Annotated in this window: 195 protein-coding genes, 1 tRNA gene and 2 pseudogenes (1 of these 198 cut by a window edge); 68 read left to right on the top strand and 130 right to left on the bottom strand. The window is 40.8% G+C overall.

Annotated elements, in window-relative coordinates:
- Nucleotides 1-307: 307 nt before the first annotated feature.
- The 12 genes from J3455_RS05345 to murJ all read right to left on the bottom strand — a co-directional run bounded on the left by J3455_RS05345 (nucleotide 308) and on the right by murJ (nucleotide 14,644).
- Nucleotides 308-3,355: a PilC/PilY family type IV pilus protein gene (locus J3455_RS05345; RefSeq protein ID WP_349561299.1), complete on the bottom strand. Its 3,048-nt coding sequence runs from the start codon at nucleotides 3,353-3,355 to the stop codon at nucleotides 308-310.
- Nucleotides 3,356-3,369: 14 nt separating this feature from the next.
- Entirely contained in the window at nucleotides 3,370-3,852 is a 483-nt protein-coding gene (locus J3455_RS05340) for a pilus assembly PilX family protein (RefSeq protein ID WP_297330870.1), read from the bottom strand.
- Nucleotides 3,840-4,835, bottom strand: coding sequence for a PilW family protein (locus J3455_RS05335; RefSeq protein ID WP_297330871.1), 996 nt, complete (start codon nucleotides 4,833-4,835; stop codon nucleotides 3,840-3,842). The genes J3455_RS05340 and J3455_RS05335 overlap by 13 nt, the downstream gene beginning before the upstream one ends.
- Before the next feature lies 1 nt (nucleotide 4,836).
- A complete protein-coding gene (gene pilV, locus J3455_RS05330; RefSeq protein WP_349561297.1) occupies nucleotides 4,837-5,391 on the bottom strand; it encodes a type IV pilus modification protein PilV in 555 nt (184 codons plus the stop codon).
- 175 nt (nucleotides 5,392-5,566) lie between these two features.
- Entirely contained in the window at nucleotides 5,567-6,277 is a 711-nt protein-coding gene (locus J3455_RS05325; protein WP_349561296.1) for a LytR/AlgR family response regulator transcription factor, read from the bottom strand.
- Nucleotides 6,274-7,299 (bottom strand): sensor histidine kinase, encoded by a 1,026-nt coding sequence (locus J3455_RS05320; protein WP_349561294.1) that lies wholly within the window; start codon nucleotides 7,297-7,299, stop codon nucleotides 6,274-6,276. The genes J3455_RS05325 and J3455_RS05320 overlap by 4 nt, the downstream gene beginning before the upstream one ends.
- 37 nt (nucleotides 7,300-7,336) lie before the next feature.
- Nucleotides 7,337-8,266 (bottom strand): 4-hydroxy-3-methylbut-2-enyl diphosphate reductase, encoded by a 930-nt coding sequence (ispH, locus tag J3455_RS05315; protein WP_130051917.1) that lies wholly within the window; start codon nucleotides 8,264-8,266, stop codon nucleotides 7,337-7,339.
- On the bottom strand, nucleotides 8,266-8,706 hold the full coding sequence (fkpB, locus tag J3455_RS05310; RefSeq protein ID WP_130051918.1) for an FKBP-type peptidyl-prolyl cis-trans isomerase: 441 nt from the start codon (nucleotides 8,704-8,706) through the stop codon (nucleotides 8,266-8,268). The genes ispH and fkpB overlap by 1 nt, the downstream gene beginning before the upstream one ends.
- The gene (gene lspA, locus J3455_RS05305) at nucleotides 8,703-9,203 is read right to left on the bottom strand and encodes a signal peptidase II (protein ID WP_130051919.1); all 501 of its coding nucleotides are present in this window, start codon (nucleotides 9,201-9,203) and stop codon (nucleotides 8,703-8,705) included. Before lspA ends, fkpB begins: the two co-directional genes overlap by 4 nt.
- 9 nt (nucleotides 9,204-9,212) lie before the next feature.
- Nucleotides 9,213-12,038, bottom strand: a complete 2,826-nt coding sequence (ileS, locus tag J3455_RS05300) for an isoleucine--tRNA ligase (protein ID WP_349561291.1) — start codon at nucleotides 12,036-12,038, stop codon at nucleotides 9,213-9,215.
- A 25-nt stretch (nucleotides 12,039-12,063) separates the two neighbouring features.
- The gene (gene ribF / locus J3455_RS05295) at nucleotides 12,064-12,990 is read right to left on the bottom strand and encodes a bifunctional riboflavin kinase/FAD synthetase (RefSeq protein ID WP_130051921.1); all 927 of its coding nucleotides are present in this window, start codon (nucleotides 12,988-12,990) and stop codon (nucleotides 12,064-12,066) included.
- A gap of 73 nt (nucleotides 12,991-13,063) precedes the next feature.
- Complete coding sequence (gene murJ, locus J3455_RS05290; RefSeq protein ID WP_349561290.1) at nucleotides 13,064-14,644, bottom strand: murein biosynthesis integral membrane protein MurJ; 1,581 nt, start codon at nucleotides 14,642-14,644, stop codon at nucleotides 13,064-13,066.
- Between the two features lie 243 nt (nucleotides 14,645-14,887).
- Here murJ and rpsT point away from each other — a divergent pair, with 243 nt between their 5' ends.
- Nucleotides 14,888-15,148 carry a 30S ribosomal protein S20 gene (gene rpsT / locus J3455_RS05285; RefSeq protein ID WP_054561913.1) on the top strand — a complete coding sequence of 87 codons (261 nt, stop codon included), beginning with the start codon at nucleotides 14,888-14,890 and terminating at the stop codon, nucleotides 15,146-15,148.
- 100 nt (nucleotides 15,149-15,248) lie between these two features.
- Here rpsT and J3455_RS05280 read toward each other — a convergent pair whose 3' ends face one another.
- The gene (locus tag J3455_RS05280) at nucleotides 15,249-15,632 is read right to left on the bottom strand and encodes a response regulator (protein WP_054561914.1); all 384 of its coding nucleotides are present in this window, start codon (nucleotides 15,630-15,632) and stop codon (nucleotides 15,249-15,251) included.
- Nucleotides 15,633-15,783: 151 nt separating this feature from the next.
- Here J3455_RS05280 and J3455_RS05275 point away from each other — a divergent pair, with 151 nt between their 5' ends.
- The 3 genes from J3455_RS05275 (at nucleotide 15,784) to smrA (ending at nucleotide 17,303) form a co-directional block, all read left to right on the top strand.
- Nucleotides 15,784-16,227: a hypothetical protein gene (locus tag J3455_RS05275; protein WP_130051922.1), complete on the top strand. Its 444-nt coding sequence runs from the start codon at nucleotides 15,784-15,786 to the stop codon at nucleotides 16,225-16,227.
- 100 nt (nucleotides 16,228-16,327) lie between these two features.
- Nucleotides 16,328-16,573, top strand: a complete 246-nt coding sequence (locus J3455_RS05270) for a hypothetical protein (RefSeq protein WP_036969134.1) — start codon at nucleotides 16,328-16,330, stop codon at nucleotides 16,571-16,573.
- Nucleotides 16,574-16,721: 148 nt separating this feature from the next.
- Nucleotides 16,722-17,303, top strand: coding sequence for a DNA endonuclease SmrA (smrA, locus tag J3455_RS05265; protein ID WP_054561916.1), 582 nt, complete (start codon nucleotides 16,722-16,724; stop codon nucleotides 17,301-17,303).
- Nucleotides 17,304-17,526: 223 nt separating this feature from the next.
- On the opposite strand, the gene J3455_RS05260 is transcribed toward smrA, so the two are convergent.
- Both J3455_RS05260 and J3455_RS05255 read right to left on the bottom strand, forming a co-directional pair.
- Nucleotides 17,527-17,661 (bottom strand): hypothetical protein, encoded by a 135-nt coding sequence (locus tag J3455_RS05260; protein ID WP_256854724.1) that lies wholly within the window; start codon nucleotides 17,659-17,661, stop codon nucleotides 17,527-17,529.
- A gap of 93 nt (nucleotides 17,662-17,754) precedes the next feature.
- Nucleotides 17,755-18,675, bottom strand: a complete 921-nt coding sequence (locus J3455_RS05255) for a 2-hydroxyacid dehydrogenase (RefSeq protein WP_167658479.1) — start codon at nucleotides 18,673-18,675, stop codon at nucleotides 17,755-17,757.
- A 123-nt stretch (nucleotides 18,676-18,798) separates the two neighbouring features.
- Here J3455_RS05255 and olsF point away from each other — a divergent pair, with 123 nt between their 5' ends.
- Nucleotides 18,799-20,517: a bifunctional ornithine lipid synthase OlsF gene (olsF, locus tag J3455_RS05250; protein ID WP_167658478.1), complete on the top strand. Its 1,719-nt coding sequence runs from the start codon at nucleotides 18,799-18,801 to the stop codon at nucleotides 20,515-20,517.
- A gap of 52 nt (nucleotides 20,518-20,569) precedes the next feature.
- Here olsF and dapE read toward each other — a convergent pair whose 3' ends face one another.
- Entirely contained in the window at nucleotides 20,570-21,748 is a 1,179-nt protein-coding gene (gene dapE, locus J3455_RS05245; protein ID WP_349561287.1) for a succinyl-diaminopimelate desuccinylase, read from the bottom strand.
- Nucleotides 21,749-21,818: 70 nt separating this feature from the next.
- Entirely contained in the window at nucleotides 21,819-23,237 is a 1,419-nt protein-coding gene (locus J3455_RS05240; RefSeq protein ID WP_349561286.1) for an MATE family efflux transporter, read from the bottom strand.
- A gap of 234 nt (nucleotides 23,238-23,471) precedes the next feature.
- On the opposite strand from J3455_RS05240, the gene J3455_RS05235 reads away from it, so the two are divergent.
- From J3455_RS05235 to J3455_RS05185, 11 genes are all read left to right on the top strand, one after another.
- Nucleotides 23,472-24,125: an OmpW/AlkL family protein gene (locus tag J3455_RS05235; protein ID WP_130051927.1), complete on the top strand. Its 654-nt coding sequence runs from the start codon at nucleotides 23,472-23,474 to the stop codon at nucleotides 24,123-24,125.
- Between the two features lie 329 nt (nucleotides 24,126-24,454).
- Entirely contained in the window at nucleotides 24,455-26,668 is a 2,214-nt protein-coding gene (locus J3455_RS05230; RefSeq protein WP_349561285.1) for a CapA family protein, read from the top strand.
- Between the two features lie 9 nt (nucleotides 26,669-26,677).
- Nucleotides 26,678-28,573 carry a hypothetical protein gene (locus tag J3455_RS05225; protein ID WP_349561284.1) on the top strand — a complete coding sequence of 632 codons (1,896 nt, stop codon included), beginning with the start codon at nucleotides 26,678-26,680 and terminating at the stop codon, nucleotides 28,571-28,573.
- A complete protein-coding gene (locus J3455_RS05220) occupies nucleotides 28,573-31,686 on the top strand; it encodes a poly-gamma-glutamate biosynthesis protein PgsC/CapC (protein WP_130051930.1) in 3,114 nt (1,037 codons plus the stop codon). The genes J3455_RS05225 and J3455_RS05220 overlap by 1 nt, the downstream gene beginning before the upstream one ends.
- Nucleotides 31,673-33,940 carry a hypothetical protein gene (locus J3455_RS05215; RefSeq protein WP_349561283.1) on the top strand — a complete coding sequence of 756 codons (2,268 nt, stop codon included), beginning with the start codon at nucleotides 31,673-31,675 and terminating at the stop codon, nucleotides 33,938-33,940. Before J3455_RS05220 ends, J3455_RS05215 begins: the two co-directional genes overlap by 14 nt.
- The gene (locus tag J3455_RS05210) at nucleotides 33,930-34,673 is read left to right on the top strand and encodes a hypothetical protein (protein WP_349561282.1); all 744 of its coding nucleotides are present in this window, start codon (nucleotides 33,930-33,932) and stop codon (nucleotides 34,671-34,673) included. The genes J3455_RS05215 and J3455_RS05210 overlap by 11 nt, the downstream gene beginning before the upstream one ends.
- Nucleotides 34,658-35,095: a hypothetical protein gene (locus tag J3455_RS05205; protein WP_349561281.1), complete on the top strand. Its 438-nt coding sequence runs from the start codon at nucleotides 34,658-34,660 to the stop codon at nucleotides 35,093-35,095. Before J3455_RS05210 ends, J3455_RS05205 begins: the two co-directional genes overlap by 16 nt.
- 131 nt (nucleotides 35,096-35,226) lie before the next feature.
- Nucleotides 35,227-38,931: a hypothetical protein gene (locus J3455_RS05200; RefSeq protein ID WP_349561280.1), complete on the top strand. Its 3,705-nt coding sequence runs from the start codon at nucleotides 35,227-35,229 to the stop codon at nucleotides 38,929-38,931.
- The gene (locus tag J3455_RS05195) at nucleotides 38,924-43,018 is read left to right on the top strand and encodes a poly-gamma-glutamate synthase PgsB (RefSeq protein ID WP_349561279.1); all 4,095 of its coding nucleotides are present in this window, start codon (nucleotides 38,924-38,926) and stop codon (nucleotides 43,016-43,018) included. Before J3455_RS05200 ends, J3455_RS05195 begins: the two co-directional genes overlap by 8 nt.
- A gap of 252 nt (nucleotides 43,019-43,270) precedes the next feature.
- Nucleotides 43,271-44,512, top strand: a complete 1,242-nt coding sequence (locus J3455_RS05190; protein ID WP_130051935.1) for a DUF642 domain-containing protein — start codon at nucleotides 43,271-43,273, stop codon at nucleotides 44,510-44,512.
- A 314-nt stretch (nucleotides 44,513-44,826) separates the two neighbouring features.
- Nucleotides 44,827-46,071: a DUF642 domain-containing protein gene (locus J3455_RS05185; protein ID WP_130051936.1), complete on the top strand. Its 1,245-nt coding sequence runs from the start codon at nucleotides 44,827-44,829 to the stop codon at nucleotides 46,069-46,071.
- 59 nt (nucleotides 46,072-46,130) lie between these two features.
- On the opposite strand, the gene J3455_RS05180 is transcribed toward J3455_RS05185, so the two are convergent.
- On the bottom strand, nucleotides 46,131-46,661 hold the full coding sequence (locus J3455_RS05180) for a thioesterase family protein (RefSeq protein WP_349561277.1): 531 nt from the start codon (nucleotides 46,659-46,661) through the stop codon (nucleotides 46,131-46,133).
- Nucleotides 46,662-46,770: 109 nt separating this feature from the next.
- Here J3455_RS05180 and J3455_RS05175 point away from each other — a divergent pair, with 109 nt between their 5' ends.
- Nucleotides 46,771-47,259, top strand: a complete 489-nt coding sequence (locus tag J3455_RS05175; RefSeq protein ID WP_294092065.1) for a hypothetical protein — start codon at nucleotides 46,771-46,773, stop codon at nucleotides 47,257-47,259.
- A 230-nt stretch (nucleotides 47,260-47,489) separates the two neighbouring features.
- Here the strand turns inward: J3455_RS05175 and tyrR are convergent, their stop codons facing one another.
- The 3 genes from tyrR to bcsE all read right to left on the bottom strand — a co-directional run bounded on the left by tyrR (nucleotide 47,490) and on the right by bcsE (nucleotide 52,516).
- Nucleotides 47,490-49,046 carry a transcriptional regulator TyrR gene (gene tyrR / locus J3455_RS05170; RefSeq protein WP_130051939.1) on the bottom strand — a complete coding sequence of 519 codons (1,557 nt, stop codon included), beginning with the start codon at nucleotides 49,044-49,046 and terminating at the stop codon, nucleotides 47,490-47,492.
- A 94-nt stretch (nucleotides 49,047-49,140) separates the two neighbouring features.
- Nucleotides 49,141-50,721 (bottom strand): cellulose biosynthesis protein BcsG, encoded by a 1,581-nt coding sequence (gene bcsG / locus J3455_RS05165; RefSeq protein ID WP_349561276.1) that lies wholly within the window; start codon nucleotides 50,719-50,721, stop codon nucleotides 49,141-49,143.
- A gap of 169 nt (nucleotides 50,722-50,890) precedes the next feature.
- Entirely contained in the window at nucleotides 50,891-52,516 is a 1,626-nt protein-coding gene (gene bcsE / locus J3455_RS05160; protein WP_349561274.1) for a cellulose biosynthesis protein BcsE, read from the bottom strand.
- A gap of 121 nt (nucleotides 52,517-52,637) precedes the next feature.
- Here bcsE and bcsR point away from each other — a divergent pair, with 121 nt between their 5' ends.
- From bcsR to J3455_RS05100, 12 genes are all read left to right on the top strand, one after another.
- Nucleotides 52,638-52,865 (top strand): BcsR/BcsP family cellulose biosynthesis protein, encoded by a 228-nt coding sequence (bcsR, locus tag J3455_RS05155; RefSeq protein WP_178926758.1) that lies wholly within the window; start codon nucleotides 52,638-52,640, stop codon nucleotides 52,863-52,865.
- On the top strand, nucleotides 52,862-53,581 hold the full coding sequence (gene bcsQ / locus J3455_RS05150) for a cellulose biosynthesis protein BcsQ (protein WP_178926757.1): 720 nt from the start codon (nucleotides 52,862-52,864) through the stop codon (nucleotides 53,579-53,581). Before bcsR ends, bcsQ begins: the two co-directional genes overlap by 4 nt.
- Complete coding sequence (gene bcsA, locus J3455_RS05145) at nucleotides 53,574-56,240, top strand: UDP-forming cellulose synthase catalytic subunit (RefSeq protein WP_349561273.1); 2,667 nt, start codon at nucleotides 53,574-53,576, stop codon at nucleotides 56,238-56,240. The genes bcsQ and bcsA overlap by 8 nt, the downstream gene beginning before the upstream one ends.
- Complete coding sequence (gene bcsB, locus J3455_RS05140) at nucleotides 56,237-58,486, top strand: cellulose biosynthesis cyclic di-GMP-binding regulatory protein BcsB (RefSeq protein WP_349561271.1); 2,250 nt, start codon at nucleotides 56,237-56,239, stop codon at nucleotides 58,484-58,486. Before bcsA ends, bcsB begins: the two co-directional genes overlap by 4 nt.
- Nucleotides 58,486-59,601, top strand: a complete 1,116-nt coding sequence (gene bcsZ / locus J3455_RS05135) for a cellulose synthase complex periplasmic endoglucanase BcsZ (protein ID WP_178926754.1) — start codon at nucleotides 58,486-58,488, stop codon at nucleotides 59,599-59,601. Before bcsB ends, bcsZ begins: the two co-directional genes overlap by 1 nt.
- Complete coding sequence (locus J3455_RS05130; RefSeq protein ID WP_349561269.1) at nucleotides 59,592-63,404, top strand: cellulose synthase subunit BcsC-related outer membrane protein; 3,813 nt, start codon at nucleotides 59,592-59,594, stop codon at nucleotides 63,402-63,404. The genes bcsZ and J3455_RS05130 overlap by 10 nt, the downstream gene beginning before the upstream one ends.
- A gap of 244 nt (nucleotides 63,405-63,648) precedes the next feature.
- A complete protein-coding gene (locus J3455_RS05125) occupies nucleotides 63,649-65,079 on the top strand; it encodes a peptide MFS transporter (RefSeq protein WP_130051948.1) in 1,431 nt (476 codons plus the stop codon).
- A gap of 116 nt (nucleotides 65,080-65,195) precedes the next feature.
- Nucleotides 65,196-67,919 (top strand): metallophosphoesterase, encoded by a 2,724-nt coding sequence (locus J3455_RS05120; protein ID WP_349561267.1) that lies wholly within the window; start codon nucleotides 65,196-65,198, stop codon nucleotides 67,917-67,919.
- A gap of 315 nt (nucleotides 67,920-68,234) precedes the next feature.
- Nucleotides 68,235-69,281, top strand: a complete 1,047-nt coding sequence (gene hppD / locus J3455_RS05115) for a 4-hydroxyphenylpyruvate dioxygenase (RefSeq protein ID WP_130051950.1) — start codon at nucleotides 68,235-68,237, stop codon at nucleotides 69,279-69,281.
- Between the two features lie 155 nt (nucleotides 69,282-69,436).
- Nucleotides 69,437-70,750, top strand: a complete 1,314-nt coding sequence (gene fahA / locus J3455_RS05110) for a fumarylacetoacetase (protein ID WP_178926751.1) — start codon at nucleotides 69,437-69,439, stop codon at nucleotides 70,748-70,750.
- Nucleotides 70,751-70,902: 152 nt separating this feature from the next.
- On the top strand, nucleotides 70,903-72,054 hold the full coding sequence (locus J3455_RS05105; RefSeq protein ID WP_349561265.1) for a M23 family metallopeptidase: 1,152 nt from the start codon (nucleotides 70,903-70,905) through the stop codon (nucleotides 72,052-72,054).
- Entirely contained in the window at nucleotides 72,044-72,526 is a 483-nt protein-coding gene (locus J3455_RS05100) for a bactofilin family protein (RefSeq protein WP_349561264.1), read from the top strand. The genes J3455_RS05105 and J3455_RS05100 overlap by 11 nt, the downstream gene beginning before the upstream one ends.
- Here the strand turns inward: J3455_RS05100 and J3455_RS05095 are convergent.
- Nucleotides 72,523-72,999 (bottom strand): hotdog fold domain-containing protein, encoded by a 477-nt coding sequence (locus tag J3455_RS05095; protein ID WP_239977304.1) that lies wholly within the window; start codon nucleotides 72,997-72,999, stop codon nucleotides 72,523-72,525. The two genes, J3455_RS05100 and J3455_RS05095, sit on opposite strands and share 4 nt — an antisense overlap.
- A gap of 163 nt (nucleotides 73,000-73,162) precedes the next feature.
- Between J3455_RS05095 and J3455_RS05090 the strand changes: the two genes are divergently transcribed.
- The 4 genes from J3455_RS05090 (at nucleotide 73,163) to J3455_RS05075 (ending at nucleotide 77,601) form a co-directional block, all read left to right on the top strand.
- The gene (locus tag J3455_RS05090; RefSeq protein ID WP_167658455.1) at nucleotides 73,163-74,335 is read left to right on the top strand and encodes a multidrug effflux MFS transporter; all 1,173 of its coding nucleotides are present in this window, start codon (nucleotides 73,163-73,165) and stop codon (nucleotides 74,333-74,335) included.
- Nucleotides 74,336-74,558: 223 nt separating this feature from the next.
- Nucleotides 74,559-76,397, top strand: coding sequence for a S8 family serine peptidase (locus J3455_RS05085; RefSeq protein WP_130051956.1), 1,839 nt, complete (start codon nucleotides 74,559-74,561; stop codon nucleotides 76,395-76,397).
- 98 nt (nucleotides 76,398-76,495) lie between these two features.
- Nucleotides 76,496-77,128 (top strand): LysE family translocator, encoded by a 633-nt coding sequence (locus J3455_RS05080; protein WP_130051957.1) that lies wholly within the window; start codon nucleotides 76,496-76,498, stop codon nucleotides 77,126-77,128.
- A gap of 8 nt (nucleotides 77,129-77,136) precedes the next feature.
- Nucleotides 77,137-77,601, top strand: coding sequence for a methylglyoxal synthase (locus tag J3455_RS05075; protein ID WP_130051958.1), 465 nt, complete (start codon nucleotides 77,137-77,139; stop codon nucleotides 77,599-77,601).
- Between the two features lie 30 nt (nucleotides 77,602-77,631).
- Here J3455_RS05075 and yegD read toward each other — a convergent pair whose 3' ends face one another.
- From yegD to J3455_RS05045, 6 genes are all read right to left on the bottom strand, one after another.
- On the bottom strand, nucleotides 77,632-78,999 hold the full coding sequence (gene yegD / locus J3455_RS05070; RefSeq protein WP_130051959.1) for a molecular chaperone: 1,368 nt from the start codon (nucleotides 78,997-78,999) through the stop codon (nucleotides 77,632-77,634).
- A gap of 67 nt (nucleotides 79,000-79,066) precedes the next feature.
- Entirely contained in the window at nucleotides 79,067-79,906 is an 840-nt protein-coding gene (locus J3455_RS05065) for a DNA ligase (RefSeq protein WP_175580445.1), read from the bottom strand.
- Between the two features lie 77 nt (nucleotides 79,907-79,983).
- Nucleotides 79,984-80,640, bottom strand: a complete 657-nt coding sequence (locus J3455_RS05060) for an HAD family hydrolase (RefSeq protein WP_349561262.1) — start codon at nucleotides 80,638-80,640, stop codon at nucleotides 79,984-79,986.
- 65 nt (nucleotides 80,641-80,705) lie between these two features.
- Complete coding sequence (locus J3455_RS05055; protein ID WP_054561952.1) at nucleotides 80,706-81,005, bottom strand: hypothetical protein; 300 nt, start codon at nucleotides 81,003-81,005, stop codon at nucleotides 80,706-80,708.
- A gap of 110 nt (nucleotides 81,006-81,115) precedes the next feature.
- Complete coding sequence (locus J3455_RS05050) at nucleotides 81,116-83,377, bottom strand: TonB-dependent receptor (RefSeq protein ID WP_167658453.1); 2,262 nt, start codon at nucleotides 83,375-83,377, stop codon at nucleotides 81,116-81,118.
- Nucleotides 83,378-83,745: 368 nt separating this feature from the next.
- Nucleotides 83,746-85,440, bottom strand: a complete 1,695-nt coding sequence (locus J3455_RS05045) for a mechanosensitive ion channel family protein (RefSeq protein WP_240701322.1) — start codon at nucleotides 85,438-85,440, stop codon at nucleotides 83,746-83,748.
- Between the two features lie 156 nt (nucleotides 85,441-85,596).
- On the opposite strand from J3455_RS05045, the gene J3455_RS05040 reads away from it, so the two are divergent.
- On the top strand, nucleotides 85,597-86,148 hold the full coding sequence (locus J3455_RS05040) for an HdeD family acid-resistance protein (protein WP_130051962.1): 552 nt from the start codon (nucleotides 85,597-85,599) through the stop codon (nucleotides 86,146-86,148).
- Between the two features lie 53 nt (nucleotides 86,149-86,201).
- On the opposite strand, the gene purF is transcribed toward J3455_RS05040, so the two are convergent.
- The 23 genes from purF to J3455_RS04925 form a co-directional block, all read right to left on the bottom strand.
- Nucleotides 86,202-87,728 (bottom strand): amidophosphoribosyltransferase, encoded by a 1,527-nt coding sequence (gene purF / locus J3455_RS05035; protein WP_349561261.1) that lies wholly within the window; start codon nucleotides 87,726-87,728, stop codon nucleotides 86,202-86,204.
- An 18-nt stretch (nucleotides 87,729-87,746) separates the two neighbouring features.
- Nucleotides 87,747-88,241 carry a CvpA family protein gene (locus J3455_RS05030; RefSeq protein ID WP_130051964.1) on the bottom strand — a complete coding sequence of 165 codons (495 nt, stop codon included), beginning with the start codon at nucleotides 88,239-88,241 and terminating at the stop codon, nucleotides 87,747-87,749.
- A gap of 568 nt (nucleotides 88,242-88,809) precedes the next feature.
- A complete protein-coding gene (locus J3455_RS05025; protein ID WP_130051965.1) occupies nucleotides 88,810-89,463 on the bottom strand; it encodes an SPOR domain-containing protein in 654 nt (217 codons plus the stop codon).
- Between the two features lie 11 nt (nucleotides 89,464-89,474).
- Nucleotides 89,475-90,740, bottom strand: coding sequence for a bifunctional tetrahydrofolate synthase/dihydrofolate synthase (gene folC / locus J3455_RS05020; RefSeq protein WP_349561259.1), 1,266 nt, complete (start codon nucleotides 90,738-90,740; stop codon nucleotides 89,475-89,477).
- Nucleotides 90,741-90,765: 25 nt separating this feature from the next.
- Nucleotides 90,766-91,641, bottom strand: a complete 876-nt coding sequence (gene accD / locus J3455_RS05015; RefSeq protein WP_130051967.1) for an acetyl-CoA carboxylase, carboxyltransferase subunit beta — start codon at nucleotides 91,639-91,641, stop codon at nucleotides 90,766-90,768.
- A gap of 158 nt (nucleotides 91,642-91,799) precedes the next feature.
- Nucleotides 91,800-92,594: a tRNA pseudouridine(38-40) synthase TruA gene (gene truA, locus J3455_RS05010; RefSeq protein WP_130051968.1), complete on the bottom strand. Its 795-nt coding sequence runs from the start codon at nucleotides 92,592-92,594 to the stop codon at nucleotides 91,800-91,802.
- Between the two features lie 139 nt (nucleotides 92,595-92,733).
- On the bottom strand, nucleotides 92,734-93,066 hold the full coding sequence (locus tag J3455_RS05005; RefSeq protein WP_130051969.1) for a Na+/H+ antiporter subunit G: 333 nt from the start codon (nucleotides 93,064-93,066) through the stop codon (nucleotides 92,734-92,736).
- A gap of 8 nt (nucleotides 93,067-93,074) precedes the next feature.
- Entirely contained in the window at nucleotides 93,075-93,344 is a 270-nt protein-coding gene (locus J3455_RS05000) for a K+/H+ antiporter subunit F (RefSeq protein WP_130051970.1), read from the bottom strand.
- Nucleotides 93,338-93,874: a Na+/H+ antiporter subunit E gene (locus J3455_RS04995; RefSeq protein ID WP_130051971.1), complete on the bottom strand. Its 537-nt coding sequence runs from the start codon at nucleotides 93,872-93,874 to the stop codon at nucleotides 93,338-93,340. The genes J3455_RS05000 and J3455_RS04995 overlap by 7 nt, the downstream gene beginning before the upstream one ends.
- Nucleotides 93,874-95,391: a monovalent cation/H+ antiporter subunit D gene (locus J3455_RS04990; protein ID WP_130051972.1), complete on the bottom strand. Its 1,518-nt coding sequence runs from the start codon at nucleotides 95,389-95,391 to the stop codon at nucleotides 93,874-93,876. Before J3455_RS04990 ends, J3455_RS04995 begins: the two co-directional genes overlap by 1 nt.
- On the bottom strand, nucleotides 95,388-95,732 hold the full coding sequence (locus J3455_RS04985) for a Na+/H+ antiporter subunit C (protein WP_054553167.1): 345 nt from the start codon (nucleotides 95,730-95,732) through the stop codon (nucleotides 95,388-95,390). The genes J3455_RS04990 and J3455_RS04985 overlap by 4 nt, the downstream gene beginning before the upstream one ends.
- The gene (locus J3455_RS04980; protein ID WP_349561257.1) at nucleotides 95,732-98,524 is read right to left on the bottom strand and encodes a monovalent cation/H+ antiporter subunit A; all 2,793 of its coding nucleotides are present in this window, start codon (nucleotides 98,522-98,524) and stop codon (nucleotides 95,732-95,734) included. The genes J3455_RS04985 and J3455_RS04980 overlap by 1 nt, the downstream gene beginning before the upstream one ends.
- Nucleotides 98,525-98,735: 211 nt before the next feature.
- Entirely contained in the window at nucleotides 98,736-99,908 is a 1,173-nt protein-coding gene (locus tag J3455_RS04975) for a hypothetical protein (protein WP_130051974.1), read from the bottom strand.
- 13 nt (nucleotides 99,909-99,921) lie between these two features.
- Entirely contained in the window at nucleotides 99,922-100,800 is an 879-nt protein-coding gene (gene nlpI, locus J3455_RS04970) for a lipoprotein NlpI (protein WP_130051975.1), read from the bottom strand.
- A 128-nt stretch (nucleotides 100,801-100,928) separates the two neighbouring features.
- On the bottom strand, nucleotides 100,929-103,058 hold the full coding sequence (gene pnp, locus J3455_RS04965) for a polyribonucleotide nucleotidyltransferase (protein WP_349561256.1): 2,130 nt from the start codon (nucleotides 103,056-103,058) through the stop codon (nucleotides 100,929-100,931).
- A 243-nt stretch (nucleotides 103,059-103,301) separates the two neighbouring features.
- A complete protein-coding gene (rpsO, locus tag J3455_RS04960; protein ID WP_130051977.1) occupies nucleotides 103,302-103,571 on the bottom strand; it encodes a 30S ribosomal protein S15 in 270 nt (89 codons plus the stop codon).
- Nucleotides 103,572-103,681: 110 nt separating this feature from the next.
- On the bottom strand, nucleotides 103,682-104,626 hold the full coding sequence (truB, locus tag J3455_RS04955) for a tRNA pseudouridine(55) synthase TruB (protein ID WP_130051978.1): 945 nt from the start codon (nucleotides 104,624-104,626) through the stop codon (nucleotides 103,682-103,684).
- Nucleotides 104,626-105,030: a 30S ribosome-binding factor RbfA gene (gene rbfA, locus J3455_RS04950; protein ID WP_130051979.1), complete on the bottom strand. Its 405-nt coding sequence runs from the start codon at nucleotides 105,028-105,030 to the stop codon at nucleotides 104,626-104,628. Before rbfA ends, truB begins: the two co-directional genes overlap by 1 nt.
- Before the next feature lie 110 nt (nucleotides 105,031-105,140).
- Nucleotides 105,141-107,798, bottom strand: coding sequence for a translation initiation factor IF-2 (gene infB, locus J3455_RS04945; protein ID WP_130051980.1), 2,658 nt, complete (start codon nucleotides 107,796-107,798; stop codon nucleotides 105,141-105,143).
- A gap of 25 nt (nucleotides 107,799-107,823) precedes the next feature.
- A complete protein-coding gene (gene nusA / locus J3455_RS04940; RefSeq protein WP_130051981.1) occupies nucleotides 107,824-109,323 on the bottom strand; it encodes a transcription termination factor NusA in 1,500 nt (499 codons plus the stop codon).
- Between the two features lie 38 nt (nucleotides 109,324-109,361).
- Nucleotides 109,362-109,817, bottom strand: a complete 456-nt coding sequence (gene rimP, locus J3455_RS04935; protein WP_054553177.1) for a ribosome maturation factor RimP — start codon at nucleotides 109,815-109,817, stop codon at nucleotides 109,362-109,364.
- 289 nt (nucleotides 109,818-110,106) lie between these two features.
- Nucleotides 110,107-110,183: transfer RNA gene (locus J3455_RS04930), tRNA-Met, on the bottom strand.
- Between the two features lie 698 nt (nucleotides 110,184-110,881).
- Nucleotides 110,882-111,655 carry a hypothetical protein gene (locus J3455_RS04925; RefSeq protein ID WP_349561253.1) on the bottom strand — a complete coding sequence of 258 codons (774 nt, stop codon included), beginning with the start codon at nucleotides 111,653-111,655 and terminating at the stop codon, nucleotides 110,882-110,884.
- Between the two features lie 131 nt (nucleotides 111,656-111,786).
- Between J3455_RS04925 and J3455_RS04920 the strand changes: the two genes are divergently transcribed.
- Nucleotides 111,787-113,337 (top strand): cryptochrome/photolyase family protein, encoded by a 1,551-nt coding sequence (locus tag J3455_RS04920; protein ID WP_349561251.1) that lies wholly within the window; start codon nucleotides 111,787-111,789, stop codon nucleotides 113,335-113,337.
- Nucleotides 113,338-113,400: 63 nt separating this feature from the next.
- Here the strand turns inward: J3455_RS04920 and J3455_RS04915 are convergent, their stop codons facing one another.
- The gene (locus J3455_RS04915) at nucleotides 113,401-113,847 is read right to left on the bottom strand and encodes an Hsp20 family protein (protein WP_130051985.1); all 447 of its coding nucleotides are present in this window, start codon (nucleotides 113,845-113,847) and stop codon (nucleotides 113,401-113,403) included.
- A gap of 329 nt (nucleotides 113,848-114,176) precedes the next feature.
- On the opposite strand from J3455_RS04915, the gene J3455_RS04910 reads away from it, so the two are divergent.
- The 3 genes from J3455_RS04910 to J3455_RS04900 all read left to right on the top strand — a co-directional run bounded on the left by J3455_RS04910 (nucleotide 114,177) and on the right by J3455_RS04900 (nucleotide 116,983).
- Nucleotides 114,177-114,635: a TlpA family protein disulfide reductase gene (locus J3455_RS04910; RefSeq protein WP_239977704.1), complete on the top strand. Its 459-nt coding sequence runs from the start codon at nucleotides 114,177-114,179 to the stop codon at nucleotides 114,633-114,635.
- A gap of 116 nt (nucleotides 114,636-114,751) precedes the next feature.
- Nucleotides 114,752-115,015, top strand: a complete 264-nt coding sequence (locus J3455_RS04905) for a GrxA family glutaredoxin (RefSeq protein ID WP_054553185.1) — start codon at nucleotides 114,752-114,754, stop codon at nucleotides 115,013-115,015.
- Nucleotides 115,016-115,162: 147 nt separating this feature from the next.
- A complete protein-coding gene (locus J3455_RS04900) occupies nucleotides 115,163-116,983 on the top strand; it encodes a DEAD/DEAH box helicase (RefSeq protein ID WP_130051987.1) in 1,821 nt (606 codons plus the stop codon).
- A gap of 149 nt (nucleotides 116,984-117,132) precedes the next feature.
- Here J3455_RS04900 and J3455_RS04895 read toward each other — a convergent pair whose 3' ends face one another.
- The 9 genes and pseudogenes from J3455_RS04895 to J3455_RS04855 form a co-directional block, all read right to left on the bottom strand.
- Entirely contained in the window at nucleotides 117,133-118,692 is a 1,560-nt protein-coding gene (locus J3455_RS04895) for an AbgT family transporter (RefSeq protein WP_349561248.1), read from the bottom strand.
- A 150-nt stretch (nucleotides 118,693-118,842) separates the two neighbouring features.
- A complete protein-coding gene (locus tag J3455_RS04890; protein ID WP_130051989.1) occupies nucleotides 118,843-119,121 on the bottom strand; it encodes a YfcL family protein in 279 nt (92 codons plus the stop codon).
- Nucleotides 119,122-119,123: 2 nt separating this feature from the next.
- Nucleotides 119,124-120,266: an ATP-NAD kinase family protein gene (locus J3455_RS04885; protein ID WP_167657975.1), complete on the bottom strand. Its 1,143-nt coding sequence runs from the start codon at nucleotides 120,264-120,266 to the stop codon at nucleotides 119,124-119,126.
- Entirely contained in the window at nucleotides 120,256-120,825 is a 570-nt protein-coding gene (locus J3455_RS04880) for an elongation factor P hydroxylase (protein WP_286257664.1), read from the bottom strand. The genes J3455_RS04885 and J3455_RS04880 overlap by 11 nt, the downstream gene beginning before the upstream one ends.
- A gap of 90 nt (nucleotides 120,826-120,915) precedes the next feature.
- On the bottom strand, nucleotides 120,916-123,414 hold the full coding sequence (locus tag J3455_RS04875) for an HD domain-containing phosphohydrolase (RefSeq protein WP_349561245.1): 2,499 nt from the start codon (nucleotides 123,412-123,414) through the stop codon (nucleotides 120,916-120,918).
- Between the two features lie 20 nt (nucleotides 123,415-123,434).
- Nucleotides 123,435-124,091 (bottom strand): hypothetical protein, encoded by a 657-nt coding sequence (locus J3455_RS04870; RefSeq protein WP_349561243.1) that lies wholly within the window; start codon nucleotides 124,089-124,091, stop codon nucleotides 123,435-123,437.
- 121 nt (nucleotides 124,092-124,212) lie between these two features.
- Nucleotides 124,213-125,805: pseudogene (locus tag J3455_RS04865) on the bottom strand (HD-GYP domain-containing protein); the annotation flags it as partial.
- A 958-nt stretch (nucleotides 125,806-126,763) separates the two neighbouring features.
- Nucleotides 126,764-127,927 (bottom strand): GGDEF domain-containing protein, encoded by a 1,164-nt coding sequence (locus J3455_RS04860; protein WP_349561240.1) that lies wholly within the window; start codon nucleotides 127,925-127,927, stop codon nucleotides 126,764-126,766.
- Nucleotides 127,928-128,102: 175 nt separating this feature from the next.
- On the bottom strand, nucleotides 128,103-128,753 hold the full coding sequence (locus tag J3455_RS04855; RefSeq protein WP_167657971.1) for a glutathione S-transferase family protein: 651 nt from the start codon (nucleotides 128,751-128,753) through the stop codon (nucleotides 128,103-128,105).
- A 101-nt stretch (nucleotides 128,754-128,854) separates the two neighbouring features.
- On the opposite strand from J3455_RS04855, the gene J3455_RS04850 reads away from it, so the two are divergent.
- The gene (locus J3455_RS04850; protein ID WP_349561239.1) at nucleotides 128,855-129,694 is read left to right on the top strand and encodes a LysR family transcriptional regulator; all 840 of its coding nucleotides are present in this window, start codon (nucleotides 128,855-128,857) and stop codon (nucleotides 129,692-129,694) included.
- 13 nt (nucleotides 129,695-129,707) lie between these two features.
- On the opposite strand, the gene J3455_RS04845 is transcribed toward J3455_RS04850, so the two are convergent.
- On the bottom strand, nucleotides 129,708-131,711 hold the full coding sequence (locus J3455_RS04845; RefSeq protein ID WP_349561238.1) for a winged helix-turn-helix domain-containing protein: 2,004 nt from the start codon (nucleotides 131,709-131,711) through the stop codon (nucleotides 129,708-129,710).
- A 130-nt stretch (nucleotides 131,712-131,841) separates the two neighbouring features.
- Here J3455_RS04845 and J3455_RS04840 point away from each other — a divergent pair, with 130 nt between their 5' ends.
- Nucleotides 131,842-133,848 carry a fused MFS/spermidine synthase gene (locus J3455_RS04840; RefSeq protein WP_349561236.1) on the top strand — a complete coding sequence of 669 codons (2,007 nt, stop codon included), beginning with the start codon at nucleotides 131,842-131,844 and terminating at the stop codon, nucleotides 133,846-133,848.
- A gap of 68 nt (nucleotides 133,849-133,916) precedes the next feature.
- On the opposite strand, the gene aroC is transcribed toward J3455_RS04840, so the two are convergent.
- Together aroC and prmB are read right to left on the bottom strand one after the other, a co-directional pair.
- A complete protein-coding gene (gene aroC / locus J3455_RS04835) occupies nucleotides 133,917-135,014 on the bottom strand; it encodes a chorismate synthase (protein WP_130051999.1) in 1,098 nt (365 codons plus the stop codon).
- A 65-nt stretch (nucleotides 135,015-135,079) separates the two neighbouring features.
- On the bottom strand, nucleotides 135,080-136,015 hold the full coding sequence (gene prmB / locus J3455_RS04830) for a 50S ribosomal protein L3 N(5)-glutamine methyltransferase (RefSeq protein WP_130052000.1): 936 nt from the start codon (nucleotides 136,013-136,015) through the stop codon (nucleotides 135,080-135,082).
- Nucleotides 136,016-136,116: 101 nt separating this feature from the next.
- Here prmB and smrB point away from each other — a divergent pair, with 101 nt between their 5' ends.
- Together smrB and J3455_RS04820 are read left to right on the top strand one after the other, a co-directional pair.
- Complete coding sequence (gene smrB / locus J3455_RS04825; protein WP_130052001.1) at nucleotides 136,117-136,674, top strand: endonuclease SmrB; 558 nt, start codon at nucleotides 136,117-136,119, stop codon at nucleotides 136,672-136,674.
- A 24-nt stretch (nucleotides 136,675-136,698) separates the two neighbouring features.
- Complete coding sequence (locus J3455_RS04820) at nucleotides 136,699-137,619, top strand: AEC family transporter (protein WP_349561233.1); 921 nt, start codon at nucleotides 136,699-136,701, stop codon at nucleotides 137,617-137,619.
- Nucleotides 137,620-137,621: 2 nt separating this feature from the next.
- Here J3455_RS04820 and J3455_RS04815 read toward each other — a convergent pair whose 3' ends face one another.
- From J3455_RS04815 to sixA, 4 genes are read right to left on the bottom strand one after another with little or no spacing between them, the layout of a single operon-like run.
- Nucleotides 137,622-138,356: an SDR family oxidoreductase gene (locus J3455_RS04815; protein WP_130052003.1), complete on the bottom strand. Its 735-nt coding sequence runs from the start codon at nucleotides 138,354-138,356 to the stop codon at nucleotides 137,622-137,624.
- Nucleotides 138,353-138,829 carry an ASCH domain-containing protein gene (locus J3455_RS04810; RefSeq protein WP_239977151.1) on the bottom strand — a complete coding sequence of 159 codons (477 nt, stop codon included), beginning with the start codon at nucleotides 138,827-138,829 and terminating at the stop codon, nucleotides 138,353-138,355. The genes J3455_RS04815 and J3455_RS04810 overlap by 4 nt, the downstream gene beginning before the upstream one ends.
- Nucleotides 138,813-139,163, bottom strand: a complete 351-nt coding sequence (locus tag J3455_RS04805) for a RidA family protein (RefSeq protein WP_130052005.1) — start codon at nucleotides 139,161-139,163, stop codon at nucleotides 138,813-138,815. Before J3455_RS04805 ends, J3455_RS04810 begins: the two co-directional genes overlap by 17 nt.
- 49 nt (nucleotides 139,164-139,212) lie before the next feature.
- Nucleotides 139,213-139,689 (bottom strand): phosphohistidine phosphatase SixA, encoded by a 477-nt coding sequence (gene sixA / locus J3455_RS04800; protein WP_297330070.1) that lies wholly within the window; start codon nucleotides 139,687-139,689, stop codon nucleotides 139,213-139,215.
- A 195-nt stretch (nucleotides 139,690-139,884) separates the two neighbouring features.
- On the opposite strand from sixA, the gene J3455_RS04795 reads away from it, so the two are divergent.
- Together J3455_RS04795 and J3455_RS04790 are read left to right on the top strand one after the other, a co-directional pair.
- Complete coding sequence (locus tag J3455_RS04795) at nucleotides 139,885-142,605, top strand: insulinase family protein (RefSeq protein WP_167657964.1); 2,721 nt, start codon at nucleotides 139,885-139,887, stop codon at nucleotides 142,603-142,605.
- Nucleotides 142,606-142,781: 176 nt separating this feature from the next.
- Nucleotides 142,782-144,896 (top strand): sensor domain-containing protein, encoded by a 2,115-nt coding sequence (locus tag J3455_RS04790; protein WP_372799658.1) that lies wholly within the window; start codon nucleotides 142,782-142,784, stop codon nucleotides 144,894-144,896.
- Here the strand turns inward: J3455_RS04790 and J3455_RS04785 are convergent.
- Both J3455_RS04785 and J3455_RS04780 read right to left on the bottom strand, forming a co-directional pair.
- Nucleotides 144,893-145,015 (bottom strand): hypothetical protein, encoded by a 123-nt coding sequence (locus tag J3455_RS04785; RefSeq protein ID WP_256854814.1) that lies wholly within the window; start codon nucleotides 145,013-145,015, stop codon nucleotides 144,893-144,895. The genes J3455_RS04790 and J3455_RS04785 overlap by 4 nt on opposite strands.
- Nucleotides 145,016-145,025: 10 nt before the next feature.
- The gene (locus tag J3455_RS04780; RefSeq protein ID WP_256854756.1) at nucleotides 145,026-145,151 is read right to left on the bottom strand and encodes a hypothetical protein; all 126 of its coding nucleotides are present in this window, start codon (nucleotides 145,149-145,151) and stop codon (nucleotides 145,026-145,028) included.
- A gap of 157 nt (nucleotides 145,152-145,308) precedes the next feature.
- Between J3455_RS04780 and J3455_RS04775 the strand changes: the two genes are divergently transcribed.
- Entirely contained in the window at nucleotides 145,309-145,785 is a 477-nt protein-coding gene (locus J3455_RS04775; protein ID WP_167657963.1) for a DUF4234 domain-containing protein, read from the top strand.
- A 61-nt stretch (nucleotides 145,786-145,846) separates the two neighbouring features.
- Here J3455_RS04775 and J3455_RS04770 read toward each other — a convergent pair whose 3' ends face one another.
- The 7 genes from J3455_RS04770 to efpL all read right to left on the bottom strand — a co-directional run bounded on the left by J3455_RS04770 (nucleotide 145,847) and on the right by efpL (nucleotide 153,124).
- A complete protein-coding gene (locus tag J3455_RS04770; RefSeq protein WP_349561231.1) occupies nucleotides 145,847-147,166 on the bottom strand; it encodes a DUF58 domain-containing protein in 1,320 nt (439 codons plus the stop codon).
- Nucleotides 147,163-148,146, bottom strand: a complete 984-nt coding sequence (locus J3455_RS04765) for an AAA family ATPase (protein ID WP_130052012.1) — start codon at nucleotides 148,144-148,146, stop codon at nucleotides 147,163-147,165. Before J3455_RS04765 ends, J3455_RS04770 begins: the two co-directional genes overlap by 4 nt.
- Complete coding sequence (locus J3455_RS04760; RefSeq protein WP_130052013.1) at nucleotides 148,143-149,291, bottom strand: DUF4350 domain-containing protein; 1,149 nt, start codon at nucleotides 149,289-149,291, stop codon at nucleotides 148,143-148,145. Before J3455_RS04760 ends, J3455_RS04765 begins: the two co-directional genes overlap by 4 nt.
- Complete coding sequence (locus tag J3455_RS04755; RefSeq protein WP_294092654.1) at nucleotides 149,281-150,741, bottom strand: hypothetical protein; 1,461 nt, start codon at nucleotides 150,739-150,741, stop codon at nucleotides 149,281-149,283. Before J3455_RS04755 ends, J3455_RS04760 begins: the two co-directional genes overlap by 11 nt.
- The gene (locus J3455_RS04750) at nucleotides 150,731-151,681 is read right to left on the bottom strand and encodes a stage II sporulation protein M (protein ID WP_130052015.1); all 951 of its coding nucleotides are present in this window, start codon (nucleotides 151,679-151,681) and stop codon (nucleotides 150,731-150,733) included. Before J3455_RS04750 ends, J3455_RS04755 begins: the two co-directional genes overlap by 11 nt.
- Entirely contained in the window at nucleotides 151,678-152,406 is a 729-nt protein-coding gene (locus J3455_RS04745) for an RDD family protein (protein ID WP_286257627.1), read from the bottom strand. The genes J3455_RS04750 and J3455_RS04745 overlap by 4 nt, the downstream gene beginning before the upstream one ends.
- Nucleotides 152,407-152,551: 145 nt before the next feature.
- Nucleotides 152,552-153,124 carry an elongation factor P-like protein EfpL gene (gene efpL / locus J3455_RS04740; RefSeq protein ID WP_130052017.1) on the bottom strand — a complete coding sequence of 191 codons (573 nt, stop codon included), beginning with the start codon at nucleotides 153,122-153,124 and terminating at the stop codon, nucleotides 152,552-152,554.
- 190 nt (nucleotides 153,125-153,314) lie between these two features.
- Between efpL and J3455_RS04735 the strand changes: the two genes are divergently transcribed.
- Nucleotides 153,315-153,701: an MmcQ/YjbR family DNA-binding protein gene (locus J3455_RS04735; RefSeq protein WP_130052018.1), complete on the top strand. Its 387-nt coding sequence runs from the start codon at nucleotides 153,315-153,317 to the stop codon at nucleotides 153,699-153,701.
- 13 nt (nucleotides 153,702-153,714) lie between these two features.
- Here J3455_RS04735 and J3455_RS04730 read toward each other — a convergent pair whose 3' ends face one another.
- From J3455_RS04730 to fadI, 3 genes are all read right to left on the bottom strand, one after another.
- Nucleotides 153,715-154,245: a GNAT family N-acetyltransferase gene (locus J3455_RS04730; protein WP_130052019.1), complete on the bottom strand. Its 531-nt coding sequence runs from the start codon at nucleotides 154,243-154,245 to the stop codon at nucleotides 153,715-153,717.
- Nucleotides 154,246-154,383: 138 nt separating this feature from the next.
- Entirely contained in the window at nucleotides 154,384-156,609 is a 2,226-nt protein-coding gene (fadJ, locus tag J3455_RS04725; protein ID WP_167657958.1) for a fatty acid oxidation complex subunit alpha FadJ, read from the bottom strand.
- Complete coding sequence (gene fadI, locus J3455_RS04720; protein WP_130052021.1) at nucleotides 156,609-157,919, bottom strand: acetyl-CoA C-acyltransferase FadI; 1,311 nt, start codon at nucleotides 157,917-157,919, stop codon at nucleotides 156,609-156,611. Before fadI ends, fadJ begins: the two co-directional genes overlap by 1 nt.
- 336 nt (nucleotides 157,920-158,255) lie before the next feature.
- Between fadI and J3455_RS04715 the strand changes: the two genes are divergently transcribed.
- From J3455_RS04715 to J3455_RS04680, 8 genes and pseudogenes are all read left to right on the top strand, one after another.
- The gene (locus J3455_RS04715) at nucleotides 158,256-159,212 is read left to right on the top strand and encodes an AAA family ATPase (RefSeq protein ID WP_286257615.1); all 957 of its coding nucleotides are present in this window, start codon (nucleotides 158,256-158,258) and stop codon (nucleotides 159,210-159,212) included.
- 3 nt (nucleotides 159,213-159,215) lie between these two features.
- Nucleotides 159,216-160,160 carry a DUF58 domain-containing protein gene (locus J3455_RS04710; protein WP_349561228.1) on the top strand — a complete coding sequence of 315 codons (945 nt, stop codon included), beginning with the start codon at nucleotides 159,216-159,218 and terminating at the stop codon, nucleotides 160,158-160,160.
- A gap of 2 nt (nucleotides 160,161-160,162) precedes the next feature.
- Nucleotides 160,163-160,603, top strand: a complete 441-nt coding sequence (locus J3455_RS04705; RefSeq protein ID WP_130052024.1) for a DUF4381 domain-containing protein — start codon at nucleotides 160,163-160,165, stop codon at nucleotides 160,601-160,603.
- Entirely contained in the window at nucleotides 160,596-161,582 is a 987-nt protein-coding gene (locus J3455_RS04700; RefSeq protein WP_349561226.1) for a vWA domain-containing protein, read from the top strand. The genes J3455_RS04705 and J3455_RS04700 overlap by 8 nt, the downstream gene beginning before the upstream one ends.
- A gap of 1 nt (nucleotide 161,583) precedes the next feature.
- Nucleotides 161,584-163,458, top strand: a complete 1,875-nt coding sequence (locus tag J3455_RS04695) for a VWA domain-containing protein (RefSeq protein WP_349561225.1) — start codon at nucleotides 161,584-161,586, stop codon at nucleotides 163,456-163,458.
- Nucleotides 163,452-165,101 carry a BatD family protein gene (locus J3455_RS04690; RefSeq protein WP_349561224.1) on the top strand — a complete coding sequence of 550 codons (1,650 nt, stop codon included), beginning with the start codon at nucleotides 163,452-163,454 and terminating at the stop codon, nucleotides 165,099-165,101. Before J3455_RS04695 ends, J3455_RS04690 begins: the two co-directional genes overlap by 7 nt.
- 78 nt (nucleotides 165,102-165,179) lie before the next feature.
- Nucleotides 165,180-165,728, top strand: a pseudogene (locus tag J3455_RS04685) (sigma-70 family RNA polymerase sigma factor); the annotation flags it as partial.
- Complete coding sequence (locus J3455_RS04680) at nucleotides 165,728-166,474, top strand: DUF3379 family protein (RefSeq protein WP_349561222.1); 747 nt, start codon at nucleotides 165,728-165,730, stop codon at nucleotides 166,472-166,474. The pseudogene J3455_RS04685 and the gene J3455_RS04680, both read left to right, overlap by 1 nt.
- Before the next feature lie 77 nt (nucleotides 166,475-166,551).
- On the opposite strand, the gene J3455_RS04675 is transcribed toward J3455_RS04680, so the two are convergent.
- The 4 genes from J3455_RS04675 to J3455_RS04660 all read right to left on the bottom strand — a co-directional run bounded on the left by J3455_RS04675 (nucleotide 166,552) and on the right by J3455_RS04660 (nucleotide 170,496).
- Nucleotides 166,552-167,742, bottom strand: coding sequence for an amino acid aminotransferase (locus J3455_RS04675; RefSeq protein ID WP_130052030.1), 1,191 nt, complete (start codon nucleotides 167,740-167,742; stop codon nucleotides 166,552-166,554).
- A 73-nt stretch (nucleotides 167,743-167,815) separates the two neighbouring features.
- Complete coding sequence (locus J3455_RS04670) at nucleotides 167,816-168,475, bottom strand: GAF domain-containing protein (protein ID WP_130052031.1); 660 nt, start codon at nucleotides 168,473-168,475, stop codon at nucleotides 167,816-167,818.
- Between the two features lie 45 nt (nucleotides 168,476-168,520).
- Nucleotides 168,521-170,191 (bottom strand): ATP-binding SpoIIE family protein phosphatase, encoded by a 1,671-nt coding sequence (locus J3455_RS04665; protein WP_178926726.1) that lies wholly within the window; start codon nucleotides 170,189-170,191, stop codon nucleotides 168,521-168,523.
- Nucleotides 170,191-170,496 (bottom strand): STAS domain-containing protein, encoded by a 306-nt coding sequence (locus tag J3455_RS04660; protein WP_130052033.1) that lies wholly within the window; start codon nucleotides 170,494-170,496, stop codon nucleotides 170,191-170,193. The genes J3455_RS04665 and J3455_RS04660 overlap by 1 nt, the downstream gene beginning before the upstream one ends.
- Nucleotides 170,497-170,629: 133 nt before the next feature.
- Between J3455_RS04660 and J3455_RS04655 the strand changes: the two genes are divergently transcribed.
- Nucleotides 170,630-170,959, top strand: coding sequence for an SUI1 family translation initiation factor (locus J3455_RS04655; RefSeq protein ID WP_348708017.1), 330 nt, complete (start codon nucleotides 170,630-170,632; stop codon nucleotides 170,957-170,959).
- A gap of 29 nt (nucleotides 170,960-170,988) precedes the next feature.
- Here J3455_RS04655 and J3455_RS04650 read toward each other — a convergent pair whose 3' ends face one another.
- The gene (locus J3455_RS04650; RefSeq protein WP_167657951.1) at nucleotides 170,989-173,988 is read right to left on the bottom strand and encodes a bifunctional diguanylate cyclase/phosphodiesterase; all 3,000 of its coding nucleotides are present in this window, start codon (nucleotides 173,986-173,988) and stop codon (nucleotides 170,989-170,991) included.
- Between the two features lie 334 nt (nucleotides 173,989-174,322).
- On the opposite strand from J3455_RS04650, the gene J3455_RS04645 reads away from it, so the two are divergent.
- The 3 genes from J3455_RS04645 (at nucleotide 174,323) to J3455_RS04635 (ending at nucleotide 176,422) form a co-directional block, all read left to right on the top strand.
- Complete coding sequence (locus J3455_RS04645; RefSeq protein ID WP_130052036.1) at nucleotides 174,323-175,474, top strand: chorismate mutase; 1,152 nt, start codon at nucleotides 174,323-174,325, stop codon at nucleotides 175,472-175,474.
- Nucleotides 175,475-175,601: 127 nt separating this feature from the next.
- The gene (gene dsbB / locus J3455_RS04640; protein ID WP_130052037.1) at nucleotides 175,602-176,120 is read left to right on the top strand and encodes a disulfide bond formation protein DsbB; all 519 of its coding nucleotides are present in this window, start codon (nucleotides 175,602-175,604) and stop codon (nucleotides 176,118-176,120) included.
- Nucleotides 176,120-176,422 (top strand): DUF6170 family protein, encoded by a 303-nt coding sequence (locus J3455_RS04635; protein ID WP_130052038.1) that lies wholly within the window; start codon nucleotides 176,120-176,122, stop codon nucleotides 176,420-176,422. Before dsbB ends, J3455_RS04635 begins: the two co-directional genes overlap by 1 nt.
- A 329-nt stretch (nucleotides 176,423-176,751) precedes the next feature.
- Here J3455_RS04635 and J3455_RS04630 read toward each other — a convergent pair whose 3' ends face one another.
- Nucleotides 176,752-177,045 carry a ComEA family DNA-binding protein gene (locus J3455_RS04630; RefSeq protein ID WP_349561220.1) on the bottom strand — a complete coding sequence of 98 codons (294 nt, stop codon included), beginning with the start codon at nucleotides 177,043-177,045 and terminating at the stop codon, nucleotides 176,752-176,754.
- A gap of 246 nt (nucleotides 177,046-177,291) precedes the next feature.
- On the opposite strand from J3455_RS04630, the gene J3455_RS04625 reads away from it, so the two are divergent.
- Nucleotides 177,292-177,594, top strand: coding sequence for a YebG family protein (locus tag J3455_RS04625; protein ID WP_130052040.1), 303 nt, complete (start codon nucleotides 177,292-177,294; stop codon nucleotides 177,592-177,594).
- Nucleotides 177,595-177,655: 61 nt separating this feature from the next.
- On the opposite strand, the gene putP is transcribed toward J3455_RS04625, so the two are convergent.
- Nucleotides 177,656-179,167 (bottom strand): sodium/proline symporter PutP, encoded by a 1,512-nt coding sequence (putP, locus tag J3455_RS04620; RefSeq protein ID WP_130052041.1) that lies wholly within the window; start codon nucleotides 179,165-179,167, stop codon nucleotides 177,656-177,658.
- A gap of 369 nt (nucleotides 179,168-179,536) precedes the next feature.
- Here putP and J3455_RS04615 point away from each other — a divergent pair, with 369 nt between their 5' ends.
- Entirely contained in the window at nucleotides 179,537-180,760 is a 1,224-nt protein-coding gene (locus tag J3455_RS04615) for an EAL and HDOD domain-containing protein (RefSeq protein WP_130052042.1), read from the top strand.
- A gap of 66 nt (nucleotides 180,761-180,826) precedes the next feature.
- Here J3455_RS04615 and J3455_RS04610 read toward each other — a convergent pair whose 3' ends face one another.
- From J3455_RS04610 to ccmA, 10 genes are read right to left on the bottom strand one after another with little or no spacing between them, the layout of a single operon-like run.
- Entirely contained in the window at nucleotides 180,827-181,558 is a 732-nt protein-coding gene (locus tag J3455_RS04610; RefSeq protein WP_130052043.1) for an MlaA family lipoprotein, read from the bottom strand.
- A 9-nt stretch (nucleotides 181,559-181,567) separates the two neighbouring features.
- Nucleotides 181,568-182,830: a c-type cytochrome biogenesis protein CcmI gene (ccmI, locus tag J3455_RS04605; RefSeq protein WP_130052044.1), complete on the bottom strand. Its 1,263-nt coding sequence runs from the start codon at nucleotides 182,828-182,830 to the stop codon at nucleotides 181,568-181,570.
- Nucleotides 182,831-183,292, bottom strand: a complete 462-nt coding sequence (locus J3455_RS04600) for a cytochrome c-type biogenesis protein (protein WP_130052045.1) — start codon at nucleotides 183,290-183,292, stop codon at nucleotides 182,831-182,833. It lies immediately after the preceding gene.
- Nucleotides 183,292-183,861 carry a DsbE family thiol:disulfide interchange protein gene (locus J3455_RS04595; protein ID WP_130052046.1) on the bottom strand — a complete coding sequence of 190 codons (570 nt, stop codon included), beginning with the start codon at nucleotides 183,859-183,861 and terminating at the stop codon, nucleotides 183,292-183,294. Before J3455_RS04595 ends, J3455_RS04600 begins: the two co-directional genes overlap by 1 nt.
- Nucleotides 183,858-185,813, bottom strand: coding sequence for a heme lyase CcmF/NrfE family subunit (locus tag J3455_RS04590; RefSeq protein WP_178926723.1), 1,956 nt, complete (start codon nucleotides 185,811-185,813; stop codon nucleotides 183,858-183,860). Before J3455_RS04590 ends, J3455_RS04595 begins: the two co-directional genes overlap by 4 nt.
- A 1-nt stretch (nucleotide 185,814) precedes the next feature.
- The gene (gene ccmE / locus J3455_RS04585) at nucleotides 185,815-186,294 is read right to left on the bottom strand and encodes a cytochrome c maturation protein CcmE (protein ID WP_349561216.1); all 480 of its coding nucleotides are present in this window, start codon (nucleotides 186,292-186,294) and stop codon (nucleotides 185,815-185,817) included.
- A complete protein-coding gene (ccmD, locus tag J3455_RS04580) occupies nucleotides 186,291-186,494 on the bottom strand; it encodes a heme exporter protein CcmD (protein WP_167657948.1) in 204 nt (67 codons plus the stop codon). The genes ccmE and ccmD overlap by 4 nt, the downstream gene beginning before the upstream one ends.
- Before the next feature lie 2 nt (nucleotides 186,495-186,496).
- Nucleotides 186,497-187,234 carry a heme ABC transporter permease gene (locus J3455_RS04575; RefSeq protein WP_130052050.1) on the bottom strand — a complete coding sequence of 246 codons (738 nt, stop codon included), beginning with the start codon at nucleotides 187,232-187,234 and terminating at the stop codon, nucleotides 186,497-186,499.
- 1 nt (nucleotide 187,235) lies between these two features.
- Nucleotides 187,236-187,922, bottom strand: a complete 687-nt coding sequence (gene ccmB, locus J3455_RS04570) for a heme exporter protein CcmB (protein ID WP_054553246.1) — start codon at nucleotides 187,920-187,922, stop codon at nucleotides 187,236-187,238.
- On the bottom strand, nucleotides 187,922-188,542 hold the full coding sequence (gene ccmA / locus J3455_RS04565; RefSeq protein WP_130052051.1) for a cytochrome c biogenesis heme-transporting ATPase CcmA: 621 nt from the start codon (nucleotides 188,540-188,542) through the stop codon (nucleotides 187,922-187,924). The genes ccmB and ccmA overlap by 1 nt, the downstream gene beginning before the upstream one ends.
- Nucleotides 188,543-188,644: 102 nt before the next feature.
- Between ccmA and fliK the strand changes: the two genes are divergently transcribed.
- Nucleotides 188,645-191,272, top strand: coding sequence for a flagellar hook-length control protein FliK (gene fliK, locus J3455_RS04560; protein ID WP_239976954.1), 2,628 nt, complete (start codon nucleotides 188,645-188,647; stop codon nucleotides 191,270-191,272).
- A 5-nt stretch (nucleotides 191,273-191,277) separates the two neighbouring features.
- On the top strand, nucleotides 191,278-191,586 hold the full coding sequence (locus J3455_RS04555; RefSeq protein ID WP_130052052.1) for an EscU/YscU/HrcU family type III secretion system export apparatus switch protein: 309 nt from the start codon (nucleotides 191,278-191,280) through the stop codon (nucleotides 191,584-191,586).
- Nucleotides 191,587-191,614: 28 nt separating this feature from the next.
- Here the strand turns inward: J3455_RS04555 and J3455_RS04550 are convergent, their stop codons facing one another.
- The 31 genes from J3455_RS04550 to J3455_RS04400 form a co-directional block, all read right to left on the bottom strand.
- Nucleotides 191,615-192,019, bottom strand: a complete 405-nt coding sequence (locus tag J3455_RS04550) for a DUF2802 domain-containing protein (protein ID WP_130052053.1) — start codon at nucleotides 192,017-192,019, stop codon at nucleotides 191,615-191,617.
- A gap of 15 nt (nucleotides 192,020-192,034) precedes the next feature.
- Nucleotides 192,035-192,532, bottom strand: coding sequence for a chemotaxis protein CheW (locus J3455_RS04545; protein ID WP_054553251.1), 498 nt, complete (start codon nucleotides 192,530-192,532; stop codon nucleotides 192,035-192,037).
- A 21-nt stretch (nucleotides 192,533-192,553) separates the two neighbouring features.
- Nucleotides 192,554-193,312 carry a chemotaxis protein CheW gene (locus J3455_RS04540; RefSeq protein WP_239976955.1) on the bottom strand — a complete coding sequence of 253 codons (759 nt, stop codon included), beginning with the start codon at nucleotides 193,310-193,312 and terminating at the stop codon, nucleotides 192,554-192,556.
- Between the two features lie 2 nt (nucleotides 193,313-193,314).
- On the bottom strand, nucleotides 193,315-194,085 hold the full coding sequence (locus J3455_RS04535) for a ParA family protein (protein WP_130052055.1): 771 nt from the start codon (nucleotides 194,083-194,085) through the stop codon (nucleotides 193,315-193,317).
- 11 nt (nucleotides 194,086-194,096) lie between these two features.
- Nucleotides 194,097-195,056: a flagellar motor protein MotB gene (locus tag J3455_RS04530; protein WP_130052056.1), complete on the bottom strand. Its 960-nt coding sequence runs from the start codon at nucleotides 195,054-195,056 to the stop codon at nucleotides 194,097-194,099.
- Between the two features lie 6 nt (nucleotides 195,057-195,062).
- Nucleotides 195,063-195,827 (bottom strand): flagellar motor protein, encoded by a 765-nt coding sequence (locus J3455_RS04525; RefSeq protein ID WP_167657946.1) that lies wholly within the window; start codon nucleotides 195,825-195,827, stop codon nucleotides 195,063-195,065.
- Nucleotides 195,820-196,983 carry a protein-glutamate methylesterase/protein-glutamine glutaminase gene (locus J3455_RS04520; RefSeq protein ID WP_178926721.1) on the bottom strand — a complete coding sequence of 388 codons (1,164 nt, stop codon included), beginning with the start codon at nucleotides 196,981-196,983 and terminating at the stop codon, nucleotides 195,820-195,822. The genes J3455_RS04525 and J3455_RS04520 overlap by 8 nt, the downstream gene beginning before the upstream one ends.
- Nucleotides 196,984-197,045: 62 nt before the next feature.
- The gene (locus J3455_RS04515; RefSeq protein ID WP_130052059.1) at nucleotides 197,046-199,343 is read right to left on the bottom strand and encodes a chemotaxis protein CheA; all 2,298 of its coding nucleotides are present in this window, start codon (nucleotides 199,341-199,343) and stop codon (nucleotides 197,046-197,048) included.
- Nucleotides 199,344-199,358: 15 nt separating this feature from the next.
- Nucleotides 199,359-200,126 carry a protein phosphatase CheZ gene (locus J3455_RS04510; RefSeq protein ID WP_130052060.1) on the bottom strand — a complete coding sequence of 256 codons (768 nt, stop codon included), beginning with the start codon at nucleotides 200,124-200,126 and terminating at the stop codon, nucleotides 199,359-199,361.
- Between the two features lie 17 nt (nucleotides 200,127-200,143).
- Entirely contained in the window at nucleotides 200,144-200,527 is a 384-nt protein-coding gene (gene cheY, locus J3455_RS04505; RefSeq protein ID WP_016708035.1) for a chemotaxis response regulator CheY, read from the bottom strand.
- A 40-nt stretch (nucleotides 200,528-200,567) separates the two neighbouring features.
- A complete protein-coding gene (locus J3455_RS04500) occupies nucleotides 200,568-201,278 on the bottom strand; it encodes an RNA polymerase sigma factor FliA (protein WP_054553325.1) in 711 nt (236 codons plus the stop codon).
- Nucleotides 201,279-201,304: 26 nt separating this feature from the next.
- Entirely contained in the window at nucleotides 201,305-202,165 is an 861-nt protein-coding gene (locus J3455_RS04495) for a MinD/ParA family ATP-binding protein (RefSeq protein ID WP_349561211.1), read from the bottom strand.
- Complete coding sequence (gene flhF / locus J3455_RS04490) at nucleotides 202,158-203,639, bottom strand: flagellar biosynthesis GTPase FlhF (protein WP_178926719.1); 1,482 nt, start codon at nucleotides 203,637-203,639, stop codon at nucleotides 202,158-202,160. The genes J3455_RS04495 and flhF overlap by 8 nt, the downstream gene beginning before the upstream one ends.
- A 20-nt stretch (nucleotides 203,640-203,659) precedes the next feature.
- Nucleotides 203,660-205,771 carry a flagellar biosynthesis protein FlhA gene (gene flhA, locus J3455_RS04485; RefSeq protein ID WP_130052063.1) on the bottom strand — a complete coding sequence of 704 codons (2,112 nt, stop codon included), beginning with the start codon at nucleotides 205,769-205,771 and terminating at the stop codon, nucleotides 203,660-203,662.
- 231 nt (nucleotides 205,772-206,002) lie between these two features.
- Complete coding sequence (gene flhB, locus J3455_RS04480; RefSeq protein ID WP_130052064.1) at nucleotides 206,003-207,133, bottom strand: flagellar biosynthesis protein FlhB; 1,131 nt, start codon at nucleotides 207,131-207,133, stop codon at nucleotides 206,003-206,005.
- A gap of 9 nt (nucleotides 207,134-207,142) precedes the next feature.
- Nucleotides 207,143-207,922 (bottom strand): flagellar biosynthetic protein FliR, encoded by a 780-nt coding sequence (gene fliR / locus J3455_RS04475; protein WP_130052065.1) that lies wholly within the window; start codon nucleotides 207,920-207,922, stop codon nucleotides 207,143-207,145.
- Nucleotides 207,923-208,192, bottom strand: a complete 270-nt coding sequence (gene fliQ / locus J3455_RS04470) for a flagellar biosynthesis protein FliQ (RefSeq protein WP_036970111.1) — start codon at nucleotides 208,190-208,192, stop codon at nucleotides 207,923-207,925.
- A 40-nt stretch (nucleotides 208,193-208,232) separates the two neighbouring features.
- Nucleotides 208,233-208,973: a flagellar type III secretion system pore protein FliP gene (gene fliP / locus J3455_RS04465; RefSeq protein ID WP_130052066.1), complete on the bottom strand. Its 741-nt coding sequence runs from the start codon at nucleotides 208,971-208,973 to the stop codon at nucleotides 208,233-208,235.
- Nucleotides 208,974-208,977: 4 nt separating this feature from the next.
- Complete coding sequence (fliO, locus tag J3455_RS04460; protein ID WP_286257555.1) at nucleotides 208,978-209,361, bottom strand: flagellar biosynthetic protein FliO; 384 nt, start codon at nucleotides 209,359-209,361, stop codon at nucleotides 208,978-208,980.
- Nucleotides 209,358-209,759: a flagellar motor switch protein FliN gene (gene fliN, locus J3455_RS04455; RefSeq protein WP_054553267.1), complete on the bottom strand. Its 402-nt coding sequence runs from the start codon at nucleotides 209,757-209,759 to the stop codon at nucleotides 209,358-209,360. Before fliN ends, fliO begins: the two co-directional genes overlap by 4 nt.
- A gap of 22 nt (nucleotides 209,760-209,781) precedes the next feature.
- Nucleotides 209,782-210,873 carry a flagellar motor switch protein FliM gene (fliM, locus tag J3455_RS04450; RefSeq protein ID WP_054553268.1) on the bottom strand — a complete coding sequence of 364 codons (1,092 nt, stop codon included), beginning with the start codon at nucleotides 210,871-210,873 and terminating at the stop codon, nucleotides 209,782-209,784.
- Between the two features lie 9 nt (nucleotides 210,874-210,882).
- Nucleotides 210,883-211,404 carry a flagellar basal body-associated protein FliL gene (gene fliL / locus J3455_RS04445; RefSeq protein WP_130052068.1) on the bottom strand — a complete coding sequence of 174 codons (522 nt, stop codon included), beginning with the start codon at nucleotides 211,402-211,404 and terminating at the stop codon, nucleotides 210,883-210,885.
- Nucleotides 211,405-211,476: 72 nt separating this feature from the next.
- Nucleotides 211,477-213,711, bottom strand: a complete 2,235-nt coding sequence (locus tag J3455_RS04440; RefSeq protein WP_349561209.1) for a flagellar hook-length control protein FliK — start codon at nucleotides 213,709-213,711, stop codon at nucleotides 211,477-211,479.
- Between the two features lie 100 nt (nucleotides 213,712-213,811).
- A complete protein-coding gene (fliJ, locus tag J3455_RS04435) occupies nucleotides 213,812-214,267 on the bottom strand; it encodes a flagellar export protein FliJ (protein WP_130052070.1) in 456 nt (151 codons plus the stop codon).
- Nucleotides 214,267-215,601, bottom strand: coding sequence for a flagellar protein export ATPase FliI (fliI, locus tag J3455_RS04430; protein ID WP_167657941.1), 1,335 nt, complete (start codon nucleotides 215,599-215,601; stop codon nucleotides 214,267-214,269). The genes fliJ and fliI overlap by 1 nt, the downstream gene beginning before the upstream one ends.
- A 17-nt stretch (nucleotides 215,602-215,618) precedes the next feature.
- On the bottom strand, nucleotides 215,619-216,437 hold the full coding sequence (fliH, locus tag J3455_RS04425; RefSeq protein WP_130052072.1) for a flagellar assembly protein FliH: 819 nt from the start codon (nucleotides 216,435-216,437) through the stop codon (nucleotides 215,619-215,621).
- A 3-nt stretch (nucleotides 216,438-216,440) separates the two neighbouring features.
- Nucleotides 216,441-217,481, bottom strand: a complete 1,041-nt coding sequence (gene fliG, locus J3455_RS04420; RefSeq protein ID WP_130052073.1) for a flagellar motor switch protein FliG — start codon at nucleotides 217,479-217,481, stop codon at nucleotides 216,441-216,443.
- Nucleotides 217,474-219,189 (bottom strand): flagellar basal-body MS-ring/collar protein FliF, encoded by a 1,716-nt coding sequence (gene fliF / locus J3455_RS04415; RefSeq protein ID WP_130052074.1) that lies wholly within the window; start codon nucleotides 219,187-219,189, stop codon nucleotides 217,474-217,476. Before fliF ends, fliG begins: the two co-directional genes overlap by 8 nt.
- Before the next feature lie 20 nt (nucleotides 219,190-219,209).
- Nucleotides 219,210-219,542: a flagellar hook-basal body complex protein FliE gene (fliE, locus tag J3455_RS04410; protein WP_130052075.1), complete on the bottom strand. Its 333-nt coding sequence runs from the start codon at nucleotides 219,540-219,542 to the stop codon at nucleotides 219,210-219,212.
- A 170-nt stretch (nucleotides 219,543-219,712) separates the two neighbouring features.
- Nucleotides 219,713-221,116 carry a sigma-54-dependent transcriptional regulator gene (locus J3455_RS04405; RefSeq protein WP_256854766.1) on the bottom strand — a complete coding sequence of 468 codons (1,404 nt, stop codon included), beginning with the start codon at nucleotides 221,114-221,116 and terminating at the stop codon, nucleotides 219,713-219,715.
- A complete protein-coding gene (locus J3455_RS04400) occupies nucleotides 221,113-222,225 on the bottom strand; it encodes a sensor histidine kinase (protein ID WP_167657939.1) in 1,113 nt (370 codons plus the stop codon). The genes J3455_RS04405 and J3455_RS04400 overlap by 4 nt, the downstream gene beginning before the upstream one ends.
- 128 nt (nucleotides 222,226-222,353) lie before the next feature.
- Here J3455_RS04400 and J3455_RS04395 point away from each other — a divergent pair, with 128 nt between their 5' ends.
- Complete coding sequence (locus tag J3455_RS04395) at nucleotides 222,354-222,944, top strand: DNA-3-methyladenine glycosylase I (RefSeq protein WP_349561206.1); 591 nt, start codon at nucleotides 222,354-222,356, stop codon at nucleotides 222,942-222,944.
- 29 nt (nucleotides 222,945-222,973) lie between these two features.
- On the opposite strand, the gene J3455_RS04390 is transcribed toward J3455_RS04395, so the two are convergent.
- Both J3455_RS04390 and J3455_RS04385 read right to left on the bottom strand, forming a co-directional pair.
- On the bottom strand, nucleotides 222,974-224,413 hold the full coding sequence (locus J3455_RS04390) for a sigma-54 dependent transcriptional regulator (protein ID WP_167657937.1): 1,440 nt from the start codon (nucleotides 224,411-224,413) through the stop codon (nucleotides 222,974-222,976).
- 142 nt (nucleotides 224,414-224,555) lie between these two features.
- A complete protein-coding gene (locus J3455_RS04385; RefSeq protein ID WP_239976963.1) occupies nucleotides 224,556-225,341 on the bottom strand; it encodes a flagellin N-terminal helical domain-containing protein in 786 nt (261 codons plus the stop codon).
- A gap of 209 nt (nucleotides 225,342-225,550) precedes the next feature.
- Between J3455_RS04385 and pseB the strand changes: the two genes are divergently transcribed.
- The 5 genes in view from pseB to J3455_RS04360 are tightly spaced (at most 60 nt apart) and all read left to right on the top strand, a layout consistent with a single transcriptional unit that may run on beyond the window.
- A complete protein-coding gene (gene pseB / locus J3455_RS04380; RefSeq protein ID WP_286257535.1) occupies nucleotides 225,551-226,552 on the top strand; it encodes a UDP-N-acetylglucosamine 4,6-dehydratase (inverting) in 1,002 nt (333 codons plus the stop codon).
- Nucleotides 226,553-226,561: 9 nt separating this feature from the next.
- The gene (gene pseC / locus J3455_RS04375; protein WP_130052081.1) at nucleotides 226,562-227,725 is read left to right on the top strand and encodes a UDP-4-amino-4,6-dideoxy-N-acetyl-beta-L-altrosamine transaminase; all 1,164 of its coding nucleotides are present in this window, start codon (nucleotides 226,562-226,564) and stop codon (nucleotides 227,723-227,725) included.
- Nucleotides 227,722-228,606 carry an aldo/keto reductase gene (locus J3455_RS04370; protein WP_349561204.1) on the top strand — a complete coding sequence of 295 codons (885 nt, stop codon included), beginning with the start codon at nucleotides 227,722-227,724 and terminating at the stop codon, nucleotides 228,604-228,606. The genes pseC and J3455_RS04370 overlap by 4 nt, the downstream gene beginning before the upstream one ends.
- A gap of 60 nt (nucleotides 228,607-228,666) precedes the next feature.
- Nucleotides 228,667-229,815: a Gfo/Idh/MocA family protein gene (locus J3455_RS04365; RefSeq protein WP_130052083.1), complete on the top strand. Its 1,149-nt coding sequence runs from the start codon at nucleotides 228,667-228,669 to the stop codon at nucleotides 229,813-229,815.
- A gap of 3 nt (nucleotides 229,816-229,818) precedes the next feature.
- Nucleotides 229,819-230,686, top strand: the 5' portion of a protein-coding gene (locus tag J3455_RS04360; protein WP_349561201.1) for an FkbM family methyltransferase. 218 nt of this gene lie beyond the right edge of the window; only the first 868 of its 1,086 coding nucleotides appear in the window; the start codon lies at nucleotides 229,819-229,821; its stop codon lies off the right edge, out of view.

Raw genomic sequence — 230,686 nt, 5'->3', positions numbered from 1 at the left:
GTTTATAGAAAACACCACTTTTTAATACAGACATTCACTACAATAAACATTTAACCATTTGAAAAAGTATTCATTAGCTATAAGTAACATTCAAAGGGTTAGTTAACACCTTAAAAAAGCAGTAAAAAATAACCAAAAAACAAAACCCAAACAACCTAAAAGGATTATTTCCATATTCCAGTAGATATTAATTTATAAACCCAAAGGCCTCACAAAAATATTATAATGGTATTTAACATCCCAAAAAGAGAGAAATAACACCACAAATAAAGGTTATCATCAGCAATCAATTATAAACCATTAATTTTCACTGACTTTGGTCAAACCTTTCTTGTTTATATATATAAGTTTGTTGAACTTCAAATCCAAGCCGATCATTACTGACTAATTTGACTTTACCATTTTCAATGTTCAATCCGGGACCCAAAACCCCTTTTGCCACAAATGGCGCTTTTTCACCAATGATTCCAGTTCCAATCAACATGAACTGGCTTTCACCTTTATCATTTTCACCGAAAAATAATTGCGGTGTATCAGGTACATCATTCCCAGTTTCGTACTTAAGTTCATCATATACTTTTGTTCCATAATGCAAGTGAAAAGCATAGAGCCCCCCACTTCCCCCGCTTAGACTACATTGGTCTGTAATATTACTTGTCGAACCCGGTGAAAAACTTGTAAAGTAGGCGACACCACCCACAACAGTACTTGCGGCTAACGATTTCTCTCCTTTTATCGGCAAGTTATAATACCAACCATGAAAACGAGATAACTCAATTTCAAGGTTAACAAAGCCTTTAATATCATCTAGTTGCTTGGCAAATGGATCAGAACTTACATTCATTAAATCAGAGTGAGTAATTGTAGTAGGGACATTATTCCCAGTGAAAGACTTAGTCACAGTATTTATATCCCGGATCATAAATAACTGATCTTTTACCGATGTCAAAGTCGGCTTTGCACGGTTCCCACTGCCTATTAAAACCGCATCAAACGGAGTATCTAAACGTGTTATTGTTGACTTACCATTAACAACAACCTCAGAAACTTTACTGTACACACTTCTTGCAATAGTTGGTTTATAGAAGAAACGCCGATCTGTACTAGCATAAGTACCTCCAAGGCTCGCTAACTTGAAGTGTGTCCAATTATTGGAGTTATCTGTAGCCATATCAATTCGCCAAATATCTCCACCTGTGTCGCTCGCATACAAACGATCTATATAACCATCATAGTCAGAGTCAACAAGAGCAATATCAGAAGCTATACTGTGCTTTCCTTGGAAACCATTTTGCGATGGTGTCAGCGCCCAGATTTTTTTTCCTGTCTCTGCATCAACAATATATATTCCCCTTCCTTTAGAGTCTGATGAACGTTGTCTATTATCTTTGTTGGTATCATAGCCCGCACCAAAGATGAGTACAGGACGGTCTTTATAGCCTCGCAAATTTATATAGGCTACTTGTGCTTTAGACCATGTTTGAGCTAGTTCTTGAAAATCACCAGAACCGCCAACAATTGGTCCCCCCCACATTACTTTTGGTGAATCAGGCTTTGTAATATCAAGTCCGTAGTAATTATTACCGCCTCGCCTTAAACCAAAAAATGCCCAAACTCGATCACCTTTACCAACAATACCATCCTTATTTTTATCATCAAAAAATACCGAGATAGGCCCATCGATACCATAAACTTTATTATTTCTCTGGTTATCTCTCAGCGGTTTTATAATTTTATATAGATGTCTAGGAATGAAAGCCCAACTTTCACTTAACACATCGTTCTTATCTTGAAACATATGTAAGTAGCCAGCATTTGTACCTATTAAAATACGAACGTCATCGTTACCATAATCAATAGTGACAGGCCTAGAGTGAAGTGGGTCACCAAAAATATCTTTTCGTGAGTCAGATGTTGAGTAATCATTATTCTCATCATCTACATCGAGACCTCTTGACCAATTAATTAAATCTTCAACTTCTTCTGGTTTTGCTTCAAAAACTGCAGCGGCCTTTGCAATTGTATTATAGTGATAAACAACACGGTAGCGGGTAAAGTTAAGCATACGCCCACTAAGGTTACTTAAAACTTTGCGTCCACCTTTTGGTAAACTTGAAATACTTGATAAGTAAAGGTTGACCCCACCTAATTCAACAGAATTACCATCAGGGCTCTCTTCATCTGGAAGCCAAAATGTTCTTGCATTCTTAGCAATTAGTCCTTGAGAATTCAATGCAGACTTACCAGTTGCATCAACGATTGAATCACCCGACACTTTCAATTTCTTTAGGTTTCCTCGCCAACGAGCGTTAGTGCTTGGATAGAACATCGTGTAATACAAAGCATCTCTACTACGAGTCTGATCTCTATTATTCGAAGTAATAGCGGGTGCAGTAAAATCTCCACTATCCTCTCTAATGACTGCGAAGGCCTTATCGATTGCTTCAGATAACCCTTTCGCATTATTTGCAAAAAGATATTGGCCGCCACCAAACTCAGCAGTTTTCGTAAGCAGTGCTTCATTGTTATCAGTGATACCACTGCCAAAACCTACGGTATAAATTACCCCTTGGTCATTTACAGATGATGTTTTGGTATACAAATCAACCTTTACATTCTTTGTTCCATGAATAATTTTTGCTAATGCAGCTAAATGGCTATCTGGTTCATAATCATTCACAGGATAAGAAGGCGCTGTTGTACCAAAATAGTTTCGGTAAATATTTTGTATATAAGCATCACGGCTATTATCCCACTGAGGCTCACCATCAGAAATAAGAATAATATTGACTGTATTATCACACCGTTTATTTGGAGAACTAAAAGGCGACACATATTGCTGATCTTTTTCCGCTGTCGTATCTCGCATTGAAGGATCAATTAGTTTCGCAAAATCAACACTTTGCCCGGTTAAATACCGATAAGTTTCCCATAAAGTCTCTGTGACTGGAGTAGATCCTCCAGCTGATATGTTACTAATAATATTTTTTATTGTTTTGTGATCTGTTCCTAACTTTGCTTTTAAATATCCACCTTCATTCGCTGAAAAACGAAATAAACCAAAATCCATATCGGGGTTGGAGTTAATAACTCTTGTAATTACATTTCGGGCTGCATTTATTCGGCTATCTGGACACTCTAATAAAAAGCTAGTGTATGGATCACGACATTGTAAACCAGTTTCTGCTGAACGGAGCATACTTCCTGATGTATCTAACACAAATAATACTCGTGTCTTTTCAGCTAAATCTTTATCGTAATTTACATATAGCTCTGTATCATCAGCATACCCTGGCACGATAAATATTAAGGCAAATATACACATAAAAAAAAGTAAAATAGTACTGGCTTTCATTTTGCTTTCCTTCTCTAACCACCCGTATTTAGGCTTGCCATTTCTTGGGCAACCCCCGTAGTTATTGTCAGAACATGAGTACTTTTCTTGCCATAAGTTATTGTGCTATTAACCTGAATCATGTTGCATGCTACGCCTGAGGTGAAATTATATTTTCGAGGACAAGGTAAATCTAAGGCACCATTATTTAAGTTAGTCATGGTGTTAGTTGTATTGCCAACCCTTCCAATTACAAAGCCCCCCTCAGGTATTTCTGCAGCTTTCATCAGAAAAGCACTATCGCCGCCTTTTGTGGCCTCCGCTGAAATTACTTGCTGAACATTACCAAATAACTCATTTTCAGCGACTTCACGTTCTTGTACTGCGTTTGTTATTTTTATATCAATAGAACTACTATTCATTAAAGTAACAGCAATCCCTGTAACAGCTACCACCATTATCAATGCTACAATTAATACAACGCCTTGTTGCTTTTTTGCTAAGGTTACATGCGCCATAAATTTGCCCCCACATTGTTAAGCCTAATTGTTGTTGTAAAAAGAGCTCGCCTGTAATTGTCATTAAATTTAAGCACCCTACCGCTAGTACCTTCTCCTAACGTGTATGTTTGATTAGTAACCTTTAAATTTGCATCAGGCATCAGCGTTCTGGCTAATAAAAACACCTGAACCGTTAAAATTCCTCGGCGATTTTCCCAGTCACTTTCTGTCATATCAGTAATACTTTTATAAGTGTCTACACGACTGTTATTAGTCGTATCCAAGCCAAAAACAAAATGTAAATTCTCAACCCCTTCCATGATGGTTTCTTTTCTCATACCTGCATTTACTGTTAGCCTCATTCGTTTTAGAGCGGGTACTTTGACTGTCTTTTTGTTAAAACTAAACGTTTGCTCTGAAATGTAGTAGACATGGTGCCTGTAACGCCAAATTGTTGCATTCCCATTTATTGCGCCTGCAACTATCGGTCCTCGAGAAAAAAGCCCAAACTCTTGCTCAGCAACAAAATAAAAGTTTCTGTTATTAGTACTGTTAGGTTGGATTTGTAGTCCTTCTAAAAACTTAACCTGTAAAATATCGGAGTTTTGATTAGCATCGTTAATACAGCCTAAAGCATTGGCTGAACTTGCTTCTATTGCATAAACCGAGCGAAAGTTTGTATTTGCATTAGCATCTGGAAAGCTTGCATTGTTCAAGCCTGCTGAACAGTCATTACCTGGGTTATTAACCCGTGTGGTATCAGTGTTATCACTCGAAAACGAGTCTTCATAAAAGGTGCCCCAAAAGCCGATTTGTTCTATATCACGTTGCATTATATTTAATGCTAAACGACCTGTTTCCTGTAACTCACCAATAGCCATTGTATCTTTTGTAGTTACTTTCATACTGATATAAGTAAACATCACTCCACCAAGAACCAGGCCACCTATAAATAAAGCGACCATTACCTCAACCAGTGTAAATCCATTATGTTTATTCATATCAAGACCTTAAATAGATATAACTATCAAGAACAACCAAACGACGCTTATCAGTAGCAGCGCCACATTTGACAGCATTATTTTCTTTGCTAGCTGATAACTCTTGTCTACCTCGCCAACTGATCACAACTTGAATATTGAACTCATTTGCACTCCCTGCAGCGACAGGGGTGCTACTTATACACACTGTTGCGTCATCTAAAGCACCTGTATTTTCACGTGCTTGAATGGCTCGTATCCACTGTTGTTTATCGAATGCTGCGATTTGTTGCGCAGAACATCTAGCGTTAAGACACGGTTGTGCTGCACCAGCCGAAGATTCACTGCTAAATTCTCCATTATACAAACCTGCAAAGCCTGAAGAATCATTAGCTCGCATACGTTGAATAATGTCATTGCCTAACGCAATTGCAGCAGAGCGTTGCAATGCATCGAAGCTTGCTTGCTTAGCTTTTGCTTGGAGGGCCACAGCGCCTAATAAACCAAAACTTAAAATAACAAAGGCAATAAGTACTTCGATTAAAGTAAAACCTTGCTGGTCAGGATGTTTAAACATGATGAAATTACGGATACTTTTACATACCGTAAGAATAAAAGAACACTAATAAATCACAATCTGAATATGGATAAGCGGTCAAAATGCTCGATAAGCGGTATTCCTCCCTCATTGAAGCTAATACCATTGACCCAGAAAGAGCCAAAACTAATAGGAAAGACTAATTAAGTGGCTTTTACTTACCCATCGCAGCTTTAACATTTTTAAGCTCTCGACGACTAACAGCTAACGGCTCTTCAAATTGCTTCATAATCACGGTATGACCACCCGTCAACGAGTTATTAAGACTTACAATATGCTGTGAATTCACAAGCGTGTTGCGATGAATTCGCAGTAGCTGTAACGGATAGGTTTGCTCGAGTTGCTTTAAACTCTGTTCAATAAGCGCTTCACCTTTGAAAAATAAAACTCGAGTGTATTTTTGTTCAGCGATACAGCATATAACATCATCCACATTTATCCTTCGCAATACGCCAGCAAGTTGATAACTAATATAGTTATTTTCAAGTGGGCTTACTTGAGTGCGGTTTAATTTACTGAGTTGAGCCATTGCTTTAGTTAATGCTTGCTCAGAAACAGGTTTGACTAAATAACCATCAACAGCGAGCTCAAATGCAGTTAACGCATGCTCGGCATGTGCTGTTAAAAACATAACTGCAGGAGGGATAGAAAACTGCTTTAGCTCTGCTGCTACCTCTAACCCAGTCAGCTTAGGCATATTAATATCAAGCATGACTAAATCAGGTTGCAAGCACTTACAAAGCTCTATCGCTTGTTCACCATTACTTGCTTCACCAACCACAGTATACCCCTCATTAGTAGATAATAAACGTTTGATACGTGCCCTTGCTAAAGGCTCATCATCAGCAATCAATACTTTTATCATGCGCCCCTCTGCTTTGGTATAACTAGCTTCACTCTAAAAATTCCATCACGATTAGTAGTCGTAAGTTGCGCTCTTTGATTATAAAACAGCGCCAAGCGCTGACGAATATTATCAAGCGCCATACCATTACCTGTTCGCGAATGGCTCACTTGTGCTGCGACTGGGTTAGTTATAATGAAGGTATAAGCTTTGTCTGAGTGATGCATTTCGACCGAGATATTTCCCAGCTCAGCGGGCTCCACACCATAAAATACGGCATTTTCAATAATTGGTTGAATTGTTAAACAGGGAATATCAATATCTGGCAGCGCCTCAGGTAATTTCCAACTTAAAGCTAGCCGCTCACCGTAGCGCCAACGTTCAAGTGCTACATACTGTTGGCACAAGGTGATTTCGTCAACAAGCTTAATCGCTTTACCGCTTCGCATAGCAGCCTGTGATAGCGCCGCCAGTGCTAAAATTGCCTGCTCTGCGGCGTCAGCATCATAATGTGTAAGCTCAGCGGCCGTATTCAAACTATTAAACAAAAAATGGGGCCGAATTCTTGCTTGCAATGCATCTAGCTCAGCCTGAGCTAACGCTTTAGTTTGCTGCTCTTTTTGATTATGAATATGCAAAAACTGACCAAATAGTGCCGCTACTAAAAACACAATTAGTAGGTTACTGCCAATAAAGTTTGCTCTCGACTCCATAGAAAAAACATCTGAAAATAGAGTCAAAAACAGCCAGCTATAAACGTAAGTTAATCCAAGTAAGGATAAAATTAAAATGGTCAGCTGATGCGTCTGTGATAGCTTTATGAGTATAACTCGACTCAAATAAAGTAAAGATAAACTAGAAAGAAAGATAAGGTGTAAAAAGCAGCTAAATATTGCAAGACGTGACCACACATCACCTAAACTCATTGGCGAGAAAGCGAGTAAAATAGCAATGACTTGGCTGACGATCAGTGTGGCAAGGACACCACGGGATTGAAAAAGAGCCGCAATCAGCAAGCCGTTTGAATTTGGCTGTTTGCTCATGGGCTCCTCTTTTATTGTTGTCTACTAACTGTTTAGATTAGCGTAGCTCAACGGGAACAGCAAATACTATGTTCTCTTCTTCACCTGGATTTTCAACAACTTGATTACCACCTAATTCTTTTAGACGGGCAATTACCTGCTGGACTAAAACTTCTGGTGCAGATGCGCCTGCAGTGACACCGACAGCATTTACATTGTTAAACCAATCAGCTTCAACATTACTCGCATCATCGATTAAATAAGCGGTCGTTCCCATTTTGTCAGCAAGCTCACGTAAACGATTTGAGTTAGAGCTATTTTTAGCCCCCACAACAAGCAGTACATCTACTTTATCTGCCAAGTCACGAACGGCATCTTGACGGTTTTGCGTAGCATAACAAATGTCATCTTTACGCGGACCATCAATCGCCGGAAACTTAGTACGAAGTGCATCAATCACATCTGCCGTATCATCAACAGATAAGGTTGTTTGGCTACAGTAAAACAGATTTTCAGGGTTTTTAACCGTTAAGCTAGCAACATCCTCAGGGGTTTCTACTAAATAAATACCACCCTTTTCGTTGTCATACTGCCCCATTGTACCTTCGACTTCAGGATGCCCATGGTGACCGATTAACACGCACTCAGTCCCTTTGCGGCTTGCACGTGTTACTTCCATATGTACTTTTGTTACTAGCGGGCAAGTTGCATCAAACACTTTAAGATCACGACGTTTTGCTTCGTTGCGAACAGCTTGCGATACACCATGAGCGCTAAAAATAACAATGCTGTCGTCAGGCACCTGATCTAGCTCTTCAACAAATACTGCACCACGATTTTTAAGTCCATCAACAACATATCGATTATGAACCACTTCATGGCGCACATAGATAGGTTTTTCAAAGATATCAAGTGCACGTTCCACAATACTAATTGCACGATCAACACCGGCACAAAAACCACGTGGATTTGCTAATAAAATATCCATTAACCTGTTACCTCTAAAATATCGACTTCAAAGGTTAAGCGTTGTCCCGCAAGTGGGTGATTAAAATCAATTGTGACAGAGTCACCTTGCACTTCACGAACAAGTCCTGGTAATTCAGTACCATCAGGCTGAGTAAAAGCTATAATATTACCCACTTCAGCAGGGGTCTCTGCACCAAACTTGCTGCGGTCTACATAATAAATGTTATCTGGATTTGGCTGACCAAATGCATCCTCTGGCTCCAACGCAAATGACTTACTGTCACCAGCAGCTAAACCTAGTAAACATTTTTCAAAGTTTTCTGTCAGGCTACCATCACCCATTCGCAATTTTGCAGGTTTATTATGCACCTTAGTTGAATCGGCTGCTGAGCCATCCTCTAATTTAATTGAGAAATGAAAGATCACTTCAGAGTTTTCACCAATTACAGCTTGGCTCATGCTTGTTGCTCCTTAGGACTTTCGCCTGTGAAGGCATCAAATAAAAGTAATGCGGCACCGATACAAATCGCACAATCGGCAATATTAAAAACAGGAAAGTGCCAATTTTCATAATATACGTGTAAGAAGTCAATAACATAGCCATAAGCGATGCGGTCGTATAAATTGCCAATCGCGCCGGCTAACACTAACGCATAAGCAGAACACAAGACCTTGTTCGTCGCTGGTAAGCGTTTAAGCCACCACACTAATAACACACTGATCGACACAGCAATCAAACTAAAAAACCAGCGCTGCCAACCACCAGAATCACTTAAAAAGCTAAATGCTGCACCATAGTTATGTACATAGGTGAAATTAAAGAACGGCAGAATATCTATCGACTCTTTGTAGGCCATGGTATTAACGACAAGTGTTTTTGTCGCATGGTCTACTACTAAAAGTAGTAGACTCAGCCATAACCAAACCAAGCCACTTTTTCCGGCTAGTTTGCTCACTAACAACTCCTATGCGAACTGACGCTGTTCACCATCGCCGTCAACATTACTTACACAACGGCCACAGATTTCAGGGTGTGCTGGATCAGCACCTACATCATCACAGTAATGCCAACAACGCTCACATTTTTCAGCAGTTGTTGCGGCAACTTTAATGAATAAACCATCAATCTCAGTCACCTGAGTACCTTCAGGCTGCGCTGTCACTGTTTCAACTGTCACGCCTGAAGTTAATAATACAAAGCGCAATTCATCACCTAATGCAGCTAATTTCGAGCTTAGCTCTTCACTAGCGTAGATGCTTACGTTTGCTTGTAGTGTTGCACCAATAACGTCTTCTTTACGAGCAGCTTCTAGCACACGGTTTACTTCATCACGAACATTAAGGATTGTTAACCAATCATCGTTGCTGAATTTACCTTGTGAAGATGCTTGTAAGCCATCGTACCACACTGAAGTGAATACGAATTTGTCACGCTCACCTGGTAATGCTTCCCAAATTTCTTGCGCGGTGAAGCTTAAAATCGGTGCCATCCAACGCGTCATTGCTTCAGCAATGTGGTAAAGCGCAGTTTGACATGAACGACGTGCATGGCTGTCGCTTTTAGCTGTGTATTGACGATCTTTGATTACGTCTAGGTAGAACGAACCAAGCTCACCAGTACAGAAGTTCATTAGCTTTTGCGTTACAAGTAACATTTGGTACTTGTCATAAGCCGCTAAGATTTCATCTTGCAGCTCAGCTGCACGACCCACAATCCAACGATCAAGCTCAACCATGTCTTCAATTGCAACTTGATCCGTTTTAGGATCAAAACCATTAAGGTTCGCAAGTAAGTAACGGCTGGTGTTACGGATACGACGGTAACGGTCAGCTGAACGTTTAAAGATTTCATCAGATACAGTCATTTCGGCTGTAAAGTCAGTTGATGCAACCCATAAACGTAAGATGTCAGCACCTAGTTTGTTCATCACGTTTTGTGGCGAAATTACATTGCCTAATGATTTAGACATCTTGCGGCCGTTTTCATCAACTGTGAAACCGTGTGTTAACACTTGCTTATATGGCGCATGACCATTGATAGCAACCGAAGTCATCATTGACGACATGAACCAACCACGGTGTTGATCAGAACCTTCTAAATAAAGATCTGCCGGACTCGTTAAATCTTCACGAGCATCAACCACACATGCGTGAGTCACGCCTGAGTCAAACCATACATCTAGGGTATCTTGTACTTTCATGTATTGCTCAGCGTCATCGCCAAGCAAGGTTGCAGGGTCTAAGTCATACCAAGCTTGAATACCTGATTTCTCAACCAGTTTTGCGGCTTCTTCGATTAGCTCTTGCGTATTTGGGTGAAGCGCACCTGTGTCTTTATCAACAAATAATGCAATTGGCACACCCCATGTACGTTGACGTGAAATACACCAATCAGGACGGCCTTCAACCATGTTTGCAATGCGGCTCTCGCCCCACTCAGGTAACCACTCAGTCTTTTTGATTTCATTTAATGAATCTTGACGAAGGTTAGCTTGATCCATACTTACAAACCACTGTGGCGTAGCACGGAAGATAATTGGTGTTTTATGACGCCAGCAATGTGGGTAGCTATGTGTAAGCGCATGATGGTGTAATAACGCATTGTTTTCAGTTAATACGTCAATCACGCTCGCATTTGCTTTAAATACGTGCTGACCAGCAAACATTGGTGTGTCAGGTAAGTAAACACCGTTTGCACCAACAGGGTTAGCAACTTCTAAACCATAAGCAAGACCTGCCGCGAAATCCTCTTGACCGTGACCAGGCGCAGTATGAACAACACCAGTACCAGAATCAGTTGTTACGTGATCAGCAACAATTACAGGCACTGTGAAGTCATAGAACGGGTGAGCAACCTGTAAATTCTCAAGTGCCGCACCTTTTACATAACCTAGTACATGGTAATGCTTAAAGCCATAACGGTCCATTGCATCTTTTACTAGCTCTGAACCTAAAATTAAACGCTGCTGTGCGCCTTCGTCATCAACTTGAACTAGGGCATATTCAAGCTTTTCGTGAACTGCTACTGCACGGTTAGCTGGTAATGTCCAAGGTGTTGTCGTCCAAATGGCGGTACTAACAGCACCAGTGCCATGATGGCCCTCTGCTAGTTCGAACGCATCAATAACAGCGTCTTGATCAGCAAATTCAAAACGAACATCGATTGCTGGTGACTGTTTATCTTGGTATTCAACTTCCGCTTCAGCGAGTGCTGAACCACAATCTGTACACCAGTGAACAGGCTTAGCACCTTTATGTAAGTGACCATTTTTAATGATGCGACCAAGTACGCGAATTGCGTTCGCTTCAAAGTCAAAGTTCATTGTTAAGTAAGGCTTGTCCCAGTCACCAAATACACCAAGACGTTTAAAGTCTGTTTTTTGACCTTCAACTTGTTTTTTGGCGTATGCACGGCACTTTTCACGAAACTCAGCGGCAGACACTTTCACGCCAGGCTTGCCTACTTTCTTTTCAACCATTAATTCAATAGGTAAACCGTGGCAGTCCCAACCCGGCACATAAGGTGCGTCGAAGTCAGACAAGGTTTTTGACTTAACAATAATATCTTTAAGGATTTTGTTTACCGAGTGGCCTAAATGGATATCACCGTTTGCATACGGAGGGCCGTCATGCAAAATGAAGGTTTTTTTACCTTTTTTAGCGCTGCGAATTTGACCATATAGATCGTCTTCATACCATGTCTTAAGCATCTTTGGTTCACGTTGTGCCAAATTGCCGCGCATTGGAAACGCTGTTTCCGGTAAATTCAAAGTATGTTTGTAGTCGCTCATTAATCCTACTTTCCGTATCGGCTACCTAATTTAAACCAAAACACTGCTTAGCGGCGGTTACATCATCTGCAATCTGCGCCGTCAGTTGTGTTAATGTCTCGAATTTTTTCTCATCGCGAAGCTTCTTGATTAGCTCCACGTGCATGAATTGTCCATAAATGTCTTGCGCAAAGTCGAAGAGATGAACTTCTAACAATGCACGTGTCCCATTAAATGTGGGTTTGTTGCCAATATTTGCAACCCCAAATAATTCTTTATTACCAACTTTTGCTCGCACCGCAAACACCCCATTCACAGGGCATACTTGGCGTTTCAATGCAATATTGGCGGTTCTGAACCCTAATTCACGGCCTTTTGCCCAACCATGAATAACGCGCCCAGAAATTGCGTATCCATGACCTAACATGGTCTTAGCATCTTCTAATTGCCCTGCAGCAAGCGCATGACGAATAAGAGTACTGCTCACCCTATCATTGAGTCTGCGAAAACTTGCAGTACTTTTCACATCCATGTTTAACTCAGCGCCCATAGTTTTCAGTAGCGCAAAATCACCACGGCGACGTTTACCAAAGCAAAAGTCATCGCCCACGGTTAATGCTTTGACACCTAATTTTTCAACCAGTACATGACTAACAAACTGCTCGGCTTCCATATTGGCAAATTGCTGATTGAAACTAATGCAAATCACCCGCTCCACTCCTAATTTAGCAAGTAAGCTGAGCTTATCACGAAGTCGAGTCAAACGCGCTGGTGCATTATCTTTGGCAAAAAACTCTTGTGGCTGAGGCTCAAATAACATCACGGTACTTGGCAACTGATGTTTTTGTGCGTCTTGAAGCAAGCCTTTAATCACTTCAGCATGACCTAAATGCACGCCATCAAAATTACCAATGGTCAACACACAGCCATAGTGCTGCGCGCGAATATTGTGAATACCTCTAATTAACTCCATGCCACCTTTTTGCCTTTATAAGCGAGCCCAAAACATTGATATCGAGCTTGAAACGCCGATTATAATCTTTTTTTTAGTTTGATTCAGTAGTTGCAACACTTTTTATCGTATTTAGTCGCACACCTAAAATGAATAAGGCCGCAAAGTACACAAAAACCGCCAACACTAATAACCCGCTCAACAGCAGCACTTGCTCAGTAAAGTGCCATGTTCTCCACGCAAATTGCTGACCAACAACCCACACCGAAGCAGCCATTAATACACTTGAAAACAAACACTTAAATGTAAAACCTAAACTCATCACTGAAAACTGATAGACCCCTTCTTTACGCAGTTGATGATACAACAAATAAGCATTACAACTGGCCGACATCGCTGTTGCCAACGCTAACCCCAAATAACCGATAAATGGTGCTAGCATAATATTAAACACCATATTCAACACGAGTGTTTTAATGCCTATTTTTACGGGGGTTTTAGTATCTTGGCGAGAGTAAAAGCCGGGTGCTAACACCTTGATCAACATGAAACTAACCAATCCCACAGAATAGGCCATCACACCGTAACTTACCGCTTTCACATGATCAATTTCACCGTCCTGAAACGCGCCATGGTCAAATAAAACCGTAATAATTAGCGGGCTTATCACCATTAAACCAAACATGGCAGGCAAACCTAAAAATATAACAAACCGTACTCCCCAGTCTAAGGTCAGCTGAAAATCTCTAGTACTTTTGGTGCTATGCAACTTTGACAGTGCCGGCAAAATTACCGTTGCGATACCGATACCAAATAAGCCAAGAGGAAACTCAATTAAACGGTCTGAGTAGTAAAGCCAAGCGATAGAGCCTGTCATCAACATTGAGGCAATCATGGTGTCGAGTAACAAATTTATTTGACTGATAGAAACACCAAACAACGCAGGAAGCATTAGTTTTCGGACTTTTTTAACGTTTTCATCTTGCCATCCCCACTTTGGGCGGCTCAGCATGCGTGCACGGTATAAAAATGGCAATTGAAATAGCAACTGCACTAAACCACCGACAAACACGCCGATAGCAAGCGCATATGCCCCTACCGAAAATTTATCATGAAGTAAGATAGCGCAACTAATGATCGATATATTCAACAGCACTGGAGTAAACGCCGCAACAGCAAAACGATTATATACGTTCATTACCGCACCACTAAGGGCAACTAAACTTACAAAAAATAAATACGGGAAAGTCAGTTTTAAAAGCGCACTGGCAAGTACGAACTTTTCAGCATTTTCGCCTCCTTGCCACCAATCGATAAACCAGCCAGTGCCAAATAGGGCTGCTATGACAGGGGAAGCAACGACCCCAAACAAGGTAACAATTAATAAAATAGTTCCTAAAGTGCCAGCAGCTTGAGCAACAAACAGCCTGACTTTGTCATCACCTTGTTGCTCTTTTATTTCAGATAAAACCGGCACAAAGGCTTGTGCAAATGCACCTTCGGCAAACAAACGTCTTAAAAAGTTAGGAATACGATTGGCAAACAAAAATACATCTGCAGCGGCACTGGCGCCAAGCAGGTTCGCTACAACAGCATCTCGCACTAATCCTAAAATACGCGAAATCATTGTCATTGCACTGACAATCATCCCAGAACGAAATAATCCTTTTGCCACCTTAAACCTATTATCAAAAAACCTCTAAGATGGGCGATTATGCCTAAAATATCTTTAAAGCACTAGGCTCGAACCCGACCCTTTGTTACAATAGCGATATTAACTGCTAAAGCGGCAAATTGATGTTCGTTATAAGGAGCAGTTTTTCTTGAGATGTCAAAATTTCGTTGACATTCATGATAAAAACAGGCATATTCCACGGCCTTTAAATTAAGCTTATTTTAAGATTGTTAGGAGCAAACCTTGGCTAACATCAAGTCTGCAAAAAAACGCGCTATTACGAGCGAAAAAAATCGTCAACATAACGCAAGCCGTCGTTCAATGATGCGTACTTACTTCAAAAAAGTAGTTACTGCTATTGAAGCGGGCGACAAAGAAGCTGCACAAGCAGCATTCGCTGTTGCAACACCTATCCTAGACCGTTACGCAACTAAAGGTCTAATCCACAAGAACAAAGCAGCTCGTCATAAGAGCCGTTTAGCAGCTAAAATCAAAGCGCTATAATTTGTTTTTGATGAATATATAAAAAACCGGCTTATGCCGGTTTTTTTTTATTTAGAATTTAACAAAGTAATCGCTCAATTTACCTCATTAAATTAATTCGCTAGACAATTTCCAGCTCAGGGTAAAACTTCTTCAGCATCGCTGCAATTTTCTTAGGTGTAAAAGGTTTAACAACAAATCCTTTAGCCCCCTTTTCGATCGCCTCTTTAACATTTTCTACTGTCGAATGGGCCGAAACCATGACCACATTTGCTTCAGGCGAAATTTCATTGATTTGTGAGATAATCTCTTTACCGTCACCATCAGGTAATTCAATATCTAAAAAGATAATATTGAATTCTTTTTCTTTGCATGCGCTTAAACATTGCGCGGCCGTAGAAGCCTCACGCACATTGTCTATACCTAGGTGCATTAATGTTTGATTTAAAAAACTGCGAACCGTGCCTACGTCGTCCACAATAAGAATTGAAAGCTGCGTATCCATACTATTCCTCTTAAACTATGAAGATAAACACTCATTGCACTCAAGAGTGTAACGCATTTAACCTATAAGTGATTTGAATTTGACTATTATATCAAAAACTTCGTTATAATCTCATTATAGATACCTACATTTAAAAGGCCAGATAAGCTTTATGTCTAATAAAATAAAAAAACAATCTTTGCTTGGTAAAACACCTGAACGAAAAAAACCAACGCAAGCCAAGCGTCAAAGACCGTCAAATCAACAACAAGCTCGCGCACAAGTAGCGCAACAAACAGCCCCTGAAGTAGAACTTAAAAAAAGCAAAACACGTTGGTACGCACTCGCAGCTGTTGTATTAATTCTATTAATTACACCAAAACCGATGTTAATCACTTATGAAAAGCTTGGTATGGTCTCACAAAGTGTATTTTGGCCAGGTGTTTTTGGCTATGGTGCAAACTTATTTGATTCAAGCCTCAGCCCGCGCGCAGACCTAAGCCGCAACACTATATACTTATGCCAAGATAAGCATAAACCAGATACTTGTCAGAAGTATCGTGTAACAGAACAAAGCGGTTTTATTGCAGCAATGAAAAAGCTATTAATAGATTAAAAAATCTAATCCGAAAATTAAAAATTACTTGGTTGAAAGCTGTGTAAAAGATCACCATAATGGCGCTCCTTTTTCAACACAGACACGATCAGATACGACCATGCTAAACGAGCTAGATTGGCTTTTAAACTTTACATTACTTGCACTAGGGCTAGGTGCATTTTTTATTAACCAGCTCACATTACTGCGTTTTGCGGCAATTAGCGCGTGTAGTTTATTATTTTTATCGTTTAGTTTAGATCTGATGTCATCAAGCGTTATCTCGAATATGAGCTTGGTGTTGATCAACACATTTTATTTATTCAAGGTCTACACATTTGGCCAATTGAATATCAATCAAGGTTAATCTTCTCCTAAGATAAATTGATAGAATAGGCTATCCCATCTATCATCTTTTATGCCCAAACAGCCTTCTGTTTGGGCTTTTTTTTACTTACAAAATAATTGAACTGAGATACCATAAACGGCGTATATAAATAATTTGGAGGTACCTTATGTCATTAAACGACTTCGACTTATTTCTCTCATCAATGGAAGACGTAAAACCTCTTAAGCATGACACTGTTCAATTTGATTCCACGAAACAGGGCCCTTCTTTAGCGCAACAAGAAAAACGTAAAGCAGCTGAGTGTGATTTAGCAATTGATGAAAACTATTTACGTACTGAATTCGTTGAGCTATTAGATCCTCATGCCATATTGGCATTTAAAAAAGATGGCGTACAAGGCCAAGTATATAAAAATCTGCGCTTAGCTAAATATCAACTCGATGCCACGCTTGATTTGCATGGCCAGCCTCTTCAACGAGCGCGCAGTACGCTTTTTAATTTTATTGATGACTGCCATAAACGAAATATTCGTGTCGTACTAATTCGCCATGGTATTGGTATCAAAAATAAATCACAGCCGGGTATTTTAAAGAGTTACACCAACAAGTGGCTGCAAGAAATTCCAGCCGTTTTAGCGTTTCATAGTGCTCTTAAACATCATGGTGGTAGCGGTGCAACGTATGTAATGATTAAAAAGTCAGACGAGAAAAAACACGAGAATAGAGAAATACATTCAAAAAGAAGTTAGTTGAATAAGCGATTGAAGTGCAGCATTTATACCAATACGCTTAATTTATTAGTCTATTTTGAGGCAACATAGCCTCGTTGATAACAAGGCAAAAATTTCGTTATTTAGTTGTTCTAAATGAAAAATTTTAACCTAGTTAGCGACATGTTTAATCCCTCAAAAAGATTAAGTATTATTACGGATTGGTATTATACATGCTGCACTAGCTGACAATGATTTGTGGTTATGATTGGCTAATATCAATGGCCTGAGCTGGTTGCTCAGATGCATTAGCTTGATTGAACCATGCTGACACACCTAGAACGATAACTGACACTACGACTAGGCTAAATTTAGCCCCACCTTGATTAGATTTCATAACGCCTCTTTTTATTGTTTTTTTATTGAGCAACAACAGAATAGCAAAGTTACAGATGTTAACAAGGTGTTTATTAAACTAATTTGTAATGCGTCAATAACCTTTTGTTCTATCAACCTGATTTATTAGATTTTTACCCTCAATTAATCTTTTAACATTACCCGCAATTTGCAAAGTGACTGACTCTAAATCTGATAATGCAGCGCAATGAGGCGTTAAGGTTATCTTTTCATGAGACCAAAATGGATGTGTTTTAGGTAAGGGCTCTTCACTAAATACATCAAGCGTTGCACCTCGTAATTGCTCACTATCAAGTGCCCTCAGTAAATCTTCATCAACCACATGTTTGCCTCTGGCAACATTAATTAGCACTGCATGGGTTTGCAGTTTACTAAGAAGTGATTTATTGATAATGCCCTGAGTGTGTTGATTAAGTGGAAGTAAGCAAACGAGAAAATCAATTTGACCAAGCATTTCATATAAACCCTGCTGCGTGTAATACGTATTCACCTCAGAATCATGTTTTTCACTATTAGACCAAGCACTTACTTGAAAACCGTTGCGAAGTAAACGCTTAGCGCAGGCTTTACCTAGTTCGCCATAACCCAAGATACCCACATGTTGATGTGAATACGCTCGCTTTGGCTTCCAAGTGCAGGCTGATTGTTTTAAATAATATTCTTTAAGCCTAAGCTTGTGTGCTAACACATGAGTCAACACATACTCTGCCATGTCATTTGCAAGGTTATCATCAACAATTCTAACAACGGGAACATGCGCTGCTATCTTCGTTAAGTCGATGCTATCAACGCCTGCACCGAATGAAGAAACCGCTTTTAAATTTACCAGCTTAGGCCATAAATCAGCAGGGGCATTCCAAGCCAGTACAAACTCAACTGCTTCGTAGTCAGTACACTCAGACCAAAGCTGCACGTCAACCTCTGGTAATAACGCTTGTAATCGGGCAATTAATTGGCTGCAATCTCGGCCAGTTACAGCTACAAGTAAAATCATTGTCTTCTCCATTTTGCTTCGTACTCGAAGCGCTCTTTAAAAAGTCACACAACTGCAACCTAACTGTCACAGCGAACTCTTACCCTAACCTCATCGCTGAATGCGTTTATGTTTGAGGTTTGTATGATCAGTGTTGATAAAGTAATAGAAGCAAATTTACCACAGTTAGAAAATTCACCAAAAGTAAAAGGCTTAGTAAAGAAAGGTCTGGGTTATTTATTACATGAGCAAGAGTTTGTTGCCTTTGGTGATGCATACCCACACTTACAAGGACTAGAGTTTGTAGAGCAAGTACTTGATGAGCTGGACTTTGACACGCGCTACAAGCCTAAGCAAATGGAACATATTCCGAGTGAGGGTAATGTCGTCATTGTGGCTAACCACCCTATTGGTTCACTCGATGCATTAGCGCTGATAAAAGTATTATCAAGTGTGCGTCCTGACTTAAAAGTCGTTGCAAACCGCATGCTGATGTCAATCACCCCTATGCACTCGTTACTTCTTCCCGTTGATAACCTCTCTGGCACAAGTAAAAAGAAAGAGCTTGCTAATATCCAACAGCATTTAAAATCAGACGGTGCGCTATTAATCTTCCCTGCCGGTGAAGTTTCAAGGTTAAGTCCAACCGGAATAAAAGACTGTAAATGGAACTCTGGCTTTTTAAGGATGGCAAAAAAAGCCAATGCACCTATTTTGCCAATTTATATCAAAGCGAAAAACAGCCCGCTATTTTATGGTACTTCAATGATTTATAAACCATTAGCTAGTTTATTATTAGTCAAAGAAATGTTTAAACAGCGACAGAAGTCACTAGAGTTTGAAATTGGGGCATCCATCCCTCCTGAGTCATATTTAATTGAGAATTTAAAAGATAAAGAAATAGCCCAGCTTATAAGAAAGCAGCTGTATCGACTTATCACTAAAAAACCTCTGCCGTTAAAGACGCAAACCCCCATTGCAAGCCCAGAAGCGACAAAAGATCTAAAAAAAGCCATTGAAGAGTGTGAGTTATTGGGTGAAACCTCTGATGGTATGAAAATTTACCTATATCAATACTGTGGTAGCTCACCAATTTTCCGTGAGCTAGGACGACTTCGTGAAATTGCGTTTCGTGCAGTCGGTGAAGGCAGTGGTAAACGCCGAGATATAGATAAATACGACATGGATTATCAACACCTCGTACTGTGGGATGCTAAGCAACTTGAACTAGTCGGCGCATACCGACTTGCCTGCGCACAAGATATTATAGAAAAACATGGCCGCAAAGGTTTATATACTGATAGCCTATTTAGCTACAGCGATGATATGGATCCGTATTTTGAAAAAGGCATTGAGCTCGGTCGCAGCTTTGTGCAACCCAAATACTGGGGCAGAAAGAGCCTAGACTATTTGTGGTTCGGCATCGGCGCCTTTGTTAATCGTTACCCACAATACCGCTACTTGTTTGGTGCAGTCAGTGTATCTAACGCACTACCCGAGCAAGCTAAATCGCTACTCGTTCATTATTACCAGCATTATTATAGTGCAAAACAAGTGTTAGCAATTCCAAACAATGAATATCGTCATACCGAATCACAAAAAGAACAATGTGCTCAGTTATTCGCTGGGGATGATATTAAAGAAGATTTTGTTGAACTTAAGCATGTACTCGCCAATATTGGCGCGCAAGTCCCTACCTTATTCAAACAATATACAGAACTTTGTGAGCCAGGTGGCGTACAATTTTTAAGTTTTAGTATCGACCCTGAGTTTAATAACTGCATTGATGGTTTAGTGCTTGTCGACTTAGATAAAGTGAAAGCGAGTAAAGCCAAACGCTACTTAGGACAGATACGCGAATAGTCGTTATAAAATAACTAAAAAAAGTCGGCAAGCGCGCCGACTTTTTCTTTTTTTAATTAAATATATTTCTAAGCGCAGCTAAATATATTTGCTCAATGGCTTTTAAATCTGCAATGGGAACGTGTTCATTAACTTGATGAATAGTATGGTTTCTCACGCCACATTCAATCACTTGCGTGTGCTCATTAGCAAAAAAGCGGCCATCAGATGTGCCACCACTGGTACTAAGCATAGGAAAGCTGCCAGTTACTTCATGCACAGCTTGTTCAAGCTGCTGCAATAAGCAATTGCTTGCTTGATGCATGGTATAAAATGATTCGCACGGGCGCTCCCAAACAAGCGTTAGCTGCGATGCTAAATCTGCCAATGCAAACTGAATTTCTTCTTTAACGTCTTTACTTTTATAGCCATGACTATAACGCACGTTAAAAGTGAGCTCACATTGAGCAGGAACAAGGTTATCTACCACATTAGCAATATTAATTCCGGTCACTTGCAGTGTTGTTGCCGAGCCAGCTTCATCTTTGTGCCAGCAAATTGCCGTTAAGCGCTTCACAACCTCTGCACTTAAATGCGCTGCGTTTATGGTGTTTTCTGGATAGGCAACATGTCCAGCTTTACCTTGAATAGATAATCGAGCAGACAATGCGCCACGTCTGCCATTTTTAATGGTATCACCAACATGCAAGTGACTCGTCGGCTCGCCAACTAGGCAACCATCAAGCACGACGCCTTGTTTGGCTAGACGCTCAGCAATCAATAAAGAGCCGTATTCAGCCTCGCCCTCTTCATCTGAGGTTATTAACCAGTAAAATGTGCCTCGTTTATTGCTATTTTGCGCTAAAAAGCGATTGGTTGCGCAAAACATTGCAGCAACACCACCTTTCATATCTGCAGCGCCACGGCCATAAATATTGCCTTCAACTATTTCGCCGCTAAAAGGGTCAACTCGCCAATCACCTTGAGCGGCAGGCACCACATCAATATGACCCGAAAAAGCAACAACAGGCCCATCACCAAAGGTTACTTTAGCGATTAAGTTAGTAACATGATTAAAGCTAAACACCTCACATTCAAAGCCCAATTGGCTTAACTTGTCCTCAAGCCAATCAATCGCGCCTGCTTGAGCAGGTGTTACCGATTTAAATCGAATCAAGGTTTGTAATGCTTTTACCACCTCAAACTGTGCTGATGGGTGTGATGCTAATTCAACATTTGATACCAAACTCATAATAACCCTAGTCATTTAGAAAGCTTGGGTTATTACAACGAGAGATTATGACCGCAGTGTGAAAGTTAAATTAATGATTTCCTTCTTCGATGAGTGTTTCTTGGGTCACCTTAGCAATCTCTTTGTCTTCTTTCGTTAATTGTGTTCGTTGCCAACGACCTGCTGCGAACCAAAGATAAGTAATTAGCGCCACGAGTACATTGGTGATTGCAAAGGAATACCATATGCCCTGCGGTCCAAGTGAGGTATGTTTAGACAAAATATACGCTGTTGGAAATTGGATAACACACTGTGAAAGCAGTGAGACAACCATAGCATTAAGCATGTTACCTGAAGCTCTAAATGCAGCAACCACGCAAAGCTGTACGCCTATTCCGCCCCAAGTTAAACACATAACGCGGATAAACTCTGCACCACCAGCAATCACAGATTCATCATCGGGAATGAAAAAAGCCACCAAGTATTCAGCGAATACATAAGCTATAACGCCTACTAATGTCAGGCCTAGCAGCCCCCAAAGCGAGGCTAAATGTGTTATTTGTGCAGCACGCTGTGGGTTTCTCGCTCCCATATTTTGACCAACCAAGGTCGAAACAGCCATTGAAAGACCCATTGCTGGAATCATCACCATTTGCAAAATATTAGATCCTACACCATAAGAAGCAATGGTATGCGTACCAAAGCTAGCCACCAAAAAAGACATAATGATTAAACCAAATGCTCTCGCTGATAGTTCAACCGACCCAGGAGCCCCTAAAAAGAAGGCTTGCTTCATATATTGCCAGTCTGGTTTAAAACTAGAGAGTTTAAGTTGAATACCATGACGCCCACGTAAAAACACCCATACTCCGATTGCAGCCGCTAAGCTTTGCGTGATAAGTGTAGCTAATGCAGCCCCCATTACGCCAAAGCCAGAGAACTCACCAAAACCAAAAATCAGTAAGGGATCGAGCACAAAATTGAGTAACACAGTACCGCTTACAATGTAAAGCGGCACCTTGGTTTGCCCTATGCCACGCATTAGAGCTTGAAACATGGCATAAATAAACACAAACACAACGCCAATAAATGATACATGCATAAATTTAAGGGCATCACCAAACACTTGCTCTTCAACACCTAATAAAGTCAAAAAGTAAGGTGATAGCACATAGCCAATTAAGCCAAGTAAGGCTGCGGTTATTGTCACCATTAACATGGTTTGCGCAGCAACATGATTTACCTTATCTTGCTGGCCAGCTCCCATATATTGAGCAGATAAAATAGCGCCCGCCATAGCCAACCCAGAGCCAATAGCAATCACTAAAAAAGTAACAGGCATACTGACAGAAACAGCAGCTACTTGCTCTGCCCCTAAACGTCCTACCCAAAATGCATCGGTCAGCTGATAAGCCGACTGCAAAATATTGATTAAGATGATCGGGATACCTAATTTAAGTAGCGCTTTTGAAATCGAGCCATGAAGAAATAAATGCTGGGGATCAGCCATGAAAAACACCTAATAAGCAAATAACACCGTTAGTTTACCAGCCGTAAATGAATATAGAGTCAATAAGAGTCAATCTTTTTTTTGCTGTACCCGCTTAAAAACTTAATCTAAATCAATAAATGCCTTCACTTAGTTCAAACATTTTTGAAACTTTGATCTAGAACAGGTTTTGTCCGCTTCAACTTGGTAATAATAGCGTCAACCAAATAAGACAAGTAGTTCGCGGAGAACAACATGAAAACTAAATTAAGCATTGCATTACTTACTTCACTATTAGCACTCTCTCCTGTTGCAAACGCAAACTTAAGCGTGAACGTAGGTGCAATTAATGTAAACCCTGATAACGACAGTTCAAAAATCAATGAAGCACCAACATTAGGTCTACGTGCAGATGATGATACTCAATTAGGTATTACTGTAGATTATGCGCTTGATGACAATTGGGTAATTGAATTAGTAGCAGCAACACCTTTTAGTCATGATGTTCAAGGTGCTGGTGGTTTAGCAGGTAACAAAATTGCGACAATCAAACATTTACCACCAACACTTTTAGCGCAATACCACTTCTTAGACTCAACTTATAAGTTCCGTCCATTTGTGGGTGTTGGTCTTAACTATACAACTTTCTTTGATGAGAAACCTTCAGCAGCTTTAAAAGCAACACTAGGTACTGACGATGTAGAAGTTAAACTAGATGATTCATTTGGCTTTGCAGCTCAAGCTGGTTTTAACTACATGATGAGTGAAAACTGGGGCCTTCATGGCATGGTTTCACTAATCGACATCGATACAGACGCTACAGTTTATGCTGACGGCGCAAAAGCATTAACTTCAACTGTAGAAATCGACCCAGTTGTTGCTATGTTCGGTGTTAAATACAAATTCTAACTTTCATTTTGTGAAAGCCCATACGCACAAAAAGGCCATATATTGGCCTTTTTTATTTAATTCTCATAGCCAATTCCATATTAAAAACTAGCTTAGTGTATCCTCTCTGACCAACTAATGAATTTAGGTTGCACCTCAAAAATAAACCATTTTATATCATTAGTTTTTAATTTTTATTTAGTTAACGCTTCTCATTTTTACCGTTTTTGACTGCAATATCTGAATTTTCAGAGCCCTAGACGTGTTGTTCCCACCCCTACGCAATTATAAAATGACCGTAATAATTTTGACCTATTTAAACTAAACTAGGTGTCAGCTTGAGGTGTTAATTGAGAATAGTTATTAATTCTTTGGTGTTAATTCTTTGCGCAACTTTATTATCATGTAAAGTAAAAGACCCCAATGAAGATAAACCACAACAACAAAAGCAAGATTCAATTAGTGACCGTGAAGCATTAATTGCTGGTTCTACTGACGTCGAATTTACTATAACAGATGAGAATCAAGCGCCTCTTAGTCATGTAACTGTTTCTGTAGCAGCTCAAGAGTATCTCTCTGATGTAAATGGACGAGTCTCTATCAATAACCTTTCATTTGGTAACCATGCAATTTTCATTACACAACTAGGCTATTTCCCTAAAGCGAGCATTTTAGTAAATCAGCCTAACTTTTTCACTTCCCATATTCAGTTAGAAACAAAGCCTGCTAACTCAAAGAGTTTGCTATTTGCAGGTGATACAATGTTTGGTCGACGTTTTCTAGACCCCAAGTTAGACACCATGGGTACATCAGTACCTGATGTTAGTAATGCGCTAATTAGACCTGACTCAGCGCGAGAAGACAGTATTGCGATTACCAACCAAGTGGCAGCACTGTTTAGGGCTGCTGACTTTTCATCAGTCAATCTTGAGTCGCCAGTGACGACAATGCCAACGAATGTACACCCAACCAAAGAGTTCAGTTTCTTTTCATTACCAGAATCATTGCAAAGCCTAACTGAAATTGGCATTGATTATGTCGGCCTCGGTAATAATCACATCTATGACTATTTGCAAAATGGCCTTGAAGATACCTTGCTTGAAGTCTCAAGTGCAGGATTTCTTAATAGCGGTGCAGGCCTTAACGACTCTGAAGCATTTAAAACTGTCTCACATAACCTTGAAGATGTTAACTTAACACTTTTTGCAGCAACCACAATTACGGGAAAAGAGCACCAATATACGTATGTCGCTGATGCGAATAAAGGTGGGGCTGCGGATTTGACTAACTCAGAAGAAGTTAGAGCAGTACTTGAGCAACTTGATCCTAATGATTTTGTAATCGCACAAATGCATGGTGGCGATGAATACTCATATACGCCTTCACCCTATATAGGTAGCCGATTTAAGGTTCTTTCTTCGCAGAACACCGATTTATTAATTGGCCATCATCCTCATATTGCTCAAGGGTTTGCTGTATATAATAAAATACCGGCCATATTAGGTTTAGGTAATTTTGTATTTGACCAGCCTAGACTTGACACCTTATTGGGTCTTGCTGTCATGCTCGATCTTGATACCCAAAGCCAAACTATTAATCGCGGCTTTGCCTACCCAATATATTTAGAGGACTATAAGCCTCGATTCACAAACGGTTTTTTAAGTCATTATTTATTGAGAAGAATCGCTGAGCTTTCTGATGATAATATTACCCTTATCCCCCGTGAAAACTACGCAGAGATATACTTTACAGCTAATCAAGCAAGTAAAAAATCTCAGCAAGTGACCATTGATATTGACGCGACTACAGACATCATCGATTTAAGACAGTATTCGCCATCTTCAGCAGCCTATGTTTCATCTATTGAAGTGAACAATGAAGCGCTTGATAACCTTTTACTTGGCCGTGATATTATGGTGTTTGGTGATTTTGAAGATTGGGACAATGACACCGAAGCGTTTGAAGTAAGTCGATGGGATCACAGCAGTGAAAGTGTTTTACCTTGCACTGATAAGCCACTTAATGGCTTGCAGGCTCTGTGCTCAACGCGTGATAGATTTGATAATACCCCTTCTATTATTCCATTTAGACATACAATGCGAGTCATGGAATTAACCGATGAAGCAGGCGAGCTTGATCTCAGTAAAGACTTTTCATTACTAACCTATTTACAGTCTGAAAATGGTGGACAATTCGAGGCATTACTGACCTATACCACTGAAATCGATGACCTTACCTTTGCAGAAAACATAGTTCCAGTCAGCGAAGGAGGCGATCAGCCATGGCACGCTTTTAGCTATGATTTTAGTTTACCTTCAGATGAACTTACTCTTGGGCCTAAAGAACTCCCACCTCGTGGTGTTAAGTTACAGTTTAGGCACTATCCACCCAATACAGGTGAAGCTATCATTCGCCTAGATGATGTCGCTATGATTAGCTGGCAACAAAAAATTAATCTAAAAAACGGACAATGGAAGACCGATAAAATGCACGGTTTCGACTTTTTAAAAGTCAATTCAAGTGGTGAGGTAAGTTTAAAGCTTACATTCACTGTACTTGATTAAGGAGGAATTTTGGCTGCATTACAACAGTTGTTGCGATTAACGCAGCAAAGAGCCTTTTGGTTCACTGTTTTCTTATTTGCGATTGTGCTTTTTAGTAACCTGCTGAACATATTTCAAGCGAGTGATGCTTTTTTCTATAAAAAAATAAGCTCGTTTAGTAGCACTCAGAAAACAAACGTTGTGCTCATCACAAGTGAAAGTCTCAGCACTAATCATTCAGACTTAGTCACTCAGCTATCCGAGTATCAGCCAAGAGCAATCATCATGTTAGCTGATGAGCCACTACAGCCTGCAACCAAGGAAGGGGTTTTCTATCCTTATGCTGGTAGTGAGTATTGCATGCCAAAGGTAGAGATTTGGGCAACCTATCAAATGCGTATCCCCGCTGCTGATAATCTTGAATGTGAAAGTGTATGGCAAGCTGTTTTTAATTATAACCATGACAAATCTAAACTGATTAATTTCAGATTAGACGTATCTGCGCTTCCAAAATTTACCGCTAAGCGAATACTTAACTTCGACGTTATGAGTGAACAACTTGAAGATAAAGTGCTCATTGTTGGTCAACAAGCTGCTGAATTTAATGTAAATATACATGCTCCTAAACTTGAAGGCCTAAATGATCCTTTACTTCTTTTTGCTTACATCGCTGATAGTATTGAGAAAAACAGCACTATAAATGAGCTTAATTTTGCTATATCGGTAGTATTTGCACAGGTTTTTGTGTTTACTTTGCTGTTTTTTTATCAAAAAATATCTATAAGTTATTCATTTCTAGTCGCTTTCGGCATAACTATATTTTGGTGTGCTGCCGGCTACTTTTTAGTGAACTTTACAAAACTTTTCATTCCAATTGGTCAATACATCACACTGACCTTTGCAACTTTAATTTGGGTTGTAGTTGCTCGAAAAATTTCTGAAGACAAAGAGCTCACAGCTGATGTAAATAACATTCAGCAGATGATGATGGGCCGTTATATTCCTCAAAGTTTTATTGAGCACCCATCCCCATGGGATCCCATTATTCAATTAATAAGTCAGCAATTAGATCTGGAGAAATCAATCTTTTTAGCCCGTAAAGAAGACGACCACCGAGTAGTTGAAATTCGCGCAATAAATTGCCAACTCGATGATATCCAAGAAATGAGAAGAGACTATCAACGCACACCTTATAGTAATGCGTTAAAGTCATTAGGCATTGTGAAAATAAACCGTCCTTTTTTTAAACAGGTCATTAAAGGTGAAATTGAATTCATTGCGCCACTTGTATACGCTGGTGATGTACGTGGCTTTTGGGCTCTATCAATTGTTCCTAACCAAAGCTTTCATCAGCAAGCGTTTGAAAAAAACGTTAATAAGTTTGCTGCCCAAGTTGCTGAGCTCCTATTCCATTACCATATATTTAAAACAACACAGGCTAAGAATCGAACTCTAATTAATAGACTACTTACATTTAAGCTTCACGAATCGGTTAGCCAGAAGGTTAAAAGCTCACTTAATGAAATGGAGCAAAAGCTAACCACCTTAGAAATGGTATTTAACCATACCAGTCCTGCTACAGTGTTATTTAATTTGTTTGGTCAAATTATTCAAACCAATGCTTCTTTAGAGCACTTTGCTAAGCTGCACCAAATTGCTATTTTTGAAACGACAGCCCTTGATTTACTTTGTCGAAGTTGCGCACTTGATATCGAAACTGCAAAAGGGAAATTACGCTACATAACTCTAAATAAAGCCACTGTTGAGCTACCTGCTAACCTAGATAAACATAGTTATACGCTTATTATTAGAGCACTTCATTCCGATAACTCGCAAACCGCATCCGGTGCGCCTTTTCAAGTGTCTGGAATATTATTTGAATTTATTAAAGACACTCCAGAAGTAATTCCGGAGGCTAGACTTTAATGGACTTCGTTTTAGCGCTTTTTCCTGCAGGTAGCGGACTGGGTCAATCCGTTATTACAACTGTTTGGGTTGGGACTGCCGTTGTATGCCTACTCAATTTGCGCTTTGGATTTCCACTTACAGGCCTTGTAGTTCCGGGTTATCTTGTGCCATTACTCATAATTAGCCCCACCTCAGCAGCAGTTATCATTATAGAAGCTATTGTTGTATATGGGTTTATGCGTATAAGTGCAAGTTACTTGATGGAGCGCTTTGGTTACAGTGAAATGTTTGGCAGAGACCGCTTTTTTGCCATCATCTTAATCAGTATCTTAGTCCGTGTTTGTATGGATACTCTATTTTGGCCAATCATAGCTGACCAGTTAAGCCTATGGGATATTACTTTTGATTATGCATCTCAGCTTTATTCTTTAGGTCTTATTATTATCGCATTAACAGCTAACGTAATGTGGAATGGCGGTTTTAAGTATGGTCTGAAAGTAAGTTTTATTCAGTTATTCATCACTTATATATTGGTGCGATTTGTACTCATGCCGTTTACCAATTTTAGCATCGCTAATTTAGGTATAATGTATGAAGCTGTTGCCGCATCTATTATTGCTGCCCCTAAAGCCTATATTATTTTGGTTATTACAGCCTTTTTGGCCTCTCGTGCAAATTTAAAGTATGGCTGGGAATTTAACGGTATCATGCTACCTGCGTTATTAGCTTTACAGCTAACGCAACCAAGTAAAATTTTAACCTCATTTATAGAAACTGCCGTTATATTAACGGTAGGAAGCTCTCTGATTCATTATACTCGCCTAAGGCATGCACATATTGAAGGTGCCAGATTACTGATGCTATTTTTTACCATAGGCTTTATTTTTAAGCTTGTTTTAAACTATATCGTCGTTTGGTTCTTTCCAACGGTTAAAGTAACCGACACCTTTGCATTTGGGTATATGCTCGCTACCTTACTTGCCCTTAAGATTTATCAAAAAAATGCACTGGGTCTGGTACTTAGAGCTACATTTCAAACTTCTGTAATAGGTGGAAGCCTTGCCATTATTGTTGGCTTTTTAGTCATGCTTGTGCCTTCTTTACTAATAAAACAAAGTATTAGCCCTGAAGCAGAAAACTTACAAGTCATAACACTTAACCAGCAAGTGAGTCAGTATAAAAGCTATTTATATACCACTCGCTCCAATAGAGTAACGGTAAGTAGCTATAAAGCAAGTCAAGCTGTATCTGACTTCAAATATGCTATTTATCAACTGAACAAAGCCATCGAGAATAAGCAAAAAATGGGGCATCTCAGTGCCATGTTCAATTCTATCGGCTTTAAGCTTGTGAGTGATGATAATTATGTATATCTAATAGATATTGTTGAGAATCAACAACGTGGTTTATTTGTAATTAATAAAAAACCACAGACAAATTTAATAATCACTGTGCCCTACCCTATAACTGAGGGCCTTGCTAGTGACTCTGCAGCTCTTATCTTTCAACACTTAAAAAGCAAAGCACTCGTTTTTGGAGCCACAAGGACGCCTCAAGTAACGTTGACGAAAGAAAATCAACAAAGTCCATTTTACCAAGCTTTCATTAATGCATTGGAAATTAATGAGCTGTTACAGGTTCGCGAATCTAACCGTCATACTGCAGCTTTACTCAAAAGCACTCCTAGTGATGTAAAAAGCCAATATTGGATCTTTAATCGACTTCCAGAATCTATAAGTCAGCGCGAGATCCATGAATTTTTAGGCAGTGAAGCAACTTATTTTGGTAAAGCCGCCAAAAGTAGTTTACCAGCAACAGACTTTACCGGGTCTATGCTTGAGGTCTTTCTTGATGGAGATAATTACACCAATATTTTGGCGTATATTTACCGTGAAAATTATCGCTATAGTAATTTAAAACTTAATATTATCAATGAAGATATGGCTCATATTGTCGATGACTTTTCCGCTTATATCAGCAGTAAAGGCAGTTTCAATTATCAGCCATTAACTCACAGCCAAGTAGCCCTTTGGGAATTTGAAGTCTTAACACCACTTTATAAGTTAATTGAGCAAATTGGCAACTCATCACTTAATGAAGATGTATTAAATCACTTAAAACAGATTAATGGCACAGCCGAATTACTCAATTACCAGCTACAACTTGTACAAAATAGTAATGGGCGATACATACTGCTTAGCCCATTGCAAAGTAATGATGCACAGGCTCTTGGGCAAGGTATATATGCATTTTCACTGAGTAAACATGAAGCAATCAGTTTAAGTGTCCCAAGGCCAATATTCGAAGGGAATACGTTAAGTTTCGCAAGTGAGCTTTTCACTAATTCAAATGCTGCCAACTTATTAATTGCAGGTGCACATCCCTACGCTCACCCTGAGGCAAATGTTCTTGCAGCAAATAATGTCGGTTCATTATTCAATGTTGTTCATCAAAGCTATTCACGTTTTAAAGCACAACAACCAAGCTTAAATATTCAGATCCGTAGCCACAGTGCGCCATCATGGATCCGCCCTAACGCAATTGCATTTTCAAATACCCAAGTAAGGGATATCGCAACTCCTCTAATGGAAAAGCTCACTAAAGACTTAAGCAGTCTAGGAGTCAGCTATCAAGTAGTAGAAGGTCAAAAAGCCACTAGGGGCCTCGAAATTGGTAGTTCGCCACAATATGGATATCAACAGTTTAATTCAAACAGTGAACTGGCAACCTTATGGATTGCATCTGACTTTAAAGAACAGTTTTCAATTGATCAAAACAGCCTTCTGATGCGCCTTCTCGCTATCTCGAATAACCCGACTGTAACCACAATAAATCTAGCTACTTTGTCGCCTTCAAACTGGGCAGCGCTCACTAGCCATGATAAACAAATAATCCAACGAAAAATTAATAAATATACTGCTGATAAACAAACTGCGGCCTTAAAGACGATATGTTCTGAACTAAATGAGTGTGTATTACAGACAATAAAATTAGAACAGTTGAATAAATTCGTACTGATGATCAAAAAGCAAAATAACCTCATCGCCATCTATAACCCAGCTAGCAATCAACTGATTGATATAGATGTTTTTAACAACATGATGGTTGGAGGCTTTAATGTATCTAATTAAACGCTTCCTAGCCATCTTAGCTATTATCACTGTTTTATTAATCGCCTTATTTACTTGGAATAGCTTTTTAATTTGGCTGGATTCAGCAGAACCGGTAAACCCAAAAACCAGTAAAGAGACTCGCTCAAAAGTTCAATGGTTAAGTACTAAAAAGCCACTGACTTATACATTTTCTAATCAGCGGACTCACTCACTGCGTATACTTTCAAATGCTGTATTTGATCAATCGGTTACTCTTGATAAACCAGTTAATTATGCCATCAAATATACTCTTTATAATGATAAAAAAGAGGTGATCTTAGATGAAACTTACCACCACGCTTCAAAGCTAGTTAACCATAGTGAAGAGCAACAGATCAAACAAATCATTGAGAATAAACAATCGCTTAATGTTGCGTCTGGGCAATCATTTTACCTGCCAATAGCTCATTACCCTACGGCAAAAAGCGTAGCGTTATTACTTATCCCTGAAGAAAAATCAATTCAAGGCGTGGTAGTTCGAGTTCATGCGAAAACCCCCGTTCAAAACGTTGATCCACTTAATAGTTGGTTAAAACGGCCTCTAGATAGACGTAAGCGCGCAACTGATTACCTTACCATGGGTGAAAATACTCTAACAAATACTGAAATAACGAATGCAATGGCATTTTGGTGGCAAAAAATTGCACCACAAGGTATTCCTGAAATCGACTTTAAGTCAGACATCCTATACGAAAGCTTACCGTATAATGTAATTAGTTATGACTTCAGTCAGCAGCAGTATAGCCTTGCAGCTTATTATACTAGAGGTAGTTTGTGTGCCAGTGTCAAGTTAGATGAAAGTGATAGCTTAATTTTCACTGTCAGTGATAACCAAAAACCCCCTTCATTGATCTGGTATGACAAACTTCAGTTTGAAGCGCCAAAAAAAATAAACTTTACTCAAACTGATGAAGTAAACACGTACAAAACCCCATTACTTAATGCGGGGTTAATTACAATCTGCAGTGAAAAAGAATTGTTAACTCAATGGCGAACAGAGTCTGGGGCAGTTATTTTAACAAGTTATGCTGGCAGTTATTTGATAAACCCAAAAGTGTCAGTTGAATTTGATATCGTCCCTGAAAGCCATCTAAATTTAGAACTTAGAACATTAAATAGCAGCCAAATATACGTAACTTTATACGACAATAATAAAAAACAAATCGAACGATATGCCGTCACTATAAAAGGTGAAGCATCTAAATTTGACCGGTTAATTGCTAGCAATACCCAGAGACAAGCGGTAGGCATGCTCACATCGTATTACCTACGTACACCGCAACAAGCACGCTATATTAAAGTTGAATCTAGCGACGATGTATACCTGCGTGTAAAGTCAAGACTCGCTAACTTTCATTATCAACGCCGCACTGCACATCAACCGCTTACGACTGAATCAACAGATGGCTTTTATGATATTGCAGCCTGGTATGAGCAAAAAGCAAGTAACCATTACGACTTGGCGCAGCGAGAACATTTCGTAAATATTCGTACTTTCACTCCACCTAGAGATATTGAGGAAACAACAACATACTACCAATCTAAGGAATTATTTAATGTTTTGCCATTATCAAATGTGGCACTTGGTTTAAGTCCAAAACGATATTATGAAAAGCCAGAGCCATCACAAGAATTTAATTTTGGGATCTATAATAACAATCACTACTTCCCCTCTTCTGGCGAAAACGATAACCGACTGATATTAAAAATAAATAACAATAGTGCTAATGAAGTCAAAACCGGTGATATCTCTTTGTCAGAAAAAATGAAATTAATTGATGAAGCAAATACTGTTTATCAAAATTGGTACGGTCATCGCCCTTGGGTAAAACAACGCCTTTACCAATTAGATAAAAATAAGCCAATTAAGCTGCTTTATTCGAAGAACAAACACCCAATAAGCATTGTCTTTAAAGCATTTCGTACTCAAAGTAATAAACCTATTACATTGAGTCTTGAACATACTGCTAATTACAAACTTGGCCTGACTAGTGAGTACAGTATTGCAAAGCAAAGTTATCAGCTACATAACTCTGAGCTATTAGAATCATTTTTAATTCACCCTAAAAAGAGCCAATTAGCTAGCTATCCTAGCGTTACATTCAAGGTCGCTAATGATATAGATTCTTTGCAGTCCGTGACTTTAACCTCTTCCGAAACGATTTGGCTATCAATACTTGAAGAGTATCTTGTAAAGGATCAAAAAGTAAGGTGGTGGAATAATGAACAATAAAATTATCGTTACTGTTCTTATATTATTTACCGCTGCATGTTGTGAGGCCGCTCAGCTAGAAAAACTCACTTCCAGCCTACGAGTTTGGTTGAATAACCAACAACGTGTACCAGAGCACTTTTCCATTAAGAATGGGGCTTTAGTAGCCAATAAGTCTCTTTTTTCGGGTGGTGAAATACATTTTAAAGCTAAAGGGAACACCTGTATTTCTTATGCTCCACATAGATATTTTGATAAACACACATTGCAAATTGCTAAAGCCTTATTTAGTGAGTGCCAAGTGTTATTGACTAATACGAAACACCGAAATAGCCGTGATGCCGATGGCAAAACAATCGATTTTAGCAAATATAAAAATAGCAGTAGTAACGCATTTATACTTGCGTACAGCAGTTCAGTTAAGTCATTTTCGATTTATCAAATCCATGGATTTGCAAAGGAAAAGCGAACCACAGAGCAAGGACGCAAAGCAGATATTATTTTAAGCGAAGGCCATGTATTCGCCTCTCAACGAACTTTAGACATTGCTCAATGCCTCATTAATAAGCTAGGTATTAATGCATTGGTTTATGGGCGCGATGTGCATGAGTTGGGTGGAACACACAATGTTCTTAATTCGCTGGCTCCTGTTAATAGTCAGTTTTTCCATATCGAGTTAAGTCGCGAGCTGCGAGAGCAGTTAATAATTAACAACCAACTTTTAAAGCAGTTTAGCCTATGCCTTACTTCATAATAGCCTTTATAACATTAACGCTGCTAGCCTATAAACCAGCTCTTGCCGTACAACAAGAGCATGCTGTTCTGCAGCCTCCTATCTGGTTAAAAACCTCTCCAAAGCTAGACGTGCTCGCAACCACACAAGAGATGCAATTTGATTCGTATGAGCATCAATATTTATGGCTACCCGAAGGGCACTGGTTAGAGTTCAACCCTGAGTTATTCGACAAGTTCATTATGAGTGTGGGTAACACACAATATATACAGCAACGAGTTCAAATGGATCGTGACTTATTATGTTTAGAAAAACGGTGTCAACTTCCTGCTCTTGGGCATAACCGTGTTGTAGCGATTCAAAACCGCCAAAATGAGCGGGCTGAATTTTCTGCGCAAGTCGGTCACTATCAACCACTGTTGATAGCTTTAAACGAGCCCTAAAACTTGCTAAGCCATCAGTATTACTTTCTTCAAGAAAAGGCAGCGAACGGTTTTATAAGTTCGATAAAGGTGATGAGGTCACTCTATATTTTCCTGATGCAAAAAAAATTAAGCTTTCGGTCAGAAAGAATATGACATCTTTAGATAGCCATGGTGCTGTCTATGCCTACACAGATGAAGTTCTTACTGCAAAAGTTAACATCATCAATAACCCGGCCCTTGAATACCAAAACCAAAATGTTGGCTTGGTGAATAGTGACTATTTAGCTATTGATGCGGGCCAATATTTAACCATTAAAAGCTATGCCGATTCGTATGTAAAAATATCGCAAAGCCACAGAGCCATATACGATGATTCGACAGCCATAAAAGTTGAAGAAAAACTACTACTCCCCTACTGGTTAAAAACTGCCAATGATGCAATGGAATCAGTTTACAATGAGTATTCGCTGAATGTTTTTAGTGACAGTGTATTTACAAAAAATAACTCCCTCGCAGTTAAGCGCTACTATGATTTGCTTAGCTTAATGTCCACACAAACTTTACTAGAAGGGAGCAGCGTAGTTCATGCTTCGAGCCAATCAAAAAAACGGCTAATTACTGAACTTGAAGAGCAAAGATTAGTTGATGATCAATTTTATCCACGCATTAATAAACAGGTCAGACATATTACGTCGCTTTCACAGATCGCTTTGAATTTTGACTTATTAAGCCAAAAACGAGTCACGCCGTGGCTTACCTTCGTTGCCCGTAGTAATAAAGACAGTCAATTTAAACTTAATGTTGGTGATAAAAGCTGGTTGGTTAATGTTAAAGCTACAAAAGAATACCAAACAATTCACGTCTCAGTGCCATTAAACAGCAAAACGATGACAATTCAGAAAACCACTGATGATGTGCCTGGTATTGATTTTGCTGTTTATGCCAGGACACTTACAGATTTTCCAAGTAATGAAGTACTTTATTTACAACCGAGAACCCTTTCTGAAAAAAGCCCTATTACAGCAGAGCTAATAACTGAGCACTTAAGGAAATTATATAGTGACTATTTAGCGCTAATTGAGCCTTATGCCCCAGCAAGAAGAAAAATTAAATTAGTTAATTGGCAGCAATCTTTGCTAACAGCTAAAGACTTAGCTAAGTCTGCACCTTTAGATGCGCTTGCCTTTTTAAAACCATTAACTCAAAACCCAAATCCACAGGTTGCTATTGAAGCATGGCAAATTAAAATAAATATTTTGCGTGAACAACAACAGTTTCATCTTGCAACAAGTTACTTAGAAGGACTATACAAGAGTACTCAACAAAGGGAATTACAGGAGTTTGCTTTAAAGTCTCTATTAAAAACCTACCAAGATGAGCACCAAGAAATAAAGTTCTTTGCTCTGTGCGCAGGAAACCAAAGCTTATTGGAAGAATGTAATAGTATTCTCACTAAGCTTGCAACTAAACAACAGAAAAATAGACTCGCAATATGGCTTTTAAACAAAAAGGATGAAACTCACACAATTAAGCAAGCTTATATGGCACTTGACTACCACAGTTTAAGTCCTGGATTAAAAGCTGAAGATAAGCAATATGAATTACTTTCTGGAGCCCAAGAAACATTAATAAACTCTCAAGGAAAATTGCAAAACACTGTGCTTTCACAGCATATGCCCTGGAAGTACACTGCGATAGAAGCGGTTAATTTAAGTATAAAAGCGCGCACAGAAGCCAAACAAAATGGCGAGTATCAAACTGCTTGGTTAAAGGCTGATAGTCAATACCAACATAAATTAATGCCAATATACAGCGATATTCCATCAACAACACTCATTGTTGAAAGCCAAAAAGCGGCTTCTGTTGCATCAACAATGATTGTGAGTCTGAAAGCAGGAGAGACACTCACTCTATCAGCTGATCAGAAAGCCTTTATAGAGTTTAAAAATATACCTGACGCATTATATGAAGCTTTTGATTACCGCTCTGATGCTGCAAACCAGCTTGCTACAGACGATATTATGTCATTAGTTTATGCCTATGATGCCACACAAAACGACCTTTTAATTAATGGCTTATATCTATTATCTAAAAAGCGTTTAAACAATAATGAATATACGCAACTATTACAGCGAATAGCTACAATTCCTGCGAGTGCCGCATCGACCTTTTTACAAAATAGAATAGAAAGTTTTGGCCACTGGCAACCCTTAGATAGCCTAATCGATTATGCAGGTACGCGTCTTTTTAATATTCAAAGTGCAGCACAAACTAGCTTTGCTGATAGGTTTAACCAATTCAAGACGCATCTAAAAAATAATGATGGTTTATTGATTCGCCCATTTCATACCCTTTATATAGATTTGGCCGAAACAGAGGCAGAACAAATTCGCTTTGTATTTAATTTTTCTACCGCAGAGCTTGCCCAAGCTAATGTGGCAAACTTATCCATACAACTGGCTAACAGTTTAAAAATATGGTCTGTTACGGAGCAGCAAAGCATTCCCTTTACATTTAATAAACGGGAGTTAGATAATAATGTCATTGCCCTACACTGGCTTAACCCCTATTTATCTCAACAACTAAAAGTTGAAGTACAGCAATATATTGCGGGTCGGTGGAGAAAGATAGAATTACCTACAACGCTACTATTTTATTCTGTTATTCCCACTACCCCTTTGCTTGCGACTTTAAATGCAGATCGTTTAATCAAGTTAGAAAAGATAAATAGCTATAGTCGAAGTGAACGCCAATTTTTCCATCCTGCAGGCAAAATTGAAGTCAAATCATCGGAACTTGAACATGTTCGCCTGTATACTTGGGAGCTTAGTGATCTCAATAATAAGATTTCAGAATTTACACAAGCACAAATTCCTTTGCCTGATTTAGTAACTTATCGAGTACCAGAAAAGCAAACAATTGTAAGTGATCAAAAGTCATTTCAAAGTGATGATCTTAATTGGCAAGGTTTTATACAATTTGACCAACAAGAAATATTTCAAACCGCTGAAAATATCCCAACCCAACAGAGCATTGATATTGGCGCTCGTTTACGTATTAACGACGACAATGATTGGTACCAATTAGAAGGTTACTACTCATTTAGTAAAGAACAAACGGATCTAATTGCACTCAATGGTTACTATTCATGGCAAGATGATACAACTCCTTGGTATGTTGATGCGCAAATTCAAAGCCGTTGGCAACCAAGTCATAATGGATTTGATCTTCAATATGCCCTTGATAGTAGTTTCAGTGTAGGACAAAAATGGCAACGTGATTCTTCGCATCGTCACCAATGGCAGCTAACTCCATTTATTCGTTACAGTAGTGCTGATTTAAATGATTACCTCAGTGACGACCTACTTAATTCAAATGTATTTAATTTTTACCGTGAAAACCATGCCTCGGGATGGCAAGGGTTTTATCAATATCGTTATCATCCTTGGGTCGATAATTATTTAAATTTTGGTGTGTCATCAAGCTCAAACGATGATTGGACGAGCTTAGACTATCTGCACTTCAACACCAGTTGGAATCAATATTATCAAGATCACATTTTCCAACTTGGCATTGATAGCTATTACCGCTTTAAAGATGACAACCGTGCCACAGCTACGTGGCAATACATCACACAGTTTGCTTGGCAAACACAAATTAGTTTAGGTGATTTTTCACATGGTTGGCTAAAGGTGCGACTACAACAGGATTGGGTATGGGACAACCACAATATTAGCATCGAGTTTTCATCTGGTAACAACCAACATACCGGATTTACCCCTTTTGCCCATGATGAAATCATTTTCCCAGCACTTCAATTAAATCATTTGCTAGAGCACACTGACTATGAGTAACCACTTACTTACAAAACGCCTTGAAAACTTGCTTTTCGCAGACATTGCCAGTTTTTGGTTAGACTTATATCGCCAAAAATACCGCGAACTAGTTGATGAATTAAGTGAATGGGAATTAATAAAAAATCAGCCTGATGACTATGAGGAAGATGATTGGTTACTACTGCAAACTATTTCATTTTTAACTCATAAAATTGATACCCTACAAAGTCAATTAATCAAAATTGATGCCGATCACAGGCGCTTTATCGAGCGTTTAAATCATGCCGAATTAAAAGCTGAGCGTGAGTTTCATATTCTCGATTACGCGTATACTTTAGGTGCAAACCGAGAACAATTAAAAAAAGATCAAGATGCTTTTCAACGCTGGTTTGATGAGGGAGCTATCATCAACAGATACCAAGATAAACTCTCTGAACTTGAGCAATCTCTTAAGTTTTTAATAGGTAAACTGGGTGATTTAACTAATCGCTATTTACGGATCCACTCGGGGGAAATAACCAAATCATGGTTAACACTCAATTTAGAAAGCTTCTTTTTGGGGCTACTAGAAAAAAGTGAGAACGAAGCTATTCGTAACTCTATTTTTCGCGCCCTTGCCAACCAGGTAAACTTAATTAGCGAATATGTAAGTGAAACTCAATTCGATTCTGATCTTGTTGAGCTGTTATTACTATCTCTTGAAAAACAATCAACCCCACATGCTGCAAAAGTAGATATTTTAGAAATTCTGATCAATTTAAGACCCACTTTTACTCACTATTTTATGCGCTCTCAAATTGATTTAGATGTTTTACCAAATGAAAAAATCGAAGCTCAGCACCTGTTTTTATTGGCGTCATTTTCAAAAATTATATGTAAACAGCCTAAATTAAGTGAGGCTAATTATAAGCTTCTCATTTTACTTGCTAAGCATACTTACCCTCGAGTAAGGCAAAGTGTCATTGAACAATGCGCATTATTACCCAGGGCATTTGCTCTCAAACTATTAACAGTTCGGCTCCAAAAAGAAACCCATGAAGCGGTACGACTAACACTCATTAAGCAATTAACAGATCCTCGTTTAACCAAAGAGTTGCAAGTTTTTCACATATGGCGAAAACAACTGAAAATTGCACAAAGCTTTGCCCAGAAGCGTTTATTACTCGAGTTAACGCCAAGGATAATGTTCAACTTACAAGTTGATTATGATCAGCAAAGCCAAGCAGATATATTGTTTAAGTCTTTTATCAATGTCTTAAATACGCAGCTTGAAAATGAGAAAGATACTGCCGTAAAGCGAATTATTAGCCGTGTCAGAGAGCAGCTTGTCAGCTTTGTGTACCAGCAACAAGTCGCTGAGCTCGAGTTTAACTTAAACTCAAACTTTACCATTAATTTAAACTCTGAATGGGTTGAGCAAGATTTATTAGGCCGACTTTTGAGTAAGCAAGCGCAGAATAATGAAGCCTTTAATGTAGCAATGAAAAATAAAGGCTGGCACATACAACGAGGTTACAGGCGGGGCTTTCGTTTTTGGCGGCTATGGCATGAATTTAAAAATCCAAGTACAGGTAAACGCCAAAGCTTTAATCATGTACAAGCCAGAAAACCAAGTGCATTTATGCATGTGCCGAGCTGCACCGTCGCGGAGATTAGCCAAACGGAGGTACCTGGAGAGCCCCGGTTTGATGCTAAACAGTTTAGTGCTCGACCTCATTTACCTATGTTAGATTTTCTACTGAGTACATTGTCACAAGACAATCTGAAAACGCCAGCTAAATCGTTCACTCCTGATGGTATTTTAATCGTCACCCCTCCCTGTAACGTACTCCAACGCATGTTTGCGTATAGCTGGATTTCTTTCAACTTTGAAAAATTAGATGATTTACGAAATGGTTCTGACCACGAACAACAAGACTTTCTAGAGTTAATAAAAGCAAGAGGCTTCACACTTGATTTCCAACAATATGGATCAGTGCTTAATGCCGAATTCCCTGTTGAGCCGAGTATTGCCAACTTATATCAAAAACTATCCCTCACGCCCTTCTTGTTTAATATGTGGTCAAGCTTTAAAGAATATGCCTATTCGCTTTATCAAAATAGTATTGGTCAACTGATCTTTTTCGTTATGGCTTTCTCAGCCTACTTTTGGGCTCGCCACATAAAAATAAGTAGGCAAATAAAGTCAGATAGAGCCAAAATTCCCGTTTCAATCGGGGGTTGGGGAACACGAGGAAAGTCAGGAACTGAACGATTAAAAGCAGCATTATTTAGTAGTTTAACTCTTAAAGTGATTAGTAAAACAACAGGTTGTGAAGCAACTCTTATTTATGCAAGAGCAAGTGGAGAGCAATTCGAAATTCCATTATTCAGACCTTTTGATAAAGCGAGTATTTGGGAACAAAGCGATGTTTTGCATTTTGCAACAAAAGTAAAAGCCGATGTATTTCTTTGGGAATGTATGGGATTGACCCCGCGCTATGTAAAAATATTAAGGAATTGGATGGATGATAACTTTTCAACTATTACCAATGCTTACCCAGACCATGAGGATACATTAGGTCCAACAGGAATTGATGTTGCAAATGAAACAAGCCATTTTATCGGTGAGAATAGTTTAGTGTTCACCAGCGAACAAAATATGAACCCAATTCTTGAATTAAATGCAAAACAAAAAAACGCTAACTTAATTCAAGTTCACTGGGCCGATGGTTTGCAAATAACTGATGACATTCGCTCTTTATACCCCTACCAGGAACATCCATCCAATATAGCACTCGTGTGCAAAATGGCGGAACATATCGGCTTAAATAAAGATTATGTATTCAAAGAAACATCCGCACGAATAGTGCCTGATATTGGCGTATTAAAGCACTTTACTGAAGCGCCTATCGGAAAAATTAGTCAATCGTTCGTCAATAGCATGTCTGCAAACGAACGCTTAGCTACATTAGAAAACTGGCAGCGCCTTAAGCTTGAAAGATTAAATAACGACCCAAAAAACCAGGTAATCGCGCTTATAAATAATCGTAACGACCGTGTCGCGCGCTCAAAAGTTTTTGCTGCGATGCTCAGTAATGACCTACGTTTTGACCGTGTTGTGGTAATAGGAAGTAATGTAGAGGGATTCTACAGTTACTTTCTCGATGCATTTATAGAAAGAGTAGAAAAGTTAATTGAAATTAATGATCTCGAAAGCCTAGATAAGCTTCTAGAGCAATTTAATTTACTCACCAGAGCTGAAGTTAGAGCAAGGTTTAGAATTGCATATGGCAGTGTAGCAGCTGAGAATTTACTTACACTTAGCGAGGGGGTTGTTAATAAATCTTACATAAAAGAGATCACAGGAGAGATCCCTGATCAAGAACTAACCACAATTCTCTATACCCTGCGTATTTATTATCAGCGTATGCACCTGGATTACCTAAAAAGTGATATCGCAAAGAATAGTAAAGAAATAAAAGAACGCTTGATTTCCATCCTCCAATCTAAAGTCACATTACTTGACGATAGCAATATATCTGCAGATGAAATAACCAATTCGATTGCGGATTTAGCTTTGCCCAATACTCATCAGGTCGTTGTTGGTATGCAAAACATTAAAGGGGCAGGGTTAAATTACGTTTATGCCTGGCAGCAATGGCAAAAAATATCACAAACTATTACGAATATGCTGAGTAAGCACTGCACAGCTAAAGAGTTCAGAACGGCATTAACTAGTTTAAATATGATAGTGTCATTTAACTTACTTGAAACTGACTACTTAAAACAAAAGTTAGATATATTGAAGAAAAGTCAGCTTGCTCAAAATGAGTTCTGCCAAGCAGAAATAACGACTCTTCAAGAAAAAGTTAATGAGGAGTATTTAAAAGTAGACGAAGAAAATTCGCAATCTCGCCCTACTCGTTACTTTAACCAAGTGATCGAATCATTTTTAGATGCAGGTGCTGCTGTAAAACGTAAAAAACGTGCTATTCAAATATACAATGATATAGCAGAACAGCGCATAACATTAGAAAAAGCAATTAAATTACTTAGCGAGATGAACCGTAACCAAAAGTCAGGTTGGTTCACAAATAAACGAAAACTTTACGACAAAAAATAAGAGAACTTTATTATCAATAAAAATAAAAACAATAATGAAAAATAATAAAAATAAATTCAAAAAAGAAAACACAAATAAAACAAAAACAAAAATAAGAAATTTCCTACAAACAAAAATAACCAGCCTCATCAATATATTATGTGGAAATTAAAAATAAAACAAAATAAAACAGCGTACCTAAATTGAAAATAACTTTATAAAAGATAAAAATATAACTGATAAAACATTTTATCTAATACAAAGGATAGTTATATGAAAAGTTTATTTTATAAGTTAGCTGTATTACCACTTGCTATTACCTCTGCACTTGCCGTGGCTAACACAAATTTGATTGAAAATGGATCATTCGAAGCCGAGGTTGTCACTGATCATAATGGCCAATGGCAATTATTCAATGAAATCACTGGTTGGACACGCAGCGAAAACGCACCTTTTGAAATACAAACGAGTAGTCTAGGAATTCTCAAAGCGAAAGAAGGCCAAAAATATCTAGAACTTGGCTCTACGCAGCAATATAGCGTGTCTCAAGCCGTAGCTACAACAGCTGGTAAAATGTATGAAATTAGCTTCTATTACTCAGCACGTGTGTCTGGTGATGATACAGCGAGTACAGTTGAAGTGCTGTGGAATGGTGAATCCTTAGGTGTTGTTAATGCTAAATTTAAAGGTTGGACTAAGTACAGCTTTACTGTAGAGGCAACTGGCACAAGTTCAGAGATTACATTAGCTGGCGTTGGTAGCAGAAGTAGTGTGGGTGGCTTCATCGATAATGTTTCTGTAAGTGAAGCTACAGAATACTGCTCAGTCCAAGCGGGTTTGTATGCAATTAATAAATATGGTTCTGATTCAGAAGGCTATATTTACCACTTAGACCCTGAAACATCAGCTGTAACAAAAGTTGCTGGTGTTACTAATACAGCTGCAAACATAGCAGGTATGGACGGTAAGCTATACTTTATGGAAAAGCTAGATAGTGAGACTAGAGACTCAAAAATTTACAGTCTAGATTTAGCATCAAATACGCAAAGCGAAGTCGCAGATACTAACTCTTATACTATTATTCGTTCTACAGTTTCTCCTGATGGTCTTAACTTACGTGCAACAAGCAAAACCTACATGTATGACTTCAACCTTGAAACTGGTGAAAAGACAGTTCTAGGAAAACTAAGCTACGAAGGTGAAGAGTTCATAGGTGGTGATATTGCATACTCAAGTGACAATAACGTACTTTATGCATTAACTGAACAAGCACTATACACTGTTGATCAAGATACTTTAGAACTTACATTAGTAGGTGAGCATGGAGTTAACTGGGCATCAGGCCTTGCAGTTGCCGATGATGGTACGATCTATGTTACTGGAAGAAAGAGTGGTCAAAGCGCGAAGCTTTATACGCTAGATCAAAACACTGCTGAAGCAACATATATAATGCGAGGTCCAGCTAATCTAAATGATCTAACATTTATTAGTGGGTCAACTTGCTCAACACAGTAAACTTTTAATATTATAAATGCCAGTTAAATACTGGCATTTATAACTATAAAAACTTCAACACGAAACACTCACCTAACGCCCTCAAAAAAATAAAAAAATATCAATAAAAAACCTTAAAGCAATAAAAAAATATCAGACAAAAAATTATAAAAAACAGAAAAGTAAAATAAGAAATTTCCCACCCTAAAAAACAGCATTAAGATTCAAACACTTAAACACAAAAAACAATTAAAATAAAAAATATAAAATATAAATATTTGATATTTAAATTAATAACATTAAAATTTTAATATTAAAAAATAATGGAGAAATTCATGAAAAACTTTGTTACTAAACTAGCTGTTTTACCTCTAACTATTGTATCGGGTATTGCAATGGCTGGCACAAATTTAGTAGAAAACGGATCATTCGAAAACACAGATACAGTGACCGATCACAATGGTCAATGGCAGTTATTTAACGAGATTCCTGGCTGGACAAGAAGTACTCATGCTAAATTCGAAATTCAAACAAATAAACTAGGGATCGTGACTGCACAAGAAGGTAACCAATATCTAGAGCTTGACTCAACAGCCAATTACAGTATTTCTCAAAATATTACTACACAACCAGGCAAACAGTACGAGTTAACCTTTTACTATTCTGCCCGTAAGGAAGGTAATGAAACAACAAATAAAGCTGAAGTTTTTTGGAATGGTAGCTCTTTAGCTGTTGTTAATAGCTCAAGTAAAGGCTGGACAAAATATAGCTTCATCGTTGAAGCTGATAGCACAAGCTCGGTATTAAGCTTTGCAGGTACTGGTACATCTGATTCAGTAGGTGCATTCATCGATAACGTAGTAGTCACTGAAGTTGCTGAACCATGTGCTGTTGCAACAGGTTTATATGGTATTAATAACTTTGGCTCTGAGACTGAAGGCTATGTATACCACTTTAACCCAGAATCAAGCGCTGTAACTGTTGTTGCAGGCCTTAACAATACAGCATCAAATATTGCCAACAAAGACGGTATGCTGTATTTCATGGAGCAACTTGATAAGAATAGCAAAGCATCAAAAATCTATAGCCTAAATTTAGCCACTAACACACAAGCTGAAGTTGTAGATGCGACATCATTCCCTATTTACCGCTCAACGGTAACTGCAGATGGCCTGTTTTTACGTGCGACAAGCAAAACGTATTTGTATGACTTTGATCTAACTACAGGTGAGAAAACAGTATTAGGTAAGCTTTCGTATGAAGGTGACACATTTGCAGACGGCGACATCGCATACTCAAGTGACTACAACGTACTTTACGTGTTAACAGGAAAGGCGCTATATACTCTAGATGAAGGTAGCCTAGAGTTAACACTAATCGGTGAGCACGGTATAAACTGGGCATCAGGCCTTGCAATTGCAGATAACGGGACAATTTATATCTCAGGTAGAGAAAGCGGCGAAAATGCAAAAATCTACACCTTAGATCAAAACACCGCTGAAGCGACATTCGTAATGGATGGCCCAGCACACGTAAACGACTTAACGTTTGTTAGTGAAGCAGTTTGCGCAGCAGAGTAAACTGTGTTTAAAGCCATAAAATGCCAGCTTAGCTGGCATTTTTTTACTGACCTTTGGCATCACTTATTTGTGAGTTTCTTTTGTTCTAACATTTCTTTCCAGTGCATTACTTCTGCAGGCAGAATAGGTGCTACACCATTAAAACCAGCAACCTCAAGTATCTCTTCGACACTTACAACGCCTTTTTTGCGTTTAAAAACACCGCGCACATAAGCAATCGCGTGCAGGCCACGATCAGAGTGAAACTTTTGCTCAATATAAAAGTATTTATGATCCCAGCCAACCAAACGTGTACTAACCGTGTACCTTTGCATTGGTTTAATATCGCGAATATAGGTAATTGCAGTTGCGTTAACAATTGGAAACCAACGGCGTTTCATAATGTGCTTTAATAAACCTACTCGCTCAGTCATCCAGGTACGGGCAAGATCCATCATCGCTAAATAACGAGAATTAGTCAGATGGAAATTAATATCGCAATCCGTTGGTAACGCTTTGAATTCAATATCAATTGTGTCTAACAGTTGTTGATAATCACGATTACGTTTAATTTTAAAAAACAGTAGTATTAGTCGAAAATAGAGGTTCACGGCAAAGGTCTAACCAGTTGATGATGCACAAAGTGTATCACAGCATATTGCTAAGGCGAATATTCTGCTCTAATCTGTGCATATATTAGTATAAAAAAAGAATAACCTAATGAAATTTTTTAGTTTGGTAACTTTATTTAGTGCGAGTTTATTCACCACTTCAGCATTTGCTGACTTTAACTTTCCTGGTGAAGGTACTTTAAAATACCCAACGGGTGTAGAAAAGGCCTTTAATTTTGGCTTTGCGTGGCAACAAGATGCTGAAAAATTCTCGATTGGTGATAAAAGCTATGACATGTCTCTGCCAGAGTCATATTCAGTGGCAATTACACTTAGCAAAGACGAGGAACAAGTATGGGTGCAGGAGTTTAATAATGGCTTTATTGAGGGATTCACTTGGCAAATTGCCGATCACACCCTAAAACTCGAAAAGCGCAAATTTAGCGATACTGTAAAAGGCAATTATGTTATTAGCCTGGATAACCGAGATTACTTTTTTTCTCGCAATAACATCAGTATTGTTATTAAATTCGACAATGATGGTATTAAGAATATCGCCATTGATGGTGTCACCAAAGATATGGGTACCAAACAGTAATACCATTCGCTTAATTAATTGGTCTATTTTTAGGCAATAAAACCTCGTTGATTTCAAAAAACTTTGTTATTTAGTAGTTCTAAATCAGAAATTTTTAACGCAGGTAGCGACAGCTTTAATACCTCAAAATGGTTAAGTATTATTGCGGATTGGTATGATATTGAACAACAAAGAAAAAGGCTTGAGTTTTCACCCAAGCCTTTTTTATTTAATAAATTAAGTTAGTATCATTAAACCTTTACAGTCTTACGATTAATCCCATAATCTCGAAGCTTATTTGCTACTGCTGTATGACTTAAACCTAACCGCTTTGCAAGCTGACGAGAGCTTGGATAAGCAGGGTAAAGCTTGCGAAGTAAAGTCGCTTCAAAGCGTTTTACCGCTTGGTCTAAGGTTCCTTCAAAGTCAGACTCTAGATAACCTAAATCATGGGTAAACGTTGGTAACTGCAGATGCTCAATGCGCAATTCATTATCATCTAATAATGATACTGCTCGATAAATCGCATTTTCTAATTGGCGTACATTACCTGGCCATGGGTAATCTTGTAAAAAGCGTAAACAATCTTCAGACATTACAGGCACAGAATGACCATTTTGCTGGGCATACTTTTGAATAAAGTGCTCAGCCAAAGGGCCAATATCTGCTTTTCTATCACGTAATGGCGCAATTTCAAGGGTTAACACGTTAATTCGATAGTAAAGATCTTCTCGAAATGTTCCTTCTTGGACCATTGCAGGTAAGTCTTTTTGTGTTGCTGCAATAATCCTCACATTAACTTTAACTTCGTTTTCATCACCGACCTTACGGAAGGTACCGTCTTGTAAAAAACGTAGTAACTTAGTTTGCAGCTGAGTCGACATTTCACCGACTTCATCTAAAAACACTGTACCACCATCAGCTTGCTCTAGCACACCACGTTTAGGTGCTGCATTCTCTTCATAGCCTGCATAACCAAATAATTCTGACTCAGCGACATCATCTGGCAAAGAAGCACATGATAAAGCGATAAATGGTTTTACTGAACGGTTTGATGCGTAGTGGCAAGCACGGGCGAGTAACTCTTTACCTGTGCCTGTTTCACCAGTAATGAGGATCGGCGCTTCAAGCTGTGCCATTTTGCGTGCTTCACGAACAACACGACGCATTGCAGTACTAAAATTATGTATAGTTGCAAAGCTTTCTTGGCCATAACGGCGAAACGCACTTACTTGCTGACCTAGTCTACTTTGTGATTTGATATTGATAACTGCACCGGCTAACACATCCCCTTCTGCACCTTGTGGTACTGAAATTGGCAGAATATCAGCAATAAAGTCTTCGCCAGCTACTTCAACTCGGGTTGTTTGGCCAAGTACTTCTTTACCTTCTAACCAACGCGTAAAGTTAAAGCCTTTAAGCAAGTTATTTATATTAGCGCCAATAACTTCACTTTCGGATAGTTGTAAGTCGCGACAAGCAGCATCATTACATAAACGCACCCACCCTTTAGCATCAATAGATATAACACCATCAGGTAATGCACGCAGTAATGTATTTAACTCATTATGCTCTCGCTCAGAAGGTAAGAATGCAGTCGTACGAACGTCTTTCACACCATCTATCAAGCGGATAGATGGCATAATTTTTTGGAATTGTTCAAATTCAATAGGCGGAAAGCTGACATACATTCGACAATTAACCGAATCTACTTCGATGCCTTTTAAATCAACTTGGTAACTCACCAAGATATTGAGAATCTCTTGTGCGATACCAATTCGGTCAGCACAGTGGATATCTAAACGCATTACATCCTCAAAAAACGGGAACCTATAGTATGAGAATGATACGCTAACTCCCTGCAACTGGGTAGTCTATTGTAAACAATTTTGGACAAATAACTTAATTAGTCGGGTACCTGGTCCATTCCCCTCCATCTAATTGAATGTAGGGCTGCCCTTTTATGTACATCATGACCGTATCTTCATTCTCTGCGACCTTGGCTGAAGTTGGTAAATTATCAAGCACTCGGTTAATTGGTACCGTCCCTGTGAACAAGTCAAGCTTCATCGTATTGTTGATTAACTCTGACAGTGAAAAATAACTCATTGTTTCATCGACGACATTCAGCCCCTCATGCTTTATATCAGGGCCGATGAATTTAACAGCAGTTGGCACTGAAACAATTGAAGGGCTCGGAATTTCGCGCAAACCAGAGAATTGTAGTTTATCTCCCTGTAATGCAGCGCCATGCTCTGGCACAACCAATAGTATTACATTTCGACCTTGTGCTTCTAACTCAGTTATAAACTTATCGATATCATTAAATAAGCGCTGTTGTCTAAGCGGATAGCTTTCAAAGCTATTCATACGTTCACGACCAGCAAGTTGATTGCCATCGTGTAAGCTAATGGTGTTGTAGTAAAGAGCCCTAGGCTGCTCACTCGAACCTTGCTTTTTCAACCAATTAGTGAGTATATCCGCATCAGAATAAATCGGTTTGCCATCGAAACCATACTGCGCAGCACTAAATTGGCTAAAATCCAGTTTTGGCACAGAGACACCACCGTATTGTCTGATCAAACCAATAAAGTCATCAAAATGTCCATCGTGGTTAAGAGCCACACTGGTTTTATAGCCAAGCTCAGCAAGGTTAGTGAATAGCTGACATTGCTCATCAACAGGTTTAAATAGTTGCTCTTGACTTGTTTGCCCGCAACTTGCTCGTAATAAACGAATTGCCGCAGGGCCACTGTACGACGTTGCAGAGTTAAATTGGCTAAACAAAATATCAAAATCAGCAAATAAGTTACGTGGCTCAACACCAATTGCATTTAAATCAGCCGTCGCTAAAGAGCAAATATTTAGCACAACAACATCAAATGGCTGGCCATTAAATACGTCAGGAAACTGGCTTTGTAGTAAATTCTGTTGCTGGTAAAAGTCTTGTAACTGTTGATCTGGTGTCTTTTGTTTTGCTGTATCAGAAACTAAAACGGGTACTTGTTTTTTTGTAGTTTGGTTATTGCTTGCAACTTGAGTTGTAACCTCATCACTCGTAACAGCCCCACCTAACCAAAACGCATACATAAAGCCAATTATTGAAATACTGGTGTAACGCAACCACTTCACAGTAAACCAATAAAAAACCACTAAAGCAAAGAGCGCAAAAATCATATCGAGGCTAACAACGCGCGCTGTGATCTCAAAAAAGTAGCCGATGCTAAAGTCTTTTACATTGCCAGCTTGCTTGGTGAGCCTAGAAATCGGGGGCAACCACGAGTCGTGATACAACAAGGCCACTCCTACCACCACACTCATAGCGTGTTTGATACGATACAACCAAACATGTTGAAAAGAGATAGCTAGAAAAGCAAAAAATGCTAAGTTTGCAAATAAATCAAAAGAAATATCACCTCGGCTATACAGAACAAACTTAACTAAAAAGTATAAATTCCAAACACCTAATCCTGAAAGCCTCACTTGTTATCCTTCTTGTGTCGTTTTGGCGTATAAGGGGTTAATAATACATGCCTAAATGTTAATTTTCGGTATAGCACTACTGCTTTATTAAACAATGCCTTACCTATATTACTCAATAAAATACCGATAAGCATTGCAACAATAAAAGTGATAAAAAACTGATTTAAGCTCATGATAGCTCACCTTTTAAGGTCACTTTTACTGGCTCGGATATTGGTCGAATCACTTTTTTGAATTCCGGTGTCTCTGTATTTAAAGTCGCTATATCTGAACCTTTTGCATCAAAAATATAACTCACATTTTCTTGTAATTGTTGAGTAAAATCAGTTATTTCAACATTTGCAAAATTACGTTGTATACGGCGACATTCTTGCTGAATATAAAAATGATCGGCAATGACATTTTTAGACATAAAAAAGTCACTCACCTGTAATTTAAATAAATGCTTAATCGCACTTTCTACATCATGCTCTCGACAAGCATGCAGATATAGATAAATCGTGCCATCTGCAAAACTAAAAATATCTCCTTCACGTTTCACATGAAATAAATGCAATGGGTGTATAGCATCAATGCGAGGTAAAAGCTCTAGCATAACAAGCACCCCACTTACACCAAGATTTGCCGCAGAATCGCTATGCTTGGTAACCTGCTGTGCAAACTTGGTGATTGGTAGATAGCCTTTTGCTAAGGTATTTTCACTGTATTTCAGAACATCATCAATTGATTTAGGGAGTGGTCTTGAAAATTGAAATCCTTGAATTGACTGAATTTGTGATAGCAAACGCGAAGGCTCAGAATAACTATATAAAATAAGGTTAACCCCTAAAGTTAAAAATAAGCACTCGTCCTGATGACGAATTATGCCATCAACATTTTGAATTACTAATTTCAGTCGGCGACCACATTTCTTTCGAAGAGAGAAACAATCTTTGGCTAACGCTTTTAAATCAGTATATCGGGTAACTGCAAAAACTAACGTCGCTGATTTTTTGGTAAGCCCTTTAGAAAAAAGAGCATCATTATCATCAATTATTTTATAAAACACGGGTAGCTTTGTACCCTCAGGTACAGCACTGCGAGTTAGCCATACCTCGTCTTCATCAAAGTCTTGCTCCGTTGCTTGCGACTTATCATCAGCCTCTTGCTCTACCTCAACTAATGCAAGTTGACCATCATGAAGCTGTAAATTAACCGAACGCCCAGCGATAACTCCTTCTTTATGACACCAATAATCATACTCAAGAGTGCGAATTGATGCCTCTTGAGTTATATAAATAAGGCCATCAAAGAAACGGTTTAAGGCTAATAACTGACGTCTCAATTCACTGACATAAGCACCTGACATTAAAAAAACTAAAGTGACATTTTTTGATTGTGACAAAGCAACATAGAGCTTGAGTTTTTCACCAAGCTGCTGTTCGTTCAAAGAGACTAAATGTTCTGAATCGACATGCACGATAACCGTACTGTTTTTCAGTTGCTCATACTGTTTTATTTCGTTAATAACACCACGGGAAAAATGCAAACTTTTTGATACATTCTCATTATGATGTAAATGGAATGGGTGCAGCACCTTTTGTTCGAACAGGGTAAATAATAACTCGCTTCCCTCTCCTTCGAAAAATAATTCGACTTGTTCAGAAAGCAAAAAAACCGAGTCTTTATGATTGGTTAAAAGATGCCTTGTTAACTCTAATAGCTGATTATCTAGCGGGGCAAGTAAAGCATAGTTTGCGCCTCGCTTTAGCTCAGAGAAAGCTCCGTTTAGTCCTGTAATATTTAAATGAGGCACCAACAAACCCTTAAAAAAGATACTTTAGTACTAGTTTTAAACGCTATTCTATATATAATGCAGATTATGTCCATGGATCGTGAACATTTTTAAGCTAATTTTTCTCATAACGGTTTTTTAGATGAATGACTTTGCAGTAAAAAATTCACACACCTTAACTCAATACGATATTGAAAAGCTGTTACGACAATTTGGCGGCAAGGAAACGGATTATGTTGAAATTGTTGATGTTGAAAAAAATCGCAAAACGATTGAAAAGTACCCTTTGCTTAACGATATTGCACTAGCGACCAAAGAAGCCCTGCGCACAGAAAAAATTAACAAAAACGCAATAAAGAATCATAAATGAAACGAGTTTTCTTGAAAGGTATTAAGGGTGGAACAGGTACAACATCTATTGTGGCCAACCTTGCTTGTGCTTTGAGAAAATCAAATGTGCCTGTGTATGCCATCGATTTAGACCCAAAGAGCGACTTAGGCCTACATCTTGGTCTTGCGTGGGAGCATCAGCTAGGCTGGAGTGATTACCCAAACTTTGCCTCTGCATGTGAGCAGTTTCACCAAGATAACGATGGCGTAAAGTTTTTACCCTATGGCAGCCGTTCGAACTTAGGGTTAGACTTTTCATGTATTATAGAGAGTTGTCAGCAGCTTAATGACAGCGATGACAGCTGGTTTTTATTTGACTGCCCAGCCCATGTTGATGTGCACCGCTATTCGCTAAATGAAGACGATATATTCCTTGAGATTATTAATTGTGATGCAATTTGTCACAGTTTTGCTTTCAAACGTTTAAACACTCTAAAGCAGGCTGAATCATCATGGCAGCATTATTTTTTAACCAATAAATATAATTCAGCCTCTGAGCTTGAATCAGATTTATTGCAGCTTTGGCAAACTGAATTACCATTAATTGCACCTTTATATATCAATAGAGATGAAGTTATCAAAGAAGCCACTGCGTTTCGTAATGTGGCAATTAATTGTGCGCCATATAGCGTTGCCAATGACGATTTTGAAACGCTAGCTGGTTGGCTTGTAAGCCGTGCGAGTCAGAATGAGTAATAATACAAGTTCAAACGGGGTTTCGCATCGCCTGCTCAAGGGCCTTTTAAGTTTGTTTTTAACGAAACAACTTGTGCGCTTTGTATTTATTAAATTTTATAGTTATTACAATCAGCATAAAATGAGCTTGTTGGGTGCGTTTTTACTTCCTTTCTTTGTACTTTTTTTGTCATTATTTATTAAATTAGATAACAATAAAAAACGTGAACTAAAGCTTAAACTTAAACGCTTATACCCTCATGTTTCACAACCTGTTTTGACACCGACTAACTGCATTCGGATCGTATTGCAAAGTGTGTACCTTGCGCTTTTCAACACCACCACAACCTCACAACAACAAATAGCCGCGGAGCAGCGTAAATCTTGGCGTAAAATCACGCGATCAGCCCGCTTATTAAGACTTGCAGATAATAAGTTAGTTCGCTCTTTTAAAGGGCTTTGGTTAATTGCAAGAGATCAAACAAATACTAACTCATATAAAACACTAACCCGCTCTTCACTTTGGAAAAACAGCACATTAAAAGTCGCGTTTTTCACTTTCATTGTTTTTGCCGTAGCTATATTTGTGACTGTACCATTTAGTATTGAAGCACAAGCGGTGTTTATTAGTTTAATTTTAATTGTTGCTTACTCACTTAGACGCGTTGAAGGGAAAATAGCCACTATTGTGATGATCACCCTTTCTGTGACAACCTCTACACGTTATCTATGGTGGCGCTACACTGACACTCTTAACTGGGGTGACCCTTTAGCCCTTACCCTAGGGATTGGTTTGCTGCTTGCTGAAAGTTACGCTTGGTTAGTACTAATATTAGGCTTTTTCCAAACCATCAATCCTTTAAACCGTAAACCAATCGCTTTAGATCAAAACACAGTAAACTGGCCAACAGTTGATATTTATATTCCTACTTATAATGAGCCGCTTGATGTTGTTAAACCGACTACAATCGCCGCGCAAAGTATTGATTGGCCTGCAGATAAGCTTAACATTTATATTTTAGATGATGGTAAGCGCCCTGAATTTGCCGAATTCGCAAAGCAAATTGGTGTTGGTTATTTAACTCGCCCTGATAACAACCATGCCAAAGCCGGTAACATGAACCATGCGATGAAAGTAACTAATGGCGACTACATTGCTATTTTTGACTGTGACCATATCCCTGCTCGCTCATTTTTACAAATGACTATGGGACAATTCATCAATGACAGTAAAGTGTGTTTAGTACAAACACCTCACCACTTTTTTTCTGCCGATCCATTTGAGCGCAACCTCAAAAACCATCGGAAAATCCCAAATGAAAATATGTTGTTCTATGGCTTAATTCAAGATGGCAACGATATGTGGGATGCGACCTTCTTTTGTGGTTCGTGTGCTGTTTTAAGGCGCAGTGCCCTTGAAGAAATTGGTGGTTTTGCCGTAGAAACCGTCACAGAAGATGCCCACACTGCTTTGAGAATGCAGCGCGCTGGTTACAAAACAACGTATATTAATATTCCGCAAGCTGCCGGCCTTGCCACTGACAGTTTATCTGCCCACGTTGGTCAGCGTATTCGCTGGGCACGCGGCATGGCACAAATATTCCGATTAGATAACCCACTGCTTGGTAAAGGCTTAAATATTGCCCAGCGGTTATGCTACTTAAACGCCATGCTGCACTTTTTATCGGGTATCCCGCGTATTGTGTTCTTAACAGCGCCACTGGCATTAATTTATTTTAATGCGCAAATTATCTATGCACCGTTTGTTGCCATCTTTCTTTATATTGTACCGACCTTATTACAAGTAAAAATAACCAATTCCCGAATTCAAGGTAAGTACCGCTATTCATTTTGGGGCGAAGTTTATGAGTCAGTACTTGCTTGGTATATCTTAAAACCCACCACAGTTGCGCTTATCAACCCGAATAAGGGCAAATTTAACGTGACTGAAAAAGGTGGTTTAAACAAACAAGATCACTACGACTGGACGATTTCAAAGCCCTATATCATCTTGTTACTTGTTAACGTGTTGGGTATGGCCTATGGCGTGTTCAGATTGTTCTTTGGTGACAGCTCACAAATAGGTGTACTGGTCATTAGCATGTTATGGGCAAGCTATAACGTGATAATTCTAGGTGCAGCTGTGGCCGTTGCCGCTGAAGCAAAACAAGTGCGCAGCTCACATCGTATAAAAGCAAACTTCCCTGCAGCCATTCGTCTGGCTAATGGCCGTACCATTAAAGTTAAAATTACTGATTACTCAAACAATGGTGTTGGTCTGGAAACTGAACATACCCATCTTTGCCGTGTAAACGATAAGGTAGAGCTGTTAATGAGTCGTGGCTTAAAGCAGTTTTCATTTCCAACTTATATCTGTAACACCCGCGATAAGCAGCTGGGTCTTACCCTAAGAGATTTAGATTTAGAAAAACAAAAAGCCTTTATTCAATGCACTTTCTCACGTGCCGATGCTTGGCTTGATTGGCAAGAGAACTTTAAACACGATAAGCCTTCATACAGTTTTTCTCACGTTTTTTATACCAGCCTAAAAGGCTTTAAGAACTTGATTTTCCATGCTCCAAATGAATTAAGACCAGTGATTTCCTTTGTATCCAGGGTCTTGTACTTTGTGGCGTCATTATTACCTAAAAAACCAACAAAAGTACTAAAAACATCATGATAAAAACTATTTTGACCTTGTTATTAGCTGTTGCCACACTCAGCACATCTAGCTGGGCGATAAGTGCTGAGCCTCTCCCTAATAAAGCGATTTTTGATGATGGTTACCCTGAACAAGCGCCAATTGAAACCATGACATTAAGCTTTGAAAAGCTTGGTTTAAGCAAGTTTAAACTTGATGGTATTAGCAACAGTACGCGTGTTGATTTTACGAATCGCTTAGATAAGCTAGGTAAAAAGCTAACCCTAGACTTTTCATACACATCGTCACCATCACTTCTTGCCCGGGTGTCACATTTAAAGATTTTCTTAAATGAAAACTTAGTGACAGTGTTACCTTTTGATAAGAAAGACTCTCCAATTGGCAAAGTGTCTGAGCAGAGTGTTGTACTTAATCCTAAGTTGATTAAAGACTTCAACCAAATACGTTTTGAGCTAGTAGGTTATTACGACATGGTTTGTCAAGATGGCTACAGTGACACAATTTGGGCAGAGCTAAGTAAAAGTAGCCGTATTTCAATTGACCGTCAGTCACTAGCTCTTGAAAGCTTACTTGAGTATTTCCCTGCGCCATTTTTTGATTCACGTGATTACAGCAGACTAACCTTACCATTTGTTTTTGCATCACAACCGGATGAAAATACGCTAGAAGCAGCTGCAGCGCTATCAAGCTTTTTTGGGGCACAAGCAAAATGGCGCAAAGCACAATTCCCTGTACAAATCAATGCAACACCAACAGAGCATAGTGTCGTCTTTGCAACAAACGACAACAAACCTGATTTTTTATTGAATTACCCTGATGTTGAAAAACCAACTGTAGAAATTATCAGCAGCCCGACTCAGCGCTACGCCAAATTACTTCTAGTTTTAGGTAAAGACACAGCACAATTAAAAGAAGCCGTTGTTGGTTTAGTCTTTGGCTATAAGGTAATGACAGGTCGCAGTGCAATCATCGAAGCAATTAGCAACTTACCACTTAGAGAAGCTTACGATGCGCCACTGTGGGTGCGTTCTGATCGCGCAGTGAGCTTTGATGAGTTTATTGAATACCCAACCCAACTTCAGTCAGAGGGTTATCGCGGTCTGCCAGTTCGTTTAGATTTACGCTTTGCACCAGATTTATTCACTTGGCGTGAAAACGGTATTCCTATTACTTTGAATTACCGCAACACACCAGTTGAGAAAAACATGTTGTCGCGTTTAAATATGCTGATAAACGATAAATTTGTGGATGGCTTTATTCTTGATAATGAAGGTGGTAAGACTATTACAACCAATACCTTATTGCCTCTACTTTCAGATTACAACCCAACAAAAACTCGCCAAGACTTTGAATTAACAGGCCTTGATTTAACAACTAAGAATCAACTAACTTATGATTTTAATTTTGCAGTAGTAAAAACAGGTGAGTGTAGTGCCATTCCTGCCGGTGGTGAGTTTGGTGCAATTGATGGCAGCTCAACGATTGATGTAAGTGACTTCCATCACTACATTGCCATGCCAAACTTACGCGCTTTTGCAAATGGTGGTTTTCCATTCACCAAATATGCCGATTTACACCAAAGTACTTTAGTAATGGAAGCTAACAGCTCAGTTAATGCGATTAGCTTATTACTTAACTTCACAGGTCATTTAGGCGCTATTACTGGCTATCCTGCGCACCGTTTAGACATTCAATTTCCAAGCAACCAATTTGCGCTAAAAGATAAAGACATTATTATCATTGGTAAGCCTGATTCTTTCTTAACATCGCTTGCCAAAGACAGCGCGTTAAGTGTGCTGTTCAACAACAACCAACGCATTGTCGATCAAGCTATCTACAATGGTGCATATGACACCAAAGGCGCTGAAAAAATTAAAGTAAACATAAGTAGCATTGGTCGTTTAGCCGTGATGTCAGGATTCCAGTCACCGTTCGATTCAGACCGCTCAGTAGTTTCTTTGATTGCCAGTAATGAAAGTGCTTATGCACTACTAACTGATGCCCTATTAAATGAAGAAAAAACGGTTCAAATTACAGGTAGTTCAGCAATTATTAATAGCCAAGGCATCAAAACGATTAAAACCGATGAGCAGTATTTTGTCGGTCACGTGCCTATTCATACGCTCATTTGGTTTCACTTTTCAGACCGTCCAGTACTGTTAGCGATTTTATCGCTACTAACACTATTACTTATTTCATTTATGTTGTGGCGAGTGCTCGCACTACTAACCAAAAAACGTTTATCTGAAGGAGATAAAGCATAATGAAAACTATCGCTTCTTTATTATTCGTTTTTATTTATTCTACCAATGCATTGGCTCAGTTAAGTTGTAGTACATGGCCGCAGTGGAATAACTTTAAAACTCACTTCATTACACCCGAAGGACGAGTGATTGATTTAGGCAGTGAATACAGCATCACCACTTCAGAGGGGCAATCTTATGCGCTATTCTTTGCTTTACTTGCAAATGATAAAGCCAGCTTTGATAAATTACTTGAATGGACCGAAGTGCACCTTTCTGAAGGTGATTTAAGCACCCGTTTACCAGCATGGCAATGGGGAATAAAGCAAAACCAAGGACAAATCCTTGATTCAAATCCAGCGTCTGATTCAGATTTATGGATTGCTTATAGCCTTTCACAAGCTGCAATATTATGGAATGAAAGACGCTATGCAGTGCTCAGCTCAGTACTTGCTGAGCGCATCATTCGCGAAGAAACGGCGCAGATACCAAGCCTTGGCCTGACTCTATTACCTGGGCCAACAGGCTTTAAAAAAGACAGTCACTGGAAGTTAAACCCAAGCTATGCACCGCTATTTATATTTGCGCAATTTGCGCACCTATACCCACATTCACCTTGGCAAACATTACACGATAACTCTGCGCAGTTATTAATAGATACAGCACCAAAAGGCGTGAGCCCTGACTGGGTTAATTACAGTGTTGAAAAAGGCTTTTATCATGATAAAAAAGCTCCAGCAACCGGCAGTTATAATGCGATTCGTGTCTACCTTTGGGCTAGCATGATGGCTAATAATGCTGCATATAAAAAAAACCTCACTGAACAGTTTAAACCTTTTGTTGATAGCATCGTCTCTTCAGGCAAAGTGCCACTTGAAACCAATGCGCTAACGGGAAAAACATCAGGCAACGCCCCAAGTGGCTTTATTGCGGCATTACTACCACTGCTTGCAGAAGATAATGCTTCACAAACTGTCACTGCGCTACAGCAGCAAATCATGATGGATAAACGCTTTACCACCAGCCGCTATTACGACAGCGTATTGTATTTATTTGCTAATAGCGCCCTGAATAAGCGTTTTAGTATTGATAAAAAAGGAACATTAACAACTAACTGGAGCAATGAATGCCGATAAAGTGGCTACTTGCAGCAGTTTTAGCGAGCTCCAGTGCATCCGCAGCAAATAACAAGGACCTTAATAGTCAATCAATTGATTGGTTAATTAGCCAAATACAACTTGGTGAAATTGAGCGCGATAATCAATTAATGAGCGACAGCTTAGAAAAACTGCAAAGCATTGCACCTAAAAATACTCAAGTGCAATGCGCCGAGGTGCGCGTTTTATATAGTCTAAAAGAAAGTGACAAAGCCAATGCTCGGTTAGCAGAGCTTAGTAATCTGTCGCATCCGTGCGTAACAAGCTTAATCATGCTCGCACGCGTAAATAATCAAGACAAAGAAACCGTTCAGCAAGCTCGGCTACGTGCCAGAGCTGGGCAATACAGCGATGCGGTGAAAATTTATAATCGCCTGTTTAAGTCAGCCTACCCTAATATTGAATATGAACTTGAACACATAAACTGGCTTGCTCAAGACACAAACCAATACCAACAAGCATTGCGTGGCTATCGCTCTTTGATAAAGCGCTACCCGAATAGCGGCCGTTTTGAGCTTGCTTATGCACGTCACTTATTAAAGCAAAACCCGAGTAATAAAGAAGCCATCGCATTACTGAGCCATTATGCACACAGTAACCAATACGGTGTTGAAGCTGAATTTGCTTGGCTTGCGGCACTTGAAGATATGCCGCTTAATAAACAAACTGAACGCGAATATCAGCGTTACTTTGCTGCTTACCCAAAAAGCAGTAAAGGTCAGTTGCAATTTAGTGACTTTAAAAAAGCACATTTAGCTGAGCAAAAGAAACAAGCCGATCCAGCTTACCAAACATGGCTTAAAGGCAGCACTGAGCTTGAAAAACGCCATTTTAATACAGCTGAAAAACTATTTAAAAAAGCTCTACAAGGCCGACCTCAAGACCCTGAAATATACAATAGTCTTGGGTTATTAAATCTTAGACAAGGTAGAAATGCCAAAGCGTACCAGTACTTTAAAAAAGCCCAACAATATAGTATCGATACAAATCGTATTACTGTATTTATAGGTTTGGCCAATACCGCACGTTTTTGGCAATACATAGATGAAGCTAAATCGGCCATCAATAGCAATGAATTGAAACGTGCAGGTCTCAAACTTGATTTAGCTGATACCTTAAATGAAGACCCGAATACCGTGTTGTTTTACCGCGCAGAACTTGCCAAGCAAGCTGGGCAATACCAAAACGCGATGAATTTCTATAAGCAAGTCCTAAAAGACGATCCCTTGCAACAGGCTACCTTGAGCGCCATGCTCGAATTAACTGCCTCAGATGATAATTATGCTCGTAGTCATCGTTTTTATAACAGTTTAAATCAACAACAACAGGCATTGATTACTGAAGATTACACGCTATTACAAACACAACAATTGCGAGCCCGCGCTGATGACCTTACTGCCAAAGGTAAGCTAGATGAAGCAGTTGATGTGTTACTTTTGGCAATCAAACAAAGCCCTCGTCAAAGTTGGCTCTATTATGACCTTGCAAATTTATACCAACAACAAGGTTTGGTTGATCATGCCAAAGCTCTTTATAAAAAAACCTTGTGGCAATTTCCGTTAGATGCAGAGCTACGCTATAGCCATGCTTTATTTTTACGTTCGTTGAATGATTTTCAAGGAGCATTGGCAACCTTAGATTACATTCCAAATAACGCGCGTACTGAACAAATCAATGTACTCACAGAGCAATTGAGCATTAATACCAAGCTTGAAAGACTCTCTGCCAATAATACAGCCACTAATAAGGCCACGGTGATTTATAAGCTCACCGAGTTAGAAGCACAACCATTAACGCCTTTAATGCAAGCAGAGCTTGCCAGCCAATGGCAGCAAATTAATGAGCAACAATATGCGATTAGGCAGCTGAAAAAAGCCCTAATTCGTGATCCAAGCTTGAGTCCTTATTGGCATATGACCTATGCAGCTTGGCTTATTGAAAGCGACGATAAAAATGCCTCTGATATCTGGTTTGCTGACTATCAACTGCCGAGTAACGCAACCGATGCTGAGCAGTCACAATGGCTAGCACTGCAAATAAACTATATTAATCGCTTTAGCGATAGTAACCAACGAATAGCTAAGCTCTCAGCGCTTGAAACACGCTACCCAGATAACCGAGAATTGGCAGAAGCATTGATCAATGCTCATATCGAGCAAGGCAATAGTAACCAGGCTATTACCCGCTTTGAGCAGCACATGGCAAAAGGTCAAACTGTGTCAACGGATACTGCTTTAGCTATTGCGACACTTGCTCGTCAGCAGCAACAGAATGATTTAGCAGATCGCATCATTGCTGGACAAATTAATCAAGTTTCCAGTGAGCAAAGCTATCGCCAGCAGCAATTAATGACCGCACTTGAACAATTTGAAGATACACAAAGCGCCATTAATCTAGCTGAGCAATTACTGGCTAAATCAAACAATAACCAAGAACTTTATTATCAAGCGGCAGCGGTTGCACAAGCTAAACAACAAACTACGCTTGCTCAAAGCTGGTACCGCGCTGCAGTTGATCCAGATACTGCAACGAGCAACTTAAGCGATGAACAGAACTATGAGCTGTATGCCCTTGATGAAAATGAAGCATGGTATGTCAATAATGCCAAGCGCCAATTACAAAGCATCGAGCGCGATGAACAAGCGTATATCACTGCTGCAATCAACTTAAGTAGCCAAACCAGCACGCAAAATGAGTCAACCCTCGGCGCTGGTGCAACGCCTATTGAAGCAGGCTTCCCGCTATGGGGTGGCACTGGGATTGTGAAATTAGACCCAATGACAATATCGAGCCAAGAAACCCGCTTTGATGAAACCTTTGCAGGTAGCCGCTATGGTCAAGGAGCCTTGTGTATTTTTGACTGCCCACTTTTAAGTATAAAACCAAAGCAACAAGGTATGGATATTGGCCTTGCTTGGCAAAACGAGCAATGGCGCATTGATGTTGGTACTACTCCACTTGGCTTTCTAGTCGAAGATATCGTGTGGGGCGTTAATTACAAAGGTGATTTAGGCGACTTTGGTTATGGCGTCACGTTTAATAAACGCCCAGTAACTAGCTCTGTATTATCTTACGCCGGACTTGAAGATGTCTTTACCAACCAAGTATGGGGTGGCGTTAGAGCAACGCAATTACAACTTAGCCTATCCCATGACCTAGGCCTAGACTGGGGTTTTTGGGGCAGCACCAACTATCAAATCTTGCAAGGTAAAAATGTAAAAGACAACCAAAGCTACAGCCTAATGGGTGGTAGTTACTATCGCTATATTCGCGAAAGAAACGCCGAATTAAGCCTAGGTCTTAACTTATTACACTGGTCATATAAGTATAATTTAAGTGAAGAAACCTGGGGACATGGTGGCTATTACAGTCCGCAAAACTACTTGGGTGCTTCTTTACCTGTTATTTTTGATAAACGGGTTGGTCATAATTTTATTTATAGGCTTCGTGCTGGGGTATCTTGGTCTACCACTACCACTGACGACATCGCATTTTTCCCGAACGACCCTATTTTGCAAGGCCAAGCAGAAGCTCAAACAGCCGTAACAGGTGTTGTGCCATACTTTGAGGGCGATACCAGCAGCGGCTTATCGTATAACTTAGGGGCAAGTTTTGAGTATCGATTCACTCCTCATTGGTTCTTTGGTGGTTACTTCAACCTAGATAGAGCCGATTTTTACGAACCGAATTACGCTCAGCTGTACTTCCGTTATTACTTTAATCCGGTGTATAGCGAGCTGGCATTCCCTGGGAAACCTGTTGTGCCTTATGCAAGCTACTAACCATCGCATCCCAAGGGGCAAGTGTCGCAAGATCTTCCCCTCACCATAAGGTCTATGTATACTGTAGCGCACTTGTAGCTAGGATAAGGGTGTGTCTCTTACCTTCAAGTATAAAACTTGAGCAACAAACCATTATCTTAGCTGCATCAAAAAACATGGCCGCCCGTTCACTAAATAAATACATAGAACGACCAAAGCAAAAACAATAAGGCCTCAAATAAAAACTTAGAGTTAGGAAGTAAATATGAGTTCATTACCAAAAGCAGGTGACTTTTTAGGGCATCCTAAAGGGTTGTTCCTGTTGTTCGGCACAGAAATGTGGGAACGTTTCGGTTATTACGGCATGCGCGCCATCTTAGTTTTATACTTAGTAGCGCTTGTTCAAGAAGGTGGTTTTGGTTGGTCAAATGCAGACGCATTAAGCCTTTATGGTACCTTCACAATGGCTGTATACATTACACCACTGTTTGGTGGTTGGTTAGCCGATAACGTATTGGGTCAACGTAAAGCAATTATCCTTGGTGGTTTATTAATGGCTGCTGGCCACTTCACTATGGGTATTCCGCACAGCTACTTAGCTGGCCAAGAAGAAAACGTATTCTATATTGGTTTAACCCTTCTTTGTATTGGTAACGGTTTATTCAAGCCAAACATCTCAACCATGGTTGGCGATTTATATAAAGAAGGTGACCAACGTCGTGATGGCGCATTTACTATCTTTTACATGGGTATCAACTTAGGTGGTGCATTAGGTCCTCTAGTTGCGGGTTATGCTGCTGCAGCAATGGGCTGGCAATGGGGTTTCATCGTAGCTGGTGTAGGTATGGTTTTATCTGTACTTTTACAGCTTGCATTAAGCAACAAATACTTAGGCAACATCGGTGTTGTACCTTCAGCTAAGCTTTCTCAAGCGCAGTCTGAATCAAATACTAAAGAGCCATTAACTAAAGTTGAAACTGACCGTATTAAAGTTATCTTCACTATGAGTGTATTCAGCATCATCTTCTGGATGGGCTTTGAACAAGCGGGTGGTTTAATGAACCTTTTCGCTAACGATTACACTGACCGTATGTTACTTGGTTTTGAAGTGCCTGCTTCTTGGTTCCAGTCATTAAACTCAATTTTCATCATTGTATTTGCACCTTTAGTTGCCATTATTTGGTTAAAGCTTGATAAACGTGAACCAAATTCACCAGTTAAGTTTGCTATTGCACTTATTTTCTTAGCACTTGGTTTCATTACTATGATCCTGGCGCTTATGACACAAGGTCAAGGTGAGCACCTACAAATCAGCATGATGTGGTTAGTATTATTCTACTTATTCCACACGCTAGGTGAGTTGTGTTTATCTCCAATTGGCTTATCTATGGTGAGTAAACTTGCACCACTACGTTTAGCTTCAATGCTTATGGGTATCTGGTTCCTATGTACAGCGGTTGCAAACAAAATTGCAGGTTTCGTAGGTTCATTCCTAGGTGAAGGTGAAGAAGCGTTAGACAACGCGATGGGTATCTTCATTGGTTTAGGCGCAACTGCGGTTCTTTCTGCTGTTATCATGTACTTACTAAGCGACAAACTTGTAGCTTGGATGCACGGTGCTGAAGGCCAACACGAGCCACAAACTACTGAGCATATCCTAGCTGAAGAGCTAGAAGTGACAGCTGAAAAGCAATAATATTTATTCCCCGTAGCGCCCGCTGCGGGGAATTTCTCTCTCCCCTATTCCCTCTACGCCCTTAAAACTGATACTATATTCTTATACTAATTTGGTATGGCAAAGGAACTGAGTAAGTGCGCTCTAACACTCAACTACTGGTCATTATTCTGACTAGCTTATTACTGACGGCATGTGGTGGCGATAAAACAACAAAAGAAGTCGCAGCAGCTCCTGATCAGTCTGGTTTAATTATTTCTGTTGAAAATGGTTTATCGGCTGAATTTGCACAGGGCGATGTCACACTTAATGCAATAAGTAACACGGTTACAACAGACACCACATTTACTTACACTGAGACAAGCGCTTCAAGCACAGATATAGAGCAAGGTATTGTCTCGAGCATTCATACCTTTCGCCCCAATAACCTGATATTTGCTGAGCCATTAAGTTTAGCGATTAAGTTACCAAATGAACAAACCAACCTTGCCTTTAGCATAGTGCAGTTAGTCGATGAGCAATGGCAAACTCTCACTACTGAACAAAGCGATGATGGATTTGCAGTCAGTGCTATCACAGAATTTGGTAGCTTTGCTTTAATTTCTCGCACCATTCCTTCGGTTAGTAAAACCATTGGCGAGCAATGTAATGACACAGCCAGTAACCAAACTGTACGCTTTATTCATGTTGCTGATTTACACGCGCGCTTTGGCTTTAAAGAGCAATTATTCAGCCGTATTCGCAGTTACTACGACAATGCAAAACTTGAAAACCCTAACACCTTATTCACCAATGGCGGTGACGATTATGAAAAAGGCACTGTAGCTGAACAAACCTCACAAGGGTTAGCCACAGTCGAAGCAATAAAAGCAATGGCCTTTGACGTACGAGTGATTGGTAACCACGACTATGCGTGGGGACCTGAGCAACTGCTGGACTTTGCCGATGACGATAATGCCATCGTGCTTTCAAGTAATACCGAATATGATGGTAGCAGCGATACGCCATTTGCTGGTGTCGATTTTTCAGTTGTCCAAGTTGGTTGTCTTCGAATTGGCTTTTTTGGTATGACTTCAGTGCCTTGGAATGAACTTGATGATCCTATCGAAGAGGAACCGATCCCTGATTTTATCGCTAATTTCAAAATGAATTGGCAGTGGCAAGAAGTGGCTGAGCAGATTGTTAACCAATACCGTCAAGATGTTGATTACATGGTCATGGTGAGTCACTTAGGTGAAGGCACTGACACCCGTATTGCACAAAATGTTGCAGGAATTGATTTAGTACTTGGTGGACATACCCATGGCGGTGAAAGCTATCAAACCTTAGATAACGGCAGCATTGTCATTCAGCCAAACTTTTTTGCTCAAGGGCTAACTGATCTTACCTTAACCTTTAACCTTGATGACAAAACGCTTGCAGATGTTGATTACAATACCGTAGCAACAACCAGCATTACGACCCGAGATGAAAGCACTAAAGCCGCCATTGATGAAATCATGGGTCGCTATGCCCCAGATGCAAATACCGAAATTGCCGTTTCAGAAAATTACCCCACTGCAGAAGAACTCACGACGATTACTGCCAAAGCTGCCATGCAGCAGTTCCCTGCTATTGATGCGGCCTTGCTTGATGCAAGCCAAGTACAAGATCGCTGGCTACCAGGAACGTTAACCCAAGAAGACTTCCATGCCGCGTTTAAGGTTGAACGCCAACCATCGAATACCCCGGGCTTTAATTCAATTTATCAAGTCGCGGTGACAGGCAGCCAATTAAAAAACATGCTCGAAAGCCGACCTGAATGGGTCTCTTTAGTGCCTGATAACATTAATGATGCAAGTAATTACCACGTAGCTCTATTTAAAGGCCCAGCGCTTAATAGCGAATTATTCTTTCCAGCTCTGCCAAACTTAGAAGCGCAATTGGTCGCTGAAAGTTGGTGGCTGCTTGATAATTACGCACGAGCACGCACCAGCCAATGTTTATATCTCGATACCGATAACACGCTTAATGCGTGTAAAACGGATGATGCAGTCACAGTATGGAATTTTAATAATCCTGAGCAAGGGTTTAGCAGTGACTTTGGCCCTGCAACACTCAGCTTTTATGACCCTGAAGACAAAAACTGGGGGCCAGAGAATAGCCAATTTGCGACCACCACTGAACTTGAAATTACTGATTTACCAAGTGGAGCCTCTGGCGTGTTGTCCTTTGCTCGTCATAGCCCAACACAAGGCTTAACCTTAACGGCTAATAGTGCTGCTAATGGTGATTATCAAACAGAAGGCCTTATCGCTGATTACACCTTAGTGATGGATATTATGTGGCCAGAACAAAGCACCAATGAGTGGCGCTCATTACTACAAACCGATATCACTAATAGTGATGACGCAGACCTTTACGTCAGCCGAGATAACGCCATCGGTATTGCCACCAGTGATAGCGGTTACTTTGGCGAGCTTACAGCAAACAGCTGGCACCGTATTGCTTTTGTGTTTTATGCTGCTCCAAACAATGGTGCACTAAAAATTTATCTTGATGGCGAGCTAATTGGTATTAAAGATGAAGGTGAAATCAATGAGCGCTGGGCAATAAACAATGCGGCCTTACTTTTAACCGATAATGACTACGAAACTAAGCCGGGTTACTTAAACGCCTTGTTATTTGCAGGTCGTGCGATGACTGATGCCGAGATTGCCAATATGGGTGCTGCCCAGCAACAACTTAATTTTACGCAATCAACCCGTACCTTAAACCAAGTAGTTGAGCGTCATTATCAAGCTGCACCACAAATTATGAATAACCCTTGGTTACAACAACGCAGCAAGTTTTTTAACAAAGCGCGCCAAACCGTAAACTAAACTATACAATCACCTTAATAAAAAAGGCCGTTTCAGGCCTTTTTTATTGCCTGAAAAACGCTGAAATTTACTATTAAATACATATAGATAACCATAAAGATGGTTAACCTCTTTTAGTCAACCTAGTGGCTTACTCACTGCCTTTGTTAGGGCAATTGCTGAAATTAAAATCATTGTCCCATTTAATTTACAAAGAAGGCTTTAGCTAAATAGTGCTGGGATCTTCCCCTTATCGAATTTCTGGTTAATCATCCGCTCATTACAGAACAATAATTCTTTTTTAGCGCAGTGCTTATAATTGCGGGAGTAATGACAATGAGCGAAGTAAATAATCCATTAGGCCTAATGGGCATTGAATTCACTGAATACGCAACACCTGATGCAGATTACATGGACAAAGTGTTTACTGATTTTGGCTTTTCAAAGCTAAAAAAATTCAAAGGTAAAGACATTGTTTACTACAACCAACATGACATTCATTTCTTACTAAATAATGAGCGTGATGGTTTCTCTGCTGAATTTGCTAAAAGCCACGGTCCAGCAATCTGTTCTATGGGTTGGCGTGTAGAAAATGCGCAAAAAGCATTCGATGTTGCTGTTGAGCGCGGTGCAAAACCTGCGACAGACTCAACACACAAAGATTTACCTTACCCAGCTATCTACGGTATCGGCGACAGCTTAATCTATTTCATCGAGCAATTTGGTGACAAAGGTTCTATCTATGAGTCAGACTTCGAAGATTTAAGTGAGCAAAACATTGTTGAAGACAAAGGCTTCATCCGTATCGACCATTTAACTAATAACGTTTATAAAGGCACTATGGAAACATGGGCTAACTTTTACAAAGACGTGTTTGGTTTTACTGAAGTACGTTACTTCGACATTAAAGGCCAAAAAACAGCGTTATTATCTTACGCACTTAAATCTCCATGCGGTACTTTCTCGATTCCGATCAACGAAGGCAAAGATAACAACAACAACCAAATCGATGAGTACTTAAATGAGTACAATGGTCCGGGTGTACAACATTTAGCATTCCTTACTAATGACCTAGTAAGCTCACTTGATAAGCTTGACCAATCAACGATTGCTACGCTTGATATCATCCCTGAGTACTACGATACAATTTTTGACCGTGTGCCTTGGGTTAAAGAAGACAAAGAGAAGATCCGTAAGCATCAAATTCTAGTAGATAGCCAAAGCGAAAATTGTTACCTACTACAAATCTTCTCGAAGAACCTATTTGGTCCAATCTTTATCGAGATGATCCAACGTGTAGATGACGGCGGTTTCGGTGAAGGTAACTTCCAAGCGCTTTTCGAATCAATCGAACGAGATCAAGAGCGTCGTGGTGTAATCTAAATCATCATGATGAATAAAAAGCAGCGTGTGGTTTGGCTATATTCACACGCTGCTTTTTGTCGTTTTAAATTCTGTTTTAAACTAACTGTTTAAATTGCGTTGATTGCCTCCATATAGATAACTAACACATCAGCGCGAACAAATAAGGAAAGAGTATGAGCCTAATTAACGAAACCCACGATATTAATCTAAAAAGCTGGGTTGCATCTGCTAACGAAGCGAACTGTGACTTCCCAATTCAAAACCTTCCTTTTGCAGAAGTACGTCGTAAAAATTCAGACGAAGCGTTCCGTGGCGCTGTAGCAATTGGTGATCAAGTTATCGATTTAGCGAAAGTAAACGACCTTGGTTTATTCTCAGGTGATGCACAAGTTGCCGTTAAAGCAGCGAGCCAAGCTACATTAAATGAATTTATGGGCCTTGGTCAGCAATATTGGTCAGCACTTCGTCTTGCGTTATCAAAAGCATTACGTGAAGGTGCCAGTGAGCAAGCGCAATTAAGCGAAGCACTTATTGCTCAAGCAGATATCGAATTTGCGCTGCCTTGTCGCATTGGTGATTACACTGACTTCTATACCTCTATTTACCACGCAACAGCAGTAGGCAGCCTATTCCGCCCTGATAACCCACTTTTACCTAACTACAAATGGGTACCAATTGGTTATCATGGCCGTTCATCGTCAATTGATGTATCAGGTCAAACGTTCCACCGTCCTAACGGTCAAACTAAAGCACCAGATGCTGAAGTACCGTCATTCGGCCCTTGTAAACGCCTAGACTATGAACTTGAATTAGGTATTTACCTTGGTAAAGGTAATGAATTAGGCGATGCAATTGCCATTGAGAATGCTGAAAACCACGTATTTGGTTTCTGTGTATTCAATGACTGGTCTGCACGTGACTTACAAGCATGGGAATACCAACCACTTGGTCCGTTCCTTGCAAAAAACTTCGCATCGACTGTATCTCCTTGGATTGTTACTACAGAAGCACTGGCGCCATTTAGAACAAACTGGACACGTGATGAAAATGACCCGCAACCAATGGACTATTTAGAGTCTTCTCATAACCGTGAGTTTGGTGCATTCGATATCAAAATGGATGTACAAATCGAAACTGAAAAGATGCGTGCAGCTGGCGAAGCGCCAACACAAGTATCTAAATCTAGCTTCAAACACTCTTACTGGACTGTGGCGCAAATGGTGACTCACCACACTGTAAATGGCTGTAACTTCCAACCTGGCGACATGTTAGGTTCTGGCACTCAATCAGGCCCAGAGCACGAAGAAGCAGGTTCATTGTTAGAGCTATCACGCGGCGGTAAAGAAAAAATCACCCTTGCTAATGGCGAGCAACGTACTTTCTTAGAAGATGGCGACAACGTAATCATGCGTGGTTGGTGTGAAAAAGACGGTTTTGCACGCATTGGTTTTGGTTCAGTTGAGGGTACAGTGCTACCTGCCAAATGAAAATAACTCGCTATTTTCATTTACAAAACAAGTATTAAGGGCATTATTTGCCCTTTTTTATTTGCCATTTCTCTCTTGAGTTACAATTTTTTTCTGGCTTTTTTAAATCAGATTGCTATCTTAACTCGGTTATTAGTTAAATTTTGTACGCCATGTTAGTTAAACTTAAGTCTTTTTACCGCACGATTTTTCCAGCTAGACAGCTGTTGATCCGTCAAAATGGCGAAGTAAAGCACTTAGTGTTAGCGCCTTGGTTACAATTAACAACACTTCTGGTCATTTTAACAGCTATTGCTTGGTTAAGTATTTCAACGCTCCAGATCATGTCACAAGCCGACCAAATCATCAGCATCGAACAAAACCAACTCAGCAAACAACAACAGTGGCAAAAACAACGCTACCAGCAACAAACTGCCTATGAAAAACAATTAGAGCAGTTGGCTATTCTTGAGCAAAAACAAGCGTTATTGCAAAGCATGATTGAGTCGCTACCAGAATCAATGAACAAACCTGCACTACCAACTAATGCAGAGCCATTGCTTCTACCTGTTAAGGAACACTCTGAGGAATTTCATGCTCCTTTAGAAGGTGAACAGCAGCCAAAACAAGTTAAACGCTTAGAAAGTATTCCTGAACGCTTAGTGCGCCTTGATGCCGCTTATAACAACAGCTTTGTGGTATTGGATGAGCAAATAAAACTTCGCCATCAAGAAATCGTTGCCATATTAGAGGGTGCAGGCCTTGATAGCAGCCTTGCCAATGCCTCGGTACTAGAAAGTTCAGATACAGCTCAAGGTGGTCCACTCGATTTATTTGATGAATCAAAAATTCCTGCTGAATTTTTAGCGATTGCAGATAACTTATTAGCATTAAACAACCTAGAAAGTTTGCTGAGTGAATTGCCACAAACGCTCCCTGCTGCCGATTACTACATTTCAAGCAGTTTTGGCCTTCGTAAAGACCCATTGAATGGTCGTCGTGCATTTCATAAAGGGGTTGATTTAGCTGGTTGGCATAAAACCGAAATTTTTGCGCCCGCTAATGGTACGGTTCTTCGTGCTGGTCGTAATGGTGGTTATGGTAATTTTATCGAACTACAACACAAAAATGGTTTCATCACTCGCTTTGGCCACCTAAATAAAATTAAAGTAAAAAAAGGCCAAACGGTAACAAAAGATGATGTCATTGGCTTAATGGGAAGTACTGGCCGTAGCACCAGTACGCACTTACATTACGAAGTTTTAGTGAATGGCAAACATGTCAATCCAGTTAAAATAACAAAGGCCCTTTCTCGTGTTCGGTAGAAAAAAGCAACCAGCAGCTAGCTCGTCTGGCTCATCTTTAAAAAGAACCAACCATACTCCTTCAATTATTTCTGAAGACGTCCGTTTAACTGGTAGCCTTACTTGCCAAGGTGAAGTCCAACTTGATGGTCGGATCGATGGTGATTTACATGTTAAACACCTAGTGATTGGTCATACTGGTGTGATTGAAGGCGTGATTGAGGCTGATAGTGTAACTGTCAAAGGTAAAATCTTCGGAACACTCATCGCCAATCAAGTGGTAATTGAAAGCACCGCAGAAGTCCATGGTGACGTATTTCATGACACCCTTAGCATTGAAGCGGGAGCAATCATTGAAGGCAGCTTAAAACATCGTCATGAAGAAGATAATGTGGCGCCTATTAAGCCTGAAGAAAAAACCAGTTCATCATTACTCCCCGATGATGACAACGACTTGTCGTTTGTAAACAAACAAGCCGCTGATAAGTCTTAACGTTTTTTAGCAGTTACATACATTGTGATATCTGCTGTAAACACCAATTCATCGCGGCTGTTAAAAACCTTCACCGGTACTAACAAATCTTGCTTTTCTAACCACTCACTCGGTACTTCTATATCTGCAACTGCACGCATGTCTGTGTCAATTTTTGCTATATAATTCACTGTCATGCCTTTTGGGATCCAGCGGTGTGTTTTTGCCGGCACCGTCGCATCGACCATTAAACCTGCGCACAACTCAGCTATATTACACTGGGCAATAGCATGGATAGTACCAATGTGATTATGGATTGCTCGGCGGTTTTTAACGGTTGCACTGCAATGCCCTGCTGTTAAACCTGTGATCAATGGCTTTATTGAGCCGAAATAAGGAGCTTTAAAACAGACAGCTTTACTAAATAACCAATTACCTTTTGGCAGTGACTGACATTGAGTCCAGATTTTTAATAATGACGATTGTGAGCTCAAGACGATTATCCATTTTTTTTGATGTGAGATGGAAATTAACACATCAGACCAGATAGCGAAATGGAAACTTTTTGTTAGCAGTTTTGATGATTACATATTTAGCTAAGTGAATGCTTTTCTTTTCCTTTAGGGGCACATAAAATACCGTTTTAAAGGAGAGCGAATGCAGTCACGCCAGCACAAAAACCTCAGTTTATTATTTATCCTCGGCCTTCTGGTTGTTTTTTGCCCATTAGGTATTGATATTTATCTTCCAGCATTTCCTACTATCGCTGAACAATTGAATGCGTCAGAAAAGCAACTTCAGCAAACCGTGGCTATTTTTTTGCTTACAGTCGGTCTTGGGCAGCTTATTGCGGGACCACTTGCAGATAAATTTGGCCGTAAACCTGTTGCGATTAGCGGTGTTACGATTTATGGGCTAGCTGCATTCTGGGCATATTTGGCGCCAGACTTTACCACCTTAATGATAGCAAGAGCATTACAAGGCTTAGGAGCATGCGCAACTTTTGTCGTCGCTTTTGCAATAGTTAGAGACAAATTTGGTAGTGAGCGTAGCGGACAAATCATTACTTACTTAAATGGCATTGTCTGCTTTATTCCTGCCCTTGCGCCTATTCTTGGTGCTTGGTTAACCGTACAATTTGGTTGGCGCATGAACTTTTTATTCATGGTCAGTTTTGCACTTGTTGGCCTATTTATAGTTTTGTTTCTCTATAAAGAAACCCGCCCTAAAGACAGTGTTTACAGTGGTCATATTCTCGACTTAAGGCGCTTTATACCTATTATCTCCACACCACTCTTTCTATTTCATAGCTTAATTTGTTTAGTGACTATGTCCGCTATTTTAGTCTTTGTAACCCTTGCTCCGGGTTGGATAATCACAGAGCTTGGTGGCAGTGTCACCGACTTTACTTTTTGGTTTACCTGTAATGCCGCCCTGAGCATTTTTGCAAGCTTCGTCATGCCCATATATATAAAGCGCCAGCCCAAACGAGCCTTAAAAGCAGGACTTATGTTGTTAGTATTGTCTGGCTGCATAATGCTGGCTTTTAGTCAGCAAAATTCAGTTTTAGCTTTAATGTTTCCTATGTTCTTGGCAGCTTTTGGTTATGCCTTAACACTTGGCTCATCAGCAGGTCGTGCATTGAGTATGTTTCCTAAACAAGCAGGCACAGCTTCTGCACTTATCGGCTTGATGCAAATGAGTGGCGCAAGTTTATTAGTGTTTATAACGCAATTTTTAAATTTAACGACACCTGTATTAATTGGCGTACATTTTTTGATGCTCACTCCTTTTACTTACTTATTACTTAAACATAAGCGCTTGTCATAAAAAAGTTTTACCATACTTTTAGCTAATATGGGTAAATGAGAATCGTTATACTTCATTTGCCCATTTAGCCATCCTTTTATATCTCACAGTTATAAAAATCACCTTTCTAGAATAATTTGTTCCGTTTTTGCGGATTATTTTTCTTGTACCCAACCACATATTAAACTATTGTTTACCCACGTTAACAATTGGTTAACTAAATGACATGTTTGGGATACGAATTATGAAAAAGAATAAATTAGCATTAGCACTGATCATCAGTGGACTATGTGCAGCAGGAACTGCAAACGCAGCAAATGACCGTTACATCATCCAAGTAGACAACAATAAAAAAGGCGTAGTTAAAGCACTCGCTAAAAAGCTCGGTGGTGATATTAAAGTTGATGGTAATGGCTTCATTGCAGCGCAATTCTCAGGTCATGACCTAGCGAGCGTGAAAGGCTTATTAAACAACCCTCACATAAAACTGATTGAAGAAGACCAAAAACGTGTGCCAATGGCGCTTTATAACGATGACGCGGGTAATGCTATGCAGCAGCAGCTGACCCCTTACGCAGTTTACCAATCACAAGCAGACCAAGTTACTTTTGATGCAAATGCTGGCATGAAAGTGTGTGTAATTGACTCAGGTCTAGATGCTTCGAATCCTGATTTCATTTGGGGTAATATTACTGGTGACAACGACAGTGGTACTGGTAACTGGTTCGATAATGGTGGTCCTCATGGTACTCACGTCGCCGGAACAATTGGCGCAGCAGATAATAATGTAGGTGTGGTTGGTATGGCACCTGGCGTTGCAATGCACATCATCAAAGTCTTTAATGCTGAAGGCTGGGGTTACTCTTCAGATTTAGCACACGCAGCGGACTTATGCTCTCAAGCAGGTGCAAATATTATTAGCATGAGCCTAGGTGGCGGTGGTTCAAATAGCACCGAGTCTAACGCGTTTGCTAACTTCACAAGTGCAGGCGGCTTAGTCGTTGCTGCGGCAGGTAATGATGGTAATAACGTACGTTCATACCCTGCAGGCTATCCATCAGTAATGATGGTAGGTGCAAATGATGCGAACAACCAAATTGCAGATTTCTCGCAGTTCCCTAGCTGTACGTCTGGTCGTGGTAAACGCGCTACTACAGATGAAACTATCTGTGTTGAAGTAACAGCAGGTGGTGTTGATACTCTTTCTACTTACCCTGCAGGTATGGCCACTTCGGCTAGCTTAGCAGCAGATGGTGCGGGCTTTGCAACTTCATCAATGGAGAACTCAGGAAATGCATCAGGCACGGCTTATTACATGGGTACTGCTGAAAGTGTAGATTCTGGCGCAGCTGGCAAAATCTGTATGATTGACCGCGGTAATATCTCGTTCTATGACAAAGTGAATAACTGTGAAAACTCAGGTGGTATCGGCGCTGTTATCATTAATAACGAAGCAGGCATGTTATACGCTACATTAGGCGATACTAACGATACAACAATTCCTGCTGTAGGTGCAGCACTTGAAGACCGTTCAGCACTTCTTTCAAGTACAACAATTGATATCGCAATTGGTACCAGTGATTATGGTTTCATGAGCGGTACATCAATGGCGACGCCTGCTGTATCTGGTATTGCAGCACTAGTTTGGTCAAACCATCCTGAGTGTACTGGGACAGAAATTCGTGATGCCTTAAAAGCGACAGCACAAGACCAAGGCGCTTCTGGTCACGATGTTTACTTCGGTCACGGTATTGTTAAAGCCGCTGATGCAGATGCATACCTAATGGCAAATGGCTGTGCAGGTGGCAATAATGGCGGCGGCACAACTCCTGGTAGCGATGATATTAGCCTTTCTACGTCAGGTTATAAATCAAAAGGCACTGCGTATGTTGATTTAAGCTGGAATGGCGCAGCAACAAGCACAGTTGATGTATACCGTAATGGTAGCAAGGTAGGCTCAGTGGCAAACACTAACAGCTATACTGACACTATCACATCGAAAGGCGGTGGTACTTACACTTACCAAGTATGTGAAGCACAAAGCACAACTGTTTGTTCAAACAATAGCTCAGTGACGTTCTAATACTTTCCCCAACCCAAATCAGCGGGCATTGATTGCCCGCTTTTTCTTTTTCTAAAAGCTTGTTAAGATCAAATACCTAGCTTTTTAACTTTGTGCCAATGATCAATCCAGAATCGTTACTGTCGTTTTTAGGCGCCAGTTTTTTAATTGCCGTAGCTCCCGGCCCTTCTAATGCATTTTTAATGGCGCAAACCTTTGCAAATGGCCGTAAAGCCGGAATGCAAAGTGCCTTTGGTTTTGCCTTGGGTGGTGTGGTGCATACTATTTTGGCAGTAGTAGGTTTAACGGCAATTTTAAAAGCATCCACGGTAGCATATACCACAGTTCAGTATTTAGGCGCGGCCTACCTTTGCTACCTAGGTATAATGACCTTAAAGGATACCTTCACAGGGCCTGAGCCAGACTGCAGCGAAAAGCCTCATGTTAGCACCAGTAAAAAACAAAATGTGATGTTTCAAGCCATGATGACCGAGGTACTCAATCCGAAAGTTGCCTTATTCTTTATTGCTTTTATTCCTCAGTTCGTCGATCCGAGCTTGTCTTCAACGACATTTCAACTCGCTTTCTTTGGATTACTCTACCCGCTTTTTGCTTTTCCAATCGACTGCACGTATATTTATTTCGGCGATAAGATAGCCAGTTATTTTCGTGAACATCCACAAGCCCAAATTTGGATTGATCGGATCACGGGACTAGTTTTTATTGCGTTAGCAATTAACCTATTGATATAAGAGCACTTATGGAACAAAAACAACAAGCTTTACCCGCCAAAAAGAATATTGCCCTCGTAGCCCATGATGGCAAAAAAGCAGCCCTTCAGGCATGGTGTGAAAAGCACCTGGATATTTTAAGTAAGCACACGCTATACGGTACAGGCACAACGGGTCATTTAATCGAGCGCACAACAGGGCTTGAAGTGATAAAGCTATTAAGTGGTCCTATGGGTGGCGATCAACAATTAGGTGCTAAAATTGCTGAACATGAGGTGCATGTGTTAGTTTTTTTCTGGGATCCACTTGCATCGCAGCCCCACGACCCTGATGTAAAAGCATTACTTCGTTTAGCTGCGGTTTGGAATATTCCTGTTGCCTGTAATGAAGTTAGTGCCGATATGCTATTAAGCTCCCCTATGATGGAGACAGAGCTTTGCCGCACGTTGCCAGATTACGAAAAATACCTCGCAACGCGCCAAGTGACTCTTTAATTATTAAAGTTGTACACCTAAGTGGGGCGATTAGCTATAAAGCTTGTGCGCCCACTTAGTTAAACCTGCAGTAACACTACCAAAGTGATCCCCGTTCAGCATATTAATATCACCTAAATGTGATTTTAACGCAGCCTTGATCAGCGGTGATTGCGCACTACCACCCGTTAAGTAAATTACATCCGGTGTTGTTCCTGCCTCTTGAATCGCTTGTTTAGCTAAGCTCACTATCTGGCTTATTGAGTCATCAACAGCTAAAGCTAAGTCTTTTAGCGTTAAGCATTGCATTAAATCTGAATCTAAGAAACGCAAGTCTGTGGTAAATTCGTTCGCTGACGAGAGTGCAATTTTTGCCGCTTCGCCTTGCTGCACTAATTGATGACCCTGCTTATTTTGCTGCAATTGAATTAAGCGTTTAAAAAGCGCAGGCTCTTTAACTTCACGAACTTGAGTCAATAACTCACGATGATGGGCATCGCTATAAAACTGGCTTTGCAGGTTTACATCATTGATTTTACACGCTTGCCAAAACGGTTGGTTCGGCAGCGGAAGACCCGATTTAAACTCAGTACCTAAACCTAATAATGGCATTAAACCATGAAAGCTCAGGGCAATATCTAAATCATTTCCACCCACACGCTTGCCACTGTGGGCTAAGAAATCATTATCACGACACTGCTTTTCACGGAAGCTCGGCCCCATTTGTACGAATGAACAATCACTGGTACCCCCGCCAATATCTACAACCAATACTTTTTGGTCTTGCTGTAATGAAGTTTCATAATCAATCCCTGCCGCTAACGGCTCATATAAAAACGACACCTCTTTAAAGCCTGCGCGCTTTGCTGCTCGTTCTAAAATTCCCAGTGCTTGCTGATTAGATTCTTCACCACCAACTGATTGAAAGTTTACCGGTCGTCCGATTACCGTTTCTGTTAATGACTCTTGCAGTGACTGCTCTGCACGCTGCTTAATTTTTAAGATCATCGCCGTAGCAATGTCTTCAAAGAAGTTTATTTGACCTTGCTTTAAGCCCACAGCACCAAAGAATGATTTAGGTGATTTTACAAAGTAACCTTCTTCAGGAAATTGCACATACTCGCTAATTGCTTCACGACCGATGAATAAGGTCTCATCACCAGCTTGAATATCTAAATCTGATTTAATGCGAGGAATGGTATTTAAAAGCGCATTGCGCTCAGTTTTAAAGTCATGCTCAAATGGGCTACCAGTGAGGTGCTTTGCCACAAAATCGACAACTAAAGCACTGTGATGAGTATAAAGTGTTGAGGGTAAATACTGCTTACCTTGTTCAAGCGGCACTAATGACACTTGTTGCTCGTTATCCATTACACCGATTGCACAATTTGAGCTACCGTAATCAAAGCCTGCAAACATTCTAGCACCTATACATCAATAAAAAGGCCGCGAAATTTACCATAGTCGCAGCCATTTTTGAATGACGCTAAGGTGTTTCATGTAAAAAGCTTGCAAATCGTGGCAAACCATTTTTAGTAAAACCATGATATTTATAGGTAATGGTACTACCTATGGCTGGCGGTGACTTTCTTTGCTGATCAGAAAACCCCGAGCCAATTTTAAATTCAGTACCATCACTGTTGCGCACCTTGAGTGCGCCAAGCATATTTTTATACTTACCTTTTCCTGCAACATAACCGATTACAACCGCTTCAGCGTCAAAATAGGGTTTTAACTTTAACAATGCATCACTGCGTCCCGCACTATGCTTAGCAGCCGCTAGATGCAGCATCACGCCCTCAGCACCTTGCGCTATTAGCTCATCCATAAACAAACTAAGTTGCTTGTTATCGTTAAAGTGCGTTTGCTCCACTGCTTTAATATGTTCACTTTGCAGCTGATTTACTAACCGCGAGTAGTCCTCAAAGCGCTGACTAAATGGTTTTGTCGCATCAGGCATATCAAATATCATATAGCTTACTGTTTGCCATTCAGTATCAATAGGAATGGCTTTTCGAACGATACCGCTCAAAGTGGCAAAATCTTGTCGCTTAGTCCAAAGTTCTCCATCAAGCCAAACCCTAGGAAGTGGCTCAGTAAACCAGTCAGGGGCATAAATTGGGTTACCGTTTCGGGTTACTAATTGACTACCAGTCCAGATGGCCCGAACGCCATCATATTTTTCACTAACTAAATACTCGCTTACATTGACCTTGTCAGCTTCATAGACGTTTGCTAAAAGTACTGAAGGGGCTTGTTGAGCTTCGACCGAAAGGCTTAATAATAAAGTGATTGCGCACATCAGCGCACGAGTGATCATAACCATCATTGCTTCCTTGCAAATTTGTAAGTTTTAAGTAGCTTTCACGACTTAATAAATGCTGCTTAGTAATAGCCGTTTAATTATAGGTTAGTTTGTAGCCATTTGAAAAATTCGCCCAAATCAGCAAACACCCCCGCCGCTTTACTAAAGTCATGTTCTAAAGTGAAATGATTCGGCACCGCATACACAGCAACAGCGGCATTACTTGCGGCGGTGACACCGGTAAAGGTATCTTCGACTGCAACGGCTTCATTAGCGGTTATATTTAACGTATCAAGTGCCAATTGGTATGGGTCGCCAGATGGTTTAGGATTGTTAACATCATCTTTGGTAACCACACAATCAAACCAATCAAAAATGCCATAGCCTTTTAAAATAGGATAGGCTTCATCTTTTGCACTGCCTGTTACTAATGCCATTTTTAAACCACTGGCTTTTACTTGCTCAAGCACTGCTTTTGCATGAGGCATATAGGCGGGTAAATTAGTACTAACAAAGCGCCCAAATGCAGCATATTTATCATCGGTTAGCTGCTGTGAAGTGATACTAAGCCCATAATTTTCAACAACTTCCTTTGCAGCTTCAAGAGTTGGTCTACCAGAAAAGCGCTGACAAAACGTGGCCTCATCATACTGCACGCCAAAAGGGGCTAGTAAATCATTCCAAATATTAAAATGCACACTTTCAGAGTCGACAAGTGTGCCATCCATATCAAACAATACTGCTTTTAAAGTCATCCTCATTCCTTTTACAGTCTAAAAAATAAAAGGTGCCATGTGGCACCTTCGATAAATATAATTTGTTACTCAGTTAAACCCGCAGGTGGCTCAGCAAACGCTTCTTCGCCTGTTTCTACATCAACCAGCTCGTAACCGCGTTGTTTTCTTACCACTTTTAATACTGGCTTAGAAAACGCTGTTTTTAAACGATCAGCGTCTGCTTCAAGTTCTTCGACTGTATTACCAAATGGCGCTGCACCGGTTTCTGACCAGTTAGTCACTTTGCCATTTAAGTTATATTCAACTTCATGTATTTGATATTGTGCCGCTTCATCTTTTGTTGCTTCACAAAAAATTACACGGTAGTTCCAAAATCCAGCCATACTTCTTCTCTTTCTCAAAATTTAATGCTGCCACTTTAGCAGTTACAAACACGATTATAAACGAAAAAACCCGCTATACAGCGGGTTTTGATAGGACTTATTCTTTCAGCTTAGAAGAAGCTTACTTTGAACTCAGCACCGATGTAACGCTCTTCGTTCACCATTGCTGTGTTGTTATTGAAATCGATAGCGCCGATTGATTGTTGCTCGTCGAACATGTTACGAACGAATGCTGATACTTCATATTCGTTGTCGCCTTCAGCCCAAGCGTAACCGGCACGTAAACCAACTTCAGTTAATGGCTTACCTTCAAATTCAACTGACTCGTATAAGAAGTAATTGATTTCGCTACGGTAAGACACGTCAGCGTATGTGAAGAATTCACCGTCAGCTACTTCGCGGCTATAACGTAATGTTAGGTTAGAGATCCACTCAGGTGCGTGCGGTAAACTATTACCATCAAGAATAGCTTGACCTGCGCTGTTTAAAGAATTTGTAACAGTACACTGAGCACATACGTCAACGGCTAAGTCTTTATCGTCAAGCTCAGTATTGTTGTAGCTTAAGTTAAATGTTGCGTTTAGGTTGTCAGTTAATACCCACTCAGTGTCTAACTCAAAACCGTAACCAGTTGTCTTATCAGCATTAACTAAACGGTTGAAGTTTGCACCACCACCTACAGCTGTTAATTGTTGGTCATCCATTGTGTAATAGAACACTGTGGCATTTACACGACCTTGGCCGTCAAGAACGTCTGATTTGATACCTGTCTCGAAAGACGTCACAGTTTCAGACTCAGCAACAGTTACTTCATCACCGAATAAGATACGACCCTGAATACTTGGTGCACGGAAGCTGTTCGCAACACGTGCGTACCAGTTTACGTCGTCGTTGATCTTATAGTTAGCAGATAGATCCCAGCTAACGTGATCGTCACTTGGGTTTTCTGTAAGGAAAAGCGCACCGCCACCAGCAGGGCTTAAAGTACGGTTCGCAGAGAATTCTTTCTCGTCATCTGAGTAACGAAGACCCGCAGTGATTTTTAGATCATCAGTGATTGTGTAATCTAATGAGCCGAATACCGCCCATGCTTTGGTATCTTGTTGCTGGATAACATAGCCGTTTAACTCACCTGGCGTTGAACCATAAGTGTCGTAGCTGAAGTTTTCGATCGTTAGCGCTTCATCAAAGTAGAATACACCTACTTGGAAATTTACGTCGCCAGCATAGTTGCTAGATAAACGAAGTTCTTGCGTGTACTGGTCTTGATCTGGAATACCGTCAGCACTTTCAGAATAGAATGGAATAAAACCAGGACCCATATCTGGTAAGTAGCTAGCACCGTAACCGCCGTCGATATCAGCGCGAGAATAGATTTCAGCACTTTCCCATGCAGAGATTGACGTAAGTGTTAAATCGTTGATATCCCACTCAAGCTTTAAGCTTGCACCTTGAGATTCAACTTGCTGAGTCGCACGAGAAGCAGCATCGTGGTAAACCACGTCGTGCTCAAAATTATCTACTAAATCGTTAGTACCAGCTTTGATAGCATTACCACGGAATGCGATTGGCGTACCATCCATATCACGTACATGGTAATTGAAAAGACCAGTGAAGTCGTCGCCTTCATATAAGAATTGAACACGTGCCGCTTTCTCAGTGTAACCACCTAATACGTCATCTTGCTCAAAACCTGGTGCACGATTATCAATATAATCATCTTTTTCTTGCCAAAGAACAGAAACACGTGTTGATAAACGATCTGTTAAGCCACCGCCAACAGCACCTTCAAAATCAACTGCGCCACGGCTACCGTAAGATACTGAGCCATAGCCTTCAAATTCTTGTGATGGTTTAACTGTATCAAATTTAACAAGACCAGCCGGCGTGTTACGGCCGAATAAAGTACCTTGTGGGCCACGTAGAACTTCTACGCGTGCTACGTCAAATACAGGGAAACCTTTTAAGATAGCGTTCTCTTGAACTACTTCATCCACCACTAAAGAAACAGGTTGTGAAGCATTTAGGTCAAAGTCAGTATTACCTAGACCACGAACATAAAAGCGTGGGAATGAACGACCAAACGAAGATTCAATTGATAAGCTTGGGATCTTCGCGTTCATGAAACGAATATCCATACCAGCTGAGCTGTAAGCATCTAAGCTGTCACCTTGTAAAGCAGATACAGCTACAGGTACTTCCTGTGCGTTTTCTACACGTTTACGAGCGGTGATTTGAATAACTTCTAATTGATTGTTTTTTGCTGCTGAGGCTTCGTCTGCAGCAAGAGTTGAAAATGAAGTACCTGCTACGGCAGAGAACAACGTTGCATTGATAAGTGTTGCTAACGTAGATCTTTTCATTGCTTTCATGTCGGGTTTTAACCTTTTTTATGCACTCTTATTCAACGGTGATGATGTTGCGTCAATTCATTTGACGGGCTCGGCCAATTTTTCGCGCCTTGTAATAAGCTGCGCGGACCTCTTAATCGAGAGTGCAAAACGAAGTAAAGAGGCTGAACGAACGCTGACGATTATAACACTTTATGACACTTTTACTGCATTAAAAATTATAAATATACAATTATTTTACAACAATTAGCGGCAACATCGCCGCATTTAGAAGATTTTATGCAATTATTTTTGATTAAAGCGGACATATGTCCTGTCCATCTAATCACGACAATGTGTAGACATTATGCACAAATGAGAGCCACTTTCATTTACCCCTTTTTTAGCAACTAATCAGTTACACGTGCGAATTCTGGATTAGCTAATTCGCACTCATGCTCATTTAATAAGCCTAAAATTGCTAAGTTTAATTCTTCTATTACTTCCATATAAAATGCAAAGTCGACAGTCTCTACGTAGCTTAGTACATCCACTTGTAAAGCCCAAGGCGAGAAAGCTTTAAAACGAACCCTGCAAGGCTCAAAGGCGATATGTTTATGTTGTTCTAAAAGCTCTCTTACCGCTTGCATAAACGAGATTAGATTTTGTTGCTTGGTATTCGCACTGAGCATCAATTTCGGCCTATAAGAAATACGCTCTCTTTCAGAAACATTCTCAAGCTGCATATCAACGAACTTTGCATTCGCCACATATATTACAGAGCGGTCAAGAGTGCGAATTCGAGTTGCTCTCAGTCCTATTTCTTCAATTGTGCCTAGCTGGCTACCAAATTTACATAAACTGCCAATTTTAACTGGTGCTGAAATATAAAGTGTGATGGCCGCTATAATATTTTCCACCGTTTTTTGCGCAGCCAGCGCGATGGCTAAACCACCGATCCCTAAACCAGCTAATAGCGTTGTGGCATTGAATCCTAAGTTTTCAAACCACATAAATAGCAAGATAATTACAATTGAGGTTTTTACAACGTTACTAATTGGGCGAAGTAAAAAAACCACTTGGGGCCTATCTTGCTTAATGAAGCGCTGACCAAGTCTATGCTTCACTATGTCAACTGTACGAAGGCATATCCAACCCCATGCAATCAAAAGTACTGTTGCACCATGAAATAAAGCGAGTACAGCAATCGTTACATTCGACTGATCACTCAAAGAACGCGACATTAATACAGCCAGCAATAAGCAAACTGGCCCATTGATGAACGCTATCACATCTTTTTCGACTGGCACTTTTAAATGGGCAAGTATAAAAGTAATAATACGCGTCAAGATGATTGCTATTGCAAGGAAAAGCAAAAAACTAAAAACAAAATATACCCATTGCCAAAGTAGCACACCTAAAAACTCAACATCTGGCAAGTTTTTATATAACCACTCGCCGACATGGCTATAGCCATACTCTTTCGTCAATAAGGGAATTTGGCTTACCGTCGCATTCGATATTTTCCAGATGCGATTGCCACTTTCTGGGTCTGGAATCAACTGTAATAAGATTTGCACAGTACCTTGTGAGGTTGAGATTTCCCCCACTAAATCACGATAACTTGGCACACTTTCTTTTTGTTTTCCTTCGGGTTTATTACTTAAGTTATCAATGTCGACCCAGAGTGTACGATCAAGTACTACAGATAAGTTCTCAGCTAGTTGAAGCTGCCCTATAATAGACACATCCTTAGGTAAATTTCGAAAATCAAGATACTGAGCAGCCCGTTCAAAGTCACGAGCTCTGGCCGCTTTCAAGTAACCCTGCATTGAACTTCTTGGTGTCATTCGACCATATGTGTCGAAAGGTAAATCATCCTCTAAAGCCGTTTCTTTTTCTTCGCTGGCTGCAGGAGAACTGACTTCAGGCTCTTGCTTAGCTGCTTTTTGTTCACTTTGCTCTTCCTTGTTGTCTTTATCTATTAAGGACTTAACGGTAACTTCAGGTGTGGTTGTTGCCCATAATGGCGCATTGAACAACAGTAAAAAACACACTAATAACTTACTAAATTGTAATGAAAACTTTGTATTACAACGGCTCACACTTTGTTCCTTGTCTTATAAACATTAAATCGCTGAAATAATCAGCTAATTAAATTAGAGCACGGTTTGTGTAACTGTACAAAAAATAATTAAAAATCTTTGCAAGTAAGCGCTGAGATGTTAGTTATATAGAGACTAAAGCAAAGGAAAACGATAATGCAGATTTCAAGTTCACTAATCCCCCATTGGTCATCATTAATGATCCACGGTGTCATCGCTATCATTTTTGGTATTTGTGGTTGGTTTGCCCCAGAAGCCTCATTAGCGATTTTGATGTTTATTTTCGCCGCTTACTTTTTTGTCGATGGTGCCATTAGAACTTGGTTAGCTATTGCTTCAAAAAATGAAAACCCACTTTGGTGGATGCTATTAGTTGGTGGTCTAATTTCAATTGCAGCTGCACTTGTGACCCTGTTTGCTCCCAACGTAACGGCTATCTTAATGCTGTACTTTATTGCCGCATGGGCTATTGCTATTGGTGTGATTGAGATTGTTATTGCCAGTAAACTACGCAAAGAAATCACTAATGAGTGGCTGTTAATTGGCAGCGGTATTATTTCGATTATCTTTGGTGGATATCTGATATTTAACCCTGGCGCGGGCATAATCACCCTGCTTTGGCTCGTTGCCAGTTACGCCATCGTGTTTGGCATAATGATGGTACTATTAGCACTTAAGCTGAAAAAAATGCAACACTCTCAAATATAAAACAAAAAAGGAGCTGTTTAGCTCCTTTTTTATATCAATCAAATCAGGACTGATTAATCAACGCTGTTTTCTTCTTGATTGTGTAACTCTAAACTCGCAGACATCGCATTTTCACGCGTTGATTTCGCTGAATCATTACGTAAACGGTCAATGTGGTTCAGGTAGTCTTGGTCGATATCACCAGTGATGTATTGACCATCAAATACTGATGTTTCAAAACGGGTGATTTCTGGATTTTCTTGGCTTACTGCCGAGATTAAGTCATCTAGCGATTGATAGATAAGACCATCTGCACCAATGCTTGCGTTGATATCTTCAACTTCACGGCCATGAGCAATTAGCTCAGCTGCCGATGGCATGTCGATACCATAAACGTTCGGGAAACGAATCTCTGGCGCAGCTGAAGCGAAGTAAACGTTCTTCGCACCTGACTCACGAGCCATCTCAACGATTTGTGCTGACGTTGTACCACGCACAATTGAATCATCAACAAGTAATACGTTTTTACCCTTGAACTCGCGGTCAATGGCATTCAGTTTTTGACGAACTGACTTCTTACGCATTTCTTGGCCTGGCATGATGAACGTACGACCAATGTAGCGATTTTTAACGAAACCTTGGCGGTATGGCAGGTTAAGAGCAGACGCAATCTCAAGCGCTACATCACATGATGTTTCAGGGATAGGAATGACAACGTCGATGTCTTTATCAGCCCATTCACGTGCAATCTTTTCACCTAACTTAGTCCCCATGTTTACACGTGTTGCATAAACAGACATACGGTCAATCGTTGAATCTGGGCGCGCAAAGTAAACGAACTCAAAGATACACGGTGCGTAAGTTGCTTTTTCAGCACACGATTGTGAGAACAGCTGACCATCTTCAGTTACGTAAATTGCTTCACCTGGTGCAACATCACGAACAAACTCAAAGCCGTCGGTTTTTAAAGCAACGCTTTCTGATGCAAACATGTACTCAGTACCGTTTGCTGTTTCGCGCTTACCAAAAACCAGTGGGCGAATGCCGTTAGGGTCACGAAATGCAACAATACCATGACCAATGATCATAGCAATCGTTGCATAGCCACCTGTTACTTTATTATTAACTTCAGTTACCGCAGTGAAGATATCTTCCGCATCAAGTTTCAGCTTGTTTGATTTACTTAACTCATGCGCCATGATGTTAAGTAAAATTTCAGAGTCAGACGTTGTATTAACATGACGGCGAGCTTCTGAAAATAGTTGCTGCTTTAATGCTTCTGCGTTTGTTAAGTTACCATTGTGCGCAAGTGCGATACCAAATGGCGAGTTAACATAGAAAGGTTGCGCTTCTGACGAGCTAGAAGAACCAGCTGTCGGGTAGCGAACATGGCCAATACCAATTGTACCTTGCAGACGTTTCATATGACGGGTATGAAATACGTCTTTTACTAGGCCATTGGCTTTACGTAAGCTAAACGTGTTGTTTTCAATGGTAATGATGCCAGCTGCATCTTGACCGCGGTGTTGCAAAACAGTTAAGCCGTCATATAACGCCTGATTAACAGGAGAAGTTCCGACTATGCCAACGATACCACACATTAAATTTATCCTCGCCGATTAACGGTTTACAGAATTTAAAAAGCTCGAGTTGTTTTCGAGGTACGAGAAGAACCACTCAACAACAAAGCCAAATTCTGGAATCAAAATAGAGTTGCCCCACCAATGCGTATTAGGTGCACCGGTAAAAGCATCAAGAAAGAAGAGTAACGCGCTTACGACCAACACGCCACGAAGAGCACCAAACACTATGCCGAACACACGGTCTGTGCCAGATAAACCAGTACGTTGTACAAGTTCACCTAAAATATAGTTTAGTAACCCACCCAACAGGAGTGTCGCAAAGAATAATATGGCTATTGCGGCTGCATTTCTTAAAAGGGGTTCTGAAATACTTGTTAGGAAGGATGCTAAATATTGGTAAAACAAGCTAGAGATGATAAATGCGCCAGCCCATACAGCTAATGACATTGCTTCTTTTACAAAGCCACGTATTAAGCCGATGATAGTGGATAGTGCAATAATACCAAGTACGGCGTAATCAACCCAGATCATAAGAACCAACTAGTCGTTAATTTGGGGCGCATTCTATACCCAAACCACCTGTGGATGCAAGAATTCAGCATGAGATAAAACGCATTTAGGCAAGGCATTGATTGTAGGGAATGGTGTCCCCTTGTCAAAATCAATAACGCAGAATAAATGCGTTTTAGCCATGCCCTTCGGGGGCTTCACAGGGCTTCCACTACTGCGTTGTAGCAATTTGAAAGGTACCTACATTCCTGCATCGCCACGCCTTGTATTGAAAACCCTGTGATAGCGCTGAATCATGGATCCACAAGTGGTTTGGGTATTTGAACCACCTGTGGATGCAAGAATTCAGCATGAGATAAAACGCATTTAGGCAAGGCATTGATTGTAGGGAATGGTGTCCCCTTGTCAAAATCAATAACGCAGAATAAATGCGTTTTAGCCATGCCCTTCGGGGGCTTCACAGGGCTTCCACTACTGCGTTGTAGCAATTTGAAAGGTACCTACTACTTGAATGCCAAGCCCTGAGTTTTAATCCCTGTAATAATGCTGAAACTTGGATCCACAGGTAGTTTGGGTATCCTTTGCCAGATCATTTTGTAATTTCAAACTGAGTAACTTTGCCATTTAACTTGGTTAACTGCTTTAACTCAGTAAGCTTACTCTCTAACTCTTTCTTGCTAAGTGAAGGGCCTACAAAGACTTTTGTAAGTGTGCCGTTCGGGGTTTTGACTGGCCGAGTGAAGGTTTTGAAACCATTCGCTTTTAATTTTTCCTGTAGTGATTTCACATTAGGTGCGTGGGAAAAACTCCCCAGCTGAATGACATAAGCCATTTGTGTGAGGTTCTCTTCTGGCTTACGAGTTGGCTCTGGGGTTTTAGCGATTGGCTTTGCTGGTTCTTGCACTACGACTTTTGGCTCAGCTTTGGTAATGACAGGCTCATCTGTTGAGGCTTCAACCATTTTCGGCGCATCATCAATTTGCTGGGTTTCATTAGTAACAAGTTCAGTATCGTTTGCTTGAATATCTTCAACCGAAATTTGCGAAGGTTGCTCCGCTGAAGATACTTTATTATCAATCGCTTCTTGCAAGTCAATGGTAGTGAACTCAGGACGTTCAGGAATTGCTTTAAAGCCTTCTTTATAATGAACCTTTTCACCATCCAAAATGTTTGGGATGAAGACAATAGCCGCCACAACCACAATCGTGGTTCCTACTAAGCGATTAATAAACCCTGCGTTCACCGATTTCCTCTCTATTTTTTAAAGTAATTGATGGCTGCAGCCACAGTTATAAATGAACCAAACACAATCACTAACGTGTTTTCATCGACATTTGGTAATAACGTATCTAGCGCAGTTTCAACACTCGCATAGTGCGTGCTTGGCGCTGTTGATGCGGTTTCGGCTAATGCTTTAGCAAGATTCTCAACCTTGTCTCCACGGAAACAATCTAAGCTTGCTAACGACCACTGATCAACAACATTCGCCATGGCCGACATAGCAGCCACCTTATCTTTATCTGCAAGCATAGCGACTAATGCATGAATTTTAAACCCTTGATCTTTATACACGCTTAATTTGCGTGCCAAATATCGAGCAGATTCAGGATTATGCGCAACATCGGTAAAAATAAGCGGTTGCTCACTTAACTGCTGAAAGCGACCTTCGACAATAAGGTTAGCTAAGCAGTCACGCACTTGTTGCTCGCTTGGCAGTAGGTCAAGTTTTGCTAGTAAGGTCAACGCGGTTGCTGCATTTTGACAAGGGATCGCAGGCTTAGCTAAGCGCCAGTCTTTATCTTGGTACTGCCATTTAAAGCCTTTACTGTCTTCTGTGAATATGAAGTCACGACCTGATAGCACCATATCAGCGTTAATTTCGTTGCCATAATCAGTTACTGTGTGTGGAATGGCTAAATCGCCAACAATAGCAGGCGTATTGGTGCGGAAAATGCCAGCTTTATCGTAACCAACAAGTTCACGGGTATCACCTAGATATTCTTTATGGTCTAAATCTATGGTGGTGATCACACAAGCATGTGGTTTAACGATATTAGTGGCATCGTAACGACCACCAAGGCCGACTTCTAACAGTACATAATCAACGGCGTGACGTTTAAAAATAGCCAGTGCACCTAAGGTACCGTACTCAAAATAAGTTAGTTGCGTGTCAGCACGGCCTTTTTCTAGCATATCAAAAGCATCAACATGGAATTGATCATCAAGCTCTTGGCCATTAATACGTACGCGCTCGTTGTAACGAATAAGATGCGGCGAAGCATAAGTACCCACACTAAAACCCTGTGCAAGTAATAAGCTTTCTAGGCAACGGGCAGTGGTCCCTTTACCGTTAGTGCCTGCAATAAGGATTATTTTGCTTGATGTATCAAGTAAACCGACTTGGTTTGCCACGCGTTCTACGCGCTCTAAACCCATTTCGATATTGGCAGGATGGACATTTTCTAAATAACAAAGCCAATCATCAAGGCTTGATGATTGGCTAGGAAGGATTTCTGTCATAGCGTTTAATCAGTTAAGCTGAAATTTACGCTACTCTATGCTCTTGTTCAGTAGAAGGCAAGTTCATAAATTTCGCTAAGATACGTGCAAGGGTGTCACGCATTTCACGACGGTCAACAATCATGTCGATTGCACCGTGCTCTAGCAAGAATTCACTGCGTTGGAAACCTTCAGGAAGCGTTTCACGTACTGTTTGCTCGATTACGCGAGGACCCGCAAAACCGATAAGCGCTTTAGGTTCAGCAACGTTTACATCACCAAGCATTGCCAGTGATGCAGATACACCACCCATTGTTGGATCTGTTAATACTGAAATAAACGGTAAGCCTTTTTCGCTCATTTTCGCAAGCGCAGCACTTGTTTTAGCCATTTGCATTAATGACATAAGTGCTTCTTGCATACGTGCACCGCCTGATGCAGAGAAACAAATAAGTGGCATGTCGTGCTCTAAACATTGGTCTACAGCTTCAACAAAACGAGCACCTACTACTGACGCCATTGAACCACCCATAAACGAGAACTCAAAAGCAACAGCAGCAACAGGAATGCCTTTTAAACGGCCTTTCATTGCCACAAGTGCGTCTTTTTCGCCGCTTGCTTTTTGTGCTTGGGTAATACGGTCTGAGTATTTTTTAGAATCTTTAAACTTTAATACGTCTTTTGGTTCGTGCTCTGCACCAAGTTCTTGACGATCAGCATCGTCTAAAAAGTTTTCAAGACGTTTACGGCCACTTAAACGCATGTGGTGATCACACTTAGGACACACGTTGAGTGCTTTTTCTAATTCTGCTTTATATAAAATTGAATCACAGTCTGTACACTTAGCCCAAACCCCTTCAGGGATTTCTTTACGACCTGACGATTTAGTCGTTTTAGGTAAGATTTTTTCTAACCAACTCATTTGCAACTCTCTTAATGCTGTTCTGTGTCGCAGTCTGTTTAATTGGAAACACTCACTTGTGTTTCTGATAACAAATAAACAGACAGATTTTTTCAATTAAAACATGAATTACCCGCAGACGATATAAAAAACTGGTCTTAGTAGTAGTCTACTAAAGTCTAACTGTCTGAATCAGGTAAAAACAAAGGCCCTAATGGTGTTTTAGGAATGCCAAAATGTTCTGGGTAATCCACGTCAACTAAGTAAAGGCCAGCAGCTTTCGCTGTCGCACTTGCCTTAGCGCGCTCTTTTAAATCGAGTAATTCTTTTAACCACACGGGTTCATGCTTATGAAGACCAATGTCCATCAAACACCCTGTGATGTTTCGTACCATGTGATGTAAAAACGCATTGGCTTTAATATCAATAATCACATAATCACCTTGGCGTTTTACCGACAGGTGGTGAATAGTACGATTTGCTGTATTTGCTTGGCAATGTAGTGCTCTAAACGAAGTAAAGTCATGCTCGCCTATTAAATACTGACAGGCTTCTTGCATTTTAGTTTCGTCTAATGGGTGATGAAAGTGTGTCACCCCTTCACTCATGATAGCGCCGCGATAGGTGTAATTATAAATCACATAGCGGTAGCGACGAGCTGTAGCACTAAAACGAGCGTGAAAGTCTTCGCTTACAGGCTGGGCAAAGCGAATAGCAATATCTTTTGGCAGTAAGGTATTCATACCCATAGTGAACGCGACCATTTCACGCTCAGCGTGAGTATCAAAATGGATCACTTGCCCGGTGCCATGTACACCCGCATCGGTGCGGCCTGCACAAACAATTTCGACTGGATGATTACAAATACGCGACAACGCCGTTTCTACTTCTTGTTGTACGCTATTGACGTGTGATTGACGTTGCCAACCACTGTAACGCGCGCCGTTGTATTCTACTCCAAGTGCTACTCGCATAATGCTCTATTTACCTACTGTACTAAATGACGGGGCATTTTATGCGATCTACGAGCTCAATAAAAGCCACTCGAGTAGATCACATTGTTCTGTTACTCAGATATCACACCAATTCCTTAAGTATTATTGCGAGCTGGTATTAATCTTCTTCGATGTTATCGAGGCCCTTAGTGCCATCTTTAGCACGAAGCTTATGATGGATTGCTGACTTAATCAGCATATAGCCGCTAATAGGCGCGGTGATCAGTAAGAAAATTGAAATGAGAATTTCTTTTACGCTCATCCCTTCATTGGTATAGCTAAAATAAACCATCGCAGCAATCAATAACGATGCCATTCCTAGGGTTGTTGCTTTAGTTGGACCGTGTAAACGCATAAAAAAATCAGGCATTTTCACAAGGCCTATTGAGCCTATTAGAATAAAGCAACCACCAATTAATAGTAAGATTGATACAATCCATTCACTCATCATTTGCTACCCTATTCAATAATATCGCCACGTAGCAAATACTTACATACAGCTACCGTGCTAACAAAGCCAAGCATAGCGATTAATAATGCGGCTTCAAAATATAAATCTGTTCCCATGCTCATGCCATACAGAATAATTAAAGCGATGGTGTTAATAAACATAGTATCTAAAGCCAAAATACGATCAGGTACCGACGGCCCTACAATTAACCGCCACACGTTTAGTAATAAAGATATAGCTATCATGGCGTAAACTATTAAAAAAACGGTATCTAGCATCGAAAAATCTCCTTAAGCGGTGCTTCATAGCGCTGCTTAATCGTTTTAATTAACGCTTGTTCATCAGCTAAATCGAGCACATGGATTAATAAATAGCGCTGCTCAATCTCTGCCCCCTCTTCGAGGGACTCAGGAATAGGGTAAACCTCTGCGCTCACAGTACCCGGCGTTAACGACACTGTACTTGCCAAAATAGTAATTGGCATTTCGTGGCTTAAATCCAAAGGCACTTTTATAAAACCTGGGCGCAATTTTTTAGTGGGCCCGAGAATCAACAGTGCCACTTGTAAATTGGCAGTCACAATATCATAAAGCACCAACAATAAGTGCCTAAACGCAAGACCCGGCCTTACAATTAGCGGCTGAGGATCACGAAATGGGAAAGTAATCCACGGAATGGTAATTGCGAAAAATGCAGCTAAAAACAGGTGTCCAGGCGACACACTGTTATTTAACAACAGCCATACAATAAATAATAAAACACTGCGAAATGGTGTTGGCAACCAACGAAAGCGAGCTTCTAAACGCATCAATGGCCTCCTTGTAATACAGTGTTGATGCTAGTGTTGATATCAAACAACTGCTCTGATGTTGCTAGCATATAGTCTGAAATAGGTCCTGCAAATACAACCATTAAAGGTGAACATGCAAGTAGCGCAACTACTGAAATCACTTTAAGAGGATGTGCTTTGGTGCCTTCAATTGCTTCACTGTCTTTATGAGTATGATCCCAGAATAAGCTTGTACCAGCGCGTGAAACCGCCACTAATAACGCCAAACTAGATACTAGGTAAATTGGCCAAAACAACATGGCTTTTTCACTATCTAGCGTGCTCTTTAAAATCCATACTTTACCTACAAAGCCAGATAACGGCGGCATACCAACAACGGCAAGAGCAGCAACTATGAAACAAGCACCAAGCAAGTATGGCTGTGCAACGGCACGACCTGCTACTAATCGGTCGGCAACTTTACCGCGTTGTTGAGCAATTAAATCTGCAATTAAAAATAGTGCTGCGCAAATAATAGTTGAATGCACTAAGTAGTAAAGTAATGCAGCTGTTGCAGAGACATTTTGAATCGCAACCAATGCCACTAAAGTACCTACAGATACAACAACCAGATTCGCAACAAGCTTTCTAAGGTCTTGACTCGCTAATACACCAATACCACCCATAACTATGGTCGCTAGTGCTAAGCCCCATAGCCAAGGTTGTGCCATGTGAGCAAGCTCGCCAGCATTATCACCAAATATTACGGTATACACACGTAGCATGGCATAAACACCTACCTTGGTCATAATCGCAAATAATGCAGCCACCAATGGCATTGCACTTGCGTAGGTATTCGGTAACCATAAATGCAATGGTAATAACGCGCCTTTTAAAGCAAATACCACAATTAATAACAAACCACCAATTTTAGCGAGGTAAACATCGTCACCCGTCAATTGCGGGACTTTTTGCGCTAAATCAGCAATATTCAATGTGCCTAGTACACCATAAAGTACACCTAGCGCAATCAAGAACACACTTGAACCAATTAAGTTTAAAATCACATATTGCAGTGCAGCACGTGTACTGTGTTTGTTACCTGCATGCATCAATAATGAGTATGAGGCAATTAACAAGACTTCAAAGAATACGAATAAGTTAAACACATCGCCAGTTAAAAAGGCACCATTAACACCTAACACTAAAAAGTGCACTAATGGGTGGAAAAAGCTCCCTTTTTTATCATCACCTGCACAGCTATAGAGCACTACAACCGCACCAAGGAAACTGGTAAGTAACACCAGTAGTGTTGCTAGTCTATCGGCAACCAGCACAATACCAAATGGTGCAGACCAGTCACCGATTGCGTAAACAAGCGGTGCTGTACTATTAACGTGGTATAATAAGTAAGCACTTACTGATAATGTGACAATCGACAAAATAACCGACGAAACACGACGGATATGTAAGTTTTTACCACATGGCGGCATGAGTAAAATAACACCTGCCAACATCGGAATTAGAATCGGTAAAGAAGCTAAATGCTGAATCATTTTTGCTCCTTCGATGATTTAACAAGGTGACCATCAACATGGTCATTACCCAAATCTGCACGACCACGAATCGCTAAAATAACCACAAAAGCGGTCATCGCAAAGCCAATTACAATTGCTGTTAAAACCAGCGCTTGAGGGAGTGGGTCGGCATACTCACTGCCTGTACCAAGTACAGCCGCTTTGTTAATTGTTAAGCGGCCTGAAGAGAATAAAAACAGGTTAACTGCATACGACAACATAGTCAGGCCGAGTACCACAGGGAAAGTACGAGCCCGCAATATTAAGTAAATTCCGCATGCAACCAGCACGCCGACGCACGATGCGTACAATACTTCCATTAAATATTTACCTCTTGCTTGGGTGTATCAGCAGTTAATTTACCTAAACTTGCTAAAATCATCAGCGTTGCACCTACAACAGTTAAATACACACCTAAATCAAATACGATAGCACTAGCAAGTTCTGTTTTGCCGACTAACGGAATATCAAAATAATCAAACCAGGTTGTTAGGAATGGACGTTCGAAGAACCAACTTCCAATACCTGTGAACAATGCAATAGCAATACCTGACGCAATAATCTTACGATAATTCACGTCAAATCTGCCTGCAATCCAATGCGAACCATTGGCCATATATTGCAAAATAAATGCAATCGCGGTAACGAGTCCTGCAATAAAGCCACCACCTGGTAAGTTATGACCACGTAAGAAAATATACGCAGACACAAGTAATGCAAGTGGTAACAAGCTTTGTGAAATACTCGAGAGTAGAATTGGGTAACGCTCTCTTGCCCATGGGCGCCCTTCGCTATCACTTGCTGGCATAAACAGCGGCAAGTTAATAAGCAGTTTATAAATACCTAATGCAGCAATACCCAATACGGTAATTTCACCTAGGGTATCAAACCCCCTAAAGTCAACGAGGATAACGTTTACAACGTTAGTACCACCACCGCCAGTTTTTGCATTGGCAACAAAGAAGTCAGAAATTGACTCAAGTGGTCTTGTCAGAAGCGCATAACAAATACTTGCCACAACCACACCAATTGCCGATGAGATACCCAAGTCACGCAGAATACGCAGTGAGCTCGATTCTTTCGGAGTACGCTGCGGTAAAAAGAACAGTGCAAGCATCAGTAGCATCACGGTGACAACTTCAACCGTTAACTGAGTCAGTGCTAAATCTGGCGCAGAGAATCGAGTGAAAGCAACAGATACCATCAGGCCTACAATTGAAATCATAATCAAAGATATCATTCGTGAGCGGTGCCAAATAACCGTTGCCAACGCACCAATTATTAGTAAGCCTGCACCTATTGCATTATGGAAATCGATTGGGGTTAACTCGCTTGCTCCTGCTAACTGGCGCATTTCAAATAAAGGCCAACCCGCACACATGAGCACCACCGCAATCATCACAAAGGCATAACGCTGTAAGGAACCATTTTCGATACGTTTAATCTTTTCTTGTGACCACTTAATCAAGCTATATAAGCCACGCTCAAAGCCTTTTTTAGCATTCAAAGTTGGTAATGACGCTTGGAAGTGGAACAGGTGCTTACGCTGCACATAAATCATCACACCAACGCTTGTTGCAATAAAGCTCATTAACAGAGGTAAGTTAAAGCCATGCCATACTGATAGCTTATAATCCGGGGCTACATTACCAAGCACTGCGAAAGATGCCGAAGCTAAAATATCGCTTACTGCAAAGTGCGGGAACATACCAACGAGTAAACACAGCACAACCAAAATTTCGATTGGTACACGCATATAGCGTGGTGGCTCATGGGGCTGTTTTGGCAAATCAATTGGGTCGCCATTGAAAAACACGTCATGAATAAAGCGCGCTGAATACGCCACAGATAGTGCACCAGCAATCGTTGCTAACACTGGAATTAACCACGACATAGAGCCAAGCACTTGTTGATGTAGTGTTTCGGCAAAGAACATTTCTTTCGACAAGAAACCATTTAACAGTGGCACGCCCGCCATGGCTGCAGCTGCCACCATAGCAAGTGTGGCGGTATACGGCATAAATCGCCACATACCATTAAGTTTACGCATATCACGGGTGCCAGTTTCATGATCAATGATACCCGTTGCCATAAATAACGACGCTTTAAACGTAGCGTGGTTAATAATGTGGAAAATAGCAGCCACTGTAGCAAGCTCAGTGTCTAAACCTAAGAGTAATGTAATTAAACCTAAATGGCTGATTGTTGAATAAGCCAACAAGCCTTTTAAATCATGCTTAAACAACGCGATATAAGCGCCAACCAATAAAGTCGCCAGACCCGTCATCGCCACTAAGATAAACCAAGTATCTGTGCCTGATAGCGCTGGATAAAAACGCGCTAATAAAAAGATACCCGCTTTAACCATGGTTGCAGAGTGTAAGTAGGCACTGACTGGTGTCGGTGCCGCCATCGCATGTGGTAACCAGAAATGAAATGGAAATTGCGCAGATTTGGTAAAAGCACCTAATAGCACTAATACCAGCGCAACTTCATAGAGTTCATGAGATTGAATAAGCGCTTTGCTTGCTAAAATAACGTCAAGATTATAACTACCAACAATATCACCAATAAGTAATAAACCAGCTAGTAATGCAAGACCACCGGCACCGGTAATAGCAAGCGCCATGCGCGCGCCTTTTCGAGCTTCTGATTTATGCCACCAATAACTGATCAATAAAAAAGAGCTAATACTGGTGAGCTCCCAAAAAAACCAAAGCTGAATCACATTGTTTGACATCACGATGCCAACCATTGCGGTCATAAATAGCATTAAATAGCAGTATAGCTTTGGCATTGAGTCGCTATTACTCAAGTAATAACGCGCATAAAAAATCACTAGGGTACCAATACCCAAGATCATATATAAAAAGAGTAACGTTAAACCATCAAGTCGAAACGAGACTTGCATGTTTAAAAGCGGGATCCACTCAGCAGTGTAGCGAATTGTTTCACCAGAAAAGACTGCAGGGGTATACGAAAATACAATTCCAAGGGCAATCAAAGGCGCTAACATGGTCAAAGCAGTGCTTTGGTTACGTGTTAGTTTTGAAGTGCAGGATGAAATAACACTGCCGATTAAGGATAACAGGGGTATCCAGAGCAAAGTCATAATTAGGAGCCTTTTAGTGTCATAAGAATATCAATACCGCTCTAGTTTTAATTAGTTGCGTACTGTTCATTTGGATGGTTAAAAGTTGGCTTCAAAAAAAGCTTACAATGCGTATAGTTATACTGATCAGGTGCTATTTTGTCTATAGGAGACACTCCTATTTGCACAATATTCAACCGCTTTGCATACTAAAATAGCAATAAATAGTCGATTAGTCAGAAAAATTCTGCTCTTTGGAAGCTGTTGTAAACACTGGCTTTAAGCCTAAAAAGGCAAAATATTCAGAAAACCGAACCGGCTTTGTTAAGGGCTGGTTAATTTGTTTTTGCCAAAGCGCTCTGTATTGCTCAGATAACCCCATAGTTTGGTACTGCATAATCGACCAATTAGGGCTAGGTTTATAGGCCTTTTCATTGTCGCAAGCGACACTTTTTTGCCAGCTTTTTGGTGGAAGAACGCCATTTGCGATAAATAAATTTGGAGCGACTAACCCTTGCTGCTTGCACAGCCACTGCTGTTTTTTCTCTGCTAAAGCATATTCATCTTCAAAACCACTAAAGTGCATTAATTCATGTAAAAACACCGCATAAGGTTGCGATGAGTTAATATGCATAATACCGCCTTGAACATTTGCTGCCCCTTGATTCGACATCATCACAATAAAGTCAAAACCTTCAGGCCATTTTTGCTCTGCAGCATTTTGCCAATTACAACTAAGCGCCCCACCACTTGCATCACACTTAAATTTATCGGCTACATAAACAACCTCAGTGAAGCAAAAGCTGTCTTTGGCGGGCTCAGGAGCTTTGCTGTATTGCTGCTTATACTGGTTTAAAGCCTGAATCCCTTTGTAGTGATCTGTCATCATTAAAACATTAAATTTGCACTGGCTGCTTGCTTGTAAAGTCGCTGTTGATAAAGCAAATTGCTGTTGCTTCGCATAAGCAGGGGCAATTTGAGCTACCGGCATTTGTTGTTGCAATAGCCAAGCTTGCTTAGCATTCCCCTCGGGTAACTTGCCAGCTTGGCCTAAACTGCTTATATCGTGCCACTGTTGCGTTTGGACTAGCTGATCCGCTAAGGCTTGCTGCTGCAATAAAGTAAATTCAGCAAAGTAAGGCTGCCACCATAATTTTGCTGCAGTGTAGTCTTGTTGCTGCAAAAACCTAAGCGCAAGCTGATACACGGCATTGCTATCATCGAGCTTTGCCAGCTGGCGAAGTTGCGAGTTACTCAACACTAAATGCTGCAAATTAATAGCACTCGGCGCTAAATGATAGATAGCTGTCACTTGTGAAGGGCTGGTATTTGCGTAATAAAAATAAGCGGGAATAAAACGAGACACTGAGCTTGAAACAAGACCCAAGCTCAGTAATAGAATCACAATTAAAGAAACCTTAGCTTGCGTTTTCACCAGCCATTAACTCAAGCTCTAAACGGGCATATTTGTATTCAACAAATTCATGTACATTGGTGGCAAGGGCAAGCCTAAAATAGTCAGCAGCAAGGTAGTTATCACCAGCTGCTTGATGCATTTTAGCTAGATAGAAATAAGCTTCACATAAGCGATGTGCATACTCTTGCTCTGAAGTAACGCCTTCAATAATGCCAGATAAAAATTCAAACTCACTAATGTCACCTAAGTATAGTGCCAAGAGTTGGTAACCCCATTGTGACTCATCTACACCTTGTGAGTTAGCTTTTAAATCAATTAAGGCTTGCTTTTTATCAGCTTCTGATTGCGCTAAATAAAGCCATAACACACGATAAGGATCGCTGGGTGAACGATTTAAAAACTGTTGTAAATCATCTTGTGCAAGTAATGGGCGCTCACCATAGTAAAGTGCAATCCCACGATTTAAATAGGCGTACTCATGCTGCTCATTAAGCTCAAGTGCAGAATCAAAAAATTCGTAGGCTTGTTCATACTGCTGCATCAGTGTGTGGTGAATACCTAAAAAGTTATATACCTCAGCCAAATCTGGTTTGAGCTTAATCGCACGGTTAAAGTCTATTCGCGCTAACGTCGACATACCTAAGCTGTCAAATAACACGCCGCGATCGTAATAAAGCTTAGCCTGTTGCTCAGCACTTAAATCTGCGCGGTTTAACAACTCAGAGTAACGAGCAATCGTAATTTCATTACGAAAATCAGGCGCCAATGGTGCGGTAAAAGGCACATTAACAATAGGGACTGACTCAGATTGTGTGGTGGTTTGGCATGCACTTAAAGAAAAAATAGCCACAGCGGTCAATGCTAAGTGTTTAAAAATCATTAAATTCCTTAATACCTGAATTCTCTGTAGACAAAATCGAAGCGGATAGGTTTCATTAAAGCATAAAAAAAGGGGCTAAACAGCCCCTTTTTCTTATATCCAGCAAATAACTGGTTATTCAATCATCATTAAGCGTCTTTAGACTCTTCTGCTTTTTCTTCAGCAGCTGATTCCATAGCTTCTTTGATGCTTAGACGTACACGACCTTGGCGATCTACTTCAAGAACTTTAACTTTAACTTCTTGGCCTTCGCTCAGGTGGTCAGTCACGTTGTTAACACGCTCAGTGCTGATTTGTGAAATGTGCACTAGACCATCTTTACCTGGAAGAATATTAACGAACGCACCAAAATCAACGATACGAACAACTTTACCAGTGTAGATAGTACCTACTTCTAGCTCAGCAGTTAATTGCTCGATACGCTTAATAGCATCGTTAGCGCTGATGCCATCAGTTGCTGCGATCTTGATTGTACCGTCATCTTCGATTTCAATCGTAGTACCAGTTTCTTCTGTAAGTTGACGGATAGTTGCGCCACCTTTACCGATAACTTCAGCAATTTTCTTCGCAGGGATTTGCATTGTGTAAATGCGTGGCGCGAACTGAGATAACTCTTCAGAAGGTGCTGAAATCGCTTCGTCCATAACACCTAAGATGTGTAAACGTGCTGCTTTCGCCTGTTTAAGAGCGATTTGCATGATTTCTTTAGTGATACCTTCGATCTTGATATCCATTTGTAATGCAGTGATACCATTAGAAGTACCCGCTACTTTAAAGTCCATGTCACCTAAGTGATCTTCATCACCTAAGATGTCAGAAAGAACAACGAAATCTTCGCCTTCTTTAACTAGACCCATCGCAATACCAGCAACAGATGCTTCAATTGGTACACCAGCATTCATAAGAGCTAATGACGTACCACATACTGATGCCATAGACGATGAACCATTTGATTCAGTGATTTCTGAAACAACACGGATTGAGTATGGGAAGTCAGTTAACGTTGGTAATACAGCTGCAATACCACGCTTAGCTAAGTTACCGTGACCGATCTCACGACGCTTAGGTGAGCCAACAAAACCAGTTTCACCTACGCAGAACGGAGGGAAGTTATAGTGCAGCATAAAGTGGTTTTTGTTAGTACCAGTTAAATCATCGATTAACTGTGAATCACGCTCTGTACCAAGTGTTGCAGTAACAAGTGCTTGCGTCTCACCACGAGTAAAGATTGCAGAACCGTGAGTACGAGGTAAAACCCCTGTCATTACGTCTAGTGCACGGATCATATCTGGTTCACGACCATCGATACGCTTCTCACCTGCGATGATACGGCCACGAACGATTTCTTTTTCTAAAGAACCAAATAGTTTACCAACTTCTTGTGTATCTAGCTCTTCGCCTTCAGCAAGCTCTGCAGTTAAAGTAGCAACAACTTCCTCTTTCGCTACACCTAGTGCTTCTTTACGCGCTACTTTGTCAGTGATGCGGTATGCTTCACCTACTTTTTCAGCAGCGATTGCAGAGATTTTCTCAGCAAGTGTTACATTTTTCTCTGGTGCAGTCCAATCCCAAGCTGGTTTACCTGCTTCAGCTTTGAATTCGTTGATTGCGTTGATGATAGCTTGAGATTGCTCATGACCATAAACAACCGCACCTAACATTACTTCTTCAGATAGTGTTTCAGCTTCTGATTCAACCATAAGTACTGCGTTATCAGTACCTGCAACAACTAGGTCTAATTGGCTCTCTTCAAGCTCAGCTAGTGTTGGGTTAAGTACATATTCGCCGTTGATGAAACCAACGCGTGATGCACCGATAGGACCATTGAATGGGATACCAGAGATAGCAAGAGCTGCTGAAGTACCAATCATAGCAACCATGTCAGGTTGGATTTCTGGATTAACAGAAACAACTGTCGCAATTACTTGTACTTCGTTTACGAAACCGTCTGGGAAAAGTGGACGGATTGGACGGTCGATTAAACGAGCGATAAGCGTTTCGCCATCGTTAGGACGACCTTCACGCTTAAGGAAACCACCAGGGATACGACCCGCAGCGTACATACGCTCTTGGTAGTTAACTGTTAGTGGAAAGAAGTCTTGACCTGGTTGTGCATCGCGCTTGCCTACAACAGTAACTAATACTGAAGTATCGCCAATGCTTGCTAGTACTGCGCCGTCAGCTTGACGAGCGATAGCACCAGTTTCTAGAGTCACAGTGTGTTGACCTAGTTGAAATTCTTTAATAATTGCTTGCACTTAAAAATATCCTTTAAATGTAAAAGCAACTCAGAGCAGTGCTCCGAATTGGTAAAAAATAGTCCATCAAAGTACCAATTACAGTACTTAATTGTGCTTATGAAAACACGATTAAGTACTACAATTGGCAATGATGTTTTTTCAATTACTTAGTAGATTCACCTACTAAGATGTGCGCTAGTATACCTTTCATGCGCGCACAAAAAAAGGGGCTAAATAGCCCCTTTTCTCGTAATCTAGTTCTTAGCGACGTAGGCCAAGCTCTTGGATTAACGCAGTGTAACGTGCAATGTCTTTACCTTTAAGGTAGTCAAGCAGTTTACGGCGTTGGCTTACTTTGCGAAGAAGACCACGACGTGAGTGGAAGTCGTGCTTGTGGCTAGCAAAGTGACCTTGAAGCTTGTTGATATCGAAAGTTAGAAGTGCAACTTGTACTTCAGGTGAACCAGTGTCGCCTTCAGCGCGTGCAAATTTACCGATGATCTCAACTTTTTCTTGATTGCTTAGTGACATAGTAACTCCAAAAATTAATTTAAATTGTGTTTTAGCCGATCACTAATTCAGCCAAAACGATTGAGCGGGGCGTATTCTACCCAGCTTTGCTTATAACTACAAGGTAATCTTTACTCAGGCAGCTGATTTGATAAGCCACGCTTTGATTTTAAGTGACCATCTTTATGGCGCTCACCGGTACCAATGAACACCCCATCAGCCATTACCTTTACTACCCCATCTGGTACAGGCCTACCAATCACTACTGTTTGACCATGACTAAATGCCACGCCCTGCTCTTGGGTAATCTCAATCACAGGTAAGTCAACCAAAGCAGTATCCATTGGCAATAGTAGCTCATCGAGGTAGCTTGAAGGCGCAACATCGTCTGCTTTTGCTTGCTGTAGCTTTTCTTCAAGTTGCTCAAGAGTGACCATTTTCTCACTTGGATAATGGCCAACTGCACTGCGGTGTAACATGATAACATGAGCACCACAGCCAAGCTTTTCACCTAAGTCGTCAACAATAGTACGAATATAAGTGCCTTTAGATACATGTGCCGTCATTTGTACTTCGTTATTAGCTTCATCAAACTCATCAAGCGTTAAACTAAATACATTAATTTTTCGACACTTACGCGGCACTTCAATGCCTTCGCGGGCATATTTATACAAAGGCTGACCTTGGTATTTAAGCGCAGAGTACATCGAAGGGTATTGATCCGACTCACCTAAGAAACTGGCAATTTGCTCAGCTAATTGCTCAGGTGTTACCGATACTTCACGCGTTTCAACCACTTCACCATCTGAATCAGACGTTGTAGTTCGCTCACCAAGTTTGGCACGAACAACATAGGTTTTGTCTGTATCGAGCAAAAACTGGGTAAACTTAGTCGCTTCACCAAAACAAATAGGCAGCATACCCGTCGCGAGCGGATCAAGCGCACCGGTGTGGCCTGCTTTTTGAGCAAAGTATATTCCCTTTGCTTGCTGCAATGCTTTGTTTGATGAAATACCTTGCGGCTTATTAAGTAATAAGATGCCGTCAATAGCACGACCTTTACTGCGTCTAGCCATTAGCCTTTAGTGCCTTCTTCGCCGTCGTCTTCGTCTACATGCTTAGCATTGTCTTCACGAATAACAGAATCAACCAAGTTTGAAATACGCATACCTTCCATTAGTGAATTATCGATTACAAAACGTAACTCTGGCATGATGCGCGCACGAATGCGTTTACCTAATAAAGAACGAATATAACCCGTTGCTTCATTTAAGATTTTAGCGCTTTGCTTGGCTTTATCTTCATCATCCGTGTTGAATACCGTGATAAATACTTTTGCGTAAGATAAGTCGCGAGATACCTCAACCGCAGACACTGTTACCATGCCTAGGCGTGGATCTTTGATTTCGCGTTGAAGAATAACAGCAATCTCTTTTTGAATTTGCTGAGCAACACGATCAGTGCGAGAAAATTCTCTCATTTCATTTCACTCTAAAATAATAACTTATTGATGTTAAAGAATAAGTTAATTTAATTACGAATGCACAAATGGGGGCTAGGCCCCCATTTAAAGCAATAACTTAAACGAAATTAAAGTGAACGTTGTACTTCAACCGTCTCGAATACCTCGATTTGGTCGCCAACTTTAACATCGTTGTAGTTCTTAACGCCGATACCACACTCCATACCGTTACGAACTTCTTGAACGTCGTCTTTAAAGCGACGTAGTGACTCAAGTTCACCTTCGTAGATAACCACGTTATCACGAAGTACACGGATAGGTGCGCTACGCTTAACGATACCTTCAGTAACCATACAACCTGCGATTGCACCAATCTTAGGTGACTTGAACACGTCACGAACTTCAGCAAGACCAATGATCTCTTGCTTGAATTCTGGAGCAAGCATACCTGACATCGCTTGTTTAACTTCTTCAATCAGGCTGTAGATTACGCTGTAGTAACGTAAGTCTAGGTTTTCTGACTCAATCACTTTACGAGCTGATGCATCAGCACGTACGTTAAAGCCAACAACAATCGCGTTAGACGCTGCTGCAAGAGTTGCATCAGTTTCAGTGATACCACCTACACCTGAACCTACAATCTTCACTTTAACTTCATCAGTAGAAAGCTTAGTTAATGAATCAGCGATTGCTTCGATTGAACCTTGTACGTCAGCTTTAAGAACGATGTTAACTTCTGATACATCACCTTCAGCCATGTTCGTAAACATGTTTTCAAGCTTCGCTTTTTGTTGACGAGCAAGCTTCACTTCACGGAATTTACCTTGACGGTAAAGTGCTACTTCACGCGCTTTACGCTCATCTTTAACTACTGTTGCTTCATCACCAGCAGCAGGGATACCAGATAGACCTAAAATCTCTACTGGAATAGATGGACCAGCAGACTTAATGTCTTGTCCGTTCTCATCTTTCATCGCACGTACACGGCCATATTCAAGACCACAAAGTACGATATCACCTTGGTTAAGCGTACCAGACTGAACTAGGATTGAAGCAACTGGACCACGGCCTTTATCAAGACGCGATTCAATTACAACACCTGCAGCCATACCTTCAGCTGGCGCAGTTAGCTCAAGTAGCTCAGCTTGCATTAATACTGCTTCAAGTAGGTCATCAATACCTAAACCTGTTTTCGCAGAGATATGCACAAACTGTGTTTCACCACCCCACTCTTCTGGGATAACATCTAATTGTGCTAGCTCGTTCTTAACGCGATCTGGGTCGATGCCTTCTTTATCCATCTTGTTTACTGCGATGATTAAAGGAACGCCTGCAGCACGGGCGTGCTGAACCGCTTCTTTAGTCTGTGGCATTACACCATCATCGGCTGCAACAACAAGAATTACAATATCCGTAGCTTTAGCACCACGAGCACGCATTGATGTAAACGCGGCGTGACCTGGCGTATCTAAGAATGTGATCATATGACCATTTGTTTCAACGTGATATGCACCAATGTGCTGAGTAATACCACCGGCTTCACCAGAAGCAACTTTTGCTGAACGAATGTAATCAAGTGTTGACGTTTTACCGTGGTCAACGTGACCCATTACTGTCACAACCGGTGCACGAGGAATGGCTTTACCTTCTTCGCTACGGTCGTTTAGTACTTTCTCTTCTAATTCATTTTCTTTAACAATGATAACCTTGTGACCCATTTCTTCAGCAACAAGCTGTGCTGTTTCTTGGTCAATCACTTGGTTAATGGTAACCATGTCACCCATCTTCATCATTGTTTTAACAACTTCAGCACCTTTAACTGCCATACGTGATGCAAGCTCAGCAACAGTGATTGTTTCACTGATACGAACTTCATTTTTCACGTCAGCGGTTGGTTTTTGGAAACCATGTTGTAAAGACGTTGGTGCTTTTAGCTTGCCTTTCTTACCTTTAGGACCGGCAGCCTGTTTATCTTTTTGAGGTCCTTTTTTCTTTTTCTTACGACGAGCGCTATGCTCTTCACGTGCGTCAGATTCATCTTCTGCTTCACGTGCGTAAGTTGAAGTCGTAAGGTGGTGATCAGCGCTTTCTTCACGCTTCTTACGCTCTTCTTCTTCCTTTTTCCAGCGAGCTTCATTTTCTTCAGCTAGCTTTCTTGCCTCTTCTGCTTGACGTTTCGCTTCTTCTTCAGCTTTTCTCAATGCGGCCTCTTCTGCTTCTTTTTGCAGACGCTCAGCTTCGGCGCGATCTTGTTCAGACTTAGCACTTTGCTCTGGGGTCATCTGCTTCTGTTTCGCTTTACGCTCAGCTTCAGCTTTACGTTTAGCCTCTTCTTTGGCTTTACGCTCAGCTTCTTCTTTCGCTTTGCGTTCTGCCTCTTGTTTCGCTTTTAGCTCTTCAGCTTCTTGCTGGGCTTTAAGCTCTGCTGCTTTACGTGCAGCTTCTTCTGCAGCTAAACGCTCTTCTTCTTGCTGTTGCTCAATGGCGCTTTTCTTGACGTAAGTACGTGTTTTACGTACTTCAACTTGCACAGACTTTGCTTTACCTGTTGAGCCAGTCACACTTAGAGTGCTCTTGCTTTTACGTTGCAAAGTCATGCGAGCAGGGCCTTCAGACCCTGTACCGCCGTGCTGCTTGCTTAAGTGATCAAGTAATGTTGACTTTTCAGCCTCCGTTACCATATCACCTGCTTTTTTAGATATACCGGCTTGCTCAAGCTGCTGTAATAACTTATCAACAGTTGTACCAATATCTCCGGCTAGTTTTTCAACATTTACTTCTGCCATAGTGTGTAATACCTCCGTTAATAAATTACTCGTCTGCGAACCAACAAATGTTACGCGCAGCCATAATTAGCTTACCAGCTTCTTCTTCTGATAGCTCAGTGATGTCTACTAACTCATCAATACCTTGCTCAGCTAAGTCTTCAAGTGTTACTACACCTTTGCTTGCCATAACAAATGCAAGATGACGCTCTAAGCCCTCAAGTGCTAGTAGGTCTTCTGCAGGTTCAGCACCTTCTAAACTTTCTTCCGTTTTAAGCGCTTTAGTTGTTAATGCGTCTTTTGCACGTGAACGTAAGATATCAACTGTTTCTTCATCTAAACCGTCGATTTCTAGGAATTCCGATGCAGGAACGTAAGCAACTTCTTCAAGTGTTGAGAAACCTTCGTTGATAAGTAATGTTGCAAACTCATCATCGATATCTAGGTATTCAGTGAATAAGTTAATTAGCTTGTCTGATTCAGCTTCGTTCTTCGCACGCATGTCATCAACTGTCATTACGTTTAATTCCCAACCAGTTAACTGGCTAGCAAGACGAACGTTTTGACCGTTACGACCAATTGCTTGTGCTAGATTATCTGCTTCAACAGCAATATCCATTGAATGAGTATCTTCGTCCATTACGATTGACGCAACTTCTGCTGGCGCCATTGCATTGATAACGAATTGTGCTGGGTTATCATCGTAAAGAACGATATCAACACGCTCACCACCAAGCTCAGTTGAAACAGCTTGTACTCGAGCACCACGCATACCAACACACGCACCCACTGGGTCGATACGTTTATCGTTAGATTTTACTGCGATTTTTGCACGAGAACCTGGATCACGTGCTGCAGCACGTAATTCAATCATCTCTTCGCCAATTTCAGGTACCTCAATGCGGAATAACTCCATTAGCATTTCAGGTTTAGAACGCGTTACAAATAATTGCGCGCCACGAGCTTCCGGCTTAACTTCGTAAAGTAAACCACGGATACGGTCACCTGGACGGAAGTTCTCACGTGGTAACATATCATCACGGTAGATAACCGCTTCAGCATTGTTACCAAGGTCAAGTACGATTGCATCACGTGTTGCTTTTTTAACAACACCAGTTACCAATTCGCCTTGTTGATCTTTATATTCTTCAACAACTAAAGCACGCTCAGCTTCACGTACTTTTTGTACGATAACTTGCTTTGCCATTTGTGTCGTAATACGGTCGAACTTGATTGACTCAATTTGTTCTTCGACGTAATCACCTAGTTGTAAGTTTTCGTCTTCAACTTGTGCTGCTTCAAGCGTGATTTCGCTGTATGGATGTTCTAAAGAACCATCTTCAAGAACTTCAGCGATTTTCCAGCGACGGAACGTGTCGTAATCACCAGTTTTACGATCAATTGATACGCGAACGTCAATTTCGCCATCGTGTTTTTTCTTTGTTGCAGTCGCTAATGCGAACTCTAACGCTTCAAAAATCTTTTCTTTTGGAACCGCTTTCTCATTGGAGACGGCTTCAGCAACCAATAATATTTCTTTTGCCATGGGTTATGCCTCGCTTGCCCTATTCCTTCGCACTCGAATTAAAACTTTGCGATGATGTTCGCACGTTCAATGTTACTGATCATAATCATATGCTCAGTGCCATCTGCTGAAAGTGTGATCATATCACTGCTAACTGATACTAAATCGCCTTTAAAGTTACGACGACCATCTTGCGGAAGCTTAGTACGCACGCGTACTTCTTCTCCTTGCGCCTTCTCGTAGTGATCTTGTTTGAATAATGGACGATCAACACCAGGAGACGAAACTTCCAAATCATATTCATTTGTAATTGGGTCTTCGACATCTAAAATTGCGCTAACTTGACGACTAACGTCGGCACAATTGTCAACCGTAATCCCTGCATCGTGATCGATATAAACACGTAATGTAGAGTGGCGACCAGCTTGCACAAACTCAAGACCATGTAACTCAAAGCCTAACATTTCAACGGCCGGTGAGAGCATGGCTACTAAATCTTGCTCAAGTTTTGTCACGAAAATCCTCCATACAAACAAAAAAAGGGCATATAGCCCTGAAATACTGAGTTTAATAATGATTTAAAATCACCGCCAAGCAGATACAACAACGCCCCGAACCAAGCGGGGCGTCACACCTAAAGCATAAAACTGTGTGGCCTAGGGCCAAGCTTGGTTGCGAGTCAATTACCTGACCAAATTAAACTAGATAGCCTAAACGCAAAACGCGCATTACCAGAATGCGCGACTTCATACAGTAAAAATTACTGTGCATACTAAGTACACTTACAATGCCTTAGCATGTATTTGGTTGCGGGAGCCGGATTTGAACCGACGACCTTCGGGTTATGAGCCCGACGAGCTACCAGGCTGCTCCATCCCGCGCCAATAGATATTAAAAGTAACTTAATATCATCTAATCGAGTGCAAAACACCTCAATTCAATGGCGGCCATTATAAGCATGTAGCGCTCAATTAGCAACCTTCCAGCATGAATTAGTTAGACTATTTTTTGCCTAAAAAATTTATGACAACCTTGTCATAAATTTTCCAAAACTGGAAATTCTTGTCTATATTTAATCAAATAATAAGAACAACCTATAGCCTCGGCTATTAAGCGATGTACTATGAGTCTATCTTCATTTCAAAAAAGACTGTTACTACAAGACATTGAATTGCTAAAACCTGATTTTCATCAGTATACAAGCGCCTATCATCGCAATCTTAGTTCATATAAGTTAACTATGGTGGTGCCAGATCATGAAAGCATAACTAAGCGCAGTTATATCTTGTATTGTGCTTTGAATAAGATAATCAGTCATCTTGATGACTTACATCAAGTCACACCATTTATCCATTACTTAGCAAATAACCTAAGCTTTTTAAAAGTATCCTTTAACGATATCGATTCGCTTTGCAGAGCCTTTATCGAAACCCGCAAATCATACATTCACCCAATTGACTCTCAATTGCATCGCGCTTGGCTGCAAGCTACGAGAGTGTTTGCAAATATTGTCAAAAGTTACTTGTTTTCTTATTCAAATGTGGTGTCTTTTAGCGCGTATTGTCCCGCACGATTAAGTTCATAGCTTCGTTAACTCGCTGTTGAGTCTGTCGATTTGTTTTTGCTCAATAGCGATAAGAGTATTAAAGCGACTAGTTAGAGCTGTCATTTTGTCTGCTAATGCATTGTCGCTATTTGCATCAGCTAAATTGCGAGGGCGGCTACTTAGTTGTTGCTCAAGCTCTGACATTTGCATGTTAAGCTCAGCTTGATAAGTATCTATTTTATTCTCGTGCTCTGAAATTTTACGCATAATCTGTTTTGAGCGAATAAAACTAGCGACCTCATTATTGGCAACCTTGTTAGCATATGATGTTAAGGTGTACTTTTCAGCCATGAGCCTATCAATACTACGCTGCTCGCCGTTAATAAGTAGGCCGTAACGCTCAGATGCGGCGCTCATCTGTTTGGCAATGGCTGCCTGTTTCTTAGCACCCACCAAGTTACGCAGCTGAGAATCAGATTGCTCAGATAAGGCCGCAATTTCCCTGTTCATTTTGAGCTTAAATGTATCAATTTTATTGTTATGTTCTGCAATTTTCGCATCAATTTGCTTTAAGCGGATATAACGCTCGACTTCCGCGGAATCTTTATCTGTTGATGTTTGTGCATCATTATTTGAAGTATACGAAAGGTGTGGGCTTTGCTCTTTAATAGTAATCAACTTTGCATCTTTGCCACAAGGTTGTTGGCTAAACTCAGCAACACCATTTTTCTCACAGTGATAAACAGTGCTGTGCGCCAAAGGGCAAACTAGTAGGCTTATAAATAGTAAATATAAGTTAATTTTCATGTCGTACCATCCCTAGTTTATTACTCATTAATTATGCCATTAATATACTTTTTTATAGACTATATTAATCGATCTATCTTAGTGTTTGTTTCGTAACACCTTAGATTACTTGCTGCAAAGGTAATTAAAAAGTGCAATACACCACCTTAAGATTTATTTTTGGCGACCAACTTAATGCAAGCCACAGTTGGTTTAAAGATAAATCACAACCAGACACACTGTATGTCATCGCCGAATTAAAACAAGAAACCGACTATGTAAAACATCACCTACAAAAAGTGGCCGCTTTCTTTGCTGCAATGGAAAACTTTGCTAATGCACTTACAAAAGCAAATTTAAACTGCCTACATCTAACACTTGATGACACAAAAAATGATGCTACATTACCTGATCTACTCACCCGTTTAGCAAAGCACTATCGATGCCAAAATATTGAGTATCAATATCCAGACGAATACCGCCTCAAAAAGCAACTTGTAGAATTTTCAAATCAGAGCGAATTTAATGTTAATGCCGTTGACTCGGAGCATTTTCTACTACCTTTCGATGATATTGACCAGTATTTTAAGCAAGATAAGCCAGTTAAAATGGAGTTTTTTTATCGTGCTATGCGTAAGCGATTTAATATATTAATGGACGGTAATAACCAACCTCGTGGTGGGAAATGGAATTTTGATCAGCAAAACAGAAATAAGTTAAAACCGAGCGATCTTAAAGAAATCCCAGAACCTTTGTGTTTTGGTCATGATATTAGCCAAACCCTCAAACGGATAGAAAAGCACAAAGTAAACACCTTTGGCGAGTGTAGCAATACTCTCATTTGGCCAACCACTCGCTCTGAAGCAAAACAATTACTCGATTTTTTCTGTGAACATTTGCTTGTTAATTTTGGTCAATTTCAAGATGCCATGACATGCCAGTCAAAGTATCAATGGTCTTTGTATCACAGCCGTTTATCGTTTGCCCTCAATACTAAAATGTTGCACCCAATGCAGGTCATCGAACAAGTGTTAACGAGCTTTGAAAAGCAACATATTGATATTGCGCAAGTAGAAGGCTTTATTCGGCAAATTCTCGGCTGGCGTGAATATGTACGTGGGATTTATTGGCAAAATATGCCTGATTACGCAAGCAAAAATGCCTTAAATGCCAAGCGTGCCCTACCCGATTACTTTTGGCACGGCAAAACGAACATGAATTGTATGCACCATGCTATTTCACAAAGCCTGCAAACGGCTTATGCACACCACATACAACGTTTAATGATAACCGGTAACTTTTGCTTATTAACCGCTATTGAGCCAAGCGAAGTAGATGAATGGTATCTAGGCATTTATATCGATGCCATAGAATGGGTTGAAATGCCAAACACTCGTGGCATGAGTCAATTTGCTGATGGTGGCTTAATTGCCACTAAGCCTTACGCTGCCAGTGGTAATTACATCAACAAAATGAGTGATTATTGCAAACACTGTCACTACAACATTAAAGAAAAAGCGACTGATGATGCATGTCCGTTTAACAGTTTATATTGGCATTTTATGTTAGAGCATAAACAGCAACTATCACAAAACCCACGGATTGGTATGATTTATAATAACTGGTATAAGCAAGATGAATCAGTTCAGCAAGCCACACTTGATCGTGCCAACTGGTGTTTGGATAATTTAGATAAACTGTAACAACAAAAAAGCCGCCTCAAGTGAGGCGGCAAAACTAACTAGGGGAAACAATGCTGTTGGGAATTACTTGTTTTCGAGTAATTTACCATTACCAATTTCAATTTTGCGTGGTTTTAATGCTTCTGGAATCTCACGCTCTAAATCGATACTTAGTAAGCCATTTTCAAGGTCTGCGCCAAGTACTTTAACGTGGTCACCTAATTGGAACTTACGCTCAAAGTTACGCTCCGCAATGCCTTGATGTATGAACTTACGTTCAGCATTATCTTCTTTATCAGCTTTCGTACCGCTGACTTTTAAAGTGTTATTTTCTGACTCAATGGTCAATTCACTGTCACTAAAACCTGCTACAGCCATAGTGATACGATATTTGTCTTTATCGAGTGCTTCGATGTTATATGGAGGAAAACTTGGCTGCTTGTCTGTACGCGCTGCCGCATCCATTAATGATGCTAAGTGATCGAAACCGATGAATGAACGATAAAGTGGTGATAAGTCTACTGTACGCATAATTATATCCTCATATTTAAGCGATATTTTGTTAGTGCTCTTCTATAGAACCAGCGCTAACAAAGTTAAATTAATATTATATATTTCAATTACTTTAGTTTGTTTGGGACCCATCAGGCGTCCTCACTAAACTATCTATGGGCGGGCAAAATCTTTTCAAGATTTTTAGCAAAAAAAATTACAACTTTTTTAAATTAAATGAAATTTATACCATCGCAAACGGGTCTGAATAAGTTGATTTTAAAGGGCTAAACACGTACAAAATAACAATGAAAAAAAATCCAACTTTTTTAAAAAAATTTATCAGTGTGCTAAAAAATGTCGTGTTAATGGCTGTCGTTGTGTATGCCGTGACCGCATTTCAGCAACGTAATTTACTCTCAACTGATAAAACTCCTGCCCCCTATTTTAATTTAGCCACGCTAAATGACCCGACAGAGCGGATGACCATCGCACAATTACAAGGAAAGCAAACAGTGGTGTATTTCTTTGCGCCTTGGTGCTCAATTTGTCGCTACAGCATGCCAAATTTAGAAAAGTCCCATCAGCAAGGTAAGTTAAATGCCATAGCAATTGCCCTCGATTACCAAAACATTGCTGAAGTTAAACAGTTTACCGATTCACTGGAACTGACCATGCCTGTGTTACTTGGCAGTAAAAGTACGGGTCAAGATTATAAAATAAGTGCCTATCCAACTTATTATGTCATTGATGAACAGTTGGCTATTACTGCTCACTCTATGGGTTACTCAACAGAACTTGGTCTTAGGATGCGGACACTTGATTAGCTAAATTACTATGATGAGAAAAACAGAATAGTACAATCGATTTTATGCGCTGTTTTTATTCATTTTATTCGTTAATATAACAACTAGATAAACACATTCACATCGAGGAGAGCGATATGTTAACTGTAATTTTTGGCCGTGAAGGCTGCCCATACTGTGTTCGTGCAAAAGATGTTGCTGAAAAACTTGCAAATGAGCGTGACGATTTTAAATATCGTTATATCGACATAATCAAAGAAGGCATCAGCAAAGCGGATCTAGAGCAGTCTGCTGGCAAACCTTGCCCAACTGTACCACAGATTTTTATTGACCAAGCTCACATTGGTGGCTTCACTGAATTCGAAGCATACGCTAAAGAAAATTTAGGGTTATATCAATAAATTGTAAACGTGGTTGATTTTGGCAAATTCAAACTGATTAAATTATGACCAACATCAACCACATACAAATTAGTTGTAATTTATACAAGCAATTGCCTCGTATTTCCTATACAATGCGCGCCTCTTTAAATTCGTTGAGGCGTATTAATGTCAGAACCAGTCACGTTTGAATCTCTAAATCTTTCTCCTGCAATCCTTAAAGCAGTTGAAGAGTTGGGTTACAAGACTCCATCTGAAATCCAAGCTCAATGTATACCGTTATTGCTAGAAAGAAAGGACGTACTGGGACTAGCGCAAACGGGTACAGGTAAAACAGCAGCATTTGCACTGCCGTTACTAAATAATATTGACCCGTCTGTGAAGCAGCCACAGATCCTTGTTTTAACGCCTACGCGTGAACTTGCGATCCAAGTAGCTGAGGCATTCGAACAATATGCTAAGCATACTCGTGGTGTTGAAGTTTTAGCCCTTTATGGTGGCCAAAGCTACAGTATCCAACTAAGTGCACTTCGTCGTGGCGCGCAAATCATTGTTGCAACGCCAGGTCGCTTAATTGACCACATTAACCGTGGCACAATCAAGTTTGAGAGCTTACAAGCCCTTGTTCTTGATGAAGCAGACGAAATGTTACGCATGGGCTTCATTGATGATGTAGAAAGCATCATGGAGAAAACGCCACGTGAAAAGCAAACATGTCTTTTCTCTGCGACCATGCCTAAGCAAATTCAAAATATCAGCAGCAAGTACATGAATGAGCCTGAGCAAGTTCATATCTCTGCTCGTAACTCAACTGTATCTACTGTTGAGCAAGTATTTTGGAATGCACATGTACACAAAAACAAAGCTATCGTTCGCTTCTTAGAAGCTGAACAATACGATGGTGCAATTGTTTTCGTACGTACACGTAACGACACTGTACAGTTAGCTGAATTACTTGAGCGCGAAGGTTTCTCTGCCGCACCACTTAATGGTGATATGAACCAACAAGCACGTGAGCGAACAGTAGACCGTTTGAAAAACGGCCTAGTTGATATCGTTATTGCAACAGACGTTGCTGCACGTGGTCTTGATGTAGACCGTTTAAGCTTAGTAATCAACTACGATATTCCACAAGACTCAGAAGCCTACGTTCACCGTATTGGTCGTACTGGTCGTGCGGGTCGTACAGGTAAAGCGATTCTTTTCGTAAAACATAACGAGCGTTATTTACTTAAAAATATCATTCGTCATACGAAGTCAGAGATCGCACAAGTTGATTTACCAACAGCAAAAGTAGTTGAAGAAAAACGTATTAAAGCTCTTCAAGACAAATTAACTATTGCTCTTGAAAACAAAGATATCACTTTCTTTAACCAAGTAGCTGCTGACATGGCAGAAAAGCTTGAGCTAAGTGCTGAAGATTTAGCCGGTGCATTACTTTGTTTAGCGCAGCAACAATCACCAATCAAGGTTGAAGAAGTTAAAGTTCAACCGCGTGGCGAACGTAACGAGCGTCGTCGTAACGAACGAGGTGATCGTGCTGAGCGTGGCGACCGTCAAGGACGTGAGCGTAAACCTCGCGAGCCACGTGAGCGCAATAGCCGCAGCATGGGCCCTATGGATACTTACCGTATCGAAGTTGGTCGTGAGCACGGTGTACAAGTTAAAAATATCGTTGGTGCGATTGCTAACGAAGCTGATATCTCAAGCAAATTCATTGGTGATATCCGCTTACACGACAGTCACAGTACGGTACAGTTACCACAGAACATGCCAAAAGATGTGCTTGATCACTTCCAAAAGGTGTTCATCTGTAAACGTCCGATGAATATGACGCTAACGCAAGACCAAGGTCCTGCGGCTCCTCGCTCTGAACGCCCAAGCGGTGATCGTGGTGACAAAAAGCGTAGCTTCAAAGACAAAGATCGTGGTGAAAAACGTGGCGGCCCACGTAAAGAGCGTCGCCCAGTGAGCTTCACTGCGAACTAATCAAAGCTGTAAGCTGTAAGCTGTAAGCTGTAAGCAATAAAAAAACCTTGTCATGAAAGTGACAAGGTTTTTTTGTGTCTGAAGTTAGGCTATCAGCCTAAAGTTTTTAAAGCCTCAGCTGGGTGGCTGAGGCTTTATTACTTAAATCGTTATGAGCCAATGGCTGGGTATGCGTAGCTTGATTGTAGGCCAAGTGGGATGCCTAAGCCCCAGTACGCGAGTAAGAAGATACTCCAACCGATTAAGAAGGCGATTGAATACGGCAACATCATGGCGATTAACGTACCAATACCTGTGCCTTTAACATACTTCTGGCAGTACACCACAACCAGTGGGAAGTATGGCATCAGTGGGGTAATGATATTAGAGCTTGAGTCACCTACACGGTACGCAGCTTGAGTCAAATCAGGTGAAATACCTAGTTGCATCAGCATTGGTACAAAGATTGGCCCTAACAGCGCCCATTTTGCTGAACTTGAACCTACAAATAGATTCACAAACGCCGTTAAGAAGATAATACCTACCACAGTCACCGAACTTGGTAATGCCATCGCTTTAAGTAGCTGTGCACCTTCAATAGCAAGTAATGCACCTAGATTTGATTTACTAAATGCGGCAATAAATAACGCGCAGAAGAACGCCATAACAATGTAGTAAGCCATACCGCTCATGGCTTTACTCATGGCATCGATCATATCTTTAGAACTTTTGAATGTACCAACTACAAAACCGTAAACTGCACCTGGGATCCAAAACAGAAAGAATATAAGTGGAACAATTGATTGCATTAACGGTGAGCGGAAATTAGTTAAAGAACCATCACTACTTCGCATTGCTGAGTCAGCTGGAGCAGAGACAAACCAAAGTAATACAAGGCCAACAATCATCACTGTGCTTGCGATATAGAATGCACGTTTTTCATCACTGCGCGCTTCATCAAAAGCAGGTAAATCTTCTGTATCACCATCAAGTGGCGTGTTTTGTAAACGCGGCTCGATAATTTTATCTGTGATATACCAGCCTAATAAGATAATAAATAAGCTTGAAGCAGAAGTGAAAAACCAGTTATTAAGCGGATTAATCGCCATATCAGGATTAATAATTTGTGCTGCACTTTGGGTAAAGCTTTGCAGTAACGGATCAATCCCTGACGGAATAAAGTTTGCGCTAAAGCCACCACTTACCCCAGCAAACGCCGCAGCAATACCAGCAAGCGGATGACGACCCATAGCATAAAAAATGACCCCAGCCAGAGGGATGACTAATACATAACCGGCATCAGTTGCCGTATGGCTGACAATCGCCACTAAGATAATAGAGGGTGTTAAAAGCTGCTTAGGTGTTACTTTTAGCATTAATTTAAGGCCAGTGTTGATAAAGCCAGAGTGCTCAGCAACACCAACACCTAACATGGCAACAAGCACCACGCCAAGTGGCGCAAAACTGGTAAAAGTTTTCACCATCGAAGACAAGAAAGTAGCAAGGGAATCCCCTGCTAATAGATTATTTACAACTATGGCTTCGCCTGTTCGCGGGTCGATTGCATCAAATGTGGTGCCCGAGAAGAGCCAAGATAAGAACCAAATAAGCAGCATTGCGACTAAGAAGATAATCGCAGGATCAGGGAGCTTGTTGCCCACCCTTTCAATCGTATTCAGAAAACGTGCGATTGCACCACTTGGTGCCTGCACATCATTATTGTTATTCATTTTCAAATTCCCTGGAAAAATATCTCGTTAACCTTAACGTATCTAAGTTCTAAGGTAAATTTTAAGTTAATAGAATTCCCTAATAAAGGTAATCACTTGATGTAAAAAAAGCGACACAGGTCGCTTTACAGTACTCATTTTAATACTTAACTAAACCGCTAGTGCTTTAACCTCATCCCAAAGGCGCACAACGAGCTCTTTATCTTCTTCGTTTAGCTCACCATTGCGATAAGCTTTAACCAGACTTGATTCAACTTGATTATTAAGTTCATCAATCGATAAATTTAATTCTTCTACTTGTGCGTAGCCTACCGCTAAGTCAAAGTGACCACGCAAATAGCCACCAGCAAATAGCTCGTCGTCAGTTGCTTTATCGACTAAATCATCAAAATATTGCTGCGCTGCATCAATATAACTTACTAAAATCATTGTTACTTCTCCTCTGGGTGCAGCCCATCTTGATGACCCACTGCATACATAATATGGTCATTAAAACCTGTGGTTACGCGAATATAACCACTTAATTCATCGTCTAACTCACTATCACCTGTATCGGCAATCAGTGGTCGGCCATTTAAGGCCTGTAATTTAGTTTTCGTTGCCACTACAATAATGTTGTCGCGACCAATCGCACGGATAAGTGCAGGACTCAATTGTTGATTTCCTCGGCCGAATATATGCCCTTGTCCACCAATTAAGGTGATCACCAACTTAGTATCTTTACCTTGTGTGAGCTCAAGTAATTGCTGTGCAGTTAAATCCTGCGCAACTAGCTCTTGGTCTGCTACTAAATCAACACCTAATAAGGTATTTTCAAGACCCATCTCTTCCATTATTGCAGCCACGGTTGAACCACTGCCCATTACATATAAGCAGTCTTCGTCCATTTCACTGACAACATAGGCAGCAATGTCAGCAAGCACTAATTCATTGGTTTCTTTACCGCCATTTTTAACTGCTTGCACATATCGCACTTCACTCGGAACTTGCATTTCACCATAGCGCTTAGCTTTTACTGTACCTTCACGAAATGCATCTTCATCGATATCCATAACATCGGCATCGCCAAGGCTGACGAGTTCACCTTTGACTAGCATCTCGACAACGCGACCTGCTGCTTTAGGGGTAATAGCGTAAACGCCAGAATGTATTTTACAGCCTGCAGGAATACCTAACACAGGGGTGCTATCACCAACCGCATGACAAATATTACGTGCAGTACCATCACCACCAGCAAATAAAATAAGGTCGACACCTTGCTCAACTAATAACTTGGCAGCCTGCTCAGTGTCATCGGGGGTGGTGATTTCATTTGTTTGGTAAATCACTTGAGTTTTAAAACCAAGCTGGCGCGCCGTCTGCTCGCCCATTTCACCGTCTACTGTGTAAATGGTTAAGTCGCCTTGATGTGCAAGCAGAACTTCAAGAGCTGCTCGGGTGCGTAAGTTTGCTTTTGGCTCTGCGCCAAGTTGCATCGCCCTTGCAGCGGTATCTGCGCCATCACTTCCCTTCAGTGCCACACTGCCACCTAAGCCGGCAACCGGATTTACAATCAAACCTAATTTAAACTGCATCAGATAAAGCTCCTGGGTTGCTTTGAAAATCGCGCTGCCATGAAAACTGTGTAGCCGTTAATGGCCATGGGGTATTATAAAAATCGCTCAATGCTTTGAGGAGTGCTGTAGTGCGCTGATTAAAACCTGTTGCTAAAAAACTCAACACTTGCTGGTGAACCCGAGCCTGAAAATCAAATCGACAGGTTTGTTCACCATTTAAATTATCAACCGATACATTAAAATCGAAACCAGCTGCTGCACTTAGCGCCCATTCAATAGCTTGAGGCTTTACTTCAACCGCTTCAAATTCAGCTTGTTGGTGTTTATCACGACCATCAGGACAATACCAATAGCCATAATCTTCTTTTAATCTACGTGCCTCTCCAGCCACTAACCAGTGAGCAATCTCATGTAAGGCACTGGCATAAAAACCGTGGGCAAACACAATTTGATGATAAGACGTTTGCTCATCAGCAGGCAGGTATATGGGTTCATCATCACCCTTTATCAAACGCGTATTATGGCTTTGATAAAAGGTGTTTTCAAAAATAGCGATTAAGTCAGCAATCTGATGCATACGGCTTGAATTTATCTCGTTAAAAGCGTCACTAAAAACGAGGCGAATTGTACGGACTTTTCCCTCTAAAGTAAAAGCAAGCGCTTCCAATCACAGGTATTTCGCAATATCTACATCATCGATTTGATCTGGATTTAAATAGCGTTTTGCATACTCAAAATAGATACCTGACGTTAAGAACAATTTGAACACATCTTGATCTACATGTTGATCGGCAACCATCTTCGCTAAAATATCAATCGCAACACTCAATGGTTTGGCTTTTTTATAAGGTCTATCGGCTGCGGTCAATGCTTCAAATATATCGGCCAGCACTAACACACGCTCAGGTATCGATAAATCATCTGCAGACAATTTACGGGGATAACCCGTGCCTTTTAATGTTTCGTGATGGGTCGAGGCATAACGCGGCACACGGGCTAATTCATCAGGAAATGGGACGTTATCTAGCATCCGAATAGTACTGATAATATGCTCATTAATTTTAAATCGATCTTCGTTTGTTAAAGTACCGCGCTGAATTTGTAAGTTATACAGTTCGCCAAGATTATACTTGTATTCTGGAATGGTTACTTTTATCCCTAAACGCTCGTCATACTGTATAGGTTTATCGTGGGCAATCAAATGCTCAGGCTTATCTGAAAGTAGCTTTTCAGCGACAGGCAATTGCTCATCATTGCTTTGAACCCTTAACTCTTCAACTGGCGAAAGGCCTATTTTATCATCAAAATTTCGCTGCCAAGTGATGTTGCTAAGCGCCTCTAAACGTCCAAGGCTTGCTTCATCCATAAACTCACCGCCAACATTACAGGCTGCTATAAACGAAAAATCACTACGTAACTCTGCTTGGCGTTTAATAAGTTCAGCCTCAAGCTCTGGTTGCTTTTCAGGTGACACTAGCACGTCTTTTAAATAAGCAATTTCTGCATCCCGCCAAAGTACCTCAAAACGCGTTCTCACTTCGTGGATACGGTTATAAATAGTTTCTAACTTTGTGCCCTTGTCTACGATATGCTCTGGAGTAGTGATTTTGCCGCAGTCATGTAACCAAGCTGCGAGGCTAAATTCCCTTAGTTCGTCTTTATTTTTAAACGCAAACTGTTTAAACGCATCCTCATTTGAGTTTGAAGCTGCTTTGGCCAGCATGATCCCAAGTTCAGGTACCCGTTCACAATGTCCTGCTGTATAAGGAGACTTATCATCGATAGCCTGAGCTATAAGCTCAATAAATGACTCCATTAAGGCTTTTTGCTTTTGCTCATGCTGCTGAATTGATTGGCTCATTTGCACCATGGAGTTGGCTAAATTATTGATTTCTTTAATACTGCTTTTTAGCGTTGAAACCTGATCAAACTGACGGTGTTTAATTTTTAAATTTTCACCCTCTAAGGTCTTAATTGGCGAAACAATTGGTGAGGCAAAAAACCATGATACAGGCAGTACCATAATCAAACAGGCCGCGGTGATAAAAATAGACAGCTTAATTTTTTCACGGGTAGAACTCAATACGCCCTCTTTGGGCACCACTATCGCTAAGTAATCGCTATTGCTCCCCCCTTCTGAAACAGGGGTAATATACACGTACTTCTCAACGCCATTTAGAGTCATTAAACGTAAATGGGCGAAGTTTGCCCGATCTGTAATTAGTGTAAGAAATTCAGGGTATGGCACTGTGCCAATCACTTGTGATTGCTGACTAGGATCGCTCCCTAACCATTTACGCTCTAGTGCAGCAATATACGAATTTGGGAGCTGCTCTATCGCCATATTAATTAAATCTTTTAGCTCTGCATCATCAGGATGAAACAATAAATGTAGAGTATCTGGTAGGAGATCATGACTATAACTATCAAGCTGATTATATTGAATCCCTTCAATAAAAAACTGATTTTGAGTGTATTTGAACACTGCTTCGTTATCTAACCCTGCATACACACGTCCTTGGCTTACCGCATCGAGCACCGCTTTGGTACTTGGCAGCTCAACAATGTCGATATCAGGAAAGTGCTCTTTAATCACTTTAATTACCGACCAGCCTTCACCAATTGCTAACTGTTTGCCCGCTAACTGCTTCATGCTAACGACCGGTGTTGAACCTTTTGCAGTAATGATACTGAACGGCAAAGTTGCCATTGTTTGGCTCATAAGACCGAGCGACTCATTTGCTGGGGTTTTAAAAATAGGCTGTACAATATCTATTTCATCTTTTGCAAATTGAGTTAAAAACTCAGTCCATGTAAAACCGTTAATAAAAGTTACCTTAATTCCGAGCAACTCAGCCAAGGCATTAATATAATCAATGCTATAGCCTTTCGGGTTACCGCCGACACTAAAGTCCATTGGTGGCCAATTAGTTTCGTTAGAAACGCTCAAATAAGGGTACTTCGCCAATACACTTTGCTGCTGTTCTGTTAAGGGAAGTTTTTCAAGCCTTGGCAAAAGTAAGCTATTTTTTTGTTGGTTAGAGGCAACAATTTCACCTTCTTTATTGTAAATGTACAGCTCACTTAAATACTGGCTACTCATTTTACTTTGCTGTTGACTCAAATATTCAGAAATACTCGACAAGCTAACGTCTAACGCCAACACACTATTTTCATTTGCTGACTTTATTGAGTAGGTTTGCCCAGGTGCTTGCAGGTGAGTAAAGAAATATGGCTTTGTTTTTTCACGCGTGTTGAGTTTGCTTGCTTAAACCACAAGCGCTCTCGCGGATCATAGCTGGTGCCTTTGGTTTGCGAGATACGTAAATTAAATTGCTGGTCAAAATAATGAGTATGCTGAACACGCTCTGCCCCTTCACCGCTAATGTGGATCACCACCCAACGGTCTGCTTCAATGGCCTGCAACTGCTGACGCACTATTTCACTGCTTTCTAAATTAATTAATTCATAAAAGTCACCATTTTCATAGCCTACATACAACGCATAAAACAATGGATTGAGCTGCATGATTTCACTCATGACATTTCTCAGCTCACTTTTATCTTCGCTGTTGGCACTGATCAAGCTACTATTTTGAACCATTACACTTAGCGTGTTTTCTGACTTTTCATTCACCCTTGCAAGGTAATCAACCACTGAGCCTGTGGCTAAATTAAAGTTTTTGACACTGGCCTCTATAGCCATTTTTTCGCTGAAATAATATTGCAGACTAATTGCAATGAGAGCTGTTAGTGAAGTTGCTAAAACGAACACGGCAACAACGGTAAGGCGAATCGAAAAACGAATTCTCGATTTAAGTTTTTGAAAAGCAGATACCAGCACTTATGCATCTCCTTGCAATGCTTTGTTCGTTAGTAATATTAGCTTGTATATCTTTTATACACCAATAATTTTGTATTACAAACAAAACTCTGCAATTTTATCCTAAAGCATAAGCAAATAATTACCTTAGATATTTTGTTAAATTGACAGAATCAATTTGCGACTCATGTAAAAACAGTTTTGCATATTTTAGGTAAATGCCGGAAGTTAAAAAGAGCTCAAATACGTCACGGTCAATATGATCGTCATCAACCATTTTCGCTAAAATATCAATAGCAACACTCAAAGGTTTGGCTTTTTTATATGGGCGGTCTGCCGCGGTTAATGCTTCGAAGATATCAGCAAGTACTAACACACGTTCAGGTATTGATAATTGTTCCGCGGTTAATTTTCGTGGGTAGCCAGTCCCTTTTAAGGTTTCGTGGTGGGTTGATGCATAACGCGGAACTTTCGCTAATTCTTTCGGGAATGGCACACTACCAAGCATACGAATTGTACTGATCACATGCTCATTGATCTTAAACCGGTCTTCCGCTGTAAGCGTGCCCCGCGCCACCGACAAGTTATACACTTCGCCAAGGTTATATTTATACTCCGGAATCGCCATATTAATGCCCAAACTTTCTGGGTACTCAACGGCTTTTTCGTGTGGAATTAAATCACTTAGCTTATCGCTCAGGAGTGACTCTTCGACAGGTAAATGCTGATTCTTCAAATCAGCCATACGCATTTCTTCAAGGGGCGATAAACCTAAACTTGCGTCAAAATGGCGCTGCCACTTAATGCTAGCAACCTCATGTAAACGAGACAGCTGCGCTTCATCCATAAACTCACCACCAACATTACAGGCAGCAATAAAGCTAAAGTCTGCGTGTAACTTTTTGGTTCGTTGGTCAAGCGTTTGCTTAAGCACAGATTGCTGCTCAGGATGGGCTAATAACTGCTCATAATAAGTAATTTTTGCATCACGTAGCAGCACTTCAAATCGGGTGCGTACTTCATGAATACGGTTATAAATGGTTTCAAGCTTAGTGCCTTTATCAACGATATGCTCAGGCGTAGTAATTTTACCACAGTCGTGCAACCACGCAGCTAAGCGAAACTCTCGTCGTTCATCAGACGTTTTAAAGCTGAACTCAGAAAACGCCTCATTTTTTGAGTCTGACGCAGCATCAGCAAGCCAAATACCCAGCTCAGGGACCCGCTCACAGTGCCCTGCCGTATATGGTGATTTGTCATCAATCGCTTGGGCGATAAGCTCTACAAATGACTCCATCAGGGCTTTTTGTGAGTTTTCATGTTGCTCAATAGAGCGACTCATATCCACCATCGAACTTGCCAAATAATGGATTTCTAAAATGTGGCTAGAGAGTGTTGAAACTTCATTATAATCTCGCTGCTGAATTTTTTTATTTTCACCTACTAATTTGAGAATCGGGTTGACGATTGAAGAGGCAAAAAACCAAGAGACTGGCAGCAGCAAAATTAAAAATAAACCAGTCACTAAAATTGAAATACGAATTTTATCTCTTATAACCGCCAGCACGTCATCTTTAGATACCAGCACCGTGAAATAATCAACTTCATCTGATTGCATATCGCTACTAAGCGGCAGCGGCAGTACAAACATGTATTTTTCTATGCCCTTTTCATGCACATTTAACATTTTGCCGAATTGATGTTCTTTGTTAGCAAGCCCTGATTTTTGTTCATCCAATTTAACTAACTTAGATAGGTCAGCAAAACTATGCTGATGACTTTGATTTTTACTGCTTGCAATAATTTCACCATTCCCCCGATAAACATACATTTCGCTTTCAACAAGGTGCTTCATTTTAGATTGTTGGTCGGTTAAAAAGTGATTCAAACTTGCACTGGCTATATCAATCGCTAATACATCGCCTGTTTGCGCTGACTTTATTGCATAGGTGTAACCTGGTACCTCAAGTACTTTAAACACATACTGCTCGGTTTTCGTTACAGAGTCACTCGTTGCATCCAGAAACCAAACTCTATTCCGTGGGTCGTAATCCGTAGTTTGGGTGTCTCTTTTACGAATGACCAACGACTCATCTAAATACGTGGTTACCTGCTTACGCTCCCCCCCCTGCCCAGAAATTTGATACACTAACCAATGATCGTCTTCATCGAGTTGGATTGATGGAGGAAGCTTTGCATACCCTTTTAAATTAATAACCTGTAATAAGTCACCATTAGCATGACCAAGAATTAGCGAATAAAAGTCTGGATGACGCGTTAAAATTTCGATCAGCACTTGCTGTAAAATTTCTTTGTTATTTTGGCTCTCTGATAATAGCCTAGTGTCGTGGATCATCACGCTTAAGGTATTATCAGCACGCTGATTGATTCTTGTTATGTGATCGGCTATTTGCTGACTAGTTTGTTTGAACTGTTCTGATTTAGATTGCAGTAATAACTTTTCACTAAAGTAATAATGCAAACTTATCGCCACGATACCGGTGAGTAAGCTAGCAAGGGCAAAAACCAGCAATACACTTGCCCTAATTGAAATTTTATAGCCTTCCGCCTGGCGTGTTAGCATTCGCGACTCCTTGCTTGCTAATAATTCAGATTAAATTAATAGAAAAGAATGTATAAAGATTATACTTAAACGAGCATAAGGTACATATTTTGTACTTATATTTAGGCTATTAAAATTTAATAACTAATTGATTCCGTCCTGCATCTTTAGCCTGATAAAGTGCAGCATCAGCTCTGGAGATAACTGACTTTTGCTCCTCTTCTTTCATTACGGTTAAGCCAAAACTTGCACGTATTGCTAAAGATAACTCACCAACCTCGCACCTTTCACTATTCATCCTTGCGATCATAGTATTAATAATAACAGTTGCATCTGACACTGAGCATAGTGGTAGCACAATAACAAATTCTTCACCGCCAAATCGATATACATCATCAGAGGAACGTAATGAGTCAGTTAAAAAAGCAGAAAAACGCTGCAATACAACATCACCTACCTCGTGACCATGGGTATCGTTAACACGTTTGAAGTAATCAATATCAGCTAAAATAACACATACTTGCTTGGACTCACCTTGCTGCTGTTTAACCATCCGCTGATATTCTTCATAGGCATTATCAAAAGCACGACGGTTAGGTAACTGAGTAAGGGCATCTTTAAGGGCTTGGCTTTTCATCTCATGGGCAAGCTGAGCAAGCTGGGTGTTCCTTACAAAAAGTTCTCTACGGATAATATGTTCATGAGCAGCCATGATCATACCTGCTAAGTTTGCTGCCACATGCGCTAAAACCACCATGTAAAAAGAGTGGTTAGATATTTCTTTACTGAAATAGATAACAGAGATAGCAAGAGCACTATATGAAATACTTAAAAATACCGATATCTTAATTGAAACCAAGGTCGAGAAATAAAATGTGATCAAGATGATCACATCAAAAAACATATGCAAAATATAGAAACGCTCATAAGTGATAGCCATAAATTGCATGTTCAAAAATAAAAACAGCATAAACACAGATATCACCAAACGAAATGACTGGATGCTTTTAATATAATTCAGAGCAAAAGCACTAAGAATACAAACTGAGACCATAATAGCTCGGCCGATTAAAGCGGTTTCTGGCCAAAATGAAGCCTGTATAATCATCTTATCGAAGAAGGTTACAAGCGCAGTGACTAATGCAATTGTACAGCACAAAAATTGCGCTATTTTTTTATCTTGACCGAATTTACTTTGTAAAAAGACATGCTCTACCTCAAGCGACTTAAATTGACAGGCATAGCGCTCAATTGTCATATCTTGATTTAATAATTTTGCTGCAAAAGCGCCCATAAATAAATGCCTACTACGAAAGGAAATGTGGGATGTTCGATTAAAGAGCAACTACTCTAGTATAGTGTGTGTGCTCATTAATTGAACTAGTATTTTTGTATAAAAATATGCCAAAAAATCCCACGCAAAAGTATAATAGGCAATAAAATTAATAGTTAGAAATTCTCAATATCGGCTAGTTAATTTCCTCACCTGCTTCATCACAGTCAACGATATCTGTTTCCTTAAGAGCTTCGCTAATCCAGATTTTGATAACCGGGCAAGCAAGTAGATGCTGGCAATAAGTTTGTGCAGCACACGATAGCTCAACTTGATACGTTTTAAAACGAAGTACTACAGGTGCGAACATCGCATCAACAATAGAGAAATCGCCAAATAACCACATATTAGGATAACTTTGTTGCTGAGAAGAAAATATCTCATCGATACGAGCGATATCTTTTTTAGCTTGTTCTGATAATTCAACATGCCTTTTAGCACGAATATTCATTGGCATTTCATTACGAAGTGCAGCAAAACCAGAGTGCATCTCGGCAGCTAGACTGCGCGCTTTTGCTCTTTGGGCTATTTCACTAGGCCAAGCGGCACCATTTAGATAAGCATCATTGATGTATTCACAAATAGCGAGTGAGTCCCACACGGTTAACTCAGCATCAATAAGTGCCGGCACTTTTTGCACGGGAAACTTATTTTTTAATGCTTCATAAAATTCAGGCGTATCTAAAACCAATTGTTGCTCTTTAAAAGAAACATTGAATTTACTTAGTAAATACCACGCTCGCAATGACCAAGTTGAGTAGTTTTTATTGCCAATAAATAATTGCATTGTACTTCCTTTAACGTTTAGATTAGGCTCACTATAAAACAGCAATTGGGCAATTACTCGCCAATTGTTTTTATAGTACCTATAAGAAAAGCTGATACATTATGGATATTGATGCCCTTAGAACATTTTGCGCCTTCGTCGATACAGGTAGTTTCACCCGTGCTGCAGCGCAAATTTCTAGAACCCAATCTGCGGTAAGTATGCAAATGAAAAAGCTTGAACAGGACCTCGCAAGTTCACTCTTTGAAAAGCAAGGTCGTCAGCTGGTGCTAACCCATCAAGGCCACCAGCTAGCAAGTTATGCGAAGCAACTGATAGCCCTTCATGATGAAGCCTTTAAACAATTAAAAGCAGGTACTGGCAATTTACGTGTGCGCATCGGCTGTCCTGACGACTATGTCCACTCTTTGCTACCACAGCTTGTTTGTGCCCTACACCAACAGTTTGATGCCTTAGATATACAGATAAGCTGCGCCCCAAGTTCTGAGCTTAGAGCCAAACTAGACCAAGGTATGCTCGATTTAGTTGTTGCCACTCGCTCACCAGACAGCGAAGAAGGTTACTTATTGCAATCAAGCCAAGGCGTATGGGTGAAAAGCCCCGCTTTTGAGATTGAAGATTCAACCCCACTTCCTATTGCCCTGTTTCAACGAGACTGTAAGTTTCACCAAGCCAGTATTGAAGGTCTCTTAAAAACCGAGCGTCGTTTTAATATTATTGCCTGCTGTGGATCAGCAGGTGCATTACATGGCTTAATTGAACAAGGGTTGGCAATCGGCAGCATGGCGCGAATAAGCATGCAAAAAGGTTTGGAAGAAATCAGCGATAATTCGTTACCAGTACTGCCTATGATTGATATCGTACTGTTGTTCGGTAATCATGCCCACAATCCACTCAATCATGAACAGCTTAAGCAGCTTGTGGAGTTGATTAAGACGTAAAGAACATATCAAGCTACTGAAGTTTTACTAACTTACGAGTTCTATAAGGTTCTGTAAGATATAAAAACTCTTTTAAATCATGAGCACTGTTGATCAACATATGTTGCTTAGGTTGTGTTAACTGCCAACTTTCTGTTTCAGCAGTTGCCAAATCGATACGCTGGAAATTAATTGTATCTGCATGCTCCATTGTTACTGCTAATTGCTGGTTACTAACAGATATACCAATAATGTCATTGCTAGCTGCTTGCCAAACAGTTTCTATATCTCCACGGGTATTAACTCGAAACACTTCATTGCTATTTGAGAAGTAGATCTGATCTTGCTCATCTAAATCCATACCATAACAGCTTAAACGTTTCCCTGAGCCTGTGAATGGTGTCAACGTTAAGCTTGTTAAATCGAATTTTGCTGGATGAAACGTCTGTCCATCCTCTGCTCGATACGAAACTAAAATCGCGTCTTCATTGTGATACATTTCTCTCAAATAAAAAGAGTGATTTCCATGAGGTATTGTTTCATAAGTGCCACTGTTTAAATCAATTTTAAACAGTGTATCTTTACTTGCGGTGTAAACCAGCCGTGCGTCTTGGCTCCAAACAATGCCAAATAACTCATGGTTATCAGGGTTAGCAAAAATGCGCGTTTGCTTGCCACTATCGTATAAAAATAATTGTTTTAATCCAAAACGATGAGACTCAAAAACAAATTTCGTTGAGTCTGGCGAAAACACGGGTAGAAAGTCGATTGATGAGGTATCTACGAGTTTGGTCAGAGTGTCAGGGTTAGCACGTGTTTGGCTAACAATATCTACATCAACATTCACTAACTCCATCAAAATGGCTTCAGCGTCTGGTGTGTACTGGGCATCACGAATTATTTGATAATTATTAAATGAAATTAGCTGAAGCTCACCATCAAGATCTAGATTTACAAGCTGATTTCGTTGGCTAATTAATAGCGCTTGATTATTCGGGTGCCAACTTAACCCTTGAATACCGTTTTCTATGATAGCAATAGTTTGTATTTTTTTACTGGCAAGGTCGAGTACATCAATACGGTATTTATTTTGCCCAGCCTCAATCCCCATCGCGACTTTACTACCATCTTTCGATAACGCATTAACGAGCAACCAATCTTGCTGTGTAGCAGCTAGTAACTGTGTCTTTTGTTTAGATTCTAAGTTAAGTGAAACGAGTCGAGTATCGTTGTTTAGTTTATCTTTTTCTATGTAATAGAGCAGCTTATCAACATGCCAATCGATGTGGTGACTGGTTAAAACGGTGTCATTAAAAACACTCACAGTCGCTTGTTCTAATGGCTGAAATTTAGATAAATCAATGCTTATAGTGTTTAGATGTTGTTTCTGCTCTGTACTTTTCACAAATGCAATCGCATTATCGGAGGTCGACCACCCCAAAGCGTAGTAGCTTGCAGCATCTTCAGTCAGCCTCACCTCTCGCTCAGTCGCAAGCTCTTTAATCCAAATCTGCTGACTTCCTTTATTACCTCGAACAAAAGCAAGGTACTTACCACTGTGTGAAAGTGACAAATTAGCTTCATTTAGTTCACTCGAAGTGAGTGGCATCAACTGAGTAAAGTAAGCAGTATCTTGTTGTTTAGGCACTAGTTGCCACGCAATAGCAATAAAGCTAACTAGTAAAACAAACAGCAACAGAACATGTTGCGCTTTTAATTTTTTGCCTGGCCCCTGTGTTACTTTCTCAAGGCTATAACCGCGCTTAGGGTGTGTAATTATAAACTGTGGGTTCTTGGCATCTTCTTGGAGTGCTTTTCGTAGCAATGCTATACAACGCTGTACCGAACTGGGGTTATAGGTAGCATTAGGCCACACTTTTGCAAAGATTACTTCTTGGCTTACAACTTCACCTTTATTTAAATAAAGGGTATGTAATACATCCATGACCTTTGGCTCGACTATTTGCTTATAATCTTGCGATGAAATTAAACATCGACTCTCATCAATTGCAAACTTGCCGATTCGATAACGCGCCACTTACTTCTCCAATAAATATTTAAGAATCAAAGATTAAGGTTTTCTTAAGAGAAACTCAAGGGTTACTCCATTGTCACTTTGCTCTGGCTATTGGATTGTTTTTGCTATCTCAAAATAGGTAATAAAAACAATGTATAAATATTTATCAACGCTCACTATTTTCATCAGTGCTTTTTTAATTTTTCAAATCCAACCGATGCTTTCAAAGCAACTGCTACCACAATTTGGTGGTGGTGCCTCTATCTGGTCAGCGAGTTTAGTGTTTTATCAAGTCATGTTACTTATTGGCTATTTCTATGCGCATAACATAGGTCGTTTTCATATTAAGTTGCAGGTAGTCATCCATATAGTTTTAGTCACCTTTGCCACACTCATTGTTGTGACAGAATTTGCAGCCCCAAATCTCACAAATTGGCCGCCTGCGCTTGCGGTGTTTGTTAATTTATTTATAGAAATTGGTCCAATATTTATTCTACTGAGCGCTACCAGCGTACTTTTACAAAGATGGTATGTGCAAACTGCTTCAGCACAGGTGCCTTACCATTGGTATTCCATCTCAAACTTGGGTTCTTTACTGGCGTTAATGAGCTACCCGCTCGTTTATGAATTACTATTTTCTTTAGAGCAGCAAACTACCTACTGGCTATTTGGACTTATCAGCTACTGCTTGTTATTAGCACTTCTAGTAATCTTTTTACTAAAAAAAGCACCCGATTTATCAAGAGAGTCTATTCAGACTAGGCCTGTCACACTATTAAAAGGTAAAGGTCAATGGCTGTTATTAAGTGCCTTAAGCTCAGCCATGTTGGTATCTACCACGCATATGATCAGCACTAATATTCCCCCCATGCCATTACTTTGGTCGTTACCTCTTGTAATTTACTTGCTCACCTTTAGTTATACGTTTGCCAACAAAGCAAATTATCAGCGTCATGTCTGGGCATATGCGTTTATATTTTCGGCTTTTGCAGGCCTGCTGATGTTTTATTTTGGCAGCTTATTCAATGCCCTAGCCCAGCTTATAATTTACAGCCTGATTCTATTAACCGCCGGTATGGTCTGTCATGGTGAGCTGAGAAACAAAGCCCCTGAAAACGAGCAATTTACCGTTTTTTATTTTTATATCGCCCTTGGCGGTGTGTTAGGTTCGCTTTTCAGTACGCTCATTGCCCCATTGCTATTTTTCCAGATTGACGAGTATTTACTTACATTAGCGGTTATTTTTAGTTTTGTGTGTTACTACCAAATAAAAGCTAAAACAAAGACAAAACAGCTCAAATTCACTCTCGCAACCAGCTCAGTTACTTGGTTAGCATGCTATTGTTTTTTAGCGGTAAACTTTAACCAATATAACGTTGCGACTAGCCGCAACTTTTATGGCTATTTAGCGGTTAAAGATATAAACACTCAATCAATAAAAGAAAGGCGCTTAATTGACGGCACCACGATTCATGGCTCAGAGCCACTAAATCCAAGCCAACAGTTTGGGCAAAGTTATTACCACCAGCATACTGGTGTCGCTAAATCACTTGCCATACTAAAGCAACACAGCGCACTAAACATTGGCGTGATTGGTTTAGGTGCAGGCGTATTAGCTCGGTTTGCAGACCAACAGGATAGTATTCACTTTTTTGAGTTAAACCCTGCTGTATACGAGATGGCAAAACGTTATTTCTCATATCTTGAAAACAGTGAAGCCAAGCTCACAGTCAGCTTAGGGGATGGTCGTATTGCGCTAAAAAATAATGCAAACGAAGTATTTGATGTCTTAATAATTGATGCGTTTTCAAGTGATGTAATTCCTGCGCATTTGCTAACCCAAGAAGCAATGTCACTTTATTGGCAGAGGCTCAATGAAAATGGCGTATTGATTGTGCATACTTCAAATAATCATATCGACTTACTGCCTGTATTACAGGCACATAGCCAACACTTCGATAAGGCTATGTTAAAGTTTAGCTATCAAGGCCATAGCCCATCAGACATAGGCTCAGACTGGGTGGTGCTAACTGATAATCAGGCTTTTTTAAATCGTGTATCTATCAGTGATTTGTCGCCCATTAAACGCTACCCACATAACGAGCTGGCAATGTGGACTGATAGCAAACACAGCCTACTTCCCTTATTAAAATTCTAACAGGCATAAAAAAAGCGCGATGATATTATCGCGCTTATTAACTGCGTTTACTTTATTTAAAGCTGCGCTTAAATCGAACCTTTGATTGGTCCATGTTCATGGCTAACATGTGGGTTTTGGCCACGTTGACGCAATAAGTGATCCATTAAGGTAATCGCCATCATCGCCTCAGCGATAGGAATGGCACGAATACCTACACATGGGTCATGACGTCCTTTAGTGATCATCTCTACCGCTTCGTTGCTAGTATTAATGCTGTTGCCCGGTATGGTGATGCTTGAAGTTGGCTTAAGGGCGATTGAGGCAATGATATCTTGCCCTGTCGAGATACCTGCAAGTACACCACCTGCGTGATTTGATGTAAAACCATCTGGGGTTAACTCATCACGGTGCTCAGAGCCTTTTTGCTCAACCACATCAAAGCCATCACCAATCTCAACGCCTTTTACCGCATTAATACTCATTAATGAGTGTGCAAGCTCTGCATCAAGGCGATCAAATACTGGCTCACCAAGACCTACAGGAACATTTTTAGCAACCACTTTAACTTTAGCGCCTACCGAATCGCCTTGTTTTTTTAGGTCACGCATGTATTCATCAAGCGCTTCTAGCTTGCTGGTGTCTGGAAAGAAAAATGCATTGTTTTCCACCTCATCCCAGTTATAGTCTTCGGCTTTGATTGGCCCTAGCTGGCTCAAACATGCTCGAATTTCAATACCATGAAACTGTTTTAAGTATTTTTTCGCAATTGCACCTGCCGCTACACGAATAGCCGTTTCACGGGCTGAGGAGCGACCACCACCTCGGTAATCACGGATACCGTATTTATGCCAATAGGTATAATCGCCATGACCTGGGCGAAACACTTCAGCGATTTTGCCGTAATCTTTTGAACGCTGATCGGTGTTTTCAATCAGTAAACCAATGCTAGTACCTGTGGTTTTACCTTCGAATACACCAGAAAGAATTTTTACTTCATCACTTTCGCGTCGCTGTGTTGTATAACGACTTTGCCCCGGCTTGCGACGGTCTAAATCAATTTGTAAATCGGCCTCGCTAATTTCAAGACCTGCTGGTGTGCCATCTACAACGCCGCCTAATGCAACGCCGTGGCTCTCACCAAAGGTGGACACTTTAAATAGTTGTCCGATGCTATTACCTGCCATTAACTTTCCTCATTCCTAATGACTACTGAGACCGAGCCCTCAGGCTCGGCTTTTAAAATTTGCTGTTAATCTGCGAAATACTTCACAAGCTGCTGTTTGCTGATTACAAACACGCCAAGGCCACCTTGTTCGAATTCAACCCACTCAAATGGTGCACCCGGGTACAGCGCTTCCATATGTACCATAGAGTTACCAACTTCGACAAATAACAAACCGTTATCAGTTAGATGCTCTGCGGCTTCCGCTAAAATGGTACGAGTCACATCAAGACCATCATGTCCCGATGCTAAACCAAGCTCTGGCTCGTGATGGAATTCACGTGGTAAATCAGCCATATCTTCAGCATCAACATAAGGTGGGTTAGCTACGATCAGATCGTACTTTTGACCCGGAACACCACTAAACACGTCTGACTGAATTGGCAGTACGCGGTCATTCAGCATGTAATCGCTAATATTAATATCAGCAACTTCTAGCGCCTCGTAAGAAATATCAACCGCATCAACCTGTGCATCTTCAAATGCTTGTGCAAGGGCAATGGCAATACATGCTGAGCCAGTGCATAAATCAAGAATGCGCGTTACCGACTCTGGCTCTTCTAACCAAGGAGCAAAACGATTATTAATTAGCTCTGCAAATGGTGAGCGAGGGATTAACACACGCTCATCAACATAAAACGGCATACCTGCAAACCACGCGATGTTGGTCAGGTATGGTACTGGCGTACAATCATTAATACGCTCTGCAATTAGTTCAGCTAAACGGCTTTTCTCGGTGCTGGTTAAACGCGCATGCATTAGCTCTTTAGGTGCATCGATTGGCAAGCTTAGTGCAGGTAATAAAAGGCTAACTGCTTCATCCCATGCGTTGTCTGTGCCGTGCCCAAAGAAAATACCACTGCTGGCGAATTGACTGGTTGTCCAACGTAACCAATCATGCAACGTTGAAAGTTCTGCAATTGCCTCGTCTAAAATTGCGTCTTCTATCTGGAAATGGTTCATGTATGTTCCTTAACTTTCAAAGTCTGTTCTGACGCGTATTGTACCGTCTTTTCAGTTGGTTTTTACTCGATTTTTAGCGTTTTTTTGTTTAGACTGCCGCCATGAAAAAAGATCCCCACGCCAACAATCACATTAGCACTGACGATATTGACTTATTTCGTCAGAGTATCAGTGGTGCCAAAGCATTTAAACAAGACACTATTCGATTCACCAATAAGCCTAAAGTGTCACAAGCGAAACAATTTTCCCAGCAAAAAAAGCAACATCAGGCAGAATTTTTCTTTTCTGATGAATATGTACCAGACATAGATACTCATGGAACTGTGAGTTATGTCAAACCTGGTCATGATAGCTATTTGGCAAAGCAACTTCGTCGTGGAGATTACCCACCTGATTTAACCCTTGATTTACATGGCTTAAATAAAGAATTAGCCAAAGATGAGCTGGCTGGTTTAATTCATGAGTGTAAAAAGCAGCATTACTATTGTGCATGTGTCGTGCATGGCATTGGTGAACGCATACTCAAACACAAGGTGCCGCAATATTTAGTACAACACCCTGATGTGATTGCTATGCACCAAGCACCTCTTGAATTTGGCGGTAAAGGTGCTGTGCTTATTTTAATTAACCTTCCACAAAGTGATGAATTCAGACGCTAACGTCTTCTTGTCATAAGGCTTAATGTGCATATTTTTTCGATTATCTTTCCACTGATTTTTATCGTGTTAAGTGGTTATATCAGTTCTCGTAGCAGGTTTTTATCGAAAGAACATATAGCAGGGTTAAGTAAGTTCACTTTTTATATTAGCGTGCCAGCGTTTCTATTTTTAAATATGGCACAAGCCGATTTACAAAGTAGTGTTTCTGTTGCGGGCTTTTTAAGTTTTTACTTTCCAGTATTGGCTATTTACGCCCTTGGCTATGTTATTGACCGCTATTTCATTAAGAAACAATCTGCAGCATCACATCACGCAGTTTTTGCCCTTGGCAGTAGTTATTCAAATACAGTGCTGGTAGGTTTGCCAATTATTATTGCGGCACTTGGCGAGCAAATGGTCGGTATTGTGTTTATGATCATTACTTTTCATAGTGCACTTTTGTTTACCCTAACCTTTTTACTTAGTGCTAAATCGCAGCAGTCTTTTTCTTGGCGAGCATTTGCTAAAAACATGCTGCTGAACCCTGTGGTGTTAAGTATCAGTAGCGGCCTTGCTGTTAACTTACTTGGTTTTACACTTTTTGATGATTTAGCAAATGGCCTCACCCTACTTGCCAAACCTGCCATTGCCTGTGCGTTATTCGTATTAGGAGCAAACCTTGCGTTTTATAAGGTGTCAGACAACTTACAAGCATCACTCATCGCAACCATCATCAAGCTTGCCGTGTTACCGTGCGGAGTCTACTTTTTTGCCAACTACGTCTTTCATCTAGAACAATCGTTAATAAACGTGCTGGTACTTTTGAGCGCTTCTCCTTTAGGTGTAAACGCCTATCTAATCGCTAATCAAATTAAGCAACATCAAGCAACACTCGCAAGTGCTGTGGTGCTCTCAACGATATTAAGTGTTGTAAGCTTTAGTGTTTGGTTAAGTATTTTACTTTAGTTTTATAAGCCACCTGATACATCTATAAAACTGCCCGTTGTGAATGATGCTTGCTCACTTGCCAAAAAGTAAATTGCTGAGGCGACCTCGTCAGCTTCACCACCTCGCCCTAGCGGTAACTTAGATTTTAACCTATTAACTCGGTTTGCTTCACCGCCATCGCGGTGCATATCGGTATAAATAAGGCCTGGCCTTACCGCGTTTACCCGAATAGCTTTACTGGCGACTTCTTTAGCAAGGCCGATCGTGAAAGTATCAAGCGCTCCTTTAGATGCAGCATAATCTAAATATTCATTTGGCGAGCCTGTGCGCGACGCACCTGATGAAACATTCACAATACTGCCTTTATTCATACGCTTAATTGCTTCTCGTGCACACAAAAATGCGCCTGTAACATTGCAACTTAAAATGGCGTTAATGCGCTTTGCATCCATCTCTAAAAGCGGCATTTGCGGCATCATCATTGCTGCATTGTTAACCAGTACATCTAAACGTGGTGCCCAAGTATCAAGCTTCGCAAACATTGCCTTCACTTGCTGCTCGTCAGCAACATCGGCTTGTATAGTAAACGCTTTAACGCCCAGTTTTTCTATTTCTTTGGCAACTTGCAAAGCACTGTGCTGATCCGACTTATAGTTGATACATACATCATAACCATGCTTGGCAAATAACTTTGCCGTTGCTGCGCCTATACCACGGCCGCCCCCGGTAATAAAAACCACAGGATTCGAACTCATTCTGATTCCTTGAAAACTAACTTAAACTGCTCACACACCAATGGCATATCAGGATGACATTGATAATCCGTACCTGCTAGCTCTCGCTGATAATAATCCCAATGCACACGCTGCCAGTATGCAAGACTTTTGTCGCCCTCGCCTTCTAATGCAGCGTAATCTGCACTTATTTGATTATATGGGATGATGGTCACTGAGACAGTTTCAATAATGCCTAAGGGCTGTCCGTGCCAATTGGTAAAAATGGCTAAATCACCGACCTCAGGAAGAGCCTCATTATTTGCTTCGAACCAATATAATGAAGGGGTTGTTGCTTGCTTTTCGCCACTTAAAACCAGCAATGCGCAGTCATTGGCATCTTGCTCATTATCGCAAAAATGCCAACTCGGTAGTTCAATAATTGCGCGCCCTGATTGCTCGTTAAATCGAGCAATCAAATGCGCTTTACGCCGTTCGTTACTTAACTGCTGCAACAACAGAAATCTCTACGAGCAGAACATCACGCGCCATTTTTGCCTCAACACAAGCGCGAGCTGGAGCATGCCCTTGAGGTACCCATGCATCCCAAACTGCATTCATCGCTGCAAAGTCTTCCATGCTTTTTAAATAGATGGTGGCGCTTAGCATATGCTCTTTGCTACTACCCGCTTCAGTAAGTAAAGCTTCTACCTTATCGAGCATAGTTTGAGTTTGTTCGGTGATATCTTTTTCAGCATCAGCACAAACTTGTCCGCATAGGTATACTGTGCCGTTATGCTTGACGATGCGGCTCATACGCGCACCGGTTTGTAAACGTTCGATTGTCATAGTAAGAACTTGAAAAATTAACAGTGGCGCTAATTTAGCAAATCCACTGTTAGATTTCGACGTTATTTGGCGAGTGAATACTGAGGTAGTGGCTGCGCTGTTTGTGTTCATCATATTCGATAACTGCAACCGCGCCTGTATTGAAAATAGGCATATGACCTGGACTTAACTGATCAACTAAATAGCTAACAATTGGCATATGGGCAACGATTAACCAGGTGTTGCATTGTGGATGCATAGCAATCAGAGTTTCCAAATAATCAGCAGCAATTTGTGGAACACCATCAGGGGTAATATCGCTGCAAGTTTCATTAAATTTTAACGAAATTTGTTGTGTAGCATCAGCAGCCGTTTGTTGTGCACGAATGTAAGGACTCACCAACAAGGCATCGGGTTTATGATAGGTTGCTAACCACTGCCCCATACGACTGGCTTCATAGTGACCGGTCTCGGTAAGTTGTCTTGCTGCATCATCTGCTTGCATTGGCGTAGCTTCGCCATGGCGCATGATTAAGATTGTTTTCATAAAAAATCAACCGATTAAAGAATATAAAACAGTAGCCAGTTTGCTTGATTGTCCGCTATATTAGAATATCATCACTAGATACATTAAACATCCGCTTATGATATTCAGGTAGATTTTCGTAGCTCTGTCTTTTTTAGCTTTCCTGAAAATATCATCTGTTGTTAGGACATTAACGCACTCTTTCAGGAGCATCTTTTGAATATCAGCCGCAATGATAACAGAACATATCAACCCCTAACACTGGACAATGGTCTAAAAGTACTTTTAGTGCAAGACTTAGAATCAACAAAATCAGCGGCTTCTATGGCTATCAACGCAGGCCATTTTGACGATCCTCTTGATAGACAAGGCCTTGCACATTTTTTGGAACATATGCTTTTTTTAGGCACAGACCTGTACCCGGAGTCGGGTGGTTTTTCTAATTTTGTATCACAATCTGGTGGCAACACTAACGCGTGGACAGGCACAGAGCACACATGCTACTTCTTTGATATTAAAAACCAACAGTTTGCTGAAGCATTAGCACAATTTAGCCGTTTCTTCATAGCACCATTACTAAACCCTAAAGAAACAACTAAAGAGCGTAATGCCATAGATGCTGAGTTTAAGCTAAAAATAAAAGATGATGGCCGACGCATCTATCAGGCTCACAAAGAAACAGTCAATCCAGCCCACCCTTTTGCAAAGTTCTCGGTCGGTAACCAGCAAACCCTCGCTGATCGTGAAGGATGCATAAGTGATGAGTTACGTGCTTTTTTCGATAGCCATTATCAAGCTCAGTGGATGACACTTGTGATATGTAGCAATGAAGATATTGCGACAATGACTGCTTGGGTAAAACAGTTTTTCAGCGAAATTAAAGGTCAACCAAAAAGCAAAGAGATCATAGAACAGCCACTTTACCGTAAACAAGACTTAGGTAAGGTGTTACACATTGAACCACATAAACATATGCAAAAGCTGATCATTAGCTTTGCAATGCCTAATATTGACGACTTTTATCGTCACAAAACCGTTAGTTTTATTGCTCACCTACTCGGTTACGAAGGCAAAGGATCACTGTACTCTATTTTAAAAGAGCAAGGCTGGATAAATGCCCTTTCTGCAGGTGGGGGCATTAACGGTAGTAACTTTAAAGACTTTAACATCAGCATGGCTTTAACTGATGAAGGTATTGAGTACTATGAAGATATCGTAGAGATGGTGTTTGAGTATATCTGTTTAATAAACCAAAACTGCGATAAATTGCCACGTCTTTATCAAGATAAAAAGAATCTCTTACAAATTGCCTTTGATAACCAAGAAAAAGCTCGCTTAATTGATTGGGTTAGTAATTTAAGCATAAATATGCAGCATTACGATGAAGCTAATTATGTACAAGGCGATTATTTAATGGACGGCTTTAACCGTTGCGCTCACGAAATTGCCATGCAATGGCTCACACCTGACAATATGCGCTTGGTCTTAATTCATCCAGGTGTAGAACCAGAGCACACCACAGCTTGGTACAACACCCCCTATAAAGTGGAAGATATCTCGACAAGTTGGTTAGAAGCACTCAGTGAAATTAACACTCCATTGCCACAGATGTGCTTACCAAGTGCTAATCCATACCTCACTAAAGATGTTGAACTACTGCCATTAGAGAAACCAACTAGATCGCCTGAATTGTTAGTCAAAAAAGAAGGCTTTGACTTTTGGTTTAAACAAGATGCTACTTTTCGAGTGGCTAAAGGGCATTTTTACTTAGCGATGGACTCAACCTTTGCCATTAAAGATGTTAAACATATGGCCCTCACTCGTTTGTTTGCAGACTTGTTTATGGACAGTGTTGCTGAGCAATTTTATCCGGCAGAACTGGCAGGCCTTAGTTATCACTTAACATCTCACCAAGGCGGCTTGACCTTGCATACCGCAGGTCTTTCATCGAGCCAGTTAGAGCTAGTTAACGAATTACTTGAAGCTCTATTTAATGTTGAGATATGTGCAAAACGCTTTGCTGAATATAAAAAACAACTAGTTAGACATTGGCGAAACAGCAATCAAAACAAGCCTGTTAGTGAATTATTTAGTATTTTGGGTGCGCAAGTTATGCCGTGGAACCCAGAGCCTAACGCGCTCGCACAGGCTTTAAAGGATACTAGCTTTCATCAATTCAATTGCTTTAGAAATGAGTTTTTTAAAGCTTTGCATGTTGAATGTTTTTTACATGGTAACTGGCAACGAAGTGATGCGCTTAAGTTTCAAAAGCAAATTACTGAACACTTGTCTGGTAGCACCACTATCATTGATTTAACGCGACCACTTAATAATATTACCGAAGTGGAGCAACAGCGCTTCACGTTAAATTGTAGTGATCATGCGATGGTACTTTACTATCAAGCTCAAACTGATAACACCACCGAAAAAGTGCAAATGATGGTACTTAATCACTTGATAAATCAAGACTACTTTAATGAATTAAGAACCAAGCAACAACTAGGCTATTTAGTCGGTGCTGGCTATGCACCTTTTAACACACGCGCTGGTATCGCTTTTTATGTTCAGTCACCTAAACATAGTGCTGATGAGATTCTTCAACGTCACCAACAATTTATTAATAATTATGTGTCGCAAATAAATAACATATCTGAGCAGCAGTGGCTCGACACCAAAGCAGGTCTTGTCACTCACATCGCTGAAAAAGATAAAAATTTACGCTTACGTTCGCAACGTCTATGGCTAGCTATAGGCAATCGCGATACAGAGTTTAATATGCAACAGCAGCTTTTAGAGGCGCTTGATAAGTTAAGCCTAACCCAAATGCAGCAATATATTGCCGTAACGTTTAGTGACAACAGGCCAAGAATAGAACTTTTAAGCGAACCTAAGGACAAAAAACAGCCAAAAGCAACACTTTCTTCGCATTCTCTTTGACTCGAACGCGAGCTTAGATTAGATTAATTGTTGCGAATTACGGTAATGCATTAATGATAAAAACAATAAAAATGATTTCTGCTTTTTTAACAATAACTATGACTGGGATTTTTTCAGCATCCGCTAGTCCTATAGAGCTTGAACAGAGCACATTGCTGCTTATCCCAAGCGCTATTATGATGCTATTATTGCCGTACCTATTATTTGTCATTTTTAAATTGAAGCGCTCTCGAAAGCAACTGCGTATTTCAGAACATCGCTTAAAAAGTACCGTAGAAGGCAGTGGCGACACCCTCTGGGATTGGAATATTAAAACCGGAGAAGTGTTACGAATAAATGATAAATACACTTCAGATACTAATAATAGCAGCGGCTTCCCCCCTAACCGCGAACATATCCACCCTCACGATTTACAACACGTCGAAACAGCTCTTAAAAAACACTTTGCCGAACATACTGCCTTTTTTGAAGCGAGTTACCGCATTAAAGATACCCTAGGTCGTTGGCATTGGGTTCTAGATCGCGGCAAGATCATAGAAAAAGACGCAAACCTAAACCCTTTGCGAATGACAGGAACTGTGCGAGATATTTCTCAGCTCAAATCAACGGAAGCACGATTAAACCTATTTGCTAAATGCGTTGAGTCATTAACTGATGCTATCGCTATTTACGATAAAAACTTCAAGCTAGTTGACTTAAATCCAAGCTTCTTAACTTTGTTTGGTGGTAGCCGCGAACAATACTTAAAGAAAGAATTTACCCTAAATGGCTACGATCAAAGCTATGTAGATGAAATTAAAGCCACTGTAAAAGCGACAGAACACTGGCAGCAAGAGGTAAAACTTCGCAATGCGAAGAGGCAGCTGTTACCGATTGAAATTTCAATTGATGAGATTAAAAATGAGCACAATCAAATTTGCAACTATGTAGTTGTTTTTTCAGATCAAACTGAGCGTAAAAAAGCCGAATCACAATTACATAATTTATCGAACCGTGACCGCACAACGGGCTTACCAAACAGAAACTTGTTTTTCACAAACTTGAAGAAGCTCGCTAAGCAAGATAATCATCACGCTTTATTAGTCTTCGACTTAGATAACTTCAAAAAGATCAACGACTCACTCGGTCATCAGCTCGGTGATAGTTTGCTATCTAAGCTTGCGATGCGTTTGAATAAGTTAACCCGTGAAAAAGATGTGTTCTATCGCCTAGGGGGAGACGAATTTGCACTGGTAATGTCCGGAACTAACGATATTCATACCATTACTCGTATGGCTAAACTTTTTTTAGCGGCAATTGCCACACCGTTTAATATGGCTGGCCATGAACTTGTGATCACCTCAAGTGTGGGTATTGTGCTGTTTCCTGAGGATGGGAATACCCCAGAGTTATTGCTTAAAAATGCCGATACAGCCATGTATCACGCTAAGAAAAAAGGTAATAGCTACCTGTTTTTCAATGACACTATGAACCGTGAAGCAGTTAAACGCCTACAAATCGAAAACTTGATGCGCTACGGCCTAAAAGAAGATCACTTCGAAGTCTACTATCAACCGAAAATGAACATTCGCACAGGTAAGCTAGATGGTATGGAAGCACTGGTGCGTTTCATTACCCCAAAAAAAGGCGTGATCAGTCCAGGTGTGTTTATACCGATTGCTGAAGAAACTGGGCAAATTATCGAAATTGGTGAAGTTGTCTTAAACAAGGCATGCCGAGACGTAAAAGCATGGATTGATCAAGGCTTATTTAATGGTCGTGTCGCGGTGAATTTATCGGCTAAACAGTTTAGCTTGCCTGATTTAACCACCCGTATTGATGTAATATTACAAAAGAATGAACTGCCCTCTTACTTCCTTGAGCTTGAGATCACAGAAGGCACCGTAATGGATGATCCAAACGAAGCTATTGCCGTAATGCGTTCACTCAGCGCCCGTGGTATACACCTTGCAATGGATGACTTTGGTACGGGTTATTCATCATTAGCGTACCTAAAACAGTTTCCGCTTAATACCTTGAAAGTCGATAAAGCCTTTATTGACGATATGCAATCTGAACGAGGCCGCAATATGGTCGACTCTATTGTGACAATTGCTCATAACCTTGATTTACATGTGGTTGCAGAAGGTGTAGAACAAGCTGAACAAATAGCTATGTTAGAACAGTTAAAGTGTCAGACAATACAAGGCTACTATTATTCTAAGCCATTATCTCAGCCAGAATTTACCGCATTCTTGCAAAAGCAACTTGATAAGTCAGCGCCGAGTCTATTAAAAACCGTAAAAGCTTAAGGTCGCCAGCCACATGACTTGCGGCCAACATGGCGTACAAATGCGCGGCGATAGTGCACATTAAACAAACACCAAGCTACGGGCCCCAGCACACCACCTAACAGCATCCAACGTTTCACTGGCATCCCTTTAGAAAGAGACTCTAAATACATAACCACTATAAAAATACAGCTCAAAAATATAAATAGCACAAAGCACCTCATTAAAATCAGCGGCAGTGTACATAATTTCATCAAGCATTGAAACTTCACGCATGCTATAGCCTCTATAAGGCCTATTTATGCTCGCTTTAATACTCTTTAGCTTTGTCATCTAGGTTATTGAAACAATGTACAAAAACCAACCATTTTGCTATTATAGGGACGTGCGGTTAGCACAAAGGAATATACAAAAATAATCATGAGGAATCGTTATGTCTGAAGAATCAGCTAACATTTATGCAGCGCCAGAAGCCGAACTTACTCAACAAAATAATGGCGGAAATAAACCAATTTTGAATTTTGATCGTTTCTCAGCTTGGGGCGTGTTTTTTTTAAGTCTTATCACATTGGGAATTTACTCAATATATTGGCTTGTAAGCCGAACAAATAAGGCAAACATGCTTGCTAAACATAAAGTAAACCAAAACTTAGTTTATGGTTATATTGTACTTTATGTAATCAACTTTGCTTTAGCATTTACAGCTATTCCAGAAGTAATATCTTCTATCTTTTCAATCATTACTTTTATTGTTGGTCTAGTATTCATTTTCTCGTTAAGAACTTCACTTCAAGAGCTTATTAATGAAGGCAGCAATGAACCTGTGCACTTAAGTGGCATACTTACATTTTTCTTTTATGCTATTTATTTCCAATACAAAATTAATGAAGCTATTGATAATCAGAAATAACCATTTCGTTATCTAATAAAAAAGGCATTGAATTCAATGCCTTTTTTATTGCCGGATGGTATTACAATGCCCCTGAGTGCTTCACATTTAAATAGGTGTTAAGCACATGCGGTAGTAGCTGCTCAGGGTTACAGTCTATGGCTATCACCCCTTGTTTTTTAAGCTTAGCCATATTGGCTTTGTGTGAATTTAATAGCGCTAATGCTGCACAATAGCTGGTTGCATCTTCGTACTTTTCTATAGGCTCTTCGAGTACTTCATTCACTGCACGATTGTTAATATTAATAAGTGCGACTAAGTGATGCTTTTGTAATAGCTTAATTGCAGGCATTAATTCATCAATACTTTGCTCATCGAGCGTGGTGACTAATAACACTAGAGAGCGTTTACTGCGCTTGGCAATTAATTGGTTCACAGCCACTAAATAGTCACTACTGCTTTTATCTGGGTATAGATCATAAAAGTGATTCATCACCCTTGATACATTTTGTGCGCCTTTTACATCGGGTAACCAACGCAGATTTTGGTTAAAGCTTTGCATGCTAAACCAGTCACCTTGCTTTAAAACCGTGTGTGACAGCAATAATAATGCATTTAAAGCATGATCAAAGTGACTGCCTTCATTGGCTTCTATGGCCATTTTTTTAGAGGCGTCTAGCATCACTATGACGTGTTGGTTTTGTTCTTCTTGATACTCACGAGAAATGAGTTTTCGACGCTTACTAGTCGCCTGCCAATCAATCTGCCTGACGCTATCACCTTGGCGATATTCACGTAACTGCTGAAACTCAATACCATCACCGCGCTTTTTAGTGAGTTTTAAACCTGAAATTGGCTTATTCACCACCCCATTTAAATGCTGCTTTGAAGTAACACGGCTAAAATCTGGGTAAACCTTTAATTGGATAGCTTGAGCAGTTAACCAGTTTGTTTGCCAAAGGCCCAGTGGTGACCCAACTCTAAGCTCAATCGCACTAATCTCTGCATCGCCTCGTTTGTGAGCACGTAAATTAAAGCTCTGCTTAGCTTGTTGCATCGCATCAATAAACACAGTTTGCTGTGGTTTTTGCAGCTCAATCGCATTACTTAAATGAACACTGACATCTAACATAGTCGCATGCTTAGCTTTATTTTTAATGACTACATTTAATGCTTGGCGTCGATATAAGGCCATGTTGAGATTAGTTTGTGCACTCACTTCAAGTAAAGGCTCTGACTTCGCTGCCATATAATCTACAAATACCACCAATAAGGGCACTAATAACAAGGCCGTTAGCACTAAGCTGTCAACCGATGCAATAGCACAGACAAGCAACAATAACAGCAGCAAAGCTGTTAATTGTACTAAGTGTTTTGCAGGTCTATGCTTGATGCGATTCATGAGCGCGGCGCTTCAACACTGGCTAAAATGGCACTGATCACTTCATCAAATGATACCCCTTCAAGCTCCAGATCAGCGGATAAAATTAAACGGTGCCTTAAAATATTCACTGACACTGACTTCACGTCATCTGGGGTTACAAAGTCACGGCCATTCATCAATGCCATTACTTTTGCAGCTTTAATGATGTTAATTGAGGCCCGTAACCCTGCGCCGTGCAGCACACCCTGCCAAGTTCGTGAACTTCGCACAATATCAACAGCATAATTAAGTATTTGTTCGTCCACTAAGATATCTGCACAAAGCTGTTTAATTTCAGCAATACGCTTAGCATCCAATACTGCAGGGAGCTGCTCTACTTTGGTTTCATTAGAAACTATTTGTGTATTCAGTTTTAAAAGCTCAACTTCCGATTCATGTGAAGGAAAACCAAGCTCGACCTTCATCATAAAGCGGTCTAATTCAGCCTCTGGCAGTGGGTAAGTCCCTTCTTGATCTAACGGGTTTTGAGTAGCGAGTACCATAAACGGTGAATCAATAGATAATGACTCACCATCAATGGTGATTTGTTGCTCTTGCATTACCTCAAGTAGTGCTGATTGCGTTTTAGCTGGTGCACGGTTAATTTCATCAGCCAGCAAAATATTAGTAAATGCTGGGCCTTTTTTGATATTAAATTCACCTGATTTCATATCATACAAACTATGACCAACAACATCTGACGGCATTAGATCCGGCGTAAACTGCACTCGCGAGAAATCTACATTTAAGCTCTTTGCTAGGGCTCTAACCAGTAGCGTTTTACCAAGTCCAGGAACCCCTTCAAGTAACACATGACCACCCGCAAATAGAACGGTAAGTACATCTTCAACAATGGCATCTTGACCAACTAACACACGTGAAATGTTATGCTTTACTTGTTTTACTGCATCAGCTGCCTCAATTAAGCTCATGCGATTAGTATCCAATTCCGTGCTCATAAGGCATTCCTTAATTGTTTGAATCGTTTTATATATTCTGTTCGTTGTTCTTTTGACTCAGGCAACTTGCTAGCAAGTAACTGAGCCACATGTTGTTTTTCAAAATGAGTTAAATTAGCGATGATCTGCGCCTGTTTTTCAGCACTGAGCATTTTAAAGTTAGGCACTCGCGACTCTACTTTGGCGTAAAAATCTTTTTCTAGTGCGGTAAATAATACGGCTTCGTGACCATGCTCTGTATAGAAATTTGCTACTGCACGAATATGCTGATTAAAGCTGGTTTTTATATCGAACTCAGGAGTATAAGAGCGGCCAATGCGACTACTTATATGCCACACTGCAAGCACAATTAATAACAGCAACGTCACCACAAATTGCCAGCTCCAGTGCCATAATTTGGCAAACCAATTTGGGTAAGTTAGGTAAGGTACATAAGTGACTTTATCAGCCCCTTTACTTAGCCAAAGTAATAAGCTGCCATGATCAAGATGGCGAAGTCGGTAATTGGTAAAAGGTAACAGTGAAGGCATAACGATGACCCGACCTTGACCAAATGCAAAGTCACACATCAGGGTGTCACTATTTTCACTATTGGTGCTAACACCGGGGCAATTTTCAATATAAAACGCGCGACTTAACTCAAGATCGAGCTGAGTGTTTTCATCGATAGATAGCGTACTGTTTTTATTCCCTTCTTTAAGCATCGCAAAGTCATATTCAAAGACATCTTCTTGGCTTTGCACATTGATGCCAAGCTGACTAAAAAACACCGTGTTATCAATCGCCAGTTCATCGCGTTGCCTATTTAATACATAAATTAAACGCCCGCCATCAGCGACCCAATCAGCAAGTTGTACATCTAACTGGTAAGAATCAGCAAGCACTGCTTCATCCAAAATTAAGATACTTTGCGGGTCTATGTTTAACTCATCACTTTGTACTTGTTCTACCAAGCGCTTATTCTTCTGCCAATCGATGCCATTGGCTTTGAGTAGTCGTTGAGCCATCGTGAAATTGTCTTTTGCCACATCACTATGAAAACCAATTTCGATTTCTTTTTTCTGCCAATCTAAAGAAGCAATACCAGCAATAGCAAATATGCTAAACACCACTAGCGCCGCAATCAGCACATATTTAAGCTTCATGGGCTTGCTCCTTAGTCTCTGCTGTCATTGCTGTAATTTGCTCAGTCAGCTCGATAAAGTCGATATCAGGGGTTTTATGGCCCCAAGCAACTGTGACCCATGCAGAAAATAAGCGGGCAAAAATCGCTTGCCCTTGGCTAGGTACCTTTGCATCAATTGCACCTTTACATTCGCGCTCAGTCATCGAGCGGTGCAAGCGCACTTCATGTCGCTGCTGCGCCCAAGTCAGCGCATGATGAAGCAAGTACGCTAGCGCCAAGCGATGCTGACCTTGCTCAAAGCATTGCTTTGCAGCGGCAATTAAATCAGTAGGTAAATCTTTACTTTTAATTTCTGCAAATAAGGTCGGGATCACCGACTCTTCATTCACTTTACTACGCTCAGGCAAGCTTAAATTGGCAAAAAAACCGCGCTTTTGCATCAGGTAATAAACTAGCCAAATGACTAATAAACCTACCAATACCCAAACCAACATACCAAACATCTGACCAATGGCTGTAAACACATCGATAAGCCACGACCAATCACTATCTGATGAACTCGCTTTCGCTTCAATATTTGGCAGCCAGGTAGTCTCAGTTTCAATGACATTAGGCTCATTATAAAGAGCTGTAACTTGCTCTTTTACCGCTTGCTTATCGATTTGCTCTGCATAGCTAGTTGATGGTTGCAGCGTGAACGTTGTAAGTATAAGTAGTGCTACAGCACTGACTACGCCTGCAAGGCGGGTGCGAATATTTTTGAATGCCAGCTCGATATCCCAGCCTTCTAGTTCAACTCGACGGTGTAAATAAGCAAGGAAACCACCAGTGACGAAAAGCGGCGCCACTAAGGAAATACTAAGGATGTATATTAAATTAAACGCTATCTCAACCCAGATTGGCGCTTCTAAAATTTGATACATGGCTTCTTGTGCTGAAAATGAATGGGGCACAAGTGCAATTGTCAGCGCAGAAATCCCCATTAATAAGATAAACTCAAAATGCACACAAAATAGCATCCACAACGTTTGCTTTGGCTTCGTTGAGGCAAATAAAACCTGCTTGCGCTTTGTTTTTCGCTCGCCTGATAGCCGCTCAAGTTGCTCAACGGGCGCTAAAAATGCTCTATTTGGGCTAAGCCTGAAAATGGTTAAATGCGCTAGCATATCGGCAACTTTTAACTGTTTAAGTGACTTTAAGCTACTACTTATTTTGACCGGTTGATTGAATACCGCCTTTGACATGTAATCGAGTAAAGGTCGTTCAAATACAGGTTTAAGCCACCAAACAACAAATCCGCCTATGCCCCAATTTAATAAAAAGCCGACAATTAAAAATACTGGAACTGCCATCATCAAATACAAAGTGATCAGCGCCACAATATGCTGCTTAACTAACAACACAGTTAAATCAAAGGTCTCGTAAGCACTGCGCTTGCGGGGTGTGAAGCTAAGACGATTAAGCTCCATAGCGCATTCCCTTGTACAAACGGAAAATGACATAACACCAACAGCCGCTGCCAACTATATATTTAATTTCGTAAGCAATATCACGAGGTGACCAAAACGCTTCAATAAAAGCAGCAATTACTAACATTAAAAAAGCACCAACAATGAGCGGAAGTGCCTTTTGTGCAGCCTGTTTCATTGCATATGCACGGGTATACTGCCCAGGGCTTAATATGCCGTAACCAATCTGACATCCTGCAGCTGAGGCAATGATGATAGCAGTCAACTCAAACGAGCCATGAGTGATAACAAACGAAAAAAATGGCCCTTCAAAACCTACATTAACAATATGAGCAGCAACTGCACCAAAGTAAAAACTATTAAATAATAGGAAAAAAGCAGCGCCAACACAGAACAGCACACCACCTGCAAACATCTGAAATGCAATTCCTATGTTATTGTAAATGTAGACACCGAACATCATTAAGTCTTGCGGTGCACCGCGCTCAGCCGATTGAACGCTGCCACTGGGGTTATACATTTGTTCGATATTAAGCACTGTGCCTTGCCCTAAAAATGTATAAACGGCATCAGGGTCAATTGTCACCCAAATAAAAGCGATAAGGGCCAATCCCCAAAACGCGATTAAGTTTACAGCCAGCATTAAACGGTTTTCATACAGTGCGCGTGGAAATGCAGTTCGCGCCACATGCCATATTTCAGAGAATTGATTGCTTCGAGACAAATAAAGGCGCTTTTGCCCTAACTGCACAAGCCTATTTATTTGCTCAATCAACACAGGGCTGTATTGACGACTTTGGGCAATGGCTAAATCATTACAAACTTTGCGATATAAATTAGGGAAATTAACAGGTAAAGACTCAGCATTATTTTGCTCACAAAGGGCTTCGAACTCATCCCAACTTACGCTATTTGATTTTACAAATTGAGTTTGCTTCATTGTTTACCCTCCTGCTGCGGGTAATCGTTATCGTGTTGAACTTGCCCAGCGAAGTGGCGTGCGTAACTAACGAGCTGCGCTTCAATCTCGTGCTCTGCTGTAGAAAACGGTGCAGCTAAAATAGCTGCCAACTCACGACGCCTTGCATCAGATAATTCATCATGGCGCTCAGCAAAAGCAAGTACAGCTAATTGCTCTTCGGTAGTAAAGCTAATTGAAGGAATATGCACTTCACCTTGAGCTATTTCAGGCCGCTCTGCGAACTCATCGTCGTAAATAACCATGGTGCCTGCCGCCCAATCACCAATGCGTTTAAAGCGGTTGTTAAACAACATAACTACAAGGCCCAAAAAATAGCCTATCGGTAGCATATCTGCGGGGCGTAGCAAGTTACGCACAACTATTTGCGAAAAGCTCGCTGGTAAGCCATTGTCTTGCACAACACGAATATTAAGTCGTTTTTTACCTGGGGTTTGGCCACTTTCCATTTCAAACAGGATGTTATAGCCCCATGAAATTAAAAAGTAAGCAATTAATATAAGTCCTTGCCCTGCATCGCCAAAAAAGGCAAGTACAGTGCCTACAGCAAGTAAAACCAAACTACGGATAATAAAATCGATGGTGTAGGCATAGCTTCGGGCGACAACACCTGCAGGAGTGATAGCGATATTAACGCCTTCGGGGAGTTTGATGTATTCTCTGTTTTCCAATCCGTGGTTCAACATTAATCTACTACTGGTATTTATTGTTGTTTTCGTAAGCCAATAATAATGCGCGTTTTTAGTCCCTTTTTCAATGCATTTTGTTATAAGCGCCTTACAAATAAAACAAAAAAACCGGCTAAAAGCCGGTTTTTGAAGAGCCACAAAGTTATTTTTCTGCGCGGCCCATAAACTTATGTTCAACCGTGTTGATACGAATGCGATCGCCTGTAGAAATATGCTCAGGTACCTGAATCGTTAAACCGGTTGTCAAACGTGCAGGCTTTGAACGTGCACTTGCTGAAGCACCCTTAATTGAAGGATCGGTTTCTTCAACAACAAGCTCAACACTTGATGGCAAATCTAAGCCAACCGGAGCGCCATCGATTACAATTACGTGAAGACCTTGAGTTTCTTCATTTACGAATAAAATCTCTTCGCTAATCGCTTCTTTATTTAAGTTATAAGGCGTGTAGTCTTCATTATCCATAAATACATACTCTTCACCGTCAATGTAAGAGAACATTGCTTCACGACGAATTAGATCCGCTAGTTTTAGCATGTCGCTGTCTTTGAATGTTTCATCAACTTTACCACCAGTTACCACATCGTATAAACGCATACGGTATAAACTGCCACCAGCACGACCTTGTGGTACAGAACGTTGAATATCTTTAACTACTAAAACACGGCCGTTATGCTCGATAGCGGCGCCTTTTTTAACTTCACTTGCCTTAGGCATGGGTGTATTCCTATCGTTTTTTGTTGACAGAAATTTACCACGTAATGGCTATTGTTCAATAAAAATTTGCAGTTTTAACTCACAGCCGTTATTTATTCGATTTTTCAGCAAATTATAATATTAGTTGTCTCAAAACTAAGAAAAAGCTGCTATGTTTATAACTACGAAAAATGACTTCAAGGATTGGATCATGAATCAACACACAGTACACGAATATTTAATGAAAAAGCCATTGGTGATGATCACCCAACCATTTGGCCAAGATGTCGACGTTTACAAGGTGAATCATAAAATGTTTGCCACCCTTGCTGAGGGCAAAGAAGGCCAAACAGACGATGAAGGTAATCTTGTATGGTGGCTAAATCTGAAATGCGAGCCAGATGAAGCCCAAGCATTGCGTGATATTTTCCCGTCGGTGATCCCGGGTTATCACATGAACAAACGTTTATGGAATACGGTTATTTTAGATGGTACCGTACCACAAGGAGAGATTGAGCGGATGATTGATAATTCGTTTGATTTAGTGGTTGCGAATATGCCAGAAAAAGACAGAAAAGCGATTGAGCTTCATCTGTAAAATTGCGCACTGATCACGCTCTGTGATCAGTGCAACCTAAATAAAAATGATGATCGGTATACAAAACACCGCCAATAGCATACGCATCTAGCTGCTTATCGACTAACTGAAAACCACATTTCTCAAGTACTTTTTCTGAACCGATATTACCTTCGGTGACAACCGCTTTAAATTCCCGCACAGCATGTTCTGATTTGGCGTAATCAAGCACTGCTTGCAAAGACTCTGTGGCATAGCCACGACCATGAAAATTAGGCAGCAGCAAATAACCGACTTCTTGACTATCAGGCACTGTTGATGAAGTAAACCCAGTTACACCCACCTCTTTACCTGTACTGGTTTCAACAATAACTAAGCACAGTGGTGAATTCGAATTTGGCTGCCAAGGCTTTAAGCGTTCATTAAACTTTGCTCGTAGCTGCGCCTCTGAGGGCTTATCGAAGCATTTCTCTATCACTTGGGCATCATTATGCAAAGTATAAAACAATGGCCAGTCATCGGCATTTAACAGCCGTAGTGTTAATCGCGAAGTGGTGAGAGTCATGGTGATTAATCGCTTAGTAAATAAACCTAGTTATAACAAACTGATTTCGAGAATTAAATACCACTTATGGCCAATATATAAGTAAAAAGCCCCGCTCAATAAGCAGGGCTTTTAAAATTAACTAATTAATTTAAAGAATTAGCTTTTAGTCGTTTCTGTATTAGCTTCTTCTGACGCTTGCTCGTCTTCAACCACTTCTTTGGTTACTTCAACCGGATCGACAGGCGTAGCTTCAGCTATTGCCAGCTCTTCGCTTTCTGCTTGGTAAAAACGCCCCCCCTTTTCAGCCATTGCTTTTAACGTATCGCAAGGTGTGAAAATAGGGTTGTAGTTAGCAAAAGTCGCCATTTCTGAGCTCACTTGTGCTGCACCCAGTTTATCCATATAGCTAAATGGACCGCCTAAGAATGGTGGGAAACCGATACCAAAAATAGCACCAATATCACCGTCACGCGGGCTTGCAATAATGCCATCATCTAAACAGCGTACCGCTTCGTTAAGCATTTGCGCAACACAACGTTTAGCAATTTCGCTCTTGTTTAAACGAGGTGATGGCGTAACACCAAGTAGCTCGTATACTGACTCATCCACTTTTTTATCTTTCTTGTCGTAAAGGTAAAAACCACGGCCAGTCTTACGACCTAAACGCTTAGAATCGATTAAGCGATTAAAGGCGTCAGGTGCTTTAAAGCGCTCGCCCAACTCTTTTTCAAGGATTGGCGCAATTTTAGAACCTATATCAATCCCTACTTCATCAAGTAACGCTAAAGGCCCTACTGGGAAACCAAACTCAACCAATGCTTGGTCAATCTTTTCAATTGGCTCACCTGCAAGCAGTAAATTAGCCGCTTCATTAACATAAGGCGCTAAGATACGGTTTACATAAAAACCAGCCATGTCTTTAACCACAATCGGGGTTTTACCTTGCTTACGGGCAAAGTTAACAACGCGTGCGATAGTTTCTTCAGACGTACCAGCGTGTGGAATGATCTCAACAAGTGGCATCTTTTCAACTGGAGAGAAGTAATGCAGACCAATTACATTTTCTGGGCGTGCTGCATCAGCAGCGATTTGTGCAATCGGTAATGATGAGGTATTACTTGCAAAAATAGTGTTGTCTTGGCATTCACGTTCAACATCAGCCACCATACCTTGCTTTAAAGCAAGATCTTCAAACACTGCTTCGATAACGATATCAATGTGTTTAAAGCCGCTGTAATCGGTGGTACCGGTAATGCGGTTCATGGTTTGTTGTAAATCAGCTTTAGATAAAATACGACGCTTTTGCTTTTTATCTAAAATCTTATAGCTGTAGTTCATTGCATTGCTGATGCCCTTTTCAGCCACATCTTTAATGCGCACTGGAACACCCGCTTTTACAGCACTAACATGGGCAATACCCGCGCCCATGAGGCCGCCACCTAATACTGCCGCTTTAGCGATTGCTGGTGCATCATCATTACGCCACTCTTTTTTCATTTCAGTGGTTGCAAAGAAAATACCGCGCAATGCTTTTGACTCATCACTCATTACCAGCGTGGCAAAGCCTTCTGCTTCAGTTTTGTATGCTTTTAACTGATCAAGCTCAACACTTGCACGAACCGCTTTAATAATGGCTAAAGGTGCTGGGTAGTGACCGCCTGTTTTCTTCAGCACGTTTTCTTGTGCTTTTTTGAAAATAATATTGCGACCAAATGGGTTTGACTCAAGTAATTGACTTAAACGGTCTAGCTTAGGTTTAGTAGCCTTCGCCTTACCTTTCAGAGCAAACTCTTTAGCAACGTCAAGTAATACACTGTGTGGTACACAGTCATTTACTAAGCCTGTTTTCTTCGCTTGCTTAGCACGCACTTGCTTACCTGTAAGCATCCACTCAAGTGCTTTTTGCAAGCCAACTAATTTTGGTAAACGTTGAGTACCGCCACCACCAGGTAATAAGCCTAACTGTACTTCTGGCAAACCAAGCTTAGTGATATCGCTGTCAGAACACACTCGATAATCACATGCTAAAGCAAACTCTAAACCACCGCCTAACGCTGCACCATGAATAGCACTTACTGTTGGGAAAGGTAGCTTTTTCATATCGAAAAAGGCTTGTTGGCACATTTCGCTTAACGCTAATGCATCTTCACGGCTATTCGCGCTATCAAGCATTTTAATATCAGCACCAGCGATAAAGTTATCGCTTTTACCACTAATAAATACCATACCTTTTACAGCTTGCGCTTGTGCGTCTTTGAGTAAGGTTTTTAAATCTTCTGCGAAACTGCTGCGCAGGGTGTTCATTTTCTCACCCGGCACATCAATGGTTACAACGGCTACGCCGTCATCAGCCACTGATAAACTAAATACTGAATCTGTCATTACGCACTCTCCAATACAAAGGCTGCGCCTAAGCCACCCGCTGCACACGCAGTCGTAAGCGCTAAGCCGCCACCGCGACGATTAAGTTCATTTAAGCTTTGCGTGATCAGGCGTGCACCTGTTGCCGCAAATGGGTGACCGTATGCTAGTGAGCCACCTAATACATTGAACTTGTCCATGTTAATTTCGCCGATCGCTTTACTGCGACCAAGCTTTTCTTGTGCAAATTTGTCTGACGCAAACATCTTCATATTAGCCAGTGTTTGCGCTGCAAATGCTTCGTGCATTTCGATTAAATCTAAATCTGCTAATGTAATACCTGCACGGTCAAGAGCAATTGGCGTAGAGTGAGCCGGACCCATTAGCATGTCCTCATGGACACCGATTGCCGAGAAAGCAAAGCTACGTACATAACCTAAGATATTGTAACCCAATGCTTTTGCTTTACTTTCACTCATCATTAATACCGCAGCAGCACCATCAGTTAGTGGCGTAGCATTAGCGGCTGTAACTGAACCGTGTTGACGGTCAAATACTGGTTTTAATTTCGCATAGCCTTCAACAGTCGAGTTATGGCGAATGTTATTATCTTGCTCAATAAAACTCTTATAAGGCGCTACATGCGCAGTCATCACTTCGTCTTTAAGTTTGCCATCAGCCCATGCTTGGCTTGCAAGAGTATGAGAACGATGTGCTAAAGCATCTTGGTCTTCACGGCTAATACTATGCGTTTTAGCCATTTGCTCTGCCGTTTGACCCATAGATAAGCCTGTAGAGTACTCAGCTACCGCTGGCGGCACAGGAAGTAAATCTTTTAGACGTAGTTTTGAGAAAATCTTTAATCGCTGACCAAGCGTGCGTGCTTTGTTTAAATCAACAAGGCTACCCGCTAATTTTTTGCTGACACCAATAGGTAATACAGACGATGAGTCAGCACCACCAGCGATACCCACTTGCACTGAGCCTGCCATAATTGACTCGGCTACGTTAGCAATGGCTTGGAAACTTGTCGCACACGCACGCGAAACAGAATAAGCATCAACAGAAACAGGCATGCCCGTACCTAATACGATTTCACGGGCAATATTTGGGGCTTCTGGCATTTGCACTACTTGACCAAATACAAGTTGATCAATTTCAGATTTATTAAAGTTAAGTCGTTCAAGCATTTCGTTGACAACTAACTTACCCATATCAAGGGCTGGTACATGATGAAATGCTGTGGCTTGCTTTGCGAATGGCGTTCGCAGGCCGCTAACGATAGCGATACGATCGCCTTTTGCTGTTTTAAGTATATTTTGCTCAGACATTTATGCTCTCCCGCTGACAGGTCTGACCTGTTTGTTTTTCCTGATTCTAAAACAACCCGTGTACGAATGCCAATATTAAGTTTTCAACCATAGGCTTTTTTTGGCCTATTTACAAAAAAACACTGTATTTATATGGTAGGCTAAAAATCCTTAAAAAATAACGAACTATTTGAGGATTTTGTGTCTAACACTTGTGTTATAACTTTTGAATCCTTATAACTTGTTAATAGCGCCCCACCACGGTACCGCGTAAAGAATTTATCGGTACTGAATATAACGCATTGGCGCATAACAAAAACAATTTTTGACTCACGCTTTTAGGACAGTCTTTTTATTATGGCAGTTAACGCATTTTCACAATTAAAATCATACTTAGACACGCAAATTATCGGCCAACCACAATTAACCCAAGCACTGTTAATCGCGATTTTGGCAGATGGCCATTTATTAGTAGAAGGCCCTCCAGGTCTTGCAAAGACCCGTGCAGTCAATGCCTTAGCAAAAGGGGTTGAAGGTAGCTTCCAACGTGTTCAGTTTACCCCAGACTTATTACCTGCGGATGTCACAGGTACCGATATATATCGTCAGCAAACCAGTGAATTTGTATTTGAAAAAGGACCGTTATTTCATAACCTAATTTTGGCTGACGAAATTAACCGTGCCCCTGCTAAAGTACAATCTGCGCTACTCGAAGCCATGGCTGAACGCCAAGTAACGGTTGGTAAAAACACTTATCCACTGTCTGATCTATTTATGGTTATGGCAACCCAAAACCCGCTAGAGCAAGAAGGCACTTACCCACTACCAGAAGCACAGCTTGACCGCTTTTTATTGCATTTGAGCATTGATTACCCGGGTGCTGAACACGAATTAGATATCCTACGCCTAACCCGTGGCGAGGCTATTTCTGATAAGCAAGCAGAGACACAACAAATTAGTCAAAGTGAACTTTTTGCTGCGCGTAAAGCTATTTTAGGCTTGTACTTAGCTGAGCCACTTGAAAAGTACCTAGTGCAATTAATTGTTGCAACCCGTGAAGCTTCAGAGCTTGATGAGCAACTTGGCCGCTGGATTGAATATGGCGCAAGCCCGCGTGCAACCATTGCCCTTGATAAATGTGCTCGCGCGCATGCTTGGCTAGAAAACCGTGATTTTGTAGCCCCAGATGATATTCAAGCGGTGCTGCATAATGTGTTACGTCACCGTATTATTTTAAGCTACGAAGCGCAGGCCGATGGCATCAGTAAAGATGACGTGATCAGCCGTATTTTAGAACTGGTAGCAGTGCCATAAGCTATGTCGAGCCAATTTGATACAGCGGCGTGGTTAGCAACGAGCCATAGTCAAGGCGTCAATTTATCACTCAAAGAGTTGATGTATTACAAAGCCAAAGCTCGTTTACTAGAACTTGCGCCCAAAGTAAAAATCAAAAACAGTTTAGCTGGGCAATACCTTGCGCCACATAAAGGTCGCGGGATGGAGTTTGCTGAAGTGCGTCATTATCAAGCTGGTGATGACATACGCTCTATCGACTGGCGTGTTACCGCCCGTACAGGCGAAACCTACACTAAACTGTTTCAAGAAGAAAAAGAACGCCCTGTTTTTGTATTTACCGACTTTTCTAACTCGATGCTGTTTGGCTCAAAGTTACTGTTAAAATCGGTGCAAGCAGCGCATATTAGCGCATTAGTTGCTTGGTCGGCGTGTCAAAGAGGTGACCGCATTGGTGGTCTGGTGTTTAATCAACATAGTCATCACGAATTAAAGCCTACGTCACGCGAAAAGGCGGTGTTAAAGCTCTGTCACAACTTATGTGATATTCACAACCAAGCGCTCAATAATATCGACAAAACAGCCAACAGCCTATTTAGTGAAAACCTAAAACGCCTTAACCATTTGGCTAAACCCGGTAGCCTAGTTTATATCGTTTCTGATTTTAGTGCCCTTGATGAAGCGAGCTTTAAACAACTTGAAATGCTGAGCAGACACTGTGAGTTGGTTGGTTGCCATATTAGCGACCCATTTGAACATCAGTTACCTGCTTTTAAACAAACAGTAACTGTGTCGGCAAATGGACAAGATCTTGCTTTACCATTAATGGACAAGCAATTTCGCGAGCGCTTCGCTAAATCTGCTGAAGAGTCTTTTTCTAATAGGTTAAAGCGCCTACAAAAATCTGGGCTTAGTTTAATTTCATTCAGTGCAGCCACTCCACTTGAGCTGCAATTAGTGAGAAAGTAACAATGCAAAAAAATCCGCTAGATGGCTTACATGATGTCATTGCACCGACCGAGGTTGCATGGTGGCCACTTGCTCCAATTTGGTGGCTGATCATCGCCTTAGTTGGTTCGTTATTAATTATCGGCTTAGTGCTTTTATATAAAAACCAACAGTTCAAAAAAGCCAAGAAACAAGCCATTAAATTAAGTAAAACCCTTAGTGATGATGATGCACAAGAGCTACACATTATTTTAAAACGTTTAACCCGTCATTATTACAGCAGTCAACTTGCCTCTCAGCCTTTGGCAAAGTGGTCTGAAAATTTATCTAAGCTAAGTGGCGATAACTTTAGTTACGACGAGTTGATGCCGCTTTATCAGCAGCAAAGTAATAATGCTGAACTTGCAGCTAAATTACGCAGTGCCATTCGCAACTTTAAACTCAAGGAGCCAATTAATGTTTGAGTTTAGTTGGCCATGGTGTTTTGTGCTTTTACCCCTACCTTGGCTTTTAAGTCGCTTTATGCCGTTAAAGCAACAAGGGCAATTACGGTTGCGTATTCCTGGCTTTGCTAAGCTTGGTTTGAATAATCAAGCGGTGCAGCAACATAGTCGTAAAGTCTCTTTTCTCGAGTGGGCAGTATGGGGATTATTAGTTATTGCTATCGCAAACCCGACTTGGCTTGATGACCCCATCACCTTGCCCAATGAAGGCCGCGATATCATGCTTGCAGTAGATTTATCTGGTTCTATGACAGAACAAGATATGGCCTATCAAAACCAGTATGTCGACAGACTAACTATGGTAAAAGCGGTACTGAGTGACTTTATTGAGCAACGTCAAGGTGACCGCCTTGGTCTCATTTTATTTGGCGACACCGCATTTTTACAAACACCTCTTACGCGTGATGTTAAAACCGTGAGCCAAATGCTGAGCGAGGCGCAAATCGGCCTAGTAGGTAGAGCAACCGCCATTGGTGATGCATTAGGTTTATCGGTAAAGCGTTTTGCTAATAAAGATGAAAGTAACCGTATCGTTGTACTATTAACCGATGGTCAAAACACCGCAGGTAACCTTGACCCAGAAGATGCCCTGCTGTTAGCCCGCGAAGAAGGCATTAAGGTATATACCATAGGTGTTGGTTCTGATAACCCGCGTGGATTTAGCCTGTTTAATATGGGTGGTATGAGTGGCGGTAACTTAGATGAAAGCTTACTCAAGCGCATTGCCGAGCAAACCGGCGGCTTATACTTTAGAGCAAAAGATGTGGCTGGTTTACAGCAAATTTATCAGGAGCTCGATAAACTTGAGCCTATTAGTAGCGATGAACAAACGTTCCGCCCACAAATTTCATTTTTTTATATTCCACTGCTTGTGGCGCTAGGCTTAATCAGCTTAACAATGTTAGTCAATTTTATTCGCCAATTTAAGCAGGAGAGCTAGTTTGGATTTTGAATTTATTCGCCCTGCACTACTTTGGTTATTGCTCCCCGCACTGATTATTTTTAGTGTGTTGTTAGTACGCAATAAAAAGAACGCCCCAGCTGATTTAATTGCCCCCCATTTGGCGCAGTTTGTAATGAGCGACAATCATAAAAAGCAAAGCCAACCGCTTTGGCTAGTTGCTATTTTTACCTTGCTAGCCATTGTGTTTGCAGCAGGTCCAAGCTTCGAGAAAAAACAAGTCCCAGTGTTTCAAGCGAAAAACGCACGGGTTATTGTGATGGATATGTCGTACTCAATGTTCAGTACCGACATCGCACCAAATAGATTAGTTCAAGCTCGCTTTAAAGCACTTGATATGATTGAACTTTTCAAAGAAGGTGATACGGCATTGGTTGCTTATGCAGGTTCTGCATTTACCATTTCACCGCTAACCAATGACGCCAGCACCTTAGCTAACCTCATCCCAAGCCTAAGCCCAGATATCATGCCGAGCAAAGGATCGAACGTTATTGAAGGTTTAGAAAAAGCCGACGATTTACTTAAACAAGCAGGCTATTTAGATGGTGATATTATTTTAGTTACCGATGGGATTGATAGCCTTGATCAAGAAGATATTAGTCGCTTTACCGCTCAGTCGAGTTATCGCTTGAATGTCTATGGCGTCGGCACGGAGCAAGGTGCGCCTATTAAGTTACCTGAAGGTGGCTTTTTAAAAGATTCGCAAGGACAGATTGTTATTCCGACGCTAAATATCAGTCGCTTAAGTGCTTTAGCGCGCAACAGCGGTGGCAAATTTGCACTTTATCAAACCAGTAATCAAGATATTCAAACATTTGCCCCAACAGCCAATGCTGAAGTACTCAAAGACGAGAAACAAAGCCAAGCGTTATGGCGTGTTGATGCTGGTATATACGGTCTTGTTATTTTACTACCATTAGCGCTTTTTTTAATTCGCCGAAGCAGCCTAGTACTTGGCTTTTTGTTCGTTATGCTATTACCTCAGCAACAGGTTTACGCCGCCGAGTTACCAGAGGTGTTTAAAAACCAAGACCAACGCGCTCTCGATGCCTATCAGCAAAATCAATTTGAACAAGCCGCCCAAGCTGAAAACACGCAATTAAAAGGCGCAGCCCTTTATCAGCAAGGTAATTACCAAGCTGCCATGGATGCGTTTAGTGAAGATAAATCTGCGACGGGTTTGTACAACTATGGCAATGCCCTTGCAAAGGCAGGTGAACTAGAGCAAGCAATAGAAGCTTATAAGAAAGCCCAACAGCTTAAAAATGACTTCACTGAAGCAAAAGAAAACCAAGCCCTTGTTGAACAGTTAATGCAGCAGCAAGAGCAACAGCAGCAACAAGATCAACAGCAAAACACTGATCAACAAAACTCCGATGGTCAGCAAGATAACCAGCAAAAGCAACAGGGTGAAAACTCCCAGCAAGGCGATAACTCTGAGCAAAGTGAGCAGCAAGATAGCCAACAACCCTCAGAGCAAGGCGAACAGTCAGATCAAAAAGGTGAGCAAAGTGACTCTGAAAGTGATCAACAAAACAAACCTGAAATGCAATCTGAATCAGAAAAGTCGCCACAATCAGGTGAGCAAAAGCCAGAGCAATCTCCTGAGCAACAAGATGCCCAGCCAGAGCCATCGCAAAGCGATGAACAAGCTAAACAGCAAGCAGAGCAACAGGCTATGCAGGCACAAGCTGCTGAGCTGACTAATGAAGAGAAAGAAAAAGCCCAGCAACTTAATCAATTGCTGCGTAAAGTTCCCGATGATCCTGCGATCTTATTAAGAAATAAAATGCAATTAGAAGCACAAAAACGAAACTATCAACGTCGTCCACGAGGAGCCGAAAAATCATGGTAATGCGATTATTATGTTGTTTATTGCTAATCGCGGCAGCGCCGCTTTGGGCTGCCACCCAGCTACAGGCAAGTGTTGATAAAAACCCAGTCCTTGCCGGTGAGTTTTTTATTTTAACCATCTCAGCAGACGACTCTATTAACAGCGAACAACCCGACACTTCAGTGTTATTAAAAGACTTTGTTGTAGGGCCTACCAGTGTAAGCTCGCGTACCAACATTATTAATGGTGAAATCAGTAAGCAAACTAACTGGTCTGTAAAACTGATGACCCGCAAAGAAGGCACTTATACCATTCCTGCTTTTACCGTTGCTGGTGTCAGTTCAAAACCGATTGAGCTAACGGTGGCTAAGCGCAGCCAAACCTCTGAGCAAAATAAAGAAGCCTTCATTAAAACAAGCATCAAGCCAACTAGCTTATACGTGCAAGAAGCCGGTGTTTATACGGTTAAATTGTATTTAGACAACAACAAAGAACTGCTTGATGGCAACTTAACCACACCAGAAATGGAAAACGCTGAGCTAACTCCAATTAACAAGCAATCTGAAGACTATGAGTTAATTGATGGAAAACGCTATTTAGTGATCACCCGTGAGTATTTAGTGCAACCACAAAAAAGTGGCGTGAATACCATCACAGCCCCAGTATTCAATGGCCGTATTCGTCAAAATTACCGACAAATGGCTGTTTCAGCAATGGGCGAAGATGTCGATATTGAAATCAAGCCAATTCCAGAAAACTACTCAGGTGCTTGGTTACCGAGTGAATTGGTTAACCTTGATGAGCAATGGCAACCAAAAGATGACACCGTGGAAGTCGGTACGCCGATCACTCGAACTATCACCTTAACCGCATTGGGGGTTACTAAAGAGCAACTTCCTGATATCGATATGCCGCAGGTGCAAGGTTTTAGAAGTTACCCTGATGAAAAAGAGAGTAATCATCTGGTACGTGATGGCCGTGTTATTTCACAACAAACGGCTTCTTATGCTTTATTACCGCAAACACCGGGCACTTATACATTGCCTGAAATAAAGCTGCCTTGGTTTAATACCAAAATCAATCGTATTAGCTACGCGACAATACCTGCTCGAACATTAACAGTTGTGCCAAGTACAAATCCACTCACACCAACAGCCCCAGCTATCGCAGAGCCGCAAACAGCAAGCTCTAATGAGCTGAGTCATACGCCAACTAATGTGCAAACCGTTACGCAAGTCACGAGCCCGATGTGGCTTATTATCGTGGCAATTGTCGGCTATGGACTTTGGTTAGTCACCTTAGTGCTTTACATTAAAAAGCGCCCTCAACAATCAACGCCTAAAGCATTATCTAAGAGTGTTACATCCGTGTCATTAAATGAGTTAAAGCTGTTTGCAAAACAGAACAATAGCTCAGCGTTTTATAACGCATTAAACCTCTATGCAAAACAGTACACAGGTAAGAATGTAGCGGCCATTGAGTATTTACTCGCATCACTCAAAAACACACAACTTAATGATGAAATTGCTAAATTACGCACTAAACTTTATAGTTCAGCAGATGAACAAGTTGATTTAAGTTTAATTGTAAACTTGCTAAGCCAAGCAACAAAGCACACCCAATCGACAAGTAATGACACTGAATTAAAAAATCTTTACGATTAACGATTAATCTAATAGATTGAATATAAACGGCTAATCTTGAATTAGCCGTTTTTTTAAGAAAAAAATAATAATCTCAGAAAGATTTTTTCTGATAGGCAGGTCTTAGTTACTATGACAGAAAAACAAAAGCGATATGAAGCGCTGGTTCATGTCTACCACAGTGAGCTTTTTCGCTTTGCGTATTGGTTGTGTCGTGATCAGAACATTGCTGAAGACTTAGTGCAGGAAACTTTCCTGAGGGCTTGGCGTGCCTTGGATTCACTGCAAGATCAACAAGCGGTAAAACCTTGGTTGTTAACTATCTTACGTCGCGAGAATGCACGTCGCTTTGAACGTAAACAATTTGATTACGCCGATGTTGAAAACGACACCCTTGTAGATGAAAAAAGTACAACCCTTGATGCTGAAATGGAACAAACAGTGATTCAACGACAAATTGGAAAGTTATCACAAGAGTATCGAGAACCATTACTGCTGCAGGTGGTAATGGGTTGCTCTGGCGACGAGATTGCCCAGATCCTCGATTTAAATAAAAATACTGTCATGACACGACTTTTTCGTGCCAGAAACCAGCTTAAAGAGGCTTTAAGCAGTGATGATGATCAACTTAGAGGAGCATCAAATTAATGGATGAACTCGAGTTTCGCCGCCGCATCCTCGCCGAGCCAAGCACTATTGATAAGGAACTTGAAGCGTTTGCCGAGCAGGACACTGATAAACAGGCGTTTATTGATGATGTACGTGCCCTCGATGATGAACTAAGCAAAGCGCTTAACGTACCCGTGCCTGAAAATTTGGCAAAGCGAGTTATTGATAACACCTATGCTTGTGAAGAAAACCATGAGCAGCCGCTAGACACTATTATTGAGGCTAAGTCGCGCTTTGCCTTCAATCGCCTGTATTTAGCCGCCGCAGCATCGTTTTTAGTGGCAATTAGTGTGTTCTTTGTCATTAACAAACAACATACTTTATACAGTGTGGGTGAGCATGCCTTTACACACCTTTATCATGAGATTGGCGCGTTAGATAAGCATGAAGCGATAGACCTTGCTTATGTAAATGAAAAGTTTGCTACTATTGGCGGACACCTAGATGAGCTACCAGGTAAAGTAACCTATTTGATGTTTTGTGACTTTCAAGGCAAAAAAGGCCTACACTTGGTGTTTGAGTCTGACTTTGGCCCAATGACAGTATTCATAGTGCCTTCTGACGAGCAACCGTTTGGCACTGGCTCTGATGATTTCAATGATGAGCGTTTTGCTGGTCACATTAACCGCGGAGAGCGAGCAGATACTATCTTAATAGCGAGTATTGGCGCTCCGCTTGACAGCTACAACAATATGATTAATGACGCCATTCGCTGGCTACATTAATACCTACTCGTAGTAACACATATTACAGGCACAAAAAAACCGCAGTCATGCGGTTTTTTTTATCGCTATAGAGCCGATTATTTACAAACGTCTGCTACTGCATTTGCGAAGTAATCAATGTTTGCATCGCTGATACCAGCAACGTTTACACGGCTAGAACCAACAATGTAGATTGAGTACTCTTTTTGTAAACGTTCGATTTGCTCTTTATTAATACCTAGGAATGAGAACATACCATTTTGACGGTCAATAAATGAGAAGTCTTGATCAATGCCTTTCGCTGCTAAGCTTTCTTTGATTAAAGTACGTAAGCCATTAATACGATTACGCATTTCATCAAGCTCGTCATGCCACATTTGCGTCAGCTCAGTGCTGCCTAAAATCGTGCTAACAATATCAGCACCATGTGCAGGCGGCATTGAATAGATGCTACGTACAACGCTTAATAATACAGAGTTAGAGATATCAGCAGTCGCTGCATCTTTAGCAATGATTGAACATGCACCGATACGTTCGCGGTATAGACCGAAGTTTTTCGAACATGAAGAACAGATGATTAGTTCATCTACCGCTGCTGCTAATTTGCGAAGACCCGCTGCGTCTTCTTCAAGGCTTGAACCAAAACCTTGGTAAGCAATATCAACCAGTGGCGTGAAACCAACTTCAACAGCAAGCTCTGCAACTGTGCTCCATTGCTCAGCATTTAAATCCATACCGCTTGGGTTGTGACAACATGCGTGGAATAACACAACATCACCTTTAGGCACTTGCTTAAGGGTATTAATCATGTCATCAAATAAAAGGTCTTTATTTTCGTAATCGTAGTAAGGGTATTCTTTTACTGTTAAGCCCGCCGCTTCAAATAAGCTGATGTGGTTTGCCCACGTTGGCGTAGTTACCCATACCGTCGCATCTTTGTTGCAACGCTTGATGAATTCAGCTGCAACACGTAATGCACCTGTACCACCTGGTGCTTGTGCAGTGCGAACACGGTTAGCTAAAAGTGCTGGATGCTCACCCAGTAATAAGTTTTCCATTTTTTGACAGTAATCTAAGTTACCAGCCAAGCCAATGTACGATTTACTGGTTTCGTTTTCTAAACGAAACGCTTCCGCTTTTTTAACCGCTTTTAATACAGGCGTATTGCCTTGCTCATCCTTATAAACACCTACACCCAAATCAATTTTCTTTGGGTTTGTATCTTGTTTAAAGGCCGCCATTAGGCCAAGAATAGGATCTGTTGGTAATGGTTTTAATTCTGAGAACATTGACTATCTCTTTTTATAGGGGTTAGCGTTGCCACTAGCTTAACATAAAAACCCAGCCTGATTACTAGTAAAATTAGACCAAGAGTTGAGGAATTTTAATACAACAAGCCACAAGTAATGCAAGGGTCTGCTGATCAAAGAAATCATTACTAAATGCTTCTGCATCTATAATACCTAAGCATTCATTTTTAGCTGATAGTAAGGGTAAACAGGTTTCAGCTTTCACCTTTGGATCGCAGGTATAATACTCACCACCTTTTGCAAGATAATCAGCAACGTTATTGATCACGCGACCTTGCTTAGAAAGCGCGACTTGAACATTGTTACTACCTTTAGCAAACGCTTCTGTAAGCGGGAATAATGGTCGGCTAGGTGCCCCGTGATAAACCAGTTTTAATAACTGAGGGCCTTCCTCAGTATTTGTTGCTTGATAAATACCAAACCAATCAACTTGAGTCTGAGCAACGACAAAATCGATGATTTGTTGAAGCTTAGTCAGCTTTTCAGTATTTGTAGCATCATCTGCAACATAATCGTTTAATTTGAATGGTTCATCTTGCAAATAACCAAATAAGCTACACGCCCCCCCCTCGCCTAGCTCAGGAATTTGATACTCCCAACGCACTGCTGGTAAAGCGGACTCTGCAAGATATTGTTCAAGGTTCGATAATTGCTCAGCAACCAAGTTTTCTGGTAATTCAAGCTGTGCAGTAGATAAGTAGTTAGAAATCATTTAGCCATCCAAACATCTATAATGCCAGAATGATAACATGCGATTTTAGTGTGAGCTAGTACTGCTTGCTGTTAATTGATAATAAATTTCGACTTGATTACCAGCACTATTAAATGTCACTTTTGAAGCAACTTCTCTAAGTAAGCACAAGCCTCTACCATGCTCCCTTGCAAGGCTTTGTTGATTTGTTTGCTCTTTACTAAAACCGTTTCCTGAGTCACAAACGGTAAAATATAGAGCACACTCTTCGGGGCAATAACGGATATCAATAATGATTAAAGCATCTGTTAAATTTGCGAGGGCCTCTTCTCGTTGTTGATAATAAATTAAAAAGCCATCTTCTTGATTCTTAATCTCTGAGTCGAGACCTAACACACCGTGATCTAAGGCATTATTATAGGCCTCTGAGAGTATCAAAAAGATATTTGCGCGATGGGCATTTAACCCCGCCACTTTACTTATTACATCAACTACTTCCAACACAGGATCTGTGCTTTTGATTTGCTTTGAATTTAAGCTCAATGAAAAATTAAAGGGTAATGCAGATAGCTGTTCAGACTTTTGCTCAGACTCATCCATAGGTAAACAATTTAATAATACTAAGCTTAAGTCGTCTTGTTGTTTATTGCCGCGGGCAAATTTGTTTACTCGTTCTAATACTTGATTTGAAGAAATATTTGGCTTTGAGCCAAGCACCTTTTTAAAACGCTGCTCACCAAAATATTCATCATTTGGGCTAGTAGTTTCAATAATGCCATCGGTCGCCATCACGATACGAGAAGTATCTTCTACCTCTATGTGAATAAGTGCACGTTCAAATTCATCCTCTTCTAAAATACCCAGTGCCATGTGTTGAGATTCAAGAGTGCGAATGAGTTCTCCATTTTGGTCGATGATATACGTATCAGGTAATCCTCCAAGCCAAGCCGAAACACTTTTCCCGGTGTTACTGAGCTCTAGAATGGTAGCAGCACAAAACATATGTCCTGGCAGTAATTTACCTAGTACTGAATTAATTTCTGCAGCAATATCACTGACTGACATCCCCTTACTTACCATTGTATAAAATACCCTTGAAGCAGGAAGTGCTCCGACCGCAGCAGCTAAACCATGGCCGGTAAAATCACCAAGCATGCAGTACAAGCTGCCAATTGGGCTTTGTGCTACCAAAAACATATCGCCATTAAACATAGCGGCAGGTGATAAATGAAAGTCTAAATGCGACGGAAATGACTGTTGGTTTTCGAGGGCGTTATTAAAAATATGTTCGACGATTTCATGTTCGCGCTCGACTTGATTTTGATGATATTCAAGTTGTAGATTTTGCTCTCTTGCCTTTTGGCTTAAATTACGGATCCGGCTATGCGCTTTAATTTTCGCGTTAAGAATGACCTCTTGAAATGGCTTATGTAAAAAGTCATCGCCGCCAACCGCTAAGCAACGCTCAAAACTCGCTTCATCTTCTAAAGAGGTAATAAATATAATCGGTAAGTAAACTTGGCTAAAGCGCTCTTTGATAATCGCTGCGGTTTCAAAGCCGTCCATCACAGGCATAATGACATCGAGTAACACAATATCAATGGTGTGTTCTTCGAGCAGGTTTAAAGCAACAAGCCCGTTTTCAGCGGTATAAACACGGTAGCCCTGCTGCTCTAACATCACGGTTAATAAGCGACGATTTAAGGCTAGATCGTCTACAACCAGAATATTAAGCATCAATCAATATCGAACTTTTTATCAAAACGTGAGATTTGCAGGATTTTTTTCAGTTGCGGTTGGCAATTGCTAATTTGAATTGTTTCAACTTTGCCTGTTAGGTTTTTTTTCATGTTCAGCAACATGCCTAACGCTGAGCTGTCCATGTAATCTGTTTCTCTGAGGTCAATAACCACTTTATCGATATTGTCGTTAAGATCGGCGTACGCCTGACGAAAAGATTGCACCAAATTAAAATCAAATTTTCCTTTGATTTGTACGGTTAATATAGCGCCATCAGCAGAAGTGCTGCGCGATAAACTCATAATAAACTCCTAATAAACAAATCTTTCCTGATACCTAATTAAATATAACCGCTTAGAACAAATAAGCCAAAAATTAAAACACTTAGGATGAAATTTGTTATCATTTAGCCAAGCTTCTACAACGAGATCCACTATGAGCGATAATAATCTAGTTTATTCAACTGCTACGGGTCGCATTGAGCAACCTAAAGAAAGCAAACCAACCCAAGGTAAAATTTTTAAAGACGGCTTTTTGCGTATTGAACGTCAAACCAAAGGCCGCAAAGGTAAGGGTGTCATGTTAGTTGTTGGGATCGACAGCGAACAGCACGACTTAAAAAAATTAGCTAAGACCATTAAAAGTAAAATGGGCCAAGGCGGTGCAGTCAAAGACGGTATCATCGAAGTTCAAGGTGATGATAGAGATAAACTAAAAACGATTCTCGAGGGACTGAAATTTAAAGTTAAAATTGCAGGGGGCTAGTCGCCCCCTATATTTTTGAGTTCTGTATTTTATGAATTCAAAGAGTTGAGCTGTTCATAAAGTGCGGGCAACTCATCTTCAGGGATAGGCTTACTATAGTAGTATCCTTGCACAATATAACAGTTGTTATTTTGTAAAAACTCAATTTGTTCAATGGTCTCAACCCCTTCGGCAACAACATTAAGTTTCAACTTTTGCGCCATAGCAATAATCGCAGCGGTAATTTCCATATCATTAGTATCCTCAGGGATATCTTTCACAAACGAGCGGTCAACTTTCAAGATATCCACAGGGAAACGTTTTAGGTAACTTAATGAAGAGTAGCCAGTACCAAAGTCGTCGATTGAAATTGATACCCCCAAGGCTTTTAATTGATGCAGTTGTAAAATAGCGGCTTCAACATGCCCCATCAGCATACTTTCTGTTAGCTCAAGGTGTAAGCGTTTAGGCTCAACCCCTGTTTGCTTGATTATCGTATCAAGAGTCGTCACTAGGTTGGCATCTTTAAACTGGCGAGCCGATAGATTGATTGAAATATTATTCTTCAAATCTTGGCTTGCTAAACGAGCCGCAAATTCACAGGCTTCTCGTAATATCCATGCACCTAACTCAACAATTAAACCGGTTGCTTCAGCAATTGGAATAAATTTCGTCGGTGGGATCATTCCTTCTTCAGGGTGGAACCAACGAATAAGCGCTTCGTACCCAACTACCTGATTATTGCGACAATCCACTTGTGGCTGATAATAAACTCTAAACTGCCCTTCACGGATACCAGTACGTAACTCATTTTCAATAAATAAGCGCTCATTCGCAGCTGCATTTAATTCTTGGCTATAGAAGTGGAAGGTATTGCGCCCTTTGGCTTTTGCTTCATACATCGCAAGGTCAGCATGTTTAAGTAATTGATCTTCTTCTTGACTATCAAATGGCGCCATAGTGATACCAATACTGGCACTAATGATCACTTCATTATTACCTAATTTGATAGGCTCATTGAGAGTGCGTTGAATCGTATTTGCGACTTCCATGGCGTGTGTTTGATGCTCAATACCACTTAATAATACCGCGAATTCATCGCCGCCTAAACGCGCAATCGTATCTTCTGTACGCAGACGCTTTTTCAGGCGATTAGCAACTTCTACTAGCAACTGATCACCCGCATCATGACCTAGCGTATCGTTGATACGTTTAAATTCGTCTAAGTCAAAATAGAATAAGGCAAATGCATAATGACCACGCTCGGCAAGTGCCATTGACTTGCGCAGCTGCATTCTGAAGAAAGTACGGTTAGCAAGTCCAGTTAAAGTATCAAAGTAAGCCAGTTGTTCCATTTTACGTTGGCTTTCTTTCACAAACGAAATATCTTGCGCAGATGCCACATAACTGGTGATCTCACCACCATCTTCACGAATTGGTGAAATACTTAGCGAAACCCAAACAGATTGGCGTTCATTAGCTTGTAATAAGGTATCCCCTCGCCAGTAATTACGGCTACGTAAGTCAATATCAATATCATCAACTAAAATAGCCATTTCTTGAGAGATGATATTTAACAGCGGCGAACCAATGAAATGACGCTCTTCGAAACCGGTCATTTCAACCATTTTCGGATTCACGTATTTGATCTCAAAATCTTGGTTCGTGATCACTACACCGGTGCCCGAGAAAGCCACAGCTTTAGATAAGCGGTTAGCTGCCTTTTCAGCTATTTCTTTTTCGCTAATGCGCTGGTTGAGACCATCAATTAATTTACGAATTTCAATAGCCATGTCTCTGAACGAGCCATTTAAGGTACCAATTTCATCTTTATTGGCTTTTGGAAACTCTGTTTGTAATTGCCCTTTGCCAAAACTCACCACCGCGTTAACTAATGAGTGAATACGACGCAGTACTAATTGGTAAAGTGCTTGATGCAATAACAAGGCAACTAAAATAGCGTACAAGATAAACAAGCCAAAGAATTTTACTTTTAGCTCTTCTAGTGCTGAAAGTGCCGACGAACGCTTTTTATAAATACCAATATACCAATTTAGGTTCTCAACTTTACGAATATTGATAATGTGAGTTTCGCCATCTTGGACAAATGAATTTGCAGACTCAGGTAATTTTAAGCGAATCGTTTCAGACACTAGCTTTTGCAGATCGGGATTAACAAAATCTTCTGTCAGTAATTTTTTACCTTCTCGTCCATATTGCTCTAAAGTTGTCCTATCTAAATCAGGGTGAGCTAATAACTGACCTTTTGCATCGAAAACAAATAGATGTTGCTCACGATCACCAATAGGCAATTGTGCCAATAAAGTTTCAAGAGCAATATCGCTACCTGTTACACCAAAAAATTCGTTATCAAGGTAGATTGGCACAAGTACACTAACGACCCATTTATGCCAAATAGTGTCGTAATACACTTTTGACCATACCGCTTCTCGGCTTGGATTAGTTGCAGCTTGGGCATAATTGAAGGCTTCGTCTTTGGTGAAGTCAAAGTCGCCAGGTACATTTAGCGCCCAGTTTGGTGGCGCTATACGAATAAAGTTGTCTTTCGTAACTAAGTAAAAATTAAAGAAATCTTGAATTAAAGTAGGTGAAACGATTTTCCACAATGATTCAGAATCGTTTATAAGCTGCTTATAAAATTCAGAATATTTATCTTGAGGGATAAACGCTGCAGATAAACCATTTTCTGAAGTACTGCGGATACTGCCATCAACGGAAAATTTAATATCGGCGCTTCGTTTGCTTTGTAAGTGAGACTCATTGTGAAGCAGTTGGCTGCTTACAACATTATTAGCCTGCTCAGCGATATTTATTTTAGTTTTAATCAGGCGGTTAAATTGACGACTCAAGCGTTCACTCGAGTGTTTTAAAAGTTCATGCTCTTCAAAAACAAGCTGTTTTTCTTCAGATTTAAGCATCAAAGCCGCAGCACATATACCTGCAATCAAACAAATCGCAGAGATCAGCAGCGACAATTTCATACTTAATGAATTCACACCAAAACGTGATGGCGGTCGTCGATACACCACAGGACTACCTTATTAATAATTGTTATTATTTATTGTGCAAAAACAAATATACCAGATTCATTTTTATATTTATAAATTTTTTATGAAGATTAATGAATTTTCTGAATAAACACATATGATTTCAAAATTAGCCTCGATAGGCGGTTGACTTTACATACAAGTGTTTTTACATTAACTCAATGAAACAAATTATCTCTCGCACTTACTTTTCGTTTTTTAGCTTCTTTAAATAGAGGAGGCTTAACTGTTTGCGAGATAAATTCACCGAATAGCTAAAGCCTCCCACTTGGGAGGCTTTTTTGTTTGCGCACTGTTTTGGAATGAGGAAACCAACATGAGCATTGATACATTAAATGCGTTACGACACGATATTAATGAAATAGATTCCGACTTACTTGTCTTACTGGCAAAAAGACGTCGTATCAGCCACAGCGTGGTTGAGTACAAGATAGCCAATAACAAACCAATTCGCGATGAGGCTCGCGAACAAGCATTACTCGAAAAACTCATTAGTTATGGAAAATCATTAGGCCTTGATGCGTACTACATTAATAACGTGTTCCAAACCATTCTTGAAGATTCTGTTCTAAACCAACAAGCGATGTTGCAAAAAAACCTTAACCCAGAAGCCATGAGCGAAAGTCATCGTGTTGCTTATTTGGGTGGTCAAGGTTCATACAGTCAATTAGCCTGTCATAAATATTTCAGCCGCCGCCCGGGTAAAGTAATTGAAATGGGTTGTTCTAGCTTTGACCAAATCACCGGTAAAGTAGAAAGTGGCCAAGCTGATTTTGGTTTATTACCCATTGAAAACACCAGTTCTGGTAGTATCAATGAAGTATTCGATTTATTACAGCACGCTCAAGTATCAATTGTTGGTGAAGTGACGCACAGCGTTGAACACTGTTTATTAGCGATGCCTGGTACTGAGTTATCTCATATCAATAAAATATTTGCTCACCCACAGCCTTTTGCTCAATGTAGCCGTTTCATTCAGGGCTTAGGTGACATTCAACATGAAACCTGTGATTCAACTTTCCATGCATTGCAATCAGCAGTTGAAACCGCAAACAGTGCCGCTATCGGCTCTGCACAAGCAGGGAAAAACGTCGGTTTAGAAGTGGTTAAATCAGGCTTGGCCAATCAAAGTGAAAACCATAGCCGCTTCATTGTAGTAGCCCGTAAACCTCTTCAAGTGTCGAAACAAATCCCAACCAAAACGAGTTTAATTATGGCCACCAAGCAACAAGCGGGTTCGTTAGCTGACGCCTTAATGATTTTTAAACATCACAAAATTAACCTTGTAAAACTAGAGTCACGTCCAGTACCTGGAAACCCTTGGGAAGAAGTGTTTTATGTAGATCTCGAAGCAAACCTTGATGACTTACATGTTAAACAGGCACTAGAAGAGCTAAAAGAACATACTCAGTACACCCGTGTACTTGGTTGTTATCAAAGTGAGTCTTTGCAAGCTGTAAGTGTTTAACTGACGATCATTACTGATTAATGAAAGGAGCCGCTTGGCTCCTTTTTCGTATAATTTCATCTTAGATACTTGCACCCACAGCCCCGTCTAAGCATAATCTTGAAAACAATTTCAAATTGGATCATTCATGAATTGGTTAGCAGAATTAGCAACTAAAAGAACACCTTGGTTATTATTAGCATTTATTTCACTAGCGTTTGAAGTCACTGCGTTGTTTTTTCAATACAGCATGGGACTTGAACCATGTATTATGTGCATTTATCAACGTACCGCTGTTTTAGGCTTACTTGCAGCAGGTGTGATTGGAGCGATTAACCCGCAAAATATGGTTGTTCGCCTTGTTGCATTTGCTACTTGGGGTATCTCTGCAATCTGGGGTTACTTTATTGCTAAAGAACACATTGCAATGCAAAACAATACCGACCCTTTTGCATTTAGCTGCGCATTTGAGCCTAATTTCCCAAGCTTTATGCCACTGCATGAATGGATCCCTAGCTTTTTTGCAGCCACTGGCGATTGCGGCAATATTGATTGGCAATTTGCCTCAATGAGTATGCCTGCATGGATGGAGATTATTTTCGCTGCGTTTTCAATAGTCTTTGTAGCCGTTTTATTTAGCCGTTTAGTAACTAAAAAGTCGTTATAATGATTTATTTTTTTACTAGTCAAATCCCTGCTTTAAAAACTTTTAAAGTAAGGCAGCGCCAGCAAATAATTGCACTTGCTCTGGCTCATTTAAGCCCAAGTAAAAAGATTATTTTATCGGTGTGTAAGCTTGCCTTTCTTGCGCCATTATTTTTAGGTTTAGCCTACTTTGAAGGCTGGATGCTGTTACCTTGGTTATTATTAGCAGGCTTAAGTTACCCACTTATCACAACACCTATCGAAAATTTGTTCGCACTAGCGCATTTAGACAAAGCTATCAATGAATTTAAACAGGGCGAATAACGCCCTGTTTAGGGCTTGTTGACCTTTGTGGATTAAAGTTTGTTCACTCTAGGGGCAATTTAATCGCGGCGCGAGATTTGTAACCTAGTGGACTAAGTAAAAATCGAGCAAAGCTACCGCGTTCTGCCCACGCCCTTTAGCTTCATCTATTTAAGTAATAAAAAGATAATCGCCCCTAGGAAGAACCCAAAAGGCAGCGCGTGTTTGGTATGGATGCTGCGTTATCGCCTATTTATGTTGAACAACCACACGACATAGGCTCTGCCTTGCTTAAATACCAAACATACTGCTGCAAAATCAATCACAATAGGTCAACACGCCCTAGTCTTTTAAAGCGTAATTTTCCCCTCAAGTTTAGCAAATACCTTATCGCCTATTCCTTTTACTTCTTTTAATTGCTCTACCGACTTAAACGGACCTTGCTTATTGCGATGCTCAACAATCGCTTTAGCTTTAGACTCACCAATACCCGGTAATTGAGTAAGTTGATCGATGCTAGCTTTGTTAATACTGAGCTTTTGCATTTTAACTTGTTTTGCTTCGGTTGGTTTTACGGCGAATGCCGGTGTTGTAGGCAGTAACGCAATACTCGTGGCAAGTAAAAGACTTGATAGTAATTTCATAATTTCCTCCGTGATGTCCATCTTGGACAGGTAGTTAGCTATTACCCAACACTCACTCCATCGCTTGTGTTTAACTTTGGGTAACAATATAAATAAAGCTAATGCCCCTATTATTGTCAAATTTGTTCCATAAAAAATTTCTTTAGATACTTGCAAAGTAAGGCCCGAAGCATTACTGTATATAAAAACAGTAATCAAAGTGGCGATTTTACGCTGCAAATGCCACGCTTAAATGCAGGAGAAATCATGGCTGTTGTTGTTAAATATGTTGTAGAAAGAAACGGAGTCGAGCGCATGACGTTTACTACTAAGAAAGAAGCTGATGCGTATGACAAAATGCTCGACATTGCTGAGTCATTAGAATTAATGCTTGAAAAAGTTGATGTACCATTAAGCGAGCAACAAATTGAATCACTAGCGCTTGAAATGGCAAAAGAAAAAGACCAATTTATGGCTGTACTTAAAGGTGCAAAAGAGGTTCCTGCGAAGCCTAAAAAAGCAAAATCAGACGATAACGTTGCAGATATAAAAGAAAAAGCTGCAAGCTAAGCATTGGTTATAAAATTAAAAAAGGGCAACAAATGTTGCCCTTTTTTGTGCTTACTCAAAACTAAAGTGATGACTCAACTTCATCAAATAAATCTGTAATTTCTTTTTTCGGCTCAGTCGTCATTAGGCTCACAACAATAATGGCAATCGTTGATAAAATAAAGCCAGGGACAATCTCATAAATAATTGCACTTAGCGATTGGCCATCGATCTTAATTGGCGCGTAAATCCAAAACAGTACTGTTGCAGCACCGACAACCATACCACTGATAGCGCCTTGTAAGTTCATGCGCTTCCAGTAAAGGCTAAGTAGTACTAATGGACCAAATGCAGCACCGAAACCAGCCCATGCATTACTTACTAAATCCAAAATAGAGCTATCGCGGTCATACGCTAGGTAAATAGCAAACAGAGCAACCAAGATAACACTAATACGACCGACTAATACTAGCTCTTTTTGAGAAGCACTTCGGTTTAAATAAATCTTATAGAAGTCTTCTGTTAGAGAGCTTGAACACACTAGTAATTGCGATGAGATGGTACTCATAATCGCAGCTAAAATAGCAGCCAATAAGAAACCAGCAATTAGAGGATGGAAGATAAGTTCAGACAATACCAAGAAAATAGTTTCTTTATCATCAATTGGCATTTGGTTTTCAAGCATATAAGCAGCACCAAATAAACCTGTTAACACAGCACCAATTGCTGAAAGTGTCATCCACGACATCCCCACACGTCGCATAGTTGGCATATCTTTAACTGAACGCACAGACATAAAACGAACAATAATATGCGGCTGTCCAAAATAACCAAGACCCCATGCCATTGCAGAGATAATAGCAATCGTCGAACCACCAGCAAACCAGTCCATCATATTAAGTGCATGAATTTCAGTTTCTTTTGGTGAGCTTAACAATAAATCATAGCGTGCATTGGCGAGTGTATCCATGAATGGTTGATCAAGCATAGTATATGTCGCAATTGGTACTGCAAGCAGCGAGATAAACATGATACAGCCTTGAACAAAGTCTGTAAGGCTTACTGCTAAGAAGCCACCAAACAAGGTATATAACACTACAACGCCAGTTGTGATATACAGACCCATTTCATAGCTCATATTAAATGAGTTTTCGAATAACTTACCACCCGCGACAACACCTGATGAAGTATACAAGGTGAAGAAAACAATGATTACTATCGCAGAAATAACACGCAGTATATTTTTATTATCATCAAAGCGGTTTGCGAAATAATCTGGAATGGTGATTGAGTCATTCGCTTTCTCAGTATAAACACGTAAACGAGGCGCTACCAAGAAATAGTTAGCCCAAGCACCGAGTACTAGACCTATAGCAATCCAAACTTTGCTTAAGCCGAACAGATACATTGCACCTGGTAAGCCCATTAGCAGCCAACCACTCATATCTGATGCACCTGCTGAAAGCGCAGCAACACTTGGTGATAAATTACGACCACCTAGCATATAACCTGATACATCGTCTGTGGATTGCTTATAAGCGTATAGCCCAATCCCCAACATTACGATGAAGTACAATGCTAACGAAATTATCATTCCTGTTTCCAAATTAGCCTCCAATAATTGTTTAATGTTGGCTTTTAATCCGAATAATGACTCGCAAGTTACTTAATTTTAAGACATTATTGGGGTAAAAACCGATATCACTCATGACTATAACATGCTTCTACCCTACAACTCCAATCAAGCCGTTCAGTGGCAGGTTTACAATTACAACCTTTTCATAACAAAAATGTGATATTTAATCGCTAGTTATAGAATTTCATTACAATTTATCCTAGTCTTAGGATCACAGAAAATCAGTATTTATCCTCAAAAATGAATATTTAATTAATGCTATTTTAGGCACGATGACTTATATTGCTCATGGATAAATGAATTAACCGAAGTGGACTTGCTAGGACTATGTATTTTTACGCTGCACGCCAACCTATTTTAGATAAGGAAAAGAAACTTGTCGGCTACGAACTCTTGTTTAGGGATGGCGTAGATAACGTTTTTCCTGATATTGACGGTGATGAAGCGACATCTCGACTCATTGAAGGTAGTCAGTTCAATTTTGGTTTAGAAGATTTAACGGATAACAAACCAGCCTACATTAATTTCACTTTAGAGACACTCCAAAAAGGCTACCCACTTTTACTGGGTAAAGAGCAAGTAGTTGTCGAAATTCTTGAAACGATTCAACCGGGTAAACGTTTACTAGCAATGGTTCAAGATTTAAAAGAGCGCGGATATACGCTTGCCCTTGATGATTACATACACCAACCTGTTTGGCGCCATTTTTATCCGTATATCGATATTATCAAAATTGACTTTTTAACCTGTGATAAAGAGTCTATTGAATCCGTCGTTGAGGCAATCAAACCTCACCCGCACATCAAGTTACTCGCCGAGAAAGTTGAAACATACGAAAAATACCAACTTGCTTTGGACATGGGGTTTAGCTATTTTCAAGGCTTTTTCTTTTCAAAGCCTGAAATGGTGCAAAGTAAAACTTTACCACCTTCTGAGATGGCTCTTGCCGAGCTTTTATACGAAACCTCAAGTATTGATTTAAATCTCAGAAAAATCACCGAGGTATTTGAACGAGACGTTAACTTATCTTACAAGTTGTTACGCTATTCAAACTCAGCAGCTTTCAAACGCAGAGCTGAAATTAGCACGATAAAACAAGCGCTGATTGTTTTAGGCAGTGAAGAAATCAAACGTTTCTTATCACTTTTATTTGCTGCACAAGTTGCGGCAGATAAACCTGCAGAGCTGATACGTTTATCACTAACCCGCGCCCGTTTTGCTGAGTTATTAGCAATAAGCCATGGCAAGTTACGTGATACGGGTATGGCATTTTTAACCGGTATGATGTCGTTAATGGACGCTATCCTCGATGAAGATATGCCAAGCGTAATGGGTAAACTTCCTCTTACAAATGAAATCAAAGGTGCTTTGCTTCATGGTGAAGGATTACTAGCGACTTATTTACGCTTAGTAAAATTTTATGAACAAGCTGAGTGGGATAAAGCAAAGGATATTCAAGAAGAACTCGGTCTTAAACCCGAAGAAGTACCTGATGCTTACCACGATGCATTAAGCTGGTCTAATGAACAAATGGGTGTATTTGGAGATTAACTCCCCCCTTTATAAACATAAAAATGCCAGCAATTGCTGGCATTTTTATTGGTTTGATTTTTTAGGTTAGAGATTTTCTAGGAAATCTTCATCAAAATCATCGGGTTCTTTTTCTACTGGTGGATTACCATCATGTAGCTCATATAATTGACGCTGGAAGTAGATATCCTTCATAAAAATGTAAGGGTCTAACGACTCATTTAATAAGCTCTCTTGCGGCATCAACGAGGCACGTGCTTCAACGGCTTTTAGCGCAAATACCAGAATAGTCTGTGGTGTGGTTAGGGTAATTTCAGGTAGAACGAAGTTATCTACCACATCACCAGTTAGATTTCGTGCTGTACTTGGCCCCATACCTGGGATCATTAAATAAGCACCATCACCGACTCCCCATACACCTAGGGTTTGACCAAAATCTTCATCGACAATTTCTAAACCAAGCGATGAGGCTACATCAAATAAGCCAAGTAGACCTACCGTAGAGTTCACTAGAAAGCGCGCTAAACTAATACCCATATTACCTGGTTTACCCTGCAGACCAGCATTGACCATATCTGTCGGCGCTGTAATGTTATCAGTAAAATTAACAATACTGCGTCTAACAGGGGTTGGTGTCACTGTAACATAACCAACGGCTGCTGGACGAAGAATATAGGCATCAAGCACGTCCATATTAAAATCATACATAGGACGGTTAAACGACTGTAATGGGTCTCGCTCATCCACTTTTTCTTCAGGTATCTGTGCGCATCCTGCAAGTACTAAAAAAAAGATAAAAAATATACTGTGCCTAAACATCGGCTATCCTTACGGTATTAACTCATTAATTAGCAGTGAATATTCTTTAACGTTTGCACGCTCTAAGACATCCGACTTGCCTTCCAACTCGCCGCTTGAAGTTACCACAGTTGCATCTTTTGATAAACGCGCAGTTAAAATAATTTTATCGACACTAGATAGATTCAGACCTTCAACCATCGCATTAGTATCACTTAACATCACTGTTAACGGAAAACTATACTCTGTCATTTTAACTACAGCCAATGGCATTTGCGGGCCACTTGCCGCTTTAGCAAAAATAAACAATGTACCGTTTTGCGGCTGTGAATCGGCAAGTGCAGGGTCTAAATCAACTGTGATGCTAATTTCACTGCTTGTAGCCTCTGCTAATTCAGTCTTTTTGACTTGCTGATCATTACTTAAATGGGCATCGATTTCGGCAATACGCTCTGCAATCATGCTATAACGCGGGTCGCTTTGCTGCATACTTGCAAGCAATACTTCAAATGCTGTTTTAGCTTGAAGCCAATCTTTACGCTCATAAGCAATCAATGCTAATAATGAGATTGCATCAATATTAGTTGGCTCTGCTTTTAGCACTCTTGATAACATAGTCGCTGCTCGAGACATATTCGCATCACTGCCTTCCATTAGCAAAACTTGCGAGTAGCTGATCAGCACTTGTTTGTTATCAGGATTCATTTTAAGCACTTTATCAAATGACTGCATTGCCATATCAAATTCATTTAATGACATAGCAACACGACCTAGTAGCATCCACGCCACTTCATCGTCACCACTTTGATCAAGCTTAGTACGCAGTGCTAAAGCAAAAGCTTGTAGCTCATTCGGTGTTAAAGGCTCACCTTCTTGCATAACGGCACGCTCACCGTATGACTTAAGATTAGCCATCGCGTCATGCCAGCCTTTAATTTGCTGCTGACTACCGGTATAACCATAAAAGATAGCTGTTAAAACAATCAAAAAGCCTGCGCCAGTAAGGGCAAAAATACGGTTATTACCTTTACTGTTCAACGCTTTTTCAGGCGACAACTCATTGAGTAAACGACGTTTTTGTTCGATAACTGACTCATCGTGCATTTGTGCATCAATACGTTGGTTATCGAGCTCAGTTTTAAGTTCATCTAAACGTTGATGATAAATTCGGATTAACTCCGAGTTTGCATTGTGATCAAGACGTTGAATACGCTCACGTTTAAAAAACGGTACGACAACAAATAGCAATGCAATCAGTGTGAGTAAAACAAAAGAAGCCCACATTAATGCCATCTAGCTTTGCTCCTGACGTTGATTTTGTTCAATTAATTTTGCAAGTAATGCTTCGTCTTGCTCTGTCCATGTTTGTTTCACTGATGCCTTGCGTTGGCGTAAAACAATAAAGCCAAAGCCAAGAACCACAATCAATACAGGCAATACCCACAATACCAAGGTTGCTGGTGTGACTGGTGGATCGTAGTGTACGAAGTAACCATAACGGTCAATCATGTAATCAATGACTTCATCTTTGCTTTTGCCATCTTTTACCAGCGCTAACACCTTATCGCGTAAGTCTTTGGCTACAACCGCGTCTGAGTCAGCTATATTTTGGTTTTGACATTTTGGACAGCGCAGCTCTTTGGTTAGCTCACTAAAGCGAACGGCTTGTTCTTTATCATCAAATTGATACTTGTCTTGCTCTGCAAATGCTGTAAACGTGATAAACAAACTTACTAAAAAGATCACGAGTCTCATTACTGTAACTCCTGCATTAACGGTGCGAATTTAGCACGCCATACACGCGGATTAATATCACCTGTATGGTGCAGCAAAATAGTGCCTTGCTTATCGACTAAGAAGGTTTCTGGCGCACCAGAAACCCCTAAATCAAGAGCTAAAGTGCGCTTTAAATCTAAGATATTAAATTGATACGGGTCGCCGGCACGATTAAGCATGCTAGTTACGTCTTCACGTAGTGCGTTAATATCAAACTGACCATCGAAATCAGGGTCATAGCCTTGTTCATAGTATAAACCAACTATCTTAACGCCCTGCTCTCTAAGCTCAGTCAAGTAACCTAACTCAGCTAAACAAGTCGGACACCAAGTACCCCATACATTAAGTAGGTAAACTTCACCTTTTAAATCGGCGTCAGTCCAACGCTTTGACTCATCCATCAAATCTGGCAAGTTAAAAGTAGGCATAGCCTGCCCAATACGCCCTGTTTGTAACTCACGAGGATTAGCAAACAAACCTTGATATAAAAACACACACAGTAAAACGAACACCAATAAAGGTGCTAGTGCGATGAGTTTGCGATTCATACTAAAGCCTCCTGCTTAGTCGACTTCTGGCGATAGCGTTTATCACCAAGCACTAAAAAGCCTGCCAGTGAAATCAAGATACCACCGAGCCACATCCAACGAACATAAGGTTTATGATAAATACGTAACGACCAAGCACCTTGGCTTAATTGCTCACCCAGTGCTAGGTATAAGTCTCGTGTAAAACCGGCATCAACAGCCGCTTCTGTCATAAATTGCATACCAATGTCATAACGACGCTTTTCAGCATGTAAAACGGTCACTTTTTTATCGTTTTTCAGTACAGTGACGACACCTGCATGACCACTATAGTTTGCGCCACGAATTGTTTTAACACCGTCAAATCGGTACTGGTATTCATTTAAAGCCACGGTTTCGCCAGGCTTCATTGATACATCACGCTCAACTGAGTAAGCAGAAGTTAACGTTACACCTGCAATCACGAATGCTAAACCAATGTGACCTAAAACCATCGCCCAGTAACTTAGCCCTAGTCGTTTAAAGCCTTCGCCTAGAGAGCTATGAATAGTCACTTTTGCAGCTAAATCAACAAGAGTGGTAACAAAAATCCATACCGCTAATGCTGTTGCAATAAAAGTAATTGGCGCAATCACGTCGTAGCTTGAATACAACCATGCCGCCGTTGCAACTAAACTTACTGCTGCCGACAGAACAAGTTTATTCTGCAGCATTGACCATTTGTTTTGTTTCCAACGTAACAGTGGACCCATACCCATTAAAATGGCAAATGGCACTAGTAGAATAGCAAACATCTTGTTGAAGAAAGGCTCACCAATCGAAATACTGCCTAAGCCAAGCTCTTTGTGGATCATTGGCAGTAAAGTACCTAGAAGTACAATCAGCGTTGCCACAACTAAAAATATATTGTTTAACCAAAGGGCAACTTCACGTGAGGCAAACTTATAACGGCCCTCACTTTTCACCTGTGAAACACGCAGTGCATACAGCGATAAACCGCCACCCACAACAATGGCTAAGAAAGCTAAAATGAACATACCGCGATTAGGATCTGACGCAAAGGCATGCACAGATACAATAATGCCCGATCGAACAATAAAAGTACCCAGTAAGCTTAGAGAGAATGCCGCAATAGCCAGTAACACTGTCCATGACTTAAATACACCACGTTTTTCTGTGGTTGAGAGTGAGTGTAATAGCGCTGTTGCCACAAGCCATGGCATTAAAGAAGCGTTTTCAACGGGATCCCAGAACCACCAGCCGCCCCAGCCTAGTTCTGAGTATGCCCACCAACTACCGATGGTAATACCTAAAGTTAAAAACCCCCATGCAGCCATAGTCCAAGGACGAGACCACTTGGCCCAAGTATTATCGAGTTTACCAGTAAGTAGCGCAGCGATTGCGAATGAGAAAGACACTGATAGACCTACGTAACCCATATAAAGCAATGGCGGGTGAATAATCATACCTGGGTCTTGCAGTAATGGATTTAAATCGCGACCTTCAACTGGGAAATACGGCAATAGACGTTCAAATGGGCTCGACATTAACAAGGTATACAGCATAAAGCCGACACCTAAAAAGCCTAACACACCAAGCACTCGGGCACGTAAAACCCAAGGCAATGATTGCGAGCGCATAGCAACAACGGCTGTCCAACCTGCTTGCATCACTAACCAAAGTAAAATTGCTCCTTCATGACCACCCCATGTCGAAGTGATTTTGTAGTACCAAGGTAAGGTGCTACTTGAGTGATAAGCAACGTACGATACGGTAAAGTCGTCGGTTAAACTGGCATAAATAAGTGCTGCAAATGATAAAAGTACAAATACGAACTGCCCAATTGCTAATGATGGAGCTGCGCGCATTAAACGTAAATTGCCGGTATGCGCCCCCCACAAAGGAAAAATACACAGTAAAACACTGAGCACCATAGCCAGTGTTAAAGAAAAATAACCGAGTTCTGGGATCATATTAATTACCGTTCTCTAAGTTATACGTCGGTTTTTCGTGTTTAATACCTTTCACTGCTTCTGCAACTTCTGCTGGCATATACTCTTCATCATGCTTTGCAAGAACTTCAAAGGCATCAATTTCATTCGCTTTTACTAACACGCCCTGCGCCACAATCCCTTGGCCTTCACGAAATAAGTCTGGCAAAATCCCTTGATAATTAATGGTCACCATAGGGCCTTTATCTATTAACTTAAAGCTTACCTTTAAGCTTGATTCATCTCGAACAACTGAGCTTGGAACAACCATGCCACCTATACGTAGCTTCTGACCGATGTGCGGTTTTTCTTTATTTGGTCCTTTACCCTCAACAAGTTCACTTGGGGTATAGAATAGATTGATGTTTTCTTGCAGTGCATAAAGCACTAAACCAATGGTTGCACCCACACCAAAAATAATGGCTACAACAGCTAATAAACGTTTTTTACGTCTTGGATTCATTGCCCTGCCTCTTGCTTCGCTTTCTTAATGCGCTCTTCACGTTGTGCTTGCTGCCTAACTGAAGAGAAAATACGCTTTGTATCGTTTAACGAACTAAATAAAATACCGAGTAAAATCAATGCACAGCTGCCAAAAGACAACCACACATAAAAGCCATAGCCACCCATGGCAATAAAATCTGAAAAAGAATCAAACTGCATGATTAACCTCGCTTAAGCATATCACGCACCCAAGGGCGGTGCTTTTCACGTTGTAAAATTTCGTTTTTAAGGCGGATTAAAGTCACAACCCCAACAAAACCTGCAAACGCAACTATGTTCACCATTAATGGCCAAAACATGCTTGGATCAATGGCTTTAGTATCAAACTTTGTAATGGTTGCACCTTGGTGCAAGGTATTCCACCACTCTACCGAGAAGTGAATAATCGGTAAGTTGATAACTCCAACAATCGCTAAAATACAGGCGGCACGACCCGCTGCTTTTTTATCTTCAAAAGCATGATAAAGCGATAACACACCCAAGTATAAAAATAACAGAATGAGCTCAGAGGTAAGACGCGCATCCCACACCCACCATGCGCCCCACATAGGCTTACCCCATGCTGCGCCGGTAATTAGTGCTATCGCTGTCACACATGCCCCAACTGGTGCAATTGCAATTACAGCAAGTTCAGCATTACGTAATTGCCATACTAGTGCGATCACTGCTGCAATCGCCATAGAAGAATAAGCGCCCATTGATAAAATTGCTGAAGGCACATGGATAAAAATAATTCGGTAGCTATCTTTTTGTTGGTAATCGGCTGGAGCATAAGCAAGCCCCCAGACCCATCCAACAATCATACAGACCACCGTAACGACGGCGAAATAAGGCAGTAAGGTGTTACACAATTGGTAAGCACGATCTGCTTTTGCGTAGGGATGTAACCACTTCCACATATTAACTTACACTCACTTTCAATGCTGACGATATGGCAATTGGCGCCGCTATAATCGCTACGATTAGCATGGCACCAAGAATTGCAAGCTGTCCGCTATAGGCAAGCTCCATAGAGCTGGTATCAATAGCAGAGGTTGCAAAGATTAGTACAGGGATATACAAAGGCAAAACAAGCAAACTCATCAGAATGCCGCCTTTTTGCAGTCCCACAGTAAGTCCAGCGCCAATTGCGCCAATGAAGCTAAGCAATGGTGTCCCCAACAATAACGTGAGAACAGTTGCTAAAAGCGCTGAACTTTCTAAATTCAATAACAAAGCAAATACCGGTGTCATTAACACTAAAGGCAGCCCCGTAATAACCCAATGAGCCGCAACTTTTGCAAGCACTGTCAACGGTAATGGATACGAAGAGGCAATTAATTGCTCTAATGTTCCGTCGTGATAATCATCACGAAATAGTTTATCTAGGCCTAACATTGTCGATAGTAACGCTGCAACCCAAATAATACCCGGAGCCATGCGAGCTAGCAGTCCAGGCTCAGGGCCAATTGCTAACGGAAAAAGTGTAATAACAATAAGAAAAAACAAGATGGGGTTAACGATTTCAGCACGCTGACGAAACGCTAATTTCAGATCTTTAGAAAAAACCGCAGAGAATAATTGCCAATACGAATGCTGCTTTACCATCAGTGGCGATACTCCAAAGTCACTGTTTTTAGGTCACTAAATTGTGTCGTTAAATCTTGGTGGGTGGTTAAAAGAATTGCGCCGCCAGCATTTAAATGCTCAACAAAGCGTTCTTGCAAAAATGCTACACCGCTTTTATCAAGAGCCGTAAATGGCTCATCAAGGATCCATAGCTTGGCACTATTTAACCACAACCTTACTAAGGCTACACGGCGCTGCTGTCCTGCTGACAACATGCGAACAGGCACATCTTCAAGGCCAACTAAACCTATTTTTGCTAGGATCGGATATAAGTCTTGCTTGCAATCATAACCATTAATTTTTAGCCAAAATGCAACATTCTCAAGGGCAGTGAGTTGCGTATTTACACCGGTTTTATGGCCGATGAACATTAGCTCTTGTGCATATTCATCATAGTATTTTGTAATCGAACGCTCTTGGTAAAATACATCGCCTTCATCTGGCATAGCGAAACCCGCGATAATGCGCAATAATGATGTTTTACCAGCCCCATTCGGACCAGCTAACTGCATAATTTGCCCCGATTTCAAGCTGAAATTAAGATCCGCAAACAAACAACGATCTTGCTTGATGCAGGTGACGGCCTTAATGTGTAACAAGATGACGATTCTCTATACCCAAAATTAGGCGTTAGTCTACCATAATGATAGGGTAATACGAATATTGCTTTAAAACGATTAACTTATATTTGATCTAAAATAATGAATAAACAAAGCCAGTTGACTCTCAGTACTCAGCTTAATCTAGACCCAAAAGCAATAAGCAGTGCATCAGAACACTCACCAAATGATGCCTTAAAAATGCTGGCTGAGCAGAGCCTAACTGCCCGTAATATTGTGATTGGTAAGCACAGCGTGCAAATGGACGTGCTAATCAATAACTCATGGCAAACTTTACGCTTATCAACAGAGCAAGAGAATCTCAAAACTGAGCGCTTTTTAGCGGCCAACATTCAATTAAGTAGTGATGGTAAACAGCTGACTATCACACCATCACCGCTGACGATTACACTTGGCAAAAGCCAGCAGTTACAAGCACTACTGAACTTGCTAACGCAAGGGAGTGCAAATACAAATCTGCCACACCCAGCTCAAATTGCGCCAAGCAAACCTTTACTACAACTACCAACATTAAAAACAGAGTTTACTCTTAACAATAGCCTCGTTGCTCTTTTAAAAGCTGAAGCACCACTTAAAGCCATTTTGCTGCCTGCTACCAATCAACAAAACAGCTTTAACTTAAATATTATTAATCGCTTTGGCGATTCATTGCATCAACAAAGTGTTAACCAACAAAAAGTAGCCGAGTTGGTGGCTAAGCTAACCCCTGAAATGAACTTAAAACTAGCTGGGCAGCAAGTGCAACTGAGTGTTGCTAACAAACAACAAAACGAATTAATTCTACCTCTTTCAAGAATGTCGCCAAAGCAAGCCAAACAGATTCAAGCCCAGTGGCAATTTCACCCGCATGCATTAAAACTAATCCCCCAGCAAGTTAAAAATACTGTTGAACTGATAAATAAAGCACCTGTGCAACAAATACTGTTAAAGAATTCGCTGTCTGAAACATTTAACCAAGCATTAAAAAGCCAAGCTGTTGAACCTAAGAATACGTTGTTAGCACCATCGAGCAGCTCAAATTCACCAATTAGCTCTTGGCTAAAAGACAGTTTTGCTGATTTAAAAACGCGTATTAGTGATGCAGTGCGCTATTTTGAAAAACTCCCTGCTACCACAAAAGCTGCTGTTAACCAGTCAACGCATCAGCTGATTGAAAGCAAAAACATGATTAGCCAGCTAGGCTTTAATGCTAATAAAATCAATATAATAAAGTTTGCCGCTGTTCAACAAACCGCGCCACAACACGCTGCGTTCCAAGTAGCGCAAAAAGCCAGTGGGCCAGTTACAGCTAATACGCCATTACCTACGTCTAAACAGACAGAATCATTAACCGAAAGTCAGTCTGCAAAGCAAGTTAGTTTACCCGTAAGCTATAACAAGGCGGCACCTTTAATACAACTATTGCAGCGAATAAAAGTCAGTTTAGAGCCGCTTGTTAATGCACAAACTCAGGCGAGTCAATCATCAACAAACAGTAGCAAAACACAACCTTCTTTGCTGAGCACAGATAATACTTTGCAAACAGCGCCTACAGACAACAAAGCTGTTAATACACTGAGTTCTGGTAAGCCTGTACCTGAACAGCTTGCTCAAGTTAAAAGTAATCTTGCAAATTCAGTAGTTAAAAATAGCAGTGAGCAGGTTATACAAACTAAACAAGCGACATTAAACTCAGCGACTCGAGCACTTAGTGAGCAAACCGCAGGGTTACAAAAAGTTGCTCAGCAGCAAACTCAATTACACGCCCCTTTTTTAGCTTTGAAAGAACCGAACTTGAGTCAGCCATTATTGCCGATAAGACCGATTGAAGCGGCACTGATTTCGAAACTATTACCGCTTCCTGAAAGCAAGCCTATAGCAAGCATACCTCTACCGGTGCAATTAACAGAAAAACTTGTAGCACTTAGTGAACAAAATACATCATCTTCAGTAGATTTAAATCGACTCGTTAATCAAGCATTTAATCGCATGATCTCGAGTCAAAACATGCACCCTACAACGATTGAACGAGAACTTTTAAGTATCCTCAGGCCAACAGCGCTGCCTAGCCAAACTCAGCAAGCAAGCTTTAGCCAAGGGTTAGAACAATTAGCAGTGGCTACACTTGCCGCACCAATTATTAACCAAGCACCAACCAACCTTAGTTTTAATAATCAGACAGGTCTTGATGCCTTACTGCAAGTGTTAGTGCCCAACTTTAAAGCCGTTAACGGCAGTAAGTTACTAGAACAGCTTCAGCAGCCTGCGATGCAAGCTATGGCAGCTGAAGCTTCACAACTAAAAAACACTTTGGCTCAGGTGCAAACAACGCCCATCAATCAGCAACAAGATAACAGTGCTTTGGCGCAGTTTTTCTTGCCGATGAAGTTACCTCCTGATACTGGGCAAACAGAAATCAGCTTAGGGCAGTATAAAAAGCCAAGTAAAAATAAACTCGAAGCTAAGAATGTCTGGTTTGTGCGGTTGAACTTTGATTATGCCCAGCTTGGCAAGTTACAAATTACCGCAGAGGTGATGGATAAAGCAGTTGATTGTCAGTTACTCGCTTCTTCACAAGAAGTAACCGCACTTGCTCATCCGCACTTAGAAACACTGCGTCATAAATTAGCTGGCCATGGCTTAAATGTAGGCGAGCTAAACTTGCAGCAAGGTACATCAAGCCACCAAGCTTTTTATAAATCGCATGCGATTATTAATATTAAGGTGTAATATTTATGAGTGAACAATCGGTGCATAAATCAGCAATTGGCCTACTATATGAAGCAGGCAGCTCACCACGAGTAACCAGTAAAGGCTTTGGTGAATTGGCTGAAGAAATCGTTAAACTTGCTGAGCAAAAAGGTATTTTGATACACCAAGATGCTGACTTAGCACAAACCTTATCGCATCTTGAGTTAGGTGAAGAAATTCCAAAAGAGCTTTACTACGTGATTGCTGAGTTAATTGCTTTTTCATATGTATTACGTGGTAAATTTCCACCGGGTTGGCAAGATTTTCAGGGTAAGCTCAACATTCAAGCTTAGGGTTCAAAAACTCAAATAAAAAAGCGCCTCATTGGGCGCCTTTTTGTTTATGAAGTGACATGAGCAGCTCTGCTTCGGCTCTGGGTAATTCACATTCACGAATTATTTCTTCTAAATCAGCACCTAGCTCAACCATTTTTACCGCTCGCGAATAAATTTTCGCATTCGGATCATCATATTTTTGTGCATCTTGCAGCTGCTCAAGCTCTTTACTTTTCTCTTCAACAGCGACAACTCGTTTGCCAATACTAAGCATTCCGGCACGCATTTCAGCCACTTCGCTACGCAAAATACTCAACTGTTGCTGAGCTTCTTGTAGCTGTTTTTGCTTGGCTTGAATCGCCACCGCTTGCTTATTGTTATTGACAAAAATAAGCCCCAAACACACTAATACAAGCAAGATTGAGGCACCAAACAAAGAGTATAACAGCATATAATTTCCAAACGCTTATAGTGCGCTTAGCTCGTCCCACTCATCGTCATTTAATAATTTATTAAGATCAACCAAGATCAATAACTCACCATCACGGTTTGATACACCTTGGATAAACTTAGCACTCTCTTCAGTGCCAATATTTGGCGCACTATCAATTTCAGAGCTACGCAGGTAAACCACTTCAGCAACACTGTCGACTAAAATACCGATCACTTGCTTTTCTGCTTCGATGATGACGATACGTGAATTATCAGTTACCTCTGCGCCCATCAGACCAAAACGCGCACGAGTATCAATAACAGTAACAACATTACCGCGTAAGTTGATGATACCTAACACATAAGAAGGCGCACCTGGCACAGGAGCAATTTCTGTATAGCGAAGTACTTCTTGTACTTGCATTACATTAATGCCGTACGTTTCTTCTTCAAGTTTAAAGGTTACCCACTGTAACACTTCATCGTTGCTATCAGCGTTTTTATTTGCTGACAGTAGTCTTTCTTCACTCATGCTATTACTCCGTAAAAATAGTTACTGCTCACGGCTGTCTAAGCCCTGCTCTAGCAATTGATTTAAATTTTCAACGTCAATCAAGGCGCACATTTTCTCTTTGATGACACCTGCAAGCCAAGGCCGCTTACCTGATTTCGCTCGCCATTTTACATCTTCTTTACGAAGCGTAATATTATTTACGAGCTTTTCAGCCAATAATCCCCATTGACTGTCGCCTAAGGTGATTAAATACTGATAATTTAGTGATTGTTCTAATTTTTCATCATATTTTTCTGGCATTACCCAGCGTGCTGTGTCAACAACATTAAGCTTTTCTTCTCGGTTAAGCATTACACCTTTAAACCATTTAGGCTTGCCAAATAATTGATTAACCTCTCCCAGCTGATGAATTCCCCCTAATGCTTTTAAAGGTACAGCAAGAGTTAAACCCGCCACTTCAAAGAACAACGCCTGAAACTCACCATCAAAATAGTCTTCTTGACGATCAGACGAAGTTTTTGCAACCAGTTCAGCTTTAGGTTCTGCAACTATATCTTTGATATTAGCTTGGTTCTCGGTTTTCTCAAGCTCTTTAGTCGGTTCAGGGGTCGGTAAAGCATATTTTGGGGTAGGCTGAACCTCTGTCAGCTTTTCTTCTGTCTTAGTTTCAGGCTCTTTAACCTGCTCTAGTAACTTTGCAACCGGCTCTAGATTTTCTTCAGTAGGCTCATCTTCACACAACAAAGCGCCCAAATATTGGGTCATCACTTTTTCATTGGCAAATAAATGCTTACTCATCTTTAACCCTGTGCAATTAAGTAATCAAGCAGTGCGCGATATGCAAACACGCCACGTGAGCGTGGGCAAAATTGAATCGGCACCTGTTGTGCTAAACTAGCATCTCGAAATTTTGTATCGACGGGCACCACGCCTGACCATACTTTATCTTTGTAATTATCCTGCAGAGTCTTATAAGCTTCAAGTGATGCTTTAGTACGTTTGTCGTACATTGTTGGAATAATCGTATATTGGTACTGTTTTGCTTGCGATGTTTGCATCAGCTCCATCGTACGCATCATACGGTCAAGACCTTTCAAGGCCAAAAACTCTGTTTGTACTGGTACTAATATCCGTTCGCTCGCGGCAAGTGCATTCACCATTAAAACACCTAAAACAGGTGGGCAATCAATAATTGCATAATCGTAATGGTCACTAATTTTAGCTAGTGCTTTTTTAAGTATCAGACCCATACCATTTTTATTGCCCATGCTTCTATCTAGCGTAGCAATTGCCATTGTCGCCGGTAAAATGTCAAGATTCTCTAGCGTAGATGGGCACAGAGCCTGTAAAACTTCTTCACTGGCCATACTATTGCCGCGTGCAAAGATATCATACACGCTGACTTCAAGCTCTTCAGAGTCAATGCCAAAATAATAAGTTAATGATGCGTGCGGATCAGTGTCAATAAGTAACACTCGTTTTCCTTGTAAAGCAAGAATGCCAGCAAGGCTAACAGCTGTTGTTGTTTTCCCTACCCCACCTTTTTGATTCGCTACGGTCCAAACTTTCACATCACACCTTATTATTGTTCATTGCGCGTGGTAATCCTAATGCCACCGTGCGGTAATTGAATCACTTTAATGCTGTTATCATCACTTGGCAACTCAATTTCTGTCGTCTTTTCCGGTTGATTTTGTGATTCTTGTTCAGTACTTTGCGGCTCTTCGGGGGGTAAACCATACTTCGATAACGCTACGACCACTTTACGGTTCTCCGCGCGACCTTGCTCAGTGTCATTACTAGCGAAAGGTGAATATTCACCATAACCTTCAATAGCCATTCGAGCAGGATTAATACCTAAACTCTCAAGTTCAACAAGTATTGATGTTGCACGGGCTACCGATAACTCCCAGTTAGAGCGAAACATTTCATTACGAATACCTTCGTTATCAGTATAACCACGCACGCGGATATAGTTATCAACAGGCGCTATAATATCTCTAACTAAACCTACAACTTCCTTTGCACGTTGCTGTGCAACAGCACTGCCCGAAGAAAACAACATACCTGAGCTTAGTTCAATAATAAGCCAGTCTTGATGAAGCTCTAAACTTGCTTCACCATCACGAATTTCATCAATGAGTGCAGATTGTAGTTTAGTTAGCAAACTATCAAGGGGCTTGCCTAGATGCTTTTTATCAATATTACTCGTTTCACTTTGCCCATCAAGTAATTCAGGCCCTTGCTCATCCTTTCGGATACTTTCACCGTAAAGGATGTCTTTTTCTGGACTGACTCTGTCTGTTAAAATTCCGGTGCCGTTCACTCCGGTTCCAACTTGCTGTTGCTCACGAGCTGATTTCTCGAAAACCTGCTCAAGCGAATCGGAGAGAATTTGAAAGTCTTCATTTTTATTAATTGCTATGGCATACATGACCACAAAAAAAGCAAACATGATAGTCATGTAATCGGCATAAGAAACAAGCCAACGCTCGGTATGTTGGTTTTTTGACGTGTTATGACGCAGACGACGGCGCATCATAATAAATTACTCTTCAACTAAGCTTGGACGCTCAACACGGTACGCCTCAAGTTTTAGTTCTATATTCAGTGGGCTTTCACCTTGCGAGATAGCAATAATGCCTTCAGCAAGTAATTCATGATACAGCATCTTTTGTTCAATTTGCTGCTTTAACTTATTGGCCATAGGTAAGAATAATAAATTAGCTAAACCTACACCGTAGATGGTAGCGATAAAAGCGGTGGCGACACCCGCACCCAATTTTTCAGGATCTGTTATAAATTGCATTGCCTGAATCAAACCAAGTACCGCACCTAAAATACCAATTGTTGGACTATAACCCCCCATCGCTTCATAAACTCGGCTAACCTCTAACAAGCGCTCTCGTTCAAGCATTAAGTCAATTTCAAGGGTATCTCTAAGCTTTTGCTCATCGATACCATCAACGAGTAGACTCAACCCTTTTGCCGCGTATGGGTCTGTATGAGTAAGTGCCTCAGATTCAAGCGCTAAGTAACCTTCTTGGCGTGCTTTGTGCGACCAGCGCTTTACTTGTTCGATAGCTGCATCAATATCATGATATGGCGGAAAGAACACCCAATGACTAATTTTGAGTGTTTTTGCAAAAACACTACCAGGGGTCTGGAGCATAACAGCCCCAAGCGTACCGCCAAGAACAATAATCAGCGCAGGTCCATTGAACAAAGCTGTGACAACGCCGCCTTCTAATGCATAACCAAATGCAATAGCACTAATTGCGATAATTAAGCCGAGAAAAGACAGCTTATCCACAGCCAGTCTCACGCGTTAGGCGGGCTGCAACATCTGTGAGCGCTAAGCTTTCACTAGCCAAACCAGCATTCGCAACGGCTTGTGGCATACCATACACTACACTGGTTTTTTCATCTTGCGCCCAAATGGTTGCACCGACTTGCTTAAGCATACGCGCTCCATCACGACCATCAGCACCCATACCCGTTAACACCACGGCTAGAACATCACCGCCATAGGTTTTTGCTGCACTCGCAAAGGTGACATCAACACTTGGCTTATAAGTAATACGTGGGCTATCATCTTCAAACACACGTAATGTACGAGAGCCGCTGCGCCCTTCAATCAACATTTGTTGACCACCTGGCGCTAAATAGGCTGTACCTGGCATTAAGCGGTCACCATTTTGCGCTTCTTTCACATTGATTCTGCATAAACCATTGAGGCGTGCTGCAAAAGCAGGAGTAAACGCAGCTGGCATATGTTGAATAAGCAAAATAGGATGCGGAAAGTTAGCAGGCAGCTGAGTTAAAATGGTCTGTAGCGCAACCGGCCCACCAGTTGATGTACCAATAGCAACCAACTGATATTGCTTGCCCGAAGCTCGAATTTTACTTGTACTCGATGACGATTCCGCAGGCGAACTAGCAGGAGCTGAACGGCTAAAGCTGCGATCAGGCTGAACAATACCGCTGCTAGTACTTGTAGCGCTACTGCCCCTTGGTGCAGGAGCCGGAGTTGGTCTCGAAATAGGTGCCGGACGCGAAAAACGAGAGAGGCGACGACGACCAATTTCTTTTACTTTATTTTGTAAAAGCGCGATTGCATCTTCATTATTACGTGCAATGTCTTCGAATTTTTTCGGTAAAAAATCTAAAGCACCAGCATCAAGTGCATCGAGGGTTGCTGTTGCACCATCACGGGTGAGTGATGAGAACATTAAAATAGGAGTCGGTGTTGCTGCCATTATTTCTTTCACAGCACTAATGCCATCAAGAACTGGCATCTCAACATCCATAGTAATTACATCAGGTCTTAATTCACGGGTTTTATCTACCGCCTCACGACCATTAACGGCAAAACCAATTACCTGAATATTGCTGTCTTGCTCTAAAATTTCGCTTACTCTGCGGCGAAAAAAGCTTGAATCATCAACAACTAATACTTTGACTGCCATTGGCACTCTCTTGTTTTATATCATTTAAAGTGCAGCTAAACACTGCACTTTATTATTTATTATTAGCCAACGTAATGCTTAAGCATACTAGGTACATCGAGGATCAATGCAATCCCACCATCAGAAGTAATTGTCGCACCTGCCATTCCTGGCGTGCCTTGTAATAAGGCATCTAAAGGTTTGATAACCACCTCTTCTTGACCAATTAATGAGTCAACAACAAAGCCCACTTGTTTAGTACCTATTTGTACAATCACCACGTGACCTTCTGCTTTACGCTCTTGGCGGTTGGCACCTTTTACTAACCAATGTTGTAAATAGAAAAGCGGAATCGCTTTTTGACGAACTATTATTGTCAGTTGGCCATCAACTACGTTAGTTTTAGTTAAATCAAGGTGGAAAATTTCGCTTACGCCAGCAAGTGGTAGAGCAAAGGTTTGCTCACCTACAACAACCATTAGAGTTGGTAAGATAGCAAGCGTTAATGGCACCTTAATTTCTAGTGCAGTACCTACGCCCAATTCCGACTGGATGTTAACCGAACCATTTAACTGGGTTATTTTAGTTTTAACCACATCCATGCCGACACCGCGCCCTGAAATATCAGAGATCTCTTCTTTCGTTGAGAAACCAGGAGCAAATATTAGGTTGTATGCTTCTGTATCCGACAAACGGCTTGCTTGATCATGATCAATTACACCCTTGCTGATTGCGATTTTTTTCAGCTTATCAGCATCCATACCAGCACCATCATCACGAATGGTAAGCAGAATATGATCACCTTCTTGTGATGCTGAGAGCGTGACTGTACCTGTACGCGGTTTACCTGCAGCTTCACGCACATCTGGCATTTCAATACCATGGTCTACAGAGTTACGCACTAAGTGCACCAATGGATCAGCAAGTGCTTCAACAAGGTTTTTATCTAAATCGGTTTCTTCACCTACTAGCTGCAGATTAATGTCTTTTTTCAAGCTACGAGCTAAGTCACGAACTACGCGTGGGAAACGACCAAATACTTTCTTAATTGGCTGCATCCGGGTTTTCATTACCGCACCTTGTAAGTCCGCGGTTACCACGTCTAGGTTCGAGATGGCTTTACCCATTGACTCACTGTTGCTGTTATTCGCAAGACTTACCAAGCGGTTACGAACCAATACAAGCTCACCAACCATGTTCATGATTTCGTCAAGACGTTTGGTATCAACACGAACCGTTGTTTCTGCCTGTGGAGGCGGAGCCTTTTTCGGTGCCGCTGAAGCTGCTGGCGCTTTTGCAGGAGCTGGAGCAGGTTTACTAGCTGCAGCTGCAGGTTTCGGTGCAGGTGCAGGTGCCGGTTTAGAGGCTGCAGGCTGAGCAGGTTTTGCTGGTTCAGCTTTTGGTGGCTCAGGTGCTTTTTCCGCGGTTGAACTTTCCAATGATTGAGGAGCTGTGCCTTTGCCATGTAACTCGTCAAGAAGTGCCTCAAACTCATCATCACTAATTTCATCGTCTGAATCGCTGCTTGCTGCCTCCGCAGTAGGGGTGGCAGAGGCTGGCTCAATAGAACTTGTAGCTTCAGGCTTGGCAGTATTATCTTGTTTTACTTCCCCAAAATTACCAACACCGTGCAATTCATCTAATAAACTATCAAATTCATCATCGGTAATATCATCACTGTCACTGCTATTTGACTCAGGAGCAGATGCTGCTGGTCCTTGGCCTTTTCCATGCAGCTCATCTAACAGGCTTTCGAATTCATCTTCAGTGATTTCGTCAATATTTTGAGACTCAGCGCTGCTATCAGCAAGACCGCCGCCATCAAATAACATATCGAACGCAAATGGGTCATCTTCATCGATGTTGTCTGTTGCTGTATCTGCTGTGACTTCAGGCGTATCAACAACAACCTCTTCAACTGCTGGTTCTTCAGGTGCAACTGCAACGTCCTCTGCTACAGATAAATCTTCACCTGCAAGCTCTTCTGCAGTAGGCGGCTGACTTAATTTATGAAGGACTTCTAATAGGGCTGGATCTGCAGGCTCTGGTTGTTCGCGATTTTGAATCGTGGCGAACATTTCATTAATAGTATCAAGGGCTTGTAATATTACGTCCATTAGCTCAGGCGTAACAGTGCGTACACCTTGGCGTAATAAATCGAAAACATTCTCTGCGCCATGACAAGCATCAACAAGTTCAGTCATACTTAAGAAACCTGCACCACCTTTAACAGTGTGGAAGCCCCTAAAAATGGCGTTTAATAGATCTTTGTCTTCTGGGTTGTTTTCAAGCTCAACTAATTGCTCCGACAATAGCTCTAAGATTTCTCCTGCTTCAACAAGGAAATCCTGTAATATATCTTCATCGACTTCAAAGCTCATGCAGCTACTCTCCTCTTAGAAGCCCAGACTTGATAATAGATCATCGACTTCATCTTGTCCTGAAACAACATCATCGCGAGACTCTTTATCAATAATCGGCCCTTCAGGACCTGCTAGTGTGTCACTTGGTGCAGGTGCTTTTTCTATGGCCTGTTTTTCTTGTTGTTGATGACCATCTTCTTGACTGCCAAACACAGTTAAGAGATTAATTAAACTGTCTTCTACTTCTCGCACTAGTTCAATGACACGACGAATAACTTGTCCAGTTAAATCTTGATAATCCTGCGCCATCAGCACATTGGTCATCAAGCCTTGAAGCTCATCGGTTTTTGTGTGCGAGTTATTCATGAACTTATCTAGGCTATGACATAACGATTTAAATTCACCGAGTTCAATTTCTCGGTTCATTAAACGATCCCAAGTAGGCTTAATTGCAGCAATTTCATCAGCAAGTTGTTGCGCTATCGGTAAACTTGCTTCAACTGCATCCATAGTTTTATTGGCGGCACTCTCTGTCATTTCCATAACATAATTTAAGCGCTGCTTAGCATCTGGGATAGCGTCGGTAGTTAAATCAGCGAGACGAGTATCTAGGTCAAAGTTTTTTAACGCTTCATGAAGTTGACGCGTCAATTTACCGACTTCAGCAAACAACTCTGATTGCTCTTTTGACGCAGCATCAAGAATTAGCTTATCAGCTTTTTCTTGTTCACCATTTTCAAGATACTCAACAAGTTGACGAGCTTGCTCTAAACTTATTTGAGGCGCAGCAAGTGCTGACATAAGCCTCTCCCCTTAGATTAACCTAAACGTTCAAACACTTTTTCCAATTTGGTTTTAAGTGTCGCAGCAGTGAATGGTTTAACGATATAGCCATTAACACCTGCTTGAGCAGCAGCAACAATTTGTTCTTTTTTCGCTTCAGCTGTCACCATTAACACAGGAATATGCTTAAGGCTATCATCAGCACGAATTGCGCGTAACAAATCAATACCTTGCATACCAGGCATGTTCCAATCTGTTACAACAAAATCAAATTCTTGATTTTGTAGCATTGGCAATGCTGTTGAACCGTCGTCAGCTTCCTGCACATTGGTAAAACCTAAATCCCTTAATAGATTTTTAATGATACGTCTCATTGTAGAAAAATCATCAACAACAAGAATTTTCATGTTTTTATCCAAAACATCCTCCGGTGAGGTTTGAACCTTTATTTACTTACTACTAATTAATCCAGTCATTGATTTTTGCTTTGAGCTTAATCATCGCCTGACCATGTATTTGACTCACACGCGACTCGCTAACATCGAGTATGTGTCCTATTTCTTTTAAGTTCATTTCGTCGTTGTAGTACAAAGACAAAACGAGAGCATCTCTTTCTGGTAACGATTGGATAGCCGTTAATAGAGACTGGTTAAACCGCTCATTTTTAACGTTATTAAACGGTTTGTCTAGTCCTAAATCCTGACCTACTGGTGTGATGACATCTTCATCCACGCCTAAGTCTTCAATGCCTAATACTTTACTAGAATTTACATCATGTAGAATATGATGGTACTCATCCAGTGTAATATCAAGTTTTTCAGCTACTTCAGTGTCTTTTGGTTCACGATTTAACGTGCTCTCTAATTCGGCAATGGTTTCTGCCACTAGGCGGGCATTTCGGTGAACTGAACGTGGAGCCCAGTCACCTCGGCGAATTTCATCCAGCATAGCACCACGAATACGAATACCTGCGAAGGTTTCAAAACTAGCACCTTTGCTAGCATCAAAGTTTTTTGACGCTTCAATCAGGCCTATCATGCCTGATTGAATTAAATCATCGAGTTGCACACTGGCAGGTAAACGAGCAATTAGATGGCACGCCACTTTTTTCACTAAAGAGGCATGTTTTTCAACAATCGCATTTAAATTTTGTGCTGATTGATATCCCATCGCTTTATTCACCGATGTTGTCATAGTTAGCCGTTTACTAGTTTTTCAATAAAAAATTCTAAATGGCCAGACGGTTGATTAGGGATCGGCCATTTAACTGCTTTTGTTGCTAATGTTTTAAACGCCACCGCTGCTGGTGAATTCGGGAATAATTCAACGATTACTTTTTGACGGCGCGTAGACTTACGCATGTTCTCGTCATAAGGAATGGTTGCTACTAACTCCATCGAAACATCTAAAAAACGATCCGTTACTTTTGAAAGTTTAGCAAATAATTCTTGCCCTTCACGCAAACTGCGCACCATATTGGCAACAATTTTAAATTTATATACGCCATGCTCACGGCTAAGTACTTTTATAAGTGCGTAAGCATCAGTAATTGAGGTGGGTTCATCACATACAACTACAACAACGTCTTGGGCTGCACGAGAAAAGCTTAATACCATGTCTGAAATACCTGCGGCGGTATCAACAATTAAAATATCAAACTCAGTGTTTAACTCGCTAAATGCACGTATAAGACCTGCATGCTCAGATGGCGATAATTCAACCATACTTTGAGAACCAGACGTTGCTGGTACAATTTTGATTCCTGCAGGGCCTTCAACGAGAATTTCATCAAGCTCACACTCGCCCGACAAAACATGAGATAAGTTACGTTCAACACGAAGGCCAAGCATCACGTCACAGTTTGCCAAACCTAAATCGGCATCTAATACTAATACACGATTTCCTTGCTGGCCTAATGCGATTGCGGTGTTGAGTGAGACGTTGGTTTTACCCACTCCACCTTTACCGCCAGTAACAGCGATAACTTTAACGCCACTATTATTATTTCGATTCATTTTGCGCAGGCCGCTTGCTTGATCTAATACTGTGTTAATCATACATCCCTACTGTGTTCGACGCTACTGCTTGACGTCTTGAATGTTGTGCTTTTGCTCGTTTTAAATACAATTGTTCAGCTTTTTTCACTAGTTTTTCAGCATTCGCTACGCGAATATCCTCAGGAACGCGCTGACCGTTAGTAAGATACCCTATTGGCAGACGATTTTGAATCGCTATGCTAATAATCTCACCTAAACTTAAAGATTCATCCAATTTAGTGAAGATACAGCCACTTAGGTGAACCTTTTTAAAGTGTCTTACGGTTTCTTGCAACACATTTATCTGCGCTGTAGCACTTAATACTAAATAACTACGAATATCAACACGCTGATTACGCATTAAGGTGTTTAATTGTTCAGTTAAGCGTAAATCTCGTTGGCTCATACCCGCAGTGTCTATTAATACTAGACGCTTATTACGTAAATGGTATAACACTTCAGCTAATTCATTCGCATCTTTTACTTGCTTTACACCACAACCAATAATACGACCATAAGTAGCCAATTGTTCGTAGGCACCAATTCTGTATGTATCAGTGGTGATCAGTGCAACTTTATCAGCACCATATTTTTGTGCTCCAAGTGCTGCTAATTTCGCAACTGTGGTTGTTTTACCAACGCCCGTTGGACCAACTAGTGCAAAAACTCCACCTTGGCGTAGGATTTCGTTGTTAGTTGTATGCATTTGGTTTTCAACCATTTGCAGCAGCGCTTGCCATGCTTGTTGGCGAGATACATCATCAGGAATAAAACACGCCATTTGCTCAGCAACATCACGCTCAATCCCCATACCAGCTAAACGATCAATCATACAAGCGCGTGTTGGATCACGGCGCGCCATATCTTGTTGCATTAATCCAGATACTTGGTGTTCAAGTAATTGACGAATCGCATTCATTTCTTCGCGCATAGTCGTCATTTCTGATTGATTAGCTGGGGCTGAGTTTTTATGCTCAGCGGGTGAGTCTAAATCATCAAAACCTGCGTCTAAATCGTCATCAAACCCTAGGCTATGAGCTTGAGTTTGTACACGAGGTGCTGCTTGCTGCTGATAACGAGGAGCTTGCTTATATTCAGGCTGTTGCTGCTCAAAGCTTGGTTCTTTTGGTTGATAATGTTCACTCGTATCAATACCAGATTGACTAAACATTGACGCCAGCTCTGGCGAACGAGGGCGTGGGGCTTGACGCTCAAGTAACGCTTGTAGGCTATCAGCAACTTTCGCTTGCGGCTCAGGTTTAGCACGCATTGGCTCAGGCTTAACAAAATTATGCTGTGGTGCAGGTGCTGATTGTGCCACTGCAGGTTTAGCTTCGGCTTTCGGGGCTGCTTTGTCGTAATCAACAGCTGCAACGATTTCAACGCCGTTAGCAAGCTTTTTGTTCGACATAATAACCGCATCAACACCTAACTCATCTTTCACTTCTTTCAGTGCAGTGCGCATATCTTTAGCAAAAAAACGTTTAATTTTCATGGTTCAACCCCTTTACTATCCTATTGTTGGCCTACTGAGCTGACAATCTTAATCTGTCTTTCGTCTGGTACCTCTTGATAAGACATCACCCTTAAACCTGGGATTGTGTACTTAACGAAGCGAGATAACACAGTACGTAACATTCCTGACGTTAACAGTATCGAAGGTTCACCGGCCATTTCTTGGTTTTGATGCGCTTCATTCAATGATTGTTGAAGTCGCTCTGCAAGGCTTGGCTCTATTCCGGCACCTTCGTCACCTGCATTCTGAAGTGACTGATGCAACATCTGTTCCAACTCAGGCGCCAAGGTAATGACAGGGATCTCAGAAGACATACCAACAGCGTCTTGAACGATAAGTCTGCGAAGTGAAATTCGCACTGCAGCCGTTAGTACATCAGGGTCTTGGCTACGTGGACCATACTCAACAAGGGTTTGAACAATCGAGCGCATATCGCGAATTGCCACCCCTTCATTGAGTAAGTTTTGTAGCACTTTTACGATAGTAGTAAGTGGTAATACGTCAGGAACCAGTCCTTCAACAAGGCGAGGATGACTCTTCGCTAACATATCTAATAAGTTTTGTACTTCTTCATGACCAAGTAGTAAAGCAGCACTGTTCGTGAGTAACTGACTAATATGAGTTGCAACTACCGTTGCTGAATCAACGACGGTATAGCCAAGTGATTGTGCTTCATCTTTTTGGTCAGGTTTGATCCAAACCGCATCTAATCCAAATGCAGGGTCTTTTGTGGCAACCCCTTTGATTGGACCAAATACTTGGCCTGGATTAATCGCTAGCTCATCACCATGTTTAAGCTCACCCTCACCACTTGAAACACCCATCATAGTGATTCTGTATGCATTAGGGTCAAGTTCTAAGTTATCGCGAATATGCACAGGAGGCACCAAGAAACCAAGCTCCTGAGACAGTTTCTTACGCACACCTTTAATACGATTTAACAGTTCACCACCTTGAGATTGGTCAACGAGTGGAATTAAGCGATAACCTACTTCTAAGCCAATAACATCAACTTGCTGAACGTCATCCCAACCCAGTTCTTTTTGCTCTTGTTTGTTGGCAACCCCTGTACCTGGTGCGCCACCATTTGCTTCTTGCTCGGCTTTTTCAGCTTCTGCTTTCGCTTTTTGTTGTTGTGTGAAATAAGCAAGGTAACCAAGTAAAGCACCTAAGCTTAAAAATGCGATGTGCGGCATACCTGGTACTAGACCCATGATGATCAGAATACCTGATGCAATATAAAGTGACTTTTCGTTACCTAGCTGTGTCTTAACTTGGTCGCCCATATTGTGCGACTCATTCTGACGAGTAACAACGATTGCGGTACCGATAGACAGTAATAGTGAAGGCAGCTGTGCAACTAGACCATCACCAATGGTTAGCAAGGTGTATACTTCCATCGCACGGCTGAAAGATAAGTCATGTTGGATCATACCGACGAATAAACCACCAACGATATTGATCACTAGAATGACGATACCTGCTATTGCATCGCCTTTTACGAACTTACTAGCACCATCCATTGAACCATAGAAGTCGGCTTCACGGGTGACTTCTTCACGGCGTTCACGGGCTTGCTCTGCACTGATAAAACCTGCGTTTAAGTCAGCATCAATCGCCATTTGTTTACCAGGCATTGCGTCAAGAGTAAAGCGAGCTGATACTTCAGAAATACGGCCAGCACCTTTGGTGATAACCACAAAGTTAATAATGATTAAAATAAGGAAGACCACTAAACCAACAGCATAGTTACCGCCGATAACAACCGAGCCAAAGGCCTCGATAACTTTACCAGCTGCATCTCCACCATTATGACCTTCTAGCAATACCACACGGGTACTGGCAACATTCAGCGCTAAGCGCATGATAGTTGCAATCAGTAGAACCGCCGGGAACATACCAAATTCAAGGGGCTTCATGGTATAAACCGTAACCAGTAACACCACGAGTGCTAAAGCAATATTAAACGAAAAAAGAATATCTAAAAGAAACGGAGGCAGAGGTAATATCACCATACCCAGCGCAGCAAGTACCATTAACGGCGTACCGATACCCTTAGCATATTCTTTTTTATCTCTGTTAAGTTGTTGTAATACCGCTTTAAATTCCATAATTCAACAATTTCAAAAAATTGACACTACACGGAATTTGCAATAACTATTCCAAGTTACAAATTTATACCAATTCGCTTAATTAAGTGATCTATTTTGAGGCAATAAAACCTCGTTGATAGCAAGGCAAAAATTTCGTTATTTAGTTGTTCTAAATCAGAAATTTTTAACGCAGATAGCGACAGGTTTAATCCCTCAAAATGATTAAAGTATTATTGCGGATTGGTATTATTAATATTTGTAAGCATCTGGTATTGGTAGCTTTTTATTGAGCGGAACAGGGCGTTTTCCGCGCCCTTTTTGAAAGCGTTTTAACTGGAAAACATAAGCTAGCACTTGCGCTACTGCGGTAAATAGTTGATCAGGTATTTGCTGACCAACATCGGTAGTGTGATACAACGCACGAGTAAGCATTGGCGATTCGACAATTGGCACGTCATTACCCTTTCCCACTTTACGAATTTGCATAGCAAGCTCGTCCACGCCTTTGGCAAGAACAATAGGCGCACCAGCTTTAGCTGTGTCGTATTTTAGTGCAACAGAATAGTGAGTCGGGTTGGTTACAATAACGTCTGCATCAGGAACATCTTGCATCATCCGCCTTTGCGACATTTCCCGCTGGGTTCGACGAATACGCGCTTTAATTTGCGGGTCACCCTCAGAGTTTTTGTATTCGTCTTTCACTTCTTGCAGGGTCATTTTTAGCTCTTTATGGTGTTTATGACTTTGGTAAGGAGCGTCAATGGCGGCAATAATAATTAATGTACAAGTTAGCCCAAGGAACATCCAAGATAAAATTTCAAGCGCATGAATAAAATTACTAGGGGCGCTTTCTTGGCTTAAATGTAGTATTTCATCAAAGAAGGTATTGATTAAAAACACCGCAAAACCGGCAACGACAGCAAACTTTAAAATAGACTTGACCAGCTCTACCCCAGCTTGAGGGCCAAGCATACGTTTTATGCCTTTAGCTGGTGACATTTTACTCGCTTTTGGTGCCGCCGCTTGCCAACTAAAGTTAAATCCTCCTAATAGTGTATTGCCTATAAAAGCTGCAATTACAATAATAAAAACAAACATTGCCATAGGGAATAGTAAAGCATCCGCAACTATTCCCCACACAGAGAACATTTTAGTGGTGTCGTAGGTTTCATTTCGATTAAGGCTTAATAAGCGCCCCATGACATTATAAAGTCCCTTACCAATTTCAGGACCATACAATAATAAAGAAATTGCCGAGAAGATAAGCACAAACATAGTGCCTAACTCTTTTGAGCGAGCAACCTGGCCTTTTTTCTTGGCGTCTTCTATTTTTTTTCCTGTGGGTTCTTCGGTTTTTTCTTGACCTGAATCTTCAGCCATGGCGCGCTCCTAAGGTGTACAACCAACTAGGCTGCACATTAACTCAACCATTTTTAACCACTGAAACTCAAATTGAGTCATAAAGTTACCTAGAGTAGCCCAAATAATCACAAGACCAGCCACCAAGGTAAACGGAAAACCTATCGAAAAAATATTTAATTGCGGTGCCGCACGGGTCATTACACCAAATGACATATTAATAACAAGCATCGCCGTCAGTGGCGCTAAAGCAAGCACCAAGGCAGTAGTAAACATCCAACCGCCCCATGTGACGATATCCCAGTAATGATCAACGGACCACCAAGTTCCATCGATTGGTAGTACCTCAAAGCTATGAATGACCATTTGAATCATCATTAAATGACCGTTAAATACGAAGAATAGCAAGGTAGCCAAAATTAAATAGAACTGACCAACCGCGGGGACATTCATGCCGTTAGATGGATCAACAACTGACGCAAAACCAAGACCAGTTTGCATTGCAAGTATTTGCCCAGCTAGTACAAAAGTGTTTAGTAATAGTACTGAAGCAAAGCCTATCGCCACACCAATAAGCATTTGCTGAATAACGACAAGGATCATTTCAAAGGAGAATAGGTTATTGAAGGTCGCTTGTGGCAGCATAGGCACAGCAACAAAGGTAACGACTACCGCTAAACCAAGTTTAATTCGAGTGGGTACATTCTTCGCACCAAGGCCTGCCATAATCATGATCATGGAGCTAATACGCACCAATGGTAGCAAAAAATCGCTGAGCCATTGAATAATGACAGCAAATGGAAATTCCATTTAGCCTGCAATCTCCGGTATCGACATCACTAAACGAGTAAAATAGTCCATAAGCTCTTGAGTGAACCAGTGACCGCCTAAAATTAATGCACTAATTGTAATTAACAAACGGGGTAAAAAGCTTAATGTTTGCTCATTGATGGATGTTGCCGCTTGAAAAACTGCCACCACAAGACCGACTAACAAGCCTGGCACCACAATTGCCGATACCAATTTAATGACTAAAAATAGTGCATCACTCAGAATATCGACAAAAATTTCCGGTTCCATTTTGTCTCTCCTAACTAATTATGTGCCTTGAAGTGCATTGTTACACCCCGAGCCCGAAACTCTTAGCAAGTGTGCCCATAACAAGACCCCAGCCATCAACTAACACGAATAGCATGATCTTAAATGGTAAAGATACAATCATCGGCGAAAGCATCATCATACCCATGGCCATTAATACGGAGGCCACAACCAAATCCACAATCAAAAAGGGAATGAAAAACATAAAACCAATGATAAAGGCCGTTTGCAGTTCACTGGTAACAAAGGCTGGGATTAAAACAATCAGTGGGGTGTCTTCTGGAGAGTCTAATTGCTCATAACCAGCTATTTTCGCAAAGGTCTCTAAATCTTTTATACGAACTTGCGAGAGCATAAAAGCTTTCATTGGCTCTTTAGCAAGCTCAAGTGCTTGTACTGAGGTAACTTGCTCATTCAAGTATGGCTCAATAGCGCGCTCATTCACCTGCTGATAAATTGGCGCCATAATAAAAATACTTAAAAACAGCGACATACCTAACAAAATTTGATTCGATGGCGTCTGTTGTAAGCCTATTGCTTGGCGTAATATTGCCAGTACCACAATAATGCGTGTAAATGAGGTCATCATAATCACTGCCGCTGGAATGAAGCTCAGCGCAGTCATGATCGCTAACACTTGTAGCGTCACAGAGTAATCTTGAGAACCATCAGGGTTAGTGGTAATAGTCAGGGCTTCTATACCCTCAGCGTTAACCGACGGCAAAAACAGCAAACTTGCTAAAATAAGTATCCACTTGATCATAGCGTTAATTCTTTTTATTTGAAGGTGATTGTGGGTTCAGTAGCTTACCAAACTTCTTGGCAAGTTCTGGGAGTTCTTTTTCTTGTAAAGGTGTCTCTAGCTTATGCAAGTAATTAATACTATGCGGGGTAACACCAATTAAGTGTTGAGCGTTATCAATTTCAATAACCATCAAACGTTCACGGGAGCCTAAGGGCAAGCTACGCACTACTTTAAACTCATCACTGTTGGCAAGGTTTGGGTTTAATTTTTTTACCAAAAAAGCCAAGGCAATAATAACCACAAGCACTAAAAGCAAAGACATCACCATAGACAATAAATCTGCCGTTGGTGATGCCGTGGGAAATACAGTGCTCGACGCACTTGTTAAAGCAACTAAAGCATTCATCGTAACTTTTTAATACGTTCAACTTGGCTAATAACGTCAGTTAAACGAATACCGAACTTATCATTTACTACGACTACTTCACCATGCGCAATCAGGGTGCCATTAACCAATACATCAAGTGGCTCACCAGCTACTCGATCTAGTTCGACCACTGAACCTTGGTTGAGCTGTAATAGATTACGAATGTTGATTTTTGAACGACCCACTTCCATCGAAATAGTAACAGGAATGTCCAAGATAGTATCAAGTTTACGTTTTTCGTCGCCAGACAGCTCATGTCTTTCATCTTTTAGTTCATCAAGTTCAGCCACAGCCGCATCACCTGAACCACCTTCGGCTTCTTCAGCTTCGGCCAATGCCGCAGCCCATTCGTCCATTGTATCTTGATCATCACTCATTATGTTTAACCTTATAAATCGACTACCAGTCTAAATCCACACCTTCTGATAGATGTAGATCTTCTTCTAGTTCTGCTAATTCTGCATCTGAATCCAGTTTTTTGCCACCTTTTGTGAACACATGTAGTTCTGACTTAACTGATTCAGGGCGTTTAATTTTTTCGCTAATTTGTAGTGCAACATTGTCACGAGAACGACCCATTTTTGCTCTAAAGGTCGGCAATTCTTCTACAAAGACGGTGATATGTTCTGGCATTTCCACAGGGATAATATCGCCAGCTTTAAGCTCCATGATTTGTTGTAGTGTTAAATCGACCTCAAGTAATTGAGTCGACAAATCCACTTCAACATCCATGATCTCATCACGCAATGCTTTACTCCAACGTAGGTCAGTGTCTTCGGTGTCTGATTGCACACCGGCATCGAGTAATTCACGAATAGGCTCAAGCATAGAGTACGGCAGTGCAATATGGAAATCACCACCACCACCATCTAGCTCAATATGGAAAGAGCTAATAACAACGACTTCAGTTGGACTTACGATGTTAGCCATCGCAGGGTTAACTTCTGAGTCAAGGTACTCAAAAGATACATCCATTACCGGTGCCCATGCTTCTTTATAATCTTCAAAGATAATTTTAAGCAGCATTTGAACGATACGACGCTCTGTAGGGGTAAATTCTCGGCCTTCAATTTTTGCATGATAGCGACCATCTCCACCAAAAAAGTTATCCACTAAAATGAATACTAATCGGGCTTCCATGGTAATTAGGCCTGTGCCCTTCAAAGGACGAAAACGTACCATGTTCAAACTGGTTGGCACGAATAAGGTGTGAATATATTCGCCAAATTTAATCATTTGCACGCCGTTAATCGACACCTCTGCGGTGCGGCGCATCATGTTAAATAAGCTAATTCGCATATGACGGGCAAAACGTTCATTCACGATCTCCAGGGTCGGCATACGACCACGGACAATACGATCTTGTGATGAGAAGTCATACTGTAAGGTATTACTGTCTAAGTCATCACCTTCGTGAATATCTTCCTCTTCGACTTCGTCGACGCCATGTAAGAGCGCATCAATTTCGTCTTGAGATAATAAATCGCTCACGCTGACCCCTTATTGCATCACAAAGCCGGTAAATAATACCCGCTCTATCACTTTGCTACCTTCAACATCACTTAATGCTGATTGTACTTTTTCAAGTGCAGCGACACGCACTGACTCTTTACCTTCGCTAGTACCTAATTCATCTGCGGTCGTTGTTGAAAGAACGCCAAGTAAGGTACTTTCGATAAGTGGAATGTGTTTTTTGGCAGTTTCTTCGTTTACTTCACCGCGCACTAGTAGCTGAACTTTTATCTGTACGATACGGTCTCGACTAGCACCGGGTACATTAAATACAAATGGACGTGGCATTGCGACATATAAAGCCGAACCAATTTGTGCGGAGCTCGATGGTGCAGCGGACTCAGTCACTGTGGTTTCATCTGCTAGGCTTTCTTCAGGGGCATCATCGCCCATAAATAAAAAGTACCCTGCAGCTGCACCAACTATCAACACTACAGCAGCAATGATGATTATTAGTTTCTTTTTGCCTTTACCCGTATCTTCTATTTCTAAATTTGCTTCTTCGGCCATTGTCACTTCCCTCAAAGTTACAGCAATCTGTTCATCAGGCTGTAACTATTTTATTTCTTATAATAGCAGGACTTATGCATAGTAATCTATTGATGATGAAGATTGTTGTCGAGAAGTTTCTGAACTTTGCGCTGTTACTTCTTGTTGCTGCTCTTGTGTTTGTTGTTTTCCAGCGAACTGCCCTTGCCCTGACTGCTCTTGTTGTTGCTCAGGGTTACCCTGCTGAATACTACTCTCACCAAGTTCAATACCTTGCTGCGCTAGCATCTCTCGTAAACGTGGCATTGACTGCTCTAAAGCTTCTTTTGCTTGCTGATTTTGTACAACAAAATTAATTTGAGCTTGCTCTGCATCGCTACGTATACGAATTTGCATACTGCCCATTTCTGGCGGGTCTAAGCGAATTTCAGCTTCTTTATTATTGATATTTAATAATGCACTAACACGCTCTTGAAGCATTTTTGCTGCATCACTTTTTATAATATTAATCGCTTGCATTACTCCAGGGTCAAGGGCCACTGATTTAGATTGAGCCTGGGTTTGTGCTGTTGTTTGCGTATGCATTGTTTGTACTTCAAGCGCTTGCTCGTATTGTTGATGAGCCATTTCATAAGCACCTGGTTGTACTGTTGCATTTGCTTGAGCCGTAATCTGAGTAAATAACTGAGCTACGCGCGGGGTAACAGCTTCTTGTGTGCGTTCGGTATTGAGTTTTGTATCCAGTTCTGTTGTGACGTCATCACCAACCATTGCTTTGCTTGCATCAGCTGTAACTTGCGCTGAGCTATTTTGTTTCGCCTTGCTATGTTCAGCTGTGACTGTTGCTGCGGGAACAGGCATTGCTGTGGCTGTATTTACTTTAGCTGGAGCATTAATAGCCTCTGTGAGCAAGGTTTGTGCCGCAGAGAGCTTTTCGTACTGAGCAGTGCCCGGCGTTAACGTTTGCAGTTGAGTATTCACTTTATTTAAAAGCGCTTGCTGTTCATCCTTAGTCAACGCCGTGATTTGCTTTTCGACGCCTGTAGGTAACTTGTTATCTATAGCCTTATTGTCAGCTAATTTAGTCTCTTGTTTTGCCTGATTTTCATTAGCAATGTCTTGTTCTACAACAATGTCTTGTTCTACAGCAAGTTGTGATACAGGGTTCTGTGCAGTTTGTGTTGTAGGCTTACTATTCATAGCGTCAGTCAAAAGCGACTTGATTGTTGCCACCTCATCAGCGCTGAGTTTATTATCAGCTTTCAGTTGATTTATTTGTTGCTCAAGTTGCTTTTGCTGTTCAGAGGTTAGCGACAAACCTTTAGCGAACTCACTCACAGCCTCTCCATCACCGCTTTGTACCTTAGCGAATAGGCCAACAATTGAGTTATCTGTCACTTTCTTGTCGATGCTGCTTGCTGCAGATTTATCAACGTGGCTTTGAGTTTGTTTTGAACTAACTTCGCTCGTTTTACCTTCTAAATCCGCAGTCTGCTGTTTTTGAGTAGATTTCAACAGAGCATCTAATTCAACATCAGCCTTTTTACCGCCTGTTTGTTCAGTTTCATTATTAAGATTACTTACCTGAGGTTTTGTATCAGGCGTATTAACAGCAGAAACACCCAGCTTTCCTTTATCGGTTAATGGGCTGTCAATAACAGGGGTTATGCTATCTTTTGGTGGTAAATCACCCATTGCTTTTAGCTGGCTATCTACCGCAGTCGCAACTTTAGACTTATGTAATAAGCTTGCTATTGAATTATCGCCTTCCGCGTCGGCTTTTGAATCATCGGTTTGTGCAACGTCTGTCATCGGTGAAGGTATAACAGGTGTAATGGTATCGATTGGGGATGGTTTTTTATCAACAACAACTGGGCTAACATCATTATTTTCAATCAATTTATTAACACGCGTACTCATAGCTTGAGCCGCATTAATTTGCGAAAGCAGTGAGTTTTCCTCATCTTCTACAAGAGCAAGTTCATCGCTTTGTTCTTTAGTTACAGCTTCATTACGAACATCTGGACTTGTTTTAGATTGCTGTTCTGAAGAGGTGGTAGCAGTTGCAGCTTTAGCATCAGCAGCTGTGCTTTCATCACCAGGTTTAGCATCTGATTTAGGCTCTTCAGAAGTACTGATAGCTTTAGTTTCATCAACTGAGTCAGCACCTGCATCACTTTTTGCTTGCGCGTTTGCCGCTTCACTTGCTTGTGTTAGTGAAGTTAAAAAACTTAAGCCCGATGCTTTGTCGCTAGACTCTGATTCTTTGCCTGAAAAACCAGTACCTTGCTCAGTTTTAACCTGCAAATTGATATCACTGATCGCCATAATTCACCTAAAACTAAAGAGGCAATTTGCCGCCGCAAGTGCCAAAATTAATGCTACTGGTTAGGTAAATGCAATTAACATGCCTAAAAAAGGTCGTATTTTAGAGAAGTGCGTTTTTAAGTTGACGTTGATAAAACTGATTTGAAGCGAACTCATCCAGCATTTTTTGCTCCGCTTTAGCCACTTGCATCGCTTGTTTTTCAGCTTGCTTTTCGATTAACTTCGCAACTGCTTTAGCTTTCACTTGCTGTTTTAACCACAGTGCTTTTCGCTGCGTAACAACTTGCTTTGCGGTATTCACAGTGCTTGCTTGCTGACGTATCGCTTCTTCAATTTTTGCGATAAAGGCATGATATTGACTAAACCCGGCACTAGACAAACCAGAGCGACCTTTCAAATGTAACTGCTGAGAATACTCCATGCGAAAGTTATTCAGCCCTTGCAGTTTTTGTTGGTTACTTTGTAAGTGCTGCTGCGCTTTTAAGTAATCCATGCGTAGAGACTCTTCTTTATCGCTCTCAAGCTTTAACAATAAATCAAGTTTACTTTTAGCCATTAACCTTGTCCTAATAACTGCGCAAGACCTTGTAGACCATCATCATAACTGATCACATCTTTCATGCCTTGCTGAAGGAATTGATTCACACGTGGCATCATATTAATTGCTTGGTCAAGCATAGGGTCGGTGCCTTTTTGATACGCACCTAGTGTGATCATATCTTTGTTCTGTTGATACATTGAATACACTTGTTTTAGCACGCGAGCTTGTTGCATATGCGCTTCAGATACAACCTGTGGCATAACACGAGAAATCGATTTTTCAATATCAATAGCAGGATAATGACCACTGTCGGCTAAATCTCGAGATAAAACAATATGGCCGTCTAAAATAGCACGGGCAGAGTCAGCAATTGGGTCTTGCATATCATCCCCTTCACTAAGCACAGTGAAAAACGCGGTGATCGCACCTTGCCCTTCACCACCATTACCGGCACGCTCCACCAGCGCAGGCAGTTTAGCAAATACTGAAGGCGGATAACCCTTCGTAGCTGGAGGCTCACCAACCGCTAAGGCAATTTCACGTTGCGCCATGGCATAACGGGTAACAGAGTCAAGTAATAACAACACGTTAAGACCTTGATCACGAAAATATTCAGCAATGGTCACTGCACTTTCACAACCTTTTAAACGCATTAATGGCGAGGCATCGGCTGGAGCGGCAACTACCACCGAGCGCTTGCGACCTTCAACACCTAAAATTTCTTCAATGAACTCTTTTACCTCACGACCACGCTCACCCACAAGGCCAACAACGATTACATCAGCTTCAGAGCCGCGAGTCATCATACCTAGTAGCACTGATTTACCGACACCTGAGCCTGCAAACAGACCCATACGCTGGCCTTGACCTACAGTAATAACGGAGTTGATGGCTCGAACACCTACATCCATAGGCTGACTAATAGGACGTCTTGCCAGCGGGTTTATTGGACTTTGTGCAAACTTTAGATGATGCTCAGCATTTATGGCACCTAAGCCATCAAGCGGCCGACCGAGACCATCCACCACTCGGCCAAGTAAGCTCATTCCTACTGGCAACCCTGTTTCGTTTACTTTTGGAATAACTCGCGCACCTGGCAGTACACCAGAGATATGATCATTCGGCATCAAGTAAAGTGTTTGGTCATTAAAACCAACCACTTCAGCATCAACAAATCCATTGATGGTCTCAATTTTACATTGACTGCCAACCGGTGCTCTAAGCCCTTTTGCTTCAAGTGTTAAACCAACGACACGCGTCAGAATACCAGCAACAGCAGGTTTGGGAGCCTTGATATGTTTTTCATAGCGTTGTAAGCGTTCGCTTAGAGTCATAGATTGAGCACTCATAATGAGCCTAAAAAGTGTTAGATACCACTGCTATGCAAAAAGTTTTCCAACGTTTCTTTGACGCGGGTCTTAATTGTCATATCTAAGGATGATTGTGGGGTTTTAATTTCACAGCCACCACGATCTAATGTGGGTTCTGCGATTAACTGCCAATGATTATCTGCGATGGTTTGCTCGCCATAACTTTGGGTAATTAAATCGATATCATCAGGGTGTAAGTGAATACGTACTTTCGCTTGTTCTTCACCCAAAGCGTCAATAGCCTGCTTTAAAGCATGCAAAATGACTTCTGGTGAAGTTTTAATTTCTTGATAAACTAATACTTCAGTTAACATGACCGCTAGCTGCACTAACTGCTTTTCTGCACTTTCATCTACTTTAGATAAAGGCTGAGAAAGGCTATCGAGCAAGCTTCTCAAGTTAGTGAGCTGCTCTTCTAAAATAGGCTTAATTTCTTCTTGGCCTTGCTCCTTACCAAGCTCAACACCTTCTTTAAACCCCGCTTCTTTACCTTCATGAGCGCCTTTTTCAAAACCGTCTATGTAACCTTGCTCATGGCCTTGCTTTAGCCCCTCTTCAAAGGCATCTTGACGGATTTTTTCAAGTTCAGCCATAGTCAATGACGGGATTTCAGGCTCTTCTGGTTGTTCGTCAGCTTGTTGTTTTTGCTGTTCTTTACGATATAAATCAGCTAGAGGCGTGCCGTATGCAGTTGAGCGCCCAGCAAGTTTTTTTGTATCTTGCGTAACTTCAGGGATTGGCCAGTTTTCAAGTAATTCATCAGCAGCTTCGCTGGCATGCACTGGACGTCCGGTATGAAAAGAAGACTTACTCATGGCTTACAGGAACTCCTCACCACCACCGCCACCAAGCATAATCTCGCCTGAGTCAGCCAAACGACGTGCCGTAGAAAGAATTTCTTTCTGTGCAGCTTCAACTTCACTAATACGAACAGGGCCCATCGCCTCAAGATCATCAGCGAGTAATTCAGCGGCACGTTTTGACATGTTACTTAAAATTTTCTCTTTCAATGCTTCATCTGTGCCTTTAATTGCTTTCATTAATACGTCTTGCTGTACTTCACGAAGAATCGCTTGAATACCACGGTCTTCAACATCCATTAAGTTCTCAAAGACAAACATAAGGTCTTGGATTTGCTGCGACATCTCTTCATCGTGTTCACGGATTGAATCCATTAACTGACCTTCAACATTGGTATCTAGGTAGTTCATGATATCAGCAGCAGCTTTCAAGCCGCCCATTTTCGCAGCTTGCGCACCAGCTTGACCGGCGAATTGTTTCTCCATGATTTCATTCAACTCTTGTAATGCTGCCGGTTGAACTTCTTCAAGATTAGCAATACGCATAGTTAAATCTAAACGCACTTTCTCTGGGAATTGCGACAAAATTTCTGCTGATTGCTCTGGTTCTAAATAAGATAAAACAATGGTTTGAATCTGAGGGTGCTCATTGCGAATAATATTCGCCACTTGTTTTGAGTCCATCCACTTCAGTGAATCAAGACCTTTCGCACCTGACCCCATGACAATTTGGTCAATAAGGCTGGCGGCTTTATCTTCACCAAGCGCTGCGGTAAGCGCTTTTTTGATAAAGTCTTCAGACTGGAAGCCAATGGTACTGAAGCTTTGAATTTGCTCAATAAACAAATTATGGACTGCACTAATTTTCGCTTGCGATAAATCATCAAGCGCAGCCATTGCCATCCCCACTTTTTGCACTTGCTTAGGCTCTAAGTGTTTAAGGATTTGCGCAGCATCTTCTTCTGATAAGCTCAGCAATAAGATTGCCGCCTTATCAACGCCGTCTAATTTATCAACATCAAACGCCGGTGGTAATTGTTTTTGTTCTTGATCAGTCATCTTCTGTTAACCACGCTTTCACTACTTGAGAAGACAGTTCTGGTTCATTTGCAACCAATGCACGAACTGCTTTGAGTAAATCTTCATCGCCATGTAAGTCTGGCAGCTGTAGTGTACCATCACTTGAGAATCCTACAGCAGCAGAGTCAAAGTCTTTATTTAGCATATCTAGCGTGCTATCACCAATATCTACACCAGCACTTAATGCATCTTCATCATATTCCTCTAGTGTATCGTCTGGGTAAATTAGACGTTTCAACATAGGTCTTACTACAAAGACAATCAATACAATGATAACCAGAGCACCTAATGCTAAGCGTAGCATCTTCATGAACCAATCTTGCTCCCAAAGCGGAACTTCAATTGCTTCCCCAACATCTTCACGAACAAATGGTACTGTTACAACTTCAAGTGCATCACCACGTTGCATATCAAAACCAACACCACCTTGTAGTAAGCGACGAATATTTGACAATGCTTCTACAGAGCGAGGAACCATGGTTGTTTCACCGTTTTCACCCACTTGCGGCACATAATCAACGGCAACTGAAACGCTTATGCGACGGATAACACCGGTTTGCTGACGCTTATGCGAAATAGTTGTATCAAGCTCGTAGTTGCGTGTTGCTTCTTTATGCGAACGGCTAGGATTCGTTGCTGAACCCGCACTACCTTGGCCAGCAATTTCAGGAATATTAGAGTTTACTGGCGGCTGATTAGTTAGCGCACCAGGAATGCCGACAGCGAGGCCACCTATGTTATTTTCTTCGAAAGTTGTTTCACTGCGCACTGCCGGTAAATCTGGGTTATAACGTTTTTGTGTTTCTTCGACTGCGCTGAAATCCATGTTTAAATCGACTTGTGCAGTATAGTTACCTAAGCCCACTACAGGAATTAGAATACTATCGATTTTATTTAAGTACTCTTCTTCACGCTTACGCTCAATTTCATACTCTTTACGAGAGCGTGCCGCGAGTGAGTTTTGTGAACCAGAATTAAGTAAGCGACCATTTTGATCAGTCACGGTAACACGCTCTGGCGATAAACCTTGTACCGCTGAGGCAACAATATCAACCACTGAGTCAACTTCTTCACCATCAAGCGAACGGCCACGTTTTAAGGTTAGCACTACTGTAGCTGAGGGCTGTTTTTCGCGACGAGCGAATACGTTTTCTTTTGGAATAGCTAAAAGTACTTTGGCGCGAGTAACATTTTTTAGCTCTTCGATGGTACGCGCAAGCTGTTGCTCACGACCATGTTTTAAACGTTCACGTTCAAGGCGTTGGCTTACACCAAATCCCATGTCTTGCATGATGATGTCAGTACCTGAGCTTGGCGCTTGCTCTAGGCCTTCACGAGCCATCAATAGCTTTATGTTTTGGTATTCACCTTCTTCAACAGAGATGACGTTACCATCGAGTTCGTAATCAATCTTTTGAGCGTCTAAAAAGTCCAACGTTTGAATAAGCTCTTCCGTTGGCATTTTACCAAGCGGACGCATATCTGGCTGACGAGCCCAAATAATAATGAAAATTGCGATAGCCAAACAGATTGCCAAAGCAATCACTAAGGTAACCTGACGTAAAACGTCTACTCCGTTTAAGGCACTTAGGTAGCCTGACTTTTGCTCTTGTTGATCATCGGTATCGGTTGAATCGATACCACCGCCTGCTAAGGCTAGATCAGTTGATTGATTAGATTGCGCCACAATAATTCTCCACTACCTAGTTACACAGGCATGTTCATGATTTCTTTATAAGCTTCAACAAGTTTGTTTCGAACCTGAACCGTTGCTTCAAATGCCACTGATGACTTTTGCGAAGCAATCATCACATCAGCTAAAGAAACACTGCGGTCGCCCATTTCCATTGCCGTTACTTTTTGCTTAGCGTCTTGTTGTAAGCCATTCACTGTATCAAGTGCATTAGTAAGTAAATCACCAAACTGTGCCGACGATGTTGGCTGAGTTTGTGTTGGTAAATTATTAATTGAGTTGCTACGGCCTGCTTCTAAGGCCATAGATTGCATTTCTTGAAATAATGCGCTGTTTTGAACTTTCATAATACTCTCTGACAATGCAGTTTACTTATGAACTGATAAAGCACAAACCGTGCCACAAAATAAACACAAAAATTTCAACAACTTAAGTAGTAATCTTGGTTTGTCAGAGTTTTGACAGCAAACAAGCTCACAAAAATGTGAGCTTGTTTGCTTAACTTTTTGGAAGGAATCTATGCAGGTAAGGCTATACCTAAGTCTCGCATTTGCGCCAGTTTATAACGTAAAGTGCGTGGACTAATACCTAAGGTTTCTGCAACCTCTTTACGCTTACCATTACAGCGCGCTAAGGTTTCTAAAATAATACGATGCTCTTTATCTTTCAGCTCGTCTTTGTAATTACCTTGCTCGCTTACTTGTGGCACGGTATCTAAATTAACCTCTACAGGCTGCTCTTGATAAGCCGGTGCATTGTGTGATGGCATAGCGACTGGCTTGATATCCGCAGATAACAACTCTTCAATAAAAACATCGTCTTGATGAATACTATTACCATCACATAATATCAACGCCCGTTGAATAACGTTATCAAGCTCTCGTACGTTACCTGGCCAAGCATGCGATAGCAGCTTTTGTTTCGCACTCTCACTTAGTTGAGCGATAGGCTCTTTACTTTTAAGGCAATGACGCTCTATCAAATGCTCAGCCAATACAATAATATCGCCAGGACGCTCAGCTAGTGGTTTCCACATTAGCGGGAACACATTTAAGCGATAATATAAATCTTCTCTAAATAGATTTTCGCTCACCGCTTCTTTTAAATCTCGGTTACTTGTGGCGAGTACGCGAACATCAAGTTCAATAGTTTTACGTCCGCCTAAGCGCTCTACTTCGCGCTCTTGAAGTACACGCAGTAATTTAGCTTGTAAGCCTAAATCCATCTCAGTAATTTCATCAAGTAAGATGGTACCACCTTGAGCTTGCTCAAATTTACCAGGACAGGCTTGAATAGCGCCGGTAAACGCCCCTTTTTCGTAACCAAATAAGGTTGCTTCAAGCATATTTTCCGGAATAGCCGCGCAGTTAATAGCAACAAAGGGGGCATCGCTACGATTTGATTTGTCGTGGATAAAACGAGCCAACACTTCTTTACCCGAGCCACTTGGGCCGAGTACCATAACACTGGCATCGGAGCGCGCAACTTTACTCGCAAGTTCTAATAGTTTAATGCTCGATGGATCGGCAACAATTGGGCCATCAGTTTCTTTTTCCTTTTCAGGCAAATAACGGCTCACCATGTTAAGAAGCACTTCTGGGGCAAACGGTTTTGCCATGTAATCAATCGCGCCTAGACGCATTGCTTCTACAGCATCATCAATGGTGGCATAGGCCGTCATCATTAATACCGGAAGCTCAGGATAATTAAGTTTAATGCTACGTAGTAGGTCAAGGCCGCTCATAGCGCCCATTTGCACGTCGCTAACAACCAATGAATAGCTATTTTGCTTAAGCAAGATCATCGCTTGTTCAGCGCTATCTGCAGCAACGCAATCAATACCCGACATTTCAAGGGTATCGATTAGCGCTTCTCGTAAGCCTGCGTCGTCTTCAACGACTAAAATAGAGTTAGTATTCATTTTGCCTCCGCTGACATTGGTTCTGCACTAATTGGCAAGATCAAACTAAAACATGCTCCCCCATGAGCATTATTAGTCACTTCAACCCGTCCTTGGTGCGCATTGGCGACTGAACTTACAACTGCAAGTCCAAGCCCCGTGCCTTGGCTTTTGGTAGTGTAAAAAGGTTCGAATAATTTGTTGGCATGGCGTAAATCAACACCTGGGCCATTATCACTGACACTGATGCGAACACAGTTTTCGCTAGTTTCGTCACGCTCAGCACTCAGTGTTACCACAGCCTCAGAGCCAATGATTTGAATACTGTTATGGATCAGGTTTTGAATAGCGCTCGCCAGAGCGCTTTTATTACCCACAATTTCAATATCTGGCTCTGGTAAGTTCACGCTAAGTTCACTGTTATTTTGAGCAACCATAGCATCAGCACCCGCTTTTACTTCATTAAGTAACTGCTGCATCGACACACTTTCAACCACTTGTTGCTCGCCACTTTTGGCAAATAACAGCATGTCATTCACTTGGGTTTCTAAATCTTTTAAACGCGACATTAGCTTTGTATGAAAATTACCACGAGAACTTTCTGGGAGACGCTTTGAGCCTAAATTTGCGGCATATAACATGGCAGCAGATAGCGGCGTCCTGACTTGATGAGCAAGCGAAGCAACCATTTTGCCAAGCGCACTTAAGCGCTGCATATGTGCCATCCGCTTTTGTAAACGTCTGGTTTCAGTTAAATCTGTCATTAAAATTAACTGTCCTGGCTCTGGGGCAAGCGCAGTAATATCAAGCTTAATTAAACGTCCATCTTTGAGTGATACTTCATGCCCATCATCTTGTTGTGGTCGAAATGAACGTTGAATAACGCTAAACCACTTTTCACCTTCAAGTGGCTCACCTAGCATATCAATGGCAATTTGATTTGCTTTCGCGATCATACCTCGGCCATCTAAAACAACTACACCTGCGGGCATAGTATCCACCAAATGACCCAACCAGCTGGCTTGTTGGCGCAACTCGCTCAACTCACCCACATACTCTTCTTGTAGTAAGCATGGGTTATATTGTTTGGCTGTGATAAATTGTGGTTTTAGGACATTTGCTAAGGCCATAATCAATACTCAAAAAATCGTGTCTACCTAGCTAAATGCACAATTCGTACCAAATTTATTTTTGTTTTATTTCAATAAATTAAAGACAAAAACAACACTGACAAAAAAATGACAATCGCGAGGGAATAATGCCAAAAGAACACCATTGTCGTTGCCCATGGCTCGATACCAGCAAAGAAGATTATGTGGCCTATCATGACCAAGAATGGGGGGTGCCATTATATGATGATCACCGTTTATTTGAGTTTATAACCTTAGAGTCAGCACAAGCGGGACTGAGTTGGTATACCATACTTAAAAAGCGTGATGGCTATCGCTGTGCCTTCAAAAACTTTGTAGTTGAAGAGGTTGCCCAAATGACCGAAGACGACGTCGAACGGTTAATGCAGTTTGAAGGCATTATTCGTAATCGCGCCAAAATAGCTGCGACTATCAATAACGCACAACGTTTTATTGAGATTCAAAAAGAGTTTGGCAGCTTCTCAAACTACCAATGGCAGTTTGTCGATGGCAAGCCTTTGGTAAACAACCTTGATAAATTAGAAGACTATCCGGCTATTACTGAAGCCTCAACAGCATTTGCCAAAGATTTAAAAAAGCGCGGCTTTAAGTTTTTAGGTCCAACCACTGTGTATGCGCATATGCAAGCCTGCGGCATGGTAAATGATCATAGCAATGATTGCTTTAGAAAGGCTGAGATAATCAGTGAGTACGAATAGATAAAATCGAGGAAGTCACCTAACGCGGCTTAGTCGCGCGTTAGGTTATATTTCTTCATTTTTTCGACCAGTGTGGTACGGCGAACACCTAAAATTTCTGCTGCACGTGCAACAACATAATCGTAGCGCTCTAATGCTTGGCTGATTAAGCTGATTTCTAGCTCAGCAAGATACTCTTTGAGCTCAATGCCTTCATCAGGGAGTAAACCTGAGTCAACCGTTGTTGCTGGGGTATCAGGTTCTTCATCATCATAATCACTAAAGCCTGTGCTGAAAATATCGTTGAACGCATCTCGCTCCATCAACTCTTCAGGGTACTCAGGTTCATAAGCCTCAACTTCGATATAACGATATTTAGCTGGAAGGTCTGGCACATCAACCACTTTATCAGGAAACATGATCACCATACGCTCAACTAAATTAGCAAGCTCACGAATATTCCCCGGCCACGCATGCTCTTTTAAGCTTTGAATCGCACGCTCAGTAAATTTGGCCGTTGTGCCACTTTGCTCGTTAACACGACGCATTAACTCTTTTAAAAGCAGAGGAATGTCGTCAGCACGCTCACTTAGCGAAGGGTTTTCAATTGGAAACACGTTTAAGCGATAAAAAAGGTCTTCACGGAAGTCGCCCTTTTCAATCATTTCTTCAAGGTTACGGTGAGTTGCAGCAATAATTCGTACGTCAGCTTGAATAGGCTTAGTACCCCCTACTCGCTCATAGCTACGCTCTTGCAACACACGTAGTAGTTTAACCTGCATTTGCAAAGGCATATCACCAATTTCATCTAAAAACAGCGTGCCGCCTTGCGCTAATTCAAAGCGCCCTTTTCGTGCAGAAATAGCGCCCGTAAAAGCACCCTTTTCATGGCCAAATAGCTCACTTTCTAGAAGCTCGCCAGGGATAGCACCACAGTTTACCGGCACAAATGGTCCGGTATTGCGTTTAGAGAGTAAATGAACGTTACGTGCAACAACTTCTTTACCTGTGCCTGACTCACCTAAGATCAACACATTTGCATCGGTTTTTGCTACTTGCTCAATTAAAAAGCGCACATCTTTTACAGCTTCGGTTTCACCGACTAAACCATCAAATGACTTATTGGATTTAGCTTGTTTATGGTCACCCGGTAGCATGCGCTGATATTGCTGACAATCATGCAATAGCTGAGTAGTTACGTCATGGTTAAACGGCTCACAAATTAAACCAACGACATTAGCAATGCTTAGTAACGGTTTGAGTGTTTCACCAATTAATAAAAACGGAATGGCAGGAAACTGTTTGATCACAGCCTCGTGATTTAGCTGCTGTAAAGCACCAAGAATGACCATGCATTCTTGCTGTTGATGTTTTTCACAAAAAGACTGTAACGAAGTCTCATCAACTAATTGTGCAGTTTCACCAATGAAGGTAAGTGCTGCATGTAAACCTATCGCACGATTATTATTATTGTCTAAAATTAAGATCATTATTGGCGAACCACAGTTACCACGAGGTTAGTTAATTTCTAAATTGTAAGCGAGTTTAGGAGGGATGCAAGCGCTAAGCGGCAATTTATTGACATCAACGCCAAAAAATAGTCACTTAGCCCCTGAATTTAATACTAAAGAATTAAAGCAAACCTAAAATGGATTCAGCTGAACGATTTGCTTGACCACGCAAAGCAACAGATGCTTGTGACAAAATATCATTAGCTACTTGATCAGACACTGATTTTGCATAGTCAGTATCTTCTATTCGGCTTTGGCTCGCAGCAATATTCTCTCGCTGATTACCTAAACCTTTTATCGTACTCGCTAAGGTGTTTTGAAAAGCGCCTAACTCAGCTCTTTGAGCGTTAATTTCCTCTGCTGCTTGGTCGCTAATATCTATGGCAGCTTGTGCCCCTGCTTGCGTTGAAATATCGATTCCCGCAATAACTGAAGCAATACTACCATCCGATGGCGTCACTGATTGTGTGGTATTAGCATCTGGGCCAACCTGAAAAGACACTTGTTCACCATCAAATAAAGGTTTACCACCGAATGAGGCATTTTCGAATGTTTCTGAAACTTGTGTTTGCAATTGCGACACTTCTTCTTGAAGTGCAGCCCTGTCACTGTCTGTAAGCGCACCATTACCCGCTTGAATAGACAGCTCTCGTATACGCGAGACGGCATCATTTACACCTGATAGGTTTGACTCCGTTACTTGCGAGTAAGAGATGCCATCGTACGCATTGTTAATTGCCTGACTGTAACCATCTTGCTGTGATGTTAATCTATCAATAATTTGTAGTGCAGCAGCATCATCTGCCGCTGAGTTTACTTTTTTACCTGACGCTAATTGCTCAGCAAGCTTATTGCCCGTTTGCTGAGTTTGGTTTAAAAACCCAGTATTGGGTGATTGAATTTTCATGGCGGCCTCCGACAAACCGATTGCTTAAATTATAGCTTAATTTGCCAAATTTTGTACTTTGTACCATGGTTTAGATAAATTAACTTGGCATCTGACTTGCTAGTGTATTAGTTAATAGTTAAATTACTGAGAATTGTGTCAAAATTCTCACTTTGCGTACTTCACTTTTATAAATAACTACGCCAATGATAAATAACTTAGGTAACGCTATGTTCGACAATAAAACGATTTTAATTACCGGTGGTACTGGTTCATTCGGCAAAAAATACGTCAAAACGCTACTAGAACGCTATAAACCTAAGAAGATCATTATCTTCTCACGGGACGAACTAAAGCAGTTTGAAATGCAGCAAGAGTTTGACCAACCGTGTATGCGATACTTCATTGGTGATGTGCGCGATAAAGAAAGGCTTCGCCGTGCTATGCGAGGTGTGCACTATGTGATTCACGCAGCAGCATTAAAACAAGTTCCAGCTGCTGAATACAATCCAATGGAATGTATCAAAACCAATATTAATGGTGCTGAAAACGTCATTGATGCAGCTCTTGATAATAACGTAGAGAAAGTCATTGCACTGTCGACTGATAAAGCAGCGAACCCAATCAACTTATATGGTGCGACTAAACTTGCATCAGATAAGTTATTTGTTGCTGCTAATAATATTGCTGGCGGCCATAAAACAACCTTTTCAGTAGTAAGATACGGTAACGTAGTTTGCTCTCGAGGCTCTGTTGTGCCTATTTTCCAAAAGTTTATTGACCAAGGTCGCGACCATATTCCTATTACCCATGAAGAAATGACCCGCTTTTGGATTAGCCTGCAACAAGGTGTTGATTTTGTTCTAACTAATTTCGAGCGAATGCTGGGTGGCGAGATTTTCGTGCCGAAGATCCCTTCAATTCGTATTACAGATCTTGCCAAAGCCATGGCCCCTGATTTACCGATTAAGATAATCGGTATTCGCCCAGGTGAAAAGTTACACGAAGTCATGTGCCCGGCCGACTTATGCTTTGAAACGTACGAATATAGCGATCACTTTGTTATCGCTCCAGGTATCAAATTCAGCAGCCGTAGCAATGATTTTACTGAAAATGCACTTGGCGAAAAAGGCAAACAAGTTGCCCAAGGTTTCGAGTATAACTCACTCGATAACCCTGATTATATGAGCATTGAAGAAATTAAAAACTTCAATGTCCAAGCGTTACTGTAATACTGAATTATGACGAATAAGGTAATTCCTTACGGCAAACAAAGTATTTCACAGGATGACATCAATGCCGTAATTGATGTCTTGAAATCTGACTGGTTAACACAGGGCCCTGCTGTTCCAGCATTTGAAAGTGCCATTGCAGAGTATTGCGGTGCTAGCCACGCCTGCGCCACTAACAGCGCCACCTCAGCCTTGCATATTGCTTGCCTTGCTTTAGGCGTAGGTAAAGGTGACATCGTATGGACGTCACCAATCTCCTTTGTCGCATCGAGTAACTGCGCGCTGTATTGTGGTGCTGAAGTCGACTTTGCTGATATCGACCTTGAAACAGGCAACATGTCTATTGCAGCACTTCGAGACAAGCTAAAGTTAGCCAAACAAAACCAGCGACTTCCTAAGGTCGTGATCCCTGTTCATTTAGCAGGTCAGTCTTGCGATATGGCAGCAATCAATGAACTTGCCAAAGAGTATGACTTTAAGGTAATTGAAGATGCCTCGCATGCAATAGGCGCCAAGTATAAAGATAAGCCTGTTGGCAGTTGTGATTATTCAGATATTACTGTGTTTAGCTTTCATCCAGTAAAGATAATCACATCTGCTGAAGGGGGGATGGCGGTTACCAACTGCGCTGAACTCAACAAAAAAATGAGCCGTTTGCGAAGCCATGGTATTACTAATATTCCTGAAGAAATGACCGAGCCAAGTCACGGCCCTTGGTACTATCAACAGCTAGACCTTGGTTTTAATTATAGAATGACTGACATGCAAGCCGCTTTAGGACTGAGTCAGTTAAAGCAGCTAGATAGCTTTGTATCAATGCGAAACGACATTGCAACAACATATAACCATGCGTTTGCAAATTCAACGGTAACTCATTTAACACAATCGGATGATTGTTACTCTAGCTACCATTTATATATTGTTCGTTTAACGCAGTGTGAAGTAGAAAAACATAAGTCAATCATTACAGGCATGCGCGAGCAAGGAATTATTGCTCACTTGCATTATATACCGATCCATTTACAGCCTTATTATCAAGCTTTAGGCTTTTCGGAAGGTGATTTTCCTAATGCAGAAACGTACTACAAACAGGCTGTTACTATTCCTCTGCATCCTGCTATAACTGCAGACGAGCAGCAATTCGTTATCAAAATACTGATTGATTTATTATGAAGCTCACTTTAGGCACAGTGCAATTCGGCTTGAACTACGGTGTCAGTAATAAGCTTGGTCAACCAAGCATAGCCAAGGCTCATGCCATTTTAGATATTGCAAAAGATGCAGGCATTACAACATTAGATACCGCACTTGGTTACGGCGAGAGTCACCAAGTGTTGGCATCCTATCCTTCGATTAATGACAGCTTTAACATAGTTACTAAGTTACCTCCTCTACAAAAAGAGCAATTTTCTCATAAGGATGCAGATCATTACATTGCATTAATTGAGCAATGTTTTTCAGATTTTAAAACCCAAAAGCTAAGCGCAATCCTATTTCACCAAGCAAGCGACATTGAGAAACAAGGTGTTGCGCCCGTTTTAGCATGTCTAAAGCAACGACAATTAGAAAATCAATTAGCAAGTAAAGGGGTTTCTTTGTATTCAGGTGCTGAGGTGGATGGCTTCACACAGTTGAGTGAAATTAACCTTGTGCAAATACCTTATAATGCATTTGATACCTACTTTAAACACACTGGCGCTCTTTCATTACTAAAGAAAAACAAGACTCAAGTGCACGCTAGATCTTGTTTTTTACAAGGCTTGTTATTAATGCCCATCAATGAGTTAGCTAACTACTTTAAACCTTGGAAGCAACATTTAGAGTCATTTCATCAGTTAGCGCAGTATATTGGTGTGTCGCCACTAACACTCAGCCTTGCATATGCTTTAAAAGAAGATGAAATAGATAAAATAGTTGTCGGTGTGAACTCAGAGTCTGAGTTAGAGCAAATTTTAGAGGCCTATCAGGGCAGCATCAAAATCTGTCACGACGTGCTCAAAGAAATGACTGTTAATGATCCAAGACTCACCAACCCAGCAAATTGGCAACTATAAATAGTTTAGAAAAATGATTGATTGCCGATAAATGGCTATGATCAAAAAAGGCAGATATATATGAATGACAACAATAAACAATTAAAACTTGCCTTTATTGGCGGTGGCAATAACTCAGCTGTAGGCTATGTTCACTTCGCCGCAAGTCAACTCGATAACAAGTTTGCTGTTGTTGCAGGTGCTTTCTCAAGAAATCCCGATGAAAATAGTGCGACAGCGCAGAGGTGGGGAGTTTCAGAAAAGCATTTATACAACGATTGGGAAGAGCTTGTAGAGCAAGAGAAAGACCGTGTTGATGCATTTGTTATACTGACACCAACACCCCATCATATTGAGGTAATAACTACGCTTCTAAAGGCGAATTTACCCATTATTTGCGAAAAAGCACTTGTTACCGGCCCTGCAGAAGTCGCTGAAATTGAAGCCTGCTACGATAAAAATAAACACTTTCTAGCTGTCACATACAACTACAGTGGCTATGCGATGGTCAGAGAGTTGAAACACCTAGTAAAGCAAGGTGCGCTTGGCACTATCCAAAAAATTCACCTTGAAATGCCACAGGAGGGGTTCAGAAGGCCGCCAGATATTGCAGGTAAACCATCAATGCCGCAAGCATGGCGTTTAAAAGATTTTGAAGTGCCAACCATTTGCTTAGATTTAGGAGTTCATTTACACCACTTATCAACATACTTACTTGAAATGGAGCCAACGGAAACAATCGCACAATTTACTAACCATTCTCAATACCCAAATTTAATTGATGATGTAAATATGTTGCTGAACTACCCAAATAACATAAAGGGTAGTATGTGGATGTCAAAAACGGCTATTGGCCACCGCAATGGACTTCAAATCAGAATATACGGTGACAAAGGAAGCGCGCGTTGGTTCCAACTAAACCCTGATGAATTAGAGTTAAACTACAATGACGGGCGCAGAGAAATCTTAGATAGAGCCGGACAGTGTGAGTATGCTAACCAATTTAGATATAACAGAATGAAGCCAGGTCACCCAACAGGATTTGTTGAAGCTTTTTCTAATTTATATACAGATATTTACGAAGAACTTTGCTGTTACTTAGCTGGTACGGACAAAAAAAATGACTATGTATTTGGCTTAGAGCAAGCAAAAGACGGCTTGAACTTATTTAAAGCAGCGCAAGAATCAGTCGAGTCAGCGCAGTGGATAAAGCTTAAAAGAGGTAATTAGATTATGATGAGTAACCTTCCTATAGCAATCTATGGCGCCGGTGGTAATGGGCAAAAAATCTATCATGCACTTTCAGAGCATGGAATTAAAATAGATTTTTTTGTCGATTTATACACGCAAGAAACTGAGTACCAAGGCTGTCCAATTTACAAACCTGACAATATTGCCAATAAAAATGTAACCATGCTTGTATCGGTATCTTGTACAAGTGAAGCTATTAAGCAGGATCTAATTGGAATAGGTGTTCAAGAATGCCTAAACATGAATGAAATCATTAATAGCTACCCATATGTTTTAGAACGTTTTATTTCAAAGGATTACCGAGCAAAACTAATCTCTAGCACACAGAACGACAAAGAACAGTTAGCTTGGCTTAAAGAAAGACTAAGCGATGATGAGAGCAAAAAGTGTCTTGATGATATCATCGCATTTCGTAGCTCACCCTCTAGTGAAAGCTATGTTGAAAATGACTGGCAAATCCAATACTTTCCACCTTGGTTACTGAAACTTCCGCTTTGGAAAAATGGGATTAACTTTATTGATTGCGGTTCATATATCGGCGATACACTTGCAAGTGCAGCACAAGTATTAAAAGAAGCAGGTATACAGTTAAACACAATGCAGTGTTTTGAACCTGATCCAAAGAACTTCCACTTATTAAACAAAACAGCGAAAGAATTAGTCTCTCAAGGTATTAAGACTTATTTATTTCCATGTGGTGTATGGGAAGAAAATACAATATTGAGCTTCAGTGCAGACCTTTCACAAGGCAAGTTTGCTGACTCACAGCAAATCAAAGACAACAATCAACTTCTGCCTGTTATAGCGTTAGATGATACCAGCATAGCCTCTGCGGTTAATTTCATTAAAA

This window comes from Pseudoalteromonas sp. NFXS39 (assembly GCF_040148775.1).
In the GTDB taxonomy this organism is placed as follows: Bacteria; Pseudomonadota; Gammaproteobacteria; order Enterobacterales; family Alteromonadaceae; genus Pseudoalteromonas; species Pseudoalteromonas apostichopi.
The sequence above is the reverse complement of the archived record's forward strand: the minus strand, read 5'-3'. Positions and strand labels throughout refer to the sequence as shown.

Excerpts from the sequence above, each read along its gene's own strand:
- J3455_RS05345 (WP_349561299.1), bottom strand. The coding sequence starts at position 3,355 with ATGAAAGCCAGTACTATTTTACTTTTTTTTATGTGTATATTTGCCTTA.
- J3455_RS05340 (WP_297330870.1), bottom strand. The coding sequence starts at position 3,852 with ATGGCGCATGTAACCTTAGCAAAAAAGCAACAAGGCGTTGTATTAATT.
- J3455_RS05335 (WP_297330871.1), bottom strand. The coding sequence starts at position 4,835 with ATGAATAAACATAATGGATTTACACTGGTTGAGGTAATGGTCGCTTTA.
- pilV (WP_349561297.1), bottom strand. The coding sequence starts at position 5,391 with ATGTTTAAACATCCTGACCAGCAAGGTTTTACTTTAATCGAAGTACTT.
- J3455_RS05325 (WP_349561296.1), bottom strand. The coding sequence starts at position 6,277 with ATGATAAAAGTATTGATTGCTGATGATGAGCCTTTAGCAAGGGCACGT.
- J3455_RS05320 (WP_349561294.1), bottom strand. The coding sequence starts at position 7,299 with ATGAGCAAACAGCCAAATTCAAACGGCTTGCTGATTGCGGCTCTTTTT.
- ispH (WP_130051917.1), bottom strand. The coding sequence starts at position 8,266 with ATGGATATTTTATTAGCAAATCCACGTGGTTTTTGTGCCGGTGTTGAT.
- fkpB (WP_130051918.1), bottom strand. The coding sequence starts at position 8,706 with ATGAGCCAAGCTGTAATTGGTGAAAACTCTGAAGTGATCTTTCATTTC.
- ileS (WP_349561291.1), bottom strand. The coding sequence starts at position 12,038 with ATGAGCGACTACAAACATACTTTGAATTTACCGGAAACAGCGTTTCCA.
- ribF (WP_130051921.1), bottom strand. The coding sequence starts at position 12,990 with ATGGAGTTAATTAGAGGTATTCACAATATTCGCGCGCAGCACTATGGC.
- J3455_RS05280 (WP_054561914.1), bottom strand. The coding sequence starts at position 15,632 with ATGGATACGCAGCTTTCAATTCTTATTGTGGACGACGTAGGCACGGTT.
- J3455_RS05275 (WP_130051922.1), top strand. The coding sequence starts at position 15,784 with ATGTCTAATAAAATAAAAAAACAATCTTTGCTTGGTAAAACACCTGAA.
- J3455_RS05270 (WP_036969134.1), top strand. The coding sequence starts at position 16,328 with ATGCTAAACGAGCTAGATTGGCTTTTAAACTTTACATTACTTGCACTA.
- smrA (WP_054561916.1), top strand. The coding sequence starts at position 16,722 with ATGTCATTAAACGACTTCGACTTATTTCTCTCATCAATGGAAGACGTA.
- J3455_RS05260 (WP_256854724.1), bottom strand. The coding sequence starts at position 17,661 with ATGAAATCTAATCAAGGTGGGGCTAAATTTAGCCTAGTCGTAGTGTCA.
- J3455_RS05255 (WP_167658479.1), bottom strand. The coding sequence starts at position 18,675 with ATGATTTTACTTGTAGCTGTAACTGGCCGAGATTGCAGCCAATTAATT.
- olsF (WP_167658478.1), top strand. The coding sequence starts at position 18,799 with ATGATCAGTGTTGATAAAGTAATAGAAGCAAATTTACCACAGTTAGAA.
- dapE (WP_349561287.1), bottom strand. The coding sequence starts at position 21,748 with ATGAGTTTGGTATCAAATGTTGAATTAGCATCACACCCATCAGCACAG.
- J3455_RS05240 (WP_349561286.1), bottom strand. The coding sequence starts at position 23,237 with ATGGCTGATCCCCAGCATTTATTTCTTCATGGCTCGATTTCAAAAGCG.
- J3455_RS05235 (WP_130051927.1), top strand. The coding sequence starts at position 23,472 with ATGAAAACTAAATTAAGCATTGCATTACTTACTTCACTATTAGCACTC.
- J3455_RS05220 (WP_130051930.1), top strand. The coding sequence starts at position 28,573 with ATGGACTTCGTTTTAGCGCTTTTTCCTGCAGGTAGCGGACTGGGTCAA.
- J3455_RS05215 (WP_349561283.1), top strand. The coding sequence starts at position 31,673 with ATGTATCTAATTAAACGCTTCCTAGCCATCTTAGCTATTATCACTGTT.
- J3455_RS05210 (WP_349561282.1), top strand. The coding sequence starts at position 33,930 with ATGAACAATAAAATTATCGTTACTGTTCTTATATTATTTACCGCTGCA.
- J3455_RS05205 (WP_349561281.1), top strand. The coding sequence starts at position 34,658 with ATGCCTTACTTCATAATAGCCTTTATAACATTAACGCTGCTAGCCTAT.
- J3455_RS05200 (WP_349561280.1), top strand. The coding sequence starts at position 35,227 with ATGACATCTTTAGATAGCCATGGTGCTGTCTATGCCTACACAGATGAA.
- J3455_RS05195 (WP_349561279.1), top strand. The coding sequence starts at position 38,924 with ATGAGTAACCACTTACTTACAAAACGCCTTGAAAACTTGCTTTTCGCA.
- J3455_RS05190 (WP_130051935.1), top strand. The coding sequence starts at position 43,271 with ATGAAAAGTTTATTTTATAAGTTAGCTGTATTACCACTTGCTATTACC.
- J3455_RS05185 (WP_130051936.1), top strand. The coding sequence starts at position 44,827 with ATGAAAAACTTTGTTACTAAACTAGCTGTTTTACCTCTAACTATTGTA.
- J3455_RS05175 (WP_294092065.1), top strand. The coding sequence starts at position 46,771 with ATGAAATTTTTTAGTTTGGTAACTTTATTTAGTGCGAGTTTATTCACC.
- tyrR (WP_130051939.1), bottom strand. The coding sequence starts at position 49,046 with ATGCGTTTAGATATCCACTGTGCTGACCGAATTGGTATCGCACAAGAG.
- bcsR (WP_178926758.1), top strand. The coding sequence starts at position 52,638 with ATGAATGACTTTGCAGTAAAAAATTCACACACCTTAACTCAATACGAT.
- bcsQ (WP_178926757.1), top strand. The coding sequence starts at position 52,862 with ATGAAACGAGTTTTCTTGAAAGGTATTAAGGGTGGAACAGGTACAACA.
- bcsA (WP_349561273.1), top strand. The coding sequence starts at position 53,574 with ATGAGTAATAATACAAGTTCAAACGGGGTTTCGCATCGCCTGCTCAAG.
- bcsB (WP_349561271.1), top strand. The coding sequence starts at position 56,237 with ATGATAAAAACTATTTTGACCTTGTTATTAGCTGTTGCCACACTCAGC.
- bcsZ (WP_178926754.1), top strand. The coding sequence starts at position 58,486 with ATGAAAACTATCGCTTCTTTATTATTCGTTTTTATTTATTCTACCAAT.
- J3455_RS05130 (WP_349561269.1), top strand. The coding sequence starts at position 59,592 with ATGCCGATAAAGTGGCTACTTGCAGCAGTTTTAGCGAGCTCCAGTGCA.
- J3455_RS05125 (WP_130051948.1), top strand. The coding sequence starts at position 63,649 with ATGAGTTCATTACCAAAAGCAGGTGACTTTTTAGGGCATCCTAAAGGG.
- hppD (WP_130051950.1), top strand. The coding sequence starts at position 68,235 with ATGAGCGAAGTAAATAATCCATTAGGCCTAATGGGCATTGAATTCACT.
- fahA (WP_178926751.1), top strand. The coding sequence starts at position 69,437 with ATGAGCCTAATTAACGAAACCCACGATATTAATCTAAAAAGCTGGGTT.
- J3455_RS05105 (WP_349561265.1), top strand. The coding sequence starts at position 70,903 with ATGTTAGTTAAACTTAAGTCTTTTTACCGCACGATTTTTCCAGCTAGA.
- J3455_RS05090 (WP_167658455.1), top strand. The coding sequence starts at position 73,163 with ATGCAGTCACGCCAGCACAAAAACCTCAGTTTATTATTTATCCTCGGC.
- J3455_RS05085 (WP_130051956.1), top strand. The coding sequence starts at position 74,559 with ATGAAAAAGAATAAATTAGCATTAGCACTGATCATCAGTGGACTATGT.
- J3455_RS05080 (WP_130051957.1), top strand. The coding sequence starts at position 76,496 with ATGATCAATCCAGAATCGTTACTGTCGTTTTTAGGCGCCAGTTTTTTA.
- J3455_RS05075 (WP_130051958.1), top strand. The coding sequence starts at position 77,137 with ATGGAACAAAAACAACAAGCTTTACCCGCCAAAAAGAATATTGCCCTC.
- yegD (WP_130051959.1), bottom strand. The coding sequence starts at position 78,999 with ATGTTTGCAGGCTTTGATTACGGTAGCTCAAATTGTGCAATCGGTGTA.
- J3455_RS05065 (WP_175580445.1), bottom strand. The coding sequence starts at position 79,906 with ATGGTTATGATCACTCGTGCGCTGATGTGCGCAATCACTTTATTATTA.
- J3455_RS05060 (WP_349561262.1), bottom strand. The coding sequence starts at position 80,640 with ATGACTTTAAAAGCAGTATTGTTTGATATGGATGGCACACTTGTCGAC.
- J3455_RS05055 (WP_054561952.1), bottom strand. The coding sequence starts at position 81,005 with ATGGCTGGATTTTGGAACTACCGTGTAATTTTTTGTGAAGCAACAAAA.
- J3455_RS05050 (WP_167658453.1), bottom strand. The coding sequence starts at position 83,377 with ATGAAAGCAATGAAAAGATCTACGTTAGCAACACTTATCAATGCAACG.
- J3455_RS05040 (WP_130051962.1), top strand. The coding sequence starts at position 85,597 with ATGCAGATTTCAAGTTCACTAATCCCCCATTGGTCATCATTAATGATC.
- purF (WP_349561261.1), bottom strand. The coding sequence starts at position 87,728 with ATGTGTGGTATCGTTGGCATAGTCGGAACTTCTCCTGTTAATCAGGCG.
- J3455_RS05030 (WP_130051964.1), bottom strand. The coding sequence starts at position 88,241 with ATGATCTGGGTTGATTACGCCGTACTTGGTATTATTGCACTATCCACT.
- folC (WP_349561259.1), bottom strand. The coding sequence starts at position 90,740 with ATGACAGAAATCCTTCCTAGCCAATCATCAAGCCTTGATGATTGGCTT.
- accD (WP_130051967.1), bottom strand. The coding sequence starts at position 91,641 with ATGAGTTGGTTAGAAAAAATCTTACCTAAAACGACTAAATCGTCAGGT.
- truA (WP_130051968.1), bottom strand. The coding sequence starts at position 92,594 with ATGCGAGTAGCACTTGGAGTAGAATACAACGGCGCGCGTTACAGTGGT.
- J3455_RS05005 (WP_130051969.1), bottom strand. The coding sequence starts at position 93,066 with ATGATGAGTGAATGGATTGTATCAATCTTACTATTAATTGGTGGTTGC.
- J3455_RS05000 (WP_130051970.1), bottom strand. The coding sequence starts at position 93,344 with ATGCTAGATACCGTTTTTTTAATAGTTTACGCCATGATAGCTATATCT.
- J3455_RS04995 (WP_130051971.1), bottom strand. The coding sequence starts at position 93,874 with ATGCGTTTAGAAGCTCGCTTTCGTTGGTTGCCAACACCATTTCGCAGT.
- J3455_RS04990 (WP_130051972.1), bottom strand. The coding sequence starts at position 95,391 with ATGATTCAGCATTTAGCTTCTTTACCGATTCTAATTCCGATGTTGGCA.
- J3455_RS04985 (WP_054553167.1), bottom strand. The coding sequence starts at position 95,732 with ATGGAAGTATTGTACGCATCGTGCGTCGGCGTGCTGGTTGCATGCGGA.
- J3455_RS04980 (WP_349561257.1), bottom strand. The coding sequence starts at position 98,524 with ATGACTTTGCTCTGGATACCCCTGTTATCCTTAATCGGCAGTGTTATT.
- nlpI (WP_130051975.1), bottom strand. The coding sequence starts at position 100,800 with ATGATTTTTAAACACTTAGCATTGACCGCTGTGGCTATTTTTTCTTTA.
- rpsO (WP_130051977.1), bottom strand. The coding sequence starts at position 103,571 with ATGTCACTAAGCAATCAAGAAAAAGTTGAGATCATCGGTAAATTTGCA.
- truB (WP_130051978.1), bottom strand. The coding sequence starts at position 104,626 with ATGGCTAGACGCAGTAAAGGTCGTGCTATTGACGGCATCTTATTACTT.
- rbfA (WP_130051979.1), bottom strand. The coding sequence starts at position 105,030 with ATGAGAGAATTTTCTCGCACTGATCGTGTTGCTCAGCAAATTCAAAAA.
- infB (WP_130051980.1), bottom strand. The coding sequence starts at position 107,798 with ATGGCAGAAGTAAATGTTGAAAAACTAGCCGGAGATATTGGTACAACT.
- nusA (WP_130051981.1), bottom strand. The coding sequence starts at position 109,323 with ATGGCAAAAGAAATATTATTGGTTGCTGAAGCCGTCTCCAATGAGAAA.
- J3455_RS04925 (WP_349561253.1), bottom strand. The coding sequence starts at position 111,655 with ATGAAAATTAACTTATATTTACTATTTATAAGCCTACTAGTTTGCCCT.
- J3455_RS04915 (WP_130051985.1), bottom strand. The coding sequence starts at position 113,847 with ATGCGTACAGTAGACTTATCACCACTTTATCGTTCATTCATCGGTTTC.
- J3455_RS04910 (WP_239977704.1), top strand. The coding sequence starts at position 114,177 with ATGGCTGTCGTTGTGTATGCCGTGACCGCATTTCAGCAACGTAATTTA.
- J3455_RS04905 (WP_054553185.1), top strand. The coding sequence starts at position 114,752 with ATGTTAACTGTAATTTTTGGCCGTGAAGGCTGCCCATACTGTGTTCGT.
- J3455_RS04900 (WP_130051987.1), top strand. The coding sequence starts at position 115,163 with ATGTCAGAACCAGTCACGTTTGAATCTCTAAATCTTTCTCCTGCAATC.
- J3455_RS04895 (WP_349561248.1), bottom strand. The coding sequence starts at position 118,692 with ATGAATAACAATAATGATGTGCAGGCACCAAGTGGTGCAATCGCACGT.
- J3455_RS04890 (WP_130051989.1), bottom strand. The coding sequence starts at position 119,121 with ATGATTTTAGTAAGTTATATTGATGCAGCGCAGCAATATTTTGATGAT.
- J3455_RS04885 (WP_167657975.1), bottom strand. The coding sequence starts at position 120,266 with ATGCAGTTTAAATTAGGTTTGATTGTAAATCCGGTTGCCGGCTTAGGT.
- J3455_RS04880 (WP_286257664.1), bottom strand. The coding sequence starts at position 120,825 with ATGCATCAGATTGCTGACTTAATCGCTATTTTTGAAAACACCTTTTAT.
- J3455_RS04860 (WP_349561240.1), bottom strand. The coding sequence starts at position 127,927 with ATGGGCGCTTTTGCAGCAAAATTATTAAATCAAGATATGACAATTGAG.
- J3455_RS04855 (WP_167657971.1), bottom strand. The coding sequence starts at position 128,753 with ATGCAATTATTTATTGGCAATAAAAACTACTCAACTTGGTCATTGCGA.
- J3455_RS04850 (WP_349561239.1), top strand. The coding sequence starts at position 128,855 with ATGGATATTGATGCCCTTAGAACATTTTGCGCCTTCGTCGATACAGGT.
- J3455_RS04840 (WP_349561236.1), top strand. The coding sequence starts at position 131,842 with ATGTATAAATATTTATCAACGCTCACTATTTTCATCAGTGCTTTTTTA.
- aroC (WP_130051999.1), bottom strand. The coding sequence starts at position 135,014 with ATGGCAGGTAATAGCATCGGACAACTATTTAAAGTGTCCACCTTTGGT.
- prmB (WP_130052000.1), bottom strand. The coding sequence starts at position 136,015 with ATGAACCATTTCCAGATAGAAGACGCAATTTTAGACGAGGCAATTGCA.
- smrB (WP_130052001.1), top strand. The coding sequence starts at position 136,117 with ATGAAAAAAGATCCCCACGCCAACAATCACATTAGCACTGACGATATT.
- J3455_RS04815 (WP_130052003.1), bottom strand. The coding sequence starts at position 138,356 with ATGAGTTCGAATCCTGTGGTTTTTATTACCGGGGGCGGCCGTGGTATA.
- J3455_RS04805 (WP_130052005.1), bottom strand. The coding sequence starts at position 139,163 with ATGACAATCGAACGTTTACAAACCGGTGCGCGTATGAGCCGCATCGTC.
- sixA (WP_297330070.1), bottom strand. The coding sequence starts at position 139,689 with ATGAAAACAATCTTAATCATGCGCCATGGCGAAGCTACGCCAATGCAA.
- J3455_RS04790 (WP_372799658.1), top strand. The coding sequence starts at position 142,782 with ATGATGCTATTATTGCCGTACCTATTATTTGTCATTTTTAAATTGAAG.
- J3455_RS04780 (WP_256854756.1), bottom strand. The coding sequence starts at position 145,151 with ATGCGTGAAGTTTCAATGCTTGATGAAATTATGTACACTGCCGCTGAT.
- J3455_RS04775 (WP_167657963.1), top strand. The coding sequence starts at position 145,309 with ATGTCTGAAGAATCAGCTAACATTTATGCAGCGCCAGAAGCCGAACTT.
- J3455_RS04770 (WP_349561231.1), bottom strand. The coding sequence starts at position 147,166 with ATGAATCGCATCAAGCATAGACCTGCAAAACACTTAGTACAATTAACA.
- J3455_RS04765 (WP_130052012.1), bottom strand. The coding sequence starts at position 148,146 with ATGAGCACGGAATTGGATACTAATCGCATGAGCTTAATTGAGGCAGCT.
- J3455_RS04760 (WP_130052013.1), bottom strand. The coding sequence starts at position 149,291 with ATGAAGCTTAAATATGTGCTGATTGCGGCGCTAGTGGTGTTTAGCATA.
- J3455_RS04755 (WP_294092654.1), bottom strand. The coding sequence starts at position 150,741 with ATGGAGCTTAATCGTCTTAGCTTCACACCCCGCAAGCGCAGTGCTTAC.
- J3455_RS04750 (WP_130052015.1), bottom strand. The coding sequence starts at position 151,681 with ATGAAGCAAACTCAATTTGTAAAATCAAATAGCGTAAGTTGGGATGAG.
- J3455_RS04745 (WP_286257627.1), bottom strand. The coding sequence starts at position 152,406 with ATGTTGAACCACGGATTGGAAAACAGAGAATACATCAAACTCCCCGAA.
- efpL (WP_130052017.1), bottom strand. The coding sequence starts at position 153,124 with ATGCCTAAGGCAAGTGAAGTTAAAAAAGGCGCCGCTATCGAGCATAAC.
- J3455_RS04735 (WP_130052018.1), top strand. The coding sequence starts at position 153,315 with ATGAATCAACACACAGTACACGAATATTTAATGAAAAAGCCATTGGTG.
- J3455_RS04730 (WP_130052019.1), bottom strand. The coding sequence starts at position 154,245 with ATGACTCTCACCACTTCGCGATTAACACTACGGCTGTTAAATGCCGAT.
- fadJ (WP_167657958.1), bottom strand. The coding sequence starts at position 156,609 with ATGACAGATTCAGTATTTAGTTTATCAGTGGCTGATGACGGCGTAGCC.
- fadI (WP_130052021.1), bottom strand. The coding sequence starts at position 157,919 with ATGTCTGAGCAAAATATACTTAAAACAGCAAAAGGCGATCGTATCGCT.
- J3455_RS04715 (WP_286257615.1), top strand. The coding sequence starts at position 158,256 with ATGGCAGTTAACGCATTTTCACAATTAAAATCATACTTAGACACGCAA.
- J3455_RS04710 (WP_349561228.1), top strand. The coding sequence starts at position 159,216 with ATGTCGAGCCAATTTGATACAGCGGCGTGGTTAGCAACGAGCCATAGT.
- J3455_RS04705 (WP_130052024.1), top strand. The coding sequence starts at position 160,163 with ATGCAAAAAAATCCGCTAGATGGCTTACATGATGTCATTGCACCGACC.
- J3455_RS04700 (WP_349561226.1), top strand. The coding sequence starts at position 160,596 with ATGTTTGAGTTTAGTTGGCCATGGTGTTTTGTGCTTTTACCCCTACCT.
- J3455_RS04690 (WP_349561224.1), top strand. The coding sequence starts at position 163,452 with ATGGTAATGCGATTATTATGTTGTTTATTGCTAATCGCGGCAGCGCCG.
- J3455_RS04680 (WP_349561222.1), top strand. The coding sequence starts at position 165,728 with ATGGATGAACTCGAGTTTCGCCGCCGCATCCTCGCCGAGCCAAGCACT.
- J3455_RS04675 (WP_130052030.1), bottom strand. The coding sequence starts at position 167,742 with ATGTTCTCAGAATTAAAACCATTACCAACAGATCCTATTCTTGGCCTA.
- J3455_RS04670 (WP_130052031.1), bottom strand. The coding sequence starts at position 168,475 with ATGATTTCTAACTACTTATCTACTGCACAGCTTGAATTACCAGAAAAC.
- J3455_RS04665 (WP_178926726.1), bottom strand. The coding sequence starts at position 170,191 with ATGCTTAATATTCTGGTTGTAGACGATCTAGCCTTAAATCGTCGCTTA.
- J3455_RS04660 (WP_130052033.1), bottom strand. The coding sequence starts at position 170,496 with ATGAGTTTATCGCGCAGCACTTCTGCTGATGGCGCTATATTAACCGTA.
- J3455_RS04655 (WP_348708017.1), top strand. The coding sequence starts at position 170,630 with ATGAGCGATAATAATCTAGTTTATTCAACTGCTACGGGTCGCATTGAG.
- J3455_RS04645 (WP_130052036.1), top strand. The coding sequence starts at position 174,323 with ATGAGCATTGATACATTAAATGCGTTACGACACGATATTAATGAAATA.
- dsbB (WP_130052037.1), top strand. The coding sequence starts at position 175,602 with ATGAATTGGTTAGCAGAATTAGCAACTAAAAGAACACCTTGGTTATTA.
- J3455_RS04635 (WP_130052038.1), top strand. The coding sequence starts at position 176,120 with ATGATTTATTTTTTTACTAGTCAAATCCCTGCTTTAAAAACTTTTAAA.
- J3455_RS04630 (WP_349561220.1), bottom strand. The coding sequence starts at position 177,045 with ATGAAATTACTATCAAGTCTTTTACTTGCCACGAGTATTGCGTTACTG.
- J3455_RS04625 (WP_130052040.1), top strand. The coding sequence starts at position 177,292 with ATGGCTGTTGTTGTTAAATATGTTGTAGAAAGAAACGGAGTCGAGCGC.
- putP (WP_130052041.1), bottom strand. The coding sequence starts at position 179,167 with ATGATAATTTCGTTAGCATTGTACTTCATCGTAATGTTGGGGATTGGG.
- J3455_RS04615 (WP_130052042.1), top strand. The coding sequence starts at position 179,537 with ATGTATTTTTACGCTGCACGCCAACCTATTTTAGATAAGGAAAAGAAA.
- J3455_RS04610 (WP_130052043.1), bottom strand. The coding sequence starts at position 181,558 with ATGTTTAGGCACAGTATATTTTTTATCTTTTTTTTAGTACTTGCAGGA.
- ccmI (WP_130052044.1), bottom strand. The coding sequence starts at position 182,830 with ATGGCATTAATGTGGGCTTCTTTTGTTTTACTCACACTGATTGCATTG.
- J3455_RS04600 (WP_130052045.1), bottom strand. The coding sequence starts at position 183,292 with ATGAGACTCGTGATCTTTTTAGTAAGTTTGTTTATCACGTTTACAGCA.
- J3455_RS04595 (WP_130052046.1), bottom strand. The coding sequence starts at position 183,861 with ATGAATCGCAAACTCATCGCACTAGCACCTTTATTGGTGTTCGTTTTA.
- J3455_RS04590 (WP_178926723.1), bottom strand. The coding sequence starts at position 185,813 with ATGATCCCAGAACTCGGTTATTTTTCTTTAACACTGGCTATGGTGCTC.
- ccmE (WP_349561216.1), bottom strand. The coding sequence starts at position 186,294 with ATGAATCCAAGACGTAAAAAACGTTTATTAGCTGTTGTAGCCATTATT.
- ccmD (WP_167657948.1), bottom strand. The coding sequence starts at position 186,494 with ATGCAGTTTGATTCTTTTTCAGATTTTATTGCCATGGGTGGCTATGGC.
- J3455_RS04575 (WP_130052050.1), bottom strand. The coding sequence starts at position 187,234 with ATGTGGAAGTGGTTACATCCCTACGCAAAAGCAGATCGTGCTTACCAA.
- ccmB (WP_054553246.1), bottom strand. The coding sequence starts at position 187,922 with ATGGTAAAGCAGCATTCGTATTGGCAATTATTCTCTGCGGTTTTTTCT.
- fliK (WP_239976954.1), top strand. The coding sequence starts at position 188,645 with ATGAATAAACAAAGCCAGTTGACTCTCAGTACTCAGCTTAATCTAGAC.
- J3455_RS04555 (WP_130052052.1), top strand. The coding sequence starts at position 191,278 with ATGAGTGAACAATCGGTGCATAAATCAGCAATTGGCCTACTATATGAA.
- J3455_RS04550 (WP_130052053.1), bottom strand. The coding sequence starts at position 192,019 with ATGCTGTTATACTCTTTGTTTGGTGCCTCAATCTTGCTTGTATTAGTG.
- J3455_RS04545 (WP_054553251.1), bottom strand. The coding sequence starts at position 192,532 with ATGAGTGAAGAAAGACTACTGTCAGCAAATAAAAACGCTGATAGCAAC.
- J3455_RS04540 (WP_239976955.1), bottom strand. The coding sequence starts at position 193,312 with ATGAGTAAGCATTTATTTGCCAATGAAAAAGTGATGACCCAATATTTG.
- J3455_RS04530 (WP_130052056.1), bottom strand. The coding sequence starts at position 195,056 with ATGATGCGCCGTCGTCTGCGTCATAACACGTCAAAAAACCAACATACC.
- J3455_RS04520 (WP_178926721.1), bottom strand. The coding sequence starts at position 196,983 with ATGGCAGTCAAAGTATTAGTTGTTGATGATTCAAGCTTTTTTCGCCGC.
- J3455_RS04515 (WP_130052059.1), bottom strand. The coding sequence starts at position 199,343 with ATGAGCTTTGAAGTCGATGAAGATATATTACAGGATTTCCTTGTTGAA.
- J3455_RS04510 (WP_130052060.1), bottom strand. The coding sequence starts at position 200,126 with ATGTCAGCACTTGCTGCGCCTCAAATAAGTTTAGAGCAAGCTCGTCAA.
- J3455_RS04500 (WP_054553325.1), bottom strand. The coding sequence starts at position 201,278 with ATGGGATATCAATCAGCACAAAATTTAAATGCGATTGTTGAAAAACAT.
- J3455_RS04495 (WP_349561211.1), bottom strand. The coding sequence starts at position 202,165 with ATGATTAACACAGTATTAGATCAAGCAAGCGGCCTGCGCAAAATGAAT.
- flhF (WP_178926719.1), bottom strand. The coding sequence starts at position 203,639 with ATGAAAATTAAACGTTTTTTTGCTAAAGATATGCGCACTGCACTGAAA.
- flhA (WP_130052063.1), bottom strand. The coding sequence starts at position 205,771 with ATGGAATTTAAAGCGGTATTACAACAACTTAACAGAGATAAAAAAGAA.
- flhB (WP_130052064.1), bottom strand. The coding sequence starts at position 207,133 with ATGGCTGAAGATTCAGGTCAAGAAAAAACCGAAGAACCCACAGGAAAA.
- fliR (WP_130052065.1), bottom strand. The coding sequence starts at position 207,922 with ATGGAATTTCCATTTGCTGTCATTATTCAATGGCTCAGCGATTTTTTG.
- fliQ (WP_036970111.1), bottom strand. The coding sequence starts at position 208,192 with ATGGAACCGGAAATTTTTGTCGATATTCTGAGTGATGCACTATTTTTA.
- fliP (WP_130052066.1), bottom strand. The coding sequence starts at position 208,973 with ATGATCAAGTGGATACTTATTTTAGCAAGTTTGCTGTTTTTGCCGTCG.
- fliO (WP_286257555.1), bottom strand. The coding sequence starts at position 209,361 with ATGAATGCTTTAGTTGCTTTAACAAGTGCGTCGAGCACTGTATTTCCC.
- fliN (WP_054553267.1), bottom strand. The coding sequence starts at position 209,759 with ATGAGTGATGATCAAGATACAATGGACGAATGGGCTGCGGCATTGGCC.
- fliL (WP_130052068.1), bottom strand. The coding sequence starts at position 211,404 with ATGGCCGAAGAAGCAAATTTAGAAATAGAAGATACGGGTAAAGGCAAA.
- J3455_RS04440 (WP_349561209.1), bottom strand. The coding sequence starts at position 213,711 with ATGGCGATCAGTGATATCAATTTGCAGGTTAAAACTGAGCAAGGTACT.
- fliJ (WP_130052070.1), bottom strand. The coding sequence starts at position 214,267 with ATGGCTAAAAGTAAACTTGATTTATTGTTAAAGCTTGAGAGCGATAAA.
- fliI (WP_167657941.1), bottom strand. The coding sequence starts at position 215,601 with ATGAGTGCTCAATCTATGACTCTAAGCGAACGCTTACAACGCTATGAA.
- fliH (WP_130052072.1), bottom strand. The coding sequence starts at position 216,437 with ATGAGTAAGTCTTCTTTTCATACCGGACGTCCAGTGCATGCCAGCGAA.
- fliG (WP_130052073.1), bottom strand. The coding sequence starts at position 217,481 with ATGACTGATCAAGAACAAAAACAATTACCACCGGCGTTTGATGTTGAT.
- fliE (WP_130052075.1), bottom strand. The coding sequence starts at position 219,542 with ATGAAAGTTCAAAACAGCGCATTATTTCAAGAAATGCAATCTATGGCC.
- J3455_RS04405 (WP_256854766.1), bottom strand. The coding sequence starts at position 221,116 with ATGAATACTAACTCTATTTTAGTCGTTGAAGACGACGCAGGCTTACGA.
- J3455_RS04400 (WP_167657939.1), bottom strand. The coding sequence starts at position 222,225 with ATGGCCTTAGCAAATGTCCTAAAACCACAATTTATCACAGCCAAACAA.
- J3455_RS04395 (WP_349561206.1), top strand. The coding sequence starts at position 222,354 with ATGCCAAAAGAACACCATTGTCGTTGCCCATGGCTCGATACCAGCAAA.
- J3455_RS04390 (WP_167657937.1), bottom strand. The coding sequence starts at position 224,413 with ATGATCTTAATTTTAGACAATAATAATAATCGTGCGATAGGTTTACAT.
- J3455_RS04385 (WP_239976963.1), bottom strand. The coding sequence starts at position 225,341 with ATGAAAATTCAATCACCCAATACTGGGTTTTTAAACCAAACTCAGCAA.
- pseB (WP_286257535.1), top strand. The coding sequence starts at position 225,551 with ATGTTCGACAATAAAACGATTTTAATTACCGGTGGTACTGGTTCATTC.
- pseC (WP_130052081.1), top strand. The coding sequence starts at position 226,562 with ATGACGAATAAGGTAATTCCTTACGGCAAACAAAGTATTTCACAGGAT.
- J3455_RS04370 (WP_349561204.1), top strand. The coding sequence starts at position 227,722 with ATGAAGCTCACTTTAGGCACAGTGCAATTCGGCTTGAACTACGGTGTC.
- J3455_RS04365 (WP_130052083.1), top strand. The coding sequence starts at position 228,667 with ATGAATGACAACAATAAACAATTAAAACTTGCCTTTATTGGCGGTGGC.